Source organism: Brevundimonas sp. TWP2-3-4b2 (assembly GCF_049897345.1).
GTDB lineage: Bacteria > Pseudomonadota > Alphaproteobacteria > Caulobacterales > Caulobacteraceae > Brevundimonas.
This window is the reverse complement of the sequence record NZ_JAFCWB010000003.1, coordinates 222,553-443,893: the sequence shown is the minus strand read 5'-3', so window position 1 is coordinate 443,893 and position 221,341 is coordinate 222,553. Positions and strand designations below refer to the sequence as shown.

Below are 221,341 nucleotides of genomic sequence, written 5' to 3'. Positions count from 1 at the left end.
TGATCTACGAGCGGATGCGCGACGAGGCCCGCGCGGGCCGAAGCGTGATCGCGTCCATGGACGCGGGCTTCAACAAGGCCATGGGTACCATCATCGACGCCAATGTCACGACCCTGGTGGCCGCGGCCATCATGTTCATATTCGGCGCCGGGCCGGTACGCGGCTTTGCGTGGACGCTGTCGATCGGTGTGTTCACCTCGGTGCTGTCTTCGGTGCTGGTGGCCCAGGTGCTGCTGGCCTACTGGCTGAAGATGGCCAAACCCAAAAAACTGCCGATCGCGGAGTGATGGCGATGCGTGGATGGCCTTTCATCAGACTGCTGCCGCAGAAGACGAATTTCCGTTTCGTCAGCTACGCCCGCTATGCCGCGGCGCTGTCGGTCGTCTTGTGCGTCGCGGCGATCGTCGCCTGCTTCTATCCCGGCCTGCACATGGGCATCGACTTCCGGGGCGGGGCCTCGATGGAGGTCTCCAAGCCCGCCGGCCAGGTCATTGAACTGGATCTCGTCCGCAGCGCGGCGAACCGGCTGGAGCTGGGTGACGTCCAGGTCCAGGGCATCGCACGGCGCGACACCAATATTGAGGACGGCTCGACCGCCATCCTGCGGTTCCAGGTGCCGCAGGGCCGGGACCAGACCGAGGTCGTCAACCAGGTCGAGAGCGCCATCAGCGGTGCCGTGGGCGAGGTGACCTATTCGGGCGTCAGCGTCGTCGGCTCCAAGGTCTCGGGCGAGTTGTTCCGCTCGGGGATCATGGCTCTGGGTGTCGCGATCCTGTTGATGTTCGCCTATATCTGGTTCCGGTTCGAGCCACAATTCGGCTTTGGAGCCATCGCCGGCCTGCTGCACGACGTGATCCTGACCTTCGGCCTGATCGTCCTGTTCAAGCTGGAGTTCAGCCTGACCATGGTCGCCGCCATCCTGACCGTCATCGGCTATTCGATGAACGACACCGTGGTGGTGTTCGACCGCCTTCGCGAGAATCTCCGCAAATACAAGACCATGCCGCTGCGTGAGGTGATCGACCTGTCGCTGAACGAGACCCTGTCCCGTACGATCATCACCGGCATTACCGCCGTGATGGTGCTGGCGGCGCTGGCCTACTACGGCGGCGAGGCCCTGTTCGGCTTCTCCATCGCCCTGATGTTCGGCATCATCGTCGGCACCTATTCCTCGATCTATGTCGGTGCGCCGATCATCCTGCTTTGGGGTGTCAGACGCGGCACGCGCGACAAGGAAGATCTGAAGCCGATCAAGCTGGGGATGGCCAGCCGGCCCTAGGAAACGCGTTCTCCCTCCCCTTCATGGGGAGGGATGTCGGCGCGCAAGCGACGACAGGGTGAGGTGCATCCGGATAATCCCCACCCGGTCGCTTCGCGACCACCCTCCCCATGAAGGGGAGGGAGAGCTATCGTGTCGCCACAACGAATCGAACCGCTCCGGGAGGGGGCTGACCATGGGCAAGCTGCTGTCGAATTTCCGCACCACGATCCTGCTCAGCCTGGTGCTGGCCGGGGTCATGATCCTGTCGTTCGGGCGTATCGCGCCGGGCGGCTTCGACCAGAGCTTCTGGCAGGCGGTCTTCCGCTGGACCCACGTCGTGGCCGGCATCCTGTGGATCGGCCTGCTGTACTATTTCAACTTCGTCCAGATCCGGGTCATGCCCAATATTCCGGCCGAGCTGAAACCGGCTGTCAGCAAGCATATCGCGCCCGAAGCCCTGTTCTGGTTCCGCTGGTCGGCGCTGGCGACCGTGGTTGCGGGCCTGGCGGTCATGCTGATGCGCGGACACGCTTACGCCGCAGAGGTGATGACCTTCGGCCTGGCGCAGGGGCTGACCGAGGACCAGAAGGGCTTCACCCTGATGGGGATCGGTACCTGGCTGGCCATCATCATGTTCCTGAACGTCTGGGGCATCATCTGGCCGAACCAGAAGCGTGCCCTGGGCATTGTGGTCGTCGACGACGCCGCCAAGGCCAAGGCGGCCCGTGTCGCCATGCTGGGCAGCCGCACCAACCTGCTGCTGAGCCTGCCGATGCTGACCTCGATGGCGATGTACCAGACCCTGTTTGGCTGATCCGGCCCACAGTCCCGACGCGCAGGTCCGCGCCGCCGATCCTGACCGCTGGCTGTCCAGTCGCTTCGTGGCCGAGGCCGGCCTGCGCGCGGACCTGATCACGCTCTACGCCTTCGAGGCCGAGCTGATGGCGATCCCGACGCGGGTGACCCAGCCGCTGCTGGCCGAGATGCGATACGTCTGGTGGCGCGAGCAGATGGACGGGGTCTTCGCCGGGACGGCGCGCAAGGGCCATCCGGTCCTTGAAGCGTTGACCGATCTGGTCAGCCGGCATGGTCTGCCGCGCCCGCCGTTCGACGCCCTGATCGAGGCCCATATCGGCCGGGTTCATGGTCAGCCGCACGATCTCGACGCCTTCTATGTCGGCCCGATGCAAACGGCCGTGCAGGTGCTGGCGGGACCCGGGCAGGACGCCAGGGTGGCAGAGGCCGCGCAGGTTCGAGGCCTGTCACAGACCGGGCGGGCGGACGAGGCGAAAGCCCTGCGGGCGGCGGCCAATCGTGACCTGGCCGGTCTGCCCGTGCACGCCTTTCCTGCCGTGGCGGCCGCCGCGCTGACCCGGCCGGAGGCCCCCGAATTCCTGAAGCGACTGACGCTGGTCGTCGCCTCGGTTCGCGGCCGGATCTGACCCCTCAGGCGACCGGGACGGGTCCGCAAGATTGTCGACCCCGCTCAGAAAACGGTGCAGGTTCCAGAGATCGCTGATTGGCGAAGGGGGACTCTGAGGACGATGCGAACTTTCCTGACCGCCGCGGCACTGGCCGCAGCCGCCCTGGCGAGCCCGATCACTGCCGCGGCAGAAGCGCCTGCGCGGGCGATTGTCGCCAATGCAGCGAGTGACGCGGCCAACCAGGTCGTGGTCGAGAGCCTGTACCGCGCCTTTGCAGCGTCCGACGGGGCCGCCCTGGGCACCCTGCTGGCTGTCGACGTGGTCTGGGTCGAGGCCGAGAGCGGTCCCTATGCCGACCGCAACCCCTATCTCGGCCAGGGTGCGGTGTTCGAGGGTATCTTCGGCCGGATCGGCGCGGCCTTCGAGGGTTTTGTGGTGACGCCGCAGACCTATGTCGCCAGTGGTGACAAGGTCGTGGCCATGGGGCGCTACACCGGGACCAACCGCGCCACCGGCGAGGCGCTGGATGCCCAGTTCGTGCACGTCTTCACCGTTGCGGGCGGGAAGGTCACGCATTTCCAGCAATACACCGACACCGCCCGGTGGGTGGATGTGATGACGCCGGACTGACGGGCCGCCTCAGTTCAGGGTGCGCTCAAGGCTTTCGATACGGCGGTCGAGGTCGGCGACGACGGTGTCGAGCCGGTCCCTCTCCGAGGCCATGTCGATCAGCGTGCCGTCCTCATAGGTCAGTTGTGCGCCGCGCGCGATCAGGTCGAGCCGATACAGGGCCGTGACGCGCCTGGCCTTCAGGCGGTCGAGTTCACTGTCTGCCATCAGGCCGCGTCCCGCCAGAGTTTCAGCGCCTCGAGCGCCCGGAGGCTCATCAGGCGCTTCTTGGCCCGGCCGCGTTCCTTGAGCGGGATCTTGACCCCCGCCTCATCGATCTTGGGGGCCTCAAGCGGGGGCAGCAGGCCGTAGTTGATGTTCATCGGCTGGAATTTCGAGATCCCGCCCGGACCCTCGAGATGGCCGCCGGTGATGTGTTCGACGAGGGCCCCCATGGCGGTGTGGACCGGCGGAGCCTCCAGGGGCTTGCCCAGCCGCTCGGCGGCGGCGAGGCGGCCGGTCAGCAGGCCCATGGCGGCGCTCTCGACATAGCCTTCGACGCCCGTGACCTGACCGGCGAAGCGCAGGCGCGGCATGGCTTTCAGGCGAAGCTGGCGGTCCAGGAGTTTGGGACTGTTCAGGAAGGTATTGCGGTGCAGGCCGCCGAGGCGAGCGAACTGGGCGTCCTGAAGGCCCGGGATCATGCGGAAGACATCGGCCTGGGCCCCGTGCTTCAGCTTGGTCTGGAAGCCGACGATGTTGAACAGGGTGCCGAGGGCATTGTCCTGACGCAGCTGGACGATGGCGTAGGCCTTGACCTGGGGGTCGCGCGGATTGGTCAGGCCGACGGGCTTCATCGGGCCGTGGCGCAGGGTTTCGCGGCCGCGCTCGGCCATGACCTCGATGGGCAGGCAGCCGTCGAAATAGGGGACGTTCTCCCACTCCTTGAACTCGGCCTTGGGGCCGTTCAGCAGGGCGTCGATGAAGGCCTCGTACTGGGCCTTGTCCATCGGGCAGTTGACATAGGCGGCGGCGTCTCCGCCCGGGCCCTCCTTGTCATAGCGCGACTGTCGCCAGGCGATGTCGAAGTCGATGGTCTCGGCGTGGACGATGGGGGCGATGGCGTCGAAGAAGCTGAGGCTTTCCTCACCGGTGGCTTTCAGGATGGCGTCGGCCAGAGCCGGGGAGGTCAGGGGGCCGGTGGCGACGATGACATTGTCCCAGCCGTTCGTCTCATCGGCCTCGGGCGGCAGGCCGGCGATCTCCTCGCGGAAGATGGTGATCAGGGGGTGGGCCTCGAGTTTCGCGGTGACCGCCTGCGAGAAGCCGTCCCGGTCGACGGCCAGGGCCCCGCCGGCGGGGACCTGATGGGCGTCGCCGCAACTCATGATGATGGAATCGAGCGCCCGCATCTCGGCGTGCAGCAGGCCGACGGCATTGTGTTCCCAGTCGTCCGAGCGGAACGAGTTGGAACAGACCAGCTCGGCCAGGCCATCGGTATGGTGGGCGTCGGTCTTGACCCCCGGCACGCCGCGCATCTCGTGCAGGAGCACGGGCACGCCGGCGCGGGCGATCTGCCAGGCGGCTTCCGAGCCGGCGAGGCCACCGCCGATGACGTGGATGGGCTTGAGGGGGTTCGTCATGGGCGGTTTCTAGCGGGGGCGGCCGTCTTGGGCTAGGTTGCGCGTGGGTGGGGTGATGAAATGGCGCGATTTTCAATCGGGGCTGCGATCGGCGACGCGTTCGGCCTGATCCGGCGACGGCCTGTGTCCGTGTTTGTCTGGGGTTTTCTGCTCATCGCGCCGGCGCTCGGTTCCGCCGCCCTGGTGTTCCCGGCGATGGGCGAGATTTTCGCCGACATGCCGATGCACGGGCAGCAGGGCCCCGACGACGTCATGGCCGCACCCATGGTCGGCCAGATGATGCAGTTCCAGCTGGCGTCGATGCTGCTCAACATCGGGCAGTTGCTGGTGTCTGTCCTGGTCTATACGGCGATCTTCCGCGCGGTTGTGAGACCACGGGAAAGCGGCTTCTTCTCGTTGCGCATCGGCATGGACGAGCTGCGCGTGGCGGTCGTGGGGCTGGCCATCGGCATCGGCCTTTATGCCGCGCTGTTGCTGCTGATCATCCTGGGCTTTGTGATCGGATTTGCCGTCTCGACCGCCGGTGACACGGCCGTTCTGGTCGGCGTGGTCTGCGTCATGGTGCTGGTCATGGTGCTCGCGATGTTCCTCGCGCTGGCGCGTGTGTCGTTGATGGCGCCGGCCAGTGTGCTGTACCGCGATTTTGCCTTCGTCCAGGGCTGGCGGCTGGCCTCCGGAAAGATGTGGCCGCTGTTCGGGCTGATGATCGTGGCGTTCCTCACGATCCTGGTGATCGAGGCCGTTGTGTTCGCGGGTGCCGCGCTGATCTTCCTGGCAAGCGGAGCGGCGGCTGGCTTCAACTGGATGCATATGGACGAAGCTGTGAACCCGTTCGCGGGCATGGACACCTGGCTCGTCGCCAACTGGTACTGGGCCGTGCTAGGCGGGGTCCTGGCCTCGCTCGTCTATGGAGTTGTGCTGACGTTGGCTGTCGCACCGTTCGCGTCGGCCTGCCGACAGCTCGCCGGAAATGAAGCGCAGCGCGGTGCAGACGATCCTTCGCCAGCACCCGCAGCGTGAGCCGGGATCGCGACCGGATACAAGGAGAGATCATGGCGTTTTCGGCAACTGATGCGGCCTTTGAGGGCTTCCGTCTTGTACGACGCAATCCGCTGGCGCTTGTCGCCTGGACGCTGCTTTACGCGATCCTGACGCTGACCGCCCTGTTCTCGATGTCCAATGTGGTGGGGCAACTCGAAAGCTGGAGCGCGCAGGCGGAGGCGATGGATGCCGTCGAGTCGCCCGGCCTCGACCAGGTCTGGGCGCTGATGTCGGGCTTTGGCGCGATCATGGCCCAGGTGGCCTGGCTGCTGCCGATCAGCCTGCTGGTCGGAGCCATGCTGGCCGCGGCGGTGTCGCGCGGGGTGCTGAAGCCGTCGGGCGGGCGTTTCGGCTATCTGCGCCTCGGCATGGATGAACTGCGCGTGCTGGTGGTCACCTTCGTTCTCGGACTGGTCATGAGCCTTGTGGCCCTGGTCGCCTTTGTGGCCGTCGGGGTCGTGATCGCCGCCGCCAAGACCGCCGGCGGCAGCGGCCCGGCGGCGATCGCGGGCCTTGTCGGCTTCCTCGGCGTGATCTGCCTGATGATCTGGCTGTCGGTCCGTCTCTGCCTGGCGGTGCCGATCACGGTGGCGGAGCGCCGGTTTGCCTTCTTCGATTCCTTCAGCCTGACCAAGGGCCGGTTCTGGCCATTGTTCGGCATGGCGATCATCGCCGTGGTCATGGTCCTGCTGGTCCAACTGCTGTCGTCCATCGTCAGCATGCCGCTGAGCGTCATGTCCGGTCTGCAGAGTTTCTCGTTCAATGGCACTCAGGATACCGAGTCCGTGCGGGCCGCGCTGGACGTCGGCAATCCCTGGGTGATCGCCAATGCGGTCGTGGAGGCGATCGTCTCGGCCATGACCGTCGGCATCATGTACGCGCCGTTTTCGGCCGCCTATCTCAACATCAAGGGCGGTCAGCCGGCGTAGCGGCGCCCGGTAATCGGGGTCGGGTGGAAGAAACCTGAACGTCCCTGCATCCATGGGTCGCTCCGACCGCCTCTTCGATCGCGGCTTCGTGTCCGCGCGATCGTCACAAGGAGCTCTGGATGGCCGGTATTGAACTCTACGCCCCGCGAAAGGGCCGTCATCGGCGGACCTGGACGATCGCCGCGATTGTGCTGGGTGCCGTCTTTCTCATCGGTGGACAGGTGGGGGCCTTGCTGCCGGCGATCGCGACGGGCTTTGTCACTCCGGGGGGCGGGGCCGACGGCTGGCCGCAGATGGCCTATGAGCTGGGGGCCGCCTTTGGCCTGGGCTCGGTTCTGTTGCTGCTCTGGGCCTGGCTGTTCGAGCGCCGGGGACCCGCGGCGCTGGGGCTGAACGCCCGGGGACCGTTGCGGTTCGTGCGCGGCTATCTGATCGGGCTGGCCTTCCTGATGACCGTGGTCGGGGTGATCTGGATCGCCGGTGGCTATGTGGTCGAGGGCGCGGGCGCGTTCGGCTCGGCCGCCGTCGGTGCCGCCCTGCTGCCGATCGGCGTGCTGATGCTGGGTTTCATCATCCAGGGCTCGTCGGAAGAGCTGCTGTTCCGGGGCTGGCTGATGCAGCTCATCGCCTCGCGCCACGGGCTGTGGATCGCGGTGATCGCCAACTCGCTGCTGTTCGCCGTGGCCCACGCCGGCAATATCGAGCCGTCGAACGAACTGTATGTGGGCCTGGCCAACATCGTCCTGTTCGGCCTGTTCATCAGTCTCTATGCCGTCCGCGAAGGATCGCTGTGGGGCGTGTGCGGCTGGCATGCGGCCTGGAACTGGCTGCTGGGCCTCGGCTTTGGGCTCGAGGTGTCGGGCCAGGTGATCGAGACAACGCCTCTGATCACCGACCTGACCGGGGCACCCGGCGCGGCCTGGTGGCTGACCGGCTCCAGCTTCGGGCCCGAGGCCAGTGTCGTCACGACGGCGGTGCTGCTGGCGGGTGTGATCGTGCTGCTGGTGCGCGGCCGGACCTGGGACCACGGTGTGGAACCCGCAGCAGCAGCGCCGCAAGAGGCTTGACGAACCGTCAGCCGGACCGGACCCTCGCCGGGGTGCTGAGGGGCCGTCCATGATATCCGCGGGCAAGGAATCGGGGGCCCGGGGCCGGAGAATGGTCCGGATCGCCGGGCGGATCGTCGCCATGGTGGTCACCGGCCTGTTGCTGCGCGGCGCGGCCGGGCCGGAACCCCTGTGGTGGCTGGCGTGGACGGCTCCGGCGCTGCTGCTGTGGCTTGCGCTGAAGTCCAGCGCTACCGACGCGCGGTGGATGACCTTGGGCGCGGCCCTGATCGGTGCCGGGGCGAACCTGCACTATTTCACCATCGTCACCCGGTCGCCGCTGCTGGCGATCGTGCTGGTGACCGGGATCGCCCTGTTTTGGACGCTCGCGGCCGGGGTGACCCGTCGCGCCGTCCTGTCGCGCCGCAGCGCATGGGCGCTCTTTACCTATCCCGCCGCCTGGGCGGCCATCCATACGGTCATGGCGACGCTGGCACCGGACGGGGACTGGGGCCTGATCGGCTATTCGCAGGGGGACCATCCCGTGATCCTGCAGATCGCGGCCCTGGGGGGCGTCGCGGCCGTCGCCTTCCTCGTCTCCTTGCCCGCTGCGGTCGTGGTGACAGCCTTCACGCTCGCGGCCTCGGGAGAGGGATGGCGGCGCGGGTGGACAGCCTATCTCGCGGCCGCGGTTCTGGGGCTGGCGGCGATGGGCTATGGCGCTGTCCGGCTGGTTCAGCCCGTGACGGGACAAGCCGTCGTCTTCGGGCTGATGGCGCTGGACGCCGACATCAGACCCCGAGCGGCAGCGTCCTGGATCTCACCCATCCGGGACCGGTATCTTACCGGGGTCGAAACGCTGGCGAAGGCCGGGGCCGAGGTCATCGTCCTGCCCGAGAAGATCGCGGTCGGGGATCCGGGACAGATCGACGTCTGGCGCGCCGCCTTGGCCGGGGCCGCCCGGGATCAGGGCGTCTGGCTGGAGGCCGGACTGGCGATCACCCATCCCGACGGTATCCGCAACATGGCCTATCTCTACGCCCCTGACGGACGGGAGGCGGCGGCCTATCGCAAGCAGTTCATGGCTCCGCCGGAACGGACTGAGGGATACAGCGCCGGCAGCGACTATTCGGTCACGCCCGTCGGCGGTGCCCCCTATGGCCTGGCCATCTGCAAGGACATGCATTTCGCCCGTCTGGCGCGGGCCTACGGCCAACTGGATGCGGCCGTCATGCTGGTTCCGGCCTGGGACTTTGGCCACATCGACCAGTGGATGGGCACTCGGATGACGGCGATGCGAGGCGTCGAACAGGGCTTTGCTGTGGTGCGGACCAGCAAGGAGGGCCTGTTGTCGATCAGCGATTCACACGGCCGTATCCTGGTTGAGGCCGAGAGTGCGGCCGGGGCAGGGCGGACCCTGCTGGCGACGCTGACCGTCGAGCCGCGTCGTCCTACCCTCTACGGCCGGATCGGTGACCTGTTCGGATGGCTGTGCCTGGCCTTTGTGGTGGGGATGATATTCCCCTGGCCGCGCCGCCAATCCCGGACCGTCTAGGCCCGCTTTTTCGCACGCGCCGGCTTAGCGGCCGAAGCCGTGGCCCCGCCGGACAGGGCCGCGACGCGCGCCTTGCGGCGGATCTCGTGACGGTCGAGGACCTCCTTGAGGTATTTTCCGGTCCAGCTGTTCGGATGGGCGGCGACCTGTTCGGGGGTGCCGACCGCGACGATCTCGCCGCCCCCGTCGCCGCCCTCGGGGCCGAAGTCGAGCAGCCAGTCGGCGACCTTGATGACGTCGAGATTGTGCTCGATCACGACGATGGTGTTGCCGTTCTCGACCAGTTCCTGAAGCACCTCCAGCAGTTTGCGGGTGTCCTCGAAATGCAGGCCCGTGGTCGGCTCGTCGAGGATGTAGAGGGTCTTGCCGGTGGCGCGTTTCGCCAGCTCCTTGGACAGTTTGACCCGCTGGGCCTCACCGCCCGACAGGGTGGTCGCGGACTGACCGACCTTGACGTAGCCGAGGCCGACGCGGTTCAGGGTCAGCATCTTGTCCCGGATCGAGGGCACGGCCTTGAAGAAGCTGCCGGCCTCTTCAACCGTCATATCCAGAACGTCGGATATGCTCTTGCCCTTGAAGACGATTTCCAGCGTCTCGCGGTTGTAGCGTTTGCCCTTGCAGACGTCGCAGGTGACGTAGACGTCGGGCAGGAAATGCATCTCGATCTTGATCAGGCCGTCGCCCTGGCAGGCCTCGCAGCGGCCGCCCTTGACGTTGAAGCTGAAGCGGCCGGGGCCGTAGCCGCGGGCCTTGGATTCGGGCAGGCCGGCGTACCAGTCGCGGATGGGTCCGAAGGCCCCGGTGTAGGTGGCCGGGTTGGAACGCGGGGTGCGGCCGATGGGCGACTGGTCGATGTCGATGACCTTGTCGAACATCTCCAGCCCCTCGATCCGGTCGAAGGGCGCGGGGGCGTCCGAGGCGTTGTGCAGCCGGCGGGCCGCCGCCTTGTAGAGGGTCTCGATGGTGAAGGTCGACTTTCCGCCGCCCGACACGCCGGTGACGCAGGTGAACAGGCCGGCCGGGATCTCGCCGGTGACGTTCTTCAGATTGTTGCCGCTCGCGCCGCTGATCCTGAGCATCTTCTTGCGGTCGACGGGCCGGCGGCCGTCGGTCGGCAGTTCGATCTCGCGCTCGCCGGTCAGATATTTGGCGGTCAGGGATTTGGGATTGGCCATGACCTCGGCGGGCGTGCCCTGGGCGCAGACCTCGCCACCGTGGATGCCCGCGGCCGGGCCCATGTCGATGACATAGTCGGCCGTCAGGATGGCCTCCTCGTCATGCTCGACGACGAGGACCGAGTTGCCGAGGTCGCGCAGGCCGCGCAGGCTTTCCAGCAGGCGGAAGTTGTCGCGCTGGTGCAGGCCGATGGACGGCTCGTCGAGGACGTAGAGCACCCCCGTCAGGCCCGAACCGATCTGCGAGGCCAGGCGGATGCGCTGGCTCTCGCCGCCGGACAGGGTGCCCGAGGCGCGCGAGAGGCTCAGATAGTCGAGGCCCACATTGTTGAGGAACCGCAGCCGGTCGGTGATTTCCTTCAGGACCCGACGGCCGATCTCCATCTGTTTGTCGGTCAGCTTCCCGTCCAGGTCGGTGAACCAGGCGTGGGCGTGTTTGATCGACAGCCACGACACCTCGGCGATGTCGGTGCCGGCGATCTTGACCGCCAGGGCCTCGGGCTTGAGGCGTTTGCCGTGACAGACCTCGCACGGGGTCTCGGACTGGAACCGGCCCAGTTCCTCGCGCACCCAGGCGGAATCCGTCTCGCGCCAGCGGCGTTCGAGGTTCGGCAGAACGCCCTCGAAGGCCTTGGAAACCTCGTATTTGCGGGCGTTGTCGTCGTAGGTGAATTTGATCTTATCGCCGCCCGAGCCACGCAGGATCACGTCATGCGCCGTGGCCGGCAGCTCGCGCCACGGCTTGTCCATCGAGAAGCCGTAGTGCCGGCTGAGCGACTGCAGGGTCTGGGTATAGAGGGGCGAGGGGCCGCGCGACCACGGCGCGACCGCACCCTTGTGCAGGGTCTTTTCGCGATCCGGGATGACCAGATCGGCATCGAAGGCCAGTTTGACGCCCAGGCCATCACAGGCCGGACAGGCGCCGAACGGATTGTTGAACGAGAACAGCCGCGGCTCGATCTCGGAGATGGTGAAGCCCGAAACGGGGCAGGCGAATTTCTCGGAGAAGGTGAGCCGGCGGGGTTCGGTCTCGCCGTCTGCGGGACTGGCCCATTCGGCCACGGCGATGCCCTCGGCGAGGCCCAGCGCGGTCTGCAGGCTGTCGGCGTAGCGGCTTTCGAGGCCCTGTTTGGTGACGATGCGGTCCACGACGATGTCGATGTCGTGCTTGAATTTCTTGTCGAGGACGGGGGCGTCCTCGATGGCGTGGAACTGGCCGTCGATCTTGACGCGCTGGAAGCCCAGCCGTTGCCACTCGGCCATTTCCTTGCGGTATTCGCCCTTGCGGCCGCGCACGACGGGGGCCAGCAGCAACAGGCGTTCGCCGTCGGGCAGGGCCGTCAGCTTGTCGACCATCATGGAAATGGTCTGGCTTTCGATCGGCAGGCCGGTGGCCGGCGAATAGGGCACGCCGACGCGCGCCCACAGCAGGCGCATATAGTCGTGGATCTCGGTCACCGTGCCGACGGTCGAGCGCGGGTTCTTCGAGGTGGTTTTCTGTTCGATCGAGATGGCGGGCGAGAGACCCTCGATCAGGTCGACGTCCGGCTTGCCCATCAGTTCCAGGAACTGGCGGGCGTAGGCACTCAGGCTCTCGACGTAGCGACGCTGCCCCTCGGCATAGATGGTGTCGAAAGCGAGCGAGCTTTTGCCCGAGCCCGAGAGGCCGGTCATGACGACCAGCTGCTCGCGCGGGATGTCGAGATCGACGCCCTTGAGATTGTGCTCGCGCGCGCCGCGCACGCGGATGAAGTTGTGCTTTTCGATCATGGAGTCCGGGAACGCGGTGGAGCCGGTGAGGGTCCGGCGCGACCACGCTATATGGGGATCAATTCGGCTGATTCAGCAAGAACAATATGGGAACATGGCGGCCCCGCTGACGCAGGTCGTCACTGGTCGAGGAAATCGCCGGCGTTGAAGGTGAGCACGCAGCGATGATCCGCTCCGTCGACCGCGGAACAGGAATCGACGCCGAACAGGTTGGCCTGGACCTTCGCCGTGGAGCGGTAGGTGCGACCGTCATGGTCGAAGGCCGAGTCGATCCGGGCGCTCCACGGGCCGAGCGCATCGAAGAAGGCCCGGGCGGGCGCGCCGGTGCAGGTGAACAGGATCAGCTCCTCGCCGCCCCCGTCCGCGGCCCGCCGGAACGCGCCTGACGTGGCGGCCTGGGCGAGACAGTCGGCATAGAGGCGGGCGTTGGCCGGGGCGGGCTGGCCGGCCAGAGGGGCATAGTCCGGAGCAATAATGACGGGCTCAACGCCGTGAGCGCAGGCCGTGAGGCTGCCACCGAGGGCAAGGGCCGCGAGCAAACGGGTGTGGCGCATGATCTGGTCTCCCCGGGCATCGTGTCACGGTCCCAGCAGCGGTGCTATTGCCGAAATGGCTTGCACCTCAGCGACTTCGACCCCATTCTTCCGTCTCGACAGAGTTCATTGGAGGCCAGACGATCATGATCAGCGCCCTGGAAATCGGTTTCGCCCTTTCCGCATCGCTGCTCGGGCTCGTCTATGTGCTCAGGAACCAGCCCCGTCCCAAACCCGTCCGCATCCGTGCGCGTGACGCCGCTTCGCGTCGCGGACCGCACGCCTGACGGTTTCCCGGTCTTCGTCAATCTGAGGTCAGAGGCGCGTTGGCGATCGCCGGCGTGTGCCCGGTTGATCGGGTGTGCCTAGCCCCAGCCCGCGACCGCGCCGAGCCGACGGGCAGCGACGGGCTGCGCAACCGGTACCGCGGGCTCTGCCGTCGGGCGGCCGAACAGCCAGCCTTGGCCGAAATTGACACCAAGGCCCCGGACGACGGCCGCCTGCTCTTCGGTCTCGACCATCTCGACGACGGTCTTCATCTTCAGGTCACGGCAAAGCTTGATCACATGGGAGATGAGCGCGCGGGACCGCTCGTCGGTCGTGACGTCGCGCACGAAACGCCCGTCGATCTTGACGATGTCCGCCGGCAGACGGTGCAGATAGTCCAGCGAGGCGGCCCCCACGCCGAAATCGTCCAGACAGACGTGAATGCCCTTGTCGCGCAGGGCTGTCAGGCGGCGGGTCGCGGCGTCGAGGTCGCCAATGGCGGCGGTCTCGGTCAGTTCGACCAGGAGGCGCGAGCGGATCGTGGGTGAGGCCGCTGTCATCCGCAGAAGGCCCTCGACATAGCCGTCAGCGCCGATCGACGCGCCTGAGACATTGACTGCCACCCGCGTCGTACCGAACCGCGGCTGTTGCAGCATCTGGAGCGCCTTTTCGGCCACGGCCAGGTCGAAGCTCTCGATCAGACCGAGGGACTCGGCGAGGTGGATCGACTCTGGCGTACCGTGACCGCTGAAACGGGCGAGGGCTTCAAAATGATGGGCGGTGCCGCTCGTGAGATCCGCGATCGGCTGATATTCGAGGGTGAAGCTCCGCTCACGGACAATAGCGCGGAACTTGTCGGCGTCCTTGAAGGTGCGCTTCAGGCTCTCGGAAAAGGTCGCGCCCGCCTGGCTCACGCCGTCCTTGAGACAGGCCTCCAGAGCGAAGCGTAGCGCCCGGACTGTCGGTTCCGCCGGCCCGTCGGTGGCCAGCGCGATTCGGCTGACCATGGCGACCAGATCCAGGCCTTCGGCCATTGCTGCATTGTGGACTTCCTCGGTCAGGTCAGACGCCGTGTCAGCGTCGCAGACGACGGCGAACCGCTCCGGTGACAGGCGCGCCGCTGACGCGCCGTCCACGGACGCGGTCTGAAGGGCGGCCTCGATCCGGGCTGCGGCGCGCTGGCTTGCTTCGCCGGGCTGGGCGAGGCCGGGAACCTCAAGGAAGGACACCGAGAGAGCACCGGCTGCAGGATGAAGGCCGGCCTGGACCCGGCCGAGCAACCCTTCGGCACTCAACAGGGCCGGCGCGGCAGGGATTGCGAGTGTGAACGCGGCTCCGACGTAGGCGAGCGCGCATGAGACAGCCGGCGCGCGTTCGGGCAGTTGGAACAGCCGAATTCGCGCGCGGCGCACGCGGTCGGCACCACATGAAATCAAACCCTCGAGCGGCTCGACCCGAAGGCTTGGCCGGATATCCTGAAGAGCCTTTGTAATGGGCTTGCGGCTGGCCTTGCCGAAGAGGTCCGCCAGCATCCGGCCATGCCAGGCTGTTGCCGGCTCGTCGTCAGGGCCGGGACCTGACCCCAGAACCAGAACAACCCGCCCTTTGCCATCGACCTCCAGCAGCGCATCTGCTGCGGGGATGGCCAGTCCGAGAAGGCTCGTTTTGGTGGTCATCGCTTCCGGTAACATGCGGAGTGTAAAGCCTTGTTCGAGGAACAACCTTAACGGCCGCGTCAGGCCTGACGATTGAGGGCCACGGCGCGGCCGTCACCGGCGGTGGCCTTGCCCGACGCACCGTAGGCGGAGGGCGACCCGCGCTGGCTGGCGACCTCGGCGGCGATTGTCCGGACCAGCCCTTCGGAAATGATACGGGCGGCCTCCACCGCACGGGCGTGACCGGACAGCACAGCCTCGAAGGCCTGGGTCGCCTTGATCAGGGCGGTGCGGTCGGCCGCCGGGGCCGCGGCGAGCACGCCCGGATCGGATTTCAGCTGGGCCGACTCGCGGCGATAGATATTGGCCAGTTGCTGGGTCTCGGTCAGGGTGGCCGCGGCGTCCTGGGGACGGCGCGATTCAAAGACCCGGGACTCTTCCACGAGACGGGCGGTCAGACGGGTCGTCAGGTCAGTCAGCTGGCGGATGCGGGCGCGGGCATTGACGGTGGCGGACTCGGTCATGCGGCGGTCTCCCCGGCTTCCTGCATCTTCAGCATCTGGGCCACGACCTGATCGGCCAAGCCGATGCCGCCGGCCTTGACGGTCTGTTTGGCCATGGCCTCGACCAGAAAGCCGCGCCAGGTGCCTTCGGCCTCACCGCCGCCGAAGGGGGCTTCGGTCGACAGTCCCTCGAACATCGGCTTCATCATCTGCGACAGGAAGGACGCCTCGAACGCCTCGGCCGTCTCACGCATGCGGGCGGTGCCGCGGGCGGATGCGGATGGCGGTGCCGCGGCGGGTTGCAGCAGGGCGGCGGGGACGGACAGTTCGCTCATGTTCACATCACCTCGATGTCGGCTTGCAGGGCACCCGCGGCCTTGATGGCCTGCAGGATGCTGATCATGTCGCGCGGGCTGACGCCGAGGGCGTTCAGGCCGTTGACGAGAGTCGAAAGAGAGGTCCCGCCGCCGACGATCCGCATCTCGCGGCCCAGCTCCTCCTCGACGGCCACCGTCGACTGCGGAACGACCACGGTCTGGCCGCCGCGGCTGAAAGGCTCCGGCTGGCTGACCTCGGAGCTTTCCTGCACCGAGATGGTCAGATTGCCCTGGGCGATGGCGACAGTGGACACGCGGACGGCCTCGCCCATGACGATGACGCCGTTGACCTCGTCGATGATGACCTTGGCGGGCGCGTCGACCTGGACCGGCAGGTTCTCGACCATGCTGATGAACCCCGCCATGCCCATCTGGCCCGGCGCGCGCAGGGCGATGACGGTGCCGTTCTCGGCCAGGGCGGTATTGGGGTAGCTCTGGTTGATGGCGGCGGCGACGCGCTGGGCCGTGGTGAAGTCCGGGTTGCGCAGCGTCAGCCGCACTTCGTTCATATTGGCCAGCTGGAAGCCGGTCTCGCGCTCGACCGTGGCCCCGGAGGCGATCCGACCGGCGGTCGGCACGCCGCGCGTGACCGACGAGCCCGAGGCCCCGCCGCCCGAGACGGCCCCGGTCTGGATCGAACCCTGCGCCACCGCATAGACCTGGCCGTCCGCGCCCTGGAGGCTGGTGACCAGGAGCGTGCCGCCCAGCAGGCTCTTGGCGTCGCACATGCTGGCGACGTTGACGTCAACCCGGGCACCGGGTGTGGCGAAGGGGGGAAGTTCAGCCGTCACCATGATGGCGGCCATGTTCTTGGAGTTGGCATTGGCCCCGCGGATATTCACGCCGAGCCGCTCGGTCATGCCTTCGAGCGATTGCCGGGTGAAGGGGCAGTTGCGCAGACTGTCGCCCGTTCCGTTCAGCCCGACCACCAGGCCGTAGCCGACCAGCTGGTTGGTACGGACACCCTCGATGGCCGCTATGTCCTTGATCCGCGACTGGGCGGACGCCGGCGCGGCGAAACCGGCCACCGCCGCGGCGGTCAGGAGAGAAGCGAGCAGTTTCTGCATAGGCAGGGCGTCCACATACTGTTGCCCCTCCCGTTATGCGAGGGGCGTGCCAGTGAAATAAGTCTGTAAAAACAGTGCCTGCTTCTGTGGATGCCCGTGGCCTCACGGCAGAATCTGCCGGGGCGTTAACCAAACAGTGACGGGCCGGCGGCGATGGTCGCCTATGTGCTGGAGTCGGATCGTATGAAGGTCACAGGCCCGTCCGGACCGTCGTCGCCGCAGGGGTCGCGCCCCGCGCGCGCCGGCGGTGGCTTTTCCGTGCCCGCGACGGCGGCGAGCCCGACGGCCGCTGCGACGGCCTCGACGTCCGGTCTGTCGGGAGTCAGCGACGTCTCGGCGCTGATGGCGCTGCAGGGCGTCGAGGACGTGACCGAGCGTCGGCGCCGGGCGATCCGGCGCGGCGGCGGGCTTCTCGATCGGCTGGAAGATTTGAAACTGGCCCTGTTGCAGGGCGAGGCGGGGGAGGGTGCGCTGGACCGGCTGTCGCGGACCTTGCGTGAGGAGCGTCCCCTCGACGCCGATGCCGGGTTGAACAGCCTGCTGGACCAGATCGACCTGCGCGTAGCGGTTGAGCTGGCCAAGGCGGATTTACGCCGCACTGCAGCATAAGTCGCCGAATTGTCTTGAAAAAGCACGGTCAGAGAGCACCGGGTGATGAAGAAATGTCACGCTCGCGTCTGGACTTCAAGCTTGGCCGGTCACGCTCTTGCGAGCGTTGTTGCTTCGACTCCTCACCGCCCCTACAGGCATGGCTGCGCCACAGGGGGGCGCTGTTGAGAGCGTGAGTGCGATATGACCGCATTGGCGTCTGTGATTGTCGATCCGGCCGCTTACCGGCCGAGCGACGACGAGCCGTTCATGAGTGAGCGGCAGCTTGCCTATTTTAAGGGCAAGCTGATGGACTGGAAGGATGACATCCTTCGCGAGTCCAAGGGGACTGTCGTCAATCTGAAGGCCGAGACGGAAAATCATCCGGATCTGGTCGACCGGGCGTCGTCGGAATCCGACCGGGCGCTGGAACTGCGCACCCGGGATCGCCAGCGCAAGCTGATCTCCAAGATCGACGAGGCGCTGCGCCGCATCGAGGACGGTTCCTACGGCTATTGCGAGGAGACCGGTGAGCCGATCAGCCTCGGTCGGCTGGAAGCGCGCCCCACGGCGACGCTGTCGGTCGAGGCCCAGGAACGTCACGAACGCCGCGAACGGGTTCACCGCGACGACTGACAAAGGCGGCGACGCCTTGACTTGGCCGGTTTCGAGGGCGACCTAGCGCGCCTTGCGTTTCAAGGTCTGCTCATGCCCGTCAAGGTCCGTTTCGCCCCGTCGCCGACGGGTAAATTGCACGTCGGCAACGTCCGCACCGCCCTGGTGAACTGGATGTTCGCGAAAGGGCAGGGTGGCTCGTTCGTCCTGCGCATCGACGATACCGATCTGGCGCGTTCCACGCCCGAGTTCGAGCAGGGGATCGAGGACGACCTGAGCTGGCTGGGTCTGGTCTGGGACGAGCGTCACAACCAGTCCAAACGTTTCGACCGCTATGAAGAGGCCGCCGCGCGGCTGAAGGCCTCCGGGCGGCTGTACGCCTGTTATGACACCTCCGAGGAGCTGGACCGGCGTCGGAAGGTGCAGCTGTCACGCGGCCTGCCGCCGATCTACGACCGGGCGGGTCTGGCGCTGACGGATGCCGAAAAGGCGGCCTATGAGGCCGAAGGGCGCAAACCGCACTGGCGGTTCAGGTTGAACGGTAGCCGCGTGGCCTGGGAAGACCTGTCGCGCGGCCATGCCGAGGTCGACACCGCCTCAATGTCGGACCCTGTGCTGATCCGCGAGGACGGGCTCTTTCTCTACACCCTGCCGTCGGTCGTCGATGACATCGACATGGCTATCTCTCATGTGATCCGGGGCGAGGATCACGTCACCAACACGGGCGCGCAGATCGAGATCTTCGAGGCGCTGGGCGGGCCGACGCCGGCTTTCGCCCATATGCCGCTGCTGGTGGGTGAGGACGGGCAGGCCCTGTCCAAGCGGCTGGGCTCGCTTTCGATCGCCGAGATGCGCGACCAGGGCTATGAGCCGATCGCCATCACCAGCCATCTGGGCCGTATCGGCACCAGCGATCCCCTGGAGGTCGGCGACTCGATCGAGGCTCTGGGTGCCAGCTTCGCCTTCACCAAGATGGGCCGGTCGCCGGCGCGTTATGACACCGCCGATCTGGACCGTCTGAATGCCCAGGCCCTGCATGCGATGTCTTACGACGTGGCAAGGCCGCGGCTGGCCGCGCTGGACGCGGATCTGGGCGAAGTCTTCTGGAACGGCGTGCGCGGCAACCTTCAGAAGTTCGCTGATGTCACTGAAATGGTGACCATTGTGCGCGGGCCGGTGACGCCGACGATCGAGGACCCGGCGTTCGCCCAGGCGGCGCTGGCGGCCCTGCCGGAGACCATCGACGAGACACTCTGGCCGGTGTGGACGGCTGCGGTGAAAGAGGCGACGGGGGCCAAGGGCAAGGCGTTGTTCATGCCCTTGCGCCTCATGATCACGGGTCAGGCCCACGGGCCCGACATGGCGACGCTGGCACCGATGATCGGCCGCGAGCGGATCGTGAAACGGCTGATGGGCGAAACCGCCTGAACCTTTTCGTCAGCCCGACAGCAAAAAGGCCGCCCCTCGCAGGGCGGCCTTTTCGTTTCAGTCATCAAACGCGTCAGGCGTTGCAGACGGCCAGCTGTTCGGCCGACAGGGCGACGCCCTTGTAGCTGAACGACGACACCACGCCGAAACGGGCTACGACCCGGCGGCAGGCGCGCGGGGCGGGCTGGTTCGCGCCGCCGCTGGCGGTGCAGGAGCCGCCGGTGCAGCGCCAGGAGGCACCGTCGATGATGGTGGCGGACGCCGGAGCCTTGGACGCGTCCGCGAGGACGGCGCTGGACGCAGGCGACTGGGCGAAGGCGGGGGCGGCGACGAAAAGAGCCGCGGCGACAAGCAGAGCACGCATGGGGAGGTCTCCGGACAGGCGGAAACGACCATCGTTCCCGCAACGCCAATGTCCGTTGTTTTTAGAAACTGTCAAGGCAAGTTTCTAAAAGAGACGCACAAACACCGGCTAACTGACCCGTGATTACTTAACGCTGATCATGTTGCAAGTGCGGCGTGGTGCCCGCGCCCTTCATGGCCTCGATCGCTGCCTCGACCGTGTCGCAAACGACCCAGGCCTGCCGGAACGACGCCGGGGTCATGCCTGACTCGATACTGTGTTCCATGACGGCCAGCAACGGCTCCCAGAAGTCGTTCAAATTCAGGAAGATGACCGGCTTTGAGTGAAGGTCCAGCCGCTTCCAGGACAGCACTTCGATGACCTCTTCGAGGGTACCGACACCGCCCGGCGCGACGACGAAGGCGTCCGACTGGTCATACATGATGGTCTTGCGCTCATGCATCGAGGGCACGACCAGGGTTTCGACCTCGTCAAACAGCCGCTCGCGGCTGCGCAGGAAGCCCGGCATGACGCCCAGAACCCGTCCGCCGGCCTCGTGGGCCCCCCGCGCGGACGCCCCCATCAGACCGACGCCGCCACCGCCGTAAACCAGTCGCCAGCCGGCACGGGCCGTCTGCTCGCCGAACGCACGCGCCGCCACGGTATAGGCGGGATCGGAGGCGTCCGAGGACCCGCAGAACAGACAGACGGATTTTCCGTCGAAGGGCTGGATGACGACAGGCGAAGACATGGGGCCTCGAGACACGATGGGAGACAGCGGCCCGCCGGGCGCGCTATCTGGACGCCTACTCCTAGCGGGCGGATGCAGGCGATGAAACGGGCCATGTTGGGCAAGGCGGGAACGGCGGCTATTCTTGTGGCCCTGACAACGGCCTGCAATGCCCCCGCGCCGCCGAAACGGACCGAAGCCCCGGATGCCACGTCGTCGGGCTGGACCCGCCCGCCGGCCATTCTTTCGGTCCGAAGGGTTTCGGCCAGTCTGGTCTTCACCGGCGAGGCTGAACCCGGCACCCGCGTTGTCCTGCGCAACGATTCGGGCGCGGCCTATGCGGCGGCGGCGGACGGGCGCGGACGGTTCGAGATCCGCATGGCGGCACCGGCGGGTGATCTGTGGCTGCAGCCCGAGACCCAGATCGGCCAGGACGCCGCGCCCTCGCCCGATCGGCTGCTGATCGTCGCGGGCGGGCGCGGGCCGATCGCGATCCTGCGGTCGGGCGGACCGACCCGGCGTCTGGACAGGGCACCGGTGCTCGGCGCGGTCGACAGTGACGGTCGGATGCGACTGGCGTCCGGCCAGGCGACTGGAACGGTGCCGATCGAGGTGCAGGCGGGCGGCGAATCCGTCCGCGTTACGCCCGCGGCGGGCAGATGGAGCCTGATGCTGCGCCCCGCGAACGGGCCGGACGGGATCGCGGTCGGCGGGTCGCGCTTCGCCTGGCCCGGGGAGTCCGGATCCGGAGCAGTGCCGCGCGTCGAACGGGCAGGACAGGGGTGGAGGGCGGTGTGGACGGGCGCAGGCGGTGCGCGGCAGACGACCTGGCTGCCGGATCCGGCCTGACGCGATTTACGTTCGGTTAACCAATTCACGCCACCGAAAGACTGTCTTCCTTCTTCGAGGACACCCACCATCACCGAACTTCTTCAGCCCGGCGCTCGCGTCGGGCTTTTTTTTCGGTCTGACGCTGTGGGGAAGGGAGAGAGTGGCTCCGCGGGTAGGATTCGAACCTACGACCAGCCGATTAACAGTCGGCTGCTCTACCACTGAGCTACCGCGGAACACTTCCTCTCGGGAAGGCGGGCGCTATAGCAGCGCGAGTCAGACTGACGCAACGGGAAATATCCGATCTTGGCCGTGATCCGCATCGACCACCCCGACGATCCGCGCATCGCGGGCTTTCGCGACATCAGGGAACGGGACCTGACGGGCAGGCAGGGCCTGTTCGTGGCCGAGGGCGAGGTGGTGCTGAACGTGCTGACGTCGCCGCAAGCCTTGTGTCGACCGGTCGTGCTGCTGCTGGATCAAAAACGGGCCGAAGGACTGGCCGGACTGATCGGCCGGGTCGATCCGGACACGCCCGTCTATGTCGCCGACCAGGCGATTCTGGACGCCATCGCCGGGTTTCACCTGCACCGCGGCATCCTGGCGCTCGGCCAAAAGCCTGAACCCGTGACCATGGATCAGGTCCTCGAGCCGCTGGGGCCGGAGGCGGTCGTGGTCGCGGCCTGCGGGATCGGCAATCACGACAATATGGGCGGCCTGTTCAGAAACGCCGCGGCGTTTGGAGCCGGGGCCGTACTGCTGGACCAGACCTGCTGCGATCCCTTCTACCGCAAGGCCATCCGGGTGTCGGTCGGGGCCGTGCTGAGGACGCCGATGGTCACGGGGCTGGACCTGAATGACATCATTGACGGGCTGGAGCGGGCCGGGTTCGCCGTGCTGGCCCTGACTCCCGGCGCTGAGGCCTCACTGGACCGGATGCCCCGCGGCGGGCGTGTCGCGCTGATGCTGGGTCCGGAAGGCCCCGGACTTGCGGCTGGTGTGATCGCGCGATGCCGGCCGGTGGGGATCCCGATGTCGGGTGGCTTTGATTCGCTCAACGTTTCGGTCGCCAGTGGAATCGCCCTGCATCATTTCACCCGGCAGGCGTGAAACGATCACGGAATTGCGATTAACCCTTCGTATACCTTGATGAACGGTCGGACTTGTGTCGCTGTGACGGCGTCCGGGAGAGTTCAATCATGTTTGGTGGCGTGTTCGTCTTCATTCACCGCAATGCGCGGATCGCGCTGGTGGTGAGTATCGTCGCAGCCGGGGTCGGGGCCGCCAGTGTGATCGGCTGGATCACCGCGCCGATCTAGCGGGCCTGCAGAGCCCGAGACGGCTTCTGTCGAAAATCGCGATGGAGGCCTGACCGAGAATCGAACTCGGGTGCAAGGATTTGCAGTCCTCTGCGTAACCACTCCGCCATCAGGCCCTGGGCCGCTCCGGAAATGATCCGGGGACGACCTCGCCATCGCGAGGGGCGTTCGCTATCAGATCGGATTGTCGCCCGCAACGCACAGACCTATAAGCGCGGCAGATTTCCCGGCCGTCGCCGGGAGCCGTCAGTTGCAGGAACGTCGCTCCATGGATTTCGCCGCCGCCCGCAAGGTCATGGTCGACAGCCAGGTCCGCGTGAACGACGTCACCGATCGCGCCTTGCAGGCCGCGCTCCTGTCCGTCCCGCGCGAGCGTTTCCTGACCGCGGATCGCGCCTGGTCGGCCTATGCCGAGATCGAGCCCGAGATCGCCGCCGGCCGCCGGCTGATGATGGCGCGCGACCTGTCGAAGCTTTTGATGGCGCTGGATGCCCAGCCGGGCGAGACGGCCCTGGCGATCGCCGCCCCCTATGCCGCCGCGGTGCTGGCACGGCTGGGGCTGGCCGTGACAGCCCAGGAAGCCGACGACACCGTTTTCGGCGTCACGGGCGCGGTCCTGGCGGAGGAGGGCGTGCAGACCGTGGTCGCGCCGCTCTCCCGGCCGGTGGGCGAGGGCTACGACATCATCATTTCGGAAGCGGCGGTTCCGGCCCGGGCCGAGGCCTGGCTGGCCGCGTTGAAGATCGGCGGCCGCATGGCCGTGGTCGAGCGCAGCGGCCCGGTCGGCAAGGCGGTCCTGTATGTCCGGGGCGAGCAGGGGCTGTCGCGGCGAGAGCTTTTTGACTCGACCCCGCCGGTCCTTGCAGACCTCGCGCCGGAACCCATGTTCGCTCTGTAAGCGGGCAAGACGGAAACGCCCCGGCTCCGCGTGAAAAAAACTTAACTGGCGCGGGACCAAACGGTCACGCATCAGACAGATGTAGACGAAGGGCGTGCTTCCCCGCGCCAGGCAGGAAAAGACATGCTGAAACGTTCGCGCGCGCTCGCCTCGGTCGCCGTCATCGCCGTGCTCTCGAGCATGGGGGCCCCCGCGTGGGCCGAGACGCTGCGGGACGCCCTGGCGCTCGCCTATCAGACCAATCCCTCGCTCCTGGCCCAGCGCGCCAGCCAGCGGTCGCTGGACGAAACCATCGTTCAGGCCCGTGCCGGCCTGCGGCCCCAGCTCGATGTCACCGCCAGCGCGACCTACAGCCGTTCGGACACGGACACGTTCGGTGTGGTCGAAAATGACGGTGCCGGCGTTTCGATCGGTCTGTCGCAGACGCTGTGGTCCGGCGGCCGAATCGGCCACGGCATCAGCGCGGCCGAGGCCAACATCATGGCCGGGCGCGAAAATCTGCGCGACATCGAACAGACGGTCCTGGCGTCGGTCATCCAGGCCTATGCCGATGTGATTCGGGACAGCGAAATCGTGCAGATCCGCCAGTCCAACCTCGGCGTGCTCGGGCGTCAGCGGGATGAGTCCTCGGCCCGGTTCGAGGTCGGCGAGATCACCCGCACCGATGTGGCCCAGTCTGAAGCCCGGCTGGCCCAGTCCGAAGCGGACCTGGCCAATGCGCAGGCCCAGCTGTCTGTCTCGCGCGCGGTCTATGCGGCTGTAGTCGGCCAGGCCCCCGGTGACCTGGCGCCCATGCCGGTCCTGCCGAACCTGCCCACCGATTTCGACAGCGCGCTGGATGTTGCCCTGCAGGACAATCCCGGCGTCCGTGCCGCCGGCTACAGCCTTCAGGCCGCGGAAGCCAACGTCGCGGCCGCCCGTGCGGAATACATGCCCTCGGCCCGCCTGACGGCATCCTACGGCGGCACAAGCAACGACATCGGACGCCCGGGCGACATCGTCGACAACACCAGCCTCCAGGCGGGTGCCTCGATCTCGGTACCGTTGTTTACCGGCGGGCTGAACAGCTCGCGCGTCGCCCAGGCCCGCGAGCGCGCCAATGCCGCCCAGATCAACGTCGAGGGTGAACGCCGCCGCACCCTGCAGTCGGTCAGCACGGCCTATGCCCAGTCGCTTTCCGCCCGCTCGACCCTGACGGCCGGACAGGAGGCGGTTCGCGCCGCCACCGTCGCCGCCGAGGGCGTGCGTCAGGAAGCCCAGGTCGGCCTGCGCACGACCCTGGACGTGCTGAACCAGGAGCTGGAGCTGCGCAGCGCCGAGGTCACCCTGGCCAGTGCACGCCGCAACGAATACGTTGCCCAGGCCAATCTGCTGGCCGCCATGGGCCGACTGGAGGGGCAGGATCTGGACGCCTCGCTGGCGGTCTACGACCCGGCGGCCAACTACAATCGCGTGCGCAATCGCGGGGCCCTGCCGTGGGACGGTATTGTCGAGGCCATCGACCGGATCGCCGCGCCGCCCGTCATGCCCGCGAACGACGCCGTTGACGCGCCGATCGATACCCAGCTGAAGTCCGACATCATCCAGACCGCGCCGCGCGACTGATCGCGCGTGGGGCGACTGGAGCCCGTTAGAGTTAACCGATCAGGCGAAAAACGCCCGTTGATTCCAGCGGGCTGAGATGCGACGACAGGCGTGTGGGGCGGCTCGTCGGCCCCGCGCCGCCATTCGACAGATTGTGCGCCTCGACCGCGCGCCCGGGGTTTCGACATGACCGACCAGACCGCCGCCCAGGAACCGACGATGGAGGAAATCCTGGCGTCGATCCGCCGGATCATCTCCGAGGACGACGCACCCGCCGAGACGGCGACGGCGGCCGTCGCCCCCGAGCCTGAAGTCGAGGCCGCCCCGGTCGTCGATGTCTCGCCCGCCCTGATGGACGAGACGCCGTCGATGCAGGAGCCCGAGCCGGCCGATGAGGACGTGCTGGAACTGACCGAGGCCTGGCAGGCACCGGCCGCCGAAAGCATCGGTGACCTCGACGTGTCCGCGCCCGAGCCGTTCCCCACCGAACCGGTCAGCGAGTCGATCTTCGCCGCCGCACCGGTCGAGGTGCATACGCCCGAACATCCGTCGGTCCCGACGACCTCCTATGACAGACTGGTCGGCGACAGCGCCTCGGCCAGCGCCGCCTCGGCCTTCGCCGGGTTCGCCTCGTCGCTCCGGCAGCCCGAGCCCGCCGATGTGTCGTTCCCGTCGGGCCCGACGATCGACGAAATGGTCCGCGGCCTGCTGCGCCCGATGCTGAAGGAATGGCTCGACACCAACCTGCCGACGATCGTCGAGGCCCAGGTATGCAAGGAAGTCGAACGCATCGCCCGTACGGCCGGCTGACTTCACCTGCGACCTGATCAAGGCTAGATCATTCCGGGGCGGCTCCAGTCGGGGCCGCCCTTCTCTTTTGTCTACCGCCCTCAAGCAGCGACGCGCCGCGCGCGGAGCGATAGGGAACCAAGAAAAGTCCCCCCCATGCTCGACAAGACCTTTGACCCGACCGCCGCCGAACCACGCATCTATGCGCAATGGGAACAGAGTGGCCTGTTCGCGCCGAAAACCGACGGGGCCGCCGAGGCCTATTCGATCGTCATTCCGCCGCCCAATGTGACCGGCTCGCTGCACATCGGCCATGCGCTGAACAACACCCTGCAGGACATCTTGGCCCGCTATCACCGGATGAAGGGCAAGGCCGTGCTGTGGCTGCCCGGCACCGACCATGCCGGCATCGCCACCCAGATGGTGGTCGAGCGCCAGCTGGCGGCCGCGGGCAATGTCAGCCGCCGCGACATGGGCCGCGAGGCCTTCCTGGCCAAGGTCTGGGAGTGGAAGGCCGAGAGCGGCGGGACCATTGTCCAGCAGCTGCGCCGACTGGGGGCATCCTGCGACTGGAGCCGCGAACGGTTCACGCTCGATCCGGCCATGAATGCCGCCGTGCGTAAGGTCTTCGTCCAGCTGCACAGGGACGGGCTGATCTATCGCGACAAGCGGCTGGTCAATTGGGACCCGCATTTCCAGACAGCCATCTCCGACCTCGAGGTCGAGCAGAAGGAGATGGACGGCCACTACTGGCATTTCGCCTATCCGCTGGCCGACGGCGTCACCTATGAGCATCCGGTCGCCTTCGATGAGGCGGGCGAGGCGACGGAATTCGAGACACGCGACTACATCGTGGTGGCGACGACCCGGCCCGAGACGATGCTGGGCGACACCGGCGTGGCGGTGCATCCGGACGATGCGCGCTATGCCGGGCTGGTCGGGAAATTCGTGATCCTGCCGATCGTCGGGCGGCGCATCCCGATCGTTGCTGACGACTACGCCGATCCGGCCAAGGGATCGGGTGCCGTCAAGATCACCCCGGCGCACGACTTCAACGACTTCCAGGTCGGCAAGCGGGCCGGGCTGGCGGCGCTGAACATCATGGACGCCTTCGGCCGGATCACCGCCGCCGATACGCCCGATGTGCCTGCCGAATACGAGGGCATGGACCGCTTCGCCGCGCGCAAGGCCATCGTCGCCCGCGCCGAGGCCGAGGGCTGGCTGAGGGAGATCGAGAAGACCCGCCATGTCATCCCGCACGGTGACCGCTCGGGCGTGGTCATCGAGCCGTGGCTGACGGACCAGTGGTACGTCGACGCCCACACCCTCGCCCAGCCGGCCATCAAGGCGGTGGAGCAGGGCGATACGGTCTTCGAGCCCAAGTCGTACGAGAAGATCTATTTCGAATGGCTCCGCAACATCGAGCCCTGGTGCATCTCGCGTCAGCTGTGGTGGGGTCACCGGATTCCGGCCTGGTATGACGCCGACGGCAACATCTATGTCGCCGAGACCGAGGAAGATGCCCTGGCCCAGGCGGGCGGCAAGGCTCTGATCCAGGACGAGGACGTGCTCGACACCTGGTTCAGCTCGGCCCTGTGGCCGTTCTCGACCATGGGCTGGCCGGACGAGACCGAGGATCTGCGCCGCTTCTATCCGACCAGCGATCTGGTGACGGCGGCGGACATCATCTTCTTCTGGGTCGCCCGGATGATGATGATGGGCCTGCATTTCATGGACGAGGTTCCGTTCAAACGGGTCATCATCAACGGCCTCGTTCGCGACGAGAAGGGCCAGAAGATGAGCAAGTCCAAGGGGAATGTCATCGACCCCCTGGGCATCATCGACGAACTGGGGGCCGATCCCCTGCGCTTCACCATGGCCATTCTGTCGGGCACGCGCGATATCAAATTGTCACGTCAACGCATTGAAGGGTATCGCAACTTCGGCACCAAGTTGTGGAATGCCGCCCGCTTCGCCCAGATGAATGAGGCCGCGCGCGTCGAGGGCTTTGATCCGGCGACCGTGGACCAGACGATCAACCGCTGGATCCTTGGAGAGCTCACGAAAGCCGAGCGGCAGGTGTCGTCGGCGATCGAGGGCGGGCGTTTCGATGACGCCGCCTCGGCCCTGTATCGATTCGTCTGGAACGTCTTCTGCGACTGGTACCTTGAGCTGGCCAAGCCGGTGTTCATGGGTTCGGACGCGGCGGCCAAGGCCGAGACCCGGGCCATGACGGCTTGGACGCTCGACCAGACGCTGAAGCTGATGCACCCCGTCATGCCCTTCATCACCGAGGAGCTGTGGGACAAGCTGGCCGGGGAGGGGGCCCCGCGCGCCGAGGCCACCCTGATCGGTGCCGCCTGGCCCGATCTGCCGGACGCCTTCATCGACGCCGGTGCTGAGGCCGAGATCGGCTGGCTGGTCGATCTGGTCACTGAAATCAGGCAGTTGCGGGCCGAGATGAATGTGCCGCCTTCGGCCAAGCCGCCGCTGGCCTTCGTCGCGCCGGATGCGACGACGGCGGAGCGGATCGCGCGGCATCGGGACCTGATCCTGACACTGGGCCGGGCGGGCGACCTGACGACCCTCCAGGCGGCTCCGGCCGGGGCCGTGACCTTCGTGTCCGGCGGCGCGACGGCGGCCCTGTCGCTGGCGGGCATCATCGATGTGGCGGCGGAGAGAACCCGCCTGACCAGGGAGATCGCCGCCTTCGACAGCGACATCGGCCATGTGAACAAGAAGCTGGGCAATCCCAATTTCGTCGAACGCGCCGCCCCGGCCGTGATCGAGGAACAGAGGGCCAAGCTGGCCGAGGCCGAGGCCGGCAAGCTCAAGCTGCAGGCGGCGCTGGTCCGGCTGGACGGACTCTAGCCCAGCATCGCCGGCATGGTCGGGCTGATCGACTGCGCGTTGATCAGCGTGCCGTGGCCGGACAGGGACACCAGCAGAATGACGCTCCCAAGGATGCCGAGGGCGAAAAGGATGTTCAGGAAACGCATGGCTCGGTCTCCTGTAGCGGTGTCGAACGGGGCTTCGCCCAACACCGCCCGGGGGTTAGGGGTGATGGATCAGGCGGCCTTGCGGGGCTCGAAGGCATTGGCCTGGAAGGCCGCGTCCACCGGGGTCTCGGCGATGTGGTTGATGTAGTTCGAGATGGTCTTGAGCCCGACGCCCAGGACGACCTCGAGCACATTGGCGGCGGTGTAGCCCGAGGCGATCAGGCGGTTGACGTCGGCGTCCGAGACCCAGCCGCGCTCGCGCACCACCCGGGTAGCGAAGTCGCGCAGGCCTTCCAGTTTCACATCGGCGATGGGGCCGCCGTTGCGGACGGCCTGAACCACTGTCTGGTCCAGCTTCTGGCCCTGGGTGACCGTGGTGTGGGCTGCGACGCAGTAGTGGCAGGCGTTCTCCACGGCGGCGGCGATCAGCACAACCTCGCGCTCCAGCGGGGTCAGGCCGGACTTCTGATAGGCGGCGGCGAGGGACAGATAGCCCTCGATCACAGCCGGGCTTTCGGCGAACTCCCCGACCAGATTAGGCACCAGGCCAAAGGCGGCCTTGGCGGCGGCGATATAGGGACGCGAACCCTCGGGGGCGGTTTCGAGGGTGTGGATCGGGAACTGGGTCATGGCGGTCTCCGGTGCGTGGCGGACGCGGGGTGCGTCGTCGGAGAGGAAGATGCGTCGAACCCCGGCCCGCCAGTAGCCGGAAAGATCGACTTTGACTTATGCGCAAAACGCATGAAAACAATCGGCATGGATCGCCTGTCGGCCCTTCGCCTGTTCGTTCGCGCCGTCGAGACCGGCAGCTTCTCGCGGGCGGCGCGCGATGCGGGCCTGTCGCAGCCGGCCACCAGTCGGGCGATCGCGGCGCTGGAGGCGGATCTGGGGGCCCGGCTGCTGCTGCGGACCACGCGGCGGCTGTCGGTGACCGAGGCCGGCCAGCGCGTCTATGAACAGGCCCAGCGCTTGCTGGATGAAGACTCCGCCCTTGTCGAGGCGGCAGCGGGCGCCGACCGCGAGCCGGTCGGACGCCTGCGTGTATCGACCTCGATCGCCTTCGCCACCGACGAGGTCGCGCCGCATATCGAGGGCTTTCTGGCGTCCTTTCCCCGCGTCCGGCTGGATCTGGCCGCGACGGACGCTCGCGTCGATGCGGTGGCGGAAGGGATCGATCTGATCCTTCGCCTCGGTCCGCTGAGCGACAGCGGCATGACCGGGCGGCGGCTGGGGGTTTATCGCCGCTGGCTGGTCGCGTCGCCCGAAATGCTTGCACGGCTGGACGAGGATGCGCCGCTCGAGGATCGGTTGCGGGGCCACTGTGTGGTCTGCTCGGGGTCGACCCTGGGAGGGCGCTGGCGGCTGGACGGGCCGCAAGCCACGGTCAGCTTTGAAGCCTCCGGAGCCGTTACGGCGGGGGCAGGGTCCGTGGTCCGCAGTCTGGCGATGGCCGGTGCCGGCGTCGCCCTGCTCCCGTCTTTCGCGGTTCGGGAGGAACTGGCCAGCGGACGGCTGGTGCGGGTCGCGCCGGACTGGTCCGGCCCGCCGATCGATCTGACCGCCCTGTGGACTCACCGGGAGTTGCCGCGCAAGGGACGGGTCTTTCTCGACTATCTGTCGCCGCTTCTGGGCCTGGACGAACGATGACGCGCCTGGATGTGCTGCTGGTGTCGAAGGGGCTGGTCGACAGCCGGGCCCGGGCGAAGGCGGCGATCCTCGCCGGGGGCGTCAGCGTGGACGGTGTCGTGGCAAAGGCCGCGTCGCAGACGGTGGCCGAAGACGCCGTGCTGACCGTGGTCGAGCCGCATGGCTGGGTCGGGCGCGGTGCGCTGAAGCTGGATCACGCCCTGAACCTTTGGCCCGTCCCGGTCGAGGGGCGGGTGGTGCTGGATATCGGGGCCTCGACCGGGGGCTTTACCGAGGTCTGTCTGACGCGGGGGGCCGCGCAGGTGTTCGCCGTTGATGTCGGTTCGGCCCAGATGCATGCGCGGGTCGCCGCCGATCCTCGTGTGGTCAATCTGGAGCAGACCGACGCGCGCACCCTGACCACGGCTCTGATCCCGCAGGCCCCGCAACTGATCGTTTGTGACGCCAGTTTCATCGGCCTGGCCAAGGTCTTGCCGGCGGCGCTGGCGCTGGCTGCGCCGGATGCGGACCTGGTCACCCTGGTCAAGCCTCAGTTCGAGGCGACCGGACCAGGCGGGTCGAAGAAGGGGGTGGTCAAGGATCCCGGGGCCCGTCAGGCGGCTCTGGCGTCGGTCTCGGACTGGCTCGAGACCCAGGGCTGGACGGTGCTGGAAACGACGGAAAGTCCCATCACCGGGGCTGACGGCAATGTGGAATATCTCCTGTGGGCGCGCTCAGGCCGCCAGCCGCCGCGCGGCGAGGGTTAGCGCCTCAAATCCCGCGCTCAAGCAGCGAGAAGCCGCGCGGCGCGCGATAGCGCATCAAACATGGAAAAACCCCCGGTGGATTGCTCCACCGGGGGTCTCCGTCACGTCGCCGGTCGACAGGGGGGCTGAAAAATAACCGGCGACGCAATTCTGTGGTCAGTAGCGGCTCGGGCAGGACTGCTCGATGCGGGTGACATAGCGGCCGTACTGATCACGGCGGCGAACCTCTACCGTGCGGCAGCCGGTCTCATAGCCCGACGGGTTGCCGTAGCCGGACTGGTAGCGATCCTGGTACGAACGGTCGGACCCGTAGGAGCGGTCATAGCCATAATCCCGGTCGTAACCGCGATCGTTCGACTGGTAGCCGTCGCCGTAGCGGGCCTGGTCGCCATAGCGGGACTGATTGCCGTATTGCGACTGGTCGTAGCTGTAGCCGTAGCCGCCGGCGCGGTCGCCGCAGTCACGCGCCGAACTGCTGCCCACACCCGCACCGACGACGGCACCGAGGACGCCGCCGAGGATGCTGCCTTCGGTCCGTCGACCGCGTGCTGCCAGCTGCGACCCGACGACCGCGCCGAGCGTGGCACCGACGGCGACGCCGGTTCCCTGACGGTTGCTGCGGTCGGAGCGGCACGCATAGGCGCTGTTGCGGTTATCGCCGTAGCGGTCATCCTGGTAGCCATATCGCGACGACTGGTCGTAGTTGTAGCCTTGGCTATAGGCACCCGAGCCGTAGTTCTGGGCCCCCTGGTAGGTGTAGGCTTGGGCCGAGGCCGCGGTCGGGGTCAGCAGGGCACCCACGGCCGCGAGGGCGGTGGCGGCGGCTGCGGTCTTCATGGTCAGGCGGGCGAACATCGCGTTGATCCTCGTTTGTGGAGACGAGGGCCGAACGGTCGGCTCCCTGTCTGTTGCACTGAGGAATAGGCGGGTGAAGCTGAACGGCTTTTGAGTGGGCCGTTCATCTTCGTTCAGGTTTCACAAGCCGCCCGGAGTCTCTAGGAACGGCCGATGACGGAAACACTGACGATCGCGCGCGTGGGCGGGCAGGGCGACGGCATCGCCGATACGCCCGACGGCCCGGTCTTCGCGCCGCTGACCCTGCCCGGCGAGGTGGTGCGGGGAGAGGTGCGTGACGGGCGGCTGGAAGCGGTCGAGATCGTCACCGCCAGCCCCGACCGGATCGCGCCGGTCTCGCTTCACTATGGCGACTGCGGCGGGTGTTCGCTGCAGCACTGGGCGAACGGCCCGTATCTCGACTGGAAACGCGACCAGGTCCGGTTGGCACTGGCCCGCGAGGGGATCGAGACCGAGATCGAGGCGGCGGTGGCCGTGCCGTCGGCCAGCCGACGCCGGCTGGCGCTGCATGCGCGACGCGGGGAGGACGGGCGGGTCGCGCTGGGCTTCAAGGCCCGCAAGAGCTGGCGGCTGGTCGAGGTGACGGCCTGTCCGGTTGCCCATCCGCGGCTGGTCGAGGCCTTGCCGGCGCTGGCGCGGATCGCGGAGGCCTTTCTGGAGCATCCGAAATCGGCACCGACCCTGCATGTCACCCTGACCCTGACGGGACTGGACATCGATGTGACCGGCGTCGAGCGTCGCTCGGGCGGGCTGTCGGGTGACGCGCAGATGCGGGCGATCCGGGCCGCCGCCGGGGCCGATGTGGCGCGGCTGAGCCTGGCCGGCGACACCTTGATGATGGAGCGACAGCCGACGATCGCGTTTGGCACGGCGACCGTGCCGCTGCCACCCGGAGGCTTCCTGCAGGCCGTACCCGAGGCCGAGGCCGCGATGGTTCAGCGGGCCGTCGAGGCCGTGCAGGGCGCGAAGAAGATCGCCGACCTGTTCTGCGGCGCGGGTGCCTTCACCTTTCCGTTGGCCGCCGTCGCGCCGGTGCTGGCGGCGGACGCTTCGGCGGCGGGCATTGCGGCGCTGAAGGCCGGCATGGGCTCGGCCCGAGGCCTGAAGCCGATCACGGCCGAGGCCCGCGACCTGTTCCGGCGACCACTGGCTCCGTATGACCTGCGTGGATGCGACGCCGTGGTCATGGACCCCCCGCGCGCCGGGGCGGTTGAACAGACGCGACAGCTGCCGGGGACGAAGGCGGCGGTCGTGGTCGGGGTGTCGTGTAACCCGGTCACCTTCGCCCGGGACGCGCGCATCCTGATTGAAGGCGGCTTCCGGCTTGAGCGGGTCACGCCGGTCGATCAGTTCCTGTGGTCGGCCCATGTCGAGCTGGTGGGGATTTTCAGGCGATGACGATGAATGACAATCTGCCGGACGAGGATGGCGGTGGCTTCGACGCCGACGACTGGACCCGGCTGAAGCCGTTCACCGGCACGGTAGCGACGCTGGACGATGTGCAGGCCCGTCGCGCGGTCTTTGCCCTGGGCGAGACGGATGACCCCAGACCGATCGCCATGGAGCTGCCGCAGCCGGTGATCTGGTGGGATGACGACGGCGAACAGGCGGCCGTCGCGGTGCAGGCGGAAACGCACCTCGGACCCGACGGCGAGGAGATGGAAGTCCTCGGCCTGATCCTGCCCGACGGCGGCGGGGCTGTGGCCCTGATGGAGGACGTCGATCTGGTCGATGCCACCGATCCGACGTGGCGGGCGCTGGTGACGAATGCGATCGATCCGGGTGCGGCGGAGGAGGACTAACACTCCCGGATTCCTTCCCCCATTTCGGGGGAAGGTGGCAGGCGAAGCCTGACGGATGGGGGCTTGCCGACGACCTCACGGATCGCTGCCAGCACGTGGTTTGGTCGTGCAAGGATATCGGAGTTCGATAATCGCAGGACCCGAAAGCCCTGCAAGGTCAGCCAGCCGTCGCGTTTGGCGTCGTCGAAAGTGCGCAGCGCCTGGACGCCGCCGTCCGCTTCAACGATCAGGCGGGCGGACAGACAGGCGAAGTCGACGACATACTGCCCGATCGGGACCTGTCGCCGGAAGCGAAGACCGTCGAGCGTCCTGTCGCGAACCAGCGACCAGAAGAAATCCTCCGCGCGGGTGGGTGTCTTGCGCAAACGGCGAGCCATCTTGATCGTCTGTTCAGGCTGCATCCGGCAGGCCCCCATCCGTCTCGCTCCGCGAGCCACCTTCCCCCGAAATGGGGGAAGGAAGATCGAACAGGTCCATCTGCTTCTTCATGTCCGCCGGCACGCGGAATTTCGTCTCGTCCAACGGAAGCCGGGGCCGGTCGAGGCCATAGCGCTTCACCGCCGCCTTGAACCGGGCCGAGATCAGATCGGCGACCGGCCCCGTTCCCGTCATCCGCTGGGACCAGTCAGGGTCGTAGTCGCGGCCGCCACGGGTCTGGCGGATCAGGGACATGACGCGCGCCGCGCGTTCCGGCCGGGCGTCGGCCAGCCACTCGGCGAAAAGGGTTTTGATCTCGAGCGGCAGGCGCAGGGTGACGTACATGGCCGAGACCGCGCCCGCTTTTGCGGCCGCCTCCAGAACCGCCTCAAGCTCATGATCGTTGAGGCCGGGGATGACCGGCGCGAAACCGACCGTCACCGGCACGCCCGCATCGGCCAGCCGGCCGATGGCCTCCAGCCGCTTCGCCGGGGTCGAGGCGCGTGGCTCCATGGCGCGGGCCAGACCTCGGTCCAGGGTGGTGATCGAGACGCAGGCCGAGGCCAGCCCTTCGGCAGCCATCGCCCCGAGAATGTCGACGTCGCGCGTGATCAGGACCGACTTGGTAATGATGCTGAAGGGGTGCCGGAACCGCTGCAGGACCTCGAGCATCGAGCGGGTCGAGTTCAGCTCGCGCTCGACCGGCTGATAGGGGTCGGTATTGCCGCCCATGTGGATGCGTTTGCAGACGTAGCGGGGCTTTGAGAGTTCCTGCTCCAGCAGACGCGCGGCCTCGGGCTTGAAGAAGAGGCGGCTCTCGAAATCCAGGCCCGGGGATAGGCCCATGAAGGCATGGGACGGACGGGCGTAGCAGTAGATACAGCCATGTTCGCAGCCCTTGTAGGGGTTGATGGACCGGTCGAAACCGATGTCCGGACTGGTGTTCCTCGCGATGATGGTCCGGGCGTGTTCCGGCGTCAGGGTGGTGCGCAGGGGCGCGGCCTCGGCGTCGTCGATCGTCCAGCCGTCATCGAAGGCCTGCACGGTTTCGGGCTCGAACCGACCCGTCGCATTCGATCGGGCCCCTCGTCCTTTTGCCGCTTCAGCCATGGGGGCAGGATAGCAGCGAAAAGGAACAAAGCAAGAACCTGTGACTCAACGAAAAAGCCCGGCCATCAGGGCGGGCTTTCAGGATGGTGCGGATGAGAGGACTCGAACCTCCACGCCTCGCGGCGCCAGAACCTAAATCTGGTGCGTCTACCAGTTCCGCCACATCCGCTCAGGTAGGCGAAAGCGTCTAGGCGAGCGGGAGCGGGGCGGCAACGAAAAAGGCCCGGGATCGCTCCCGGGCCTTTCGTCGTTGGGGACCTGATCGCAGGGATCAGTCCTTCTGGTTGTCCACACCGGAGCCCATGGCCTCGGCGGGGGACGACATCGTGGTCTCTTCGGTGATGTCGATGCCCTTGGCGAGCTTGGAGTGCCAGAAGCCGTAGATGATGTAGATCACGGCCCCGACCGCGGCATAGGCACCGAGGATGGTGAGCGGCAGCGGATTGCCGTCCATGGCGTGCTGGATCATCGGCCAGAAGTTGAAGCCGGCCAGGGCCAGGCAGGAGATGATGCCCGCAACGGCCGTGGCGATGCCGCCCGGTACCTTGAACGGGCGCTCCATTTCCGGGTGCTTGATGCGCAGGAAGATCACGCTCAGGCAGACGATGGAGAAGGCGACGGCCGTCCCCAGCGAAACCAGGTCACCGAGGATGGAGATCGGCAGGAAGGACGCGCAAACCGCGATCAGGATGCCCAGAAGAATGGTGCCGATCCATGGGGTGCGGAACTTCGGGTGGATGACGGCGAAGGCGCGCGGCAGCAGACCGTCGCGGGCCATGGTGTAGAAGATGCGCGTCTGGCCGTAGCACAGCACCAGCATCACGGAGGACAGGCCGGTGATGGCGCCGATCTTGATCAGGAAGCTGATCAGGTTCAGCTGACCGCCCTCGGCCGAGGCCACGGCGATATTGGCCCATTCCAGACCCATGCGATCGATGGCGACGGCCACCGGTGCCGGGCTGGCAAGTTCCAGGTAGGGGACGACGCCGGTCATGACGGCAGCGACGGCCATATAGATCATGGTGCAGACGATCAGCGCGCCGAGGATACCGACCGGAACATCTTTCGAGGGGTTCTTGGCCTCGGCTGCGGCCGTCGAGACCGCTTCGAAACCGACATAGGCAAAGAAGATGATCGAGGCGCCGCGCAGGATGCCGGTGGCCCCGTATTCCCCGAATTTGCCCGTCGTGTTCTCGGGAATGAAGGGCTGCCAGTTGGCCGGGTTGATGTATTGAACCCCCACAGCGATGAAGGTCAGCAGAACCACGATCTTGATCATGACGATGACGTTGTTGATCGAGGCGGATTCGCTGACGCCCAGAACCAGCAGGCTGCAAACCGCAGCGATGCCGATGGCGGCGACGAGGTTGAAGGTGCCGGTCAGGGGAAAGCTGTTGACGCCGTCGACAGTGACGGCCTGGATCAGCGGCGTGGCCCAGGACGGGCCTTCGCCGCCGGCGTACTGGATCATCGGGAACAGACCGTCAGCAACGCCGAAATCCTTCAGGATCGAAACGACATAGCCGGACCAGCCGACCGCCACGGTCGAGGCCGCGACACCGTATTCCAGAACCAGAAGCCAGCCCATGATCCAGGCGAAGACCTCGCCGAGAGTGCCGTAGGCATAGGTATAGGCCGAGCCGGACACCGGCATGGTCGAGGCCAGTTCGGCGTAGCAAAGACCGGCGAGCCCGCAGGCGATGCCTGCGACCACGAACGACAGCATGATGGCCGGGCCCGCATGGGCGGCGGCGACCTGGCCGGTCAGAACGAAGATGCCGGCACCGATGATGGCACCGATGCCCAGGCTCATCAGATTGATGGGGCCCAGCGAGCGCTTCAATTCGCTCCTGGCCGCTTCCTTCTGGATCTGGGCTACGGATTTCTTGAGGAACAGACGGTTCCCCTTGGGCCTAAGGCCTTCTGCGGACATCGAGTCTCGCCCCCTGATACACGGCGAGTCCTCCCCGGACCGCCTTCAATGGCGCGGACGCTAGCGGCGCAGGACCCCGCTGGCAACGCGGTTTCCGATTGATGAAGGGACAACGACGCTTTCGTGACCGGCCTCGTTGCAGGTAGACCGCAGGTGATGTTGCCAATCCACGCCGTCCTTCAACCGCTCAAGACCGCCCTGTCTGCGGGCAACGTCGCCGTGCTGGCTGCGCCGCCGGGGGCCGGCAAGACGACCGTCGTGCCACTGGCCTTGCTGGGTGAGGCCTGGCTGGGCGAAGGCAAGCTGCTGGTGCTTGAGCCCCGTCGTCTGGCGGCGCGGGCGGCGGCGGAGCGGATGGCGTCGTCACTGGGCGAACGCACCGGTGACAACGTCGGCTATCGCACCCGTCTGCAGAGCCGGATCGGCCCCCGGACGCGGATCGAGGTGATTACGGAGGGCGTGTTCACCCGGATGATTCTGGACGATCCGGGGCTTGAGGGCGTCGGCGCGGTCCTGTTCGACGAGTTCCACGAGCGGTCGCTGGACGCGGATCTCGGGCTGGCGCTGGCCCGCGAGTCGCAGGGACTGCTGCGCGAGGACCTGCGGCTGCTGGTCATGTCGGCAACACTGGACATTGCCGGTGTGTCGGCCCTGCTCGGTGGAGCGCCGGTGATCGAGGCCGAGGGCCGGATGTTCCCCGTCGAGACATTCTATATCGGCCGGGGTGCGGCCGAGCGGATCGAGGACGCCGCGGCGCGCGCGGTGAGGCTCGCGCTGGGTGAGCAGACGGGATCTGTGCTGGTCTTCCTGCCGGGTCAGGGCGAGATCCACCGCACGGCGCAGCGGCTCCGGGAGACGGTGCGTGATCCGTCGGTCGATATCGCGCCGCTTTATGGTGCCCTGGATGCGGCCGAGCAGGACCGGGCCATCCAGCCGTCCGCCGCGGGGCGGCGAAAGGTGGTGCTGGCAACTTCGGTGGCAGAGACCAGCCTGACGATCGAGGGTGTGCGCGTGGTCATCGACGGCGGCCTGTCGCGCGTGCCCCGGTTCGAGGCCTCCAGCGGACTGACCCGGCTGGCGACGGTGCGCGTCAGCCGTTCTTCAGCGGAGCAGCGTCGAGGCCGGGCTGGGCGCATCGAACCGGGCGTCTGCTATCGCCTTTGGGACGAGGAAGCGACGCGCGGCCTCATCCCGCATCAGCGGCCCGAGATCCTGGAGGCCGATCTGACCGCCTTCGCGCTGGACCTGGCGCGCTGGGGGACCCGGACGACCGAGGGCCTGGCCCTGCTCGACCAGCCGCCGGCGGGTGCCTTCGCCGAGGCGCGCAAGGTGCTGGAGCGGCTGGATGCGCTGGACGGCGAGGGGGCTCTCACGGCCCACGGACGAAGGCTGACGCCCATTCCGCTGCCGCCGCGCCTGGCGCATATGGTCGCCGCCGCCAGTGATGCCGGCGACGCCGCGCTCGGTGCCCGGATCGCCGCGGTGCTGAGCGAGCCGGGGCTGGGCGGAAACGACGTCGACCTGCGCGAGCGGCTTCGGGCGCTGGATCGCGACCGGTCACCGCGGGCGCGCGATGCGATGAACCTGGCCGACCGCTGGGCGCGGGCGGCCGGGGGCGGGCAGGGCGGCGATGCGGACCCCGGCACCCTTCTGGCCGAGGCCTTCCCCGAACGGGTGGCCAGGGCGCGGGGCAAGCCGGGTGAGGTGCTGCTGGCCTCGGGCCGCGGGGCCTTCGTCGAACCGACGGAGTTGCTGGCCCAGGAACCGTGGCTGGCGGTGGCGGAACTGAGCGGGGGTGATGCGCGTGACCGCATCCGTCTGGCCGTACCGGTCGATATCGCGTCGCTCGAGCGAAGGATCGAGATCGAGGACCGGCTCGGCCGCGAACCGTCTGGCCGAATGACGCTGCGGCGTGTCCGCCGCATCGGGGCGATCGTGGTCGATGAGAAGATCGTCGGCGCACCCGATCGGGCAGCGATGACGGCTGTGCTCAAGGCCGAGGTCGAGCGCGACGGGCTCTCCCGTCTGAAGTGGGGCGGGCGGGCGACGGGCCTGCGAGCGCGGCTGGTCTTTCTCGGGTCGCTGGAGGTGGGCTGGCCTGATGTGTCGGAGGCGGGATTGCGGGCCGAAGCCGAGCGCTGGCTCTGGCCATTGCTGGAGGATGTGCAGGCGGTGGACGCCATCAGCGACACGGCGCTGGAGGCCGGGCTGAAGACCTTGGTGCCGTGGGATCGGGCGCGTGCGCTGGATGAGCGGGCACCCGCGCGGCTGCAGACGCCGCTCGGCTCGGCCGTCATCGACTATGCGGCCCCCGGCGGGCCGCGCGTGGATATCCGCGTGCAGGAACTGTTCGGTGTGACCACCCATCCGACCGTCGGCGGCGGGCGTGTGCCCCTGACGCTCGCCCTGCTGTCCCCGGCGCGGCGGCCGGTGCAGGTGACGAAGGACCTGCCCGGCTTCTGGGCCGGCAGCTGGACCGCGGTGCGCAGCGAGATGCGCGGACGTTACCCCCGACACCCCTGGCCGGAGGATCCGACGAAGGCCGAGGCGACCAGCCGGGTCAAGCCGCGTGGAACCTGACCTGTCAGGCCGGTCCGCGCCACGACGCTTGCCTTTTGCGGCCATCCCGCCTACATGCCCGCCCACTTCACACGCAGGCGTGGCGCGGCCAGGGAGAAATCCTGTTCGCTCCGTTCCGAGGACTTCGGTCTTTACAGCGCCTGCGGCGGATCAATCGGATAAAGGACTAACCTCATGGCTCTGCCAGAATTCTCCATGCGTTCGCTGCTCGAAGCAGGCGCGCACTTCGGCCACCAGACGCACCGGTGGAACCCGAAGATGGAGCGCTACATCTTCGGTTCGCGCTCGAACATCCACATTATCGACCTGTCGCAGTCGATCCCGCTGCTGCACCAGGCGCTGGTCGCCGTGCGCGACGTCGCCGCCAAGGGTGGCCGCGTCCTGTTCGTCGGCACCAAGCGTCAGGCCGCCGATCCGGTCGCCGAAGCCGCCAAGCGCTGCGCCCAGTATTACATGAACAACCGCTGGCTCGGCGGCACCCTGACCAACTGGCGCACCGTGTCGGGCTCGATCGCCCGCCTGCGCGAGCTGGAAGGCCTGCTCGAGTCGGGTGGCGACGGCCGCGTCAAGAAGGAGCTGCTGAACCTGCAGCGCGAAAAGGACAAGCTCGAGCTGTCGCTGGGCGGCATCAAGGACATGGGCTCCATCCCGGACATCATGTTCGTGATCGACACCAACAAGGAGGCCATCGCCATCCTTGAGGCCCGCAAGCTGAACATCCCGATCATCGCCATCCTGGACACCAACTCGGACCCGGACGGCATCACCTATCCGATCCCGGGCAACGACGACGCCGCCCGCGCCATCCAGACCTACTGCGACCTGATCGCCGACGCCGTCCTCGATGGTCTGGCTGCCGGCCAGGCCTCCTCGGGCGTCGACCTGGGCGCTGCGGTGAACCCGGACGAGCCGATGCTGCGCGAAGCCAGGGCCCCCAAGGCCAAGGCTGAAGACGTCGCCCCGGCCGGCACGGAAGCCGTCGCCGAGGAAATGATCGCCGCCGCCGAACCGGCAGCCGAACCGGCCGTGGCCGACGAAGCCGCCCAGGCCGCGACCTCGGAAGCCAACGACGCCGTCGAAACCGAGAAGGCCGCGGTCTAAGCGACCCCGACTTTCCACCGACGGCGAAACTGACATACGGCCGGGCTAAACGCCCGGCCGTTCCCGCATACGAACAGACTTCAGGAGATATCCCCCATGGCCGAGATCACAGCCGCCCTCGTGATGGACCTGCGCGCCAAGTCCGGCGTCGGCATGATGGACTGCAAGAAGGCGCTTCAGGAAACCGACGGCGACATCAATGCCGCGATCGACTGGCTGCGCGCCAAGGGCCTGTCCAAGGCCGCCAAGAAGGCCGACCGCGTCGCCGCCGAAGGCCTCGTGGCCGTGGCTTCGAAGGAAGTCGGAGCCGGTGAAGTCGGTGCCGCCATCGAGTTCAACGCCGAGACCGATTTCGTCGCCCGCAACGACCTGTTCCAGAACGCCGCCAAGTCGTTCGCCCAGCTGGGCCTCGAGCATGCCACGCTCGAAGGTCTGCACGGCGCCGAGCTGGAAGCCGGCAAGACGGTCCAGGACGAGGTCACCCAGCTGATCGCCACCGTCGGCGAGAACATGCAGCTGCGTCGCGCCGCCCGCCTGTCGGTCGATGAAGGCGTCGTCGCCTCCTACGTCCACAATGCGGTGTCGCCGGGCCTCGGCCGTATCGGCGTGCTGGTGGCCCTGCACGGCGGCGGCGACAAGGTTGCCCTGCGCGAACTGGGCCGCAAGATCGCCATGCACGTGGCCGCCACGGCCCCGCTGTCGTTGAACACCGACGATCTGGACCCCGCCGCCATCGAGAAGGAACGTCAGGTCCTGACCGAAAAGGCCAAGGAAGAAGGCAAGCCGGAAGCCATGATCGCCAAGATCGTGGAAGGTCAGATCAACAAGTTCCAGAAGGAAGTCGTGCTGATCAAACAGCCCTTCGTGATGAACCCCGACGTGACCATCGAACAGCTGGTCGCCGACACGGGCAAGGAACTGGGCTTCCCCGGCCTGCACCTCGCCGGCTTCGTCCGCCTTGCCCTCGGCGAAGGCGTCGAAAAGGTCGAAGGCCCCGACTTCGCCAGCGAAGTCGCCGCGATGTCGGGCGGAGCCGTCTAAACTACGGATCTGCTCTGCGACGGATCATCCTCCCCCGTATGCGCGGGGGAGGATTTTCTTTATGTGCTCCCCATGATCGGAAGACTGAACCACGTCGGCGTCGCCACCCCCTCCATCGAGGCCAGCGTCGCGATGTATCGCGACATGCTCGGTGCCACGAATGCACACGCGCCGTTCGACCTGCCGGCCCAGGGCGTGCGCGTTTGCTTCATCGACCTGCCCAACGCCCAGATTGAACTGATCGAGCCGCTGGGCGACGACAGCCCGATCCACGGCTTCCTGGCCAGGAACCCCAAGGGCGGACAACACCACGTCTGTTTCGAGGTCGAGGACATCATCGCCGCCCGCGACGCCCTCCGGGCCAGGGGCGCGACCATCCTCGGCACGGGCGAGCCGCGGATCGGCGCCCACGGCACGCCGATCATCTTCGTCCATCCGAAGGACATGGGCGGGGTCCTGGTCGAACTGATGGAAACGCCGAAACCCCATTCCGAAAGCGGAGGCCACTGATGCCTATCGGCCCGATCACGATGTTCGCCATCTATGTCGTCTGCTGGTGGACCGTGCTGTTCGCCGTCCTGCCGCTGGGGACGACCCGGGAAAGCCATGAGCCGCCCACCGACGGGGGACAGTGGGGCGCGCCCGACAAGCCGGACCTGAAGCGCAAATTCACCACCACGACGTGGGTGTCGTTCCTCGTCTGGCTGGTGGTGATGGTCCTGGTCTTCATCGGCTGGATGCCTCTGCCGAACCTGGCGCCGCCGGTCTAGGGTCGCGGCATGACCGACCGCCTGTTTCTGCTGAACCCGGGCTGGACCGACGATCAGGGCGGGCCGTGGTACTGCCCCGCCGGCGCGATCGTCGAAGGGGTGATGGCCTTTTATCCGGCGCTCAAGACGCAGCTCGACATCACGCGCCTCGATCACGCGCGGCCGCGCCCGCCGGTGATCGAGATGGTCGGCGAAGCGCACCAGAGCTGCCCGATCCTGGTGCTGGACGGGACCTTCGACTGGCCCGCGGCACAGACCAGCGAAACGACCGGAAAGCGCTTCCTGCAGGATGAGGCCATCATCCCCTATCTGGCCGCCAGATACGGCATCAGCCTGCCGCATCCCTGAAGCGCGCAAGCTGGAAACCCCGTCTTAATGCAGGCGCGTCAGGTTGACGGGATGACCGCCGCGTCCGACCTGCACTCGCTGCATTCGGCCGACGGCCGCTTCATGGCGCTGGACGGTCTGCGCGGCGTGGCGGCGCTGGTGGTGCTGATCCTGCACATTTCGTCGCTGCGCCATCTGGTTTTCCACGGTTATATCGCGGTCGATCTGTTCTTCATCATGTCCGGCTTCGTGATGGCCCACGCCTACGAGGGACGGCTCAGGGCCGGCTGGAGTCCGGGTGCCTTCATCAGGGCGCGGATCGTCCGTCTGTGGCCGTTGTAAATACTGGGCACCCGCATCGGCGCCGCCGTTTACGCCGGAGCAATCAACGACGCCGGGGGTGTCATCGGCCTCGGGGTGCTTTTCGCCGCAGCCGCGATGATGATTCCGACGCCGCTGGACGCGAACTCGCAGGTCTTCCCGCTCAACCCGCCCGGGTGGTCACTGTTCTTCGAGATGGCGGCCAACATCGTCTACGCCTTCGCTGCGAGCCGGCTCAGCGACCGGGCGCTCAAGGTCGTTGTCGGCTTGGGCGCGGCGGCGGTGCTGGTTGCCTTCCTGATGGCTGAAGAGGGCTCGATCGGCCAGCGCGGCTGGTCTCTTGCGGGCGGTCTGGCCAGAGTCGCGTTCGGTTTCCCACTCGGCCTATTGCTGCACCGGATGTGGATCGCCGGACGACTGACCTTGCGCTGGCCTGTCGCCCTGACCGTCGCGGCCTTCATCGCTATGGTCGTGGCGCCGGACCTCGGCCGCTGGAACGGCCTCGTTGACGCCGTGGCGGTCCTGTTCGTCCTGCCGTTCATCGTGGTCGCCGCCGTGACCGCGCGCCTGTCGCCCCGACTGCAAACCGCAGCAGCCTTCCTCGCCGCCCTGTCGTATCCGCTTTACATCCTGCACGGGCCGCTCCTCATGGTCGCCAAGATGCAGTTCGGCGACGTGCCTCTAAGGGAAATCATTGCCGGAGCCGCCTGCCTCGTCGCGGCGTTCGTCGCGGGGCGCTGGTTCGATCCGCCAGCGCGCGCCTTGCTCGGGCGAATGTTGCAACAAAGACGCCGCGCGCCGCTGACCGCCTAGCTTTCGCCCCTTCGTCCCGGCTAAAGCACTGTTCCACGCCCTGCTTGCCGGATACCGACTCATGCGCCTGTCGCGCTATTTCCTCCCCACGCTGAAAGAAGCGCCCTCGGACGCCCAGATCGTCTCGCACCAGCTGATGCTGCGCGCCGGGATGATCAAACAGGAGGCGGCCGGCATCTATGCCTGGCTGCCGCTGGGCCTGCGGGTGCTGAACCGGATCGAGCAGATCGTGCGCGAGGAGCAGGAGCGGGCCGGGGCCGTCGAGCTGCTGATGCCGACCCTGCAACTGGCCGACCTGTGGCGCGAGAGCGGCCGTTACGACGCCTACGGTCCGGAGATGCTGCGCATCACCGACCGGCATGAGCGCGAACTTCTGTACGGGCCGACCAATGAGGAGATGATCACCGACATCTTCCGCGGCTTTGTGAAGAGCTACAAATCCCTGCCGCTGAACCTCTTCCACATCCAGTGGAAATTCCGCGACGAGCGCCGCCCCCGCTTTGGCGTAATGCGCGGCCGCGAATTCCTGATGAAGGACGCCTATTCGTTCGACATCGACGAGGCCTCGGCCCGCAAGGCCTACAACCGCATGTTCGTGGCCTATCTGAACACCTTCGCCCGCATGGGGCTGAAGGCGGTGCCGATGCGTGCCGATACCGGCCCCATCGGCGGCGATCTGAGCCATGAGTTCATCGTCCTGGCCGACACCGGTGAAAGCCAGGTCTTCTGTGACCGCAAACTGGTTGAAATGCCGGCCCCCGGGACGGGCGTCGACTGGGACGACCTTCAGGCCATCGTCGACGAGCGTATCGGCCTGTACGCCGCGACCGAGGAAATGCACGACGCCGGCCAGTTCGAGACCCAGACCGCCGAGGCCGACCGCCTGACGGCGCGCGGCATCGAGGTCGGCCACATCTTCTATTTCGGCACCAAATATTCCGCGCCGATGAAGGCGCGCGTCGCCGGGCCGGACGGCAAGGATACCGACGTCCATATGGGCAGCTACGGCGTCGGCGTGTCGCGCCTGCTGGGGGCCATCATCGAGGCCAGCCACGACGACAGCGGCATCATCTGGCCGGACTCCGTCGCCCCGTTCGACGTCGTGGTGATCAACCTGCGCGCCAACGACGACGCCGTCTCAGCCGCCTGCGAGGAAGCCGTCGCCAAGCTGGAGGCCCTGGGCAAGGACGTCCTCTATGACGATACCGACGAGCGGCCCGGCGGCAAATTCGCCACCGCCGACCTGATCGGCATTCCCTGGCAGCTGACCATCGGGCCCAAGGGGCTGGCCGACGGCGTGGTCGAGCTGAAGCGTCGGGCGACCGGCGAAAAGGTCTCGATCCCGCTCGACGAGGCTCTGGCCAAGGTGCGCGGATGACGGTCGTCGCGGCGGACAAACCGACCAAACCCGCCGGGCCGTTCTCGGCCTGGGAAATCGAGCTGGCGCTGCGCTATCTGCGTGCCAAGCGGAAAGAGGGCGGCATCGCCCTGATTGCCATCATCTCCTACGTCGCCATCTCGCTGGCGGTCATGGCCCTGATCGTGGTCATGAGCATCATGGCTGGCTTCCGGTCCGAGCTGCTCAGCCGGATGCTGTCCTTCAACGGCCATATGTACGTCCAGGGCCAGATCCTGAGCGATCCGGAGCGCGAGGCGGCAGTGACCCGGATCAGCCGCGTGCCCGGTGTCATCAGCGTCTCGCCGGTGACCGAGAACCAGGCGCTTGTGCGCGGCGGGGGGCAGACGACCGGGGCCGTCGTCCGCGGTCTTCGGCCTCAGGACCTGGACTCCATGTCCTTCGTCTATGACAGCCTCGGCGACGAGGCGAAGCGGACCTTCGGCCAGGGGCCCTATGGCGGCGACAATGTCCTGATCGGCAAGGCCTTGGCCGAGGGCATGGGGTTGCGGGTCGGCGATCCGATTACGCTCTATTCCCCGACAGGGGCCGACAGCGCCTTCGGCAATCTTGGCGGGCTGGAGAAGGTCTATCGTGTCGGTGGCCTGTTCACCTCGGGCACGGCTGACTTTGATCGCGCCTTCATCTTCATGCCGCTGGAACAGGCCCAGCTCTTCTTCGGCAAGGAGGGCGTCTGGGACGTCATCGAGATGAAGGTCGACCAGCCCGACCGCGTGGCCGAACTCTATGATCCCGTGCGCACCGCCGCCGGACCCGGGGGTCTGGTTAGCGACTGGCGCGACCGGCTGGCCGCCTTCTGGGGCGCGCTCAAGGTCGAGCGGGTGGCGATGAGCATCATCCTCGGCCTCGTCGTCGCCATCGCGGCCCTGAACATCATTTCCGGGATCGTCATGCTGGTGAAGAACAAGACCCGCGACGTGGCCATCCTGCGCACCGTCGGGGCCAGCCAGATGTCGATGCTGCGCATCTTCTTCGTCGCCGGGGCCGCGATCGGCGTGGCGGGCACGGCGACGGGCCTGTTCCTCGGCCTCGTCTTCTGCCTCAACATCGCCCCGATCCAGCATTTCCTCGAGGCGCTGCTGGGCATCCAGCTGTTCAACGCCGACGTCTATATGCTGGACGCCATCCCGGCCCTGGTCGATCCCGGCGACGTCTTCTGGGTCACCGTCTGGTCCCTGTTCATGAGCTGTATCGCCAGCCTGCTGCCCTCGTGGCGGGCCGCGAAAATGGATCCGGTCGAGGCGCTTCGGTATGAGTAACCCCGTCCTCTCCGTCCGCGGCCTGACCCGCACCTATGAAACCGCGTCCGGCGGCCTGACCGTGCTGCGCGGCGTCGATCTGGACGTGCGGCCGGGAGAGGTCGTGGGCCTGATCGGGCCGTCCGGCTCGGGCAAGTCGTCGCTGTTGCATGCCGCCGGCCTGCTGGAGCGGCCGACCGCCGGGCAGATCCGGATCGACGGCGTTGACGTCGGCCACCTGGACGAGCGCGCCCGCACCCATATCCGCCTCGCCAAGATCGGCTTCGTCTACCAGTTCCACCATCTGCTGCCCGAGTTCGACGCGCGCGACAACGTCGCCCTGCCGCTGCGGATTGCCGGCGTGGCCCAGCCGCAGGCCCGCGCCCGGGCCGCCGAGGTGCTGACCGCGCTCGGTCTGGGCGAACGCCTGACCCACCAGCCGGCCCAGCTGTCGGGCGGGGAGCAGCAGCGCGTCGCCGTCGCCCGCGCCCTCGCCAACCGCCCGCGCCTGTTGCTGGCCGACGAGCCGACCGGCAACCTTGACCCCGCCACCAGCCAGACCGTGTTCGAAGCCCTGCACCGGCTGGTCAAGGACACCGGCGTCGCCGCCCTGATCGCCACCCACAACATGGAGCTGGCCGGGCATATGGACCGGGTGTTCGCGCTGAAGGACGGCCATCTGGAAGAGCGGCCGGCGGAAAGCCACGCCTACTGACATCAGCGGTGCTAAGGCTCCGGCATCTGCGGAGCCACCCATGACCGACGCCATTGAGGCCCATCTGACGACGGCGCGCGAGGCGATGGCGGAGGGCCGGTCGCCCGACGCCCGCAATGCCTACGCCCGCGCCGCCGCCCTCAGTCGCGAGAGCGGCGCGCCGTTGCTGCAGGCCCATGCCCTGCGCCATCTGTCCGACCTTGATCGCAAGGCCGACCATCTGGAACAGGCGCTGGCTCACGCCGAACAGGCGGCCGCCCTGTACCGGTCGAACGGGCAGGGGACATCGCCGGACATGGCCAACGCCCTGCGGCTGACCGCCCTGGCCCTGGACGGATTGCGCAAGATGGCACCGGCCCGCGCGGCCTGGTCGGCGGCGCGGGACCTGTACGCCGGGGCAGGGATCGCGGACGGCGTGGCGGAATGCGAGCGGCGGCTGGATGCGGACGCCGGGGAGTAGTGACATTCGTTCATCCCGGCGAAAGCCGGGACCCAGTCCTTTGGGCGTTCAGTCTGGCCGGGTCCCGCGACTGCCGATCCCGTCCACCGTGCCTCACGAAAGCTCTGGGTCCCGGCTTTCGCCGGGATGAGCGGACAGAATTATTTTTTCCCCGGAGGCGTGGTGAAGGGCGAGCTGCTGCTGACCGACACGGACGGCTTGGGCTTCTCGGCCTTGGGTTTGCGGACTTCCTTGTTGCTCTTGACTTGACCCTTGGCCATGGCCGTTCTCCGGCGACGCCTGCCGCCGGGAGGGCGGGTGTGTGTGGCGCGCAACCCATCCTACAGGGCGGGACGAGTCGTGTTCACCTCAAAAGCGCTTGACGGGATAAGGCCAGGCTGCGGAACAGCCGCAGAACAGACACCGGGCGAGCCGAGCTACCCCTCGACCGTGGCGGAAGCGCCGGGCAGAGCGGCCAATCTCTGGGCGAACGATTCCATAGACGATCTGGCATCCGGTCCGCCGTTTAGGGCAGTGAACCAGCGGATGCGGGGTGAAGTGGTTCCATTGGCATTGGGTACGCGGACGCAGGTTCGGACGGTGATCGGCAAGAATTCCGCAAAGGCATCGTGATAGCTGGAAAGCTGGTCAGCATGACTGCTCAACCGGTGGGGAAAACGGATCAAAAGAACCAATCGATCAGCGCCACACAGCGATGAAATCTCCTGAACTGTAGCGCTCTTTCGGCTGACGACGCCCGGTCGTGAAACCCCGTTGTCCGGGTCTGCAAAAACAGCGGAGCATTCGGCGAGCTCAGCCTCCATGCGCCTAGCCCATGCATCCCTCCCCACTTTTCCGGCCACGGGATCGCGAAAAAAGCGGGTTGAAGACGGCAGTACGCCAAGCGCCTCCAGCTCTGACACGGCTCGTTCGGATCTCTGCGCCAGCCGATCAAAAACTCCAGGCGACAAAAGCCGCCAGTTTGGGTCCGACAGATACTCGTCATGGCGACCGTCTGCCCGACCGTCGTGCCCCGGAAGATAGTACCACGCCACACCGAGCGTTGAAGCTGCGGGGAGCATGGCGTTGATGAATGCAAACTTCAGATAGTCCGAAATATCACCGGCGTATTGATCACGCACCCGTCGCACCTCGCTGACTTAGTTCGCTCTTATGGACCCACGGTCAGTAGGCGACCGCATGTCCAAGGGACCGGAGCGCTTTGCTGGTCCGACTGTTTCGAGGCGGGTACCTGTCAGGGAGCGCCCAGCCCACTATTTCGCCGAGCGCGCTCTGTCCGATGTGATCAATCTTCCATTTCGGGTTCTTCAACCCCTCCCAGAGACGCGAGGGGACCTCGCTCGGATCTCCGTCATGAAGAACAAAGCGCAAGAGGTCGAAGACCGTCGCGCCGCCGTCGGAACGCGCATCGAATATGCGTTGAGCCAGAGCGCTGGTCTTCTCATCCATCGAGTACTGTCGAGTGCTGGGCAGGTTTACGAGCTGGTTGGGAATGCGGCGAGCATGATCCGCAATCGCGTGGACGCGCTGAAATATCCCAAAAAGGTGCTCTGGGGTTTCGTTCCTGAGCCCATCTATCGAGAGAGCATCTCGAAGGTATGGGGCCCAATCATTGAGCATCCGGTCCTCGTTGGAAGGCGGCGCTTTCAAGTTGCGCCACCATTCCATCGCTTTGCGCTCTGCGGAATCCGGATCTTGGACATTTTCGAGATGATGCTCCTCAAACAGCGAGCGCCCCTTCTCCATCACTCGGTTGTAGTAGTGAGCGTGAAGGAATTGATCGACGTGGGCACCGGCTGGCGCGTCCCGCCGTACCCAAGCTGGCCTGTTATCATCCAGCTTGACCGAAAGATTGCGCAACAGGGTGAGCGTGCTGTTCCATTCTTTGAGAAACTCATCTCGCTGCCGGTCTGACGCAGCTTTGCGAGGTGTTTGAACCAGGCCGTCCCATGGCTGAATGTGCGGATTATCGAGCGCAGCTTTCGCGTCGGCCGCATCGGCGTCCCTAATCTTCGCTAGCTGTTTGGCCCGAAGTTCGATCGCGCTGCATATCTCGTCTGTCAGCGGTGACCCGTGGAGCTCAAGGGTGCTGAAGAAGTGCTTCAGCTCGGTGTCGAGCCCTAGCGCTGCGAGCTCAGTTTCATCGTAAAATGTGCCAGCCTCGACGTTGCTATACCACGCGCTGTCCGAGAGATTGGCGGACCCGATGTAAGCGCCCACGCCATGCCACCAGATAACTTTTGCGTGGAATTTTCGAACAAGCTTGCAGGTGTATCGAGCTGATCTTCGATCCAGAAACCGGCGCAGAATGGGCGGGCTGATTGGCACCGTCTCATCGTAGCGGCCGAAGAATCTTAATGGGATTTCGTACTTCCAACACCAGTTGAACAGCAGCTCTTCACGAGAAACATAAGCGACCGCAGCATCGACCCGCTCCGTACTCTGCCCGGCTCGTTCAATGACGTCCCGTAGGTACTCGCCGTTTATGGCACTTAAGACGAGATGCATGGCGTCCGGTCCAATATTCGATCCGTGGGAGTTTGTTGTTCAGCCGGTCAGTTTTGGACGCCGGATTGGCCGCCGCTAGGCCGAGCTGCGGTTAGGACCAATTGATGTAGCCGCTGGACAGCTTTTTGAAATCAGCGCTGGTTCCGCAGCCGGGATCTTTCTCGATTCGATCAATCAGAAAATCCAGACATTCGAGAAGTCTCTGATTGATCACGTTTGCCTTTACGATTTGAAGCGCCGTCTTTGCGTGCTGGCGACAGATCGAATTGTTTAGGCGGTTTCGAATTTCGAATTCTCCTAGAGACGCCATGACATGCGGGGCGAATTTGTCTCCAGCAAAGGATAGCATCGCCTCATAGTACGGCTTACCGCCAGGAGAGACCCCCGAATTGTAGCTTACGCCATTCCCGATACGGCACATGAGCACGGTCTTGAAAAGACGTTGAGCAAGGTTGCCTAGAACCGATGCCTGATCAGGATTGTACGAGTATAACTGCGCTGCCACGGGAGCTTCATGATGAAAGTTGTCCCAGCTATTATGTTTATCGTGGAGCTCAGTGATCAGATCATCAACTATGATGACTCTTTCGGACGTCGATTTATAAGCGTTTCCACCAACGATGCCAAAGAACTGGCTCCCGAGTGCGTGTTTGTCCTGATATAAGTTGACGTTGTAGCCCTCTAGGACAACGCCAAGCTTGTATTTGGTCTCATCGCTGCATGTCCCCCAGAGCGACGGGGCAATCAACGAAATGTTTTTCCTCACGGCAGGATCGGTATCCACGGTTACATAGATGCCGAAAATCGTCCTTAGGAGGCTGCCGCATAGGTGGCTCGGTAGTTGGCCGAAGCGATTGCTCAAGCCCTGGACGGCTGCGTTATCCAAAGGAGCTAGTTGGGTTTTCAAGTTCGAGACGAAACTCTGGACCTGAAGTGCGGCTTCGGTCGGATTGTCGTTCAGGACCTCCGAGACGCACGTCTGAAGCCAACCCAACAGCTCGTATGCATTTATTGAGTAAGTTGTCGGGTGAGAGATGCCGACATTATTCCGCATATCCAATATGTGCTTTAGTTTCTTGTACGTCGTCTCCGATATAAGCTCCAACTTATAGGACGTATCTAGCAATACCGAATCCTTTAACGACGCCAGATCGTCTTCTGTCTTGTAAAATTCCCTCGCCTTGCTGCCGCCGACGGCCGAGTCGAAGAATATGTCTAACCCGTATACCGTCGCTTTTCGCCGCAGATGTATTACAACCTCATTCCATATTGCATTCAGGGAGTAGTCAAAAAGTCCAAATCCTGCCCCAATTACGAAACGGGACAAATATCGGGCATCAGTCTTAGCGTCGGCGGGAAGTGCATTGATTACAGTGTGGAGATTGTCTCCGATGGCTCGCCGCTGATCCTGATCAGCGATGATATTATCTGCTGGAAGTCCAAGTTCCTTAAGAAACTCAACGAGAAGTTGGGCCTGAGGATCAATTAGCTCGTTGGATTTCTTCACTACGACGTCTGACATTGTCCCCCCTCGGGCGTTCCTTTGTGCGACAGGGCGACCATACACGTCGAACTCTGCCGTGAAACCCAAGGTGGTTCGCGCTAAATCGAGCCAGCTTCAGACAGGCGCGGTTCTTGGATGTGACTCGCACGCCGATGACCGGCTGGCGGACTGGCCAGCGGGTATCGCCATCAACTGTTCGACTCGCACGGCGAACTCCGCCGACGCGGGGCGCTCGCCCCTCAGAATCCGGCCGACATATTGGCGTGTCATACCCAATTCGCGGGCCAGGCTCGCGACCGACCCGAAGTGATCCACAAGACGGTAGGCCTTCTGCCCAAGCAGCTTTGATGCCTGCTTCTCAGCCAGCCGGGCTTGGCGCGTGGTCTCGACCGCCTGGACAATCTTCAGGATGTTCGACGTTCGACCGCCCAATCGGCGCAGCTTGGTCAACGTGTGGTGAGAGAGCCCGGCTGCGGCGCTCAGTTCCCGGTCGCTCAGCTCCAAAGCGGCCTGTTGTTTCCAGGCGTGCGCCAGAAGCTTTTCGAGGTCTGGAGCCCCCAAAGGCAGCGTACGATCCGGTTGGAGATCCTCTCCCAACGCCAGTCGGCCCTCAAGATCGTGGGCCTCCTTTCCGATGGCGCGAAATGCCAAGACCCGAACATGACGACGGCTCAGAACACCGACAGCGTCCGCGTCACCGTTCTGAAACTTGGCTTCGGGGTGCAGGTGATAGCGCACGAGATTCCGCGCGAGCGTCTTCAGCATGGCGGGTTGAACGGGCTTCCCCGTTCCACGGTCAAAGGCAGTCCGAGCCGCGTCAGCCGGATGAAGGGAGAAGGGGGCGGCCGGTCGTGGCGCGCGGGCTCTTCCGCGATCCGTCAGGTCGTCGGGGTGAGAGGGGGCAATTTCCATATCCGAGCGCAGTTGAAGCGACAGCATGAAATTGAACGGTTTGATCTGCTCCGAATATGGCTTCCCCTCATTGAACTCGGAAAACCAAGACAGCAGTTCCGGCGTCGTCGCCGCGTAACGGCTGCGCGACGGTTCGTTGAAGCCGGGCAGATGTCCTAGGCGCACGACGTCAGGCCGCCCGGCATCAACTGCGCCTATGATCTCCATCCACACCTCAGCCTGCCAGCGCGGCACACCGATGCGCTTGATCCAACTCGATCTCACTTCTGCCGGGTCGTCGAAAGGGTCCATCAAATGGCCCAAGCCATGTCCCGACGCCTTGCGGATAATGGGCCTGCCGTCGGAATCCCGATTGAATAAGACGTAGCGCTTCGACGAGATCGCCAGGCAGAACAGCGGCTCTAAATTTAGCGTGCCGTCTTCGCGGGCAGCACCATAGTTCACGTCCTCGATCTTCAAGATCGAACCGGGCTTCGCATACGGGTTGAGGTCTGAAAACCAAGCCTGGACCGCCTCGGCACGCGGCAAGAATTCTTCGCGGGCCATGCCGGATGGATTCGCAATGGCGATGCTGTCGGTATCGCAGAACGCCCAGTCTAGGCCCTCGTCCAGAACCTTGCGCTCTGCCAGCGCCAGCATCAGACGCGCCGCGCCTGTCGTGAGTGCGCCCAAGAGCGGGTGAAACATGAGGCCCGGCTTTTCGACAGAGCGCGAGGTGAACGCGAAAGGGTGCGCCCCCGCGCCATAACCCATCATCTGCACAGGCTTCGAGCTGTCCTCAGGGTTGAGCTCCATGAAGATGCCGTAGGCAGTCGAGTTGGTGAGAATTTTCGCCGCGAGCTGCTCAGCGTCGAAGCGAGCCGCATCAGGGCCGCCCTCACTCACCTTGCTTTGCAGGACACCGCGATGATCGATTAGCTCGCGGTAGAAATCGGCATGCTCTGGATCCACTGATTTACCAGCAACCATGATCGGACGGAGACCGGACTGCACATCGCGCGGCACGAACCGGGTAGCCTTCAAGATCTTTGGAGCCGAGCCGTTGAGGACCTTTGCTGCGATCACGTCCGCTAACGTGAACCAAAGCGGTTCGTCGGACGAAAGGTGATTGAGCCCGATGTTTGCCGAAGGGCCCTCACCGTAACAGGCGCGAACGGGCAAAATGTCGGCCTCTGGCGAGATTTGCACCAGCACTGCCAAGTCACGCCATCCGGCTTTGGATTGGAGATCCGCCGCCGTGATCGACGAAAGCCGATCACGGGTTTCCGCCGTCACATCGACAAAGTCGATGCCCTTGGAAATCACGAACCGCCATAGGCCCATCAGTGTGGAGACGGTCGGGTACATCGACCGAAAATCACAGTGCACGACTTCGACGATTTGCCGTCGGATATGCACCTCAGCCCGCCCGCCGAAGTAGGCGCTCATAATCCAGCCTTGGACCTCACGCGAAAAATCCGGCTGAAGCTCACGCCAGGGCTTCACGCCCATCGCCTTTAGGTACGCTTTTCCAAGGCTGGCTTCGCTGAAGAGGTCGTATAGGCCAACGCCCGGAAGACCGAAGCTCGCGACCCGCCGCGCGAGAATGTCGAAGCACTCCCAAGTGGCCTGCACATCATCCAGCGCATAGGCCAGATATTCCGGGGTCAGCGGCGCACCATGCTCGTCAGCCGCTTGCTTCTGCGTTGGGGCTTTCAAGAGCTTGCATAGCCCGGCCAACGAATGCGAGCCGCCCGTAAGCGTGGCCGCGAGCGTTTTGACGTCGACGAAATAGCCCCGATCGGTGATCACCCGTTCGGCGGACTTCCGCGATCGGCCAGTACTGGCCCCAGTGAACCGGATCAGCGCCGCGCGAGCGGACAGATGTTTGACCGCCACATTCGGGATTCGGCGATCGTCTGAAAGCACAAAACTGAAGCCGCCTTTCATGCTGTCGCGTGCGTTGACGTGCCGGATGGCCAGCCGCGAGAGATCGAAAGGGAGGTTGAACCCGACGATTTGAGCACCGACGGCGAACCCACGCTTGAGGAAAACTTCGGACACGAAGGCCTCCCGCGACCGCAGGAAAATTCGTTCGCCATCGGAGCTCGGGCGCTCCAGAAGCATAAGATCCGAGAGTGTTTCGAACTCGTCTTCGCGAAGTCCTGCGGTGTCGTAGAAGACGCCACGCTCCCAAAGGCGGCCTCTGAACCTCAGCTGGTAAGCTCCAAACCGCAGGCTTAGATCGGGTGTGATGCGGGTTTCGCAGTCGAAGATCAGCACCCAGTCGGACGGCGACGGCCTTTCGTTGCGCGTCCAAGATTTCCCAGGCTTCCCCCTCGGCTCGGTGTAGGCCCGCAAAGCCAAAACTAGCCAATCGGTGACTTCAGGCTTGTGAGTGGTGTCCCCGATTGGCGGCATGGCTTTTCCTCAAGGGCCGCGAATTCCTTTCCCGGCCAGGGCAATCAGCAGGTGGGCGGCGGCGCGCATTTCGTCGACGATCGATTCCAGCAGATCGGCCGCTGAAAGCAGGAACCGGCCCATACGCTCGACCGGGTTGTCGGGGTCGGGGCCGTCCGGCGGATGTTCCTCCATCTGCCGCCTGGTCATTTCGCGATGGCTGGTAATCGACAGCGGAATTGAGGCTTCGCCGTACTTCTCGCGGGCGATGTGATGCACTTCGGTCCGGATCATCACCTCGCCGGACAGTGGATCGATCATTGTCTTGATCGCGCCGGATTGGAGCTTAGCCCGCCATTCCGCCGCAGCGCGGATCTGCATTCGCTCATACTGGTCCATGCCGATCACCGCGCCACGTCGGCGTAAATCGCGATGAAGTTCAGCTCGCCGATGCTGTCGAGTTTGCGAAGGACGTTCGGCCTCACTTCGAACCGATGGAAGGTCCCGAATACGTCGCGCACTCCCTGGCCCCACAATGGCTCCAGGTGTTTGATGTCGTTCGTTTCAAGAAACTTGGAAACGGCGGCCCAGTACCGGCCAACGTCGGACGTATCGTCGAACGCAACGGTCACAGACCTCAGCTTGCCACCGATCGGCAGCCAAACCGGCTGAGGGCGAAGATCGAAGATCACCCATTTGCCGCCCTGATATTTTGCGGTGGTGCGCTGTTTTATGTGCCTGCGAAGGCGTTCGGACTTCAGGCCAAAGTCGGTTGAAGCAGATTTCAGTGAAGCGCCACGCTTCACGGCTCTGAGCGCTTTTTCATAGACGCTGTTTCGCTCGACCGGCGCTGGCGGTAGCGGGCCGAGATCCTCCGCTCGCGCGTGGCCGCGGGCGGCAGAGCGGCTTTTCCCAGATTTTAGTCCGCGTTCAATGCGGCGTTGGTACTCTGCCCGATAGTCTCGCCGTTGGCGGCGGGTTGGGGTGGTAGGCATGGCTGCTCTCGCTTTGCTGAGTTGAGAGCGCGTTTAGTAAGGGGCGCGAATCGCCAGGATTCAGCGTTTGGCGGGGAGCTCGGATATGCAGACGACGCCTCTTGCCTGGATATCGACAGCGGACGTTGAGGCTCAGCTTCAGCTTGAGGGGAGTTCAGTCACATCACGGCAGCTGGAGCGATGGCGCTCAGAAGGCCTGCTTCCCCCCGTCCTCCAAATCGGGGCCGGCGCGGGAAGCGTGATTTGGCATCCGCCGGTCACAGCGCGTCAGGCCGTCGCGATCGAGCGTGCGCTCGCCGCAAAGAACCGAGTCGCCTTTGCGGGTGAATTGCTATGGGCGGCTGGTTTCGAGGTCGACGATCGCCATTGGCGACCCCAGCTGGAGCAATCTCGCGCCACGATGGCCCGCGTTGGAAAGTTCGCGCGCCGCCTTGCAGCCGATGATGATCGGCCGGACACCTTTGGCGACCGGCTCGCAGCCGAGAGGCTAACCGGTCAAATCTCGAAAATCGCGCGTCGATTGGGGAAAGAGCAGATGGCTCGCTTCGCCAACGTTACCCTCGAAATTCTGCAGGGCGATTTCCAGGCTGAAGAGGATTCTCGATACGGCGGCGAGGAAGTCACTACCCTCGGTGTCGCGCTTCGCGGCTTGGATCTAGAGGCTGGCGACAATGACAGGGTGATGGGGCAGGGGTTCAGCTTTAGTCGCGCCGTGGGCGACCTCTTGCACCTAGCGTCCGGTGCCGCGCTTGACGACCAGAGCTGGCATTTCAGCGAAGCCGAAGTTCGCCAAGCCTGCGACGATGTTCGAAACGGCTTCAAGATTGCGGTCTGCATGCATGAGGCGTTGGCGTGGATTTATGGGCCGAAGGCCCTTGGTCTTGGGCTCGCGTCATCAATGGGTAAAGCGGCGACGCCAGCCTTGTTGCGCACTTATTCCCTGGCGTTTGCTCGGCTGCGGCATGAGCCCAATGACTTCCTGACATCGTCGGAAATCGCCCGGCTCGCGAACCAAGCTGAGGGAATCTGGCTGATGTCGAATTGGCTCCGCGACTTGCAAGATCGCCGTCCGGATCTCCGGAAATTCATTGGACCAAAAGTCCTCAAAATCGCGCTGACGGATTCCCCTCGGTGCCGAAATTTGTTAGAAGAATTAGGAGGGTGCGAGTTCCCAGCGCCGGATTTCAGACCGTGGAATCAATGGGCCCGATTGTCGAAGAAGACGACGACACAGACTGGGCTGCTCGCAATGAGCATTGGCGCACCCACAAGGTTAAAGGCGGCCGACGTTCTGCTAAGAGAGAGCGCCGCCGTGAACCTCTGATCCTTTGTGGACGCGGCGTGTCTCTGCAAGTCGACAAGGGCACGCTGCTTATCAGGGATGGCTTCACCCATTGGCCGCAGGAGAGGACAGAGCATCGCTTTTTCAAAGGCTCGCAGGAGCTCCCGCCGCGTATCGTAATGCTCGATGGCAGCGGAAGCCTCTCGTTTGACGTCATCACCTGGTTGTCGGACCAGGGAATCCCGCTCGTTCGCCTCAACTATCGAGGGGAGGCGGTGAGCGTGATCGGAGGTAGCGGCTACGCGGGCGATCCTGAGAAAATTCAGTGGCAGATCAACACCCGAAACGATCCAGAGCGCCGCTTGAATTTCAGCTGCGATCTTATCGTGAGAAAACTGGAGAGCTGTCTGGTCACATTGCGAGACGTCATTCCCAACCGCCCGTCCCGCGAAGTCGCGATCAGCCGCACCGAGACCGCGATCCGCCAAATCGAGACGGGTACGGTACGTTCAATCGAAGATCTGCGGATGCTCGAAGCGGGTGCAGCCGCAAGCTATTTCAACGCCTGGAACGGCCTCCCGCTCGTCTGGCGTTCGCGGTGGAAGCACCCCGTTCCCGACGCTTGGCTGACGATTGGCGCGCGAGGGTCGTCAGGGGGAGCGCGCCACATCTCCAATCGTCACGCGAAGCACCCAGTAAATGCGATGCTGAACTACGCGTACGGCGTGTTGAATAGCCGCGTTCACATCGAAACGATCGCAGAAGGTTTCGATCCGCGACGTGGGATCATGCATCATGAGCGCGACGACGGCGATGCGTTCGCCTGGGTCTTCGACATGATTGAGCCACGCCGTTCGGATGTTGATGCCGCTGTTTTGAAGTTTGTTCTTCAGACCCCGCTATCCGGTGCGGATTTCATACTTCGGTCTGACGGGGTTTGCAGGTTGGCCCCTCAGCTAGCGCGCGTTGCAGCGGCGTTATGAAAAGCGAACATCACGTAGGGGCGGAAAGTGCAGCCAGTGCAAACAGAGCGCGCCCGGTGGGAGCCCAAAAGGTTTGTGCCCTCGTCAATCGCTGCCCAAGGTCGATCGCCAATCGACTAGTCCACCGGCGAGCGCTCACACCGAGGGCACCTCGGTAGTCTAAACTAGCGTTTCGATTCGGTTCGGAGGGGATTCTCGATTTGTCGCGGCTTACTGATCTCATTGGACAAACCAAGGCCAAGGACGCCGCGCTGGGGCAGGAGCTGGAACGCGAGTTTAAGTCGCTGTCATCTCGCCGATCGTTTGGCCTGAACTTTGAACGTCATCGGCCTGAAAGTGTGGAGCTGCCCGGACGCCCCATCCGCAAGGGCGACAAGGTGCGCATCCTCCCTAAACGCGGACAGACAGCCAAAGGCGATCAGCGACTTTGGAAAATACTGGCGATCAAGCGCGACAGTGGCGCGCCTTTGGCTACGTTGGAGGCGATTAACGACGCGGAATCGGCAGTGCAGATGGTGCCGCTCGAAGAGTTGATCGTGGTCGCAGAGTTTAAGGACTTCATCTATCCAGGCCTAGTAAGTACCGGTAAAGTCGAGCGTGGAGGACGAAAGCCCTATCATACGGTTATAAACGGCGAAAATTTCCACGTCCTTGAAGCTCTAACTTTTACGCATCGAGGAAAGATTGACGCGATCTATATCGATCCCCCCTACAATTCAGGCGCCAGGGATTGGAAATACAATAACGACTACGTTGAAAAAGAAGATCTTTACAGACACTCCAAATGGCTCGCAATGGTCGAGCGTCGTCTAATTGTCGCTCGGACGCTGCTCAACCCTGCAGCGTCCGTATTAATAGTGACGATCGACGAGAAAGAATATCTTCGCTTGGGGATCTTGTTAGAGCAAACCTTCCCTGAAGCAAGCATGCAGATGATCTCTACTTTGATAAACTCCAAGGGAACGGGGCGGGCAAACGAGTTTCGTCGTGTAGACGAGTATATTTTCTTCCTCTGGTTTGGTGAAGCTAAGCTTGGCCGCCTTGCATCCGTTACCGCCGACCAAGGTGAGCCAGAGCTGGACGACGACGAGGGAGCCGACGAAGAGGCGGGCAGTGAACAGGTTACCAAACGGGCTCCTGGGGAAAATGGGGAGCCGCAGGGAGCTATAGGCCTTGACTGGCAGACGTTCCGGCGGCGCGATCTCGCATCGCGAAGGGGAACGAAAAAAGGAGGTCCCCGGCAGTTTTACCCGGTCTACGTAAACGCAAAGACGGGCTTCATCGAAGAAATTGGCGAGCCGTTGCCACATAGTATGGCCCGCGAAGATGCCCCCGCGCGTCCAGGCTGTGTCTCCGTATTTCCTATCCGCAAAGACGGCACGGAAATGAACTGGTCGGCGATTGCATCCACGTTCAGAAAACGCTGGAAGGAGGGCTATGCGAGGGCCGGTAAGGAGACGCCTGGAGAGCCTCAAAAGTACATCATTCAGTATCTGAAGACGGGGTCGATAAAAGATATTGAGGAGGGTCGGGCAGTGGTTTCAGGCAAAAACCCCGACGGCTCGGTGGCGGCCTCCTATCCTGAGGCGCAGAGCAAGGCTCCGACAACTCAATGGTTCTTTAAATCTCATAACGCTGAACACTACGGCACCACAGTTATAAACTCTCTTTTGCCGGGAAGAGCGTTCCCATTTCCAAAGTCATTATACGCAGTTGAAGATTCATTAAGAATATTTGTTGGCGATAACAGAGACGCCATTGTTCTAGATTTCTTTGCTGGTTCTGGCACAACAGCACATGCTGTTATGAAATTAAACAGAATAGATGGTGGAAGACGTCAGTGCATTTCTGTCACAAACAATGAAGTCGGCGCGACCGAGCAAGATAATCTTCGCAAACGATCTCTGCGTCCCGGAGATATCGAATGGGAACAGCTTGGGATATGCGATTACATCACCAAGCCCCGCTTAGCCGCAGCGATCAATGGCACAACACCCGACGGCAAACCGATTGAGGGGGAATATAAGTTTGGCGATGATTTCCCAATGGCTGATGGTTTCACAGAGAACGCCGAGTTTTTCACGCTAACCTATGAGACTCCGGTTTCTGTAAGCCACAACCGCTCTTTTGAGCGCATCTCGCCATTGTTGTGGATGCGTGCCGGGAGCGAGGGAAGGCGAATTGAAGTGCTGCCTGCAAAGGGCTGGGAAGTGGCCGACACTTACGGGTTGCTGGTCGACCTTGATACTTCCGCGCCCTTTGCCAAGGAGGTCAAAGCCAACAAAGAAATCCGCGTGGCCTACATCGTCACCGACGATGATCGTCGATTTCAGTCGGTAGTACGTCAGCTTCCCGGAGCGGTGGAGCCGGTGCGGCTATATGAATCTTATCTAACCAATTTCCGCTTTGCGATGGGCCGCTGATCGATGAAATTCACGCTCAAGGATTACCAAGACGAAGCGGTTTCCGATGTCCTCAAGCGGTTGAAAAAGGCGCGGAAGGACTGGCATGACGATCACTATAAGAACGCCTTTTCGCTCACTGCCACGACTGGTGCGGGTAAGACCGTGATGGCGGCTGCCGTATTTGAGGCTCTCTTCTACGGCAGCGACGACTATAACTTTGAGGCTGACCCTGGCGCTGTAGTCATCTGGTTTAGCGACGATCCATCGCTGAACGAGCAATCTCGCTGGCGACTGCAAGAAGCGTCCGACAAGCTGACCGTCTCCGATCTGTTGACGATCGAAAGTACCTTCGGCCGGGAGAAGTTTGAGCCCGGGAAGATCTATTTCCTCAACACGCAGAAGCTAGGAAAAAAGAGCTTGCTCGTGCGGGGCCATGATCCGGACGACGCGGAGATCGAGAAGGATGGAAGAGGAGGGCTATTGATGCCCGATCTTCGCTCCTACACGATCTGGGACACGATCCGGAACACCATCGAGGACCCGGACTTAACCGTCTACCTTGTCTTGGATGAAGCCCATCGCGGCATGAAAGAAGGCGGATCCACCAGCACGGGTGGCAAGCCAACAATCGTAAAGCAGCTGATCAATGGAACAGGTGGCGTGCCCGGCATCCCAGTGGTGTGGGGAATCTCAGCAACCGTTCAGCGGTTCGACGAAGCCATTAAGGGAATGCAAGGCCACGGCACGCTGCCCAATGTTGTGGTTGATTCCAAAAAGGTTCTGGATTCCGGCCTGATCAAGGACACGATTGATCTGGATATTCCCGACGAGCCGGGAGACTTCACTACCGTTTTGTTGCGTCGTGGCACAAAGAAGCTGCGTGAGATTTCGGATGCCTGGGCGGAATATTCCAGCCAGCAGGGGGCTGCCGGTACGGTCCTCCCGTTGATGGTCCTTCAGGTTCCGAACTCTCCGAACCACAACGAAATCGGCGAATGGCTGGACACAATTTTTGCTGAATGGCCGGGCCTTGCACACGACTGCGTTGCCAACGTGTTTGGCGAGCACAAGACCGAGACGTTTGGCAGCCGATCAGTTCCGTATATCGAGCCTGAGCGTGTTCAGGAATCGACATGGGTCCGAGTTCTGATTGCCAAGGATGCCATTAGCACCGGTTGGGATTGCCCGCGCGCGGAGGTGATGGTTTCGTTTCGGGCTGCTAGTGACAGAACGCATATAACGCAGTTGCTAGGCCGCATGGTTCGTTCCCCATTGGCCCGTCGCATCCCCGGCAATGACCGACTGAATGCGGTGGATTGTCTCCTGCCGAGATTTGACAAATCGTCGGTGGAAGCAGTGGTGACGTCATTGATGACAGGCGGCGAAGCAGGTGAAGACCTTCCTCTGCGCCGAGTTCTCATTCGCCCGATAGAGGTGCTGCCTAACCCGATCATCCCCGAGCTGGTTTGGGCCAAGCTTCTTTCGCTGCCATCGCAGACACTGCCAAAGCGACAGGTGCGCCCCATTAAGCGGCTAACCGCGCTTGCCCATGAACTAGCCGCTGATGCGCTCCTTCCGGATGCCGGAAAGATCGCGCACACAGAGATGCACCAGGTGTTAGACAAGGCTCGAAGTAACTTTGCGACCCAGATTGCAACCGCACGCGAGGCCGTCCTGTCGGTTGAAGGCCAGACCCTGAGCGCCGATGTCGCAACTCAAGTCATGACGTTCAACCAGTTTGTAGAGATTGCAGACTACGCCGTGATCGAAGATGCCTACAGACGCTCTGCCCGGATCATCAGCCCAGACCTTGCTACTACTTACAGCGAGCATCTCTCACGCCAAGACGACCAAGCTGAAGACGATGACGAAGGGTTGATCGACGCCCATACCACGGTTGCGGCCATCGGCTTGATCTCTGAAATTGAGGAGGTGCTGGAGGTCGCGGCAGAGGCACAGTGCAATGCGTGGCTGAGCGGCTACCGTGATCAAATTGCGGCGCTCTCGGACGAGCGCCAAGAGGCCTATCGCCAAATTCGCGAACTAAGCGCCCACCCCCAGGACGTATCCTTGGCGCGCCCAAAGGCCTGGTTGCAGCCGACAGTGTCGAGGGAAGCTAATGGAGCGGAAGCGCCGCTGCCCCGTTACGAGAAACATATGCTGTGTGACAGCGAAGGACTGTTTCCCATTGGATTTGACGCCAGCTGGGAAAAGGTTGTCCTTGAAATAGAGATGGCGAAAGAGGGCCGGCTGGGGTGGTTCCGCAATCCCCCACGTTCGAGTCAGGACTCCCTTGGGGTCGTCTACGACGACGGGGGCGAGAAGAAGATCGTACGTCCGGACTTCATATTTTTCAGCAGCCAACCCGACGGTAGCGTCGTCGCCGACATCGTGGACCCACATGGGCATCACTTTGCAGATTCTCTGCCTAAGCTACGCGGACTTGCACGCTACGCAGAGGAGAACGGCCACTGCTATGGGCGGATAGAGGCGGTCGCCAAGGTGGATGGCAAATACCAACGTCTTGACCTGATGAGGCCGGAGGTTCGGGCAGCGGTAGCCGGGGCGGCGAGTGCCGAAGCCGCCTATCTGGGGCCAAGTTCAGAGCTTTACGTTAGTTGAGCGAAGCCTGAGCCCCCAAGGGCCGCGCATCGATATAGCCCCACCTTGGTGCCCAAAGCGCGTCTGTGCCGGGCCGTGGCCTTATCCCCAAAAGCGCTTGACCGGAACACAAAGGGAACATAGAACGTAACCGGAACACGCAATCTGGGGACAAGATCATGGCGCGTTGGACGAGAGAGCTTCTGTCGCTTGCATCCTGCGGCGGCTTCGTCTGGATGGTGTGGCAGGCCGCGCTGGTCGTCACCAGCGCCTGACGGCGGGCGTTTCCGGCCAGGTGTCCGGACGTGTCCCGTGATTTTCCGGCGGACATGGACACTTTGAGCCGGGGCCGAGTCGGGGTCTGATCGAACCATGAGCGGAGGCGTCGGACGTTGAGCGAGGCAGGGACCCAGGGCTTCATCCACCTGCGCGTCCGTTCGGCCTATTCGCTGCTGGAAGGCGCGATCAAGGCGGGCAAGGTGGCGACGCTGGCGGCCGATGCAGGCATGCCGGCGGCGGGCGTGGCCGACCGGGCCAATCTGTTCGGCGCGCTGGAGTTCAGCGAGGCGGCCAAGGGGACAGGCGTCCAGCCGATCGTGGCCTGCGCCATCCCAGTCACCGGCATCGGCGGCAAGATCAACGAGCGCTGGGCCAAGGTCCCGACCGTGGTTCTGCTGGTTCAGAACGAGGCCGGCTGGCTGAATCTGTGCGCCCTGTCGTCCTCGGCCTTTCTCGACGCCGGCGCCATGGACGAGCCCAGCGTGCCCTGGTCCATGGTGGCCGAACGCTCCGAGGGCCTGATCCTGCTGACGGGCGGCCCTGACGGCCCGATCGATCCCCTGTTCGTCCAGTCCCGACCGGACGAGGCCGCCGCGGCCTTGGCCGAGATGGCGCGGGTGTTCGGCGATCGCTTCTATGTCGAACTGCAACGCCACGGTCTGGCCAGCGAGGCCCAGGCCGAACGTGGTCTGGTCGACTGGGCCTGGAGCCACGACACGCCCGTCGTCGCCACCAACGACGTCCATTACGCCAAGGCCGCGCAGGCGAGGTCGCACGACGCCCTGTTGTGCATCGCCGACGGGGCCTTCATCGGCCAGGAAGACCGGCGTCGCATCACCGGCCAGCACTGGTTCAAGCCGGCCGCCGCCATGCGTGCGCTGTTCGCCGACCTGCCCGAGGCCTGCGACAGCACCATCGAGATCGCGCGCCGCTGCGCCTTCCTGGCCCCCACGCGCGCGCCCATTTTGCCGCGCTTCGACGCCGGTGCCGGTCGCTCCGAGCCCGACGAACTGATGCATCAGGCCCGCGAGGGGCTGAAGGCGCGGCTGCACGCCGTCACGCCCGTGGCACCGGAGGCCGACTACTGGGCCCGCCTCGAATGGGAGGTCGGCATCATTCAGCAGATGGGCTTCCCCGGCTATTTCCTGATCGTGTCGGATTTCATCAAATGGGCCAAGAACCACGGCATCCCCGTGGGACCGGGCCGGGGGTCGGGCGCGGGCTCGCTGGTCGCCTGGGCCCTGACCATCACCGATCTGGATCCCCTGCGGTTCGGCCTGCTGTTCGAGCGGTTCCTGAACCCCGAACGCGTCTCCATGCCCGACTTCGACATCGACTTCTGCCAGGAGCGACGCGAAGAGGTGATCGACTATGTCCAGGCCCGCTACGGCAAGGACCGGGTGGCCCAGATCATCACCTTCGGCACGCTGCAGGCACGGGCCGTGCTGCGCGACGTCGGCCGGGTGCTGCAGATGCCGCTGGGGCAGGTCGACCGGCTGGCCAAGATGGTGCCGGCCAACCCCGCCAATCCGGTGACCCTGGCCCAGGCCATCGAGATCGAGCCGCGCCTGCGCGAAGCCCGCGACAGCGACAAGGCCGTGGCGGCCCTGCTGGAGACGGCCCTCGAGCTTGAAGGGCTGTACCGCAACGCCTCGACCCACGCCGCCGGCATCGTCATCGGCGACCGGCCGCTGATCGAACTGGCCCCGTTGTACCAGGACCCCCGTTCGACCATCCCGGCCAGCCAGTTCAACATGAAATGGGTCGAGGCCGCCGGTCTGGTGAAGTTCGACTTCCTCGGCCTCAAGACCCTGACCGTGCTGGACCGGGCGCGCATCTATCTGGAACGGCGCGGCGCGGCCCCCGACTGGAATGCCCTGCCACTGGACGATCCCAAGACCTATGAGCTGATGGCCTCGGGCCAGACGGTAGGGGTGTTCCAGCTGGAATCCCAGGGCATGCGCGACACCCTGCGCAAGATGCGCTGCGGCTCGATCGAGGAGATCACCGCCCTGATCTCCCTCTACCGGCCCGGGCCGATGGAGATGATCGACACCTATATCGACCGGAAATTCGGCCGTCAGCAGGTGGACTATCTGCATCCCTCCCTGACCGAGGTCCTGACCGAGACCTATGGCGTCATCATCTACCAGGAACAGGTGATGAAGATCGCCCAGGTCCTGGCGGGCTACAGCCTCGGCGAGGCCGATCTGCTGCGCCGGGCGATGGGCAAGAAGAAGAAGGAGGAGATGGATTTCCAGCGGGCGCGCTTCATCGCGGGCGCGTCGGAGAAGGGCGTTTCCGAGGAACAGTCCGGCGGCATCTTCGATCTGGTGGCCAAGTTCGCGGGCTATGGCTTCAACAAGTCGCACGCAGCCGCCTATGCCCTGATCAGCTTCCAGACCGGCTGGCTGAAGGCGACCCATCCGGTTGAATTCATGGCCGCGTCCATGTCTCTTGATCTGAGCAATACCGACAAACTTGCGGTTTTCTATCAGGATTGTCGTCGTTTCGAGGTGCCGATCAAGTCGCCGGACGTGAACCGCTCATCGGCCGATTTCGATGTGGGTTACGAGGATGGCGTCGGTTCGGTTCTCTACGCCCTGGGGGCCATCCGCAACGTCGGGCTGGAGGCGATGAAGCATCTGGTCGAGGTCCGCGAGACCGGCGGACGGTTCACCGACATCTTCGACTTCCTCGAGCGGGTCGATCCGCGCAGCGTCAACAAACGGGCCCTCGAGAACCTCGCCCGCGCCGGAGCCTTCGACAGTTTCCATTCGAACCGCCGCCAGTTGTTTGAACAGGCCGACACCCTGATGGCCTATTGCCAGAGCGTGGCGGCCGAGCGCGCCTCGTCGCAGGTGTCGCTGTTCGGCGGCGATCAGGCGGGGGCGGCGCGCCCGCGTCTGAAGCCGGTCGAGCCCTGGGTCGGGCCCGAAAAGCTGGACCAGGAGCTGGCCGCCGTCGGCTTCTACCTGTCCGGTCACCCGCTGGAGGACATGGCACCGGCCCTGAAGCGCAAGCGGGTCACCTTCGTCGCCGAGGCCACGGCCCTGGCCGAAAGCGGCCATGAGGCCTTCCTGATGGCCGGCGTGGTGCGCCGCCGCCAGGAGCGGGCCAGCGCCAAATCGGGCGAGAAATTCGCCTTCGTCACCTTCTCGGACCCGACCGGAGAGTTCGAATGTCTGTTCCCGCCCGAGCAGCTGCGCAAATGCCGCGAAATGCTCGAGGTCGGGGCCTCGCTCATGGTGCGGGTGCGCGCCAAGTCGGCCGACGGCGAGGTGCGCTTCTTCGGGGATGACGCTTCGCGCCTCGATACGCTGATCGATGACGGGGCCATGGGCCTGCGGATTCACGTGTCGGCCAGGTCCGCCGACGCGGAGGCCCTGCGTGCCCGGCTCGAGCGGGCGAAGTCGTCGGGCAAGGGCGGCGAGGTCTCGCTGATCGCCTCGCTGGACGGCCGTCGCGAGGTCGAACTGAAACTTCCGGGCCGCTACCGGCTTGATGGTGCCCTGCGTGGCGCGTTGAAATCGGCACCAGGGGTCGTGCTGCTGGAGGATGCGTGATGTTGGGCGGGATCCTCGCCGCCGCGATCGCCCTGACGCCTGTCACACAGGATACGCCCATGCCCCATCATGCCCGTGGAACCTTCGAGGTGACCATCACGCCGGTGCCGCCCGCCGCGGACGCGGCGCCGGACGCCCACGGCCGGATGACCCTGTCCAAGATCTTTCACGGCGACATCGCGGCAGTCGCCGAGGGCGAGATGCTCGGGATTATGGGGCCGGACAGGTCGGGTGCCTATGTCGCCGCCGAGCGGGTGCGCGGCTCGGTCAACGGTCGGACCGGGACCTTTTCCCTGATCCACCGCGGCATCATGGATCAAGGGACCCAGGACCTGTCGATAACGGTCGTGCCCCGCTCTGGCACAGGCGAATTGGTCGGCCTCTCCGGCGTCTTCCACCTGACCATCGAGGGTGGCGAGCACCGCTACGACCTCGAATTTACCCTGCCTTCTGGGGGACCGCCATCCCCGGGGCCCGAACCCGTACCGGAGAGCTCCCCGGATCAGGCCTTGTCGGTCACCGCATAGACCATGATCCCTGTGGCGACGGCCAGGTTCAGGCTGTCGGCCCGGCCACGCATGGGGATTTTGACATTGACGTCGCAGGCCTCGGCCAGGGTGTCGGTCAGGCCGGCCTGTTCATTGCCCATCAGGATCAGGGCGGGATGCTGGATCGCGGCATCGCGATAGCCCTCGGTCGCGTCCAGCCGCGTGCCGATGACGCTGCCGGGCCACATCTGGCGCCAAGCGAGGAACTCCGCGGCCGTGGTCCGGACGATGGCCACGGCGAAGACCGAGCCCATGGTCGCCCGAACCGCCTCGACCGAATAGGGATCCACGCAGTCGCCGATCAGGATCACGCCGCCGCAACCGGCGGAATCCGCTGTGCGGATGATGGTGCCCAGATTGCCCGGATCGCGCACCTGCTCCAGCGCCACCCAGGCTGGGGCCGAGCCCGGCAGAATGGCCGACAGCGGCGTATAGACCTGATCGAACACGCCCAGCACGGTCTGTGGATTGTCGCGGCGGCTGATCTTTTCGAGAATGGCATGGGTCACGACCACTACTTCACCGCCGCCGGCCCGCGTCGCTTCGCGGGCACGATCGAGGATCGGATGCGGTCGGGCGTCCTCGCCGACCAGCAACAGGCGCGGGCTGCGGCTCTGATCCAGCGCCTCGCCGATGAATTTCAGCCCCTCGGCGAGGAACCGGCCGGTGGCCTCGCGCTCCTTGCGCATGTGCAGGGCGCGGACGGCCTTGACCGTGTCATTGGTCAGGGAGGTGATCAGCCGGTCCGTCACGCCGTTCATTGGGCTGACCAGCGCGCGAAGAAGCTCAGACCGATGGCGCGGCCGGCAGGCCCGTCCTCGGCCAGGGCCAGTTCGCCCCAGTCGATGGTCCCGCCCCGGTCGGCGGTCGCTTCGGCCATCAGGTGCGACAGCGACAGGCCGGAGATGCGCGCGGCATAGGCGTTCAGCAGCAGGAAGGAGGCATCGTCCGACAACAGGGCGGCGCAGTCCTTGAGCAGGCCGGGCAGGTCCTCGAACAGCCGCCAGACCTCGCCCGTCGGGCCGCGTCCGTATTTGGGCGGATCGAGGATGATGCCGTCGTATTTCGAGCCGCGCCGCACCTCGCGCGCGGCGTATTTACGGGCATCCTCGACGATCCAGCGGATCGGCCGGTCGGTCATGCCGGACAGTTCGGCGTTCTCGCGCGCCCAGGCCACGGACTTCTTCGAGGCGTCGACGTGGGTTACCTCGGCTCCGGCCGCGGCGCAGGCGAGGCTGGCGACGCCCGTGTAGCCAAACAGGTTCAGGATGCGCGGTTGGCGCAGGGTCCGGATCCGCCCGTCGAGCCACTCCCAGTTGGCGGCCTGCTCGGGGAAGAAGGCGAGGTGGCGGAAGGGCGTGAACCGGCTGGTGAAGCGCACGTCGCGCCAGGCCAGGGGGAAGGTATCGATCGGATTGCCGGCAAAACGCCAGCGGCCGCTCTCGTCCTCGTCGGTCGGATCGAACACGGCGTCGGCGGCGTCAAAGGCGGCCGGATCGCGCGGGGCCCAGAAGCACTGGGGTTCCGGCCGGACCACGGTAAAGCGGCCATAGCGTTCCAGCTTGCGGCCGTCGCCGCTGTCCAGAAGGGCGTAATCGGCCCAGGCGCGGGTGATCAGGGTTTCAGGCGACGGGTTCAGACGCGGCGGCATAGGTGGCTGATAGGCGGAGAGGCGCGGTCGCGTCCAGCACCTCGTGTGTTTCCGCGGCGGCTTCGCCTTCCGCGAGCGGGGCGTCGCGTCGGTGCCGGGTCTTGTCCCAGGCGAAGGGGTTACGGATCAGCCGCCAGAGCGCATGGGCGAAGGCCAGGCTGAGCAGGGCCCAGTAGGCGGGTGCCGTGATCATGTCGGCAGGGCCGTAGGGCACGCCCGCTCGCCGCGCCCCGATCGCGCACGACAGCCAGGCCGAGGCCGCGCCGAGCACCAGAACGCTGACAGCCAGGGCCGGCGTTTCCGGCGGGAGGCCGGCGATCAGGGACACCAGGACGGCGGCCGCGACCCAGGCCAGCGAAAGGCCGTGCAGCGCCGCTGCCGCAAGGCCGGCCCCGACGGTCAGGGTGAGGGCGGTTATACCGCGCCAGCCCAGCTGCCACGGCCGACGCGTATGCACGCCCCAGGTCTGCAGATAGCCCTTCAGCCAGCGCGTTCGCTGGGGCAGCCAGTCATCGAGCCTGCTCGGCGGGGCTTCCCAGGTCGGGCGGGAGATGACGCCCAGCCGCCAGCCCCGGCTCCAGAGCCGGAACCCGAGGTCGGCGTCCTCGGTCACATTCCAGGAATCCCACCCCTCGACGGCGCTGAGGACGTCGGTCCGGAAATGATTGCTGGTGCCACCCAGCGGAAACGGCAGGCCCAGCCGCGCCATCCCTGGCAAGGTCGTCTCGAACAGGCTGGCGTATTCGGCGGCGAACTGGCGATCTAGGAAGGGTGATCCGTCCGACGGTCGATCCGGCCGGATACGCAGGGGGGCCTGCAGGCAGGCCAGTCGACCGGTCGGGTCGGCGGCAAACCGGCTCGCGGCCTCGCGAAGCTGCCGCGGATCGGGATCGTCCTCGGCGTCATAGACGGTCAGCAAGTCCCCCGTGGCGTGGGCGAGTCCACAGTTCAGCGCCCGGGGCTTGGTCTGCGGCGTGCCGGGCGGAACCACAAATACGTCCAGCCACCCAGGCCGGGGCGTCGCCAGGGCCGTGGCGATGGTGTCGTGGTCGTGCGCTTCCAGCAGGAGCAGACCTTGCAGCCGATCCGGGGGATAGTCGATCCGCGACAGGCGCTCGATCAACTGACCGACCACCTCGGCCTCGTCATGCAGGGCCGCCAGGACGGTATAGCGCGGCCAGACCGGCGGTTCCGGCGGAGGAGGGCGCGACACCGCGCTCACAATGATCAGACCGACACGCCAGACAGCGACGACCAGAAAGCCCCAGGCACCCGCCAGGATGATCCCCCGCCCAAGGCTTTCAGGCGCGAACCATGCCAGGAGACCTGTCGACGCCGCCAGCAGGAGCAGGACGCCCGCCTGAAAGGGCGCAATCCCTCGACTGGCCGCGCTGCGGGACAGCGGCGGACCGTACCGATCGGCATCTCGCCGCCGATCCTCAAGATTGCTTACCCCCAGAGGTTCCACAACGCATGGTTATCTTGCTGATTCACGCAGGGCAAGCGGTTGGCGGATGTCGAGGAATGCCGCTATTCAGGAGGAGGACGTTCGGAGTGCGTATCTTGACCGCCGTGACCCTCAATCCCCGCTCGCAGAGAAAGCCGAAAGGCGAGGGTCATGCGCGCCGTGCGGAAATCCTGGCGGCGGCCGAGCGGATCTTCGTCGAACACGGCTATGAAGGTGCCACGATCCGCAAGATCGCGGACGAGGTCGGACTGTCGTCCACGGCGCTTTACATGCATTTTCCCGAGAAGAGCGCGATCCTGCACGAGATCTGCAGCCGTGCGTTTTCATCCCTGCTGGAGGCCAATGAGGCCGCGATCACCCATCCCGGCGGGCCGGAAGTCCGGCTGCGGTTGATGTTGCGGGCCTATGTCAATTTCGGGTTTGAAAATCCGAATGCCTATCGGCTGGCCTATATGACCCGTCCCGTTGAACTGCGCGAAGGGGCCCAGTCCGCCGCGACAGAGCTGGGGCACGAGCTCTTCCGCTCGTTCGAACGGACGGTCGAGGACATCGGGGCGGCGGGACATCTTCGCGGAGATGCGAGGAGTACGGCACAGGCTTTGTGGGCCGGCGGTCACGGCGTGGTGTCGTTGATGATCACCAAACCCTATTTCGACTGGGTGGAACGCGAGACCCTGGTCAACACCCTGATGGACGGCCTGATGGCGGGGCTGCTCAAACCATGAAGCGCGTCGCACTGGCGGTTGCCGGCGTGATCCTGATCGGGCCCGACGCAGCCGAGGCACGACCGTTGCGGGTCATGTCGCTGGATCAGTGTGCCGACCAGTATGTGCTGGCGCTGGCACCCGACGCCGAACTGGCCCTGTCGCCGCGCGCCGACGATCCTGATGCCTGGATGCGTCAGGCCGCAGCCGGACGTCGTCTGGTGCGGCCGACGCTGGAGGCGGCGATCACATTTCAGCCTGATGTCGTGGTGAGGTACTGGGGGGGAGAACCCCGCCTGCTGGCGCGACTGGAAGCCGACGGCGTCCGCGTGTTGACCATCGCGGATGCGACGGGCTTTGACGGGATACGCCGGAATATTCGCTCTGTCGCGCAAGGCGTGGGCGCCGAGCGGCAGGGTGAGGCCCTGGTCTCCCGAATGGACGCGACGCTGGCGAAGCCGGCTCGGATGGGCCGGACACAGAAACCGCGGGCCCTGTATCTGACCGCCGGAGGATTTACGGCGGGGCAGGGGACGTTGATTGACGCCATCCTGACGGCCGCGGGGTTCGCCAATGCCGTGGTCGCGCCATCTTTCATGCCCGTCAGCATCGAGCGGATGGTCCTGTCCCCGCCGGCACGGTTCGTTCTGGGCTTCTTCGATGAACCGCGGGGTGACTGGCGCGGTGCAGGGCGTCATCCCGTCCTGCGGCGACTGACGCAGGGGCGGGTCGCGGCCCGACTGCCCGCGGCGACCCTGACCTGTCCGGCATGGTTCGCCGCCGATGCCGCCGCGATACTCAAGGCCGGTGCGTGAAGGTTTCGCGCCTGACCCTGATTCTGGCCGCGCTGATCGTTGCGGCCGTTGTCGCGGGGATCATGCTGGGTGAAAGCCTGTTCGATGCGAGCCAGTGGGCGCAGGCGTTCAGCGATCCCGCGTCCGGCCCGGGCGTGGTTCTGTGGCAGGTCCGAGCGCCGCGCGTGGTCACCGCCCTGATGGTGGGCGCGGCACTGGGACTGGCGGGTGCGGTCATGCAGGGATTGCTGAGAAATCCGTTGGCCGATCCCGGTGTGCTGGGCGTGTCGGCGGTCGCATCGCTTGGCGCCGCGACCGCCATCGTCCTGGGAGCGGCCGCGATGCCGGGCGTGGTCGAGGTCTCGGCCCTGGCCGGAGCCGGTCTGGCGGGCGGCTTGCTGATCCTGTTCTCGGCCCGTGTCCGGTCGCCCGAGGCCCTGATCCTGTTCGGCGTGGCCGTGTCGAGCTTCGCCGGCGCGGCCACCGCCCTGATCTTCAACCTGTCGCCGTCTCCGATCGCCACTGCCGAGGTCATGAGCTGGCTGCTCGGCTCGGTGCAGAACCGCAGCTGGATCGATGTGGCCTGGGTCACCCCGGCGGTACTGGTGTCGGGTATCCTTGCGGCCCTTGCCGCGCCGGGCCTGCGGATGCTCAGCCTTGGCGAAGAGACGGCGCGGACCTCTGGTCTGCCCATGGTTCGCCTGCGCCTGCTGGCGCTGCTGGCCGCCGCTCTTGCGGCCGGTGCGGCGGTGGCGGTGGCGGGCGTCATCGGTTTCGTCGGTCTGGCGGCACCCCATCTGGTGCGCAGCGCCGTGCGCGGCGATCCGGCGCGGTTGCTGGCTCCCTCGGCGCTGGCGGGTGGCCTGATGCTGGTCACGGCGGATCTGCTCGCCCGGCTCATCCCCACCGATCAGGAACTGAAGCTGGGCGTGCTGACGGCGCTGGTCGGGGCCCCGCTGTTCGCCCTGATCGCCTGGCGGGCGGCGCGGGAGTGGCGGCTGTGAGCGCCCTGGCCCTGATCGCCGCGACGGCGTCACTGGGCGGACGCGACGTGCTGGACGCGGTCGACCTGTCCGTTGATGCCGGAGAGCTGGTGGCCGTGGTCGGACCGAACGGGGCCGGCAAGTCCAGTGTCATTCGGGCCTTGGCCGGCCTTCTGCCCCTGACCCGGGGGGAGGCGCGGCTGGGTGGCGAGGCCTTGTTGTCGCTTGCACCGGGCCGTCGGGCCGGGAGGGTCGCCTACCTGCCGCAGGAACGCCGGATTGCCTGGAACCTGCCGGCCATAGAAGTCGCCGCCCTCGGTGTGCCCTTCCTGCAGGCCGGCGAGGCGCAGGCGCGTGCCCTCGACGCGTTGAAGGAGGTCGAGGCCGCACATCTGGCCGATCGCGGCGTGGCCGAAATGTCCGGCGGCGAGCGCGCCCGGGTGCTTCTCGCCCGGGCCCTGACGACGGGTGCGACGGGACTGCTGGTCGACGAGCCGATCGCCGGGCTGGACCCCGAGGCGCAGCTCATGGTGCTGGAACGCCTTCAGGCGAGGGCCCGGAACGGGCAGGCAGTGCTGGTCAGCCTGCATGATCTCTCCCTCGCGGCGCGTTTCGCCGATCGGGTCGTGGTGCTGGATCACGGCAGGGTCGTTGCCGATGCGCCACCCATGCGGGCCCTTGTGCCCGAGGTGATGGCACAGGTGTTCGGCCTGAGTGGCCGCTGGATCGACGGACCGGACGGACCGCTTCTGGCGGCCGGCCGGCGTCAGTTGGCCGGGTAGGGCGTCGCCGTCGAATCCGTCTCGGACGCAGAGACCGTATAGGGGCCCGGGCCCACCGGCACGCCGCGTCTGAGGTCCTCCGACAGTCTCAATGGGGCCGTACCCCCATTCAATCTGGCGCGATAAATCTGCATGTTTTCCATGACTCGCATCATATAGTTGCGGGTCTCTGTGAAGGGCGCACACTCGATGAAGTCGGTCGGGTCCACGGTACCGGCGCGCGGATCACCGCACCGCGCGGTCCACTGGGGCGGCCGCGCCGGGCCGGCGTTGTAACCAATGGTCGCCAGCAGCATCGAGCCCCCGAAATCACCGGTAAGATCGCCGAGATGGAAGCTGCCCAGCGTCATGTTGAAGTCCGGGTCCCACAACCGTTCCGTCGAGAAGGGCATGCCGAGCTGGCGGGCGACGGCCGCGCCGGTCGCCGGCAGGAACTGCATCATGCCGCGAGCATCGGCCCCGGAGCGGGCACGCGGATCGAAACTGGATTCCTGCCGGGTAATCGCCAGGGTGAACTCTAGGGGGGCGGCCCCCGAGACCTGCGGCGGGATGCGAATGGGGTACTGGCGCTCGGGCATCAGGAAGCCGCGCTGGCTGGCCGCGCGTCCGACCATCATGGACGTGAAGCCTTCACCATAGTTGCGTGACAGATCCATCAGCAGCGCCAGCTGGGAGCCGTCGGGCAGGGTGTCGTCGAGCTGATAGGCAAAGACACGGAACAGGCTGGTTTCGCCGGTCTCGCCGAGGATTTGAAGCGCCCGCACGACCTCATTGCCCTCGAAGGCGGCGATCTCCGTGGCGGACGGCGCTGGATCGCCCGGCAGGGTCAGGGTCGTCATGCCCGCCTTCTCGGCGGCCAGCTGGCCGTAGAAAGTCTGGATGTGGCGCGAACCCGCCTGGTAATAGTTCACGGCGGCAGGGGTCGACCCCTGAGCCTCGGCGGCGCGGCCCAGCCAGTAGAGGGCGCGGCCCTGGGTGATCGGGGTCGACGACATCTGGCGCAGCGCCTCGAAATGCGTCGTCGCCCGTGCGGGATCGTTCAGCTTCACCAGGGCGACCCAGCCGGCGAAGAACTCGGCATCGACCTTGCGGTCTCCGGCGGGGAAGCCGTGGCCGGCCATGGCGTCATAGGCGGCCTGCCAGTTGCGCTGTTGCAGGGCGTCGAGGAAATAGTTGCGGCGCTCGCTCCACAGGGTGTTCTGGCCATCGGTGTGCGACGGTGCCGCGGGCAGGGCGCGCAGCAGACCGAAGGCTTCTGACTGGCGATTTTGCGAGCGCAGCAGACGCACCCGGTCCAGCACGACGGCGGGATCCATGGCCTGCGACGGACTGAGGCCCGCCACGATGGCGTCCGGGCTGTAGGCCGTGCGCAGGGCCATCACGGCATTGGCCACGGCCTGTCGATCAGCCGGCACGCGCGCAACCATCGCCCGGGTCGCCGGACCGTGCGAGCCCAGAAGCAGCATGTTCAGCCGCGCCTCGTGATCGGCTTGGGTCAGCCAGCCGCCCCAACGGTTCAGAATGCGGGTCTGGGCGGCGTCATCGAACGACCGGGTGCGCCACCAGTCGGTGATCAGGGCACGGGCCTCGTTGCGGCGGCCCCGCTGCTCAAGGGCGTCGGTCAGGGCGATGGCCCCCTGGACGGTCAGGGGCGGCGCGGACGCGAAAAGGGCCGTGGCCGCGTCCGGACCGGCGGACGCGAGATCGAGCGCGCGTTCGGCGGCCATGCGGCGGCTCTCGGCCCGCGGCCAGCCGGCGAACGCCGTCTGCGCCACGACGAGGTCACTGTAGGGGAGTTGCTCGGCCGAGGTGTCAAACAAGGCCCATTCGACCAGTTTTCGAGCCGCCGGGTCGCCGAGCCGGGCGGTGGCAGAGCGGGCACCGGTCACATCACGCGCCCGGGCGGCGGCGAGTCCCTGGCGGAAAAGGACCGTGTCCTGATCGTTCAGGAGACGCGCCTGATTGCTGACCGGCCCCGATGCGACGGCGCTGTAGGGGACTTCCTGCGACAGCAGGCTTTCAGGCGCGGGCGCGAGGAGGGCCAGGGCGGCCGCGAGGCTGGCAGCGATCATTGCGTGTCCGAACTCCATGCGTCGTGGTTGCGGTCAGGCGACCGGCAACCTACCCTCCAGCGCTTGTCGCGGCGACTGTCGCCATTTCCACGCAGGACCAACTCTCTCAATGACCGCCCCCTTGTTCAAGGGCGTGATCACCGCCCTGATCACACCACTTCGTGACGGAAAGGTGGACGAAGTCGCCTTCACCCGACTTCTGGAACGCCAGATCGCCGCCGGCATCCACGGCGTCGTGCCGATGGGCACGACGGGCGAGAGCGCGTCCCTGTGTCTGGACGAGCACAAGCGGGTCGTTGAACTGTGCGTTCAGGTCGCCGCCGGCCGCATCCGGGTAATCGCCGGTGCCGGATCCTCGGCGACCGACAAGGCGATCGAACTGGTTCGGTTCGCCAAGACCGTGGGCGCGGATGGTGCCCTGGTCGTCACCCCCTATTACAACCGGCCATCGCAGCAGGGTCTGGCCCTGCATTTCGAGGCCATCGCCGAGGCGGTCCAGCTGCCGGTGCTGCTGTACAATGTGCCCGGCCGGACCGGGGTGGACCTGTCGAACGAGACCGTCGCGCGGCTGGCGGCCCATCCGAACATCGTGGGCATCAAGGACGCGACCGGCGACCTGTCGCGCATCAGCTGGATGCGCGCCAACATCAACGGCCAGTTCGACCTGATCTCGGGCGACGACCCCAGCTATCTCGGGTACCACGCCCACGGCGGGGTCGGGGTGATCTCGGTGACCTCGAATGTGGCTCCCGAAGGCATGGTCGCGCTGCATGAGGCGGCGGCGGCCGGCGATTACGCCACCGCGCGGGACTGGCAGGACCGCCTGATCGGCCTGCACAAGGCACTGTTCCTCGACAACTCGCCCTCGCCGGCCAAATACGCCCTGTCCCGCCTGCAGCTTTGCAGCGAGGAGGTGCGCCTGCCGCTGGCTCCGACGGCCGAGGCCGTCAAACCCGCCATCGACCGCGCCATGGCGGAGGCGGGTATCGGCTGATGGCGTCCACAGCCCCCAAGATGAAGGTCATCGCCGAAAACCGGCGGGCGCGCTTCGACTATTTCCTGGAAGACTTCATCGAGGCCGGCATCATGCTGCTGGGCACCGAGATCAAGGCTTTGCGCGACGGCCGGGCCAATATCGCCGAGAGCTATGCGGCGGTGGAGGGGCGAGAGATCGTGCTCGTGAACGCCGACATCCCGCCGTACAAACAGGCCAACCGCTTCAACCATGAACCGCGCCGCCACCGGAAGCTGCTGCTGCACCGCAAGCAGATCGACAAGCTGATCGGCGCGGTCCAGCGCGACGGCCAGACCATCATCCCGGTCAAGCTGTACCTGAACGAGGCGGGCAAGGCCAAGATCGAGATCGCCCTCGCCAAGGGCAAGAAGCTGCACGACAAACGCGAGGCCACGGCCCAGCGCGACTGGCAGCGCGACAAGGCCCGGCTGATGAAGGACCGGGGCTGACGGCTCACCCCAGGGGGTTGGAGAGGTCCAGTACAGGCTGGGCGTCCAGGACCCCCGGAGTCGAGGCCGTCGCATAGGCATCGATTCCCCCGGGTCCGACCGAGGGCTGGCTGTATTGCTGGGCGAAGAGCCCCAGCGCCGCGATCAGGCCCGCCATCAGCAGGGCCCAGATGGCTGTCTTCCGTTCCTGGGGCGTAAACACCCCGTTCGACCTACGCATCACAGCCTCCAAAGCTGATCGATCAACGCAAGCTGGTGAGCCCTGTTCCTGACTGATGAGGCTACACCCGAGGCGCGCTGATTCGCGTGGCGCGGGAGCCACACTCGCCGCTCAGGAGAACGGCGTTCGGTCAGGCTTCAATGATTTCGCGGGAGCGCCGGAAGATGGCCTCGAACATGGCGGGGGTCAGTCGGCCGGTGTTCGTGTTGAGGCGGGAGCAGTGATAGCTGTTTAGGATCACATAGCCGCCCAGCGTCGCCTCTACGCCGTGGCCGGGCGGGGCCGCGGAGCCGGACAGGCCGAGCGCCTTCAGCACATTGCGCCGTGACACGTCGCCCAGGGTGACGATGACCTTGAGCCGGGGCAGGGCGGCCAGACGCGCCGTCAGGAACGGTCGGCAGGTCGTCTCCTCGATGGGCAGGGGCTTGTTGCCGGGCGGGGCGCAGCGCACGGCATTGGTGATCATGCAGTCGACCAGCGTCAGCGTGTCGTCGGGCCGGGCCTCGTACCGGCCTGTCGCGAAACCGGTCTTGATCAGGGTCTCGTACAGAATCACGCCCGCACCGTCGCCGGTGAACGGCCGACCCGTGCGGTTGGCCCCGGTGCGCCCGGGGGCCAGTCCCGCGACCAGCAGACGGGCCTCCGGATCGCCGAACGACGGGGCGGGGCCGTTGAACCAGTCGGGGTTCTGACGCTGGTTCTCGCGTCGGTAGTCGACCAGCCGAGGGCACAGGGGACAATCTCGGGGCGGTTCGGCCACAGCGGTCTTGAGGGCGATCGGCAAGATGGGCGAATCCTTCGACAACGGGCGGGCGCTCATGTCCTCCTTGATGTAAGACGCCCGGATGGAAAAGCCCGGCTCGCAGCAAAAAGCGCCGCCGTCTGTGCCGTTCGAGGGCGCGGCCGGGCTGGACGCCGCTGTCGTCGTGGCGCTGGGCTGTAACGATTGCGGGCCCTGGACCGACTGCAGCGAGGCGCTGGAAGCCGCCCTGGCGCGGTTCCGCTCCGAGGGGATCGACGTGGTCGCGCGATCATCATGGTGGCGGTCGGCGGCCTGGCCCGACCCGAACGATCCGCCCTTCCTGAACGGGGTGGTGATCGTGCGCACCGACCATGACCCCCACGCCCTGATGGCGGCGCTGGGCCGGATCGAGGAGGCTTTCGGGCGGCTGAGAGATGTGCCGAACGCCCCGAGGACGCTGGATCTGGACCTGATCGCCTACGGGCGGATCACGGGCGACCTGTCCGGGCTGATCCTGCCTCACCCGCGGGCGGCCGACCGGCGCTTCGTGATGGGCCCGCTGGCAGAGATCGCGCCGGACTGGTTGCATCCGGCGGGAGGCACGGCGTCGACGCTCGCAGCCGCCGCGTCCGTGGGAAAAGACGCCACGCCCCACCGCTGACGCCTCATTCCCGCCCATGCGGCGTTGCACAATTCAGTCCAACCCTATAGTTTGTGCGGTTCTCCCCCCGCGCCCGAGGATATTCATGGCTCGCGTCACTGTCGAAGACTGCATCGAGAAGGTGCCGAACCGGTTCGGCCTGGTTCTGCTGGCGGGCAACCGCGCCCGCGCCATCGCCAACGGCGCGCCGCTGACCATCGATCGCGACAACGACAAGAACCCGGTCGTGGCCCTGCGCGAACTGGCCGACTCGACCGTCGTGCCGGACGAACTGCGCGAGACGGTCATCGTCGCCCTGCAACGCGTCGACGAGCGCACCGAAGCCGAGGATGAGGCTGAAATCGTGGGCCTGCTGGCTGAACCCCAGCACATGAACATGGCCGAGGCCGAGCTGATCCGGGCGCTGCAAAGCGACCGCGACGGCGGCCAGGAGGAACGCTACTGACGGCGGAACCCGCCAACGGTATCACCATCCTGCCGGCGCGGCAGCCCGCGCCGACGCCCGAACCCGCCAATCTGAACGATCCCGGAGGTCCGCGTCCCCACGTGGACCCGTCCGATCATCCGCGCTCGAAGGTCCTGCGCCAGTTCGAACTGGTCGAGGCCGTCCGCGCCTATGACCCGACTGCGGACGAGGCGCTCCTGAACCGCGCCTATGTCTATGCGATGAAGATGCACGGCTCGCAGATGCGGGCCTCGGGCGATCCGTATTTCGCCCACCCGATCCAGGTCGCCGGCATCCTGACCGACTACCGGCTCGACACCGCCACCATCGTCACCGCCCTGTTGCATGATGTGGTCGAGGACACCTCGGCCACGCGCGACGACATCGCCGAGCGGTTCGGCGAGGAGGTCGCGTCGCTCGTCGAGGGCGTGACCAAGCTGTCGCGGCTGGAGCTACAGGCCGAGCACACGCGCCAGGCCGAGAACCTGCGCAAATTCATTCTCGCCATCTCCAAGGACGTTCGCGTCCTGCTGGTGAAGCTGGCCGACCGTCTGCACAACATGCGGACGCTGAAACACGTCAAGCCCGAGAAGCGCGAGCGGATCAGCCGCGAGACCCTGGAAGTCTATGCGCCGCTGGGTCGTTCGATCGGCATCCACTCGATCGCCTCCGAGCTGGAAGAGCTGGCGTTCGAACACCTGAACCCGACCGCCCGTACCGCCATCGAGCGGCGACTTGAGGCGCTGAAGCTGGAGCACGGCCGGGCCATCGACGGCGTGTCGAGCGAGGTTGAGCGGGTGCTGTCCGAGGCCGGGGTCATTGCCGAGGTCTTCGGCCGGCAAAAGACGCCCTATTCGATCTGGCGCAAGCTGCAGCGCAAGTCGGTCGGATTTTCGTCCCTGTCGGACATCTACGGCTTCCGGGTCCTCGTCGAGGCCGAGGATGACTGCTACCGCGCCCTCGGCGTCATCCACCGCGCCTGGCCGATGGTGCCCGAGCGATTCAAGGACTTCATCTCGACCCCGAAATCCAACAACTACAGGTCTTTGCACACGACCGTTGTCGGCCCGTCTGGCCTGCGTATCGAGATGCAGATCCGCACCGAGGCCATGGATCGCGTGGCCGAGGACGGGGTCGCGGCGCACTGGGCCTACAAGAACAAGTCCTACGGGTTCGACAAGGAGGCCATGGAGGCGGACGGCGGTCGCGACCCGCTGCAGAATCTTCGCCACCTCGTTCAGGTCATCGAGCATGGCGAGGGCGGTGAGGACTGGGTCGAACACGCCAAGCTTGAGATGTATCTCGAGCAGGTCTTCGTCTTCACGCCCAAGGGGTCGCTGATCACCCTGCCGCGCGGCGGCATGCCGCTGGATTTCGCCTATGCCGTTCACACCGAGGTCGGCGACACGGCTGTGGGTGCCAAGATCAACGGCGAACTGAAGCCGATGCGGACCCAGCTTCAGAACGGCGACGTCATCGAGATCGTCCGCGGCGCGAAGCGGGAGATCCCGGTCGACTGGCGGTCCCTCACCATTACCGGCCGTGCGCGTTCGGCCATCCGACGCCATATCCGCACGTCCGAGCGCGGCGAGTTCCAGAAGCTGGGGCGCGGGACGCTGGAGCAGACCCTGTCGCGTGCCGGCAAGACCCTGGCCGAGGTCTCGCTCAAGGCGATGCTGGAGACCCTGTCGTTCGCGTCGGAAGACGACCTCTACGAGGCCATCGGTCGCGGCCGGGTTTCGGCGGCCAAGGTCGGCGAGACCCTGTTCCCCGCATTGAAGGGCCGCCTCAAGGCCGGTCCGGACCGCAAGCGTATCGGCGACGAACAGGCCCGCCTGTTCGTGCGCGGCGGCGGCCTGACGCCGGGGGTCAGCATCCATTTCGGCCACTGTTGCTCGCCCGTGCCGGGTGATCGCATCGTCGGCATTCTCGAACCCGAGGCCGGCCTGACGGTCCACACCATCGACTGCCAGCGCCTGGCCGACGTCGCCGACGACGATTCCGTCTGGCAGGACCTGCAATGGACACCGCAGGCCGAGCAGGGGGCCGTGGCGGCCGCCCGCATCCGGGCCACGATCAAGAATGCGCCCGGGGTACTCGGTCAGGTCGCCACCATCATCGGCGAGGCGGGCGGCAATATCCTGAACCTCGTCATGAGCCACCGGCAGCAGGACTTCTTCGACGTCGACATCGACATGGAGGTCGAGGACGCCAAACACGCGACCTCCATCATGGCCGCCCTGCGCACCAACCCCTCGGTCGATACGGTCGAAAGGGCGCGGGGCTAGGGGCTTGCGGCAGCGGTTGCGCCCGTTATGACAACCGCCATGACCTCAGACGACGTACTCAACGAATTCCGCGGCGCCGGTGCCCTGCGTGAAGGCCATTTCGTGCTGTCCTCGGGCCTGCACAGTCCGGTGTTCCTGCAGAAGAACCTGGTCTTCATGGACACCGAACGCTGTGCCCGCCTGTGCAAGGCTCTGGCCGGGAAGATCACCGCGGCGGTCGGTCCGGTGGACCTGGCGATCTCGCCCGCCGTCGGCGGCATAATTCCGGGTTATGAAACCGCGCGCTGGCTGGGTGTGCCGTCCATGTATGTCGAGCGCGAGGGCGGCGTGTTCAAACTGCGTCGCGGCTTCCACGTCGAGCCCGGCCAGAAGGTCGTGATGGTCGAGGACATCGTCACCACGGGCCTGAGTTCGCGCGAATGTATCGCGGCCATCCAGGCGGCCGGCGGCACGGTCGTCGCGGCGGCCTGTATCGTGGATCGCTCGGGCGGCCGGGCGGATGTGGGTGTGCCGCTGGTGGCGCTGGCGACGCTCGACGTGCCCGCATACGCGGCCGATGCCCTTCCGCCCGAACTGGCGGCCCTGCCGGTCGAGGATCCCGGCAGCCGCCGCCTGGCGAGCAAGGGTTAGGCCGATGGCGACTCCAGTGCGTCTCGGCGTCAATATCGACCACGTGGCCACGGTGCGGAATGCCCGCGGCGGGGTGCATCCCGACCCGGTGCGGGCGGCACGTGAAGCTTTGGCCGCAGGGGCCGACGGCATCACCGCCCATCTGCGCGAGGATCGTCGCCACATCACCGACAGCGATATCGAAGCCCTGAGCCGGCTCTGCGCCGAGGCCGGGCGGCCGCTGAACCTCGAGATGGCCGTGACCGATGAAATGCTGGCCATCGCCCTGCGTCATCGCCCGCACGCCGCCTGTCTGGTGCCGGAACGGCGCGAGGAGGTGACGACCGAGGGCGGGCTGGCCGTCGCGGGGCAGGAAGCCCGCATCGAGCCGGTCGTAAAGGCCCTGGCCGACGCCGGGATGCGGGTGTCCCTGTTCGTCGAACCGAGCCGGGCGCAGATCGAGGCCTGCCATGCGGTGGGGGCCCAGGTGGTGGAACTTCACACCGGGCGATACTGCCATCTCGAAGGCGACGACCGGGCCGTCGAGTTCGAGCGTCTACAGGCGGCGGCGACACTGGCCTTCGACCTCGGCCTGGAAGTCCATGCAGGCCATGGGCTGGACTACGTCACCGCACCGCACATGCTGGCCATTCCAGAGGTGCGCGAGCTGAATATCGGCCATTTCCTGATCGGCGAGGCGGTGTTCACCGGCCTGACCAGCGCCATACACCGCATGCGGGCGGCCATGGACGCTGTGCCGTGATCATCGGTGTCGGTGCCGATCTTTGCGACATTCGTCGTATCCAACGTTCGCTCGAACGGTTCGGCGACCGCTTCAAACAACGCTGCTTCACCGAGCTGGAGCAGGCCAGGTCCGAGCGTAAGCCTGATCCGGCGTGGAGCTACGCCAAGCGGTTCGCGGCCAAAGAGGCCTGCGCCAAGGCCTTGGGGACCGGCATGCGCACGGACGTCTACTGGCGGGACATGGGGGTGGTGAACCAGCGCTCGGGACAGCCGACCCTGGCCCTGACCGGCCATGCCGCGGAACACCTGCAAAGGTTGACACCACCCGGTCACGAACCTTGGATACATCTGACGCTCAGCGACGAGCATCCCTACGCCCTGGCGTTCGTGGTGATCGAAGCCTTGCCGATAGCTTAATCACGTTATACCGATTTCGCCGCAATGACCGCGAACAGCGGCTGGGGGATAGAGTCACAATGAGCGACGAGCACAAGCCGCGCGACGATCACGGTCATGACGCGGGTCACGGTCACGATGATCACGGGCATGCTGCGCCTGCCGCGCACGGCCACGACGAACATGGCCACGCAGCGCCTGACGCGCACGGCCACGACGATCACGGTCACGCTGCGCCCGCCCATGGTCACGATGATCACGGACACGCCGCTCCGGCCCACGGCCACGACGATCACGGTCACGCAGCGGCTGACGCGCACGGCCACGATGATCACGGACACGCGGCGCCGGCCCATGGGCATGACGACCACGGGCACGCAGCGCCTGCCGCGCACGGCCACGACGATCACGCGGCACCGGTCGCCGCCGCAGTCGCTGGTGCGGCTGTGGTCGTCGCATCAAAACCGCCGGTCTGGAGCGACTCCGGTGACGCCCCGTTCGAGGAGGTCAACACGACCCCGGTCTACGCCCGCGGCAAAGGCAGCAGGAAGAAGTCCGGTGGCGGCTCCAGCAGCGAGGGCTTCGAGTTCATCAAGACGATCTTCTTCGCCCTGCTGATTGCCTTCGTGCTGCGCGTCGTGCTGTTCCAGCCCTTCACCATCCCGTCGGCGTCGATGGAGCCCAACCTCTATGAGGGCGACTACATCGTCGTGTCCAAGTGGAGCTACGGTTATTCGAAACACTCGATCCCGTTCAGCCCTCCGATCTTCGATGGCCGTATCCTGGGGCAGACCCCGAAACGCGGCGACATCGTCGTGTTCAAGCTGCCGCGCGATAACAAGACGGACTACATCAAGCGCCTGATCGGCCTGCCGGGCGACCGGATCCAGATGATCAACAATGTGCTGAACATTAACGGCCAGCCCGTGCGCGACGTCGTGGTCAGCGGCGACGACGTGACCAATATGTACGGCATGCCGATCGTCCGGATGCGCGAGACCCTGCCAGAGGGCAAGACGATCAGCATCCAGGACTTCGGTCCCGGCAATGACCTGGATGACACCCCTGTGTTCGAGGTTCCGGCCGGCCATTACTTCATGATGGGCGACAACCGCGACAACTCGATCGACAGCCGCGTCGAGCAGTCCCAGGGCGTGGGCCTCGTGCCTGCGGAGAACCTGATCGGCAAGGCGGATATCATCCTGTTCTCATGGACGCCCGGCGCGTCGCTGTGGAATCCGGTCAGCTGGTTTAAGAACATCCGTCCGAGCCGGTTCTTCACCGTCCTGCACTGATGGCAGATCGACGGGCCGAGGCAGTCCGGGCCCTTTCGCGCCGCCTCGGTCACGCGTTCAGGGATCCGGCCCTGCTGGATCTCGCCCTGACCCACGCCAGCGTGGGGGAGGGGGCCGAGCGCGACGCGCGTGGACGCCTGTTCTCTGACAACCAGCGGCTGGAGTTCCTCGGCGACCGGGTGCTTGGCCTGCTCGTCGCCGACCGGCTGATGCGCGACTACCCCGAAGCCGACGAAGGCGAGATGTCGTCGCGCCTGCATGCCCTTGTCGACAAGGCCGCCTGCGCCCGCGTGGCCGAAGCCATCGGGGTCGGCGACGCCATGCGCCTGTCTCCCGGCGAGGCCAAACAGGGCGGTCGCCGTCGCGAAGGCGTTTTGGGCGACGCGATGGAGGCGATCCTGGCCGCGGCCTGGTTCGACGGCGGCATCGAGGCCGCGCAGGCCGTGTTCGACCGGACGTGGGCGGACGAACTGGCTGCGCCACCGCGCAAATCCCTGACCAATCCGAAATCGGCCCTGCAGGAGTGGGCGCTGGCCCACGCAAAGCCTTTGCCTGTCTACCGTATCGTCGAACGCAAGGGCTCGGATCACGCCCCGACGTTCACCGTCGAAGTCAGCGTGGCCGGACATCCGCCCTTGACCGCACAAGGGCGTTCGCGTCAGGACGCTGAGAAAGCGGCCGCGATCGGCCTGCTGCAGCGTGAAGGCGTGATTTGACCGATACAGAAAACCAGAGTGCAGGCTTTGCCGCGATCATCGGCGCGCCCAACGCTGGCAAGTCCACCCTGGTCAACCGCCTGACCGGAACCAAGGTCTCGATCGTCACCCAGAAGGTCCAGACCACGCGCTTCCCCGTGCGCGGCATAGCCATCGAGGGGAACGCCCAGATCGTGCTGGTCGATACGCCCGGCATCTTCACACCCCGCCGTCGTCTGGATCGCGCCATGGTCGCCTCGGCCTGGGGCGGTGCGTCGGACGCGGATGTGGTGGTGCACCTGATCGACGCGGCGTCGCACATCGCCGCAGAGGGCAAGGAAGGCCAGGCCGCCGACCGCCGCTCGGCCGAGGATACCGAGACCATCATCGCCAATCTGAAGGCGACCGGTACCCAGGTCATCCTGGCCCTGAACAAGATCGACGGCATGCGCCGCGACACCCTGCTGGCCCTGTCGCAAGCCATGTTCGAAACCGGTGTCTATTCCGAGGTCTATATGATTTCGGCGCTCAGCGGCGACGGCGTTGACGATCTGAAACAGCGCCTGGCCAGGGCTATGCCGGCGGGTCACTGGCTCTACCCGGAAGACCAGTCAGCCGACGTGCCGATGCGCGTTCTGGCGGCCGAGATCACGCGCGAGAAGGTCTATCTGCGCGTCCACGAGGAACTGCCCTATTCGGCAGCGGTGGAAACCACGGCGTTCGAGGACAAGGCCGACGGCTCGGCCCGGATCGAACAGACCATCTATGTCGAGCGCGAGAGCCAGCGGCCCATCGTGCTGGGCAAGGGCGGCCAGACGCTGAAATGGATCGGCCAGAAGTCGCGCGAGGAGCTGACCGAGCTGCTCGATCGCCCCGTGCACCTGTTCATCACGGTCAAGGTCGACCCGAAATGGCAGGACTCACGGGCCCTTTACGCCCAGTTCGGGCTGGATTTCGACGTCTAGTACGGGTGTTCAACGTCCCGAAAAGCGCCGGGGGGCATCCCCGGCTTGTGATCGCCGCCCTGGCCTGCCTCATAATCGTGGCGGGCGGGCTGTTCGCGTGGGTCAGCGTCCGACCCGCCTCGGTCGAGGCTGAGGCCAGGCCCCTGCCGCCACGACCGCCACTCGAGGTGGTCGAAACCCTGCCCGCGCTGAAGGCTCAGCTGGATCGCTGGGGTGGCTCGGGCCAGTTCACTGGCGGCGTTCTGGTCGCGCGCGGCGATCAGGTCCTGTTCCGGCAGGTTCACGGATTCGCGGACCGCAGGACGGGTGCCCCCCTGCGGCTGAACTCGCGTTTCCGCCTCGCCTCGGTCAGCAAGCAGTTCACCGCCGCCGCCATCCTGAGGCTGCAGGACGAGGGCGTGCTCTCGACCCACGATCCGCTGTGCAAATGGATCCAGCCGTGTCCCGCCGCCTGGGAGCCGATCCGGCTCTATCATCTGCTCTCGCATACCTCGGGCGTCCCGGACCTGATGGCCCGGCCCGGCTGGGGCGTCCGCCGGGTCACACCCGCAACATCTGAAGAACTTACTGAAGATTCAAAACTCTATCGGCTTCAGTTCGTGCCCGGAACCAAGGTCCGCTACGACAATGCCGGCTATAACCTGCTGGGGGCCGTGGTTGAAAAGGCCTCGGGCATGCCGTTGCACGACTATCTCCGGAAGGCCTTCTTCAAACCGCTGGGCATGGCTGACACCGGCTATGACGACGACCAGTCAGGCGTTGTCATGGGTTACGCCAATCTGGGCGGCGGCGGGCCATCGCCCCAGCCGGACGCCAACGTCAGCATCATTTTCGCCGCCGGGGCCCTGTATTCGACGCTGGACGATCTTCTGGTCTGGGAGCGGGCGCTGCATCGCGGCCAGCTACTGAGCCCGCGCAGCCATGCCATGATGATCGCCGACCACGCGCCGGCGGACACCCCGCCCGAACGCGGCCGCCAGCGCCGGGACTGGGGCTTCGGCGTCTTCGTGAACAGCATCGGCCAGCGCGTCTCGCCGCCCTTCCTGGACCGTCAGATCTTCCACACCGGCAGCTGGTCCGGGTTCCGCAATCTGATGACCTATCAGCCGGATCAGGACGTCACCGTCATTGTCCTGTCGAACAACTATCACCAGCGCGACGCGGTCTTCCTGCTGTCGCAGCAGGGGATGGCGGAGGCCCTGGGCCACGACGTTCCGACGGCGATGGGGCGCTGAGGCACGAGCCGGGCGAGCTCAGCAGGCGTTCCATCAGACGGAGAGGCCCTTACGATGCGGGCCGCCAGTCGGCAGACGGCCGGACATTGATCATCCACGGCACGCCGAACCTGTCGGTGAAGCCCCCGAAGCCCGGCGACCAGAAGCTCTCGGCGAAGGGCATCCTGACCTCGCCACCTTCCGATAGGCCCTCGAACAGGCGGCGGCCTTCCTCCACGCTGTCGGTGTGGAGCGTGACGTCAAAGCCGTCCCTAGGCTTGTGCATGTCCGAAGTGTAGTCGGGGTGCATGTCCGAGCCCATGAGCGTCTGGTCGCCGACCTGCAGCCAGCAGTGCATCAGCCAGTCCCTGACCCCGGCAGGCACCGGCATCTCCGGCGGTCCATCCCCGTACGGCATGGCAGCGGTGATCTCGCCGCCCAGCACACGGGCGTAAAACTCGAACGCTTCACGGCAATTGCCCGGGAAGCTGAGGCTGGTCACGATCTTCATGCGGGTCTCCTCTCTCAGTGATCCTGTTTCAGCCAGTCGTTCAGACGGCCGAAGGTCGAGGTCCAGCCGTGGGTGTGGCCCTCGAGGCTCCGCTCTGACTTCAATCCTTCGTGGGTGAAGACCATCCGGGTGCGGCCGTCCGGCAGTTCGTGCAGGACCACGGTCACCAGGGTGTCGGCGGGCGGCCCGTCCTCGTGGCTCTCGTCCCAGCGGAAGGTGAACACGAGACGCTCGGGCTCGATCACCTCGCGGTACATCCCACCCTGCCACAGGACCTCGTCCGTCGTCGCCGAGCCGAGGCAGGCGCGCCACAGGCCCCCGACGCGCAGATCGTTGGTCCCCGACAGCATCGGCCATTCGACCGGCCCCATCCAGTGGATGCGCATCTCCGGGCGGGTCCAGGCCGCCCAGACCAGGGCGCGGGGCGCGTCGAAGATCCGCTCCATGTCCAGCCGGTGCGGCAGGAGCGGCGGGAGCTCGGGCTGGCCGGGGTCCGTCATCATCATGGTCTGGCTCACAGGGTCCTGAGCAGTTCGGCCAGCTGATCCGCGGCGGCGTTCCAGCCGACCTCGAAGCCCATCTGCTCGTGCTGTTTCATCGTGTCCGCATTCCAGTGACGCGCGACGGCGACATAGTCCGTGCCGCCATCCGCCGTCGGCGTCAGGGTGATCTCCCCGACCATGAAGGGCAGGCCGGTCGGTTTCCAGTCCGGGGTCAAGGCGTCGGTCGTGACCAGCCGGCGATTGGGCTCGATCGCCAGGATCACACCCGAATTCGGCATGACCTCGCCGTCCGGGCCCTTCATCACCGTATTGAAGACGCCACCCGGACGCGGATCGATCACCGCCTCCGAGACGTACCAGGGCTTCGGGCAGTACCACTGTTTCAGCAGGTCCGGCGTCGTCCAGGCCTGCCACACCGTCTCCGGCGGTGCCTCGAAATGGCGACTGAGGGTCAGATCAAACCCGTTCGGCGTTCCCGGCGCATAGCAGGGGTTGTCAGTTTCGTGGGCCATCGGGGTCTCCCTTCTGGATTTTCTTCAGATAAGAGTCGAGGCGGTCGAAGCTGGCGTCCCAGTACCGGCGATAGTGTTCGAGCCAGTCAGCAACGCCCTTCATGCCCATCGGCTCGAGGCGGGCGGGGCGCCACTGCGCCTCGCGGCCGCGGCTGATCAGACCGGCCTTTTCCAGCACCTTCAGATGTTTCGACACAGCGGGCAGGCTGATGTCGAAGGGCTGGGCCAGATCGTTGACGCTGGCCTCACCCTCGCACAGCCGGGCCAGGATGGCCCGACGGGTCGGGTCTGCCAGGGCGGCGAATTTGGCGCTGAGGGGGTCGGTCTGCATCGGATCGCTTCGTATGTAACTGCTCAGTTAAATGGCTGGGCTTCGATCTGTTGTCAACCATCCGGTTAAATGACCCGGCCCCCGGTCGTTCGTCGGGTGGAACGCGATCACCCTCCCGGGGGTTGGTCCGTCTCATGCTGGAGCGACCGCCCATGAAGGCCCTGATCCTGAACTGCACCCTCAAGCCGTCGCCGGCGACCTCGAGCACCGAGGCCCTGGCCAGGGTCGTGATCGCCGAACTCGAAAAGGGCGGGGCCGAGGTCGAGATGATCCGGCTGGTGGATCTGAACCTGAAGCCCGGGATCAGGACCGACGAAGGCAAGGGTGACGACTGGCCCGCGGTCCACGCGAAGATCATGGCCGCCAACATCGTGGTCTTCGCCACCCCGACCTGGCTGGGCCAGATGTCCAGCGTCTGCCTGCGCGCCTTGGAACGGATGGACGCCCTGTTCGCCGAGTTCGACAAGGCCGGCCGCCCGGTCGCCTTCGGCAAGGTCGCCGGTGTCGTCGTCACCGGGAACGAGGACGGGGCCCACAATATCGTCGCCACCGTCTGTCAGGGCCTGATCGACATGGGCTTCACCATCCCGGGCCAGAGCTGGACCTACTGGCACCTCGGGCCGGGACCGGGCCCGGACTATGTCGAGACCGATCAGGGCCACGACTGGTCGGACCGCGTCGGGCGCAATGCCGCGCGCAATCTGCTGGCGCTGGCCAGGGTACTCAAACCCTCAACCTATCCGGTTCCCGAAAGCGCGCCAGAGGACTAGCGTCGGGCTTTGCCGTTCCCGGAGGTTCCATGTCCCTGCTGCTCGCCACCGTCGCCGCCCTTGGTCTGCAGACGGCTCCGGATCCCGCCGAGGCCGAAATCGCGGCCGTGCTGGACCGTCTGAACGCCGCATCCACCGCGGCTGACACAACGGCTTATTTCGGCCTGTTCACCCCGGACGCCCGGTTCATAGGCACGGACGCGACCGAGCGCTGGTCGCTACCGGAATTCCGCGCCTATGTGGAGCCGTATTTCGCGCGGGGCCGGGGTTGGACCTACATGCCAAGCGCCCGCGTCATCACCATCGCCCCGATCGACTGCCGCTGCGTCGCCTGGTTCGACGAGGAACTGGCGAATGCCACCTATGGCCAGACACGCGGCTCGGGCGTCCTGCGTCTGACAGACGGCGGCTGGAAGATCGAGCAGTACGTCCTCAGCTTCGCCGTCCCTAACGACAGGGCCGCCGCCGTCGTCGCCGCGATCAAGGCGGAGTAGGGCAGTCGGGCCGGAACGTATGGCCAACACCGATCACGACCGCTAACACCGACACATGGATTTCACTGACGACGCCTTTGTCCTGTCCGCCCGCGCCCATGGCGACACCGGCGTCGTGGTCGAACTGCTGACCGAGGAACACGGTCGCCGCTCCGCCTATGTCGCCGGCGGGGCCTCCCGCAAGATGAAGCCCTTCCTCCAGGCCGGGGCGCGGGTCACGGCGGACTACCGGGCCCGGACCTCCGACCATCTCGGCTCGGCCCGGCTGGAGCCGGTGGGGGAGGGACCCAGTGCCCTGTTCGATGACCCGATGGCTTTGACCGGGCTGGCTGCCGCCGCTTCAGTGGCGCAGGGAGCGCTGCCCGAGCGCGAGCCGCATCCGGGGGCCTTTCTGGCCTTCGAGGCCCTGATGTCGGCCTTCGCCCTGCCGGAGGTCTGGCCCGCCATCTTCGTACGCTTCGAGGCGGGCTTGCTGGAAGACCTTGGCTTCGGCCTGGACCTGTCGCGCTGCGCGGTGACCGGGTCCATGGACGACCTGATCTGGGTCAGTCCGCGCACCGGTCGCGCCGTCAGCCGCGACGCCGGCCGGCCCTATGCCGACAAGCTGCTGAAGCTGCCGCCGTTCATGCTGGGCGGGCAGGCGGGGCTGGGCGAAGGCGACGTCGGCTCCGGCCTCGACCTGACCGGTCATTTCCTCGAACAGTTCGTCTTCCACCCCCAGAACAGGCCCATTCCGCCCGCGCGGGTGTGGATGGTGGACAAGCTGCGCGAGCAGGGGCGTCTTTAGGCGCTAGACTCGACACCCCAGACCGCCGATTCGGACCCCATGACCCTTCACACCCCGCCGCCGGAAGGCGGACGCATCGTAGACGAGCCGATGAGCGAGGCGCTTTCGCGCCGCTATCTGGCCTATGCGCTGTCGACCATCACCAACCGCGCCCTGCCGGACGTGCGTGACGGCTTCAAGCCCGTGCACCGGCGCATCATGTACGCCATGCACCAGATGCGGCTGAACCCGCAGGCGGCGGCGCGAAAATGCGCCAAGGTCGTCGGCGAGGTCATGGGCGGCTATCATCCGCACGGCGACGCCTCGATCTATGACGCCCTGGTGCGGCTGGCGCAGGACTTCTCGCAGCGCTATCCGCTGGTCGACGGCCAGGGCAATTTCGGCAATATCGACGGCGATAACGCCGCGGCCATGCGCTACACCGAGTGCAAGCTGACGGCGGCCGCCGTGCTGCTGATGGAGGGCATCGACCAGGACTCGGTGGACTTCAAGGCCACCTATGACGATCAGGACGAGGAACCGATCGTCCTGCCCGCCGGCTTCCCCAACCTGCTGGCCAATGGCTCGTCGGGCATCGCCGTGGGCATGGCCACCTCGATCCCGCCGCACAATGTCGGCGAACTGATCGACGCCTGCCACCTGCTGCTCGAGCGGCCGGATGCCACGACCGCCGAGCTGGCGCAGATCGTGCCGGGCCCTGACTTCCCCACCGGCGGCGTGGCCGTCGAAGGGCATGCCGCCATCCTCGAGGCCTATGAGACCGGACGCGGTGGTGTCCGTCTGCGCGCCCGCTGGGAGACCGAGGACCTCGGCCGCGGTGTCTGGCGCATCATCGTCACCGAGATGCCCTACCAGGTCGGAAAATCCAAGCTTATTGCCGACCTCGCCGACCTGATCGAGCACAAGAAGGCCCCGCTGCTGGGCGACGTCCGCGACGAGTCGGCCGAGGACATCCGGCTGGTACTGGAGCCGAAGTCACGGACGGTAGAGCCTGAAGTCCTTATGGAAAGCCTGTTCAAGCTTTCCGATCTCGAGATCCGGTTCCCGGTCAATATGAACGTCCTGGACGCCAGCGGCACCCCGCGGGTCATGGGACTGAAAGCCTGCCTGCAGGCCTTCCTCGATCACCGACGCGAGGTGCTCGTTCGTCGGGCAGGGTGGCGCATCGACCGGGTCGAGAAACGGCTGCACCTGCTGGAAGGGCTGCGGATCGTCTTCCTCAACCTCGACGAGGTCATCCGCATCGTTCGCGAGGAGGAACAGCCCAAGGCCGTGCTGATCGCCCGGTTCGGTCTCTCCGAACTCCAGGCCGACTTCATCCTCGACACCCGACTGCGTCAGCTGGCGCGGATCGAGGAAATGACGATCGAGAAGGAATACAAGGCACTGGCCGATGAACTTGCTGCGCTGCAGTCGCTCTCATCCTCGCCGGTCAAACAGTGGAAACAGGTCGGCAAGGACCTCGAGGCCGTGCGCAAAGCCCTGGTCTCGCCGCGCCGGACGACCATTGCCGAAGCCGTCGACACCGCCGCCTTCGCCTCGGTCGAGGCCTTCATTCCGCGCGAGGCCATCACCGTCATCCTGTCCGAACGCGGCTGGATCCGGGCGGCCAAGGGCAAGGTCGAGGATCCGTCCGAGCTGAAGTTCAAGGAGGGCGACAGTCTCGCCTTCCTGGTCCCCGGCTATACGACCGACAAGCTGCTGGTGGCCGCGTCCGACGGCCGCATCTTCACCGTCGGGGCCGACAAGCTGGCCTCGGGCCGGGGTCACGGCGAGCCACTGCGCCTGATGATCGAACTCGACGAAAAGGCCGGGATCGTGAACCTGCTGATGCACCAGCCCGGCGGAAAGCTGCTGATCGCCTCGAAAGCCGGCTACGGCTTCGTCGCCCCGGAAGACGAGTTGCTGGCCCAGAAGCGCGGCGGCAAACAGGTGCTGAACGGCGAGATGCTGGCCGCCCTGCGCGTCACCGGCGATCACGTCGCGGCCATCGGCGACAACATCAAGGCGCTGATCTTCCCCATCGCCGAGCTGCCCAAAATGGGCCGCGGCAAGGGGGTAAAGCTGCAGGGCTACAAACAGGGCGGCCTCGCCGACGTCGCCGTCTTCGACAGCGCCCACGGTCCCGAATGGGTCGACGGCGGGGCGCGCCGACGCAACTGGCCCGACTGGAAGGACTGGCTCGGCAAACGCGCCGGAGCCGGGCGGCAGGGCCCCCGCGGCCTCAGGAAGTTCCGCTAGCCGCCAGCTGCGCGGCGAGCTCGGCGCCGAACGCCTCGCACCCCGCAATCGCCGGTTCCATGCGGGTCAATGTCGCCCGGACAGCGTCCAGGTCCTCGACGCCTCTGAGCGGCCGAACGGCGGTCTGGGCGGCGGATTCGAGCGCGGCGAAATATTCACTCGGCGGGACGGCAAGCTGTCTGGATCGGCCATAGGCGAAACTGACAAGACCGTTGGCCTTATCGCGAGCGTCCGCGGCGGCGGCGTCGCCCGTGGCCTCCCGAAGCAGGGCTGTGGCCGAGAGGATCCCGGCGCATTCGACCGCACGATCATAGCGCGCCCTCTCGTCCGAGGCGGGGGCGGCCTGGAGAATGTGCAGAGTTGCAAGACCGACGCTGATCCAGGCCATTTCCAGATTCCGTGCTTCGCCAAGGTGTCCACGAATTCATTACATGAGCAGCCGCAAGTCGCGATAGCCTGTCCTGCGCAATCGCGCGCACGTTGGAGAGCGCCATGCTGACCACTCTGATCGTCATCGCCGTCATCGTCGCCGTGGTGCTGTTCGTCATCGTCGGCGCCTACAACAGGCTGGTCGCCCTGGATCAGCGCGCCGACCAGTCGTTCGCCGACATCGACGTGCAGCTGAAGCAGCGCCAGGACCTGATCCCCAATCTGGTCGAGACCGTGAAGGGCTATGCCTCGCACGAGCGTGGCACGCTCGACGCCGTCACCCAGGCTCGCGCCGCCGCCGCCGGGGCCACCTCGGTCAACGACAAGGTCGAGGCCGAGAACATGCTCACGGCGTCGCTGGGTCGCCTGTTCGCCGTCGCCGAGGCCTATCCGGACCTCAAGGCCAACACCAACTATCTCGAGCTGCAGCGCGAGCTGTCGGACATCGAGAACAAGCTGGCTGCCGCCCGCCGCTTCTTCAACAACGCGGTCTCCGAGTTCAACGCCGTCCGCCGCCAGTTTCCGACCGTTCTGTTCGCCGGCATGGTCGGCTTCAGCGCAGACAAGCCCTTCTTCGATGTGGGCGAGGGCGAGCGCGCCACCCTGACCGCCGCCCCGCCCAAGGTCAGCTTCACGGCGTAAGGGGCTGAATTGATGGGTGCCGTCGGGCTCCAGACCCATATATGGGCGAATAATACCCGCTCGCTGCTGCTGCTGGCCGGCTTCCCCGTGCTGATGATCGGCATCATCTACGGCGTCCAGCTGATCCTGATGGGGATCGGCTTCCTGCCGGGAACGGGCAGGGGGCTCGGCGACGACATGGCGCTGGCGGCGTCATGGCTGGGCGGCACCGTGCCCTTGGCGCTCGGCGTGGCCGGCATCTGGTTCGCCATCTCCTACTTCGGCAGCCAGACCATGATCGACCTCATGACCGGCGCGCGGAAGGTTGAGAGGAAGTCTGAGCCGGACCTCTACAACCTGCTGGAAAACCTCGCGATCTCGCGCGGACTTCGCACGCCAACCCTGCGCGTGATCGACAACGACAGCCTGAACGCCTTCGCCACCGGCCTGCACGAGGGCCAGTACAGCGTGACCGTTACCCGCGGGCTGGTTCAGACCCTGACCCGGGACGAGCTGGAGGCGGTTCTGGCCCACGAGCTGACGCACATCATCAACAAGGATGTGCGGACCATGGTGATCGCCTCGATCTTCGCGGGGATCATCAGCGTCATCGCCGAACTGGTCTTCCGGGGCCTGCTGTACTCGCGTGGCGGCGGCCGCCGCGACAACAAGAACGCCCTGCCGCTGATCCTGATCGGCCTGGCCTTTGCCGCGGTCGGCTTCGCTCTCGCCATCGTCATCCGCATGATGCTGTCGCGGACCCGGGAATATGTCGCCGATGCCGGCGCGGTCGAGCTGACCAAGAACCCCGACGCCATGATCTCGGCCCTGCGCAAGGTCGAGGGCCGGTCTTCGCTCAAGGGGCCGGACGAACTGCAGCAGCTGTTCCTCGACAACCAGCCGAATGGTGTCGGCCTCGAAGGCCTGTTCGCTACCCACCCGCCGATCCAGAAGCGCATCGATGCCCTGGTGAAGTTCGGGGGCGGAATTGATCCGGGGGCGTGATCCGGAGACCGGATAGGCTCCGGACCTTCGGGCTACGACACGTCCGTGCCCGCGGCCGGCTGATCCAGCAGCCGTTCCCAACCCAGCCGGGTCAGCTGTTCCATCGGCCGGAAGTCGGCCTTGTAGTCCATCTTGCGCGAACCCCTGACCCAGTAGCCGAGGTAGACGAACGGCAGGTTCACGATCAGCGCCTGGCGCACATGGTCCAGGATGGCGAACCGTCCGAGACTGCGCGCCTCCATTGCCGGATCGAAGAAGCTGTAGACCATCGACAGCCCGTCCCCGAGCAGGTCGGTCAGGCAAACGCCCACCAGATCGCCCGGTCCGCCGTCGGAAGAGGGCAGGCGGTATTCGATCAGGTGGGTACGGACGGCTGTGTCCTCGACCATGGCGACGTAGTCGAGCCAGCTCATGCCGCTCATGCCGCCGCCCGGATGGCGGCCGTGCAGATACCGGCGCAGCAGGTCGAACTGCTCGGTCGTCGCCTCGGCCTCCACCAGATCGCGTGACAGGTCGGCGTTGCGTTTCAGCACCTTGCGCTGGGAGCGCGAGAAGGCGAACTCCGGCACCGGCAGCCGCACGGAAACGCAGGCGTCGCACGCTTCGCATGCCGGTCGATAGGCGATGTTCTGGCTGCGGCGGAAGCCGGCCTGGGTCAGCTCATCATTGACATGGGCGCCTTCACTGAAGGGCAGGTTGGCGAACACCTTCCGCTCGGTCTGCCCCGGCAGGTACGGGCAGGGGGCCACCGAGGTCATGTAGAAGCGAAGCTGGCGCTGCGGAACAAAGGTCACGGCGTCAGGTCCGCATCCAATTTCGCCGACAGGGGGGCAGCCGCATGCTCATGACATGATTTGCGCCCGCGTCGGCCCCGGGGGCAAGCCCGTTCGCCCCACACGGAGGTGCGGGGCGAACCCTCACAGGCTGGTGTCCGTCGGCAGGACCGGTGCTTCCCGCAGCAGCACGATGGCGATCCGCCGGTTGCCGGCCAGGGTCGGATCGTCGGGATAGAGCGGATCGGACCCGGCCTTGCCCGAGACCTGATAGACCCGATCCCCGTCGACCCCGGCCGCCTGAAGGATCAACCGCGACGCATTGGCGCGGGCCGACGACAGGGTCCAGTCATTGGGGCCGGTGGCCCGGCTGGAACCGGGCGCAGCCGAGGTGTGGCCCGTCACGGAAATCCGGTTGGGCAACTGGGTGATGACTTTCGAGATGGTCCGCAGCAGCAGCTGGGCCCGCGGATTCGGGCGCGCCGAGTTCTGTTCGAACATCGAGCGGCCTTCCTGGTCGACCAGCTGGATGCGCAGGCCCTCGGGCGTCTGGTCGATGATCAACTGTTTCGACAGCTCGGCCAGTTCGGGCATCGCCTGCATGGCCTGGCGAAGTGATTCGGCGGCCGACGAGAATTCGGCGGCTTCGCGCCGGGCGACTTCCTCCTCCAGGGCGGCGTCGCTGGCAGCGGCGAGGTTCTGGCTCTGGCCGGCGTCCTGGGGCGCATCCGGCGGAGCCTCGGGCGAGAGCTGGCTCATCACGGACTGCGATCCGGCCCCCTTTGCCCCGTCGTCGCCCAGCGACGTACCGCCCAGGATGCCGCCCGAACCCGACGTCGTCTGCGACACACTGGCCGGCGCGAAATACTCCGCAATGCCGCGCTTCTGTTCCGGATCGGTCGTGTTGATCAGCCACATGAGCAGGAAGAAGGCCATCATCGCGGTGACGAAGTCGGCGTAGGCTACCTTCCAGGCACCGCCATGGTGGCCGCCGCCCATGACCTTCTTGACCTTCTTGATGACGATCGGACGATCGCTCATGGACATCGGACGCGGCCTCGGCGGTAAAACACGAAGCAACGATGGACGCCGCAGGGTTAATGCCACGTTTCCCATGCGGCCGGGCCTTGCTCCGACGCGAGGCGTCGCCTAGTCGTCGCTCCGTGAGCACCCCATCAGATCCTGTCTTTGATATCCCGGCCTATCGCCGTGCGCTGGGCGGTTTCGCGACCGGCGTCTGCGTCGTCACGGCGCATACGGAGGAGGGGCCCTACGGCATCACGGTCAACTCCTTCACCTCGGTGTCGCTCGACCCGCCGCTGGTTCTCTGGTGCCTGGACCGGGGGTCGGATCGTCATGACGCCTTCGCCGCCGCGGAACGATTCGCCATCCACATGCTGCCGGTCGAGGACCGGGAGATGTCGGACCGTTTCGCCTGGGGGGTATGCCGGCTTTCGTCCGACGAGTTCGACAGCCAGAGTCCTGAACCGCCGCGTTTGATGAATGCCCTAACCCGACTTGAGTGTGTCGCGGCCGACCGGATCGTTCTGGGCGACCATCTGGTCGTCGTCGGTGCCGTGGAGCGGTTCGAGACGCGGCCCGGCGCGGCCCTGACCTATTATCGCGGCCGCTACGGCGTCGCCCTGGAGCCCGAGGCATGAAGATCGGCTTTGCAGGTCTCGGCGTCATGGGCGGCCCGATGGCACGGCATCTGGTTCATGCAGGGCATGACGTCACGGGCTTCAATCGCAGCCCTGACAAGGCCAGGACGTGGGCCGCCGCCCACGGTGGCCGGTTCGCGGCGAGGATCGCGGAGGCCGCGGACGGGGCGGAGCTGTTCATCCTTTGCGTCGGGAACGACGAGGACGTCCGGCAGGTCGTCAGCGAGGCGTTGTCGCATCTGGGTGCAGGCGCGGTCATCGTCGACCACACGACCACTTCGGCCCGGGTTGCGCGGGAGATGGCCGCGCTGGCGGCGGAAGATGGCCGCCAGTTCATCGACGCTCCGGTGTCCGGCGGACAGGCCGGGGCGGAGAATGGCCAACTCAGCGTCATGGCGGGTGGCGACGCGGCTGCGCTGGCGCGAGTCGAACCGGCGCTGATGGCCTATTCGAAGGCGGTCAAACACATGGGGCCGTCCGGATCCGGCCAGCTGACCAAGATGGTCAACCAGATCGCCATCGCCGGGGTCGTCCAGGGCCTCGCCGAGGCGGTTCATTTCGCCGAGGTCGCCGGCCTCGATACCACCGCGACCTATGATGCCATTTCCAAGGGTGCAGCCCAGTCCTGGCAGATGGACAACCGCTGGAAAACCATGGCCGAGGGACAGTTCGAGTTCGGCTTTGCGGTCGACTGGATGCGCAAGGATCTGGGTCTGGTGCTGGATGAAGCCCGTTCCAACGGTGCGCATCTGGCGCTGACGGCCTTGGTGGATCAGTTCTATTCCGAGGTTCAGGCCATGGGCGGCGCGCGCTGGGACACGTCCAGTCTGGCGGCGCGTCTGCAGGACCGGAAGCCTCTCGCCTGAACATGACATTCGACACAAGAGGTTCACCGCCCGGTCGTCCCCGTGTGGCTGCCCTGTAACAGCTTGACCGTAGACCTGCGCCGCATCGGGCAGGGGGTTGGGCATGCTTCAGATTCGGTCCGTGACGGAGCGCGTCCGGTCAGGGCACCGGATGCTTCGAGGTCGCCCCCGCGCATTCGCGGTCCTGATCACGGCTCTTCTTCTCGCCGCTGTTCCCCTGATCGGAAGCGCCCGCACGGCGTCGCTGGCCAGCCGCTCTGTCGGATATGTCGGATCGACGACCGACGGCGGGCACTATGACTACGCGGGACTGGTTCACGTCCACACGACCTATTCGGACGATGCCACCGGAACCTATGAAGACCTGGCCCGGGTCGCGGGCGACCAGGGAATCCGGTTCCTGGTCGTTACCGATCACGAGACCCTGAAAGCCGTCGGGGACGGCAAACAGGGCTGGCGCGACGGCGTCCTGATGCTGACCGGCGTCGAAAACGCCCGACCTGAAGGGCACCTGCTCGGGATGAGCATAACGACCGCACCCGACAAGGGGGAAGTCCCCACATCGGCCTATCTGCATGCGATCAAGGCACAGGACGGTCATCGACGGTATCGAAATCCTAGATCTGGCAGTCCAGTTCTACGCCGCACCGCTGGAAGCCAAGCTGGCAGCTGTTGCCATGCTGCCCGTCAACCGGATGGCGGGCTATCTCGAACTGGGCACCAAGGCCGAGCCCGCGCTCCGCATGTGGGACCGGATCACCCAGCAGCGCCGGTTCGTCGGCCTCTACGCCGCTGATCTTCACCAGGCCGTCGAGCTTTGGGGCGAAGAGAAGATGGTCTTTCCGCCGGCGGAGGACGTCATGCGGATCGCTCGCAACCACATCGTTTCGGCCAGGCCGTTTTCGGGTGAGTTCACCGCCGATTCGGCCCTTGTGTACGGCGCGATCCGGGCCGGGCATCTGTATGTGGCGGTGGATGTTCTCGGCGATTCCACCGGGTTCATGTTCAAGGCGAGCAATCGCGATTCCGTCGCCTGGATGGGTGACGAGATCCGCGTCGCGCCCGGAACGCGTTACACGGTGGAGCTGCCGGCGAACGGCCGGAAGCTGGGAGCGGTCGTGCGTGTCCTGCGTAACGGGATCGAAGTCGCGCAGTCTGCGGCGGGACAGCGCGTCTACCACTATGTGGACGACCGGCCGGGGGTTTACAGGGTTGAGGTCACGACGATGGTTCCGACCGCGTTCGGGGCCGATCGCGAGATGACCTGGATCTACGCCAACCCGATCTATGCCCGGGGCGTGCCGGGTTGATCGAGGCCTGAAGATCGAGATATCATTTCACATAATATATCTTATGCGCATTCCGTGTCCATGTTGAGAGGCACGGCTATCGTCCTGCCGCAGAACGCTCCTCCGCATCCATCAGGGCAATCGCTTCCCTCACATAAACAGCGTGCGCGACCAGTCCGATCCCCAGGGGCTCGTCCGACGGTCGCACCTCGGACGTCAGGACGCCGGCGATGAACGGATGATCAGGCTGAATCGTCCCCGGCAACTTGCGCGCCGATGGCGTCCAGAAAACGGGGCCGCCTGAGTTTCCGGGAAAGACTGGAAAATCAAGTAGAAAGACCGGAAATTTGTCTACAGGCGTCAGCGGCCAGGACGCGACCCTACCGACGCGCAGGATGGGAAACCCCGCCGTATTCGAAGCATAGCCCCGCGGAAAACCCAGTGTGAACAGCTCAATCGCGGATGCGCAGTGGCTCGGGCGAGAAGCGCCAGCCCCCTTCCGGACTCTCGACCCTCCAGCCGACCCGGGCCTCGGCGGCCGGCATGCCGCCCAGAACGTGGTTGGCGGTCACCAGAACCGTGCGCGGTTCGCCGTTCGGTCGCGGGGCATCAATCAGGAAGGCCGTGCCCACCCGACGGGTGCCGTCGCCATTCATCTGGTCGATCTGCACCGTGGCGTTGATCAGGCCAACCGTCAGGTCCCACGACGGCAATACGAGCCCCGCCAGGGGCGTCGGGTCCTGAACCGGTTCTGGCGGGGTCTGAAGTTCGAACATCGTCCTATCGGGACAGCGGCATTTGTTCATTTGACGGCGGGTCGCCCGCGCGCACAAGGTCCGGGCTCATTTCAGGGGCCTTTCGATGAACCGCCGCGATCTGCTCGCCACGTCCGCCGCAGTCCTGGCCGCGACGGCCCTTCCCGCCCAAGCCCGAACAACCGGAGCCTCGATGCCCCAAGGTACGCCCGTCCCGCCCGTCGCCAGAAAGATACCGGTGACCATCGAACAGCTGGGGCGCGTGCGCACCGACGACTATCAGTGGATGAAGGACGACAACTGGCAGACCGTCCTGCGCGACCCGACGGTCATCAAGGCCGACGTGAAGGCGCATCTCGATGCCGAGAATGCCTATCGCGAGGCGATGATGGCCTCGACCCTGCCGCTGCAGGCGGCGATGTTCGAGGAGATGAAGGGGCGGATCAAGGAGGCGGACAGCTCGGTCCCCTCGCCTGACGGCCCTTGGGAGTATTACGTCGAGTACCGGACCGGCGACCAGCATCCGCGTTACATGCGAAAGCCCCGGGCGGGTGGCGCAGGCCAGTTGCTGCTTGACGCGAACGCCCTGGCGGAGGGCAAGGCCTATTCCGAAGTCTCGGCGGCGGACCACAGTCCCGACCACGCCCTGTTCGCCTACGCAGAGGACGCCCAGGGGTCCGAGGTGCACAACATCGATATCAAGGACCTGGCGACCGGCGCGGTCCTGCCCGATCCGATCGGCTCGGCCGTGGGCGACTTCACCTTCTCCCCCGACAACCAGTGGATCTTCTGGACCAACCGCGACGACAACGGACGGCCGGACAAGATCTTCCGTCGGCCCGCGCGCGGCGGCGAGACCAGCCTGGTCTATGAGGAAGCCGACGACGGCATGTTCATCAGCGTCGGCCGCACCGCCGATGACGCCTTCATCCGGATCTCGATCGCCAATCAGGAGACCTCGGAAGCGCGCGTCATCCCGGCGGCCACGCCGACCGCGACGCCGGTCGTTCTGGAACCGCGTCAGGTCGGCCGACTGTATGACGCCGATCACTGGGGTGACCGCTGGGTCATCCGCACCAACGCCGATGACGCGGTCGACTTCAAGATCGTCGAGGCCCCGACAGCAACCCCCGGCAAGACCTATTGGACCGACCTCGTTCAGCATACACCGGGCCGCTACATCGAGGGCGTGGCGCTGGTGAAGGACTATGTGGGCCGTCAGGAACGCGCCGACGCCAATACGAAGATCGTCATCCGCGACCGCTCAGGCACCGAACACGAGATCGCGGTGGATGAACCCGCCTACTCCCTGTCGCTGGGCGGGGCCTCGGAGTTCGACACCACGGTCATGCGCTATGGCTACAACTCGCCGTCCACACCAACCTCGACCTATGACTACGACCTGGCGACCCGCCAGCGCACCCTGCGCAAGGTGCAGGAGGTGCCGTCCGGACATGATCCGTCCGACTATGTGGTCGAACGGCTGAACGCCCCGACCGCCGATGGCGAGCTGGTGCCGGTGACCGTGTTGCGCCGCAAGTCCACGCCGGTCGACGGCTCGGCCCCGCTGCTGCTCTACGGCTACGGCTCGTACGGGATCCCGATGGCCGCGAGCTTCTCGACCAACCGTCTGTCGCTGGTCGACCGCGGCTGGATCTACGCCATCGCCCACATCCGGGGCGGGTCGGACAAGGGCTGGGGCTGGTTCCTGAACGCCCGTCGGGCCACCAAGAAGAACACCTTCACCGACTTCATCGCCGCCGCCGAGCATCTGATCGCGAGCGGCCACGGCAAGGCCGGGCATATCGTGGCCCAGGGCGGTTCCGCCGGCGGCCTGCTGATGGGGGCGGTCAACAATATGCGGCCCGATCTGTGGGCCGGCGTCATCGGCCAAGTGCCTTTCGTGGATGTGATCAACACCATGAGCGACACCAGCCTGCCGCTGACGCCGCCCGAATGGCCCGAGTGGGGCAATCCGATCGAGGATCCCGAGGCCTACGACTATATGATGAGCTACAGCCCGTATGATCAGGTCGGGCCGATGGCCTATCCGGCGGTGCTGGCGACGGGCGGTCTGTCCGATCCCCGGGTGACGTACTGGGAACCGGAGAAATGGGTGGCGAAGCTGCGGCCGGCCACGACCTCGGGCAAGCCGATCCTGCTGAAGATCAACATGGAAGCCGGCCACGGGGGGGCATCGGGCCGGTTCGACTATCTGAAGGAGGTCGCCCACGACTATGCCTTCGCGGTCTGGGCCATCGACAAGGGCTGGGAGCGCGCCTGATCCACGCGACCGTTCCATGATCCCTGTGCTCCGAAACGCCGAAGCCAATGACCTTAGGGCCATCACGGCCCTGTACGGACGAGAGGTCGAAGGCGGGACAGCGACGTTCGAGACCTCGCCACCAACCCTGGACGAGATGTCCCGCCGTTTCGCAGCCGTGAAGGGTCACGGCCTGCCGTGGCTGGTCGCCGAGGTCGATGGCCGCTTTGCCGGCTATGCCTATGCCTCGCCGTTCCGACCGCGTCCGGCCTATCGCTACGGAGTCGAGGGCTCGATCTATGTCGAGGAGACGGCGCGCGGTCATGGTGTGGGTCGTGCCCTGTTGATCGCCCTGATCGAACGGAGCCGCGAGATGGGCCTGCGGCACATCATCGGTGCCGTCAGCGACAGCGACACCAGCGCCGCCTCGATCGCACTTCACCGCTCGCTGGGTTTCCGCGAGGCGGGCGTCTATCGCCAGGTCGGATGGAAGTTCGAGCGCTGGCTGGACGTCACCCTGATGCAACTCGACCTCGCGCCCGAGGGCGATCCGCCGCGAACACCGGGGCTGGATCTGACCGGCGGGCTGGCTTGAGGCACCACGCGCCGCGTCGGCCGTAACGTTACTGCGACACCACGGTGGCCGCCGGCGGCGTCAGCCATGGGGCCAGACGAAACCGGCGTGGCGGCTCGCCGAGGGTCCGATGCTGGATCAATTGGCGTGCGAAAGCGATCACGGCGCAGATGGTCGCCTCATCGAACGGCTTTGAGACCGCCCCCAGAGCGCCGGCGAAGCCTTCGGGAATCTGTTCAGGATTGGCGGTCAGGAAGACGACGGCGCAGCCGAACTCATCGACCATCCGCCGGCCGATCTCCGGGCCGGTCAGGCCGTCCAGCAGGTTGAGGTCGATCAGGGCCAGCTCAGGCCGTTCCCGCTCGGCGATCGCGAAGGCTCCGGACCTGTCCATGGCGCAGCCCACGATATCGCAGCCGCACTCTCCCAGCACCAGTTCCAGCTCCATGGCGAGCAGGGCCTGGTCTTCGACGATCATGACCCGAAGGTCAGGTAGATTCGACACGCAACACCCCCCGCGAACCGGCCCCTTACAAGAGCTGTGTCCGTTAGCGGACAGTCGAACGCGTGCCGGCCGAATTGGTTCGCCCTGTCAGGACAATCCCGTGCTTTTCAACGCGCGAGCGTACGACGACGGAGAAAATGCACCGGTGGATTGAAACCGTGGCCGACTCCACTCGGCACCCGGGACCTTCGGATCTCACCAGGCGGCCCGATCCGGACAGCCGTCAGAAACGTCCGACGAGGTGCCTGAGCTTGGATCCGGCGATCGCAGACGCCAGCACGGCCTCCGTCAATCCCGGACGCAGGTCTCGCGTGATGTCAGGGGAGGCGGATGGCTGGGGAACAAGGACTCGAACCTTGAATGACGGTACCAAAAACCGGAGTGTTACCATTACACCATTCCCCAGCAGGTCCGGCGCATCCGGGGCCGAAGCGCCGGAAGGCGGTCGAGATACGCGAAGGCCGCGGGCGATGCAAGAACCGGTTTCGAGACTATTTTCCCGGACCGTGAAACGGCGCTTGCGGGCGCGAAAGGCCGTGGCTATAAGCCCCCTCCTCAAGTCGGAGTGTGGCTCAGCCTGGTAGAGCACTGCGTTCGGGACGCAGGGGTCGGAGGTTCGAATCCTCTCACTCCGACCATCTTTCCGCGGAAAGAAGAGACCGCCCTGCGGGGCCCGAGGCACCCCGGCCTCAATCCACCGCCCTTGCCGCCACGGCATTCAGATGCGCCCCGACCGCTTCGATGGTGCGGTCGCCGAGCGCCTTGCGGCGAGCCAGCAGGTCGGGCGAGCCGGCGTCGTAGTCGGCCATCAACCGCTTCACGAAAGAGCCGTCGCGGACCTCGGTCAGGACATCGTCCATCGCCGCGCGCGAGGGCTCGCCGATGATCCGGGGACCGGTCAGATAGGCCCCGTATTCGGCCGTGTTGGAGATCTTGGCGAAGGCCCCGGCGATGCCGCGCTCGAACATCAGGTCGGTGACCAGCTTGACCTCGTAGAAGCATTCGAACCAGGCGACCTCGGGCGGATAGCCGGCCTTGACCAGTTTCATGAAGGCCGTGTCGATGAGTTCGCCGACCCCGCCGCACAGCACCACCTGTTCGCCGAACAGATCGCTTTCGCATTCGGCGGCGAAGGTGGTCTCGAGAATACCCTTGCGGCCACAGCCCAGGGCGGCGGCATAGGACAGGCCCAGGGCATGGGCCCCGCCGGTCGCGTCCTGATGCACCCCGAACAGGGCGAAGACCCCCTGCCCTTCGACATAGAGATCGCGGATGCGCGGGCCGATTCCCTTGGGCGAGGCGAGAATGACGTCGAGATCCGCGCGCGGTTGAACCAGACCGAACCGGACCGAAAGGCCATGGGCAAAGATAAGGGCCGCGCCGGGCTTCATCGCCGGGGCCAGTTCGTCGCGCCACAGGTCACGGTGGGCCTCATCCGAAACCATGACGGCGACGACGTCGGCACCGGCCGCGGCCTCGCCGGCGGTCAGGATGGGGAAACCGTCAGCCTCGGCCTTCGCCCGGGTCGCCGAGCCGGCCTTCAGGCCGACGACGATGTCGCCGACGCCGGAGTCGCGGAGGTTCAACGCATGGGTCCGGCCCTGGCTGCCGTAGCCGATGACGGCGACGCGCTTGACGCGGATGATCGATAGGTCGCAGTCGCGGTCATGGAATACGGGCAGCGTTGTGGCTATCTGATCGGTCATGAGCACCCTGATAACGCCATCCGACGTCGTCGGCTTCTGGAAAGAGGCCGGATCGAAAAAGTGGTTCGCGCGCGACGAGGCCTTTGACGCCCTGTTCCGGCAATGGCTCGAGACCGCCCACTTCATGGCCGCCCGGCGCGAACTGGATCATTGGGCCGAAACGCCGGAGGGTTCACTGGCCCTGCTGATCCTGCTGGACCAGTTTCCGCGCAACGTCTTCCGGGGCACGGGTCACGCCTTCGCCACCGACCCGCTGGCGCGGCATTTCGCCATCATGGCGCTGGACGACCGGCAGGACCACGCGGTCGAGAACGACCTGCGCCGGTTCTTCTATCTGCCGCTGCAGCATGCCGAGGACAGGGCGTTGCAGGATCGACAGCTGGCCTTGTTCCAGACCATGGAGCGCGCCGCCGACGATCGCTGGGCCGAGCACCATCACAAGGTCATCGACCGGTTCGGCCGCTTCCCGCACCGCAACCGCGCCCTGGGCCGGGAGACGACCCCGGAAGAGCAGGCGTTTCTGGATGCCGACGGCTTTCGGGGCTGACCGACGGTGCACCGCTGCCGTGAGTGCGAAACCGTGCTGCAGGAAGGCCGGAACTGGCACGCCTCGTACGCGGCGCGCACCTATCGCCACTGCATGGACTGCGCCCGCGCCTATTCGCGGCGGCGGTACGGCCTGATCCAGCCCGGGGTGAAGCGACGCAAGCCTGTCGGCGTCAGTTCCGGCAAGCCCATCACCGTCAAGCGTGACTGGGCCGTGAAGAACCGCGCGCAGCTGGCGCAGGCCCGGCGGGATCGAACGCGGGACTGATCGACCCACAGGCCGGCACGTTTCTGTGAGCAAGCCCATCTCGCGCCTGCCAAGGCGACCGAATCAGCGCCACTGTTGCGGGATGAACGCCCAGGTCCTCCTTGCAGACGTCCACGCCCGCGCCGGCGCCGTCGCGGCCGATCATCCGGAGTGGCAGTATCTCAATCTGCTGCGCGACATCCTCGACAACGGCAGCCAGCGCGACGACCGGACGGGCACGGGGACGCTGGGGGTATTCGGGCGGCAGATGCGGTTTGATCTGGCGAAGGGCTTTCCGGTCCTGACGACCAAGAAGCTGCACCTGCGCTCGATCATCGTCGAACTGCTGTGGTTCCTGCGCGGCGAGACCAATATCGGCTGGTTGAAGGACAACGGCGTTTCGATCTGGAACGAATGGGCCGACGCCGAGGGCGAGCTGGGCCCGGTCTATGGCAAGCAGTGGCGGTCGTGGGCCGCGCCGGACGGCCGGATGATCGACCAGATCACCAAACTGGTCGAGGGGCTGAAGACCAACCCCAACAGCCGACGGCACATCGTCTCGGCCTGGAACCCCGCCGATGTCGACGACATGGCCCTGCCGCCCTGCCACTGCCTGTTCCAGTTCTTCGTCGCCGACGGCAAGCTGAGCTGCCAGCTGTACCAGCGCAGCGCAGACGTCTTCCTCGGCGTGCCGTTCAACATCGCCTCCTACGCCCTGCTGACCATGATGGTGGCGCAGGTGTGCGGGCTGAAGCCGGGCGAGTTCGTCCACACCTTCGGCGACGCTCACCTGTATCTGAACCACGTCGAACAGGCCGAGCTGCAGCTGGGCCGCGAGCCCCTGCCCGCCCCGACCATGACGATCACGCCGCGCGACGACCTGTTCGCCTATCGCCTCGAGGATTTCGTGCTGGAAGGCTATGAGCCCTGGCCGCATATCAAGGCACCGGTCGCCATCTGATGTCCCTCGATCTGAAGGGGCTGCAGGCCGACGTCCTGCGCATCTCCGATCTCTATGCCGAGCAGCACGGGATCGACCGCTCGGGCGACTGGGCGCTGTTGAAGCTGCAGGAAGAGCTGGGCGAATTGACTGCCGAGCATCTGCGTATGAGCGGGCGGGCGCGTGGCACGGCTGACGCCGGCAAGCTGGGCGACGAGGCGGCGGATGTGCTGGGCATGCTACTGATCTATTGCGACCGGGCGGGGATCGATCTTGAACAGGCCATGCAGCGCAAATGGCTGCATTGGCTGGAGCCCCGTTGATGGCGATTGCAAAACTGGTTCTGGTCGTCGCCCGGGCCCGCAACGGCGTGATCGGTCGCGACGGCGACCTGCCCTGGCGGCTGCGCAGTGATCTGCAGCAGTTCAAGGCCATCACCGTCGGCAAGCCCTGCATCATGGGCCGCAAGACGTGGGAGAGCCTGCCGCTCAAGCCCCTGCCCGGCCGGTTGAACCTGGTGCTGTCGCGCGATGAATCGTTCACGGCGCGCGGGGCGCTGGCCTGCACCACCCTGGACGAGGCGATCGAGATTGCGCGCGAGACGGCCGAGGAGGACGGGGTCGATGAGATCTGCGTCATCGGCGGCACGGCCCTGTTCGAAAAGGCCCTGCCCCGGGCGAAGCGGCTGTATCTGACCGAGGTCGAGGCCGAGCCCGAGGGCGATGCGGTCTTCCCGGCGTTCGACGAGGGGGCCTTTGTCGAGCTGTCGTCGGAGGCGCATCCGGCGGGCGAGAAAGACGATCACGCCTTCGTCTTCCGTGTTCTCGAAAGGAAATGACCATGCTGATCGTGACCACCAATGATGCGCCCGGATACCGGATCGTGAAGACCCTGGGGCTGGCGCGGGGCATCACAGTGCGATCGCGGAACATCGTCTCTGACGCCATCGGCGGGCTGCAATCGATGCTGGGCGGCCGGGTGGGTGCCTACGTCAAACTGGCCGAGACCTCGCGGTCGGAGGCTTATGAGGAACTGGTCGCCCACGCCCAGGGCATGGGGGCCAACGCCGTGATCGCCATGCGCTACGAGGCGAACGAGATCATGGAAGGCGTCACCGAAGTGCTGGCCTATGGGACCGCTGTGGTGGTTGAGCCGGCGTAAGTGGCTGCCGGCTGGCCATCAGCCACCCACCATCCATCACTTCGCGTCCGGCATCGCATCCGTTCGACACAGCCGGTCCCACAGCCTGAAATACAGGCCGTAATTGGTCTTCATATGGGTGTGGTGACGGCTGTGGTGGGTGGCCGTGATCAGGTGCGCGCCGGGGCCTGAACGCACCCAGCGGTCGGGCCACATCTCCCAGCCGCAGTGGTTCATGACGGCGGTGACGGTCATCAGCGTCAGCAGGGCGACGACGACCCAGAGATTGATCGGGATCAGGAAGACCAGCAGCGGCAGGACCCAGGCCGTCAGCATGGCCTCGATGGGGTCGAAGGCGAAGCTGGCGAAGGGGCTGGGTTCGCGGCTGCGATGGTGGCCGGCGTGGGTCAGGGCGAACAGGCGCGGATGATGCAGCAGGCGGTGCGTCCAGTAATAGTGGGTGTCCTGGATCAGCAGCAGCAGCAGGAAACTGACCGGCAGCCACCATAATCCGTATACGGATGGTTCGAGATACAGGCGTGTGCCGCCGGCCTTGAAGGCCTCGAGCGCGATCGCGGCCGGAAAGGCGTAGATGGGGGTCGAGATCAGCGAATAGCGGATTTCCTGCAGCATCAGCCGGCGTGACGGCCGCTCGCGATTGAGCTGGCGACCGACGCCGCCCGCGCGGCCCCACAGCATCCACCAGACCCCGCCCGCGAGCAGCAGGTAGCGCGCCCCGATGATCAGGCTGAGCCAGAGTGTGGTGATGAGCACGGCCGCGATCATGGACGGATCCTAGAGGCCCGAACCCAGAGGGGCGAGGGTCGAAAAGGTCGCTCCCTGCGCCTCGACCTCGCCCCTCCCCGCTCTCGTCAGCTCAGCGTCATCAGGGCAGCGCCCTGGAAGTCCTCGAGTTCGTCGAGGCGGCCGTCGCGGACCTTGGCCACCCAGTTCGGATCGGCCAGCAGGGCGCGGCCGACGGCAACCAGGTCGAACTCGTCCTTTTCCAGACGCGCAATCAGCCCGTCCAGCGAAGCCGGCTTCGAGCCCGCGCCGCCGAACGAGGCGATGAACTCGCCGTCCAGCCCGACCGAGCCGACGGTGATGGTCGGCAGGCCGGTGATCTTCTTGGTCCAGCCGGCGAAATTCAGCTCCGAGCCCTCGAACTCCGGCTCCCAGAAGCGGCGCTGCGAGCAGTGGAAGACGTCGACACCGGCCTCGACCAGCGGGGCCAGCCATTCGCCGAGCTCTTCCGGCGTCAGGGCGTTCTGCACCGCATAGTCCTGCAGCTTCCACTGCGACAGACGCATGATCAGGGCCATGTCGGGACCGACGCCCTCGCGCACGGCCTTGACCACCTCGGCACCGAAGCGGGCGCGCTCGCGGATCGTGGACCCGCCCCAGCGGTCGTCGCGGTCATTCAGGCCCGACCAGAAGAACTGATCGATCAGATAGCCGTGGGCGGCGTGGATCTCGACCGCGTCAAAGCCGAGTTCGCGCGTGGCACGGGCGGATCGGCCGAAGGCGGCGATGGTGTCGGCGATGTCTTCATCTGACATCGGCTCAAGACCGCGCTTGCCGGGCGACGTCATGCCCGACGGGCTGTCGACCTTGCCCAGAGGGGCCCAGTTCTCACCCCGGCCGCGCGCCGAGCCGACATGCCAGATCTGCGGAGCGATCAGGCCGCCGGCTGCGTGGACTTCCTCGACCACCTTCTTCCATTCCGGCAGGGCCTCGCCGTGGAAAACGGGAACATTGGCGTCATTGCGGGCGGCGGGCCGTTCGACGACCGTGCCCTCGGTGACGATCAGGCCGACTCCGCCCTCGGCCCGTCGACGGTAGTAGGCGGCGACGTCGCTGGTCGGGACCCCGCCGGGCGAGAAGGACCGCGTCATCGGGGCCATGACGATGCGGTTGGGCATCTTCAGGGACTTGACCTGGAAGGGGCGGAACAGGGCGTCGACGCTCATCGGGAATCTCGGGGCGAAGGGAGAGGAACCGACAAGGTGGCGACTACAGTTTCGTTTGGAAACCCTCAGAGGCCGAGTTTTTTCGCGACCGCCTCCGCGATCCCCGCGAAGCGCGCGGCGAGGTCCCCGTCGGGGGCGTTCAGAACCGTCGGGAGCCCTGCGTCACCGGCTTCGCGGAAGGCCGCGTCCAGCGGCAGGGTCCCGAGGAAGGCGATGGACAGCCGCTCCGCTTCGGCCTTCGCCCCGCCCTCGCCGAACACCGGGCCGCTCATGTTCTCGATCAGGCCGAGCGTCGGGACGCCGACCTTATCGAACAGGCGAAAGGCTCGGCGGGCGTCGGCCAGGGCGACTTCCTGAGGCGTGGAAACGATGACAGCCCCGTCCAGCGGTGTCTTCTGCACCAGGGTCAGCTGGACGTCACCGGTGCCCGGCGGCAGGTCGACCACGAGGATATCGAGCGGGGCCTCTTCGGTGCCCCAGGCCGTCTGCGTCAGCATCTGGGTCAGGGCCTGGGAGGCCATGGGCCCGCGCCAGATCATGGCGTCGTCAGCCTTGGTGAGCAGGCCGACGGACATGGCCTTCAGACCGTGGGCGATGTGGGGGTGCATCTTGCCGTCACTGTATTCCGGCTTGCCCGACATACCCAGCATGGTGGGCAGCGACGGGCCGTAGACATCGGCGTCGAGGACCCCGACCGACAGGCCCCGGGCCGCGAGGGCGGCGGCCAGATTGACCGAGACGGTGGACTTGCCGACCCCGCCCTTGCCGCTGGCGATGGCGAGGACACGGCGGACATGGGCGGGGCGGTCCGTCGCGACCGGTGCCCTGGGCCGGGTCTGGTCGACAGCCTCGGGCGACAGGGACGCGGTTCGGGCAGGTTTCTTGCCCGGAGCCGACTCGGCGGTCAGCACAACCGCGACCCGCGTCATGCCGGCCAGAGCCTTCAGGGCCGCCTCGGCGGCGTCGCGGACCGGGGCGTAGAGGGCCGTCTCGCCGGCGGCGACCTCCATGACGAACCCGGCGCGATCCTCGGCGACCGTCAGACCCTGAACCAGACCGGCGGCGACCAGTCCCTGCCCGCTCTTCGGATCGATGACGGCATCGAGAGCGGCGAGAACGGCGGGGCGATCGATCACGGTGGATGTCCTGCGGGTTGCGGCTGAGGGGCCTGCGTTCTATCGCCGAACACCCCTGCCTCGCGAGCCCTGAATTGTCCCCGCCTGCTTTCCCTCCGTCGATCACCCTGCTGGCCGGACCGACCGCCTCGGGCAAGTCGCGGCGCGCGCTGGAGATGGCCGCGCGGACCGGGGCCGTGATCATCAACGCCGACAGCCAACAGTTGTATGCCGACCTGCGCGTTCTGAGCGCCCGTCCGTCGGCCGGGGACGAGGCGCGGACCGGGCACCGGCTGTACGGCGTGGCTGATGCGGCGGACGGCTGGTCGGTCGGGCGCTGGAGCCGGGCGGTCCTGCCGGTGCTGGCCGAACTGGCGGCCGAGGGCCGACCGGCCCTGCTGGTGGGCGGGACAGGCCTGTATTTCACCGCCCTGACCACGGGGCTGGCGGACATTCCGGAGGTGCCGGTCGAGGTGCGTGACGCGGCCGGGACGGCCTTCGACGCCGACGGCGAGGCGGCGTTCCGGCGCAGGCTGGCGCAGCTTGACCCGGCGGCCGAGGCGCGAATCGAGGCCGGAGACCGTCAGCGGCTGACCCGGGCCTGGGCGGTGGCCCGGCACACCGGACGGGCGCTGAGCGACTGGACCGCGGGTACGACGCCCCTGCTGACGCCGGGCTCCTGGACCGGCCTGGTGATCGAGCCGGAGCGCGAGGCGCTGTACGCCCGTTGCGACGCCCGGGTCGGGGCAATGGTCGAACAGGGCGCGCTCGAGGAGGTGCGGGCCCTGGTCGCCCGAGGGCTCGACCCGGCCCTGCCGGCGATGAAGGCCGTCGGGGTGCGCGAGTTCACGGCCCATCTGGCGGGCGAGACGACGCTGGAGCAGGCGGTAGAGACCACGCGGCAGGCGACCCGCAACTATGCCAAGCGGCAGCTGACCTGGTTCAGGAACCAGACGTCGGGATGGCATCGGCACCGTGAATCCGGTGATATCCCCCTGCTCGCGCCCTGAGACGCCTGTCGCCGCGGATGCTATGCAGACGCGGGGTGCGGCGGTTGCATCGGCCAGAGCGACGTCGCCAAGGCTGGTCCGTTACGCGCGCGGGATGTCGAGAGCCAGCATGACGAACCGGGTAGACTCCCTCATCGAGAAAATCCGGGCGCTGGAGCACGACCTCGCGGCCGAGTTCGCGCGCCAGCGGTCGGGCTTCCGTTTCGGGCTGGAGCACGGTCGGGCCCGGTTCGAGGCGGAGGCGGTGCGCCGGCTGGAAGAGCGCCGGATCCACCTGATGAAGTACATCCTGGGCGCGCCCATCCTCTATGTGCTGACCGCCGCGGTGATCTGTTCGCTGATCCTGCCGTTCGCCGTGGTGGATCTCTGGGTCTCGATCTACCAGGCGGTCTGTTTCCGCGTTTACGGCATCCCGCAGGTCCCGCGGGGGCGCTACATGATCTTCGACCGGACCGGCCTGCCGTATCTCAACGCCCTCGAGAAGTTGAACTGCGCCTATTGCTCCTACGTGAACGGCGTCATCGCCTATGTCCGGGAGGTGTCGGCGCGCACCGAGCAATACTGGTGCCCGATCAAACACACCCGGCGACTGATGGGGGCCCATGGCCGCTATGCCGGGTTTCACGAATTCGGCGACGGTGACGGCTATCACAAGGCCTTGGAGGCCGCGCGCAGGGCCTTGCGCGAGGAGCGTGACGCCTGACGCCGTTCACGGTCCCACTTCGGACCTTGGAAGCCGCCGCCGGAAGGCCTATATTGGTGTTGCCGGGGCTTGCTCCGGATATGGCGATAAACGCGCTTGTAATAAGCGGACCGGACCCGGGTGCGATTCCCGGCGGCTCCACCATTTCTTCCCCGCGTTATCGGCGGAGCGAGCATGGGGCCGACTAGCATCGACGGACGTGTAAAGAAGACTGCTTTCGCCCGTCCTGGCCCACCGTATCGGGCCATTTTCTAACTGCGAACGATAACTTCGCTGGAGAAGTCGCTCTCGCCGCATAAGCGGTTCGGGTGATTTCGAACACTTAAGTCCTCAGGGATCAGTTCCTGGGGCGGGGCCGCCGGGAGCCTGCCAACAGAATCCCGGCACTTTCACCCTGTCGGCATCTTTCGCCCGCCGTCGTGCACCGCTATCAGTCGCGCGAACCATCGAGGCGACCCATGGCCGACGAAACTCCTCCAGTCGACGAGATGCACTATGAGCAGTTGGCGCAGGACGCCCTGCGCGGCGTCATCCGCTCGGCGCTCGAGCGCGCCGCCCTGCCCGAAGGCATCCCCGGCGCGCACCATTTCTACGTCACGTTCAAGACCCGGGCCCCCGGCGTCAGCATCCCGCCCGACGTGATGGCGAAATATCCCGACGAAATGACCGTCGTGCTTCAGCATCAGTACTGGGACCTGAAGGTCGAACCGACGAAATTCTCGGTTATGCTGAAATTCGGCGGCATGCCGAAGGTGCTGGCCATGCCGTACACGGCGGTCACCCGTTTCTACGATCCGTCCGTGCAGTTCCTGCTGCAGTTCGAAGCGCCGGCCACGGTCGAGGAAATCGCCGCCGAGATCGCCGCCAGCGAACCCGTCCGTACCGACCCGGTCGATACCGGCGACGATGGCCCCAAGGTCGTGTCGCTGGACCAGTTCCGCAAAAAGTAGCCCCTTCCCCTTCCCGCCTCGTCGGCTAACCTCGGTTCGCAGGAGCCGGGGAAAGCGGTCATGGGACGCGTGCTGATCATCGTACTGGCGCTCTGGGCTACGCTGACCGCGCAGGCCGCCGCGCAGGCCGCACCGCCGGCAACCGGACGCCTGGCAGGCTGGACATCGGCGATCGTCGCGGCGGACTGGCGTGACGGACGCGGTCAGCCGATCCAGGCGTTCGACAATGCACGCCGCGATCTGGTGAAGGGGTTCCTCGACGCGGGCCTGCCGCGCGCGACCATGGTTGACTTCAGCCTGAGGCCTGACGGACCGCACCCGGCAACGGCGCAAACCATCCTCGACTTCCTTTACAGGGCGGCAAGCCAGGGCACGGCGGGGTGTCTGCTGTATTTTACCTCGCATGGGACGCCGACCTCGATGGTGTTCGGCAACGCCGCGGCCATGACGCCGGACATGATGGTCAATATCGTCCGCCGGGCCTGTGGTGCGAGGCCCACGGTGGTCATTGTCTCGGCCTGCTATTCCGGCATTTTCGTCAACGCACTCGCGGCACCCAACCGGATGGTCCTGACGGCCGCCAGTCGCGAAAGGACCTCGTTCGGCTGCGCCGCGGATGAAACCTATCCCTGGTTCGACGGCTGCATCCTTGAGACGCTTCCGGGCGCGACCGACTTCCTCGCGCTGGCGGCGGGAGCGCGGGCCTGTGTGACGCGCAAGGAGCGGGACGCCGGCATCGAGCTGCCATCCGAACCGCAGCTGTTCGTCGGTGCCGACATGCAATTGCGACTGCCGACCCTGCGGTTCAGGACGGGCGGCGGGGGAAGGACCGGATCGTGATCCGCTCGCGCTCGCCCTCGCGGCGCTCGACCACCAGACGGGCGACCTGGGCGTCGTCGTGGAACAGATAGCCCTTGATGGCGTCCAGCAGGGCCTTGGCCAGGTTGTCGAGGTCCATCCACGGCGGATCGCCGACGTGCTCCATCAGGATCTCGACCGTGTAGTCACCGTATGACGGGCGCGAGTTCCATTCCTTGCGCATGAACTCATAGACCAACGGCTTGTAGTATTTGGCCTGGGTGGTCAGGCCGTCGATGGTGATTTCGATGACATCGCCGACTTCGCGCGCGCGAACCTTGCCGATACCGATCCAGCCCTGCGTCACGGCCAGCATTTCGCCGGAGCAGGGCTGATCACCCGGACGCCGCGGATGACGACGGGCGGGGTCAACAGCTCCTGACCGTTGGCGGGCAAATGCTGGATGCGTCGGGCGACGTCCAGGCCCTCCGTCAGACAGCCAAAGGCAGCGAAGCCCTGGCCATCCGGGTGGCGCGCACCACCGAAGTCGAGGCTGGGGGTGTCCTCGGTGACGATGAAGAAGCTTGAGGTCGCCGTATCCGGCCCATCGCGCGCCATGGAGATGGTGCCGGCAAGGTGCCGCAGTCCGGTATCGCGAGTCCGCTCCAGCGGGATAGAAGGCCTGAAGTCGTCGTCCGAGCCACGCGACGTCGCCGCCTGGATCACGTCGATCGGATTCGGATTGCCGGTGTTGGTCTGCCCGATGACGGTCCGGAAGAAGCTTCCGCCCAGATAGTCGCCGTCCGCCACATAGCCGAGGAAATTGCCTGTCGTGAGCGGCGCGCGAGCAGGATCCAGCGTCACGATCATCCGCCCCTGATCGGTCACCAGTTCGACGCGAGGGGCCGTTCCCTGCCCCGGGAACGAGGCGCTGCCTGCCAGATCCAGCATCCCGATCCTTTCTCCAGCGCCGCGCATCGCCGTCTCCGCCTTGTCCCCACGCCCCCCCGTGCTACACCGCAGCGCACCCAACCGCCACGTCCGAAGAGCCCTTTCCGACTATGACGCACCGCATCGAAACCGACACCTTCGGCCCCATCGAGGTCGCCTCGGATCGCTACTGGGGGGCCCAGGCACAGCGCTCGCTGGGCAACTTCAGGATCGGCTGGGAAAAGCAGCCCCTGCCGATCGTCCGGGCCCTGGGGATCGTCAAGCGTGCGGCCGCCGAAACGAACATGGCACTGGGCAAGCTGGACCAGACGTTGGGCGAGACCATCGTCACGGCGGCCAATGAGGTCATCGACGGCAAGCTGAACGAACACTTCCCCTTGGTGGTCTGGCAGACCGGCTCGGGCACCCAGTCGAACATGAACGCCAATGAGGTGATCTCGAACCGGGCCATCGAGATGCTGGGCGGGGAGATGGGCTCGAAGAAGCCGGTCCATCCCAACGACCACGTCAATATGAGCCAGTCGTCGAACGACACCTTCCCGACGGCCATGCACGTCGCCTGTGCCGAGCAGACGGTCAATGACCTGATCCCCGCGCTGAAGCATCTGCATGCGGCGCTGGACGCCAAGGCGAAGGCCTGGGACCACATCATCAAGATCGGCCGGACCCATACCCAGGACGCCACGCCCCTGACGCTCGGCCAGGAGTTCGGCGGCTATGCCCAGCAGGTGGCCAACGGGATCGAGCGCATCGAGCTGACCCTGCCCAAGCTGATGGAACTGGCCCAGGGCGGCACCGCCGTCGGCACGGGCCTGAACGCCCCCGTCGGCTTCGCGGAACAGGTTGCCGAACGGATCGCCGCCATCACCGGCCTGGCCTTCACCACGGCGCCGAACAAGTTCGAGGCCCTGGCCGCGCATGACGCCATGGTGTTCAGCCACGGGGCGATCAACACGGTGGCCGCCTCGCTGTTCAAGATCGCCAACGACATCCGCTTCCTCGGCTCGGGCCCGCGTTCCGGCCTCGGCGAACTGGCCTTGCCGGAGAACGAGCCGGGCTCCTCGATCATGCCGGGCAAGGTCAATCCGACCCAGTGCGAGGCCCTGACCCAGGTCTGCGTCCAGGTGTTCGGCAACCACGCGGCGGTGACCTTCGCCGGCTCGCAGGGGCATTTCGAGCTGAACGTCTTCAACCCGGTGATGGCCTACAATTTCCTGCAGTCGGTCCGCCTGATGGCCGATGCGGCAGTGTCGTTCACCGACAACTGCGTGGTCGGGATCGAGCCGCGCGAGGACAATATCAAGCGCGGGCTCGACAATTCCCTGATGCTGGTCACGGCCCTGAACGGCAAGCTGGGCTATGATGCCTGCGCGAAAATCGCCAAGACGGCCCACAAGAACGGCACCACCCTGCGCGAGGAAGCCGTCGGCGGCGGCTATCTGACCGACGCCGAGTTCGACGAGGCAGTTCGGCCCGAGAAGATGATCTCGCCGGGGTGATGGACACTGCGGCCTTCGAACGCGACGGCGCACTGCGGATGAAAAGCCGGCTGACCGTATCCGAGGTGGAAGGTCTCCGGGCGCTCGCCGATTATCGCATCGGCTCGCGTCCCGGCGCGCGGTTGACGGATGAACCGCGACTGACCGCCCTGCTTGCGCCAGATGGTCCTGTGGGCGAGGTGGCCGCCGCTCTGACATCACTCGCGGCTCGACCGGTGCGCGCAGTCATGTTCGACAAGACCGCCGATGCCAACTGGATCGTCGCCTGGCATCAGGACCGGACCATCGCCGTGCGCGAACGGATAGAGGTCGCGGGCTTTGGGCCGTGGTCCAGCAAGGACGAAATCCTGCATGTCGCGCCGCCGTTTGAGGTGCTGGCACGAATGCTCACAGTGCGCGTGCATCTGGATTCCGTCGACGAGACGAACGCGCCCCTCAAGGTCGCTCTCGGCTCCCATGCGCATGGCCGGGTGTCGGCAGCCGAGGCCGAAGCGGTTGCCTCGGCTGCTGCCCAAATTGTCTGTCTCGCAGCGGTGGGCGACATCTGGGCTTACCGCACCCCGATCCTGCATGCGTCCGAACGCGCCCTACGCCCCCGGCACCGACGCGTCCTTCAGGTGGACTACGCTGACTTCGATCTGCCGGGCGGCCTGGTCTGGAAGGGCCTGGCCGTCCACTGATCAGGGCTTGTCGCGGATCGTGCGGCCCACCGGGGCCAGCGCCAGCTTGGCCAGTTCCAGATCCTTCAGCGCGAAGGGGATGCCGATGATGGTGATGGCCTCGGCGAAGGCGATGACCAGGTGCGACAGGGCGATGTACCAGCCGGCGAAGATGAACCAGATGACGTTCAGGACGAGGCCCAGCGGACCGGTGCCGACGTCGAACTGGCCCATCTCGTCGCGCCAGACCACTTCGCGGCCGAAGGGCCAGAAGGAGTAGCTGGCGATCCGCCAGGCGGCGAAGGTCCACGGCAGGCCGACCACGGTCAGGGCCAGGATCGCCCCGCCCAGTAGCCACAGCAGGCCGGAAATCCAGCCACCGAAGATGAGCCACAGCACGTTGAGGATCAGGCGGATCAAGGCGGTCGTCTCCAGACGCCCGGGACGGACGCCGTAGCCAAGATAGGCAAGGCCCGCGCTGAAATCAGCGGCTCCATCGTGAATTCGCCGTAAGCTGCGGCAGCATCAGCAACCGCGCCGACTTCGCGGTGTTCGCCGAACCGGGACGGGTCTACGATGAGCCCTGCCCTACCGCCGGTCGGGTTGCACAGCGGAGGCCCGGCATGGGCGAGGTCGTCAATCTGAACAAGGCGCGCAAGGCGCGGGCGAAAACCGAAGCGAAGGCGACCGCCGCCGAAAATCGGGCCGCGCACGGGCGGTCCAGTGCAGACCGCAACCTGGCCGAGACGGAACGGGCGCGGGCAGATCGCCTGCTCGACGGCTCGAAGCTGGAGGACTGAGCCGTGAGCGACCCCCGTCAGGATCCGCGCATCAAACACGGGCTGATCCCCGTCCTCGTGGCGATGCGGGTCAAGGCGGAGCGTGATCTGCGCGAAGCGGAAGCGGCTGAAAAGGGTGAGTCGTCCGGCAAGCCGAAGAAGCCGAAGAAGAAGCGCGGCTGGTTCGGCTAGACCGCTGCGACCCGGGGCGCGCGGATCAGCAGCGCCTGTCCCGACAGCACCAGCAACAGGCCGGCCAGGGCGGGCCAGCCGAAATGCGCGCCCTCGAACAACACCGAGACCAGCATGGCGATCGGCGGTGTCAGGGCCGAGATATAGCTGGCCAGCGCATAGCCGCGGGCCCGGGCGACCGTAAAATAGACCACGAAGGCGATGACCGAGCCGAACACGGCCAGGTACAGCAGCGAGCCGAGATACTGCGGGGTCGGTTCGATGGTCCAGCTGACGCCGGTCGCCAGCCCGTAGAGCGCCAGGATCCCGGTGCCGTAGGCCATGGCCCAGGCCGTCGACGGAATGACGGCCGAGCCGGCGTTCTGGCCGCGCCAGGCGAAATAGTTGCCGAAGGCCGAGGCCGTCACCGCCAGCAGGGCAAAGCCGACACCCTCGACCGCATGCAGGCCGAGGCCCGAGCCGAGGATTTCGGACCCGGACAGCACCGCCACGCCCGCCAGCCCCAGCAGGGCCCCGGCCCAGGCGGCACGGGCCGCCTTCTGCCTGGCCACGACCCGGAAGAGCACCAGGTTCAGGAAGGCCAGGGCGGCGAAGATGACGGCCACGATGGCCGAGGCAATCCGGCCCTCGGCGGCGTAGGTGAAGCTGTAGCTGATCGAGAAGGCGAACACGCCCTGGGCCAGGGCCGCCAGATGCTGGGTCCGCGTCAGGCGTAGCGAGCGGTGGGTGACGAGGCAGCCGACAAACAGGATGATCGCGGCCAGGCCGAAGCGCCAGACGATCGAGGCCAGCGGCGCGACGCTGCCCAGCTGCAGGGTGATGGCAAACCAGGTCGTCCCCCAGATCAAGGCGCAGACGGCCACGCCGCCGATCGCCAGCAGGGTGGCGGTCGACAGGCCGAAGGCCTTCGGAACGTCGCGGGGATCGGAGCGCAGGGTCACGGGCGTCCAGTGGACGTGGGCGGTCGGCGGGGCAAGTCGGGATATGGGCGTCGAGCCACAAGCCCTGCCTGTGCGATCAGAAAGACGCGCCTCAGCCGCGCAGTTTCAGGCCTGCCCGCACCTCGACCGGCACGGACTGATAGACCGTCGCGGGCGCGATGTTCAGACGCCGGCGCACATCCTCGAGCGGCTGTTCGAACAGGGCTTCATAGTCGAGGCCCGGCAGCCAGCGGGCGGACTTGCCGTTGCGCCAGGCCTGCCAGACGGCACGGCGGGCGGGTACCGATCGCGCCTCGCGCTGGATTTCCCGGGCCGCGCCCCAGCCGATGAAGGCAAAGCCCAGATTGCGGGTCTGGCCATAGGAGAAGGAGACGACGCAGGCCTCGCCCAGGGCGTCCGTGCCGTATCCTGTCAGCACGTGCCAGATGTCATGAATGTCGCGCAGGCGGCGCGAATACCAGACGATCGGATGCGGGGCGTCGATGAAGGGCACCACCTCGCGCTCGACCTCGGCCAGACCGTCGGCGCTGAAGCCTCTCGCCTCGCGAAGGGCGCGATAGGTCGCGCCGACCGTGCCGGGCTGGAACTTCGCAAGCCAGACGGGATCGTCCAGCTTGTGCGCCAGCTCCTCGTGCAGGAAGGCCTGACGCCCGCCCTCCATCGTGGACAGCATGCGCTGATAGCCGCGTGAGACGGAGCGACCGCTGAGGGCCTGCATGATGCGGAAGACCTGGACGGTGTCTTCCTTGTTCCGGATCAGGCGCTGAAAAGCCCTCAGCGCCGTCAGTGGACGCAGTCGCTGCGGACGTATCTTGTGAAAATCGTCGGCGTCGGCGGTCAGGGTCATGGCAGGGTCCGGCTGGGTGACGCAGTGTAGCGAAGTCGGCGTCCGGTTGGAACGTCCTCGCGTAGCTTGGGTTAACGCAGATAACATTGTTTGAAAGCCGCGCCTTGATGTCTTCTTCTGCTTCGATGGCGCCGGTTGCCCGGCTTCAGTCCCTTGCCGTCGCCTGGCCCCCCTATGAGCTGCGACAGGAAGACGTCGCCGCCAACGGGGCCGAGATGTTCGCCACCACGCATGGTGGCTTCGAGCGCCTGGCACCGATCTATCGCAACGCCTTGATCGAGACCCGGCATTCCTGTGTGCCGATCGAATGGTATCTGAAGCCGCACAGCTTCTCGGAGCGCAACGACCTGTTCCTTGAAAACGCGGTCAAGGTGCTGGCCGAGGCGGCCGGCAAGGCGCTGGATCAGGCCGCGCTGAGGCCCGCCGACATCGACGCCATCGTCGTGGTCTGCACGACCGGAATCGCGACCCCCGGTCTGGACGCCCGGCTGATGCAGGTGATGCCGTTCCGCCCGGATGTAAGAAGGCTGCCGATCTTCGGCCTGGGCTGCGCCGGCGGGGTCCTGGGACTGGCGCGGGCGGCGGATCTGGCGCAGGCGCGACCGGACGAGCGCGTCCTTCTGCTGGTCGTGGAGCTGTGCGCCCTCACCTTCCGGGCGCAGGACCGGTCCAAGAGCAATCTGGTCGCCACCGCCCTGTTCGGCGACGGCGCGGCAGCGGCGGTGATCAGCTGCCGCGATGACGCGACCGGCCCGACGCTGGGTGCCAGCTGCGAACATACCTGGCCGGACAGCCTCGATGTCATGGGCTGGGACGTCGCCGACGACGGGCTGAAGGTCGTCTTCAGCCGCGACATTCCGACTCTGGTCCAGAATGACTTCAGACCGATCGCGATGGATTTCCTGTCCAGTCAGGACATGACCCCGGCCGATGTCGGCGGCTTCGTCTGTCACCCGGGCGGAGCCAAGGTGATCGACGCGCTGGAGACGTGTTTCGCCCTGTCCGAGGGTGCCCTGACCCACACCCGTGACGTGCTGCGCGACCACGGCAACATGAGCGCCGCGACGGTGCTGTTCGTGCTGAAGGCCATGCTGGACGACGGGGCGAAGGGACCGCTGCTGCTGACGACGCTGGGGCCCGGCTTCACCGCCGGACTGATGCTGGTACACGCATGATGTGGCTGTGGCTGGTGCTCGGCCTGGTCGCCGCCCAGCGCCTGTGGGAGCTCCGGCTGGCCGACCGCAACACCAGGCAGCTGCTGGCCGAGGGCGCGGTCGAGATCGGTGCCGGCCACTATCCGCTGTTCATCATCCTGCACGCCAGCTGGCTCGCGGGGATCGCCATCGTGACGCCCTGGACCATGGTCCCGAACCTCCGGTGGCTGGTGCTGTATGTGCTGCTGCAGTTCGGACGGCTGTGGGTGATCTCGACCCTGGGGCGGTTCTGGACTACCCGGATCATCACCCTGCCCGGCGCGCCCCTGGCGACACGCGGTCCATACCGGTTCGTGCGGCACCCGAACTATGTCGTCGCCTCCCTCGAAATCCTCGTCCTCCCGCTGGTGTTCGGTCAGGTCTGGATCGCTCTGGCCTGGAGCGTGGCCAATGCGCTACTCGTGACCTGGCGTATCCGGATCGAGGATCGCGCGCTGCTGGAACGCCGTGGCTGATGCTGAAGAAACGGTCTGTCTCGCTGTCCGGCCACGCCACCTCGGTGGCGCTGGAGCCCGCCTTCTGGGATGTGCTGGACGAGGTGGCGGCGGTCGCCTGTCTATCCCAGGCCGGGCTGATGAAGCGGATCGATGAACGGCGGGGGCGGACCCCCCTGGCCTCGGCCTGCCGCCTGCTGGCACTGGCGTGGGAAGGCGGTGACCGGTCATTCGCCGACCAGGAGTCCGCCGATTGACAGCCGGCGAGGTTGGCGCATCCTGCTGTCAGGAGGCGTCCCATGGCCCATGAAAAACTGATCCCCGCTGCGGTCGTCGGCGGCCTTCTGGCCATCGGCATGCTGGGCGGCGGAGCCCTGATCGGACAGGGGATCGTCAACGCCCGTGTCGGCGACCGCTCGGTCAGCGTGCGCGGACTGGCCGAGCGGAACGTCAAGGCGGATCTCGCCATCCTGCCGTTGCGGTTCACCGCCTCCGGCGAGGTCCTGTCCGAAGTTCAGGCCCGGGTCGACGGCGATCTGGCCATCGTCCGCAGCTTCCTGACGGCGCAGGGCTATCCGGCGGATGCTGTGTCGCTGGGACGGCTGGAGGTCGCGGACACCCGCTCGCGGGAATACGCCAACCAGAACGGCGGCCCGCGCTTCATCCTGGCCCAGACCGTGATCGTCCGGACGACGGACGTGGACCGGGTTCAGGCCACCACGCGGGCACTCAACGACCTCGTGCGTCAGGGTGTGGTGCTGCAGGACTTCAGCGGCCCCACCTATGTCTTCACAAAGCTCAACGCGGTCCGGCCGGCGATGATCGCCGAGGCCACCGCCGCCGCCCGGACCGGTGCCGAACGCTTCGCCCAGGACTCCGGAGCCCCGCTGGGGCCGATCCGGCAGGCGACGCAGGGCTCGTTCGAAATCCTCGCCCGCGACGAGATCGGCGATGAAAGCCAGTCCCCGGACAAGAAGGTCCGGGTCGTCACGACGATCAGCTACCGCCTGCGCTGACGATCAGTTTTCCGCCACGGGCTCGGGGCCCGGCACGCTGGGCGCCTCTACCGATGGCACGTCAGGAAGGTCCGGCATCTTCGGCACATCCGGCATCGTCGGACGCGGCAGGTCGACATCAATATCGACGTTGGTGTCCCTGCCTCCGGTCATCCCGCCGTTGGTGAAGACGACGAAGGCGATGATCAGCAGCACCACGACCAGACCGCCGACCAGCAGGCCAATCCAGCTGCTGCCGCCGCCCCGCGCGGGCGGGTTGTTGATGGTGGTATGGTGGACCACCTCGGGCCGCGGTGTCGGCTCGACGGGAGGCGTCACGTTGGGATCTGTCATGGGTCAGTTCGTCCCGGGGACGGCCGGGGCCGAGACTTCAGGCAAATTGACATCGACGTTGATGTCCTTGCTCTCGGTCGCGCCGCCTCGGGCGAAGACGAAATAGGCCACGACCACCAGGACGACGACGATGCCGCCCACGATGAAGGCAAGGCCGGCATTGCCGCCGCCACTGCCTGTATTGTTGATGTTGTCGGCCATGTTGAGGTCCCTTCCCACAGTGTCACGCCATCCAAACGACGGCATCGCTTGACGGTTCCGCGACCCGGACCCACGACACCGCTGACATTGCGCTCCGTGCACCTTATGTTCCGCCGATGAGTCTGCCTGACGCCCCTACCCCCCGTATCTCTGACCTGGCCCGCTCGCGTGGTCCGCACGGTGTCGAGCCCGCGACCGCCGACTATCTGGCGGGCCTGAATCCCGAACAGCGCGAAGCGGTCGAGACCGTCGACGGGCCCGTTCTGGTGCTGGCCGGTGCCGGGACCGGCAAGACGCGGGTGCTGACGACCCGGCTGGCGCACATTCTGGCCACGGGCCGGGCCCGGCCGTGGGAGCTGCTGGTCGTCACCTTCACCAACAAGGCCGCACGCGAGATGCGCGAGCGGATCACCCATCTGATCGGGCCCTCGGCCGAGGGCCTGCGCTGGCTGGGCACCTTCCACAGCGTCGCCGCCCAGATCCTGCGTCGGCACGCCGAGCTCGTCGGGCTGAAATCGACCTTCACCATCCTCGACACCGACGATCAGGAACGGGTCTGCAAACAGCTGCTCGAGGCCGCCAATCTCGACACCAAACGGTGGACGCCCAAATCACTGAACGGCCTGATCGACCACTGGAAGAACCGTGGCTGGACGCCGGACCAGCTGCCGCCGTCCGAGGATTTCGCCAACGGCAAGGGTCACGCCCTCTACGCCGCCTATCAGGCGCGGCTGGTCAGTCTGAACGCCTGCGACTTCGGCGACCTGCTGCTGCACAACCTGACCATCCTGTCCAAACATGCCGATATTGCAGAAGAATATCGTCGTCGGTTCCGCTACATTCTGGTCGACGAATACCAGGACACCAACGTCGCCCAGTATCTGTGGCTGCGCCTGCTGACATCTTCGACCGGCAACGTCTGCTGCGTCGGCGACGACGATCAGTCGATCTATGGCTGGCGCGGGGCCGAGGTCGACAACATCCTGCGCTTCGAACGCGACTTTCCCGGTGCCAAGGTCGTAAGACTGGAGCGCAACTATCGGTCAACGCAACATATTCTGGGTGCTGCGTCCGGCCTGATCGCGGCCAACCGCGACCGGCTGGGCAAGACGCTGTGGACCGAGGATCTGAGCGGCGACAAGGTCCGGGTCCGGGGCGTCTGGGACGGCGAGGCCGAGGCGCGACTGATCGCCGATGAGGTCGAGACCGCCCGTCGCGCAGGCGTCGCCTACAACGACATGGCGGTGCTGGTGCGCGCCTCGTTCCAGATGCGTGCGTTCGAGGAACGGTTCGTGCTGCTGGCCGTGCCCTACAAGGTCATCGGCGGGCCGCGCTTCTTCGAACGCGCCGAGATCCGCGACGCCCACGCCTATCTCAGGCTGATCCTGAGCGAGGACGACGACCTGGCCTTTGAGCGGATCGTCAATGTGCCTAAACGCGGCATCGGCGACACCAGCGTGCAGAAGGTGCTGCAGATCGCCCGGCTGTCGGGCGTCTCGGCCATGAGCGCGGTGCGCGACCTGATCACTTCGGACGAACTGCAGGCGCGGACGCGGACGGCCCTGTCCAACTTCGTGCGCGACATCGACCGATGGCGGACCCTGGCCCAGACCACGACCCATTGGGAGCTGACCGAGGCGATGCTGGAAGAGAGCGGCTACACCGACATGCAGAAGGCCGACCGGGCGACCGGCCAGACGCGGCTGGATAACCTCAAGGAACTGACGCAATCCATGCAGTCGTTCGAGACCCTGCCCGCCTATCTGGAGCACGTCTCGCTGGTCATGGACCTCGATCGCGGCGGCTCGGACGACGCGGTGCAGATCATGACGCTGCACGGGGCCAAGGGGCTGGAGTTTCCGCTGGTCTTCCTGCCGGGCTGGGAGGAAGGCGTCTTCCCCAGCCAGCGCAGCATCGACGAGAAGGGCGAAAAGGGTCTCGAGGAGGAACGCCGCCTGGCCTATGTCGGCGTCACCCGGGCCAAGTCCGATGCGCGCATCTCGTTTGCCGCCAACCGGCTGGTCTACGGCCGCTGGACCTCGCAACTGCCCAGCCGCTTCGTCGACGAACTGCCGATGGCGCACGTGGAGGCCGAAAGCGACACCGGCTACTACGGCGTCACACCCGGCATGAAGGACGCCAAGAGCCGCTGGGACGACATGCCGACCTTCGGCAGCGGCTATTCCTCGCCGGGCTGGAAGCGGGCCCAGTCGTTCACCGCGGCCAAGGCCCCGGCGGCGCGGTCCGCGCGGCACACCCTGATCGAGGGCGACGGCCGTCTGGTGGCCACCGCCGACCCGAAGGCGGGCGGGGACTGGTCGAAAGGCGAGCGGGTGTTTCACCAGAAGTTCGGCTACGGCCTGGTCACCGGCATCGAGGGCAACAAGCTGCTGGTCGAATTCGAAAAGGCGGGCGAGAAAAAGGTGATCGACAGCTTCGTGGAGAAGACCTGACGGCCGTCAGTCACCGGCTACGGCGTCTTCCGACCGCGCATTGTGCCGTGCGGCGGTTTCCCACGCGCCGACCCCGACCAGCACCGCCGTCGCGGCGGCCGCCAGCCCCAGCGGCGTCAGGGACGGGACGACGAAGCCCAGCGCGCCCAAGGCGAGGATGCCGCCAAGCCGCGGCACCGACCAGGTTCCGAAGGCGGCCAGCTTGAACACCTGCGCGCCGATCAGGAACAGCATCGGCCCGCCGATGAGGGCGGCGGCGACGGGGAACTTCACGACCCCGCCCGGATTGCTGAGCGACATCTCATCGCCGACCGCCGTGACCACAATGCCGGCGACGACGAGGATCGGCGCGTAGGTATAGGCGCTGCGGGCCAGGCGGCCGGCGTCGTCGGATCCCGCGATGGCCTCGGACGCCGCGTCATGCGCCCGGCTGAACCAGATCCACCACATGGCAAGGCTGCCGATAAAGGCCGTGGCGAACGCCCCCACGACCGGCCGCGTCCACTCCAGGCCGGCGAAGGTCGCGCCGGTGACGAGGATGGATTCGCCCAGACAGATGATGATGAACAGACCGACGCGCTCTGCCATGTGGCCGCCCTCCACTTCCCAGTCGCTGCTGCTGGAGCGGCCCAGACCGGGGGTCCAGAAGGTGACGGCGGGGCCGATGAATTCCGTGATCACGGCAACCAGCCAGACCAGCAGGCGTGTCTGCCCCTCGACCAGTCCGCCGCCGATCCAGAGCACCGCGCCCAGCGCGGCCCAGACGGCAATCCGCTGGACATTCTTCAGCAGAACCTCGTCCCGACGCACGGCCCACAGGGTGAACAGTCCGCGCCCCAACTGCAGCGTCGCGAAGGCGCAGGCGAAGACCAGTCCCTTGTCTCCGAACGCGTCCGGCAGGGATGTCGACATCACCAGACCGGCCCCCATCAGGGCGAAGATCATGATCCGGACCAGCACCCGCTCGGGGTCGAGCCAGTTGGTGATCCAGCTGGTGTCGATCCACGACCACCAGACTGCGCCCAAGAGGATCGCGGCCTGCAGCACCCCGACCCAGGTCAGATGCGCCAGCAGGGTGTGGGAAATCTGGGTGATGGCGAAGACGAAAATCAGGTCGAAGAACAGTTCGACGAAGCCGACACGGGCTTCCCGCCCGTCCCGGGCCCTCAGCAGATCGCCCGACATCGGATTCCAACTCTTCGTTAAGCCTGAGGCCCGACCCTGCAGGGGTGCGCGAGTCCTTTCCAGAAGCGGTCCTGACCGAACCGGTTCCCAGCCTGTGGGAGCGGGCGGCCTGTATCGTCATCCTCGCCATGCTGACCGGTGCCCTGATCGGGCCGGTTTTCGCGCCGCTGCAGGAAGAGACGCCGGTGCTGAGGCTGGTCTGGCTGCCTGCCTATGCCGCCATCTTCGGCATGGCGGCCTGGCGCATCGACCGGATGTGGCGGGCATGGCCAGCGGTGCTGGCCATTCTGTCGGTCGTCGGCCTGGCCTTCGCCTCGAAATACTGGTCGATCGACTATGAGGTGACCAGCCGGCGGATCATCGCCCTGGCCATCAGCGGCGTGTTCGCCCTGTACCTGGGAGCCGTGTTCCGGGGACCGCATCTGCCGCGACTGTTGATGCACACCGCCCTGCTGATGGCGGTCGGCAGTCTGGTGATGGTGTTCGCCTTCCCGGCCATCGGCGTGCACCAGTACGACAACGCCGGCCTGTGGCGTGGCCTCTGGTATGAGAAGAACCAGATGGGGGCCGTGATGGTGATCGGGGCCACCGCCTCGGCCGCCTGCCTCGCCTCCCCTGACCCGCGTCGGCTTCTGCCGGCCATCGCCCTTGGCCTGTCGTGCCTGCTGGTGCTGGCGACCCAGTCCAAGACCTCGCTGCTGTGCCTGATCGTCGGCCTCGGTCTGGTCGGTGGCTTCTGGTCGCTGAAGCGCGGCGGCGCGGCTTTCAGCGTCGCGGCGATCTGGGTTGCCGTCGTTCTGACCGGACTGGCCATCTGGACCTGGGACACCCATTCGGTCGCCGTGCTGGAGGCGCTTGGCAAGGACCCGTCACTGACCGGCCGGACCGAGATCTGGGACAGTCTGATGCGCAAGGTCGCCGACCGGCCGTGGACCGGCTACGGCTACGGAGCCTTCTGGGGCCGGATTGGCGAGTCCGGGCCCGCCGACTGGGTCCGCAAGGAGACGGGCTGGATTGTGCCGAGCGCGCACAATGGCTGGATCGACCTGCTGGTCCAGCTGGGCTGGCCGGGCGCGGTTCTGGTCGGCGTGCTGCTGACGACGACGACCCTGATCACCGTCCTCCGGTCCATGGGGTCAGGCGTCCGCGAGGGCTGGTGGGCGCCGGGCTTTCTGGGGGCCTTCTTCGTCCTGAGCCTGTCGGAAAGCATCCTGGTGCAGCACCAGAGCCTGCCGTGGGTCTTGTTCCTGGCCGTCCTGACCCGCGCGATCCTGCCGTCACCGGTCCAGGCCGCCGTGCCGCTTGTGGAGAAGCGCGGCGCGGCCTACCAGACCGGCTCCCGAATCGCCGCACAGTATCCACATGGGCCAGTCCGCCGACCTCCTTTCGCTGTTCGATGACGAGCCGACGCAGCCGCGTCCCGCCGATCCCGTCTCCACGCCTGACGCGGTCCCCGAGCCGGCCCTGACGCCGCAGGCCGCGGCACCGAAGCCGGAACCGGTCCGCGCCGCCTCGCCCGCGGTCCCGTCCGCACCGCCCCTGCCCGGAAGCTATTCCGCCTCCTCGATCGAGGTGCTGGAAGGGCTCGAGCCCGTCCGCAAACGTCCCGGCATGTATATCGGCGGCACCGACGAGCGGGCGCTGCACCATCTGTTCGCCGAGGTGCTCGACAACGCCATGGACGAGGCCGTGGCCCGTCATGCGAAGCTGATCACGGTCGATCTCGACGCCGACGGCTGGCTGGCGGTCAAGGACGACGGTCGCGGCATTCCGGTCGATCCGCACCCGAAACATCCGGGCAAGTCGGCGCTGGAAGTGGTCATGACCGTCCTCCACTCGGGCGGCAAGTTCTCTGGAAAAGCCTATGAAACCTCAGGCGGTTTGCACGGCGTCGGCGTCAGCGTCGTCAATGCGCTGAGCGAGCGGCTGGACGTCACCGTCTGGCGCGACGGCCACGAATGGACCCAGTCGTTCAGCCGCGGCCTGCCGCTCGGTTCGATCGTCCAGGGCTCGCCGTCGAAGAAGAAAGGCACCCTGATCCGGTTCAAGCCGGACGAGGAGATCTTCGGCGTCGGCGCGGCCTTCAAACCGGCCCGCCTGTTCCGCATGGCGCGATCCAAGGCCTATCTCTTCCGCGGCGTCGAAATCCGCTGGACCTGCGCCGCCGAACGCATCACCGACCACACCCCGACTGAAGCGGTGTTCCACTTCCCCAACGGCCTGGCCGACGCCCTCGCCGAGCGGATCGGCGACCTTGAGACGGTCACCCCGGCCTTCTCCGGCCGGGTCGAGCGCAAGGGCGAGGCGGGTGCGGTCGAATGGGCCGTGACCTGGTCGCCGATCGGCTTCGGCGAGGCCGACGGTTTCGTCTCGTCCTATTGCAACACCGTCTCGACGCCCGACGGCGGCACGCACGAGGCCGGGTTCCGCGCCTCTCTGGTCAAGGGCCTCAAGGCCTATGGCGAACTGGTCAAGGAGAAGCGCGCCGAGCTGATCACGGCCGAGGACGTCATCGCCAACGCCGGGGCCATGATCTCGGTCTTCATCCGCAATCCCGAGTTCCAGGGCCAGACCAAGGACCGGCTGTCGTCCCCCGACGCCCAGCGGCTGGTCGAGCAGCTGATGCGCGATCCGCTGGATCACTGGCTGACGGAGAGCCCCAAACAGGCCAACACCCTGCTCGGCTTTGTCATCGAGCGGGCCGAGGACCGGCTGAAGCGGCGCAAGGACAAGGAGGTCCAGCGGGCCCAGGCCACGCGCAAACTGCGCCTGCCCGGCAAGCTGTCGGACTGTTCGCGCCAGTCGGCCAACGGCACCGAACTGTTCATCGTCGAGGGCGACTCGGCCGGCGGGTCGGCCAAACAGGCACGCGACCGCACCACCCAGGCCATCCTGCCCCTGCGCGGCAAAATTCTGAATGTTGCGTCGGCCACCGCCGACAAGCTGCGCGCCAATATCGAACTGTCCGATCTGGCGCTGGCGCTGGGGGTTCAGCCCGGCAGCCGGTTCAATATCGAGGACCTGCGCTACGAGCGGATCGTCATCATGACCGACGCCGACGTGGACGGCGCGCACATCGCCGCCCTGCTGATCACCTTCTTCTATCGCTCCATGCCCGAGACGATCCGGCAGGGCCGGCTGTTCATGGCCCTGCCCCCGCTCTACCGGATCAGCGCCGGGCCGCTGTCCGAATACGCCCGCGACGACGCCCACCGCGACGAGCTTCTGGCCACCGTCTTCAAGGGCAAGAAGACCGAGATTGGCCGGTTCAAGGGCCTGGGCGAGATGATGGCCTCCCAGCTCAAGGAGACCACCATGGACCCGAAAAAGCGCACCCTCGCGCGGGTCACGGTCCCGGCCTCGGAAGACGAGATCGAGGACCTCGTCGAACGGTTGATGGGCAAAAAGGCCGAGGCGCGGTTCCAGTTCATCCAGGACAACGCCCAGTTCGCGGTGGCCGATCTGGACGTGTGATCAGGCCGCCGCCGGACGGGGCACCAGCCCCGCCAGCTTCCACTTCAACTGGTCGCGCAGGAACAGCAGGGCCACGACGGCGTGAAGCAGAGCGGAAGCCGCCGAGGCCCACCACAGATGCTCCAGCCGGGCCCAGGGCTGGGCGGAGATCCAGAAGGCCGCCGCGCTGAAGACGATCAGGCGCAGTAAGCCTCCGACCAGGGCCGGCCGGGTGTCACCGAGCGCCTGAAACGTGCCCGAGGCCGTAAAGATCAGGCCCGTTGCCACAAAGTTCAGCGATACGATCCCGAGATAGGTCGCGGCGGCCTTTGCCACCGCGGGATCAGGCGCGAACGGGGCCACCAGCAACCGCGCCTCCCAGAGGCACAGGACGGTCAGGCAGGCCATCAGGGCGGAACTCATCAGGGCGGCGTCCCGCACGGTCCGGCGCACACGGTCGGGCAAGCCGGCCCCGAAATTCTGGCCGGCTACCGGCGCGACGGCGAACGAGATCGCCATGGCCGGCAGGAAGATGGCCTGCATGACCCGTGACCCCACCCCGAAACCGGCCTGGGCCTCGCTGCCGTAGTTGCGGATGACGGAATAGACCACGCCCATGGTCACGAACATGAGCAGAAACTCTACGGCCGACGGCAGACCGATGCCGACGATTCTGGCCAGGATGACAGGGCTGGGCCGGTCGAGGCGCAGAGGGTCCACGATCAGGGTCTGCACGCGCCCGAACAGCCAGACAGACCCGAGGAAACCGACCATCGCCGCCACCGAACTTGCGAGGCCTGCGCCGAACACGCCGAGCGGAAATCCCGAACCCCAACCGGCGATCAGTATGGGGGCCAGGACGGCATTGAGCAGGACGGTGCCCGTCTGGACCAGCATGGTCGGCCGCACCACCCCGGCTGCCCTGAGCGCGGCCGCCATGGCCCCGGTCGGGAACATCAGGGCGAGCGCCGGCAGGAACCCGTCCAGATAGGCCTTGCCCTTGGCGGCGGTGGCGGGGTCCGCGGCCAGCGCGTCGATGGCGGCCCCACCCAGGCCGTAACCGAGGGCCAGGGTCAGAACAAACAGGCCCCCGGACAGAAGCAGCGACTGGCGATAGACGCCGTCAATCTGACCGACGTCCCTAGCCCCGATGGCGCGGGCGATGAGCGACAGGGCACCCACGGAGACCAGTTGGGCCGCCGCCATCGCCAGGAAAAAGAACACTCCGGCCAGGCCGACACCGGCCAGGGCATCGGCACCGATCGAGCCGACGAAGTAGAGGTCAATCAGGAAATAGAGCGTCTGGAACAGCAGGCCGAGGCCAATGAAGGCCGCCATTCCGATCAACTGCTTGCTGATCGAGCCCTGTGTCAGGTCCTGCTGCATCCGGCTTCTCCATCGCACCGCGCATGGAGGCTCCATGGCGAACGACGCTTTTTACCCGTACAGAAATCCGTTCGTAAATATTACCCGGACTTAATTACACATCAGCAGTTCGCCGGCTCCCCGTAGCGGGCGATAACGGCAGGCGAGTCGCCGTCCTCCTGCACGGAAACGACGATCAGCCGGTCATACTCACAATCGCGCATCTCCGACGCCCCGGTTTCGCCCAAGGCCCTGGCGATCACCGGCACGGTATTGCTGTGGCCGACCACCAGCACGACGGCGTCGGCGGGCAGCGCGAGAATCCGGTCGGCGATCCTCTGGATGTGGGCGTCCGTGCCGCCCTCGAAGGCGAAAACTTCCGGCGTGACCGCATGGGCCGCAGCCGTCAGCTCAGCGGTCAGACGGGTGCGTTGGAGCGGGGAGACGAAGACGTGGGTCAGGTCAGCATCGCTGAGCACAACGGCCAGGGCGAAGGCGCGAGCCTGGCCGGCGGCAGAAAGCACGGGATCCGCGCTGGCGTCGGCCTTCTCGGCATGACGCACCAGGATCACCGTCTGGGCGAGGGCAGAGGTGGCGGTCAGCAACGACAGCGCTGCCGCAAGCAGAAAGCGTTTCATGAGCTGTAGCTCCCCGTTCCGGCCCAGACTGGGCGCGTAACAAAGCGCTGTCGAGGGGGTGCCGAAGGGCCGGCTGAACGACGTCAGTGCGCCTTCCACTCGCCGGGCCGGGCGAAGGCCGGTTCGCCGCTGACCTCTGCATAGACCGAGCTGAGGTCTTCAAAGACGCGGTTCCACGAGAAGCGCTCCACCGTCCGCAGGCGGGCGGCGACGCCGAGGGCTTCGATGTCGCGGGCGAACAGGGCCTCGATGGCGGCCGCGTACTGGACCGGGTCCGCGCTCTTCGCCAGCTGGCCGACGGTGTAGTCGACGGTTTCCTTGACCCCGCCCGCATTCACACCGACGACCGGGCGACCGCAGGCCATGGCTTCCAGAACGATAAGGCCGAACGGCTCCTTGTCATTGGCGTGCACGAAGGCGTCGCAGGACGCGATGATCTTCGCCACGGCCTTGGGATTGGCTTCGTAAGGCAGGGAGATGACCCGCTCCTCGGCCGGCATGCCTGCGCCGGCCCCGACCAGAACCAGATAATAGGGGTCGCCCAGCTTCTGGACGGCCTCGATCAGGACATCAATGTTCTTTTCCCGGGCCGGACGGCCGGCGAAACACAGCAGGCGCGCCGAGGCCGGCAGGCCCAGCTTCTTCATCAGCCAGTCGCGGTCACGGCGGTCGGGCCGGAAGGTGTCGATCTCGACCCCCAGCGGACGGATCACGATATTGCCGACCCCGGCCTCTTCGAGGCGGCGGGCGATGAAGCGGCTGGGCGAGATCACCTTGTCGAACTGGCCGAACAGCCGGGCCCAGCGCTTTTCGACCGGCTTCTTGGCCCATTCGCCGAAATGCAGGGCCGCCAGCCCGGCGGGATCGGAATGGCAGAAGCCGACGACCGGGCAACCGGCGCGCTGACCGGCCTCAAGCGCCCCCTGCCCCGGCGTATAGGGATCGCCGGCCTCGATGATCGACGGGTTCAATGAGGCAACCCAGGCCCCCCAGCGGCGCACCGAGGTCGGCCAGCGATAGCCATCGCCGAACGGCAGCTTGGTCGCGTGCAGTTGCACGATCCCGTCGTCACCGGCCCTGTGGTGCGCGCCGGGCACGACCAGCGAATGGGCCACACCGGGGCGGTTCGCCTCCAGCCAGGCCTTCTTGGACAGGAGATAGCGTTTCACCCCGCCGGACCGCGGCGCATAGAGCATGGTGGTGTCGACCAGACGCGGTCGGCCATCATCCCCCGCGGCCTTGGTCGCCGCGAGGGTCTCCGAGACCTCCTCATCCCAGCCGGGAATCAGTCGCAGTTCGCCTTCCTGAACCTCGAGACCGGCCAGGCTCATGAGTTCGCGTTCCGCGGCACTGATGCTCGATGCGCCAACGCGCGCAACCCGCTTCTGGATGCGTCGGGCCTTGCGGACCTTTGACATATGCGACTTGACCATCAGGGGCCCGTAGCGCCGCTGGAAGCCAAGCTCAAGCGTCGTCCGCTTGCGGAACGACTTCCGACGGCGTGACGCCGCGACGGTGAAGCGCCTCGCGCAGCAGCGTCTCGATCTGTGCGTTGACCGAGCGCAGTTCGGCGGCGGCCAATCGCTCGACCGCCGCCATCACCCCCGGAGAGGCGCGCATCAGAAAGGGCTTCGTCGGGCGCGCCATGAACTCAGCCGTAGAGGGTGCCGGTGTTGATCACGGGCTGGGCCTCGCGATCGGCACACAGAACGACCAGCAGGTTGGACACCATGGCGGCCTTCCGCTCTTCGTCCAGATCGACTACCCCACGCTCGCTGAGGTCTGCGAGCGCGTTCTCGACCATGGCCACCGCACCGCGCACGATCAGGCGGCGCGCCGACAGAATGGCCTCGGCCTGCTGACGCCGCAGCATGACGCCGGCGATCTCGGGAGCGTAGGCCAGGTGGGCCAGACGGGCCTCATCGATCGCCAGGCCCGCGGCATGAAGCCGGGTGCCCAACTCGTCCCGCAGACGTCCTGCGACATCCTCGGCGTCGGAACGAAGGGTCATCTCGGACCCCTGCCCCTCCTCGCCGTGGTCGTAGGCATAGTGAGAGGCGATGTCTCGAAGGGCGGTATCGACCTGGATCGCCACAAAGGCCTGGTAATCGTCGACGTCGAAGAGCGCCTGGGCCGAATCCTCGACGCGCCAGACGACGTTGGCGGCGATTTCGATCGGATTGCCGCGCTTGTCATTCACTTTCAGCTTGTCGCTGGTGAGGTTGCGGACGCGGAGACTGACCTTCTTGCGACTATACCAGGGCAAGACCCAGCGAAGTCCGGTCTTGCGGTCGGTGCCGCGATAATCGCCGAACAGAAGGATCGCCATGCCCTCGTTCGGCTGAAGCGAATACAGGCCGCAGATCAGCAGCAGACCCGTGATCGCAGCTACAAGCCCGACCACGACCTGCAGGCCGCTGTCAGGATCCTGTGCAATGCTGACCGGGCCGAGGATCAGCAGGACGAGACCCACCAGCAGCATCACGACGCCATTGGCCGTCGAGGCGGGTCTTTCGGTGGATCTGGAGTGGGTCGTGGACATCGTTCGCTCCCTCAAGGCAATATGAAAGTGATATCACTTTGATACCAGATTAGGCAATAGCGACGCTTGCCCTGTTGCCCCGCCGCACGGCTTCGGCCTTGCATTCGCCTCAAATTCGAGAAACTTGAGGCAGGCTGCAACGGTCCCTGTTAGAGGATCGGCCGCGTCTCTGGCGTATCGTCCACAGGGGTTTCTACCGAATGCGTATTCTACTCGCGACCGCGGTTGCGATCGCTCCCCTGATGATGGCCTCCGGCGCGATGGCCGAGGTCGTGATCGCGAGTGCGCGAACCACGCCGATCACAACGTCCAATGCGACGGGATCAGGCCCCGACGACATCCGCCTCGCCAGCGGCGGCTCGATCAACCTTGCTTCAGGCACAGTGGTGACCGTCGATACTGGCAGGAACGTAACCATCGACACGGGTGCCGGGATCAACACCGGCCCGTCAGCCGATGGCGCGGTCGGGGTGCTCATCAATCCCGGCGTGACGTCCAATATCCTGATCAACGGCTCGATCGTGGTCAGTGACACGATCACCACCTATCCCGATGACGACCTCGACGGGGATATTGACGGGCCGTGGGCAACGGGAACCGACCGATACGGCATCCGCTACGCGCCCGGTGGCGCAGTGACGGGCAACCTGGTCATCGGATCCGGGGGCGTCATCAGCGTTGAAGGAAACAACTCCTACGGCATTTCCATCGAATCGGGACTGATCGGAAAGCTGCAGACCCAAGGCACCATCCGCACATTTGGCGACAATTCGATTGGCATCCGCACCACGGGAGCGATCACCGGGCCCGTCAATCTCCTGGGCACGATCCAGGCTCGCGGTGCCAACGCCTCGGCGGTAGCAATCGGCGGGGATGTGACCGGACGACTGACGATTCAGGGTGAACTCAACGCCAGTGGATATCGATACACCGCGCGAGGAACCTCCGCGTTCGAGGCCAAGCTGGATAACGAGGACAAGCTCCAGGGCGGTCCTGCCGTCATCATTGCCGGAAATGTCACCGGCGGCGTGGTGTTTGATGCGCCGCCCGCGGATTCCGACCCGACAAACCTTGACGAAGACGGCGACGGCATCCCGGACAGCACGGAAACGACCGCCACAGTAAACAGCTTCGGCGCAGCGCCCGCCGTTTCCGTTGGGTCCTCGACCACTTCCATAACGCTTGGCGCCGTTGGAACAGGGGCCAACGCCTTCGGCTTCATCAACCGCGGAACGATCAACGGCCAGGGCGTCTATGACGGAATAAACGCCAACGCCATCGTGTTCGGCGGCAACCCCGGACAGACGGTGACCATCGCCGGTGGCGTGCGCAATGAGGGCACGGTGGCGGCGCTGGCATTTGGGGGCGATGCTACGGCGATCCGGTTCGGTGCCGGCTCAACCGCGGCCCAGCTCTTCAACTCCGGGGCCATCACAGGCGCTGTATCCAGCCAACTTGCGTCCACTTCGGCAACGGCTATCCGGATCGACGCCGGTGCCGTGGTGAACAGCTTGACCAACAGCGGATCGATTCTGGCCTCGGCCGGCGGCGGTGTGGCAAGCGTGACCGCGATTCAGGACCTCAGCGGCACGCTCACCTCGATCACCAACAACCGGTCAATCCAGGCGGCGATCAGCGCCAACGACAATGGTGACCCGATAACCGGCAGCACGACGGCCGTGGACGTTCGTGCCAATACGACGGGCGTGACCCTGCTCCAGTCCGGCATCGCCGCTGCGGCGACAGCCACCAGTCCGGACACCGACGGCGACGGGGTTCCGGACGAAAATGAACCCATAATCGTGGGCGCGATAAAACTGGGATCGGGTGCCGACACCGTCGACATTCGCAACGGCCTCGTCCTCGGCGACATCGCCTTCGGTGCGGGCGCGGACCAGCTGTTGATCTCCGGCGGCGGTGTCGTGCGGGGTGCGATCTCCGACTCGGACGGTGGGCTGTCGATCAATGTAACGAACGGCACGCTGGACGCGCGTCAGACCACGCGGACCAACATCACGACCCTGAACGTCGGGGCTGACGGTGATCTGATCATTACACTGGATCCGACCAACACCGGCGCGGGCGGGTTCAATGTATCGGGAACCGCGACGCTAGCGACGGGAGCCGGACTTGGCGTCCGGTTCGTTTCGCTGCTGACCGCGCCCGGCCGGTTTACCCTGATTGACGCGTCCACGCTGAATTTCGGCAACATCGACCTGAGGTCGATCGAGGCCAACTCGCCCTATCTTTACGTCGTCGAGGCGGGGGCCAATGTTCCCGCGGGCGACGTCTTCGTCGACGTGCGCCAGCGGACGGCGTCCGAAGCCGGACTGATTGCGTCCGAGGCCGCCTTCTATGATGCCTTCTATTCGTCGATCAGCGGTCCCGGCGCCGTCAGCGTACGGGACGCCTTCCTGGCCCAGGCCGGACGCGATGACTTTATCAACCTCTACGAACAGCTGCTCCCGGATCACTCGGGTGGTCCGCTGCTGTCGCTGTCGTCGGGCGTCGACGCGGTGACGCGGGCCCTCACCGGGCGCAACGCCTCGGCCGCGCCGGGTGAAACCAGTGCCTGGGTGCAGGAAATCAATTTCTACGCCGACAAGGACAAGACCGACACCTATGGCTTCCGCTCGGAAGGCTTTGGCGTCGCCGGCGGTGTCGAGCGTGGCTCCGGCCTGGGCAATATCGGCCTCTCGGTGGCCTTCACCTCGTCCGACCTCCAGGACCCTGAGGCCGAGGCCGAGGAAGTCCTGTCGGCGAACCTGTTCGAGCTTGGCCTGTACTGGCGGGCGCAGGGCCAATACTGGACCACGTGGGCGCGCGCCGCCGCGGGCTATGCGAGCTTCAACTCGGAGCGCCGGTTCGTCGGAGCGGGCCTGAACCTGTCCAACGAATCGAGCTGGAACGGCTTCACCGTCGCCGCGGCCGGTGGCGCGTCCTACGAGCGGTCGTTCGGCCGTTTCAGCATCCGGCCCGAGCTGTATGCCGAATACTTCTCGCTCAGCGAGGACGCCCATACAGAAACGGGCGGCGGTGACGGCTTTGACCTGTCGATCGACGACCGCAACGGCCACCTGTTCTCGGCCACTGCGGCGATCAACGTCGGCATGGGGATGGGCGAAAACAGCTGGCTGCGCCCCGAGCTTCGCGTCGGCTGGCGTCAGAACATCTCGGTCGATCCGGGCGAGACCATCGCCCGCTTCCGCTCGGGTGGCCCGGACTTCACCCTGGATGGCGGCTCCATCGAGGGCGGCGGACCGATCGTCGGTTTCCGTCTGAACATCGGCAACGAACTGGGCATGCTGTCGATCAATGCGGACGCAGAGATGATCGAGGATTATGTCCGCTACATGCTGTTCCTTCGGGCCAGCTTCCGGTTCTAGGTCACGGCGGAGGCATCGGGCGGCTAGCTCAGCTGGTCAGAGCACCTCGTTTACACCGAGGGGGTCGGGGGTTCGAACCCCTCGCCGCCCACCAATCCGCAACCGCCGGGAGGTCGATGTGACCCAGACGATCAAACGCACCGCCACCCTCGTCGCCTTGGCAGGCGCAGCGCTCATGTTGCAGGGGTGCCTGGTCGGCGCGGTCGTGGGAACGGCCGGCGCGGTCGTCGGCGGCGCGGCCCAGGTCACCGGGGCCGTCGTCGGCGCCGGGTTCGACGCCGTCACCACGTCGGATGACGAGACAAGGGCGAAACGGGAGCGCGAGCAGCGCGACCGCGAACGCGAACAGCGCCGCTGCGAACAGCGCCAGCGCCAGGGCCGCGACTGCTAGATCAGAGCGTCAGAACGCACCGCTCATGAATGGTGGGTCGTGAAACCGTGATCCGGCTCAGCCCCGGCCATTCCGGCCTCAGTCGATCGGCAAACCACAGGCACAGGTGTTCCAGGGTCGGCAGCTCCAGCCCCGGCTTGTCGTTGAGCAGGCCGTGATCCAGTTCCTCGGCCGCGGCCTTCAGGGCACGATCCAGCGCGCCGAGATCAGCCACCCAGCCATGACCGTCCAGCGCCTCGCCGCGCACGGTCGCCTCGACCGAGAAGGAATGACCGTGCATCCGGCGATAGGGACTTCCGTCCGGCTCGTTGGGGAAATGGTGGGCCGCGTCGAAGGTGGCCGCCTTGGTGATTTCGAAAACGCTCATCTGACGCCGATGTATTTGTGGGTCTGGACACTGAGCCGCCATTTCGGGTGGGTCAGGCAATAATCGATGGCCGCCGCGGTGTTGGCCGTCTGGTCGGGGCCGTCCATCGGTTGCAGCCAGAAGCGTTCAAAGGACAGGTGCTCGAACCGGTCCGGCATGGCCTTCGGCTGGGGGAAGACCAGTTTCAGTTCCTGGCCGAAGGACTGGAGAACGGGCGCATCGGCCTTGGGACTGACGCACACCCAGTCGATCCCGGCCGGTGCCGTCAGGGTGCCGTTGGTTTCGATGGCGATCTCGAACCCGCGCGCGTGCAACGCGTCGATCAGCCGCTTGTCCAGTTGCAGAAGTGGCTCGCCGCCGGTGCAGACGACCAGCATGGGATCCCCTGCCCTGCCCCGCCACATCGACTGCACATGATCCGCCAGGGCGTCGGCACTGGTGAATTTGCCGCCGCCGTCGCCGTCCGTCCCGACGAAGTCGGTGTCGCAGAAGGTGCAGACGGCCACCGAGCGGTCGCGCTCGAGTCCGCTCCACAGATTGCAGCCGGCGAAACGCAGGAAGACCGCAGGCCGGCCCGCCTGCCCACCCTCGCCCTGGACGGTCAGAAAGACTTCCTTGGCCGAATAGGTCATGGCGCGGCCCATTCCGTATGGCCCGCCGCGCGCAGCTGGCAGGCCGGGCAGTCCCCGCAGCCATAGCCCCAGGCATGACGATGATCGCGATCGCCGCGATAGCAGGTGTGCGACGCCTCGATGATCAGCTCGATCAGCGGCTCCCCGCCGATGCGGTTTGCCAGCGCCCAGGTCCCGGCCTTGGTCAGGGCCATCAACGGCGTCTCGATCACGACCGGCTTGTCCAGCCCCAGGCTCAACGCCGTCGCCATGGCGTCGATCGTGTCACGGCGGCAGTCGGGATAGCCCGAGAAGTCGGTCTCGCACATGCCGCCGACCAGAACATCGAGCCCCCGCCGATCCGCAAGAGCCGCCGCGCAGGTCAGGAATACGAGATTTCGCCCCGGCACGAAGGTGGTCGGCAGGCCGCGCGCGTCCATCTCTATCGCCCGGTCGCTGGTCAGGGCGCTTTCGGCGATCCGGCCATAGCCCGTCAGGTCGACGACATGATCAGGGCCCAGCCGGCTCGCCCATTGCGGCAGGACGCCATGCATTCCGTCGCGCACCGTCAGGCGCGCCTCCATTTCGACCGCATGACGCTGGCCATAGTCGAAACCCACGGTTTCCACCCGCGCGAAACGCTCCAGCGCCCAGGCCAGACAGGTCGCGCTGTCCTGCCCGCCCGAAAACAGGACGAGAGCGGATTTTTCAGTGTTGAGGCCGGATTCGCTCATGACAAACCTGCGGTCGGCCGGTCGGCCGCGCGCATAAACAAGGTGATGGGGCGCCTGAACGGCGGGCGGGCCTTCTACACCAGCGTCGGAGGCAGGGCAAAGAGGGCCAAAAAACGGCAGTTACCGCTCTTAACCCTTCTGCAAATGCTTTGTGGTCAGTGTCGGTCTGTCGCAGTGGAGTAATGGCCGGATATGCCGACCATCGAGGTTCTGACCGAGCGCGCCGAAGCGGTGTCGCCCGAGACGCCGGGAAGCGTCGTGTTCGCCCGTTTCGAGAGCGAACCCGATACTCTGGTGATCCCCGTCGTTGAGGCCGATCGTCCGATCGGCCTGATTGAACGCAACGCCTTCCTGCTCAAGATCGCCACGCCCTTCGGCCATGCGCTTTACGCCAGGCGGCCGATTTCACATCTGATGGAAGTCGAGCCCGCGGTGGTCGACGCCGGCGTGAACATCGACGCCTTTTGCGACATCCTGCTGAAGAGCGGTCCAGGCGCCCTGATGCGGGGCTTTATTGTTACGCGCGAAGGCCGGTACCACGGTGTTGGCACAGCGGTCTCGCTGTTGCAGGCGGTCAATGATCACCAGCGTCGCCAGAATGAAGAACTGGCCGAACAGGCCCGCGTTCTCAGCGACACCCGAACCCAGGCCCTCGCCTCCGCGCGCGCCAAGAGCCAGTTCCTGGCCATCATGAGCCACGAACTCCGCACGCCGATGAACGGTGTGCTGGCGGTGGCGGAACTGTTGCGCCGCCAGCCCCTGAACCCGCAGGCGCAGGCGCATGTCAGCACGATCATGGAGTCGTCCGAGTCCCTGCTGCGGATTCTGCAGGATGCCCTTGACCTGTCGCGGGCCGAGGCCGGCGAACTGGACCTGCACCAGGAGCCGACACCCCTGCGCGCCCTGATGGATGATATTCAGGCACTGTGGGCCCCGCGCGCTTCCCAGGACGACGTCACCCTGATGGTCAGCTACGAGGGTGATACCGAACTCGCCGCCGTCACCGACGGCGTGCGGATGAAGCAGTTGTTCAACAACCTGATCGGCAACGCGCTGAAATTCGCGCGCAACGGCGTCGTCGAGGCCCGTCTCAAGGCGGTGGCGACCGGCGACCGGATCCACCTGGAAGCGCGGGTCCGTGATGATGGTCCCGGCCTCGATCCCGATCGGGTGGACGAGATCTTCAACCCGTTCGTGCATGGCTCAGGTCCCGACGGGGCCGGTCTGGGCCTGGCGATCTGCCGCCAGATTGTCGAGCGCATGGACGGCCGCATCTGGGCCGAAAACAATCCCGGTCGCGGCGCGACCTTCGCCTTTGACATTGACGTCGACCGCACCGAGGCACCGGTGGCCGTTCAATCCAATGTCGAGAGCATCGGCGACGGGGAGTTGCTGACCAATCCTCACATCCTGATCGTCGACGACAACGCTACCAACCGGGTCGTGGCCCAGGCGCTTTGCGAGATGTTCGGCTGCACCTCGGAAACCGCCGAGGACGGCGTCGAGGCCCTCGAGGCCGTGCAGGAGCGCCGCTTCGACCTCGTCCTGATGGACATCAAGATGCCTCGCATGGACGGCGTACAGGCGACGCAGGCCATCCGGGCCCTCGACGGACCGGTGAGCATGATCCCGATCGTGGCCCTGACCGCGAACGCCGACCCTGACGATGCCAGGAAATATGTGGAGATCGGCATGGCCGCGGTGGTCGAGAAGCCGATCAAGCCCGAACGCCTGCGGATGGCCATGAACCTGGCCCTTGAACAGGCGACCGCGACCGCCAGGACCGCGGCAGTGCCCCCCATGGCCGCGCGCTCCGTCGCCTAGACGCCTTCAGCCGAAGCGGCCCCGTCTTCCTCGTCCTCTTCCTCATAGCCGACCAGACGGAGTGCCCTCGCCGGCTGGCCATTCAGCTCGCACCAGCGCAACAGGCCTTCTTCCCGACCATGGGTGATCCACACCTCTTCCGGCTTCAGCTCGGTGAAGGTGGCGACCAATTCAGTCCAGTCGGCGTGGTCCGACAGCACCAGCGGAAGTTCCACACCCCGCTGCCGCGCCCGCGCCCTGACGCCCATCCAGCCGGACGCAAAGGCGAGGACGGGGTCTGCAAAGCGGCGAGCCCAGCGGTCCTGGGTCGCGGACGGCGGCGCGATCACCACTTCGCCACCCAGAGCATTGGCCTTCAGCCCGGTCGCCGGCAGAATCGGGCCCAGATCGACGCCCTCCCGCTCATACAGGCCGTTCAGACGCTCCAGCGCACCATGGACGTAGATCGGGCGATCCCAGCCGGCCTCCCGCAGCAGCCGGATGACCCGCTGGGCCTTGCCCAGGGCATAGGCCCCGACCAGATGGGCCCGTTCAGGGAACTGGCCCAGCGACTGGACCAGCCGTCCGATCTCTTCGACGTCCGGCGGATGGGTGAAGACGGGCAGGCCAAAGGTGGCCTCCGAGATGAAGACGTTGCACGGCACCGGCTCGAAGGCCGCGCAGGTCGGATCGCGCCGCCGCTTGTAGTCGCCCGACACGACCATCGTGATCCCCTTCCAGCGGACGACCGCCTGGGCCGAACCCAGCACATGGCCGGCGGGGGCCATGGAGACCTCGACGCCGTTATGGGACGCCCTTTCACCGTAGCCGACGGCCTGACGCGCTTCGGTGAAAGCCTCACCGTACCGCTCGGCCATGATCGCCAGCGTCTGCGGCGTGGCCAGGACCGCGCCGTGTCCCGCGCGGGCGTGATCGGCATGGCCGTGGGTGATCACGGCCCGGGCCACGGGCCTGACCGGATCGATATAGAAGTCGCCCGGCGGGCAATAGAGGCCGGCCGGCGTCGGGCGCAGCAGGTCTTCGAAGCGGATCATGGACGGGATATGGCAGTCATGGCGCAGCAGACAACGCATCCGGTGGCCTTGCGCTCATTTCGTCCTCGACGGAGAAGCAGCAGATGACGTCCCCGATCCTCGCCCTTCTGCCCCAGCTGGCCAGCGGCGCCGCCCACACCCATGCCCTCGGTTTCACCTATGACGGTGTGGACGGGGACCGCGTCCGCATCCGTGTGCCCTGGCGCGAGGACCTGGTCGGCGACCCGGAGACGGGCGTGCTGTCCGGCGGCCTGGTCACGACCCTGCTGGATCATGTCGGGGGGCTGGCGACCTGGGTGGCCCTGGGACGGTTCGAGAGCATCGCCACGCTGGACCTGCGCGTGGACTATATGCGCGCGGCCGAAGCCCGCCGTGATCTGATCGCCGAGGCCCGCTGCTATCGCCTCACCCGCTCTGTGGCCTTTGTGCGCGCCTGGGCCTTCGAGGATACCGCCGAAGACCCGGTGGCGGCGGTGCAGAGCGCCTATATGCTAGGATCCGGCGAAGGCCGGGGTCCCGGGGCCAACCGGCGCGTCACCGGCGAGGCACCGGAATGACCGCTCTGCTGGACAGCCTGCCCTATGCCCGGTTCCTTGGGCTGACGACCGCCGGCGACGGCGACTCGCTGATCGTCACCATGCCGTTTGCGGATCGGCTGATCGGCAATCCGATCCTGCCCGCGCTGCACGGCGGGGCTACCGCGGCCCTGCTGGAGCTGACCGCGGTGGCCCAGGTCGCAGCCCTCTATCCCCGCCTGCGCCTGCCGCGCCCGATCAACGTCAGCGTGGCCTATCTCCGATCGGGCCGTCCGAAGGACGTCCACGCCAGCGCGCGGATCAGCCGGGCGGGTCGCCGGGTCGCCCACGTCCTCGCCGAGGCCTGGCAGGATGACCCGGGCCAGCCTATCGCCGCTCTCACCGCGCATTTCCTACTTGCGGTAGACGACCTATAGTTGTGTTCTAGCAATACTCATGATCGGCTCTTCGTGTGACGCAAGGTCACCGGAGGACGATGATGACCAGACAAACCATCGGCGAAGCCCTCGCCGCGCGGCTGTATGCGGCCGAAACCGCGATTGACCACGCCCTGATCGAAACCGCGACCCTGGCGGCGATGCTGCCGGCTGCGAGGGCAGAGGCCTGCCTGTTCGCCGTGGCTGGACAGCGGGCGTTCGACGAGGCTGCGGCCACCCTCAGCGCCCTCGCCTCGGCCCGCTCCCACATGGTCGGCACACACGCCTCACTGGCGGCCCTCGCACGCAAACTGGGACTGGACGCCCTGGCGATCGGCCCCCTCGACAAGCCGGGCGACCGCCCCCCGATCGGTGGCGGTGGCGGAGACGGACCCGGCGCGTCCCCGGATATCGCTAACAAGACGCTACCGGACATGGTGAACAAAACCCTACCGCGCATCGCAGAACCGTGTTAAGGGCCCAATAGGACGTTTCTCTGGAGGGCTTACCGTGAACAAGAACGAAGTGATTGCCTGTCTCGCTGGCGACCTCGCCGCAACCGAACAGTCGGTTGATGCCGCCATCACGCATGCCACCACCCTGGTGCAATCGATGATTGGTGCTCGCGCTGCGGTTGGCGTTTCGACCATGGTTGGTGCCGATGCCCAGTCGAAAGCGCTCGAAGCAATCGCCGCCCTCGGTGTTGCCCGTCAGGCCATGGTCGGCTGCCACGTAGAGCTGGCCAAGGATCACCGTCGTATGGGTTATGGCGTCTATGCCGGGCCCGGCGAGGACAAATACCCGGATGGCGACAAGGTCCCGACCTCGGGTGAGCACCGTCTCCGCGCGGTTTAATTCGAGGTAATGTTGGCGGCGGGTCATTTCCGCCAATCCTGATTTAAGGCATTGTCGCCCCCATGCATGTCGCATGGGGGCGATTCTGTGTTTGAGACCATCTACTCCCAGCTCGTCCTTGCAGCGGCCGTCCTTGTCGTCACCTTTGCCTTTGTAAAGGGCGACGAGCCCGAACGGATCGGGGCCGCGGCCTATGCCCTTATCTTTGTGGCCGGATCGATGATCCGGGACGGCACGAGCCTGAGCGTCCCGCGATGGGGGTTTATGGGACTCGAGACCGTCCTGCTGGTCGTCTTTGTCGGACTGGCCCTTCACAGCCGCAGAACCTGGCTCGTCTGGGCCACCAGCTTTGAGGCCCTGATCGTGACCGGTCACATCCTGGTGGCAGCGGACCTGCGACCGCCTCCCAACGCCGTCGCTGCCGTGATCAACATGTCGAACTATGGACTTCTCGTCTCCATGGCCGTCGGGACCTTCTGGGCATGGCAGGAGCGTCGGGCGGCAGGCGTGGAATAGGCTGATCCCCTCTTCAGGACGGGTGAGAGATGATGCCGTTGCTTGACACCCTTCTCTCCCAGATCGGAACCGCGATTGCCGTCGTGGTCATCACCTTTGCCTTCCTGAAAGGCGAAGAGCCCGAGCGCGTGGGCGCCGGGGCCTATGCGCTGGGTCTGCTGGCGTCGCTGCTCCTGCAGGACGACAGCCGCCTGTCCGGCCCCCAGTGGGGCGTGATGGCCGTGGATACGATCCTGCTTGCCGTCTACGCCGGCCTCGCCTGGAAGAGCCGCCGGTCGTGGCCGGTCTGGGCCACTGCCTTTCTGGCCCTGATCGTCATGTGTCATGTCCTCATGGCCATTGACCTCCGGCCGCCGGTCGCGGCGTTTTATGCGGTCATGAATCTGGCCAGCTTCGCGATACTCCTGGCTATAGCCCTGGGCACCGTCCGGGCCTGGCAGGACCGGCGTGCCGCCGGGCTGGCGTAACCCGTCGCCCCCCGCCCGATCTCCAGAACAGGTAGATATTCCTATCTACCCCCGATATGATGCAGGCGTTTCGCCGGTCCTCCTGACGTGGACAATCGATGCCCCTCTCTCATGCGCAGATCTGGAAGGCCATCGACGCCCTTGCCAGGCGCAAGGGCATCAGCGTCTCGGCCCTGGCCCTTCGCGCCGGCCTCGACGCGACCAGTTTCAACCGCTCCAAGCGATTTGGGCCCGGCAAGCCGCCCCGGCCGCGCTGGCCCTCCACGGAGAGCCTGACCCGCATCCTGCACGCCACGGACCTGTCGCTTGGTGATTTCGCCGCCCTGGCCCAGGACGCGCCCGAGACACCCGCCACCGCACCGATGCTTGGACTCGCCCGTGCGGGAGAGGATGGCTTCTTCGATGATGCGGGTCTGCCGACCGGCGACGGCTGGGAACAGACCGAACTGCCCCGCCCGAAGGAGACGCTGTTCAGCCTGCGCATCGACGGGGATTCGATGGTGCCGCTCTATCGCGAAGGGGACCGGGTCCTGGTCGACCGCGACGCGATCCAGGTCCGCAGGGGCGACCGGGTGGTGGTGCGCACGGTATCCGGCGAGACCCTGGCCAAGGAGGTGGCGGCGATCACGGCCGGTTCGGTGACCCTGGCCTCGGTCAATCCCGCCTTTGAAGACAGGGTCCTGTCCCGGCTGGACATCGTCTGGATGGGCCGCATCCTGTGGGTGAGCCAGTGAGGCCCGCCTGGGGTGCCCGGTAATGCCGGCACACCGCTCAACCAGCCGCGAGGCGGTAGCGCCAACAGGAAAGGCCGCCCCTTTCGGGACGGCCTTCGATGTCTTCAGCGAGATCGTGGTCTAGTTGGCGGTGACGTAGTTGGCATTCACCCAGCCGCCGCCGGCGATCTGGACCCATTCGCCCTGCGAGCCGATAACGGCGAAGGGCTGGCCGGCGCGCAGCGAGCCCGCCTGGCGATAGCCCGTGCCGGGGCCCGAACGGATGCGCAGGTTGGACGTGGCGCGATATTGAGCGCCGCTGCTGGCTTCCGAGCCGACCCGGGCGCGCTGCTGGTTACAGCCGATGTAGGAACCGGCGGCGGCACCCGCACCCGCACCGGCGACAGCGCCGAGGGTCCGTTCGTTCCGCGAAATCTGGCTGCCGGCGAGGCCGCCGATGACGGCACCGATCAGGGCACCGGTCCGTTGGCGGCCACCGGGGGCGTCGCAGTTGGTGATGCCGTTGGCCTGCTGGGCCATCGAGGCGGTCGGGACGGCGGTGACCAGGGCCGCCAGGGCGGCGGCGGTGGCCAGGGTCGTCTTCATGATCTTCGACATGGGTCTCTCCGTTCATCGAGGGGGGTCGATGACAGGCAGAATGCGCCAGCGCCGATGAAGGCTCCCGGAGCGTCGCCGTTATATTCGGTTCATGTACGGTTTCGGACCGGCAGAGGTCGAACAGTCACGCCTTCGCGAGTTCGCCGCTCGCCCCGGTTTCAATGAGCGCGATGGTCTGCGGCAGACCGTAGATCGCCGCGAACGAGCCGAACCGCGGCCCCTGTGATGCTCCCAGCAGCACTTCGTACAGCGCTCCAAACCAGCCACGCAGGGGCTCGAACGCGTGATCCTTGCCCACAGCATAGACCTCGCCCTGGATCAGCTCGCCATCGGTCGTGTCCGCCGGCAGGGCCTTGAGCCGCCCGGCCAGATCCATCAGCGCCGCGGCCTCCCTGTCGTCCGGCAGGCGGTACGACTTCGTCGGCTTCACGAAGTCCTCATAATAGTTCAGCGCCCGTTCCATCAGCTGGTCCAGCAACGGCTCGGTCCGGGGCGTGGCCTCGGGCAGGTATTTGGCGAAATAGGCCCACAGCTGCGCCTTGTCCGACGCATTGGCCACGCCGACCAGGTTCAGGAGCAGGGCGAACGACACCGGCGAGGTATGGGTCGGCGGCGTGCCCGCATGGATGGCCCAGACGGCGTTGTCGATCCGCTTGGCCGGCTCCTGTGTCTTGTAGGCCTCGATGGCCGCCAGATAGTCGTCGATCGCCCGCGGAATGACGTTGAAATGCAGGCTCTTGGCCGATTTCGGCGACTGGAACATGTACCAGCTCAGCGACTCCGGCGTGCCGTAACGCAGCCACTGGTCCATGGTCAGGCCATTGCCCTTGGACTTGGAGATTTTCTTGCCCTCGACGTCGAGGAAGAGCTCGTAGTTGAAGCCCTCGGGCGGAACCCCGCCCAGCGCCCGGCAGACCTTGGAGCTCTCGCGCACGCTTTCGATCAGGTCCTTGCCCGACATCTCGTAATCGACGTCGAGCGCCGTCCAGCGCATGGCCCAGTCGGGCTTCCACTGCAGCTTCACATGGCCGCCGGTGACGGGCACCTCGGTGTGCGCCGCAGCCGGATCGTCGAAGGTGATCGTCCCCTTCTCGACATCCCGCTCCAGTGTCGGCACCTGCAGGACATGGCCGGTCGCCGGGCTCACCGGCAGGAAGGGCGAATAGGTCGCGCGCCGCTCCTCACCCAGCGTCGGCAGCATGATCGCCTGCACCGCGTCGAACCGCGCCAGCAGGGTCAGCAGCGTCGCATCGAACCGCCCCGACCGGTACTGTTCGGTCGAGGACAGGAATTCGTATTCAAAGCCGAAGCCGTCGAGGAAGGCTCTCAGCCGCGCATTATTGTGCGCCCCGAAGCTGTCATGTGTCCCGAACGGATCGCGCACCACGGTCAGCGGCTTGTGCAGGTCCTCGGTCAGCATCTCCGGGTTGGGAACACCCTCCGGCACCTTCCGCAGCCCGTCCATATCATCCGAAAAGGCGATCAGCCGCGTCGGCCAGTGGTCGCCGGTCAGGGCCCGGAAGGCGTTGCGTACCATCGTGGTCCGCGCCACCTCGCCGAACGTGCCCATATGCGGCAGGCCGGACGGCCCGTAGCCGGTTTCGAGAATCACCTCGCGCTGCAGGGCCGGAAACGTCGCCAGTGCCTCGTCCGCCTTGCCGGCGTCGATCAGCAGCTTCGCCGTCGTCCGCTCGGCGTCCGTCAGTCGCTTCTTCAGCACATGGGCCAGAAGATTGCGGGCCTGTTCGAACGGCCAGGACTTGGCTTCGCGCGCGAGGGTTTCGAGGTTTTGCAGCATGCACCGGGGTTTGGCCTGTCGTGGCCGACGGGTCAACGCAGGCTCGCCGGGTTCCGGAGTCTCGACGCCGCGCGTTTCCTCAGCAAGATGTCAGGTTCAGCCGACAGGATTCCCATCGCATGCCGACCGCCGCCACCCCGACCGTGATCGTCACCGGTGCCTCTTCCGGCGTCGGACTCTATGCGACCCGGGCCCTGGTGGCGCGCGGCTGGCATGTGGTCATGGCCTGCCGGGACCTGCCCAGGACACGGGCCGCGATCGCCGCGCTGGACATCCCCGAGGCGCCGGTCAGCCCGATGCTGATCGACCTCGGTTCGCAGGCCAGCGTGCGCGCCTTCGTCGCCGCCTTTCTGGCCAGCGGCCACCGGCTGGACGCCCTCGTCTGCAACGCCGCCGTCTATCTGCCCCTGCTGAACGAGCCCGCCCGCTCCCCCGAGGGCTATGAGATCAGCGTCGCCACCAACCATTTCGGTCATTTCCTGCTCAGCCATCTGCTGCTGCCGAAACTGCGCGAGAGCGGCCCGAACCCGCGCCTGATCAGGCTGGGCACCGTCACGGCCAACACCGAGGAGTTCGGCGGCAAGGTGCCGATCCCGGCTCCCGCCGACCTCGGCGACCTGGAGGGGCTGGAGGCCGGGTTTCTGGCCCCCGTCGCCATGATCGACGGCAAACCGTTCAAGCCGGGCAAGGCCTACAAGGACTCCAAGCTCTGCAACATGATCATGAGCCGGGAGTTTCACCGGCGGTTTCATGACCAGACGGGCGTCATCTTCAACACCGTCTACCCGGGCTGCGTCGCCGATACGGCCCTGTTCCGCTACGCCCCAAAGCTGTTCCAGACCATCTTCCCCTGGTTCCAGAAGACCATCACCAAAGGCTATGTCTCCCAGACCCTGGCGGGAGAGCGGATCGCCGAGGTTGTCGCCGATCCCGCCTTCGCCCGCTCCGGCGTCCACTGGAGCTGGGGCAACCGCCAGCAGGCGGGCCGCGAGGCCTTTGCCCAGCCCCTGTCGGCCAAGGCCAGCAACGAGGCCCGTGCCGCCCGCCTGTGGGACCTCAGCGCGGGCTTCGTCGGTCTGTAGGCCGGGCCGGTCGCCCTTGACCGGCGGCCATGCCCGTGGCCTTAGCCGCACCCTATGAAGACCGCCGATTTCGACTTCCACCTGCCGGACGACCACATCGCGCTCCGCCCTGCGGAGCCGCGGGATTCCGCGCGCCTGCTGGTGGTGAGGGACGGCGCACTCGAAGACCGCATTGTGCGCGACCTGCCGGACTTCCTGCGCGCCAGCGACGCTTTGGTGTTCAACGATACACGCGTCATTCCCGCGCGCCTGTCCGGTGTGCGCGAGCGGATCGGACCGGAGGGCGAAACCCTGACCGTCGCGGTTGAGGCCACCCTGCATCACCGCGACGCCCCCGACGTCTGGTCGGCCTTCATGAAGCCGGGCAAGCGGATCAAGGCGCGAGACCGGGTCCGTTTCGGCACTGAGGCGAACGGCACCTGCCAGCTCGGCCGCCTCGACGCCACGGTGGTCGACAAGGGCGACGACGGCCTCGTCACCCTGCGCTTTGATCTCGCCGGACCGGCCCTGGACGAGGCGATCCGCGAGGTCGGCGTCATGCCCCTGCCCCCCTACATCGCGGCCAAACGGCCCGAAGACGACCGCGACCGATCGGACTACCAGACCATGTTCGCCCAGCTGGACGGCTCGGTCGCCGCGCCCACCGCCGGCCTGCATTTCACCCCCGCCCTGATAGTCGCCCTCAAGGCGCGCGGGGTCTCGACCCACGCCTTGACCCTGCACGTCGGGGCCGGAACCTTCCTGCCGGTCAAGGCCGACGACACCGCCGACCACAAGATGCACAGCGAATGGGGCGTGGTCTCCGCCGACACCGCCGACGCCCTGAACGCCGTCCGCGCCGCCGGCGGCCGCATCGTCTGCGTCGGCACCACCTCGCTGCGGCTGCTGGAAAGCGCCACGACGCCCGATGGCGTCATCCAGCCCTTCCAGGGCGACACCGCCATCTTCATCACCCCCGGCTACGACTTCCGCGCCGTCGATGTGCTGATGACGAATTTTCACCTGCCGAAATCGACCCTGTTCATGCTGGTTTCGGCCTTTGCCGGGCTGGAGACGATGAAGGCGGCCTATGCCCATGCGGTGAAGGACGGATACCGCTTCTATTCCTACGGGGACGGCAGCCTGCTGTTTCGGAACGATCCGTAATTCTGTATTCCGCTCATCCCGGCGAAAGCCGGGACCCAGTTCTTAGGGCGATCGGTCTGACCGGTTTCGCCTCCCGTCAATCCCGACCATCGTGCTCAGCAACAGCACTGGGTCCCGGCTTTCGCCGGGATGAGCGGAGTCAGAAGTGCCCTTCCCGTTCGACATCTCCGCCACCGAAGGCCGCGCCCGCACAGGGGTGCTAAGGACTCCGCGTGGCGACATCCGCACGCCCGCCTTCATGCCGGTCGGCACCGCCGCGACGGTCAAGGCCATGACGGTCGACCAGGTCGCTCAGACCGGTGCCGACATCATCCTGGGCAACACCTACCACCTGATGCTGCGCCCCGGCCCGGAGCGGATGGAGCGGCTGGGCGGCCTGCACAAATTCATGGGCTGGACCAAGCCCATCCTCACCGACTCAGGTGGCTTCCAGGTCATGTCGCTGGCGGGTATTTCGAAGGTGAAGGAGGACGCCGTCACCTTCGCCAGCCACATCGACGGCTCGAAACACGTCCTCAGCCCCGAGCGCTCGATCGAGATTCAGGCCGACCGGATCGGCGCGGACATCTCGATGCAGCTGGACCAGTGCGTATCATGGCCGGCCGAGGAGCCCGCCGCCCGCGCCGCCATGGAGCTGTCGGCCCGCTGGGGCGCGCGATCAAAGGCGGCCTTCGGCGAGCGCGAAACCCAGGCCCTGTTCGGCATCCAGCAGGGCTCGACCTTCGAAAGCCTGCGCCGCGAATCGTCAGACCGGCTGATCGAGACCGGCTTCGACGGCTACGCCATCGGCGGTCTGGCCGTCGGCGAGGGGCATCAGGCCATGTGCGAGGTGCTCGACTATGCCCCCGATATGCTGCCGGCTGACCGGCCGCGCTATCTGATGGGCGTCGGCAAGCCGGTCGATCTGGTCGAGGCGGTCTGGCGCGGCGTCGACATGTTCGACTGTGTCCTGCCGACACGCGCGGGCCGCCACGGCCAGGCCTGGACCTGGGCGGGGCCGATGAACCTCAAGAACGCGCGTTTCGCCGAGGACCAGGACCCGCTGGACCCCGGCATCGCCGGCCCCGCTTCATCCCAGTATTCAAAAGCTTATCTGCATCACCTGATCCGCGCCGACGAGATCCTCGGCAAGGTGCTGCTGAGCTGGCACAACATCGCCTTCTTCCAGGCCCTGACGGCGGCCATGCGCGCCGCCATCGCCGAGAACCGATTCGAAGCCTTCCGCCGCGACTTCCACTCCCGGCATACGTCGAACTAGCCATGCGCATCGAGAAGTCAGGCTTCCACGCCTACAAAACCTATCTGGAGGAGCCGCCCCGACCGGACGGCAACGAGACCGCGCTGCATCGCCACGTCATCATCATAGGCGGCGACAAGTATTCGTTCTTTGCCCACTGGTCCGGGAAGTTCGCCCACAAGGGCGAACGGATCTCTTTTGACTGGGACTGGGACAAGACCGGGACATTCCGGAATATCGACAAGCCGTCGTTCGAAGCTTTCACCAAGGGCGGCGACCGCGAAATCAGAGGCGACCGCAGCGACAAGGTCCCCCGTATCGCCAGGGCGAGACCGTAAGGCCGTCGAAGCGAATGGCGTGACCGGCCTCGGAATGACTTGGCTGACCGGTCACCCAGTCTACCTCTGACTGCGCCCCCGCGGCCGGAACCAGGCCGGGGCGGCGGGCGGGGCGCAGTTGCGCTGCATCCCCGTCCCTTTCAGGAAGGATCGCCGCATCCGCCCGGACTGGATGGCGGACTGGACGTGCCGGCTATGCTGCTCGGCCCCGGAAAGCTGGCGGATCCAGCCGCGGCCCGGAATAAAGTCCGTCGTGGCATCCCGGATCGCATCCAGGGCCGCCTTCGCCGCCGCATCCGCCGCACGCTCGCTGAGGAAGGCCCCGTTCTGCGCCGGCGGTTCGTCGGTATCCGGCCCGAGAGCCTCATTCAGTCGCGCGATCTCGGCCCCGATGGTGGAACATTGATTGAGGTTACGCAGGTCATAGGGGCTGGCCTCGGCCTGCAGCAGGACCGTCGGGATATACTCACGCCGCAGGTTCAGGTCATCCAGCGGCGCCGTCGCCGCGGCCCCCACCCCGGTTCCGAACTGACGGGCCCCGTCCATCACCGCCCCGCCCCCCTGACACCCGGCCAGGACGGTGGCGATGGCGAGACTGCAGACAGCGATACGCATGATCTGTTGAACCACGCCCGGCGCTGTGACGAAAGCCGTCATCGCCGGGGTGCCACAGGCACTTCACCACGGCGCAAATCCGGCTAGGCTCGCCATCATGATTGAATGGCTCAAGACATGGCTCGCCCGGCAACGGTGCGACCATGAATTCAAATACAGCCGCACGAAGCCCGGCTCGCTCGTGTGCAAGAAATGCCGCGCCCGCAAGCCGAAGCCACGCTGAGCCCGGCGGTCTGCCGCTGGAGCTGAAAAAGGGGTGGTACGTCCTCTCGGGCTCGAACCGAGGACCCTCTGATTAAAAGTCAGATGCTCTAACCAACTGAGCTAAGGACGCACACCGGCGGGATCACGTTTGCGACCCGGCGACGCGCCTTCTCTTGCAATCCGGCTCCCGGGTCAAGCGCCGGGTCGACGGATAGATGGCGTCACGCTAGGCATCGACCATGAAACCACTGGCTGGCGTGCGCATCATCGAGTTCGACGGCCTGGGTCCCGTGACCTTCGCCGGCATGGTTCTGGCCGATCTGGGCGCAGACGTCCTCCGGCTGACGCGGCGCGCCGACGGGGGTGCGCCGGTCTTCGCCGATGTCGGCGGCGCGGTGCTCCATCGCGCCAGATCATCGGTCGCGGTCAACCTGAAGGATGCCGACGATCAGAGGCAGGTGATGGACCTCATCAGCGTCGCCGACGGGCTGATCGAGGGTTTCAGGCCCGGCGTGATGGAACGGCTGGGTCTCGGCCCTGATGTCTGCGCCGCGCGAAATCCGCGCCTGGTCTACGGGCGCGTCACCGGCTGGGGGCAGACGGGGCCCAAGGCGTCCGAGGTCGGGCACGACATCAACTACATTGCCCTGAGCGGGGCGCTTCATGCCATGGGCGAGCCCGATCGCCCGCCACGACCGCCGCTGAACCTGATCGGTGACTACGGCGGCGGAGCCATGATGCTGGTGACGGGCGTTCTGGCCGCTATCATCGAGGCCAGGCGAACGGGTTCAGGCCGGGTCGTCGACGCCGCCATGACCGACGGGTCGGCGCTTCTGATGAGCCTCTTCCACGCCCTGGCGGCGCGCGGTCTCTGGAGCGACGCCCGTGGGGCGAACCTGCTGGATGGAGGAGCCCCCTTCTATCGCTGCTTTGCCTGCCGCGACGGCCGCTTCGTCGCCGTGGGTGCGCTGGAACCGCAGTTCTATGCCGCCCTGCTGGCCGGCCTCGGCCTGTCTGCGGAGGAGGCCCCCCAGTACGACATCCCCCACTGGCCGGCCTTGCACGCCCGACTCGAAGCCATCTTCGCAACCCGTGACCGTGACGACTGGGCCAGCCGCTTTGAAGGCTCGGACGCCTGCGTCACCCCGGTCCTGACGCTGGAGGAGGCACCGGCGCACCCACACAACGCCGCGCGACAAACCTGGGTCGGCGACAGCCCGCCTCAACCGGCACCGGCGCCGCGCTTCGCGGGTTCACCGGCTGTCGCAGTACCGGAAGGGGCACCCCTCTCCCTCGACGACGCCACGACCCGCTGGGCGTGAGCCACAAAGCGGCAAAAACTTCGCCGATCGACCGTCGACGTGGTGACCCTCGTGCGGTTCAGGGATATGGAACGTTTGCACGGCCCGTGCATTGCAACGTCGACCCGGGGAGACGCCCTCTATGAGACGACTGATCGCCTGCCTGGTTCTGACCAGCGCGCTCGCTGTTGCGGCCTGCGACGCTCCCCAGGTCTCGAATGAGCCTAAGACGGCCGATACGACGATGGACATCCCTGTCGCTCCGGCCGCCGAGGATGCCGGCGTTGCGGTCGCGGCTCCGAACGCGGTCGACACGCCCCCGACGGATTCCACCGTGCTCGCACCCGAGAAGCGGTCGTCCGAAGAATCGGTCAAACCAGAGAGTGAAACCCTCTTCTATTGATCTGTCCGCTGATCGGCGGCGGTTCGCCCTGACGAAGGTTCCAGTTTGACGCCACGGCACGCCCTGTTTCTCGTCAGCACGGCGGGTCTCGCCCTTCTCGCAACCGTCGCTCACGCTGAACCGCGCGCCCAGGTCAGGGGCGAGCTTGACGCTGAACTTCGGGCGCAGCTGGTGTTGGCCATCGGCGAGGTGGACGAACCGCCCTCCAACCGGTTCGAGGCCCGCCGGCGTGCCCGTGGCGCGATGGGGGCGGCCGAAGCCCTGTTGCGCTCCGAAGGCTATTACCAGCCGGTGCTCGAGGATGATGTTGAGGGCGAGGAACGCCCTGTGGCGATCGTCAACGTGACTCCCGGGCGACGCTTCCTGCTCAGCAATCCGCAGGTGCAATGGATCGCGCCGGAGCCGGACACCGCGTCGATGTCGGCAGCGCTCGGCGAGATTGCCGTAAAACCCGATCAGGCAGGACGCGCGGGCGATGTCATTGCGACCGAGGGCCGCGTGGTGGCCACGCTGTCCCGCCGGGGCTACGCGGATGCCGCCGCAGAACCTCGCCGGGTCGTGGTCGATCATGCGACCTTCACCGTTCAGCCGAACTACCGGATCTCGTCCGGTGCCCTGGTGCGCCTGAACGGCGTGCGTCTTGAGACTCGAGGGCCGACAAACCCCGCCTGGGTGGCCGGGCTGGCCCCTTGGTCCGAAGGCGAGGTCTATGACCCTGACGATGTCGCCGAACTGGAGCGCCGGCTGCTTGAGACCGGGGTCTATGATGGCGTCGGCGTCGCCCTGGCCCCCCGGGACCAGTCGCTTGCCAACGGCAACCGCCCGATCATTGTCAGCCTGACCGACCGGCCCCGCCGCATCCTTGAGGCGGGTGCCACCTTCTCGACTGCAGAGGGCTCCGGCGTCGATCTGATCTGGACCTGGCACAACCGGTTCGGCCGCGCCGACACCGTGGTCTGGCAGGCCCGGGCCGCCAATGTCGACAGCCGTCTGGGCGTCAATATCAGCCTGCCGCATTGGCGACGGCCCGGCGAGACGCTGAAACTGTCCGCCGCCGTGCTGAATGAGGACACGGATGCCTACCGACGAACCGCCGTGGCCCTGGCCGCGGACCTGCAGCAGCGGCTCGGAAAGACGTCCTACCTCAGCTACGGCGTCGGTCTCGACGCCGGCAAATACGACGAAAACCGCTTTGATCCGCTCACCCGGATGCCGATTAATTTCGACCGGGACCTGATCATCCTGACCGGCCGCGCCAGCGCCTATATCGACCGTTCAAACAACCCGCTCGATCCGACGACCGGCTGGCGGCTGTCGGGCTGGGCGCAACCGACCGCCGTGTCCGGCGAGGACACCATCGTCTTCCTGCGCACCGAGGCCCAGGTCACGGCCTATCTGCCGCTTCAGGACAATGCGAAAACAGTGCTGGCCGGCCGTGCGCGCCTGGGTTCGATTGTCGGCGGTGACGAACTGACCATCCCGTCCGACCGCCTGTTCTATTCAGGCGGTGGCGGCTCGGTGCGCGGCTTTGCATACCAGGGCGTCGGCCCCCGCCTGCCTGACAATACCCCCCGCGGCGGGCTGAGCCTCGTCGAAGCCTCGGTCGAGGTTCGTCACGACGTCTGGCGCGGCTTCCAGGCCGTGGCCTTCGTCGATGCGGGCTCTGTCGGATTCCAGGCGACGCCGGACTTCAGAAACCTCCGCTACGGTGCCGGTCTCGGACTGCGGTACAAGCTGCCGTTCGGACCGATCCGGGCCGACATTGCCTTCCCGCTGGACCGTCAGGCGGGTGACGCCGACTTCCAGGTCTATGTCAGTATCGGGCAGGCGTTTTGACCGACGCCCCGCCGCCTGTCGACACGCCCGACACGCCCGCCGAGACGGCGAAGAAGAAGCGCACCCGCCTGCAGGCCCTCGCCTTCTTCGGCGGCATGGGCGCGGCGATCCTCGCCGTCATCCTGATCGTCGCCCTTGTCGGCGGGCGGATGTATCTGCTGTCAGGACCAGGCCGCGATCTGGTCACGAGTTTCGTGGCCGGCAAGAAGCTGGGACGCTACGGCCGGATCAATGTCGAGGGCGTGCGCGGCGACCTGTTCGACGACTTCACCATTGATCGCGTCACCGTCACCGACGCCAAGGGCGTCTGGCTGGAGGCACGCAAGGTCCGCGTGGACTGGGACTGGTGGCCCCTGATGGCGCGCAGCTTCCACGCCACCGAGGTCGAAGCCGAGGTGATCCGATTGATCCGCCGGCCGGAGGTCGAGCCCTCCACCACCCCGCCGGGACCACAGCCGCTGTCGGTCGACATCGACCGCTTCTCCGCCGATGTCGAACTGCTGGAAGGCTTCAGTCGCGAGTACGGCCGCTGGAAGCTGTCCGGCGAGGCGGACGTCCCCCGCAGCGGGCCGAAGAAGGCGATCCTGAATGCCGCGAGCAACAGCCGTCCGGGCGACTTCTTGCGTGTCAACGCCACGATCGGCGCCACACTGGCCGACCTGCGATTGAACCTCCGGGCCAATGAGGCGCAGGGCGGCCCGCTCGCCGGAGCCCTCGGCTACTCCCCTGATCGGCCGTTCTTCGCCACGGCCGTTGTCAACGGCGCGGTGATCGACGCCATGGTTCGCACCGGCGATTTCGTCCCGCTGGTGATCAAGGGCCGATATGGCGAAAGCCGCACCCGAATCGCAGGGTTCGCCGACTTTTCGGGCTCCGACCTGCTGCGCCCCTTCGTCGACAGGGTCGGACGCACGGCCCGGTTCGGCTTCGCCACCTCGGCGGACACTGACAAGGACGGGCTGCAAGGCGTCGGCTGGCGGCTGATCGCCGATAACCTGAACGCCCGCGCCAGCGGCGACATCCGCCTCAGCGACCAGAGCAGTCCCGACGGGATCAGCCTGGACATTTCGACACCCTCCCTGACCCGGCTGGTCGGCCGGCCTGTAGCCGGCGCTGCGGCCTACAGGGGTCTGTTCAAGGGCACGGCCGCGGCCTGGACCCTGAACGGGTCGGCCGACCTGCTCGGGGCGGACGTCTCAAGCTACCGGGCCCAGCGGGTCCGGGGACCCCTGAATGTCCGTATGCGGCTCGGGCGGCTGGATCTGGACGGCGACATCAGCGTGGCGGGCGGCTCCACTGCCGGAATCGTCGGTGGCCTGCTGGGAGACAAGCCGCGCGTGTCATTCGAGGCGGCCCGGCTGGGGAACGGGGCGATCCTGCTTGAGCGGATCACGGCGACGGGCCAGGCCCTGACCCTCTCCGGCACCGGCGGGCGCAACCTGACCGGAGGGCTCGGCTTCCGCGGCCAGGCCGACATCACCGACGTCGCCCGCCTGCGCAAGGGGGCCAGCGGTGCGTTCGGTGGGCCGATCACGGCCTCTATGGCGCGCGCCGGACAACCCTGGCGGCTGACGTTCGACGCCCGGGGCCGAAGACTCGCGACAGGCATGGCTGAACTGGACCGCCTGCTCGGCGCGACGCCGCGGCTTCAGCTGACCGGTGCCCTGAACGGCGGTCGAGTGGAGGTGGAGCGGGCCCTGCTGACCGGAGCCCAGGGAACCGCCGGCGCGCGGGGCGTGATCGAGGGCGACGGGCGACTGCGGCTGGCATTGGACTGGAATGCGCGCGGGCCGTTCGGAGTCGGGCCCGTCGCCATTGACGGAGCCATGACCGGCAACGGGGCCCTGACCGGCACCCTGGCCCAGCCGCGCGCCGATCTGACGGCGAAATTCGCCAAACTGAGCGCCGGAGCCCTGACGCTCACCGATACCGACATGGTGCTGAGCTTCCGACGCGGCGCGGACGCGTCCGACGGACGGATCGCCCTGACGGCCGCGTCAAACTACGGCCCCGCGATCGCCAGCGGGAATTTCTTCCTCGGCGGAAATCGCATCCGGCTGACGGACGTCGACCTCAATGCCGGCGGCGTGACGGCCCAGGGCGCGATTGCCCTGTCCAACAACTTCCCGTCCAGCGCCGACCTGACCTTCACGGCCCGCCCGGGGGCCTTCCTGGCCTCGGGGACCGCCGACGGCCGGATCCGGCTGACCGACGGCGAGGGTGCCGAGACCGCGATTCTGGACGTCAACGGCCGCAATGTGCGGCTGTCTGGATCGACCTGGGTGATCCGGACCCTGGACCTGAACGGGCGCGGAACCTTGAACCGCCTGCCCTTCACCCTGAAGACCGATATCGGGGGCGCGACCCCGGTGTCGTTCGACGGTACCGGCGTCTATTCGCGGGAAGGTCCGGCCCAGTCGGTCGTGCTGGAAGGTGCGGGACGTGTCCGCGAGATCCCGTTCACAACCCGCAATCCTGCTGTCATCGCCCTTTCGGGAGACGGCCGCGTCGCGCGCGTCGATCTCGCCATCGGCGGCGGCGTCCTGCTGGGCGAGCTGCGGCAGGATTCCCGAGCTGCGATCATCGAGGCGAACCTGACCCGCGTCGATCTGGGCACCCTGGTCCGGGACATGCGCGGCGCGGTCACCGGACGGCTGTCGCTGCGGGGCGCGGGCGACGATCTGTCCGGCTCGGCCAATGTCGCGCTGCAGGGCATCCGAAGTATCGACGCGCCGCGGGGACTGGCCGTCGATGGAACGCTCAACGCTGTTCTGGTCAACAACAGCCTGCGCATCCAGGCCCAGGCCAGCGATGGCGATGCGGTCCGCGCCACCGCAGACATGACCCTGCCGGTCGAGGCCTCTGCGGCCCCCCTGCGACTGGCCATCGTGCGCACGCGCGACCTGTCGGGCGATATCTCCATCCAGGGCCAGATCCAGCCGATCTGGGACCTGCTCGCCGGTGGCGAACGGTCCCTGACCGGCCAGATCAATGCCCACGCCAGCCTCGCCGGTTCGCTGGCGGCTCCTCGCCTCACCGGCAGGCTGGACCTCCGGCAAGGGACGTTCCGGGACAGCGCGACCGGAGTCCGGCTCGAGGCCGTCACCCTGGCCAGCCGGTTCGACGACACGACGGGGCTGGTCGAGACCTTCAGCGCGACCGACGGCGCGGGCGGCTCGGTGTCCGGCAACGGCCGCATCGGGCTGCGTCAGGGCTCGGGATCCAGCTTCCAGCTGTTGCTGAACCGGTTCCGGATCATCGACAACGACATCGCCGAGGCCAAGGCCTCGGGTCTTCTGACCGTTACCCGCGGCGAGGAGGGCAACATCACGCTATCCGGCGAGATGGATATCGACGAGGCCCGCATCGAAGCGAATCCGCCGGGCTCGAACGGTATCGTCCGCATGGATGTCGTCGAGATCAACACACCCGGCGGCGACGTGCCCGAAGAGGATCAGAATCGCCAGCGCGGCCTGCAGTTCGGCCTCAATATCGGGCTCCGCTCACCTGGCGGCGACGTCCGGGTCATCGGGCGTGGCCTGAACGTGGAAATGAATGTCGACGCCCGGGTGACGGGTACGATCAGCCGCCCTGTCCTGAGTGGAACGGCGCGGGTCGTGCGCGGCGACTACGATTTTGCCGGCAAGCGGTTCGTCTTCGATGATCGCGGCACGGTCAGCCTGTCGACCAATCCCGAACTGATCCGGCTCGACCTGACCGCCACCCGCGAGGATCCGGCCCTGACCGCCACCATCCGCGTCACCGGCACGGCGGCTCGCCCCGAGATCGTGCTGACGTCGACGCCGGCCCTGCCGCAGGACGAGATCCTGTCCCAGGTCCTGTTCGGACGATCCGCGTCCCAACTCTCGCCGTTCGAGGCGGCCCAGCTCGCGGCGGGTGTTGCGGCCCTGGCCGGCGGAGGCGGCTTCGATGTCATCGGCAACCTGCGCGAGCTCGCCGGCCTGGACCGGCTGTCCTTCGGGGGCGAGGCGTCAGGCCTGACCGTCGCCGGCGGCCGCTACATCAACGACAATGTCTATCTGGAGATCATCGGCGGCGGCGAGAACGGCGCGGCGGTGAACGTCGAATGGCGCGTACGCCGCAACCTGACCGTCAGCTCGAAATTCGGTGGACAGGGCGAGGCCAGCCTGTCGATCCGCTGGCGCCGCCAGTCACGGGAGTCGGGCGCCGGTCGCGAGGACCGGCGCCCGAGCCGGTAGAGTCTTACTGCGCAGCCGCCATGCGGATGCGGTCGAGCGCACGCGCGCCGCGGATGCCGGCGATGTGCAGGACCAGCTGGATGACCAGGATCACGAAACCGACATAGAGCTGCCAGGTCGGGGTCGCCGCCGTTTCGGGCATGCCTTCCTGTCCGGCCATCATCAGCCCGAACACGCCGGACACCAGGCCGAAGGCCACCAGGATGGCGAAGATGATCGGGATCACGATGTTGGGCTTGGCCCACTGCACCAGACCCAGAACCAGTTGAATGACGCAGACGCCGATCGCACTCCACATCGCGATCTGCATCGCCATAGCCCCCATGCCGGCCATTTCCGGCGCGTCAGCGGACGCCTGGGCCATGGCGGCCTCGATCTCGGCCGTGCCGCCGGTCATCAGCAGAAAAACCCCGACACCGCCCCAGATCACGCCCAGGAAAATCGCCAGGGCGCTGGCCCGGGCGGCCCCGATGGCTTCAGCCTCGGTGGTGATCGCCGCCGTCGGATTCGACGCCTTGATCCAGTCAGTCATTGAACAGTTCCTCCCTTGAAGATGAGGGAAGCCTAGCCCGCTCACGCTCCGGGCGAAACCCATGGCTCGCCTTCACCTTTCCGGTCCCGACCGCTAGGGTTCGCCCGCATGCGGATTCTGCCCCCTGACCAGATCGTGCTCGACCATGTCGCGGCGCGCGAGACCGCCATCGTCGGCCGCGCCGTCGACTGGGCCAATGTCAATTCAGGCAGCCGGAACAGCAGCGGACTGGCCCATGTACTGGCCCTGCTCGAGGCCGAGGCACACAGCCTGTCGGCCGAGGTCGTGCGCATTCCGACCCGCGGCTCCACATCGGTCGGAGATGACGGGACCGTCCGGGCCGACGCGCATGCCGACGCCCTGATGATTCGCGCCCGACCCGACGCGCCGGTCCAGATCATCCTGACCGGCCATTATGACACCGTCTTCCCGGTCGGGAGCGGCTTCCACACCGTCTCGACCCGGCCGGACGGAGCCCTGAACGGGCCGGGCATCGCTGATATGAAGGGCGGGATCAGTGTAATGCTGGCCGCGCTCGAAGCCTTCGAAACCCACCCTGACCGCGACGGCGTCGGCTGGACCGTGCTGCTGTCGCCGGACGAGGAGATCGGCTCGCCCGCCTCGGCACCCCTGCTGGCCGAACTGGGCGCGCGCGGGCACATCGGTATGACCTATGAGCCGGCCCTCGCGGACGGCACTCTTGCCGGGGCGCGCAAGGGCAGCGGCAACTATCACCTGATCGTCAGCGGCAAGGCCGCCCACGCCGGCCGTGCCTTCCACGAGGGGGCCAATGCCGTGGCGGGGGCCGCCATCCTCGCGGCCCGCCTGCACGCACTCAACGACCAGCGTGAGGGCGTCACGGTCAATGTCGCTGCGATATCCGGCGGCGGGCCCCTGAACGTGGTGGCAGACAATGCCGTGGTCCGGTTCAATGTCCGCGTCCCGGACGCCCAGGCCTCGACCTGGGTCGCCGACGCCGTGGCCGAAATCGCGGCGGAACCGCCCTTCCCCGGCCTGACGCTGGACCTTCACGGCGGCATGACCCGCGCGCCCAAGCCGATGGACGCGTCCCAGACCGCCCTGTTCGAGGCGGTGCGCGACACCGGCGCCCTGCTGGGACAGACCCTGGCCTGGAAGCCGTCCGGTGGGGTGTGCGAAGGTAACAATCTGCACGCCGCCGGCCTGCCCAATATTGACACCCTCGGCGTCCTCGGCGGCGACATCCACTCGGATCAGGAGTTCGCCTGGCCCGACAGCTTCGTCGAGCGCGCGCAGCTCAGTGCCCTGATCCTGTGCAAGGTCGCGTCCGGCGAAATCGACGCCCTGAAACTGAAGTCCCTGCGTCTGGAGACGATGTAACCCCATGCTCGTCGTCCGACCCGCCGCGCCCGCCGACCTGGATCACCTGCTGGAGCTGGCCATCCTTTCGGGACCCGGCTTCACCAGCCTGCCGGAAGACCCCGACCAGCTGGCGGAACGGCTGGACCTCAGCCGCGACAGCTTCAACGCCGTCCTCGAGCCCCAGGCCCGATGGTACACGCTGATGCTCGAGGAGAGCGACACGGGCGACGTCGACGGCATCGGTTCGGTGAAGGCCGCCGTCGGTCTGAACCGGCCCTTCTTCTCGTTCCGCATCGTCAACAACACCCAGACGTCGCCGTCGCTGGGCGTCACCCTCGACCAGAAGACGCTGGTGATGGTCAACGAATGCACCGGCTGGACCGAGGTCGGTTCGCTGTTCCTGAAAGCGGACCGGCGCAAGGGCGGCGCGGGCCGTCTGCTCAGCCAGTCCCGCTATATGCTGATCGGGACCGAGCCCGATCTGTTCGCCGATATGGTGCTGGCCGAGTTGCGTGGCGTGTTCACGCCCGACGGGGCCTGCCCGTTCTGGGACCACGTGGCCCACAAATTCTTCCCGATGGAATTCGATGACGCCGACCGCTTGAGCGGCTCAAGCGACAAGCAGTTCATCCTCGACCTGTCGCCGCGTCATCCGATCTATATCGACCTGCTGCCCGAGGCGGCCCGCGCGGTGATCGGCAAGGTCCATCCGCAGGGCGTGCCCGCCATGGCGCTGCTGGAGTCAGAAGGGTTCCGGCCCAACGGCCTGATCGACATCTTCGACGCCGGACCAACCGTCTCCTGCGGCCGCGACAACATCCGCACCGTCCGCGACGCCCGGCGCATGACCGTCGCCATCGCCGATGAGGTCGAGGCTGAGCTTCCCTCGCTGATCTCGACGAACAGCGTGTCCGCCTTCCGCGCCGTTCGTCAGCGCGCCGCCTTCAACGATGATGTGGCCACGCTCAACCGCGAGACCGCCGACGCACTGAAGGTCAGAGCCGGTGACGCGGTGCGGGTGAAAACGTGACTCTCTCATTCCGTTCATCCCGGCGAAAGCCGGGACCCAGTGCTTTGGGCGATCCGGTTTCCCCCGTGCGCAATGGCCTTCAATCCCATTCACCCTGCCTCACGAAAGAACTGGGTCCCGGCTTTCGCCGGGATGAGCGGTAAAAAATGACTTTCAAATCCATCGATCCCGCCACCGGCGACACCGTCTGGGAAGGCGACGACGCCTCTGCCACCGCGGTCCAGGCCGCCACAGACCGCGCCCGCGCCGCCTTCCCCGACTGGGCCGACCGCCCCCGTCAGGACCGCATAGACGCCGTCAAACGCTATCAGGCCGTGCTCAAGGCCCGCGCCCCGCAGATGGCCGAGGCGATCAGCCGCGAGACCGGCAAGGCCCTGTGGGAGACCACGGCCGAACTGGCCGCCATGGCGGGCAAGGTCGATCTCTCGATCCGTGCCTATGATGAGCGCACCGGCGAGCGCACGGCCGACACCGCCTTCGGCCAGGCTGTCCTGCGCCACCGCCCGCACGGCGTGGCGGCGGTGCTCGGCCCGTTCAACTTCCCCGGCCACCTGCCCAACGGCCATATCGTCCCCGCCCTGCTGGCCGGCGACACCGTGGTCTTCAAACCCTCGGAAGAGACGCCCCTGACCGGCCAGCTGATGGCCGAGGCCTTCGCCGAGGCCGACCTGCCAGAGGGCGTGGTCAATGTCATCCAGGGCGGCCGCGACACCGGCGCGGCCCTGCTGGACAGCGGCATCGACGCCCTGATGTTCACCGGCTCGGGCGCGGCGGGCGCGCATTTCCGGCGCAAATTCGCTGACGATCCGCACGTCATTCTGGCGCTGGAGCTGGGCGGCAACAATCCGCTGGTGGTCTGGGATGCGGCAGACGCCGAGGCCGTCGCCGGGATGGTGGTCCAGTCCGCCTTCGTCACCACGGGCCAGCGCTGCTCCTGCGCGCGGCGGCTGATCGTGCCGGAGGGGCCGCAGGGCGACGCCATCGTCGAGGCGGTCAACGCCATGGTCGAGCGACTGATCCTCGCCCCGTGGAATTCCACGCCCGAGCCCTATGCCGGGCCGCTGATCTCGGTGAAGGCCGCCGAGGCCGCGCTCAAGGCCCTGCAGGACCGCACCGCCATGGGGGCGAAGGTGATCCGTCCCTCCGGCCCGGTCGGCAACCTGCCCGGGGCCTTCGTGAAGCCCGCCATCATCGACGTCACGGGCGTCGCCGTTCCCGACGAGGAGATGTTCGCCCCCTTCCTCTCCGTGACCCGCGTGGCCAGCTTCGACGCCGCCATCGCCGAGGCCAACGCCACCCGCTACGGCCTGTCCGCCGGTCTGGTTTCTGACGATCCCGCGAACTGGGACCGCTTCATCCGCAGCATCCGCGCCGGCGTGGTCAACTTCAATCGGCCGACCACCGGCGCCGCCGGCGACATGCCCTTCGGCGGCCTCGGGGCCAGCGGCAATCACCGGCCCAGTGCGTATTACGCGGCGGACTACTGTGCCTATCCGGTGGCCAGTTTCGAGGCCAGTGCGGTGAAGAACATTGAAAGCGAGATCAAGGGCTTGAGGTCGTGACCTCAGCGGTGGAGGCCAATGCCGACGGCCTGATCGGCCCGACCCACTCCTACGCCGGTCTGTCACCCGGCAACCTCGCCTCCAGCCTCAACGCCGGCGAGGCCTCCAACCCCCGCGCCGCCGTCCTGCAGGGGCTCGACAAGATGAAGCGGCTGGCCGACCTCGGCCTGCCCCAGTTCGTGTTGCCGCCGCACGAGCGCCCGAACATCCCCTTCCTGCGCAGCCTCGGCTTCACGGGTTCCGACGCCCGCGTGCTCGAACAGGCCTGGAAGGAAGCACCGTCCTTCGCCGCCGCCGCCTGCTCGGCCTCGCCCATGTGGGCCGCCAACGCCGCGACCGTGACGCCGAGCGCCGACAGCGCCGACGGCCGGGTGCATTTCACCCCCGCCAATCTGGTCACCAACCTGCATCGCTCGCTGGAGCACGAACAGACGAAGCGGTCGCTGGACGCCCTCTTCCCCGACCCGAAGCATTTCGCCGTCCACGACGCCCTGCCCTCCGTCGCCCATCTCGCCGATGAGGGCGCGGCCAATCACGTCCGCCTGTGCGCCGATCACGGCCAGCCCGGCGTCAACATCCTCGTCTGGGGTCGGGAGGCGTTCGAGCCCTGGTCCGGAGCCTTCCCGGCCCGCCAGACGCGTGAGGCCTCCGAGGGCGTTGCCCGCCGTCACGCCGCGACCCGCGCCGTCTTCCCGCGCCAGTCCCGGGCTGCGATCGCCGGCGGGACCTTCCACAATGACGTCGTCTGCGTCGGGGCGCTGGAGACCCTGTTCTTCCATGAGCTCGCCTTCGAGGACACAGCGACGACGAAGGCCGGCATCCGCGCCGCTGCCGAGGGCCTGTTCGAGCCGCTCTTTGTCGAGGTCTCCGCCACCGACCTGCCGCTCGCCGACGCCATCTCCAGCTACCTGTTCAACTCCATGCTGGTACGGATTCCGGGCGAGGATCGCCTGACCCTGATCTGTCCGACCGAGACCCGGGACAACCCGCGCAGCCATGCCGTCGCCGAACGGCTGGCCTCATCCAACGGTCCCATCGGCAAGGTCGAATACGTCGATGTGCGCCAGTCCATGCGCAACGGCGGCGGCCCGGCGTGCCTGCGCCTGCGCGTCGTGCTGACCGAGGCCGAGCGGGCGGCGACCAACCCCGCCATGCGGATGACCGACGCGCTGCACGACCGCCTGTCGATCTGGGGCGCGGCCCACTACCGCGACAGCCTGACGCCCGCCGACCTCGCCGATCCGTCGCTGCTCGACGAAAGCCGGGTCGCCCTGGACGAACTGACCGGCATCCTGAACCTCGGCGGCGGCTTCTATCCGTTCCAGCGAGGCTAGGCCGTGACGGGCTTCACCGTCCGTATCGCGACCGAGGCCGACATTCCGGCGCTTGTCGTCCTGATGGACCGGTCGATCGCCGGCCCGCTCGCCGCCTTCCTGACGCCGGCGCAGATCGCCGCCAGCCGGAGGTTGATGGGGCTGGACAGCCAGATCATTGCCGACCGCACCTATCTCATCGTCGAGGCCGACGACGTACTGGCCGGCTGCGGCGGCTGGAGCGGGCGGATTACCGCATACGGCGGCGACCACACGCCCGGCCGGGTCCCGGCCCCGCTGACGCCCGGCGTCGACGCCGCCCGCATCCGCGCCATGTATACCACGCCGGAGTTCGTCCGCCGGGGAGTCGGCCGGCTGATCCTCGCCCTGTGCGAAGCCGCCGCCCGCGCAGCCGGCTACGACCGCGTCGAACTGGTCGCCACCATGGGTGGGGAGCCCCTCTATGTCGCCAACGGCTATCGCGAGATCGAGCGTTTCGAGGACGACCGCGGCGGCGTGGCCGTGCCTCTGGTCAGAATGGGCAAAACCCTCAAGGATGCCGGTTCCTCGGGGGGAAACGACGATGCGTAAACTCGCCTTCGCCTGCGCTGTTCTCAGTCTCCTGATCCTGGCCGTGGCGACCGTGGCCGGCGGGCTGGCCTATCCCGGCTACAACCACCTGACCCAGTACATCAGCGAACTGGGCGCGACCGGCGCGACGACCGGGCGAGCGGTCAGCCTGGCCTTTATCACGTCCGGGGTCCTGCTGGCCGCCTTCTGGCTGCTCTGCGCGCAGCTGTTCCCGAAAGGCCCTCTGTCCATCATCGGTTTCGGACTGAGCGCGCTCAACGGGCTGGGCCTGACGCTCGGCGGGGTCTTTCCGTGTGACTTCGAATGCTCGCTTGAGAACGCCAGCAGTACGGCGATCCTGCACGATGTCTTCGGCGGCGTTGGCTATCTGTGCGGGGTGGTTGGCCTGATGCTGGTCGGCCTGGCCGCGCGGCACTGGCCGGGCGGCAGAAACCTGTTCCATCTCGCCATCGTCTGCGGTGCGCCCGCGGCCGGCGCGATCTGGCTCGTTCATCCCGCCTTCGAGTTCTACGGCGCCGCCCAGCGGGTTCTCGAGATCGCCCTCACCGTCTGGACCCTCGGCGTCGCCCTCGCCGTCCGCCGGCCGATGGCGCAGGCATGAGCCGGGAGCCAATGACCCCCGCCCGGCGCCTGCGCAATATCATCGGCGGTTCGGCCGGCAATCTGGTCGAGTGGTTCGACTGGTACGCCTATGCGGCCTTCACCCTGTATTTCGCCCCGGTCTTCTTTCCCAAGGGCGACGCCACCGCCCAATTGCTGAGCACGGCGGCCATCTTCGCCGTCGGCTTCTTCATGCGGCCGGTCGGGGCCTGGGTCATGGGCGTCTATTCGGATCGCAAGGGGCGCAAGGCGGGCCTGACCCTGTCGGTCACCCTGATGTGCACCGGCAGCCTGATCATCGGCCTGACGCCGGGCTATGCGTCTATCGGCGTCGCGGCCCCGGCCCTGCTGCTCTTCGCGCGACTGTTGCAGGGGCTCAGCGTCGGCGGCGAATACGGGTCGTCAGCAACCTATCTGTCCGAAATGGCCACGGCGAAGCACCGCGGCTTCTGGTCCAGCTTCCAGTACGTCACCCTGATCTCGGGCCAGCTTCTGGCCCTGCTGCTGCTGATCCTCCTGCAGCAAACCCTGAGCGAGCCTGACCTGAAGGCCTGGGGCTGGCGCATTCCATTCCTCTTTGGCGCGGCCCTGGCGGTCGTGGTCTTCTGGCTGCGTCGCCGGCTCGACGAGACCCGTGCGTTCGAGGGGGACATTTCAGGCCCGCCGAAATCCAGCGCCCTGCTGCTGATCACCAAACACCCGCGCGAGGCCCTTCTGGTGCTGGGCCTGACCGCCGGCGGCACGCTCGCCTTCTATGCCTACACGACCTATCTGCAGAAATTCCTCGTCAACACCACGGGCTTCTCAAAGGACGTCGCCACCCAGATCAGCGCCGCGGCCCTGTTCATCTTCATGCTGCTCCAGCCCGCCGTCGGGGCCCTGTCCGACCGCATCGGCCGCAAGCCGGTGATGATCGCGTTCGGCGTGTCAGGGGTGCTGTTCACCGTGCCGATCATGTCGTCTCTGGCCACGGCCGACAGCCCCTTCATCGCCTTCCTGCTGGCCATGGGTTCGCTGGTGATCGTCAGCGGCTACACCGCCATCAACGCCGTGGTGAAGGCCGAGCTGTTCCCGGCCCACATCCGCGCCCTCGGCGTCGCCCTGCCCTACGCCATCGCCAATGCCGTGTTCGGCGGCACGGCGGAATACGTCGCCCTGTGGTTCAAGTCCGAAGGGGTCGAGAGCGCCTTCTTCTGGTACGTGACCGGGATGATCGGCGTATCGCTGATGGTCTATCTGTTCATGCGCGACACCCGGCATCGCAGCCTGATCGTGCACGAGGACTGATCAGGCCTTGGGCGGAACCGGCACGGCGGGCGCGACGACGGGTGCCGCGTCGTCCTTGTCGGCCAGATAGACGATGCGGCAATCGCCCTCGATCGTCGTATAGCGCCCGTTCGCGGCATCCACGAAGGACAGCCGGCCCCCGTCATCATACTCGACCTTCCCGGTCGATCGTCCGGCATAGTTCTGCGTTCCGTAGGTCCAGCAGGTGATCTCGGCCGGTTGGTCGCCCCACGTGGTCGCATTGCGAGCGCGCTTGCTCTCGGTACAGGCGGACGCACCGAGGGCGACGACCGCCATGGTTCCGATCACGATCCATCTGGTCATGCTGCGAATCTCCCGCCTTTGTGGGCGTAGTCCTGGGTACCGCGCGTGATCACCCGGTCATAGGGCTGGATCTGTTCGATGCCGATATCGGACTGGCCCTTCAGCCGGTCATAGATCGGGCCGAAATCCTTCAAGGTCTCGCCTTTCAGGGCCTCGATCGAGTCGATGACGAAATAGACCTGCTGGAAGTCGTCGATCCGGTACAGCGTCCGCATCACCCGTTCGAGCTCGAAGCCCAGCCGGTTCGGCGACGGGTCCTCCAGCGAGAAGACACTCTCGGTCGCCGACGAGACGATCCCCGCGCCGTAGATGCGCAAACCGTCGGCCTCCTGCATCAAGCCGAACTCGACCGTGTACCAGTACAGCCGCGCCAGATTCTGCAGCATGCCCAGCGAGGCCGCCCGCTGTCCGCCCTTGCCGTAGGCTTCCATATAGTCCGCGAAATCCGGATCGCTGAGCATCGGCACATGGCCGAAGACATCGTGAAAGATGTCCGGCTCCTGCAGATAATCCAGCTGGTCGGGCTTGCGGATGAACTGGCCCGAGGGGAAGCGGCGGTTGGCCAGATGGTCGAAAAAGACGTCGTCCGGCACCAGCCCCGGCACGCAGACGACCGTCCAGCCGGTCAGGGCCTGAAGCTTGGGATTCATCACCGCGAAATCGGGAATGCCGCCGGTGTTCAGATCGAGCGCGCTCAGCCCCTTCATGAACACCTCGGCCGCGCGGCCGGGCAGGATCTTCATCTGCCGGGCATACAGTGTGTCCCAGGTCTGGTGCTCGACCGCCGAATACGCAGTCCAGTCCTGGGGGATGGTCCAGTCAGCCGCGGCACCCTCGGGCGGCTTTTCGAACACATGCTCGAAGTCTGACATGACATCTCCTGTTACCCGCGGGCTCTGACAGGCCCTTGCCGGCAATCTAGGCGCGCGACGTCTGCCGCGCCAGCGGGCCCGTCAGTGAATGGCGTGGGCCAGGGGCGCATGGCGGCCGTGGGCGTCGCTCGTGAACCAGCGCTGCTCGGCCTCCCGGGTCAGGGCCGAGAGTTCGGGATCGAACTCCAGCGCCGTCTCGGCGGCATAGGCGACGAAGCCGCCGTCTGGCCCGATGGCGAGAACCTGATAGAAGGGCTGGTCAGGCGTCACGGCTCCCGTCTCGGCAGGATCACCGGCGTAACGGGCGTCGATGTCCAGCACCACGCCACGGAAGGCGTCGTCCCGATGACGGACGATCTGGCCAAGGCCGAATTTCGCGACAGTTTGATCTTTCATCCCGGCAAGATGCGCCAACCAATCTGAGCCGGACCCTTGTCGTCCCGTTCATTTTCGCGTCACCCGCTTGGCGACGGTCGTTCGATGGTCCTAGGATGCTCTGGACGGGCGCCGCACTGGACCGCCCACCTTGAAAGTTCGGCCCATGCCGAAGACCGACGGCGCGCCACGGCGCGACGACCGGTCCCAGCCCCGACGACCCGATGGTCAGCGCGCCCGTGGCGGCGCTGCCAGCGGTTCCGGGACATCAGGTCGCGAAGCGCTGCTTTACGGCGCGCTCGATCTGGGGACCAACAATTGCCGGCTGCTGATCGCCCGGCCGGCGCGCGACGGGTTTCGGGTCGTCGATTCGTTCAGCCGCATCGTGCGTCTGGGCGAAGGCCTGACGCGCACGGGCCGTCTCGATGACGCCGCCATGGATCGGGCCTACGACGCCCTGGCCCTGTGCGGCGAACGTATCGCCAAAAAGGACGTCTCTTCATCGCGGCTGATGGCGGTGGCGACCCAGGCCTGCCGTCAGGCCGACAATGGTGCGGCCTTTGTTGAACGCGTTCGCCTCGGCACAGGGCTCAAGCTGCGGATCATCGACCCGGTCGAGGAAGCCCGGCTGGCGGTCGAGGGCTGTCTGAACCTGTTCGATCATTCTTCCGAGGCCGTGCTGGTGGTCGACGTCGGTGGTGGATCGACCGAACTCAGCTGGCTCAGGCTGACGGGCAGCGGCGGCTTCACGCTCGAGGGGTGGATGTCCGCGCCCGTCGGTGTCGTCACCCTCGCCGAACGGCATCCCGAACCGCAGAACGGACTGGACCTCTGGTATGAAGCCATGGTCGCGGACATGGGCCAGGCCATCGCCGCCGCGCCGGTGGATCCGGGTCTGCGGGACGTCTTCACCGGTGGCCGCGGCCATATGATCGGCACGTCCGGCGCGATCACCAGCCTAGCCGGCATCCATCTGGGTTTGCACCGTTACCAGAGAAACCTGGTCGACGGCCTCTGGATGAGCCGGGGCGACTGTGAGGACGCCGCCGCGAAACTGATGGCCATGGGGCCCGGGGGTCGCGCCGCCGAATCCTGTATCGGTCCCGATCGCGCCGATCTCGTTCTGGCGGGGGCCGCCATCATGGAGGCGGTCCAGCGGGCCTGGCCGTCTGAACGTGTCCGCGTCGCGGATCGCGGCCTGCGCGAGGGCCTGCTGCTGCAGCAGATGCGTGCCGAACAGACCGCCGGCCGCCGCCGGCGCCGGGGACGTGGCGGCCCGCGTCCCGATCCGGCTAGTTGACCACCTGAACCGGGAGGGTCACGTCGCAGACCGAGAAATCGGCTCCGCGCGCGGCCCGCGTCGTCTCGACCAAGGCCCGGAACCGGGGCGAATCCGTCGCCAGCACCTGCACTGAGGGCCGTTCAGCCTCCGGGATGCCGGCGGCGATCCTGACCCGTGTCATGCGGTCCGATTCAGCCCCGACCATGCCGTTGTCGCCGTCCCCGACCTTGAGGTTGCGCACCACATCCAGCCCTGACACCGTCATGCCCCAGATCGAATAGCGCTTGTCCAGCGCCGGATAGGCCTGACGCATCAGGAAGAACTGGCTGTTGGCCGTGTCATTGCCCTCGTCACGGGCCATGCCGGCGACACCGGGGCAATACAGCCCCCAGGCGTGCACCTTGCCGTCGGCCGTCATGGCGAAGGCGGAATCGGGCTGGGTCTGGATCGGCAGCGAATGCAAGAAGCCGACCCGGGCACCGGCCGGTTCGGCCACGGCGGCGAACGGCAGGGTGGCTTCACGGCGGAAGGTGAATTCGCCTTTCAGATCCGGATAGGGGCTCTGGCCCTCGCCATTGCCCAGAGGATCGCCGGTCTGGGCCATGAACCAGTCGATGACCCGATGCCACGGCACCCCGTCGTAAAAGCCCCGCCGTGCCAGAAGCTTGATCCGCTCCACATGCAGAGGCGCGACTTCGGGAGTCAGTTCGACCAGGATCCGGCCCTTGGTCGTATCGATGACCAGCAGGTTCTCGGACGACACCGTCCGCCACTCCGGAGCCACCATGGCGGCCTGCGGCGCGGGGACGGGCGGCGGGGGTGGTGTCCCGCCCGCATCCTGGGCCGCCGCACCGCCGGCTGCCATCCATGCCAGCACCGCAAGACCGAGAAACTGTCGCATCGTCGTCCCCCTCAATTCAGCCGCCCGTCACCTGGACCGGCGGCTGCACGTCGCAAACCGTAAAGCGCGCGCCCAGCTCTGTGCGTTTCTGCTCGACCAGAGCCGCGAACGCCGCGCTCCGCGGGACCATTACCCTAACCGTCGGACGTTGCCCCTCCGGCATGGCCGAGGCCGTACGGGCCCGGGTCATGATATCCGGGTCCACGACCTGTCCATTTCCGGCCTCGGATCCCGGCTTCAGCGCCTTGACCACATCCAGCCCCGACACGACCCGACCGAACGGCGCGTAGAGGCCGTTCAGATTTTCGTTCGCACCGGTCATCAGGAAGAACTGGCTGTTGGCGCTGTCCGGGTCCTCGTTGCGGGCCATGCCTGCGACCCCGGGACAGAAGAGGGCCTGGGCGGAGGTCTTGAAATCGGCCGTCACCATCATCTGGGCGTCGGGCTGGGTGAACACCGGCATGGAGCCCGCGACGCCCAGCAGACCCGTGGGCGCAGCCACCAGATTGACGAACCCCAGATCGCGACCGCGCCGGAACTGGAACTCGCCCGGGACGTCCGAAAGCTCGCTGCCCCCCGTCCCTGTACCGAGCGGATCGCCCGTTTGGGCCATGAAACCGGGCAGGACGCGATGGAATTTCAGGCCGTCGTAAAAGCCCTGATCCGCCAAGGTCCGGACCCGCTCCACCGACAGCGGCGCGACGGCCGGGTCCAGCTCGACCAGGACTCGCCCCTTGGCCGTGTCGATCACCAGAAGATTCTCGGGCGCGACCGTGCGCCAGTCACCGGAAGCCGTCTGGGCCGCCGCCGGGCCGACGGTGCCGAAAAGCGCCAGCGAAAGCGCGCCGATGGTTACGATCCTGAAGCTCATTCTATCCCTTGACCCTGTCCCGGACCGCCTTGGCGACGGCGGGGCTCACAAAACTGTCGATCGCGCCGTCCAGCCGGGCGATCTCCTTGACCAGCCGCGAGGCGATGGCCTGATGCCGCGGATCCGCCATCAGGAAGACGGTTTCGATGTCGGGATTGAGGCGCTGGTTCATCGCCGTCATCTGGAACTCGTATTCGAAGTCGGCGACCGCCCGAAGGCCGCGCACAATGATATTGGCGTCCAGTTCCTCGGCGAAATGCATCAGCAGGCTGGAAAACGGCCGCACCTCGACGCGGTCACCCAGATGCGCGACCTCGGCCTTCACCATCTCGACCCGCTCGTCGGTGGTGAACAACGGGCCCTTGTCGTCGTTGCGCGCCACGCCGATGACCAGCCGGTCGACCAGCTTTACCGCGCGTCCGATGATGTCCAGATGCCCGTTGGTGACAGGATCGAACGTGCCCGGATACAGGCCGATGCGCATACAGTCCTCCCCGCTTTCCAGAGGTTTAGCAGTCGTCGTCGTTACAGCCTAGATCGGTTGCAAGGGGTTCGATGCCCAGGCGGCCTGCAGCCTGTCGATCAGCACCGGCGGTGTCGCAAAGACTTGATCGCCGATCGCCGCCACGGCGCAGGCCGGGGTGGCGCTGTTGCAGATGAAGGCACCGTCAAATCTCGACAGGTCAGAAACGTGGACCGGGGCAGACACGCCCGTCAGTCCGACGGACCCGAGACCGCGTTCAACCAGCGCCTGGGCGATCCCTGCCAGCATCAGGGCCTGGGGCCAGATCACCTCAGAGCCCCGGATAAAGCCGATATTCCAGAGACTTCCCTCTGAAACATGGCCCTCAGCATCGACAAAAAGGGCATCATCGAAACCGGCGGCACGGGCCACACGCCGGGCCCGGATCAGCCCGAACGTGGCCACATGTTTGAGGTGCGGTGCCTCCCGCGCATAGGTCTGGACCTGCAGACGCACGCGGTCGGCCAGGGGCGGTGGCGGCGGCGACACGGCGATCATCACCCTGGGCCGCCCCGTCCAGTCAGGCGTACGCGGGCTGATCCCGGGCGAGAACAGGCTGACCCGCAACCAACAGTCTCCGCGCCCTGCCACAGCCGCCCGCACCAGTTCCCGCAGACGCGAATCACCGACCGGCTCACCGAACAGTTCAACCGCCTGGGCGTCCAGCCGCGCGACATGCAGGTCGAGTCCGCGTACACTGCCCTGCTCCACCCGGAACGAGGTGTAGGCGCCGTAGTTGACCAGTGCGACGTGGCTCAGATCGTCTGTGGTCGCCGGTTGACCATCCACCGATAGCTCAGGAGGCGCGGCCATCAAAAACTCCGCTCATCCCGGCGAAAGCCGGGACCCAGTGCTTTGGGCGTTTCGGCACCGCCGGGTTTCGCCGCCATCAATCCCATGCAGCTTGCCTCACCAAAGGACTGGGTCCCGGCTTTCGCCGGGATGAACGGCTTTAAGCCTCAGCCTTCGGTTTCTGCGCCGTTCGCCTCGTCCTCGACGGTGTCCTCACCCCCGCCACTGTCCGGCAGGCGTTCGACCGAGACCACCCGCTCGCCGTCGGCGGTGCGGAAGATGGTGACGCCCTGGCTGGAGCGGCCGACGATGCGGACCTGGCCCACCGGTGTGCGGATCATCTGTCCGCCTGAGGTAACCAGCAGCAGGTCGTCGCCGTCCTCGACCGGGAAGGAGGCCGCCAGACGCGTGCCCGCGCGGCCGCCGAGGCCATGGGCCGTCAGCCCCTGCCCGCCCCGGCCCGTGCGCCGGTACTCATAGGCCGAGGACCGCTTGCCGAAGCCCGTGTCGGTGACCGTCAGGATGAACTGCTCGGCCGCCCCGAGTTCGGCGATCCGTTCGATGCTCAGCGCGGCGTCGCCCGTGACGTCGTCGTCGGCATCGATCGCCGGCGTCTCGTCCTCACCCTCGCCCGTCGCCCGGCGCATGGCCGAGGCGTGTTTGACATAGGCCGCGCGTTCGTCCGGCGTCGCATCGACCCGGCCCAGCACGGCCATGGAGATGACCTCGTCGTCCTTCTGCAGACGCACGCCTCGCACGCCGGTGGAATCCCGGCCCTTGAACACACGCACGTCGTCGGCCTTGAAGCGGATGGCGCGGCCGAGCGCGGTCGTCAGCATGACGTCGTCCTCGGCGGTGCACAGGGCCACGCCGACCATGTGGTCGCCGTCTTCCAGCTTCATCGCGATCTTGCCGGCCCGGTTGACCGTCGCGAAGTCGCTCAGCTTGTTGCGCCTGACATCGCCCGACCGGGTGGCGAACATGATGTCGAGGTTGGCCCACTCGGCCTCGTCCTCGGGCAGCGGCAGGACGTTCATGATCGAATCGCCCGGCTCGATCGGCAGCAGGTTGACGAAGGCCTTGCCGCGCGACTGCGGACTGCCCAGCGGCAGACGCCAGGTCTTCAGCTTGTAGGCCTTGCCGTTGGTGGCGAAGAACAGCACCGGCGTATGGGTCGAGGCCGAGAACAGGCCGACGACGGCGTCGTCCTCCTTCATCGCCACACCCGACTTGCCCTTGCCGCCGCGATGCTGGGTCCGATAGGCGTTCAGCGCCACGCGCTTGACGTAGCCGCCGTGGGTGACCGTCACGACCATGTCCTCGCGCGGGATCAGGTCCTCGTCTTCCAGCTCGAAATCGCCCTCGCCGATGACGGTGCGGCGTGGCACGGCGAACTCGGACCGCACCAGAAGCAGGTCCTCGCGGATCACGGCCACGATGTTGGCCCGATCGCTCAGCAGCGTCAGATGACCCTGGATAGTGTCAGCAAGACCGCGGGCCTCGGCGAAGATGTCGTCACGGCCCAGGCCGGTCAGGCGGCTGAGTGTCAGGCCCAGGATGGCGCGGGCCTGTTCGTCGGTCAGGTTCAGCTTGTCGCCGTCGACCAGCATCGAGCGCGGGTCGGCAATCAGCTCGATCAGGGCAATCATGTCGCCCACCGGCCAGCTCTTGGCCTGCAGACGCTCGCGCGCCTCGGCCGGATCGGCCGAGCTGCGGATGATGTGAATGACCTCGTCGATATTGGCCACGGCCACGGCCAGACCGACCAGCACATGGCCGCGGTCGCGGGCCTTGGCCAGTTCAAACTTGATGCGGCGGACCACCACCTCTTCCCGGAACTCCAGGAAGGCTTCCAGCAACTGGCGCAGCCCCATCTGGATCGGGCGGCCATGGTTGAGCGCCAGCATGTTGACGCCGAACGAGCTCTGCATGGCGGTAAAGCGCCACAGCTGGTTCAGCACCACATCGCCAGACGCATCGCGCTTCAGCTCGATGACCATCCGCATGCCGTCGCGATCGGATTCGTCGCGGACGTCGGAAATGCCCTCGATCCGCTTCTCGCGGACCATTTCGACGATCCGCTCGATCAGGGTCTGTTTGTTGACCTGGTAGGGCAGCTGGGTGACGACGATGGCTTCGCGATCCTTGCGGATCGTCTCGATCGTCGCGACGCCGCGCACCATGACCGAGCCGCGGCCGTCGCGCAGGGCGTTGCGGGGCGCGGTGCGGCCCATGATCTCGCCACCGGTCGGGAAGTCGGGTCCGGGCACGATGTCCAGCAGGGCGTCGTCCGAAATATTGGCGTCATCCAGCAAGGCCACGCAGGCGTCGATGATCTCGCCCAGATTATGCGGCGGGATGTTGGTGGCCATGCCGACGGCGATGCCGCCGGCACCGTTGACCAGCAGGTTCGGGATCCGCGCCGGCAGAACGACGGGCTCGAGCTCTTTCTCGTCGTAGTTCGGCTGGAAATCGACGGTGTCCTTGTCGATGTCGGTCAGCAGGGCCGAGGCCGCCGGAGCCATCCGGGCCTCGGTGTATCGCATCGAGGCCGGCATATCGCCGTCGACCGAACCGAAATTGCCCTGGCCGTCGACCAGCATCAGCCCCATCGAGAACGGCTGGGCCATGCGCACCAGCGCCATATAGACCGAGGCGTCGCCGTGCGGGTGGAACCGGCCCAGCACGTCACCGACGACCCGCGCGCATTTCGAATAGGGCCGGTCGGGCGTCATCTTCAGGTCGTGCATCGAGTACAGGATGCGGCGGTGCACGGGCTTCAGCCCGTCGCGCGCGTCCGGCAGGGCGCGGGACACGATCACGCTCATGGCGTAGTCGAGATACGAGCGCCTCAGCTCGTCTTCGATGGTGATGATGGAGATGTCGCCGCCGCCGCCGCCCGAGACCGGGGGAAGCGCGTCGTTATAGCTGTCGTCAGTCAAGGAAATCAGGCTTTAAATGGCCGGAATCGGAACGTGATCCGCGAACAGGTTTTCTAGCATCCGGGGGCCCGCGTGGCAAAGACAAGCCGCCCGAGGCCTCTCGTCCAGACAGGGATTCCAGACCATGCGCCCGACCCGCCTCTCCGCCCTCGCCCTCCTGCCCCTGATGGCGCTCCCTGGAGGCTGTGTTTCGGTGACGTCCATGGGGTCTTCCGGCACGCCGGATCGGGCCGCGGTCGGTGACTTCGGCGAGGCCACGTTGATGAATACCGCCGGCGCGACCGTCGGTCGGGCCATCCTGACCCAGGGGGCGACGGGCCTGCTGATCCGCATCGAGGCTGACGGCCTGACCCCCGGCTGGCACGGGGCCCACATCCACGCCACCGGCCAGTGCGCTGCGCCCTTCACCTCGGCCGGAGCCCACATCAACCACGGCGACCCCAAGGCACCGCATGGCCTGCTCAACGCCGGTGGCCCCGACGACGGCGACCTGCCCAACGTCTTCGCCGATGCCCAGGGGCGCGTCCGGGCCGAGGTCTTCACCACCCGCGCCCGTATCGCGCCCGATGGCCCCGGCCAGTGGCTGTGGGACGCCGACGGTTCGGCCCTCGTCATCCATGCGAACATGGACGACCAGACCAGCCAGCCCATCGGCGGGGCCGGAGACCGCGTCATCTGCGGCGTGATGGCGGCGGGCTAGGGTCTATTCGGCGACGGGCCGCGTCAGGTCGAACTCGACCCGCAGATACCGGTTCTCGCGGCGCAGTTCATAGGCGTAGATCCGTCCCGGATGCACCTCGACCGCCCAGACATTGGTGGTCGAGACCGCGGCGTTGCCGGCGTTGAACAGTTCGATCGAGAACGCGTCGACCGGAAACTGCTGACGATTCGCCGTCCCCGCCGAAGTCGTGTCGCCGCCGTACCAGTGCAGGCCATCGGGATTGCCCTGCGGGTCGCGGTGATCGTGCTTCAGCGTCAGGCCGCCCTCCGGATTTCGGCTGATCACCCAGGTACGGGATTTGTCCGCGCCGACCCAGAACGGGATGCGGACCTCGTCGGCCGAACAGTCGCGCACATGCATCAGCAGGCGCGAGCGGGCGAAATCGGCGTCTGCGACGTCGGTGGTCACCACCCGGCCCTCGAACCGCTGCCCGCACAGGGCGTTGAGACTGGCCATAAAGGCGTCCTGTTGAGGCACAGGCGCGGGAACCGTGGCGCAGGCGGACAGGATGAGAGCGGCGGCGAGGGCGGCGATCTGTTTCATCCAGACAGCCTAGCCCGAAGAGCCGGCCTAGCCTAACCTGATGGCCATGGCAGACACCGTGACACTTCGACTGATCATCGATGATCCGGTCCCCGGGGTGCGCTACAGCCTGCAGAAGGACGACCTGCCGTTCGAACCGCTGACCGCCGGCGAGGACCCGGTCTCGTTCGAGGTCCCGATCACCCTCCACCCGGACGGCCGCATCACGGGTCCGTTCGTGCGACGCGAGGGGCCAAAGCGCCGCTTCGTCTACATCCGTATCGGCACATCGGCGGGCGACCACGCCAGTGTCTGGAGCCGACGGGCCAAGATCGACATCCACGACATCCCCCCGGCCCTCCTCGTCCCCGGCGCCGTTCTGGAGGTCCATCTGCCCGGCCGCGGCAAGGACGGTTCGCCCGCCTGCGCCACCGTCCGACGCCGGGGCGAATGGCAGGCCGCAAGTCGCCGTTGACTTCCGGCCGCGCCTGAGTATGTTCCGCGCCTCTTATTTCCAGCGGCTTTTGCCGTCGCAAAGGTAATTCCCGATGGCCAAGCCCGCCTCTATCAAGATCCGCCTGAACTCCTCGGCCGACACCGGCTTCTTCTACGTCACCAAGAAGAATGCCCGGACCATGACCGAGAAAATGGTCGTCAAGAAGTACGACCCCGTCGTGCGCAAGCACGTCGAGTTCAAGGAAGGCAAGATCAAGTAAGGCCAACGCCTTGCTGGATACGAAAACGCCCGGCGGCAACGCCGGGCGTTTTTCTTTGCCGTGCTAGACTGACAAAATGACTGATCCCACCGACGAGCCGCAGGTCCCTACGCCCGAAACGACCGAGAGCCCCGTCCAGCGGGCGCTCCGCCTCAAGAAAGCGGCGATCGAGGCGCGTGAGAAGCCGCCGCGCGGCGGCCGCTTCCAGCGCGAACAGGCCGCGCGCATAGCCACCGGAAAGTCCAAGCCCTGGATGAGCCGCTGAAGGCCCCTAGGCCGCCCGGGCGATGACCTGGTTGCGTCCGTGGGCCTTGGCCTCATAGACGCCTTCGTCCGCCCGCTTGAGCAGGGCCTCAGGTGTGTCGTCCAGGCCCGTGCTTGCGGCCACGCCGACCGAAATCGTGATCGTCAGCCCCTCGGTGCCCCCCATGATCGGGAAGGGCTGGGCCGCCACGTCACGCCGGATCCGGTCGGCGACGCGGGTGGCGTCTTCCAGGCTGGCCCCGGGCATGACGACCACGAACTCCTCGCCGCCGAGGCGGCACGGCAGGTCGATGGCGCGGACATTGGTCGCCAGACGCACGCCGAACTCGCGCAGCACCTCGTCACCGGCGTCATGGCCGAAACTGTCGTTGACCACCTTGAAGTGGTCGATGTCCATCACCAGCACGGCCACGGGATCGCCCCCCTGCCCGGCCCGGCTCATCAGCCCCTGCAACTGGCCCGCCATATAGCGACGGTTGTGCAGGCCCGTCAGAGCGTCGGTGACGGCCATCTCGAGGCTGTAATCCAGCTTCTGCTTGAGGAAATCGGCATAGCGTTTGCGCTTGATCTGGGTCCGGGTCCGCGCCTCCAGCTCCTCGGGGTCAACGGGCCGGGGCAGGATGTCGTTGACCCCCAGCTCCAGCGCCTTCAGCAGGCGCGGCCGGTCGGACTGATCGACCACCGCCAGGATCGGCAGACGGCGGGATGCCTCCGTTGACCGGATCTGGGCCACGAATCGCAGGCCATCGAACTCCGAGCTCGACACATTGACGATCATCAGATCGACCGGCCCACGCGCCGCGATCAGCGCCGCCGCCGGGTCGGCTTCCACCGTCGGCCGATGCTCGCCGGCCAGATGTTCGACCATCTTCTCGGCCTGACGCGCATTGTCGTCGACGATCAGCACCCGCCCGCCCGAGCCGCGCAGACGCCCCGCGCCGTCGGTGTCGACGCCCATCTTGCGGCCGCTCTCCTCGCGCTCGCGCAGTTCGTCCATCACGGACTTCAGGCGCACAAGGGACTTTACCCGGGCGAACAGGATGACGTCATCGATCGGCTTGGTGACGAAGTCGTCCGCCCCGGCGTCCAGACCCTTGATCTTGTCCTCGCGGCCGTCGAGCGCGGTCACCAGCACGACGGGGATGTGACGGGTCACCGGGTCGGCCTTCAGCCGCCGGCAGGTCTCGAACCCGTCCATGCCGGGCATCATCACGTCCAGCAGGATGATGTCGGGCCGTTCGTCCGACGCGATCTGCAGCGCCGTCGCGCCGTCGCAGGCGGTCAGCACCTCATAGTACTCGAGCGTCAGCTTGGCCTCGAGCAGGCGGACGTTCGGCTCGACGTCGTCAACGACAAGAATGCGCGCCGTCATCGATCCCTATCCCAGATGTTTCCGGACCACGTCGAGGAAATGCATCACCGAAATGGGTTTGGAGATATAGGCCTCGCACCCGCCCTGGCGGATCCGTTCCTCGTCGCCCTTCATGGCGAAGGCGGTGACGGCGATGACGGGGATGTGGCTCAGTTCCTCATCGTCCTTCAGCCACTTCGTGACCTCCAGCCCCGAGATCTCGGGCAGCTGGATGTCCATCAGGATCAGATCGGGATGGTGCAGGCGCGCCAGAGCCAGAGCCTGCAACCCCTCGCGGGTCTGCAGGGTCTCGTAGCCCTGGGAATCAAGCAGATCATGAAAGAGCTTCATGTTCAGCTCGTTATCCTCGACGATGAGGACTTTCTTGGACATCATCACCTGGCCTGTCGCCTCGCGGAGTGCGGCTGCACGGAGGCTTGTCGCCTTCTTCGTGCACTGTGACCCAACGGGTCTTAAGTTGGGGTGAAGCGTCACACAGGGCTCGACCTTGCCGATCCTCGCCATCTGCCGCGACTGCCTCTGGACCGGCGACCACAGGGTCGCCCGCTGCCAGGCCTGCGATTCGCGCCGCGTGGTCTGCCATGACGAGCTGGATCAGCTGACCATCGCCCATCTCGACTGCGACGCCTTCTACGCCTCGGTCGAGAAACGCGACCGCCCCGAGCTACGCGACCGGCCGGTTATCGTCGGCGGCGGCCGGCGCGGTGTGGTCTCGACCTGCTGCTATGTGGCGCGCCAGTACGGCGTCCATTCCGCCATGCCGATGTTCAAGGCGCTCAAGGCCTGCCCCGAGGCCGTCGTCATCAAGCCCGACTTCCGCAAATACATCGCGGCCAGCGAGGCCATCTTCGGCGCTGTCGCCAGGTTGACCCCGCTGGTCCAGACCCTGTCTCTGGACGAAGCCTGGATCGGTCTGGCCGGGACCGAACGCCTCAACGGCGGCCCGCCCGCCCTGCAGCTGATTCGGCTCCAGAAGCAGATCGAGGACGACACGGGCCTGACCGTCTCGATCGGCCTTGCTATTAACAGGTTCCTCGCCAAGGTCGCGTCAGAACTGGATAAGCCGCGCGGCTTCTCGGTCCTCGGCTCCGAAGCGAAGGCGGTCCTGGCACCGAAGCCGATCCGCATCCTGCCCGGGGTCGGTCCGGTGTTCGCGAAAACTCTCAACAGCGACGGCTTCGCCACCGTCGGCGACCTGGCCGCCGCCGAGGTACGCGACCTGGTCAAACGCTATGGCGAGACCGGCCTGCGGCTGCACGACCTGGCCCATGGCCGCGACGCGCGGACGGTCAATCCCGTCCATGACCGCAAGGGCATGAGCGCCGAGACCACCTTCAACGAGGACCTGACATCCGCCCAGGACCTCGAGGCTGAACTCTGGCCGCTGTGCGAGAAACTGGCGACCAAGGCCCGCCGCGACGGCGTGGCCAGCCGGGTGCTGGTGCTGAAGTTGCGCCGCACCGACTTCAGGATCGTCACCCGCCGCATCTCCCTGCCCGAGCCCGTCCAGACGGCCCGGGCCCTGTTTGCCGCCGCCCGGGGCCTGATGGCCCCCGAACTGGGACGGCCCTACCGCCTGATCGGCATCGGCATGGGCGAGGTCATTGACGCGGTCGATGCGCCGGCGCTGTTCGAGACGCCCGAAGCCCGGGCTCTGAAGACCGAGACCGCCATCGATGCGCTGCGGGCGAAATTCGGCGCGAACGCGGTCGTGGCGGGTCGCGCCCTGAAGGATTGAGACACGGACGGGTTTGTTCGTTCCGCCCCAGCGCCCCCTCCGTTGTCCGCCCCGGGGCAGCGAGGACCCGGCACCGCCGTCCACGGAGACGGCAAAGAGTCGCGCCCGCCGTCACAGAACCATGATGACCGCGCGCACCGCGCCCGTCATAAGCGCAGCCGTAAATCCGGAGACCTCCATGCGCCTGCATCGCCGCGAATTGATGGCCGGTTCCGCCGCCGCCCTGGCCTTTTCGGGCCTCGCCCGCAGCGTCGAGGCCCAGGCCCAGGCCGCGACCGGGGAGACCTATGTCAACCAGGTCACCGGCTATGGTCCGCTCGTGCGCGACCCCAACGGCCTGTTCGACCTGCCGCAGGGCTTCAGCTACCGCGTCATCTCCCAGGGCGGCGAGACCATGTCGGACGGCCTGCTGGTCCCCGGCCAGTTCGACGGCATGGGATGTTTCCCGCTCGGCGGCAGCCGCGTCGCCCTGGTCCGGAACCACGAGCTCAAGGGCAGGTCACCCAGCCACCGTAACTGGGGACCCGGCGGCTACCATCAGGAGCGGCTCGATCGTCTCGACAAGGCCCGCGCCTATGACACCTATAAGGACGGCCGCGTCCTGCCCGGCGGGACGACGACTCTCGTCTATGATCTGGCCACCGGCGAGACCGTCAGCCAGCACCTGAGCCTGGCCGGGACCTCGACCAACTGCGGTGGTGGCATCACCCCGTGGGGCAGCTGGCTGACCTGCGAAGAGACCGAGGAAAAGCCGGAAACCGCCGATGTGAGCAAGCCGCACGGCTATGTCTTCGAGGTACCGGCGGCAGCGACCGGGCTCGTCGATCCCGTCCCGCTAAAGGCCATGGGCCGGTTCGATCACGAGGCCGTGGCGATCGATCCCCGCACGGGAATCGTCTATCTGACCGAGGACAAGGGCGACGGCCTGTTCTACCGCTTCATTCCGACGACGCCCGGCAAGCTCGCCGAGGGCGGCAAACTGCAGGCGCTGGCCTTCCGCGACGCGCACGGCTCGGACAGCTCCAATCACAGAGACCGGGTCTGGAACGTCGGCGACTGGAAGCAGGTCGACTGGATCGATCTGGAAGACGTCGACAGCCCGAACGACGATCTGCGTGCCCGCGGCCACGCCGCCGGGGCGACGCTGGTGTCACGTGGTGAAGGCATCTTCTGGGGCGACGGCGAACTGTATCTGACCGCCACCTCGGGCGGCCCGATCGAGCGCGGCCAGATCCTGCGCTATGTGCCCTCGCCCGACGAGGGCAAGCGCGGCGAGCGCCGTCGACCCGGGCGGCTTCAGCTGTTCGTCGAGACGACCGACGAAAAATCCCTGAACATGGGCGACAACCTGACCGTCGCGCCCTGGGGCCATCTGATCGTCTGTGAGGACAACTATTCGGACACCCTGCGCAATCATCTCAAGGGCGTGACGCCGGATGGCCGCCTCTACACGATCGGCCGCAACGTGTTTCAGGGCAATTCCGAGCTGGCGGGCGTCTGTTTCGCGCCTGACAACCAGACCATGTTCGTGAACATCCAGTACCCCGGCATCACCCTGGCGATCACAGGCCCCTGGAGCGCGGTCCGGACGTAAACAGCCGCGCCTGGGAGCGCCGGACCAGCCACAGGTTCAGCGTCGCCGCCGTCAACACCAGCGCCGCCCCCGCCTGATGCAGGGCACCGAGCCACAGGGGCACGGCGTGAACCAGGGTCACGATCCCCATCAGGGCCTGCAGCCACAGGGCGGCGGCGACGACAAAGGCCGAAACGCCCAGTCCCTCGGCCAGCCGCCAGCGCCAGGCCTGCACCGCATAGACGGTCCCGCCGATCAACAGGCCATAGGCCCAGATCCGGTGGTTGAACTGCACCAGGGCCTGATCATGCAGGAAGGCGAGCGCCCCCTTGCCCCAGTCCACCGGGCCCAGGATCGCGCCGTTCATCATCGGCCAGTCGGTGTAGATAAATCCGGCCTTGGCCCCTGCCACCAGCCCGCCCAGCAGGCACTGGATGAAGACCGCGCCCAGAAGCACGCCCGCGGCCCGGCTCCAGCCCTGCGGCGACCGCGCATGCGATTCGCCGTTCCAGGCCTCGAGCCCGGTCCAGATCAGACCCATGAAAATCAGCAGCGCCAGTCCGAGATGGGTCGCCAGCCGTTCAGGCGCGACATCGACCCGTTCCGACAGTCCGCTGGACACCATCCACCAGCCGATGAACCCCTGCAGCCCGCCCAGCCCCAGCAGCACCGCGCAGCGCACAATTAGCCGCCGCGGCACGCGCCGCAGGATCAGGAACACCACGAAGGGCAGGAAGAAGGCCACCCCGATCAGTCGCCCGAACAGCCGGTGGGCCCATTCCCACCAGAAGATTCCCTGGAAATCGCCCATGCTCATGCCGGCGTTGACCTGGGCGTACTGCGGAATGGCGCGATATTTCTCGAAGGCCACCTGCCAGTCGGCCGCGTTCATCGGCGGCAGCGCGCCCATGATCGGCTTCCACTCGGTAATCGACAGGCCGGACCCGGTCAGCCGGGTCACGCCGCCGACCACGACCATGCAAAAGACCAGGACCGCGCAGGCAAAGAGCCAGATGGCGACCGCCCGGCTCTGATCGCCACTGATGAAACGCTTCATTCGACGCCCGCCGTCCCGACCGTTACAGTACCGGCGCGTCAGGTGGCCGACGCCGGAGATGAGCGGTATGCCCGCCCATGACGGCGAGATCGAGTCGCTTGTCGGCGTCGCATCGACGCAACCAGGGAGAGGCCGTTGCAGTACGCCGACATCGCCATTGCCGTTCTGGGGGCCTTTGCCCTGGCGTGGCTGGCTGACCTGTTCACCGGTCGCCGCGGCCTGTTCGCCACCTCGCTGGTGTCCGCCGTCGCGGCCGTGGCCGGCTGGTTCCTGGCCATTCGCGTCTTCGGCATCGGCACGATGGACGAATGGGGCTGGGTCATCTGGTCGCTCGCCGCCTCGGCCCTCGCGCTCGGCGGCTTCTTCCTGTTCCGGAGCAAGCGCTGATCATGGGGGCGCGGACTCGTCGTTTCGTGGCCATGGTAGGCGTCCTGGTCTTCCTCAGCGGCTGGATCTGGGGGGCGATCGCGATTCGCGGTTTGCTGCCGCCGTCCCAGGTGATCGACCTGCTGGTCTTCGCCGTCGCCGGCATCGGCTGGGGCGTGCCGCTCTATCCGCTGTTCCGCTGGGCCGAGGGCGGAGCCGACAGGGACTGACGCCGGAATTGCAAAGGGGCCGTCCTGAGACGACCCCTTCAACCAACCGATTTTTCAGAAGAAAAATGGTCGGAGCGACAGGATTCGAACCTGCGACCCCTTGACCCCCAGTCAAGTGCGCTACCAGGCTGCGCCACGCTCCGAGAGGCGCTCCCTATAGACGGGGTTCGCGGCACCGCAAACCGAAAAAGCGGCTGTCAGTCGCTTCTTGACAGGACGGCTTCCAATCGGGCCCGCGCGCCCTCCAGTTCGGCCAGCACCTGACGCAGGCGGATGGTCGACGCCCCGCCTCCTGTCGATACGGAAACCTCGGCGGGGGCCGCGCCCTCGGGCTCGAACGTCACCGTTCCATCCGGATCGCCATAGTGGGCGAGGCGTTTCAGCCCCTGTTCCTTGTGCAGCCGCTGGACGCCCTTGATGGTCAGGCCTTCCTCGTGCAGCAGCCGCTTGACGGCCTTCAGCACCACGATGTCCTGCGGGCGATAGAAGCGCCGCCCCCCGGCCCGCTTCAGCGGCGCGAGGAACAGGAATTTCGTCTCCCAGAAGCGCAGCACATGCCGTGGCGCGCCAACCTCGTCAGAGGCTTCTGAAATCGTCCGGAAGGCGTTGGGGCTTTTGGCCAAGGGATCAGGTGCTCACGACGGCGTCGTGAACCCGGCCCTTCATGATCTGGGACGCCCGGAAGCTGATGACCCGACGGGGGTGGATCGCCGCCGGCTGGCCGGTCTTCGGATTGCGACCCATGCGGGCGCTCTTCTCGCGCACCTGGAAAACGCCGAAGCCCGACAGCTTCACCGTTTCACCGCGCTCGAGCGATTCGATGATCAGTTCCAGCGTGCGCTCGACCAGCGACGAGCATTCCTGCCGGGACAGGCCGACTTCTTCGTGAACGGCTTCACAAAGGTCCGCGCGTGTCAGGGTCTGGTGTTCGGGCAAGGTCCGCTCCCCTCCAAAGGTCGGTCACCGACATAAAAGGGCAAGCGTGGTCAAATGGAAAGCCGGAAATACGCCCTAGAGACGAAAGGCGCACGCACCCCAGGTCAGACCGCCGCCCATGGCCTCCAGCAGCACCAGATCGCCCCGTTTGATCCGGCCGTCCTGGATGGCGGCGTCCAGGGCCAGGGGAATCGACGCGGCCGAGGTGTTGGCGTGGGTGGCCACGGTCGAGATGACCTTGTGTTCGTCCAGCCCCAGACGGTCGCCGACGCCCTTGATGATGCGCTGGTTGGCCTGGTGCGGCACGAACCAGTCGACATCCGCGACGGTGATGTTCGACGCCGCGCAGGCGGCGGTGATCGCCTCGGCGATGTTCACCACGGCGTGCCGGAAGACCTGGTTTCCCGCCATGCGGAGATGACCCACCGTGCCCGTCGTCGCCGGTCCACCGTCGACATAGAGCAGGTCGGTCTTGGTCCCGTCGCAGCGCAGGGCAAAGCCCAGCAGGCCTTGATCTTCCTTGGTCCCCTGCCCCTCCCGCGGCTCGACGACGACAGCCCCGGCCCCGTCCCCGAACAGGACGCAGGTCGAACGGTCGGTCCAGTCCATCAGCCGGGTCATCTCCTCGGCGCCGATGACCAAGGCGCATCTGGCCAGCCCCCGGGCGACGAACCCGTCGGCCACGCTCAGCGCATAGACAAAGCCCGAGCAGACGGCCTGGACATCGAAGGCGATGCAGACGGGGGCCCCGAGCTTGCGCTGCACGATCGAGGCGACCGAGGGAAAGGTCATGTCGGGCGTGGTCGTGGCGACGATGATCATGTCGACCTCGGCCGCCGTCCGGCCGGCATCGGTCAGCGCCCGTCTGGCCGCCTCTGTCGCCAGGTCGCTGGTCGGCTGGTCATCGCGCGCCCTGTGGCGCTGCCGGATGCCGGTGCGCTCGACGATCCATTCGTCAGAGGTGTCGACGATCTTCGCCAGGTCGGCGTTGGTAACGACCTGTTCCGGCAGGAACGAGCCGACACCGGTCACAGCACTGCGGACGACGCTCACCGGACAGTCTCCATGGCCGGTTCCGCCGGAGCAGCGGGCGGCTGTTCGAGCACGGCGGTCAGGCGACTGAAACTCTCGCTGACCTTGACCAGATAGTCACTGCGGGCCAGTTCGACAGCCACCCGAATGGCGGCACCGTAGCCACCGGGCGTCGCCCCGCCATGGCTTTTCACGACAATGCCGTTCAGACCCAGCAGTGGCCCGCCGTTGATGGCGTTGGGGTCGATCTTCTGACTCATGCGTCTCAGCGCCGGCATGGCCAACAGCGCACCCAGCTTTGCCAGCGGGCTGGACGTCAGCGCGTCCTTCATCAGCGAGGCGATGAATTTGGCCACGCCTTCGGCCGTCTTCAGGGCGATATTGCCGGTGAAGCCGTCGGTCACGATCACGTCCACCGTGCCCTTGGCGATGTCAGTGCCCTCGACGAAACCGAAATAGTCGAGCCCGAAGCCGCCTTCGCGCAACAGGCGCGCCGCCTCGCGCACCTCCTCATGGCCCTTCATGTCTTCCGAGCCGACGTTCAAAATGCCGATGGTCGGTTTCGCCACCCCGTGGACGGCGGTCATGAAGGCCTCGCCCATGATGGCGAACTCCACGAGCTGGGCCGCGTCGCTTTCGACATTGGCCCCGACGTCGAGCACGGCCGTGATCCCTTTGGGCGTCGGCCAGCCGGCCACGATCGCAGGCCGCTCCAGGCCGGGCGCGGACATCCGCAACAGCAGCTTGGAGATCGCCATCAGGGCCCCGGTATTGCCGGCCGACACGATCGCCCCGGCCTCACCCGTCTTGACCGCCTCGATGGCGTTCCACAGGCTCGACCCCTTGCCGCGGCGCATCGCCTGCGCCGGCTTCTCATCCATGGCCACGACCTTGTCGGTATGTCGGACCAGGCAGACATCGTCGGTCAGTCCGCATCGCGCCATCTCGGCCCGGATCGTGGTCTCGTCGCCGTGCAGCAGGAAGCGCACGCCGGCACCGCCGTGGCGCTTGCGGTAATCACGGACGCCGGGAACCACGACCGAGGGACCGTGGTCCCCGCCCATGGCGTCGAGCGAAATCAGGATGGGGGATGACAAGCCGTTTCGACTCCGTCGCGCCGGTCGTCCGGCGCTTGTCAGTAAGGCGACGATAGCGCCACACCGGGGGGATGCAACCGCTCGGCCCCTGCGTCAACCTTCGTCAGAAGGCCTTGGTTGCTTCAGGATTGCGAACGGCGATATTTCGGCGGGTTCCGGCGGCTGAACGAACTCGGCCCCGGGTTTGCGCGGGAACGGATCCAGCCGGAGCGCCAGTTGTTCGACCGCATACTGGCCGAGGTCGATCTGGCCGTCCTCGATCAGGTCGGGTGATTCGTCGTCGAGCGTGATGACGATCTCGTCGGAGTCCTCGTCCACGGCCTCGGCCAGGGTCAGGGCAAACGGCGCGTCCACCTCGACGGGCAGCGGTTCGAGGGTAATCCCGCAGGTCTGGGCCAGACTCGCCCGGACCCGGCCGGACAATCGCCACCCGGCCGCGGTGGGAGCGAGGTTCATTTCGGCGGTGAAGGCCTCAAGCGAGGCAAGGTCCAGGGCCCGGGCGATCCGGGCGCGGGCCGCGGCATCGGGCTCCAGCGTCCGTTTCACGCCGCCCGGCACTTGATGCAGGCGAACCGGCTCGCTGTAGGGAAGGTTCGGAACCGTCATGCCCCGACCTCCGCCCAGTCGGGACCCGCCACCACGGCGTCGAACGTTTGCGCGGCCAGACGCGCCCGGCTGCCCAGCGCATAGCTGGCCAGGGCGGCGCCGGCCGCGGACTCCTCGCTCTCATAGACGTTGCGCGCCAGACCCTCGGACAGGGCGACGGGATCGTTGTCGCGCAGCGGGGTCTCCCAGGCCTTCATGCGACCGTACATGGCCTCGCCGAGCTTGCGCATCTTCTTGCCGACCGAGATGTCGCCGACGCCGAGTTCGCGCAGGGCATTGTCCAGCGCCGAGACATAGGTGTCGAACAGGTCCTGCCCGATCTCGGCACCGCGCTCGCCCTCGTCCCGCAGGCGCATGACCAGCAGCAGCACATGCAGGGTGTAGAGCTCGAACCGCGCATCGATTCGGTCGGCCACGCCCAGCCGCGTATAAAAGCCGGGATCGCGGGCCTGGCGCACCGCCAGTTCATACAGTGTCTGGCCCGGACGCGCCCGGGACCCGGTACGGAAGAGATTCTGAAGCATGATCATGCGGCCCCTTTTCTGCCGCGCCGTTGAACTAAGGCTCCGGTCCGGTTAGGTCAAAGACCTTGTTGAAGTCGCAGGCGCCGCAAATGCTCCGTTCCAAGCTCCTTATCGCCGTCCTGTCGGCCACGGCCCTGACCGCCGCCTGCGCCCCGGTGGTGGGCCAGAACGGGTTCCAGGTCATCGACGCCAAGCCCGCCGACATCGTCGCGGGCACGGACACCAAACAAACGGTTCTGACCAAGCTCGGCACGCCGTCGACGACCTCGGCCTTCGAGCGCGACAATGTCTGGTACTACATCAGCCAAGTGACCGAGAAATACACCTACAACCGCGCCCATGTGACCCAGCGGTCGGTGACTGAAATCACCTTCAACGACGCCGGCCAGGTGTCGGGCGTGAATTCGCTCGGTCTCGAGGACGGTCGCGTCGTCGCCATGAACGGCCGCGAGACGCCGACCCGCGGACGCCAGCTGACCATCCTCGAGCAACTGCTGGGCAACGTGGGCCGCGGCCAGTTGCCGCGCACCGACGAAGACACGCCGGGCCAGCAGCGCCGCGAATAGGCGCGCGATCCAGCCGGAACGAAGAAGGCCCCGGAGAGCGATCTCCGGGGCCTCTTTCTTTTCCCGAATGACCGGCCTCTCCGGATGCCCGGAGAGGCCGGTCAGGATCAGAACACCTTGCCGCTGGCCAGCACCGCCAGAAGCAGCAGGGCCACGATGTTGGTGATCTTGATCATCGGATTCACCGCCGGACCGGAGGTGTCCTTGTAGGGGTCGCCGACCGTATCGCCGGTCACCGCGGCCTTGTGAGCCTCGGAGCCCTTGCCGTGAACGACGCCGTTGGTGTCGGTGAAGCCCTCCTCGATCACCTTCTTGGCATTGTCCCACGCGCCGCCGCCCGAGGTCATCGAGATGGCCACGAACAGACCGGTGACGATCACACCCATCAGCATGGCGCCGAGGGCTGCAAAGGCCGTGGCCTTGTCCGAGATCGACAGCACCGCCACGAACAGGACGATCGGAGACAGCACCGGCAACAGCGACGGCACGATCATTTCCTTGATCGCCGCCTTGGTCAGGATGTCGACGGCCCGACCGTACTCGGGCTTGACCTCATAGGTCATGATGCCCGGGTTCTCGCGGAACTGGCGACGCACCTCGGCCACGACGGCCTCGGCAGCGCGACCCACCGCCATCATCGACATGCCGCCGAACAGGAAGGGCAGCAGCCCTCCGAACAGCAGGCCGACGACGACATACGGATTGGTCAGGCCGAAATCGATCTCGCCCATTCCGGCGAAGAACGGATAGACGGCGGCGTTCACCGGGTCGGAGAAGTAGGCCAGATCGGACGTATAGGCCGCGAACAGCACCAGCGCGCCGAGGCCCGCCGAACCGATCGCATAGCCCTTGGTCACCGCTTTGGTGGTGTTGCCGACCGCGTCCAGAGCGTCCGTCACGTGACGCACGTCCGAAGGCAGGCCCGCCATCTCGGCGATGCCGCCGGCGTTGTCGGTGACGGGACCGAAGGCGTCCAGCGCCACAATCATCCCCGCCACGCCCAACATGGTCGTGGTGGCGATGGCGATGCCGAACAGGCCTGCCAGTTGATAGGAGGCGACGATGCCGACGATGATCGTCAGCGCCGGCAGGGCGGTCGACTCCAGCGAGACGGCCAGACCCTGAATGACGTTGGTGCCGTGGCCGGAGACCGAGGCATTGGCGACCGACCGCACCGGACGGAAATTGGAGCCGGTGTAGTATTCGGTGATCACCACGATGGCGGCGGTCACGGCCAGACCGACCAGACCCGCCCAGAACAGGCTCATCGGTTCGATGACCAGGCCGCTGGTCGTCGTCACCGGTCCGGTAACGAGGTTGGTAATGACCCAGTAGACCGCACCGGCCGACAGCACGCCGGTGACGATCAGGCCCTGATACAGGGCACCCATGATGTTCTGGCTCTTGCCCAGACGAACGAAGAAGCTGCCGATGATCGAGGTCACCACGCAGATGCCGCAGATGGCCAGCGGCAGCAGCATCATGGTTTCGACATAGGGCTGGTCGCGGAAGAAGATCGCCGCCAGCACCATGGTGGCGACCGTGGTCACCGCATAGGTCTCGAACAGGTCGGCGGCCATGCCGGCACAGTCGCCGACATTGTCGCCCACGTTGTCGGCGATGGTCGCGGCGTTGCGGGGGTCATCCTCGGGGATGCCCGCCTCGACCTTGCCCACCATGTCGCCGCCCACGTCGGCACCCTTGGTGAAGATGCCGCCGCCGAGGCGCGCGAAGATGGAGATCAGCGAGGCACCGAAGCCCAGCGCCACCAGGCCGTCGATGACCTCGCGGCTGGTGCTCTCGAAGCCCGCGCCCATGGTCAGGAAGGCATAGTAGCCGGCCACGCCCAGAAGCGCGCCGCCCGCCACGAACATGCCGGTGATGGCACCCGACCGGAAGGCCAGGTCCAGACCCTTGCCGAGGCTCTCCGATGCCGCCTGCGCGGTGCGGACGTTGGCCCGCACCGAGATCAGCATGCCGGCGAACCCGGCGAGGCCCGAAAGCACCGCGCCGATGACGAAGCCGATCGCGGCCCAGGGGCCGATCAGCAGATAGGCCGCGATCAGGATGACGACCCCGACCATGGCGATGGTGGTATATTGCCGGCGCAGATAGGCCGAGGCCCCTTCCTGGATCGCGGCGGCGATCTCGCGCATCTTGTCGTTGCCGGTACTGGCCTTCATCAGCGAGGCGGTCTGGACCAGTCCATAGAGGACCCCCAGCGCGCCTGCGGCGATGACCAGCCACAGATAGTTGCTCATGACGTTTCCAAATCCTGTGAACTTCAAACGCCCGGTCCCTTGGCGCGGTGGGCGTTATTCGCCTCTGTCCGCCTTCCGGTCCCCCCGTGCGCACCGGACGCATGTTGCGTCCTTGGGGAATTGCGGCGGAAACGTGCCAAATGCCGGGGGCCGACGCAACAGCGTTGGTGAACGAAGTTCAGCCGGCCTGTACGCCCGTGCGACGACGCGGCGTCTGGCTGACGACCTCGACCCGAACAACGGAGCCGCGTCCCGCTATCGCCGTCGCCGATCGCATCAGGCTGGCGGACATCGCCCTGGCGTCGATCACGGTCCAGTCATCCGCCACCGTGAACGGTGTCCGATGGCCCGCGCGGACCAGGGCGTCGCGCAGGAAGGCCTCCTTCGGCCGCATCGATTCGGGGGTCGCGGACCCACCGAGGTGCAGTCGCAGCGTGACAAACACATAGTTGCGCAGCCGTCCGCCGGCGATCACCGGCAGGCCCACACCCGCAATACTGATGCCGCCTCCGCCGGAAGCCGGCGCATCTTCAGCCATGGCTTCGGCCCCGACGGCGAGAACCGGCAGGGCGGCGGTGGCGGCAATGAGGTCACGACGGCGCATGGCGTCAGGATGAGGGCCACGCCTTGAGAATTCGTTGTCAGCCGTGCGTAAAGCCGGTCCTGTCGAACGAGACCGTCTGCCCGGCGAACCGTGCGACGACCCCCTGCCCCGCCGTGACGCGTCCGATCTTCGTCAGCCGCAGATGACGGCGCTCGGCCTCGCGCCGCAGAGTGGCCTCGTCACGGGGTGCGGCGGTGAAGGCGATTTCATAGTCATCGCCGCCCGTGACCAGCTTCTCCAGCGCCGCCTGTTCGTCGACCCGCCCGTCCAGCCAGGCCTGACCGGCCGCGGACCGGGGCACGCTCTCCAGATCGATCTCGAGAGCCACCCGCCCCGCCTCGGCTATGTGCGCAAGATCCGCAATCAGGCCGTCCGACACGTCGATCGCCGCGGACGCCATGTCACGGATCGGAATGGCGAACTCCGTGCGAGGCAGGGGCAGGCGGTAGTGGTCGGCCAACGCCGCAACCCGCTCCGCATCCAGCGACAGCCTGCCCTGGACCGCCTCCAGCCCCAGCCAGCCGTCGCCGATCGCGCCGGTCACGAACACCAGATCGCCCGCCCTCGCGCCGGCGCGAGCGACCGTGAGTCCCTTGGGAATCCACCCCAGCAGCGTCATGGAAAAGCTCGCAGGACCCGGCGTCGCGACCGTGTCGCCACCCAGCAAGGCCACGCCAAAGGTCTTCTGGTCGACGCGCAGCCCGTCGCAGAACATCATCCGCTCGGGCCAGCCGCAGCGCTCCGACCAGTGACAGGCCAGCAGATAGCCGAACGGCTCGGCCCCCTTGGCCGCAAGGTCCGAAAGGTTCACCCGCATCAGCTTGCGGGCCACCATGTCCAGCGGATCGGTCGGCAGGAAGTGAACGCCCTCGACGATGGCGTCCTTGGTCAGAACCAGGTCATGACCCGGTCGCGAGGGCACGACCGCGACGTCATCCTGCAGGCCGCGGCCCCATTCTGGATGGGCCAGGGGCGCAAACAGCCTCCGGATGGTCTCGAACTCGCCGGCGACGTCGACCGAGGGCATGCGCTCCTCTAGGGTTTGGGCCGCGCGTCCCGGGCGACCCCGTCCAGCGCGGCGTTGACGAATTTGGCCTCGGCGTCGTCGAAGAAGGCCTTGGCCAGTTCGACATATTCGTCGATGACGATCTCGCGCGGCACGTCCTGACGCTCGCGCAGTTCCCACGCCCCGGCCCGCAGCAGCGCCCGCAGCGTCGAATCCAGCCGTTCCAGCCGCCAGTTCGAGGCCAGCCGCGCCTTCACGGCCTCGTCGATCTCGCGCTGTCCCGCGACCACGCCACGCACGATGGCCGCGAACCAGTCCTCATCGGCCTCGGCCAGAGGTTCGCCCTCGATATCGGCGTCAAACCGGTGGTTCGAGAACTCGGCGATCACGGTCTCGACGCCCTCGCCGGCCAGTTCCATCTGATAGAGCGCCTGCACGGCGGCCAGACGCGCCACGGTACGCGCGCGCCGCTGGCGGCTGGTCAGCTGCGGCTCGGCGCGCTGTTTTTGCGCCTCGGCGAGTTGCTCGAGAACGGATTTGAGGCTGGCGGGTTCGGTCACCCGCCCAGTCCTACGCGCAGCCGCTTGCGCAAGGCAATAAGGTCCAGACAGGCGCGCGCCGCACCGCCGCCCTTGTCGCCCTCGCTGCGCCGGGCCCGGGCCCAGGCCTGGTCCTCATCCTCGGTCGTCAGGATGCCGTTGCCGATGACCACGCCGTTGAGGCCGAGATTGCGCAGGCCGGCCGCCGACTGATCCGAGACGATCTCGAAATGATAGGTCTCGCCGCGGATGACACAGCCGAGCGCGACAAAGCCGTCGTAGCGCGGAGCGGTGGGATAACGCCCGGCCTCCACCGCCAGGGCGATCGCCGTCGGCACCTCGAGCGCACCGGGCACCGAGACCACATCGACCTGCGCGCCCTGTGCCTGAAGGGCGTCCTTCGCCCCGTCCAGCAGGGCGTCGGCCAGATCGTCATAGAAGCGCGCCTCGACGATGAGGACGCGTACAGGTTCGCTCAGGATTGGTCTTCTCCGTCCATGTCGCGCCAGCCGACGATGCGCAGGCCATAGCCTTCCAGCGCCGTGGGATTGGGGCGGGTCGAGCTCATCACGATCATGTCGCGCACGCCGAGATCCAGCAGTATCTGCGCGCCGACGCCATAGTTGCGGATCGAGCGGTCGACGGCCGCCGGCTTTTCGGTGCCCGCCAGCCGCTCGGCCAGTCCCTGCAGATTCGGATCACGCAGGAACACCGTCACGCCCGCGCCCGGATGATCACTGATCGCCTTCAGCGCCCGGGGCACATAGTTCTGCCGCGCCTCGACATGACCCAGCAGGTCGGCGGCGAAATCGACCTGGTGCATGCGCACCAGGGTCGGCTTGCCCGCTTCGATCTTGCCGTGCACCAGGGCCACGTGTTCGGCCCCCTCGATGGTATTCCGGTACAGCATCAGCCGGAACGGGCCGCCATGCACGCTCTCGAACGGCGTATCCATAACCCGCTCGACATAGCGTTCGGTACGGCGGCGATAGGCGATCAGGTCGGCGATGGTGCCGATCTTCAGCCCGTGCAGCTGGGCGAAGGCGACAAGGTCGGGCATCCGCGCCATTGAGCCGTCGTCGTTCATGATCTCGCAGATCACGCCGGCCGGCGTCAGGCCCGCCATGCGGCTGATGTCGACGGCCGCCTCGGTGTGACCGGTGCGAACCAGCACCCCGCCTTCGCGGGCCACCAGCGGGAAGACGTGGCCCGGCGACACGATGTCGTCGGCGCCCTTGGTCGGATCCGACGCGACCTGCACTGTCCGGGCGCGGTCGGCGGCCGAAATGCCTGTGGTGACCCCCTCACGCGCCTCGATGGAGACGGTGAAGGCCGTCCCCATGCTGGTGCGGTTGTCGGCGGCCATCGGCGGCAGGCGCAGCTGGCGCGCGCGCTCCGTGGTAATGGCCAGACAGATCAGGCCGCGCGCGTGCCGGGCCATGAAATTGATCTGGTCCGGCGTGGCGAACTGCGCCGGAATGATGATGTCGCCCTCGTTCTCCCGGTCCTCGGCATCGACGAGGATATAGGGCTTGCCGTTGCGGGCATCCTCGAGAATGTCCTCAATGGGACTGATCGGACTGTCGTTCATGTTCGCGGCCAATTGCATCACGCCGTCTCCTGCCACCGGACGAGGTATCGCGCCAGCATGTCGATCTCCAGATTGACCGCGTCGCCGGCCTTCAGCCCGCCCAGCGTCGTGGCCTCCCAGGTATGGGGAATGATGTTCAGGCCGAAGATCCGGTCCTCGACCGCGTTGACCGTCAGCGACACCCCGTCGACCGTGATCGAGCCCTTGGCGGCGATATAGCAGTGCAGCGGCACCGGTGCCTCGATATCGATCCGGTGCGAACCGCCCTCGGGCGTCACCGACACGACCCGGCCGAGGCCGTCGACATGGCCCGAGACAATGTGTCCGCCCATCTCGTCGCCCAGCTTCGCCGCGCGCTCCAGATTGACCCGGTGGCCCTCGCTCCAGTCGCCGAGACTGGTCTTCGACAGGGTCTCGCCCGACACCTCGACCGCGAACCAGCCGGGGCCTTTCCCGGTGACCGTCAGACAGCAGCCCGCATGGCTGATCGAAGCGCCCAGGTCGATGCCCGACGTGTCCCACGCGGTTTCGATCTCGTAGCGGCGATCGCGCTCGGTCTGCCGGACCGAACGGACGCGGCCGATGTCTGTGACGATGCCGGTAAACATCAGATCCTCTCGTAGCGTTCCCACAGGTCGTCACCGCAAGGCTCGACCGCAAGGCGCCGGAAACGCGGGGCGTCGGAAAGTCGCGCAAGGGCCAGCGCGGCCACGCAGGGACGGCCTTCGCCCCCCAGCAGGATCGGGGCGCGAAACCACTCCAGCCGATCCACCAGCCCGGCCCGCAGGAAGCTGGCCGCAACCTGTCCGCCCCCCTCGATCAGCACCGACGATACGCCCCGACGCCTGAGCGCCGACAGACAGGCCGCCGCCGACGGCCGGTCGCCGTCCGCCTCGATCCGCTCGACGATCGCGGTCCCGACGGGGGCCGGCTCAGCCACGGTCAGGATCAGGCTGTCGCCACCACTCGCGATTTTGGCGGTCGGCGGCGTCCGCAGGCGGCTGTCCAGCACCACGCGTAGCGGCTGGTCGACGGGCCGGCCCGGCAGACGCGCGGTCAGTTCCGGATCGTCGGCCAGCACGGTCTCGACCCCCACCAGAATGGCGTCATGGGCGGCGCGCAGGCGGTGCCCCTCCAGCCGCGCGGCCTCACCGGTGATCCAGCGGCTCTCACCCGTGGCCGTGGCGATCCGCCCGTCGAGCGACGTGGCCACCTTCAATGTTACGCCCATCCCTTGAATTCCGGGGCGCATCAGCTTTCGTCCAGACCCTCGTCGCCGAGGAAACGGGCGAAGTCTCCGGTATGGCGGAAGTCCTTGTAGACCGAGGCGTAGCGAACGTAGGCGACCTCATCGACCGATTTCAGCGCCTTCATGATGAAGTCGCCGACCGTCGAGGACGGGATCTCCGTCTCGCCGAGGCTTTCCAGCTGGCGGGTGATGCGGCTGACCAGCTGTTCGATCTGTTCGCCCTGCACCGGGCGTTTGCGCAGGGCGACGTTCAGCGACCGCTCCAGCTTGTCCCGGTCGAACGGGGCACGGCGGCCGTTGCGCTTGAGGATCATCAGCTCGCGCAGCTGGACCCGCTCGAAGGTGGTGAAACGCCCCTGGCAGTTCGGACACGACCGCCGACGGCGAATGGCCGCGCCGTCATCCGACGGGCGGCTGTCCTTCACCTGGGTGTCCTGATGTCCGCAGAAGGGGCATTTCATCGGCGGGCTATCCGTAGATCGGGAAGCGACGCGTCAGCGCGCGCACCTCGTCCGCCACGCGCTTTGACACGCTGGCGTCAGCCTCGTCCGTGCCCTTCATCGAGTCGATGACATCGGCGATCCAGTGACCGACCTGCTGGAACTCCTCGACCCCGAAGCCGCGCGTGGTGCCTGCGGGCGTACCGAGGCGAACGCCGGATGTGATCGTGAACGGCGCCGTGTCGAACGGCACGCCGTTCTTGTTGCAGGTCATCAGGGCGTGTTCGAGGGCCGCCTCGGTGGCCTTGCCGGTCACGCCCTTGGGCCGCAGATCGACCAGGGCGATATGGCTGTCGGTCCCGCCCGAAACGATCGCCGCGCCGCGCTCGATCAGGACGGCGGCCAGGGCCTGGGCATTGGTCACCACCTGTCGGGCATAGAGCTTGAATTCCGGCTTCAACGCCTCCCCGAACGCCACCGCCTTGGCCGCGATGACATGTTCCAGCGGCCCGCCCTGCAGGCCGGGGAAGACGGCCGAGTTGATCTTCTTGCCCAGTTCGATGTCGTTCGACAGCACCATGCCGCCGCGCGGGCCGCGCAGGGTCTTGTGCGTCGTGGTGGTCACGACATGGGCGTGGGGCAGCGGGTCGGGATAGGCTCCGCCGGCGACCAGACCCGCATAGTGGGCCATGTCGACCATCAGATACGCCCCGACGCTGTCGGCGATCTCGCGGAAGCGCCTGAAGTCGATGTGGCGGCTGTAGGCCGAGGCCCCGGCGATGATCAGCTTCGGCTTCTCGCGCTCGGCCATCTCGGCGACGTTGTCATAGTCGATCAGATGATCGTCCTGCCGCACCGTGTAGGTCACCGGCCGGAACCATTTGCCCGACTGGTTGGCGGGCGATCCATGGGTCAGGTGGCCACCGGCCGCCAGGTCCATGCCCAGGAAGGTGTCGCCCGGCGTCAGCAGCGCCTGGAACACCGCCTGGTTGGCCTGGGCGCCCGAGTGCGGCTGGACGTTGGCGAAGGCACAGCCGAACAGTTGTTTGGCGCGCTCGCGGGCCAGGTTCTCGGTGACGTCGACATATTCGCAGCCACCGTAGTAGCGACGGCCCGGATAGCCCTCGGCGTATTTGTTGGTCAGGACCGAGCCCTGCGCCTCCAGCACCGCCTTGGAGACGATGTTCTCGGAGGCGATCAGCTCGATCTGCTCCTTCTGCCGCGCCAGCTCACCCTGGATGCCGCCGAACACGTCGGGATCGGCCTCGGCGAGAGTCTTCGAGAAATAGGCGTCATGCACGAAAGATGCGGTCACGGGTGGCGTCCTGGCAGGCGGTGAAAGGCGGCGCGCCTATCTATGCCCCAGGACGGGCGACCACAACATCTTGTGGTGCCCGTGCCCCGGGGCGCGTCCATCTGAAGCGACCGGATCGCCGGCATGGCCGGACAGCTGCCTGCCACACCCGGTCTACGGTGCCCGCGCGGCCAGCGCCCGTTTCAGCTTGCCGATGGCGATCCGTTCAAGCCCCACCCGCTCGGTCGCCGGCCCGATGGCGGACACCACGACCCCGGTGGCCACGTGGATGGCCGAGCATTTCAGATAGGGCCCGTTGCGGGTCAATTCGACGATGACCTCGCCGAGTTCTGGCCCACCATCCGATATGCTCACCCAACACCCCGTTCATCCCGGCGAAAGCCGGGACCCAGTTCTTTGGGCGATATGTGGATGACTGTGTGCACGGCTGGCAAGTCCCGGGACGCCGGCGTCAAGCTGGACAGGACTGGGTCCCGGCTTTCGCCGGGATGATCGGTTGGGAGAGTTCAGGCGACGGCAGGGAGTCGCGCCACGTTGCAGTGGGTCCACAGCCGGTCCATCGCCATGACCAGATCATCCATCATGGCGTCGGTGTGGTTCGGCGACGGCGTGAAGCGCAGCCGCTCGGTGCCCTTGGGCACGGTCGGATAGTTGATCGGCTGAACATAGACGCCGTGCTCTTCCAGCAGCATGTCCGAGATCATCTTGGCGTGCACGGGATCGCCCACGAACACCGGCACGATGTGGCTGACCGAATCCATCACCGGGATACCGGCGGCGGTGAACCGGGCCTTGAGCGTCGCCGCCCGCTCCTGATGGGCTTCGCGCACCTCGGGATGGGCCTTGAGCCAGCGCACCGAGGCGAGCGCCCCGGCGGTCAGGGCCGGCGGCAGGCTGGTGGTGAAGATGAAGCCGGCGGCCCAGCTGCGCACCGCGTCGATGATCACCGCATCCGCGGCGATATAGCCGCCCATGACGCCGATGGCCTTGCCGAGCGTGCATTCGACGATGTCGATCCCGTCCAGCACCCCGTCCCGCTCGGCCACACCCGCGCCGGTGGTGCCGTACAGGCCGACCGCATGGACCTCGTCCAGATAGGTCAGGGCCCCGTATTTTCGGGCCAGGGCGATGGTCCCGGCCAGGTCGGCGATGTCGCCGTCCATCGAATAGACGCTCTCGAAGGCGATCAGCTTGGGCGCGCCCGCCGGGGCGTCGCGCAGCAGCGCCTCCAGATGCACCAGATCATTGTGCGCAAAGATGTGCCGCTCGCATCCGCCGTTGCGAATGCCGGCGATCATCGAGGCGTGGTTCAGACTGTCCGAAAAGACGATCAGTCCGGGCAGGATGCGTTGCAGCGTCGTCAGCGTCGCCTCGTTGGCGACATAGCCCGACGTGAACAGCAGGGCCGCTTCCTTCTGGTGCCAGCTGGCCAGCTCGGCCTCCAGATCGACCGCCGACCGCGTCGTGCCCGAGATGTTGCGCGTGCCCCCGGCCCCGGCTCCGACGGAGTCGATCTCGTCCTGCATGGCCTCGAGCACCTCCGGGTGCTGGCCCATGCCGAGATAGTCGTTCGAGCACCAGATCACGCAGTCCTGTTCGGACCCGTCCTCGCGCCGCCGGACGGCCTTGGGAAACTGGCCCCGCACGCGCTTCAGGTCGGCGAAGACGCGGTAGCGCCCCTCGCCCTTCACCTGGTCGACGGCGGACTGGAATGCGGCGGTGTAGTCAAACACGGGCTGACGGCTTTCGCTGGCGTCGTAATCGGCGCGGTGATGCGCTGATGACACCCCAAAGTCCACACGCCGGGCAAGGCAAAAACGTCGCAACCCCTTAAATGATAACGACTCTCATTTAAGGTTTCGGCAGGTCGTCCAGCTTGCCGCGCAGCATCTGCAGGATGCCTGAGAAGTCGCGCCCACCGTATCCCAGCCGGTCGAACAGCTGGAACAGCGCCTCGGACTGCGCGCCCAGCGGCGTCGACGCGCCCGCCTTGGCCGCCGCGTCCTGGGCCAGCTTCAGATCCTTTAGCATCATGGCCGTGGCGAAGCCGCCGTCATAGTTGCGGTTGGACGGCGCGGTCGGCACCGGGCCCGGCCACGGATAATAGGTCGTCACGCTCCAGCTCTGGCCCGACGACTTGGCGGCGATGTCGAAGAATTTCACTGGATCGAGACCCAGTTTCTCGGCCAGGGCGATGGCCTCGCAGGTGCCCAGCATGGTGATGCCCAGGATCATGTTGTTGCAGATCTTGGCCGCCTGCCCCGCGCCATGATCCCCGGCGCGGAAGGTCGCCCGGCTCATGGGCTCGAGCGCCGTCTCGATCCGGGCGAAGTCGGCCTCGTCGCAGCCGACCATGAAGGCCAGGGTCCCGGCGTCCGCCGCCATCGTCCCGCCCGACACCGGCGCGTCGGCGAAGGCATAGCCCGCGTCGCGGGCCAGACCCGCGACCTTGCGGGCTGTGTCCACGTCGATCGTCGAACAGTCCAGCAGCAGGGCCGAGGTCGGGGCCGCGCCGATGATCTGTTCCGAATAGACCTTCAGCACATGCGGCCCGGCGGGCAGCATGGTGATGATCACGTCCGCGTCCCTGACCGCCTCGGCCACCGACCCGACCGGCGTGCAGCCGGCCGCCGCCGCCCGGTCCAGCGCGGCCTGCGACAGGTCGAAGGCGGCGACCGTATGCCCCGCCTTCGCCTGGTTGGCCGCCATGCCGCCGCCCATATTGCCGAGGCCGATGAAAGCGATCCTGAGGGTCATGGCAGCGTCTCCCGATTGGTATCGGGGAGGGTTAGCCGGTCCCCCGCCCGGTCGCCAGCGGCACCGGGCGGTTTTTCGGTCAGGCCGGCTTCCTGAAGCGCAGGATGAACTGGCTGGTGCGACCCTGGATCGCCGGATCGAACACGCTGGTGGTCAGCGGGTCGGCGGCATTGGCCAGGACCTCGCTCTCGCCGTCCAGCACGAAGCCGGCGGCCAGGACCTCGCGCTTGACCGTCTCGATGTCGATACGGTGCAGGGTGTCCGAGGTCGTCAGGGGCGCGCCCGCCGCCGCATTGTGGTCGATGACGACATAGAGACCGCCCGGCTTAAGGGCGCTGAACACCGCCGCATTGACCCTGGTGGCCGTGTCGGCCGCATTGGCCTTCAAATGCAGGTCGTGATAATTCTGGGCCGTGAACACGAGGTCGACGTTCGCCGGAAACACTGGCGCGGCCCTCGGTGAGCGCAGGGCGTCGACATTGGCAAGGGAGTCCACGGCGGTCAGGCTTTCGCCATAGCTGGCCTGGTAGGCGATCAGCTCGGCCGGTTGCCAGGCGATGACCCGGCCCTCGGGCCCGACGGCCGCCGAGAACACGCGCGTGAAATATCCGCCGCCGATGATCATGTCGACGATCGTCTGGCCCGGCTGAACCTGGGCGAAGGCCAGGGTTTCCTCGGTGTGCCGGGCGGCGTCGCGCGCGCGATCCTCGGCCGGACGGGACGGCTCGGCCAGGGCGGCGGCATAGCCCGCCGGTGCCGCTGCGACCTCCTTGGGCGCCTCCTGCGAGCAGCCGGCGGCCGACAGGGCCAGAACCGCCGCGGCGGCGAGGATGACGGAACGACGCATGACAAGACCTCCTGAGGCGCTCTGACGGCGCGAGACGATCAGGCTAGACGCAACCCGGGTCGCCGTCAGCGCGGCTTCTTGAAGCGCAGCATGAACTGGCTGGTCTGCCCCCGGATCGAGGCGTCAAAGACGTTGGCCATGCGGGGATCGGCGGGATTGGCCAGAAGCGCGCTCTCGCCGTCCAGCACGAAACCGGCCGCCGTCACCTCGCGCTTGACGGCCTCGATGTCGATCCGGTGCAGGGTGTTGGGGGCCGCCAGGCCGGAACCGGCCGCCGCATCGTGGTCGACGATGACGTACAGCCCGCCCGGCTTCAGCGCCGCGAACACCGCCGCATTGACCCGGGCCGCCGCCCCGGCCCCGAACGGCGTCAGGTGCAGGTCGTGATAGTTCTGGGCCGTGAAGAACAGGTCCTGGTTGGCCGGAAACGCCGGCGTGGCGATGGGGGCCCGGATGGCGTCGACATTGGCCATGGCGTCGGCGGCGTCGGCGGCCGCGCGATAGCTGGCCTGGAAGCCGAGGAACTCGGCCGGCTGCCACGCGGTGACGTGCCCCTGCGGCCCGACCGCCGCGGCGAACACGCGCGTGAAATAGCCGCCGCCGATGATCATGTCGGTGATCTGCTGGCCCGGTCGGACCCGGGCGAAGGCCAGGGTCTCGGCCGCGTGGCGGGCCGTGTCGCGCTCGCGGTCGGCGGCGGGACGCGACGGGTCTGCGAGCGCGGCGGCATAGCTGGCCGCATCCGGCATGGACGGGACGCCCATTCCGGCCATGCAGCCGGCGGACGACAGGGCCAAGGCCGCGACGGCGGCCAGCATCAGGGAACGACGCATCACGGAACCTCCCGAAGCGCTCTTCCGGCGCAGCGCGGGCAGACTATACCGAACGCCGGTCGCCGTCAGCCCGGCTTGCGGAAGCGGTAGACGAACTGGTCGCTACGCCCGCGGATGGCCGGATCGAACACCGACAGGCTGTGGTCGTCAGCCGGATTGGCCACGGCCGTGGTCTCGCCGTCGAAGATGAAGCCCGCTGCCTCGACCTGCGCCCGCAGGGCCGACGCTTCAATCCGGTGCAGGGTGCCGACCACCGACGTCCCCGCACCCGGCGCGGCCTGGTGATCGAGAATGACGTACAGACCGCCAGGCTTCAGGGCCGCGAACACGGCGGCGTTCATCCGCGCCACATCGACGCCGAACCGGGGAATGACGAAGTCATGGTATTCCTGCCCCATGAAGACGACGTCCAGCGGCTCGGGAAAGCCCGGGGTCTCCAGCGCGCCGGTGATACGGCTGACATTGGGGAAGGCCGCGGCCAGGGCGTCCGAGAACCCGTTCTCACGCGCTGCGGTCTGGTTCGGCACGAAGGCATAGACGTGGCCGGTCGGCCCGACGGCCGTGGCGAACACCCGTGTGAAATAGCCCTCCTCGGGGCGCACGTCGGCGACGCGGTCCCCGGCGTCGAGACGCGCGAAGGCCATCATCTCGGCCGGCTTGCGCAACCCGTCGCGCTCGACGTCACCGGCCGGCCGGCGCGAATCCGCAAGGGCGGCGGCATAGGCGGTTTCGCGGGCGGCTGTCTGGGCACCGGAACCCATATCCGCACCGGACGCCATGGCACAGCCGGACAGCAGAACGGCGCCCAGGGCGGTCGCACAAAGGGTTCGATACATGGGCAGTCCTCCGGTTTGCGGCGAAGCTACGCCCCAATCCTGCACCGGATGCAAGCCGGGTTCAGGAAAGCGGGGTCCATTCCTCGCCGGACGGCAGGGGCGTGAACAGGCCATCGATCGCGGCGTCGGTCACGCCATCCAGTCCGGCCGGCGACCAGTCCGGCGTATTGTCCTTGTCGACGATGACGGCACGAACGCCCTCCTGGAAGTCATGACTGCGCACCACCCGTCCGCCGAGCCGGTACTCCATGGCCATGGTCTCGGCGAAGGACGTCAGCGTCGCGCCGATGCGAAGCTGGCGCAGGGTCACCTTCATCGACTGCGGCGACTTCGTCTTCAGCACCGCCAGCTGGGCCAGCGCCCAGTCCGACCCGTCAGCCTCCAGCGCCGCGAAGATGGCCTCAACGGTCTCGAAGGCAAACAGCCGGTCGATGGCCTCACGACGCGCCGCCGTGGGCGCGGGCCCCGGCTCGGCCGCCAGGGTGTCGGCGATGATCCCGGGCTCGGCCGGATGGGACAGGAGGGCGGCCTTCAGGGCCTCGATCCGGTCCGACGGCACGAAATGCGTATGGATGCCCAGGGCCACCGTGTCCGCCGCCTTCAGCCGCGCCCCGGTCAGGGCCAGCCACACGCCCGTCTGGCCGGGCAGTCGGGGCAGGAACCAGCCGCCGCCCACATCCGGGAACAGGCCGATCCCCGTCTCGGGCATGGCATAGGTGGTCCGCTCGGTCGCGACCCGCACATCCGCCGGCTCGCTGATCCCCACCCCGCCGCCCATGACGATGCCGTCGACGATCGCGGTGACCGGTTTCGGGTATTCGAACATCAGATGGTTCAGCCGGTATTCGACCGCGAAGAAGGCCCGCGCCTCCGACGCATCCCCCGCCCCGCTCTCGGCGATCATGCGGATGTCGCCCCCGGCGCAGAAGCCGCGCTCGCCGGCGTGGTCGATCAGCACCGACTGCACCGCCTCATCGGACCGCCAGGCCAACAGGGCGTCGGTCATCGCCTCACACATGCCCCGGTTCAGGGCGTGCAGCGCCTTCGGCCGGTTCAGGGTGATGCGACCGACGCCGGATTCGACGCACGTCAGGACTTCGGACTCACTCATGGCGCTGACCTAGGGGCGCGAGGCGGAGCCGTCCAGACCTAGTCCGCCGGCGTCACCGTCATGTCGTAGGGGATGAACAGGGCCAGATCGAGCGGACCCGACTGACGCCATGTCACCCGGTTCGACATGCCCTCGACCTGGACCGCATAGCCCTCGCCGAAGGTTGCGGCGGTCGAGCGAGCGTCCGCAGCGATGGCGGCGAGGATCGGCGCGCGATACTGGGCCGGATTGACCACCGACAATTGCCAGTCACCGCTCACATCGGCCAGCGACCGGCCGACCGGACCGACACCCTCGACGAACGCTTCGATCCGTTCCGAAGCGGCGTCCAGGGTGTCACCTGCGCGGATCGGCGTCTTGACCACCAGGCTGGCGACGCTCGTGTCGCTGCGGCCCGGATCGATGCCCAGTGTCAGGGTCGAGACCATGTCCTCGGTCAGCGGGACCAGCGTCCCGTCGTCCTCGATGCTCAGGTCGATGTCGGCGCGCCCGGCCGCCGCCCGCGCCATGGCCCGCAGCGTCCGGGTGATTTCGTCACGCCGACCCGGCGCATCGCGGGTATCGTTCACGACCCGCACGGCCACGATCAGATTGTCGGCCCGCCGCTCCAGCTGGATCACCGGAATGTCGTCCGGGTCCCATTCGATGGCGCGGGATCCGGTGACGATGATCTCGTCGACGCCCATGGCGTTCGCGCCGTCCTGCGCGGCGACGGGTCCGGCGATCAAGGCCGTTGCGAGTGCGATCCAGATCCGTTTCGACATGTCATCCTCCCGTTCAGACCAGATCAGCACGGAACCGGCGCGGTGTCAGCCGCCGTCGCCCCTAGGGTCCAGACTCAACAGCGATTGAGTGTGATGAACGCCTGACTTCCTATCCGCTCATCCCCGCGAAAGCGGGGACCCAGTGCTTTGGGCGATCCGGTGACTCCAGGGACGCGCTTTCATTGACCCAGCGCACCCTGCGTCGCGAAAGACCTGGGTCTGCGCTTTCGCGGGGATGAGCGGTGTTGAGTACGGACCCTGGACCGGTTCGGCCAGCCAGTTCAGCCGGATGAACATCGGACCCAGACCGATATCGACCGGCTGGGGCTCGCCCTCCGCCGCGCCGGGGGCCAGCAACAGGTCGGCCGCCAACCGCGTCTCGCGGTCGAACACCGTGCCGTCGGCCAGTTCGATCCCGGCCTTGAAGTCATAATTCAAACGCAAGGCCAGCCGGCCGTCGGCGTCGGTGCGATAGTCGCCGGACACCCGACAGCCGCCCGGATCGACGCCGATGAACCGGCCGTCTCTGAAATGGGCGAGGATGGCGAGACCGTAGGCCTCGTCATCCTGCGGGTCCGATTCTCCGCCCGCCTGGGCGATGGCGTAGAATCCGGGTTTCATGAGCTTGGTCGTCCGGATGGGGTGGCGTGGACGGTAGGCCTAAGTCACTGCTTTCATCCAGCCAGACCACGTCATGGTCCGAACTCTCCATCCTGGCGCTGACCATGGCCATCGCGAGAAGCAGTGCCTGCGTTGAATCCACCCCGAAGGTGTAGCGCTTTTCCGCATCGAGGCCCGGCCAGTGGATCACCCAATCGCAACGCCAGTCGCCACGATCCCGGACCGGCACCATCCATTCGACAACGACGCGAAGCTCGGTCCCGAGAATGAAGAACTCACGGTCGCAGGCCAGATTGCTCACTGTCGCAGCATCTCCCGCGCCGTGATGACCCGCATGATCTCGTTGGTCCCCTCAAGAATCCGGTGCACCCGCAGATCGCGCACGATCCGCTCCAGCGGATAGTCCTTCAGATAGCCGTAGCCGCCGTGCAGTTGCAGGGCCTCGTCGGCGATCTGGAAACAGGCGTCCGTGGTCATCCGCTTGGCCATGGCGCACCATTTGGTCTTCTCGGGATGGTTGGTGTCGATGGCCCAGGCGCCGCGCAGCACCATCAGGCGGCAGGCCTCCAGCTGGGTCGCCATGTCGGCCAGCTTGAATTGGGTATTCTGAAAGTCAGACAAAGGCTTGCCGAACTGTTTTCGCGTGGTGACGTAGGCTTGCGTCGTCTCCAGCGCGAGGCGCGCCCCGCCTAGCGAACAGGCGGCGATGTTCAACCGGCCGCCGTCCAGACCCATCATGGCGTAGCGGAAGCCGTCGCCCTCCATGCCCAGCAGATTGGCTGCCGGCACCCGGCAGTCGTCGAAGGCGACGATGGCCGTCGGCTGGCTGTTCCAGCCCATCTTCTTTTCCTGGGCCCCGAAGCTCAGGCCCGGCGCATCCTTCTCGACCACAAAGGTCGAGATGCCCTTGGGCCCCTCCCCGCCGGTGCGGGCCATGACGACATAGACGTCCGATGTGCCGGCGCCGGAGATGAAGGCCTTGGAGCCGTTCAGCACCCAGTGGTCACCGTCGCGCTTCGCCGTGGTGCGCAGGCCCGCCGCATCCGAACCGGAGCCCGGCTCGGTCAGGCAGTAGCTGGCGATCAGCTCCATCGTCGTCAGCCGCGGCACATAGCGGGCGCGCAGGTCGTCCGAGCCGAATTTGTCGATCATCCACGCGGCCATGTTGTGGATCGAGATGAAGGCCGCCGTCGACACGTCCCCCCGCGACAGCTCCTCGAAGATCAGCGCCGCCTCGACCCGGCCCAGCGCCATGCCGCCATGCTCTTCGCCGGTATAGATGCCGCAGAAGCCCATCTCGGCCGCCTGTTTCATCACATCGACCGGGAAATGCTTGGACTCGTCCCATTCGGCGCTGTGCGGGGCCAGTTCGGCCTCGGCGAACTGGCGGGCGGCGTCCTGGATGGCGCGTTGATCGTCGTTGAGGGCGAAATCCATGGGGTGTTCCTTGAGTCCGAACGCGCTTCTAGCCAAGCCGCGCCCATCCGTCATCCCAGCCCTTCATCATCCTGTGGCACGAAGCGACGCAGGTCCTGCGACCGTTCTTGACGTGGTGGCATGCCATCCTGCCCGGTTCGACCCGTCACGCCTCACCCGAACCCGGAGCCACGATTTCAGACGATTCAGACGATTCAGACCCGGTTTTCTGTCCGCCGGAGTCTGAATCTGCCGACGACGTCAGACCGTTCAGACCCTTCAGACCCTGCTCCACCCCGTCACGCGGCGACAGGCCGTCACCTTCACCCCGGCCCGGAAGCCCGCTAGGACAGTTCCATGACCCAATCGTTCGCGCCCGCCGCCTATCCCTACGCCCGCCCCCGCCGCCTGCGGTCCAGCCCCTGGGTGCGCCGGCTGGTCGCCGAGACGGCCCTGACACCCGCCGACCTGGTCTGGCCGCTGATCGTCCACGATGGGGCCGAGGACCGCGTGCCGGTCGCCTCCATGCCGGGCGTCTTCCGCCTGTCGCCGAAGGCCGCCGCCGAGGCTGCGAAGGAGGCGCTTGCTCTGGGCATCCCCGCCGTCGCCCTGTTCCCCAATGTCGACGGGGCCATCAAGGACGCGATCGGCAGCGGCGCGACCGATCCGGACGGCCTGATCCCCGCCTGCATCCGGGCCATCAAGGACGCGGCACCGGGCATCGGCGTCATGACCGACGTCGCACTGGACTGCTACACCGACCATGGCCACGACGGCGTGGTCGAGAATGGCCGCATCCTCAACGACGCCAGCCTCGAACGTCTCGCCGAACAGGCCTTCATCCAGGCCCACGCCGGGGCCGACATCGTCGCGCCGTCCGACATGATGGACGGCCGCGTCCAGGCCATCCGCGAGGCGCTGGAAGCCAACGGCTTCCACGACACCCTGATCCTCGCCTATGCCGCCAAATACGCCTCGGCCTTCTACGGCCCGTACCGCGACGCGGTCGGCTCGGCCAAACAGCTGACCGGCGACAAGAAAACCTACCAGATGGACTATGCCAATTCCGACGAGGCCCTGCGCGAGGTCGCCCTCGACATCGCCGAGGGAGCCGACGCCGTCATGGTCAAGCCGGGAATGCTCTATCTGGATATAATCCAGCGGGTTAGCGAGACCTTCAAAGTCCCCACCTTCGCCTATCAGGTGTCCGGCGAATACGCGATGATGCGGGCCTCCATCGCCAACGGCTGGCTCGAGGAGGACCGCGCCATCCTCGAGACCCTGCACGCCTTCAAGCGCGCGGGCTGTGCCGGGGTGCTGAGCTATTTCGCCCCGCAGGCGGCGCGGTTGCTCGCCGGATGACCCTCGAGGACTTCCGGCGCGTCGCCCTTGGCCTGCCCGAGGCGCTCGAGGGCGCGCACATGGGGCGGGCGGACTTCCGCGTCGGAAACCGCATCTTCGCCAGCCTCCACCCCGACAGGGACGCGGGCATGGTGATCCTCAAGCCCGAGGAACAGGCCGTTCTGGTCGAGGCGGAGCCGGCGATGTTCTCCCCTTTTCCCGGCGGTTGGGGCAGGAGCGGCTCGACCCTGGTGCATTTGGCCGCCGTCGATGAAGCCACCCTGCGCGACGCCCTGGTCCGGGCGTGGCGTCACCGCGCGCCGCCGTCGGCAATCTCCGCCCTCTAGGGTTCCGACCGGGCCAGCAGCTCGATCAGGTCCTGTTTCCAGAACACGGCCCAGGTATGGGTCCCATGCCCCTTGCCGCCGACGCTGTTCGGGATAAGGCGATAGCGGCCCCGGGCAATGCGCGGCGCGAACTGTTCCGACAGGCCCAGCTCCGGCGGATTGATGAAGTCGTCCGCCGAATTGATCCACATGACCGGCGCCGTGATCCGCTCCAGCCTCGCCGAAGGGTCGTAATCCGAAGACGCGTTGACCTGGTACCAGAGGTCATTGGCATCCAGCGCCGGGATGCGCCGGTCCTGCTGCGTCCTGAGCCAGCCGTCCACCGCGTCCCGCGTGGCGAGATCCTGCTGCATCGGCATCGCCGCGCCGCCGGCCAGCAGCAGCATGTCCACCGCCGTGCGCAGTCCCTGTTGCGGCTGTTCGGCATAGTCGCCGCCGTTCCACGCCGGGTCGCTGCGGATCCCGTCCATCAGCATGGCGCGCCACAGCCGGTTGCGGCCCACGATCGCCGTCGGCTGGCAGGCCAGCTGCATCAGGGCATCGGCGAAGTCGGGATGGGTCTCGCCCCAGACGAAGCCGTGCATACAGCCCATCGACGTGCCCAGGATCAGCCGCAGGTGATCCACCCCCAGCCCCTCGGTCAGCAAGCGCCGCTGCGCCTCCACCATGTCGGCATAACCATAGGCGGGAAACCGCGCCCGCAGTCCGTCCGAGGGCTTGGACGAGCCGCCGTGGCCGAGGTTGTCGGGCATGATGATGTAGTAGCGGCGCGTGTCCAGCGGCTGGCCCGGCCCGAACAGCTCTCCCGCGAACTGGGGCGACAGGAACTGCGCGCCGGTGCCGCCCGTGCCGTGCAGCAGCAGGACGGCGTTCCCGACCCGCCCGTCCGCGCCCCGCCGCGGGGTCCCCAGCGTCCGGTAGTGGATGCGCAGCCCGTCCAGCCGCTGGCCCGTCGTCAGGGTCAGCCCGGCAGCCCTGAAGTCGCCTTCCGCCGGGGCGGGCTGGGCTACAGCGATCGAGGACAGGGCCAGGCCGAGGATACCGCACGCCGCGGCGATCAAACGGTTCATCACGAGCCTCCGGTTTCAAGGGCCATGCTTTCAAGCGACAGACGCGCCGACCAGCCGTCAAAGGCCACATCGACATTGGCGGGAACCGCCGCCTTCAGGACATTGTAGTCGAGGTCCAGATGCAGATTGGTCAGCACCGCCCTCTTGACGCCCGATCGCGCGATCCACTCCAGGGTCCGGTCGACGTGGGCGTGGGTGGGATGCGGAGTCCAGCGCAGGGCGTCCACGATCCACAGCTCGCAGCCGCGCACCGCCTCGATCGCCGCGTCATCCAGCTCGGACACATCGCTGGAATAGGCCACGGGTCCAAGGCGATAGCCGACCGAGCGGATCGGCCCATGTGCCTGGTCAAAGGTGACGACCGGGACCGGGCCGCCGGCACCGCTGACGGCCCACGGCACGCCGTGGGGCGGAATGGTCATCTCGTCCAGAATGGCCGGATACCCCTCTTCACTGCTGAAGATATAGGGAAACCGTCCGACCAGGGTCGTCCGTGTCGCCTGATCCATCCACGCCGGAATGCGTCGGCGCGTCCGCATCGCGAAGACCCGCAGATCATCGATCCCGTGCACCTGATCGGCGTGGTCATGGGTGTAGAGAACCGCATCGACATGGCGGACGTCCGCTGCCAGCATCTGCGCGCGCAGATCGGGCGAGGTGTCGATCAGCACGCTGCTGACGCCGTCCGGTCCATAACGGCGGATCAGGGCCGAGCAGCGGGTGCGGGCGTTTCTCGGTTCGGCGGGATCGCAGTCGCCCCAGTCGCCGTCGCCGCGCGGCACGCCGCCGGACGAGCCGCATCCCAGGATAACCACCTCAAGCTCGCCACCGTCGCTCATTTCGACGGCCCCGGAATCCGGTCGAACAGGGCGAAGAATGCGTCCGTGGTCCGCGCCTCGGCCTCGTCGCGCGACCAGCCCCGGATCTCGGCCAGCTTGTCCAGCACATGACCCACATAGGCCGGTTCGTTGCGCCGGCCCCGGTACGGTACGGGGGCCAGATACGGACAGTCGGTTTCGACGATGATCCGGTCCCCGGGCAGGCCGGCAATGATATCGCGCACCTCGGTCGCGGCCTTGAAGGTCGCGATCCCGGAAACCGAGAACCATGCCCCTAATTTTGTTGCTTTTTCAGCCAGTTCTGGTCCACTTGTATAGCAGTGCATCAGAAACCGGAAAGGGGCCCTCGCCTGCTCCTCCTCCAGAATGGCCGCCATCACATCGTCCGCCTCGCGTGTATGTACGACCAGCGGCAATCCCGTCAGCCGGGCCGCCTGGATATGCTGCCGGAACACCGCCGCCTGAACCTCACGCGGGCTCAGATCGTAGTGGAAATCCAGCCCGCATTCGCCGATCCCGACGACCCGGTCGCGCCCGGCCAGAGCCGCCAGCCGCCCGACAGTCAGGTCGGCATAGTCCTTGGCCTCATGCGGATGGACCCCGACCGTGCACCAGATGTCGTCATGGGCCATGGCCAGGCCGTGGGTGGCCTCGAACGTCGACAGCTTGTCGGAAATCTCGACCATCAGGCCCACGCCGGCCTCGCGGGCCCGGGCGATGACGGCGTCGCGGTCCTCATCGAACTGTGGCGCGTGCAGATTGACGTGGCTGTCGATCAGCATCAGCCGGCCGCCTTGGTGCGCTGCAGATCGGCCAAGGCTCCCGCCAGCACGTCGCCGCGATCCAGATTGATGGCGGCGGTCCGGTCGGGCAGTTCGGACAGCCGGCTCCACAGCTCGGCCCAGCGCGCGCCGGACCGGCCTTCCTCCAGCGCGCGCACCTTCACGGCGGCGATCAGCCGGTCCATCAGGGTCTCGAACCGCTCCTGGCCCTCGGCCCCGCGAAAGCGGTCCGCGACCGCCATGGCCTCGGCCCGGTCCACGGTCGGCGCTGCGACCCAGGCCTGGGCCAGCTGATCGGCTTCGAGGGTGGCCCCGGACGCCAGCGCCAGCGCCTGACCCGGGGACCCGCCCGCCATGCCGGCGATCCGCGCCGCCTCTCCGGACGACACGCCGGTCTGGTTTCGCACCAGCTCCTCAAGCGCATGCAGCGGCCAGACGGGAAAGGCCAGACGGCGGCAGCGAGAGCGAAGGGTCGACAGCAGCCGCCCCGGCGCATGGGTGACCAGGAACAGCACCCCGCGCTCCGGCGGTTCCTCAAGGACTTTCAGCAAGGCATTGGCTGCGTTGAGATTCAGGTCATCCGCCGCATCGATGATCGCGACCCGATACCGGGCCTGCGACGGGCTCTTGGAAAAGAATTCGGGCAGGTCCCGGGCCTGATCGACCGAGATCGACTTCTTCGTCTTGCCGCCCTCGACGGCGCGTTCCAGCACCAGCAGGTCCGGATGCGACTGGGCGGTCACCAGCCGGGCCACCGGGTCATCGGGTCGGGTTCCCAGCAGTCCACGCGACGGATCCGCCGCGGCTCCCAGCAGCCGACGCGCGGCGCGATAGGCGAAGGTTGCCTTGCCGGCCCCCTCGACCCCGCACAGCAGCCAGGCGTGGTGCAGCCGCCCCTTGTCGAGGGCGTCGACGAACGACGCCTCGGCCGCGGCGTCCGGGATCAGGTCGAAACGGTCGCGCGGGTGATCCGTCACAACAGGCGGGCCTCGATCGCGGCCCAGACGCGCGCCTCGACAGCCTCCTGATCGCCATCGGCATCGATGACGACGCAGCGCTCCGGATGGCGCGCAGCAATGTCCAGAAACCCGCGCCGCAGCCGTTCATGAAACGCCAGCCCCTTGGACTCAAAGCGGGTCTCGAACAGACCGCGGCCGAAGGCGCGCTCCAGCCCGATGCTGACGGGCAGGTCGAATATGAGGGTCAGGTCCGGCTGGGTCGCGCCGACGATGGCGGCATCCAGCGCCTCGATGAACGCTGCCGGGGTTCCGCCCCCGACCCCCTGATAGGCCCGGCTCGAATCAGCGAAGCGGTCACATACCACCCAGCGCCCGGCCTCGAGGGCGGGTCGTATGGTCCGCTCCAGATGGTCGCTGCGGGCGGCGAACATCAGCAGGGTCTCGGTCATCGGCGACCATCGGTTGGCGTCGCCGTTCAGGGCGATGTTGCGGATATCCTCCGCCCCCGGCGATCCGCCGGGCTCCCGCGTCTGCACGACCTCCAGTGCGCGGGCGCGCAGGCGCTCGACCAGCCGGGCGACCTGGGTCGACTTGCCGGTTCCCTCGCCGCCTTCGAATGTGATGAATCTGCCCTGGGTCACCGGCGCACAATGGCGGCGCCGGCCCGGTTCGCAAGCCTCAGCGCGCCGATATCAACAGGGCGTCGGCGTATCCGCGTGCGATCACGGCCTGGCGGGCCTGTTCTGCGGCATTGGGATCAGGCCATGGACCGACCAGAACCCGGAACAGGGCGCCGTCTCCGGCGGAGGTGACATCCACCCTGGCCCGGTCCCCCAGCCGGTCTGCGACGCGTCGCGCCGCGCGCCGGTCCGAAAAGGCCCCGGCCTCGATCCACCAGGCCTCGCCGCCAGAGGCCGCGTCTGGAGGCTGCGCCGCCGACCGGGTCGGCGTCGGAGCCGGAGCGGGATCTGGCCTGGCCTCGGCATACTGGAGCGTCGTCCCGCCGCCCGTCCGGGGTGCCCGGCCCAGATAGCGCACCCTCACCTGCCCGACGCCGGCCGACAGCAGACCCAGCGCCTCGGCTGACCCCCGCGACAGGTCGATGATGCGGCCGTCGACAAAGGGGCCACGGTCATTGACCCGCACCACAATCCGTCGCCCGTTGCCCAGGTTGGTGACCTCGACCAGTCCGGGCAGCGGCAGCGTCTTGTGGGCCGCGGTCAGGGCATGCATGTCGAACCGCTCGCCCGTCGCTGTCGGCCGACCGTTGAACTGCTCACCATACCAGGACGCCGTGCCCGTCTCGTCATAGTGCGGCTGCTCCTCCGGCCGATACCAGCGCCCGCGCACCTGATAGGGCCGCATCGTGCCGGAAACGATCGGTGCCGGGTCGGTCACCACCGGCAGACGTCCGACCCCCGGCCGGGCACCGCCGGCGCAGGCGGCCAGAAGCGAAAGCAGGGCAATCGCCAGCCCGCCCCGGATCCATTTCGTGGTGAGTGTTCCAGCCATGACCCGCCCCTGAAGGCATGAACTATGGTCGGGAGATATTTCTGCTTTGGTTAACGGCCCATTTGGCGCTATGCGGCCAGTCCCCCCGGCAGGCACCCACAGGTGCCCCACGGGATTCGATCCGCCTGTCGCAAGCGACATCGCGCGTCGGTAAGGAAGTGTGGCCGAGTGGTTTAAGGCACTGGTCTTGAAAACCAGCGACGGTGAGAGCCGTCCGTGGGTTCGAATCCCACCGCTTCCGCCAACCAATCGGGAGAGTCGATATTATACAGCCACTTAGATGACGACAACGGTATGGTACCTACTCTGGTCCCAACTCAAATGACCCCTGCTCCGCCTTCTTCTTCAGCTCTTCGATGGTGAGCTGCATGGACTGGATCTTGGTGTCGCGTTCTTGCACCTTCAGTGCGAGCGTCACCGCCGGTGTCGGGTTGAGCAGGGGTTCGTTCAGCCCGTCTCGTTGCCGCTCAAATCTGGGTCCCCGCCTTCGCGGGGAGGCACGGGGTTTTGAGTGCGAGCAATAAACGCTCAGCCATGCAGATTCGTTCGTCTAACCGATTGATCTATAATAATATAAAGCCTGAACCAGCGTCATCTCCCCGCCGCATCTGCGCCCCGTGCGACACTGCTCCCCGTCCCGTCGCACCGGGAGGCTCGCTCGGCCGGCGATCCGAAGCGGCGGCGGGAGCGGAAGGAAGCGGGCCGCGACTGGTCTCTTTGGAGAGCGGGACGCGGGCTGACGGGGCTGCAACGTCCAGTCGGCGAGGGGCGGTGACCGAATACCCGTCCGGACCAGCAGGCAGTCGTCGCTGCCGCTGCCCGCCGCGTGCAGAAGGGGAACTCGTCAACAGCGAGGCGTAGCCCCGCGCACGTGGAAGCGCCCTCCGCGCGGAGCGTCCTGTCTTCGTCGAAACGGTATTTCTCTACGCTTTTCCGGGCGAGGGCCCGGGCGCTCCGCCATGCCTCCCACGCCCCTCGCGCCCCCCGGACGCGAGGTCGCATCGCCACGCCCGACCGCCGGCGAAGACAGGTCGGTGCAGGACTGACGGCCTGTGCTCACGGAAGAAAGCGGCAGGCTCCCCGCGTCGGGTGCGCCCTGACGCAATCCGCCTGGAAACGTGTGGGGTCCGGCGCGACACCACTGTCGATCCAGGCTTCGAGGGCGGTCAGCGATGTCAGGTATCCGGCATCGGTCAGTTTGCTGTGCTGGTCCTCGTCGGTCGCGACTTGGACCAGAAGGCCAGAGCGGCCCACGGCGGCGACCGTCGCTGCATAGATCGCCTCGGCCTCATACGAAACCGTCGGATCGTGAAGCGCATGCATCGTCAGGGTCGGGGCCGGGATCTGCCCCGTCAGATCGGCATCGTGGGCCAGCATGGCCACGGCTTGCGGATCGGCCGAGAACCGTTCGACACCGGCATTCAGCGCGGCGTCATCGGACGAACCGGCATAGACAGTCCGGCTGTTGTCGAACGGGTTGCGTCCGCCAAGCCGGAGCTGAACCAGATCCTGGAACAGGAAGGTGGCCCAGGTCATGTGGGCGATCAGTTCGTCTTCCTGGAGGCCTGTGACCGCCAGGATTTCGCGCTTGCGCCGCCCCTGTGCCGCCGTGCGGTCGCGGGCGGACAGGCCGATGCCGGTGCAGTCCACGACCCGGCGGCGCAGTTCGGCCCGGGTCATCGTCGCCCCCGCAGGCAGGCCCTGCCACACCGGATAGGTCGGGTCCGTCGCGGCCGGATGATTGCCGCAGACATACTGATAGACGGCCCTCAAATCGGCCCGGAACTGATAGGCCCGTGTGCCTCCGCTCAGGACACCATTGGTCAGCAAGACACCATCATAGTTCAGCGTCCCGTCATCGGCCCGGCCGTAGAGTTCCGCAGCCTTGGCCGCGACATTGCCGCCCCAGGACTGGCCGTGAAGAAGGGTGCGCTCCGGTCGTCCATGGATCGACCAGAAGATCCGGCGGCTGTTGTCCGTGTCCTCGGCGGCCATGCGAACGCCATAGCCGCCGCGGCGGTAGGTTGAGCCGATCCAGGCATACCCCTGCCG

Annotated in this window: 234 protein-coding genes, 9 tRNA genes, 1 other RNA gene and 1 pseudogene (2 of these 245 running past the window's edge); 129 read left to right on the top strand and 116 right to left on the bottom strand. The window is 66.6% G+C overall.

Going from position 1 to position 221,341, the window contains the following annotated elements:
- The 5 genes from secD to ACP7AS_RS09245 all read left to right on the top strand — a co-directional run.
- Window positions 1-287, top strand: the 3' portion of a protein-coding gene (gene secD / locus ACP7AS_RS09265) for a protein translocase subunit SecD (protein WP_426028579.1). 1,312 nt of this gene lie to the left of the window's left edge; 287 of the gene's 1,599 nt are visible here — the last part of the coding sequence; its start codon lies beyond the left edge, outside the window; it ends in the stop codon at window positions 285-287.
- A complete protein-coding gene (gene secF / locus ACP7AS_RS09260) occupies window positions 287-1,279 on the top strand; it encodes a protein translocase subunit SecF (protein ID WP_426028578.1) in 993 nt (330 codons plus the stop codon). Before secD ends, secF begins: the two co-directional genes overlap by 1 nt.
- A 175-nt stretch (window positions 1,280-1,454) precedes the next feature.
- The gene (locus ACP7AS_RS09255; RefSeq protein ID WP_426028577.1) at window positions 1,455-2,075 is read left to right on the top strand and encodes a hypothetical protein; all 621 of its coding nucleotides are present in this window, start codon (window positions 1,455-1,457) and stop codon (window positions 2,073-2,075) included.
- Window positions 2,068-2,703 (top strand): squalene/phytoene synthase family protein, encoded by a 636-nt coding sequence (locus tag ACP7AS_RS09250; protein WP_426028576.1) that lies wholly within the window; start codon window positions 2,068-2,070, stop codon window positions 2,701-2,703. The genes ACP7AS_RS09255 and ACP7AS_RS09250 overlap by 8 nt, the downstream gene beginning before the upstream one ends.
- 102 nt (window positions 2,704-2,805) lie before the next feature.
- Window positions 2,806-3,315 (top strand): nuclear transport factor 2 family protein, encoded by a 510-nt coding sequence (locus ACP7AS_RS09245; protein ID WP_426028575.1) that lies wholly within the window; start codon window positions 2,806-2,808, stop codon window positions 3,313-3,315.
- Between the two features lie 9 nt (window positions 3,316-3,324).
- Here the strand turns inward: ACP7AS_RS09245 and ACP7AS_RS09240 are convergent, their stop codons facing one another.
- Together ACP7AS_RS09240 and trmFO are read right to left on the bottom strand one after the other, a co-directional pair.
- Window positions 3,325-3,522 (bottom strand): hypothetical protein, encoded by a 198-nt coding sequence (locus tag ACP7AS_RS09240; protein ID WP_426028574.1) that lies wholly within the window; start codon window positions 3,520-3,522, stop codon window positions 3,325-3,327.
- Complete coding sequence (gene trmFO, locus ACP7AS_RS09235; RefSeq protein ID WP_426028573.1) at window positions 3,522-4,937, bottom strand: methylenetetrahydrofolate--tRNA-(uracil(54)-C(5))-methyltransferase (FADH(2)-oxidizing) TrmFO; 1,416 nt, start codon at window positions 4,935-4,937, stop codon at window positions 3,522-3,524. Before trmFO ends, ACP7AS_RS09240 begins: the two co-directional genes overlap by 1 nt.
- A 123-nt stretch (window positions 4,938-5,060) precedes the next feature.
- Between trmFO and ACP7AS_RS09230 the strand changes: the two genes are divergently transcribed.
- From ACP7AS_RS09230 to ACP7AS_RS09215, 4 genes are all read left to right on the top strand, one after another.
- Window positions 5,061-5,957 (top strand): hypothetical protein, encoded by an 897-nt coding sequence (locus ACP7AS_RS09230; RefSeq protein ID WP_426028572.1) that lies wholly within the window; start codon window positions 5,061-5,063, stop codon window positions 5,955-5,957.
- 32 nt (window positions 5,958-5,989) lie between these two features.
- Window positions 5,990-6,907 (top strand): hypothetical protein, encoded by a 918-nt coding sequence (locus ACP7AS_RS09225; protein WP_426028571.1) that lies wholly within the window; start codon window positions 5,990-5,992, stop codon window positions 6,905-6,907.
- A 119-nt stretch (window positions 6,908-7,026) separates the two neighbouring features.
- Entirely contained in the window at window positions 7,027-7,974 is a 948-nt protein-coding gene (locus ACP7AS_RS09220; RefSeq protein ID WP_426028570.1) for a CPBP family intramembrane glutamic endopeptidase, read from the top strand.
- 91 nt (window positions 7,975-8,065) lie between these two features.
- Window positions 8,066-9,508, top strand: coding sequence for a nitrilase-related carbon-nitrogen hydrolase (locus tag ACP7AS_RS09215; RefSeq protein WP_426028569.1), 1,443 nt, complete (start codon window positions 8,066-8,068; stop codon window positions 9,506-9,508).
- On the opposite strand, the gene uvrA is transcribed toward ACP7AS_RS09215, so the two are convergent.
- Both uvrA and ACP7AS_RS09205 read right to left on the bottom strand, forming a co-directional pair.
- Window positions 9,505-12,453: an excinuclease ABC subunit UvrA gene (gene uvrA / locus ACP7AS_RS09210; RefSeq protein WP_426028568.1), complete on the bottom strand. Its 2,949-nt coding sequence runs from the start codon at window positions 12,451-12,453 to the stop codon at window positions 9,505-9,507. The two genes, ACP7AS_RS09215 and uvrA, sit on opposite strands and share 4 nt — an antisense overlap.
- 119 nt (window positions 12,454-12,572) lie before the next feature.
- Window positions 12,573-13,007, bottom strand: coding sequence for a hypothetical protein (locus ACP7AS_RS09205; RefSeq protein WP_426028567.1), 435 nt, complete (start codon window positions 13,005-13,007; stop codon window positions 12,573-12,575).
- Between the two features lie 125 nt (window positions 13,008-13,132).
- Between ACP7AS_RS09205 and ACP7AS_RS09200 the strand changes: the two genes are divergently transcribed.
- Entirely contained in the window at window positions 13,133-13,273 is a 141-nt protein-coding gene (locus tag ACP7AS_RS09200) for a hypothetical protein (protein WP_426028566.1), read from the top strand.
- Between the two features lie 78 nt (window positions 13,274-13,351).
- Here ACP7AS_RS09200 and ACP7AS_RS09195 read toward each other — a convergent pair whose 3' ends face one another.
- Genes ACP7AS_RS09195 through ACP7AS_RS09180 form a run of 4 tightly spaced genes read right to left on the bottom strand, consistent with a single transcriptional unit; the run spans window position 13,352 to window position 16,855 of the window.
- Window positions 13,352-14,929 carry an EAL domain-containing protein gene (locus tag ACP7AS_RS09195; protein ID WP_426028565.1) on the bottom strand — a complete coding sequence of 526 codons (1,578 nt, stop codon included), beginning with the start codon at window positions 14,927-14,929 and terminating at the stop codon, window positions 13,352-13,354.
- A 59-nt stretch (window positions 14,930-14,988) separates the two neighbouring features.
- Window positions 14,989-15,432, bottom strand: coding sequence for a flagellar basal-body protein FlbY (locus tag ACP7AS_RS09190; RefSeq protein ID WP_426028564.1), 444 nt, complete (start codon window positions 15,430-15,432; stop codon window positions 14,989-14,991).
- Window positions 15,429-15,746, bottom strand: coding sequence for a rod-binding protein (locus tag ACP7AS_RS09185; protein ID WP_426028563.1), 318 nt, complete (start codon window positions 15,744-15,746; stop codon window positions 15,429-15,431). Before ACP7AS_RS09185 ends, ACP7AS_RS09190 begins: the two co-directional genes overlap by 4 nt.
- A 2-nt stretch (window positions 15,747-15,748) precedes the next feature.
- Window positions 15,749-16,855, bottom strand: a complete 1,107-nt coding sequence (locus ACP7AS_RS09180; RefSeq protein ID WP_426028789.1) for a flagellar basal body P-ring protein FlgI — start codon at window positions 16,853-16,855, stop codon at window positions 15,749-15,751.
- Window positions 16,856-17,038: 183 nt separating this feature from the next.
- Here ACP7AS_RS09180 and ACP7AS_RS09175 point away from each other — a divergent pair, with 183 nt between their 5' ends.
- The 3 genes from ACP7AS_RS09175 (at window position 17,039) to gltX (ending at window position 19,486) form a co-directional block, all read left to right on the top strand.
- Window positions 17,039-17,464 (top strand): flagellar assembly protein FliX, encoded by a 426-nt coding sequence (locus ACP7AS_RS09175; RefSeq protein ID WP_426028562.1) that lies wholly within the window; start codon window positions 17,039-17,041, stop codon window positions 17,462-17,464.
- Between the two features lie 183 nt (window positions 17,465-17,647).
- Window positions 17,648-18,079 (top strand): RNA polymerase-binding protein DksA, encoded by a 432-nt coding sequence (dksA, locus tag ACP7AS_RS09170; protein ID WP_426028561.1) that lies wholly within the window; start codon window positions 17,648-17,650, stop codon window positions 18,077-18,079.
- Window positions 18,080-18,151: 72 nt separating this feature from the next.
- Window positions 18,152-19,486 (top strand): glutamate--tRNA ligase, encoded by a 1,335-nt coding sequence (gltX, locus tag ACP7AS_RS09165; RefSeq protein ID WP_426028560.1) that lies wholly within the window; start codon window positions 18,152-18,154, stop codon window positions 19,484-19,486.
- 73 nt (window positions 19,487-19,559) lie between these two features.
- On the opposite strand, the gene ACP7AS_RS09160 is transcribed toward gltX, so the two are convergent.
- Together ACP7AS_RS09160 and ACP7AS_RS09155 are read right to left on the bottom strand one after the other, a co-directional pair.
- Entirely contained in the window at window positions 19,560-19,850 is a 291-nt protein-coding gene (locus ACP7AS_RS09160; protein ID WP_426028559.1) for a CC_3452 family protein, read from the bottom strand.
- Between the two features lie 127 nt (window positions 19,851-19,977).
- Window positions 19,978-20,580, bottom strand: coding sequence for a TIGR00730 family Rossman fold protein (locus tag ACP7AS_RS09155; RefSeq protein WP_426028558.1), 603 nt, complete (start codon window positions 20,578-20,580; stop codon window positions 19,978-19,980).
- A gap of 81 nt (window positions 20,581-20,661) precedes the next feature.
- Between ACP7AS_RS09155 and ACP7AS_RS09150 the strand changes: the two genes are divergently transcribed.
- Window positions 20,662-21,408, top strand: a complete 747-nt coding sequence (locus ACP7AS_RS09150) for a hypothetical protein (RefSeq protein WP_426028556.1) — start codon at window positions 20,662-20,664, stop codon at window positions 21,406-21,408.
- 143 nt (window positions 21,409-21,551) lie between these two features.
- Here ACP7AS_RS09150 and ACP7AS_RS09145 read toward each other — a convergent pair.
- Window positions 21,552-21,626, bottom strand: a tRNA-Asn gene (locus ACP7AS_RS09145).
- 70 nt (window positions 21,627-21,696) lie between these two features.
- Here ACP7AS_RS09145 and ACP7AS_RS09140 point away from each other — a divergent pair.
- The gene (locus tag ACP7AS_RS09140) at window positions 21,697-22,500 is read left to right on the top strand and encodes a TrmH family RNA methyltransferase (protein WP_426028555.1); all 804 of its coding nucleotides are present in this window, start codon (window positions 21,697-21,699) and stop codon (window positions 22,498-22,500) included.
- Between the two features lie 251 nt (window positions 22,501-22,751).
- Here ACP7AS_RS09140 and ACP7AS_RS09135 read toward each other — a convergent pair.
- Window positions 22,752-22,825: transfer RNA gene (locus ACP7AS_RS09135), tRNA-Cys, on the bottom strand.
- A 152-nt stretch (window positions 22,826-22,977) separates the two neighbouring features.
- Between ACP7AS_RS09135 and ACP7AS_RS09130 the strand changes: the two genes are divergently transcribed.
- From ACP7AS_RS09130 to ACP7AS_RS09115, 4 genes are all read left to right on the top strand, one after another.
- Window positions 22,978-23,607 carry a protein-L-isoaspartate O-methyltransferase family protein gene (locus ACP7AS_RS09130; RefSeq protein ID WP_426028554.1) on the top strand — a complete coding sequence of 210 codons (630 nt, stop codon included), beginning with the start codon at window positions 22,978-22,980 and terminating at the stop codon, window positions 23,605-23,607.
- Between the two features lie 123 nt (window positions 23,608-23,730).
- Entirely contained in the window at window positions 23,731-25,212 is a 1,482-nt protein-coding gene (locus tag ACP7AS_RS09125; RefSeq protein WP_426028553.1) for a TolC family outer membrane protein, read from the top strand.
- Window positions 25,213-25,377: 165 nt separating this feature from the next.
- The gene (locus ACP7AS_RS09120; protein ID WP_426028552.1) at window positions 25,378-26,001 is read left to right on the top strand and encodes a DUF2497 domain-containing protein; all 624 of its coding nucleotides are present in this window, start codon (window positions 25,378-25,380) and stop codon (window positions 25,999-26,001) included.
- A gap of 135 nt (window positions 26,002-26,136) precedes the next feature.
- Entirely contained in the window at window positions 26,137-28,851 is a 2,715-nt protein-coding gene (locus tag ACP7AS_RS09115) for a valine--tRNA ligase (protein WP_426028551.1), read from the top strand.
- On the opposite strand, the gene ACP7AS_RS09110 is transcribed toward ACP7AS_RS09115, so the two are convergent.
- Window positions 28,848-28,979, bottom strand: a complete 132-nt coding sequence (locus ACP7AS_RS09110) for a hypothetical protein (RefSeq protein WP_426028549.1) — start codon at window positions 28,977-28,979, stop codon at window positions 28,848-28,850. The two genes, ACP7AS_RS09115 and ACP7AS_RS09110, sit on opposite strands and share 4 nt — an antisense overlap.
- Before the next feature lie 69 nt (window positions 28,980-29,048).
- Window positions 29,049-29,609, bottom strand: coding sequence for a carboxymuconolactone decarboxylase family protein (locus tag ACP7AS_RS09105; protein WP_426028547.1), 561 nt, complete (start codon window positions 29,607-29,609; stop codon window positions 29,049-29,051).
- Window positions 29,610-29,735: 126 nt separating this feature from the next.
- Here ACP7AS_RS09105 and ACP7AS_RS09100 point away from each other — a divergent pair, with 126 nt between their 5' ends.
- Complete coding sequence (locus ACP7AS_RS09100; RefSeq protein ID WP_426028546.1) at window positions 29,736-30,626, top strand: LysR substrate-binding domain-containing protein; 891 nt, start codon at window positions 29,736-29,738, stop codon at window positions 30,624-30,626.
- A complete protein-coding gene (locus ACP7AS_RS09095) occupies window positions 30,623-31,372 on the top strand; it encodes a TlyA family RNA methyltransferase (protein ID WP_426028545.1) in 750 nt (249 codons plus the stop codon). Before ACP7AS_RS09100 ends, ACP7AS_RS09095 begins: the two co-directional genes overlap by 4 nt.
- A gap of 156 nt (window positions 31,373-31,528) precedes the next feature.
- On the opposite strand, the gene ACP7AS_RS09090 is transcribed toward ACP7AS_RS09095, so the two are convergent.
- On the bottom strand, window positions 31,529-32,227 hold the full coding sequence (locus ACP7AS_RS09090; protein WP_426028543.1) for a glycine zipper 2TM domain-containing protein: 699 nt from the start codon (window positions 32,225-32,227) through the stop codon (window positions 31,529-31,531).
- Window positions 32,228-32,380: 153 nt separating this feature from the next.
- On the opposite strand from ACP7AS_RS09090, the gene ACP7AS_RS09085 reads away from it, so the two are divergent.
- The gene (locus ACP7AS_RS09085) at window positions 32,381-33,625 is read left to right on the top strand and encodes a class I SAM-dependent RNA methyltransferase (RefSeq protein WP_426028541.1); all 1,245 of its coding nucleotides are present in this window, start codon (window positions 32,381-32,383) and stop codon (window positions 33,623-33,625) included.
- 2 nt (window positions 33,626-33,627) lie between these two features.
- Window positions 33,628-34,029, top strand: coding sequence for a hypothetical protein (locus ACP7AS_RS09080; RefSeq protein WP_426028540.1), 402 nt, complete (start codon window positions 33,628-33,630; stop codon window positions 34,027-34,029).
- Here the strand turns inward: ACP7AS_RS09080 and ACP7AS_RS09075 are convergent.
- The 4 genes from ACP7AS_RS09075 to ACP7AS_RS09060 form a co-directional block, all read right to left on the bottom strand.
- Window positions 34,026-34,430 (bottom strand): endonuclease domain-containing protein, encoded by a 405-nt coding sequence (locus ACP7AS_RS09075; protein ID WP_426028539.1) that lies wholly within the window; start codon window positions 34,428-34,430, stop codon window positions 34,026-34,028. The two genes, ACP7AS_RS09080 and ACP7AS_RS09075, sit on opposite strands and share 4 nt — an antisense overlap.
- A complete protein-coding gene (locus tag ACP7AS_RS09070) occupies window positions 34,420-35,556 on the bottom strand; it encodes a PA0069 family radical SAM protein (RefSeq protein WP_426028538.1) in 1,137 nt (378 codons plus the stop codon). The genes ACP7AS_RS09075 and ACP7AS_RS09070 overlap by 11 nt, the downstream gene beginning before the upstream one ends.
- Before the next feature lie 84 nt (window positions 35,557-35,640).
- Window positions 35,641-35,725 (bottom strand) — tRNA-Leu (locus tag ACP7AS_RS09065).
- Between the two features lie 102 nt (window positions 35,726-35,827).
- Entirely contained in the window at window positions 35,828-37,489 is a 1,662-nt protein-coding gene (locus ACP7AS_RS09060) for an amino acid permease (RefSeq protein WP_426028537.1), read from the bottom strand.
- 156 nt (window positions 37,490-37,645) lie between these two features.
- Here ACP7AS_RS09060 and hrpB point away from each other — a divergent pair, with 156 nt between their 5' ends.
- The 11 genes and pseudogenes from hrpB (at window position 37,646) to ACP7AS_RS09005 (ending at window position 48,272) form a co-directional block, all read left to right on the top strand.
- Entirely contained in the window at window positions 37,646-40,069 is a 2,424-nt protein-coding gene (hrpB, locus tag ACP7AS_RS09055) for an ATP-dependent helicase HrpB (protein WP_426028536.1), read from the top strand.
- A 174-nt stretch (window positions 40,070-40,243) separates the two neighbouring features.
- Entirely contained in the window at window positions 40,244-41,170 is a 927-nt protein-coding gene (gene rpsB, locus ACP7AS_RS09050) for a 30S ribosomal protein S2 (protein ID WP_426028535.1), read from the top strand.
- Between the two features lie 96 nt (window positions 41,171-41,266).
- Window positions 41,267-42,211: a translation elongation factor Ts gene (gene tsf / locus ACP7AS_RS09045; protein WP_426028534.1), complete on the top strand. Its 945-nt coding sequence runs from the start codon at window positions 41,267-41,269 to the stop codon at window positions 42,209-42,211.
- A gap of 72 nt (window positions 42,212-42,283) precedes the next feature.
- Window positions 42,284-42,721: a methylmalonyl-CoA epimerase gene (gene mce, locus ACP7AS_RS09040; RefSeq protein WP_426028533.1), complete on the top strand. Its 438-nt coding sequence runs from the start codon at window positions 42,284-42,286 to the stop codon at window positions 42,719-42,721.
- Entirely contained in the window at window positions 42,721-42,981 is a 261-nt protein-coding gene (locus ACP7AS_RS09035; RefSeq protein WP_426028532.1) for a DUF1467 family protein, read from the top strand. The genes mce and ACP7AS_RS09035 overlap by 1 nt, the downstream gene beginning before the upstream one ends.
- Before the next feature lie 9 nt (window positions 42,982-42,990).
- Entirely contained in the window at window positions 42,991-43,329 is a 339-nt protein-coding gene (locus ACP7AS_RS09030) for a DUF3088 family protein (RefSeq protein ID WP_426028530.1), read from the top strand.
- 27 nt (window positions 43,330-43,356) lie between these two features.
- Window positions 43,357-44,442, top strand: a pseudogene (locus tag ACP7AS_RS09025) (acyltransferase family protein).
- 61 nt (window positions 44,443-44,503) lie between these two features.
- Entirely contained in the window at window positions 44,504-45,820 is a 1,317-nt protein-coding gene (gene proS, locus ACP7AS_RS09020; protein WP_426028529.1) for a proline--tRNA ligase, read from the top strand.
- Window positions 45,817-47,118, top strand: a complete 1,302-nt coding sequence (locus tag ACP7AS_RS09015; RefSeq protein WP_426028527.1) for a lipoprotein-releasing ABC transporter permease subunit — start codon at window positions 45,817-45,819, stop codon at window positions 47,116-47,118. Before proS ends, ACP7AS_RS09015 begins: the two co-directional genes overlap by 4 nt.
- Entirely contained in the window at window positions 47,111-47,812 is a 702-nt protein-coding gene (locus ACP7AS_RS09010; RefSeq protein ID WP_426028526.1) for an ABC transporter ATP-binding protein, read from the top strand. Before ACP7AS_RS09015 ends, ACP7AS_RS09010 begins: the two co-directional genes overlap by 8 nt.
- Window positions 47,813-47,852: 40 nt before the next feature.
- Window positions 47,853-48,272 (top strand): hypothetical protein, encoded by a 420-nt coding sequence (locus ACP7AS_RS09005; RefSeq protein WP_426028525.1) that lies wholly within the window; start codon window positions 47,853-47,855, stop codon window positions 48,270-48,272.
- 140 nt (window positions 48,273-48,412) lie between these two features.
- Here ACP7AS_RS09005 and ACP7AS_RS09000 read toward each other — a convergent pair whose 3' ends face one another.
- The 7 genes from ACP7AS_RS09000 to ACP7AS_RS08970 form a co-directional block, all read right to left on the bottom strand.
- The gene (locus ACP7AS_RS09000) at window positions 48,413-48,532 is read right to left on the bottom strand and encodes a hypothetical protein (protein ID WP_426028524.1); all 120 of its coding nucleotides are present in this window, start codon (window positions 48,530-48,532) and stop codon (window positions 48,413-48,415) included.
- Between the two features lie 156 nt (window positions 48,533-48,688).
- A complete protein-coding gene (locus ACP7AS_RS08995; RefSeq protein ID WP_426028523.1) occupies window positions 48,689-49,393 on the bottom strand; it encodes a hypothetical protein in 705 nt (234 codons plus the stop codon).
- A 43-nt stretch (window positions 49,394-49,436) separates the two neighbouring features.
- Window positions 49,437-50,780 (bottom strand): phospholipase D family protein, encoded by a 1,344-nt coding sequence (locus tag ACP7AS_RS08990; RefSeq protein WP_426028522.1) that lies wholly within the window; start codon window positions 50,778-50,780, stop codon window positions 49,437-49,439.
- Between the two features lie 91 nt (window positions 50,781-50,871).
- Window positions 50,872-52,302 (bottom strand): hypothetical protein, encoded by a 1,431-nt coding sequence (locus ACP7AS_RS08985; protein ID WP_426028521.1) that lies wholly within the window; start codon window positions 52,300-52,302, stop codon window positions 50,872-50,874.
- Between the two features lie 96 nt (window positions 52,303-52,398).
- Window positions 52,399-55,596, bottom strand: coding sequence for a hypothetical protein (locus ACP7AS_RS08980; RefSeq protein ID WP_426028520.1), 3,198 nt, complete (start codon window positions 55,594-55,596; stop codon window positions 52,399-52,401).
- A 9-nt stretch (window positions 55,597-55,605) separates the two neighbouring features.
- Entirely contained in the window at window positions 55,606-55,974 is a 369-nt protein-coding gene (locus tag ACP7AS_RS08975; protein ID WP_426028519.1) for a hypothetical protein, read from the bottom strand.
- Window positions 55,975-55,979: 5 nt separating this feature from the next.
- Entirely contained in the window at window positions 55,980-56,570 is a 591-nt protein-coding gene (locus tag ACP7AS_RS08970) for a hypothetical protein (RefSeq protein ID WP_426028518.1), read from the bottom strand.
- Between the two features lie 85 nt (window positions 56,571-56,655).
- Between ACP7AS_RS08970 and ACP7AS_RS08965 the strand changes: the two genes are divergently transcribed.
- The 6 genes from ACP7AS_RS08965 (at window position 56,656) to ACP7AS_RS08940 (ending at window position 68,213) form a co-directional block, all read left to right on the top strand.
- Entirely contained in the window at window positions 56,656-57,894 is a 1,239-nt protein-coding gene (locus ACP7AS_RS08965) for a hypothetical protein (protein ID WP_426028517.1), read from the top strand.
- Between the two features lie 17 nt (window positions 57,895-57,911).
- Window positions 57,912-58,835, top strand: coding sequence for a CRISPR-associated endonuclease Cas1 (gene cas1 / locus ACP7AS_RS08960; RefSeq protein ID WP_426028516.1), 924 nt, complete (start codon window positions 57,912-57,914; stop codon window positions 58,833-58,835).
- A 200-nt stretch (window positions 58,836-59,035) separates the two neighbouring features.
- Window positions 59,036-61,258 (top strand): site-specific DNA-methyltransferase, encoded by a 2,223-nt coding sequence (locus ACP7AS_RS08955; protein WP_426028515.1) that lies wholly within the window; start codon window positions 59,036-59,038, stop codon window positions 61,256-61,258.
- A gap of 3 nt (window positions 61,259-61,261) precedes the next feature.
- Window positions 61,262-63,862 (top strand): DEAD/DEAH box helicase, encoded by a 2,601-nt coding sequence (locus ACP7AS_RS08950; protein ID WP_426028514.1) that lies wholly within the window; start codon window positions 61,262-61,264, stop codon window positions 63,860-63,862.
- A gap of 371 nt (window positions 63,863-64,233) precedes the next feature.
- Window positions 64,234-67,686 (top strand): DNA polymerase III subunit alpha, encoded by a 3,453-nt coding sequence (gene dnaE, locus ACP7AS_RS08945; protein ID WP_426028513.1) that lies wholly within the window; start codon window positions 64,234-64,236, stop codon window positions 67,684-67,686.
- Window positions 67,686-68,213 carry a DUF3224 domain-containing protein gene (locus tag ACP7AS_RS08940; RefSeq protein WP_426028512.1) on the top strand — a complete coding sequence of 176 codons (528 nt, stop codon included), beginning with the start codon at window positions 67,686-67,688 and terminating at the stop codon, window positions 68,211-68,213. The genes dnaE and ACP7AS_RS08940 overlap by 1 nt, the downstream gene beginning before the upstream one ends.
- On the opposite strand, the gene ACP7AS_RS08935 is transcribed toward ACP7AS_RS08940, so the two are convergent.
- The 3 genes from ACP7AS_RS08935 to ACP7AS_RS08925 are packed head-to-tail and all read right to left on the bottom strand — an operon-like array spanning window position 68,189 to window position 71,353.
- Window positions 68,189-68,986: a TrmH family RNA methyltransferase gene (locus ACP7AS_RS08935; RefSeq protein ID WP_426028788.1), complete on the bottom strand. Its 798-nt coding sequence runs from the start codon at window positions 68,984-68,986 to the stop codon at window positions 68,189-68,191. The two genes, ACP7AS_RS08940 and ACP7AS_RS08935, sit on opposite strands and share 25 nt — an antisense overlap.
- 5 nt (window positions 68,987-68,991) lie before the next feature.
- On the bottom strand, window positions 68,992-69,885 hold the full coding sequence (locus ACP7AS_RS08930; protein WP_426028511.1) for a class I SAM-dependent methyltransferase: 894 nt from the start codon (window positions 69,883-69,885) through the stop codon (window positions 68,992-68,994).
- Window positions 69,857-71,353, bottom strand: coding sequence for a glycosyltransferase family 2 protein (locus ACP7AS_RS08925; RefSeq protein WP_426028510.1), 1,497 nt, complete (start codon window positions 71,351-71,353; stop codon window positions 69,857-69,859). Before ACP7AS_RS08925 ends, ACP7AS_RS08930 begins: the two co-directional genes overlap by 29 nt.
- Before the next feature lie 86 nt (window positions 71,354-71,439).
- Between ACP7AS_RS08925 and ACP7AS_RS08920 the strand changes: the two genes are divergently transcribed.
- From ACP7AS_RS08920 to ACP7AS_RS08905, 4 genes are read left to right on the top strand one after another with little or no spacing between them, the layout of a single operon-like run.
- A complete protein-coding gene (locus ACP7AS_RS08920) occupies window positions 71,440-72,078 on the top strand; it encodes a TetR/AcrR family transcriptional regulator (RefSeq protein WP_426028508.1) in 639 nt (212 codons plus the stop codon).
- The gene (locus tag ACP7AS_RS08915) at window positions 72,075-72,872 is read left to right on the top strand and encodes an ABC transporter substrate-binding protein (protein ID WP_426028507.1); all 798 of its coding nucleotides are present in this window, start codon (window positions 72,075-72,077) and stop codon (window positions 72,870-72,872) included. Before ACP7AS_RS08920 ends, ACP7AS_RS08915 begins: the two co-directional genes overlap by 4 nt.
- Window positions 72,869-73,855: a FecCD family ABC transporter permease gene (locus ACP7AS_RS08910; protein WP_426028506.1), complete on the top strand. Its 987-nt coding sequence runs from the start codon at window positions 72,869-72,871 to the stop codon at window positions 73,853-73,855. Before ACP7AS_RS08915 ends, ACP7AS_RS08910 begins: the two co-directional genes overlap by 4 nt.
- A complete protein-coding gene (locus ACP7AS_RS08905; protein WP_426028505.1) occupies window positions 73,852-74,616 on the top strand; it encodes an ABC transporter ATP-binding protein in 765 nt (254 codons plus the stop codon). Before ACP7AS_RS08910 ends, ACP7AS_RS08905 begins: the two co-directional genes overlap by 4 nt.
- On the opposite strand, the gene ACP7AS_RS08900 is transcribed toward ACP7AS_RS08905, so the two are convergent.
- Entirely contained in the window at window positions 74,601-76,688 is a 2,088-nt protein-coding gene (locus ACP7AS_RS08900; RefSeq protein ID WP_426028504.1) for a transglycosylase SLT domain-containing protein, read from the bottom strand. The genes ACP7AS_RS08905 and ACP7AS_RS08900 overlap by 16 nt on opposite strands.
- A 109-nt stretch (window positions 76,689-76,797) precedes the next feature.
- Between ACP7AS_RS08900 and dapA the strand changes: the two genes are divergently transcribed.
- Both dapA and smpB read left to right on the top strand, forming a co-directional pair.
- Window positions 76,798-77,682 (top strand): 4-hydroxy-tetrahydrodipicolinate synthase, encoded by an 885-nt coding sequence (gene dapA / locus ACP7AS_RS08895; protein WP_426028503.1) that lies wholly within the window; start codon window positions 76,798-76,800, stop codon window positions 77,680-77,682.
- Window positions 77,683-77,702: 20 nt separating this feature from the next.
- Window positions 77,703-78,152, top strand: coding sequence for an SsrA-binding protein SmpB (gene smpB, locus ACP7AS_RS08890; protein ID WP_332640553.1), 450 nt, complete (start codon window positions 77,703-77,705; stop codon window positions 78,150-78,152).
- A 4-nt stretch (window positions 78,153-78,156) separates the two neighbouring features.
- On the opposite strand, the gene ACP7AS_RS08885 is transcribed toward smpB, so the two are convergent.
- Together ACP7AS_RS08885 and ACP7AS_RS08880 are read right to left on the bottom strand one after the other, a co-directional pair.
- A complete protein-coding gene (locus ACP7AS_RS08885) occupies window positions 78,157-78,372 on the bottom strand; it encodes a hypothetical protein (RefSeq protein WP_426028502.1) in 216 nt (71 codons plus the stop codon).
- Window positions 78,373-78,502: 130 nt separating this feature from the next.
- A complete protein-coding gene (locus ACP7AS_RS08880) occupies window positions 78,503-79,192 on the bottom strand; it encodes a uracil-DNA glycosylase (protein ID WP_426028501.1) in 690 nt (229 codons plus the stop codon).
- A 25-nt stretch (window positions 79,193-79,217) separates the two neighbouring features.
- On the opposite strand from ACP7AS_RS08880, the gene folK reads away from it, so the two are divergent.
- From folK to acpS, 6 genes are all read left to right on the top strand, one after another.
- Window positions 79,218-79,775 (top strand): 2-amino-4-hydroxy-6-hydroxymethyldihydropteridine diphosphokinase, encoded by a 558-nt coding sequence (gene folK / locus ACP7AS_RS08875; RefSeq protein ID WP_426028500.1) that lies wholly within the window; start codon window positions 79,218-79,220, stop codon window positions 79,773-79,775.
- 85 nt (window positions 79,776-79,860) lie between these two features.
- Window positions 79,861-80,220 carry a DNA-directed RNA polymerase subunit omega gene (rpoZ, locus tag ACP7AS_RS08870; RefSeq protein WP_292124797.1) on the top strand — a complete coding sequence of 120 codons (360 nt, stop codon included), beginning with the start codon at window positions 79,861-79,863 and terminating at the stop codon, window positions 80,218-80,220.
- Between the two features lie 101 nt (window positions 80,221-80,321).
- Window positions 80,322-82,508 carry a RelA/SpoT family protein gene (locus ACP7AS_RS08865; RefSeq protein ID WP_426028499.1) on the top strand — a complete coding sequence of 729 codons (2,187 nt, stop codon included), beginning with the start codon at window positions 80,322-80,324 and terminating at the stop codon, window positions 82,506-82,508.
- Window positions 82,509-82,547: 39 nt separating this feature from the next.
- The gene (gene pyrE, locus ACP7AS_RS08860) at window positions 82,548-83,138 is read left to right on the top strand and encodes an orotate phosphoribosyltransferase (RefSeq protein ID WP_426028498.1); all 591 of its coding nucleotides are present in this window, start codon (window positions 82,548-82,550) and stop codon (window positions 83,136-83,138) included.
- A 4-nt stretch (window positions 83,139-83,142) separates the two neighbouring features.
- The gene (locus ACP7AS_RS08855; RefSeq protein ID WP_426028497.1) at window positions 83,143-83,880 is read left to right on the top strand and encodes a pyridoxine 5'-phosphate synthase; all 738 of its coding nucleotides are present in this window, start codon (window positions 83,143-83,145) and stop codon (window positions 83,878-83,880) included.
- The gene (acpS, locus tag ACP7AS_RS08850) at window positions 83,877-84,278 is read left to right on the top strand and encodes a holo-ACP synthase (RefSeq protein WP_426028496.1); all 402 of its coding nucleotides are present in this window, start codon (window positions 83,877-83,879) and stop codon (window positions 84,276-84,278) included. The genes ACP7AS_RS08855 and acpS overlap by 4 nt, the downstream gene beginning before the upstream one ends.
- Before the next feature lie 5 nt (window positions 84,279-84,283).
- Here the strand turns inward: acpS and ACP7AS_RS08845 are convergent, their stop codons facing one another.
- Window positions 84,284-84,667: a hypothetical protein gene (locus ACP7AS_RS08845; protein ID WP_426028495.1), complete on the bottom strand. Its 384-nt coding sequence runs from the start codon at window positions 84,665-84,667 to the stop codon at window positions 84,284-84,286.
- 36 nt (window positions 84,668-84,703) lie between these two features.
- Here ACP7AS_RS08845 and lepB point away from each other — a divergent pair, with 36 nt between their 5' ends.
- The 4 genes from lepB to ACP7AS_RS08825 are packed head-to-tail and all read left to right on the top strand — an operon-like array spanning window position 84,704 to window position 88,447.
- A complete protein-coding gene (gene lepB, locus ACP7AS_RS08840; protein WP_426028494.1) occupies window positions 84,704-85,552 on the top strand; it encodes a signal peptidase I in 849 nt (282 codons plus the stop codon).
- Window positions 85,552-86,268, top strand: a complete 717-nt coding sequence (rnc, locus tag ACP7AS_RS08835) for a ribonuclease III (protein WP_426028493.1) — start codon at window positions 85,552-85,554, stop codon at window positions 86,266-86,268. The genes lepB and rnc overlap by 1 nt, the downstream gene beginning before the upstream one ends.
- Window positions 86,265-87,212 (top strand): GTPase Era, encoded by a 948-nt coding sequence (era, locus tag ACP7AS_RS08830; RefSeq protein WP_426028492.1) that lies wholly within the window; start codon window positions 86,265-86,267, stop codon window positions 87,210-87,212. Before rnc ends, era begins: the two co-directional genes overlap by 4 nt.
- Window positions 87,213-87,259: 47 nt before the next feature.
- Complete coding sequence (locus ACP7AS_RS08825) at window positions 87,260-88,447, top strand: serine hydrolase domain-containing protein (protein WP_426028491.1); 1,188 nt, start codon at window positions 87,260-87,262, stop codon at window positions 88,445-88,447.
- Between the two features lie 49 nt (window positions 88,448-88,496).
- On the opposite strand, the gene ACP7AS_RS08820 is transcribed toward ACP7AS_RS08825, so the two are convergent.
- The 4 genes from ACP7AS_RS08820 to ACP7AS_RS08805 are packed head-to-tail and all read right to left on the bottom strand — an operon-like array spanning window position 88,497 to window position 90,283.
- Window positions 88,497-88,937 (bottom strand): VOC family protein, encoded by a 441-nt coding sequence (locus tag ACP7AS_RS08820; protein WP_426028490.1) that lies wholly within the window; start codon window positions 88,935-88,937, stop codon window positions 88,497-88,499.
- A 14-nt stretch (window positions 88,938-88,951) separates the two neighbouring features.
- Window positions 88,952-89,443 (bottom strand): SRPBCC family protein, encoded by a 492-nt coding sequence (locus ACP7AS_RS08815; protein ID WP_426028489.1) that lies wholly within the window; start codon window positions 89,441-89,443, stop codon window positions 88,952-88,954.
- Between the two features lie 8 nt (window positions 89,444-89,451).
- On the bottom strand, window positions 89,452-89,952 hold the full coding sequence (locus ACP7AS_RS08810) for an SRPBCC family protein (RefSeq protein ID WP_426028488.1): 501 nt from the start codon (window positions 89,950-89,952) through the stop codon (window positions 89,452-89,454).
- Window positions 89,936-90,283, bottom strand: a complete 348-nt coding sequence (locus ACP7AS_RS08805; RefSeq protein ID WP_426028487.1) for an ArsR/SmtB family transcription factor — start codon at window positions 90,281-90,283, stop codon at window positions 89,936-89,938. Before ACP7AS_RS08805 ends, ACP7AS_RS08810 begins: the two co-directional genes overlap by 17 nt.
- 152 nt (window positions 90,284-90,435) lie before the next feature.
- Between ACP7AS_RS08805 and ACP7AS_RS08800 the strand changes: the two genes are divergently transcribed.
- Genes ACP7AS_RS08800 through parC form a run of 4 tightly spaced genes read left to right on the top strand, consistent with a single transcriptional unit; the run spans window position 90,436 to window position 94,575 of the window.
- Window positions 90,436-91,053 (top strand): flavodoxin family protein, encoded by a 618-nt coding sequence (locus tag ACP7AS_RS08800; protein ID WP_426028486.1) that lies wholly within the window; start codon window positions 90,436-90,438, stop codon window positions 91,051-91,053.
- A 29-nt stretch (window positions 91,054-91,082) separates the two neighbouring features.
- Window positions 91,083-91,547, top strand: coding sequence for a nuclear transport factor 2 family protein (locus ACP7AS_RS08795; RefSeq protein WP_426028485.1), 465 nt, complete (start codon window positions 91,083-91,085; stop codon window positions 91,545-91,547).
- 55 nt (window positions 91,548-91,602) lie between these two features.
- On the top strand, window positions 91,603-92,334 hold the full coding sequence (gene recO, locus ACP7AS_RS08790) for a DNA repair protein RecO (protein ID WP_426028484.1): 732 nt from the start codon (window positions 91,603-91,605) through the stop codon (window positions 92,332-92,334).
- A 39-nt stretch (window positions 92,335-92,373) separates the two neighbouring features.
- Window positions 92,374-94,575: a DNA topoisomerase IV subunit A gene (gene parC / locus ACP7AS_RS08785; RefSeq protein ID WP_426028483.1), complete on the top strand. Its 2,202-nt coding sequence runs from the start codon at window positions 92,374-92,376 to the stop codon at window positions 94,573-94,575.
- Here the strand turns inward: parC and ACP7AS_RS08780 are convergent.
- Window positions 94,559-94,963: a hypothetical protein gene (locus ACP7AS_RS08780; RefSeq protein ID WP_426028482.1), complete on the bottom strand. Its 405-nt coding sequence runs from the start codon at window positions 94,961-94,963 to the stop codon at window positions 94,559-94,561. The genes parC and ACP7AS_RS08780 overlap by 17 nt on opposite strands.
- 104 nt (window positions 94,964-95,067) lie before the next feature.
- Here ACP7AS_RS08780 and ACP7AS_RS08775 point away from each other — a divergent pair, with 104 nt between their 5' ends.
- Window positions 95,068-95,646, top strand: coding sequence for a LemA family protein (locus tag ACP7AS_RS08775; protein ID WP_426028481.1), 579 nt, complete (start codon window positions 95,068-95,070; stop codon window positions 95,644-95,646).
- Between the two features lie 12 nt (window positions 95,647-95,658).
- Window positions 95,659-96,630, top strand: a complete 972-nt coding sequence (locus ACP7AS_RS08770; protein ID WP_426028480.1) for a M48 family metallopeptidase — start codon at window positions 95,659-95,661, stop codon at window positions 96,628-96,630.
- 32 nt (window positions 96,631-96,662) lie between these two features.
- Here ACP7AS_RS08770 and ACP7AS_RS08765 read toward each other — a convergent pair whose 3' ends face one another.
- Together ACP7AS_RS08765 and ACP7AS_RS08760 are read right to left on the bottom strand one after the other, a co-directional pair.
- Window positions 96,663-97,424 carry an arginyltransferase gene (locus tag ACP7AS_RS08765; protein WP_426028479.1) on the bottom strand — a complete coding sequence of 254 codons (762 nt, stop codon included), beginning with the start codon at window positions 97,422-97,424 and terminating at the stop codon, window positions 96,663-96,665.
- Window positions 97,425-97,547: 123 nt separating this feature from the next.
- Complete coding sequence (locus ACP7AS_RS08760) at window positions 97,548-98,450, bottom strand: flagellar motor protein MotB (protein ID WP_426028478.1); 903 nt, start codon at window positions 98,448-98,450, stop codon at window positions 97,548-97,550.
- Window positions 98,451-98,566: 116 nt separating this feature from the next.
- Here ACP7AS_RS08760 and ACP7AS_RS08755 point away from each other — a divergent pair, with 116 nt between their 5' ends.
- The 3 genes from ACP7AS_RS08755 to ACP7AS_RS08745 all read left to right on the top strand — a co-directional run bounded on the left by ACP7AS_RS08755 (window position 98,567) and on the right by ACP7AS_RS08745 (window position 101,240).
- Window positions 98,567-99,064, top strand: coding sequence for a flavin reductase family protein (locus tag ACP7AS_RS08755; protein WP_426028477.1), 498 nt, complete (start codon window positions 98,567-98,569; stop codon window positions 99,062-99,064).
- Window positions 99,061-99,930: an NAD(P)-dependent oxidoreductase gene (locus tag ACP7AS_RS08750; protein ID WP_426028476.1), complete on the top strand. Its 870-nt coding sequence runs from the start codon at window positions 99,061-99,063 to the stop codon at window positions 99,928-99,930. The genes ACP7AS_RS08755 and ACP7AS_RS08750 overlap by 4 nt, the downstream gene beginning before the upstream one ends.
- A 575-nt stretch (window positions 99,931-100,505) precedes the next feature.
- Window positions 100,506-101,240, top strand: coding sequence for a hypothetical protein (locus ACP7AS_RS08745; protein WP_426028475.1), 735 nt, complete (start codon window positions 100,506-100,508; stop codon window positions 101,238-101,240).
- A gap of 431 nt (window positions 101,241-101,671) precedes the next feature.
- Here ACP7AS_RS08745 and ACP7AS_RS08740 read toward each other — a convergent pair whose 3' ends face one another.
- On the bottom strand, window positions 101,672-101,995 hold the full coding sequence (locus tag ACP7AS_RS08740; RefSeq protein ID WP_426028474.1) for a hypothetical protein: 324 nt from the start codon (window positions 101,993-101,995) through the stop codon (window positions 101,672-101,674).
- A gap of 85 nt (window positions 101,996-102,080) precedes the next feature.
- Here ACP7AS_RS08740 and ACP7AS_RS08735 point away from each other — a divergent pair, with 85 nt between their 5' ends.
- Together ACP7AS_RS08735 and ACP7AS_RS08730 are read left to right on the top strand one after the other, a co-directional pair.
- On the top strand, window positions 102,081-104,258 hold the full coding sequence (locus ACP7AS_RS08735) for a prolyl oligopeptidase family serine peptidase (protein WP_426028473.1): 2,178 nt from the start codon (window positions 102,081-102,083) through the stop codon (window positions 104,256-104,258).
- A gap of 16 nt (window positions 104,259-104,274) precedes the next feature.
- The gene (locus tag ACP7AS_RS08730; protein ID WP_426028472.1) at window positions 104,275-104,832 is read left to right on the top strand and encodes a GNAT family N-acetyltransferase; all 558 of its coding nucleotides are present in this window, start codon (window positions 104,275-104,277) and stop codon (window positions 104,830-104,832) included.
- A gap of 28 nt (window positions 104,833-104,860) precedes the next feature.
- Here the strand turns inward: ACP7AS_RS08730 and ACP7AS_RS08725 are convergent, their stop codons facing one another.
- Together ACP7AS_RS08725 and ACP7AS_RS08720 are read right to left on the bottom strand one after the other, a co-directional pair.
- Entirely contained in the window at window positions 104,861-105,316 is a 456-nt protein-coding gene (locus ACP7AS_RS08725) for a response regulator (protein ID WP_426028471.1), read from the bottom strand.
- Between the two features lie 331 nt (window positions 105,317-105,647).
- Window positions 105,648-105,721, bottom strand: a tRNA-Gln gene (locus ACP7AS_RS08720).
- Between the two features lie 156 nt (window positions 105,722-105,877).
- Here ACP7AS_RS08720 and ACP7AS_RS08715 point away from each other — a divergent pair.
- Window positions 105,878-105,954: transfer RNA gene (locus ACP7AS_RS08715), tRNA-Pro, on the top strand.
- Window positions 105,955-106,005: 51 nt separating this feature from the next.
- On the opposite strand, the gene ilvC is transcribed toward ACP7AS_RS08715, so the two are convergent.
- Window positions 106,006-107,022: a ketol-acid reductoisomerase gene (gene ilvC, locus ACP7AS_RS08710; protein ID WP_426028470.1), complete on the bottom strand. Its 1,017-nt coding sequence runs from the start codon at window positions 107,020-107,022 to the stop codon at window positions 106,006-106,008.
- Here ilvC and ACP7AS_RS08705 point away from each other — a divergent pair.
- From ACP7AS_RS08705 to ACP7AS_RS08680, 6 genes are all read left to right on the top strand, one after another.
- Complete coding sequence (locus ACP7AS_RS08705) at window positions 107,021-107,569, top strand: DUF924 family protein (RefSeq protein ID WP_426028469.1); 549 nt, start codon at window positions 107,021-107,023, stop codon at window positions 107,567-107,569. The two genes, ilvC and ACP7AS_RS08705, sit on opposite strands and share 2 nt — an antisense overlap.
- Before the next feature lie 6 nt (window positions 107,570-107,575).
- Window positions 107,576-107,836: a hypothetical protein gene (locus tag ACP7AS_RS08700; protein WP_426028468.1), complete on the top strand. Its 261-nt coding sequence runs from the start codon at window positions 107,576-107,578 to the stop codon at window positions 107,834-107,836.
- A gap of 82 nt (window positions 107,837-107,918) precedes the next feature.
- A complete protein-coding gene (locus ACP7AS_RS08695; RefSeq protein WP_426028467.1) occupies window positions 107,919-108,776 on the top strand; it encodes a thymidylate synthase in 858 nt (285 codons plus the stop codon).
- The gene (locus ACP7AS_RS08690) at window positions 108,776-109,078 is read left to right on the top strand and encodes a phosphoribosyl-ATP pyrophosphohydrolase (protein WP_426028466.1); all 303 of its coding nucleotides are present in this window, start codon (window positions 108,776-108,778) and stop codon (window positions 109,076-109,078) included. Before ACP7AS_RS08695 ends, ACP7AS_RS08690 begins: the two co-directional genes overlap by 1 nt.
- Window positions 109,078-109,593 carry a dihydrofolate reductase gene (locus ACP7AS_RS08685; protein ID WP_426028465.1) on the top strand — a complete coding sequence of 172 codons (516 nt, stop codon included), beginning with the start codon at window positions 109,078-109,080 and terminating at the stop codon, window positions 109,591-109,593. Before ACP7AS_RS08690 ends, ACP7AS_RS08685 begins: the two co-directional genes overlap by 1 nt.
- Before the next feature lie 2 nt (window positions 109,594-109,595).
- Window positions 109,596-109,916 carry a YbjQ family protein gene (locus ACP7AS_RS08680; RefSeq protein WP_426028464.1) on the top strand — a complete coding sequence of 107 codons (321 nt, stop codon included), beginning with the start codon at window positions 109,596-109,598 and terminating at the stop codon, window positions 109,914-109,916.
- 36 nt (window positions 109,917-109,952) lie between these two features.
- On the opposite strand, the gene ACP7AS_RS08675 is transcribed toward ACP7AS_RS08680, so the two are convergent.
- The 3 genes from ACP7AS_RS08675 to ACP7AS_RS08665 form a co-directional block, all read right to left on the bottom strand.
- Window positions 109,953-110,681, bottom strand: coding sequence for a sterol desaturase family protein (locus ACP7AS_RS08675; protein ID WP_426028463.1), 729 nt, complete (start codon window positions 110,679-110,681; stop codon window positions 109,953-109,955).
- Window positions 110,682-110,767: 86 nt separating this feature from the next.
- Entirely contained in the window at window positions 110,768-111,865 is a 1,098-nt protein-coding gene (locus tag ACP7AS_RS08670) for an NADH:flavin oxidoreductase (protein WP_426028462.1), read from the bottom strand.
- A gap of 65 nt (window positions 111,866-111,930) precedes the next feature.
- Window positions 111,931-113,001, bottom strand: coding sequence for a P-loop NTPase (locus ACP7AS_RS08665; protein WP_426028461.1), 1,071 nt, complete (start codon window positions 112,999-113,001; stop codon window positions 111,931-111,933).
- A 74-nt stretch (window positions 113,002-113,075) separates the two neighbouring features.
- Here ACP7AS_RS08665 and miaA point away from each other — a divergent pair, with 74 nt between their 5' ends.
- From miaA to ACP7AS_RS08640, 5 genes are all read left to right on the top strand, one after another.
- The gene (gene miaA, locus ACP7AS_RS08660; RefSeq protein ID WP_426028460.1) at window positions 113,076-113,990 is read left to right on the top strand and encodes a tRNA (adenosine(37)-N6)-dimethylallyltransferase MiaA; all 915 of its coding nucleotides are present in this window, start codon (window positions 113,076-113,078) and stop codon (window positions 113,988-113,990) included.
- Between the two features lie 109 nt (window positions 113,991-114,099).
- The gene (locus ACP7AS_RS08655; RefSeq protein WP_426028459.1) at window positions 114,100-114,693 is read left to right on the top strand and encodes a hypothetical protein; all 594 of its coding nucleotides are present in this window, start codon (window positions 114,100-114,102) and stop codon (window positions 114,691-114,693) included.
- Between the two features lie 22 nt (window positions 114,694-114,715).
- Window positions 114,716-115,081: a transfer-messenger RNA gene (gene ssrA / locus ACP7AS_RS08650) on the top strand.
- A 70-nt stretch (window positions 115,082-115,151) separates the two neighbouring features.
- Window positions 115,152-115,643: an SspB family protein gene (locus tag ACP7AS_RS08645; RefSeq protein ID WP_426028458.1), complete on the top strand. Its 492-nt coding sequence runs from the start codon at window positions 115,152-115,154 to the stop codon at window positions 115,641-115,643.
- A 60-nt stretch (window positions 115,644-115,703) separates the two neighbouring features.
- On the top strand, window positions 115,704-116,483 hold the full coding sequence (locus ACP7AS_RS08640; protein ID WP_426028457.1) for a C13 family peptidase: 780 nt from the start codon (window positions 115,704-115,706) through the stop codon (window positions 116,481-116,483).
- Here ACP7AS_RS08640 and ACP7AS_RS08635 read toward each other — a convergent pair.
- The gene (locus ACP7AS_RS08635) at window positions 116,449-116,817 is read right to left on the bottom strand and encodes a RusA family crossover junction endodeoxyribonuclease (RefSeq protein ID WP_426028456.1); all 369 of its coding nucleotides are present in this window, start codon (window positions 116,815-116,817) and stop codon (window positions 116,449-116,451) included. The two genes, ACP7AS_RS08640 and ACP7AS_RS08635, sit on opposite strands and share 35 nt — an antisense overlap.
- The gene (locus ACP7AS_RS08630) at window positions 116,805-117,392 is read right to left on the bottom strand and encodes a peptidylprolyl isomerase (protein WP_426028455.1); all 588 of its coding nucleotides are present in this window, start codon (window positions 117,390-117,392) and stop codon (window positions 116,805-116,807) included. The genes ACP7AS_RS08635 and ACP7AS_RS08630 overlap by 13 nt, the downstream gene beginning before the upstream one ends.
- A gap of 110 nt (window positions 117,393-117,502) precedes the next feature.
- Here ACP7AS_RS08630 and fumC point away from each other — a divergent pair, with 110 nt between their 5' ends.
- A complete protein-coding gene (gene fumC / locus ACP7AS_RS08625) occupies window positions 117,503-118,891 on the top strand; it encodes a class II fumarate hydratase (protein ID WP_426028454.1) in 1,389 nt (462 codons plus the stop codon).
- On the top strand, window positions 118,891-119,571 hold the full coding sequence (locus ACP7AS_RS08620) for a phytanoyl-CoA dioxygenase family protein (protein WP_426028453.1): 681 nt from the start codon (window positions 118,891-118,893) through the stop codon (window positions 119,569-119,571). The genes fumC and ACP7AS_RS08620 overlap by 1 nt, the downstream gene beginning before the upstream one ends.
- Here the strand turns inward: ACP7AS_RS08620 and ACP7AS_RS08615 are convergent, their stop codons facing one another.
- The gene (locus ACP7AS_RS08615; protein ID WP_426028452.1) at window positions 119,572-119,970 is read right to left on the bottom strand and encodes a YccF domain-containing protein; all 399 of its coding nucleotides are present in this window, start codon (window positions 119,968-119,970) and stop codon (window positions 119,572-119,574) included.
- A gap of 203 nt (window positions 119,971-120,173) precedes the next feature.
- Here ACP7AS_RS08615 and ACP7AS_RS08610 point away from each other — a divergent pair, with 203 nt between their 5' ends.
- Both ACP7AS_RS08610 and ACP7AS_RS08605 read left to right on the top strand, forming a co-directional pair.
- A complete protein-coding gene (locus tag ACP7AS_RS08610) occupies window positions 120,174-120,350 on the top strand; it encodes a DUF4169 family protein (RefSeq protein ID WP_426028451.1) in 177 nt (58 codons plus the stop codon).
- 3 nt (window positions 120,351-120,353) lie between these two features.
- The gene (locus ACP7AS_RS08605) at window positions 120,354-120,521 is read left to right on the top strand and encodes a hypothetical protein (RefSeq protein ID WP_426028450.1); all 168 of its coding nucleotides are present in this window, start codon (window positions 120,354-120,356) and stop codon (window positions 120,519-120,521) included.
- On the opposite strand, the gene ACP7AS_RS08600 is transcribed toward ACP7AS_RS08605, so the two are convergent.
- A complete protein-coding gene (locus ACP7AS_RS08600) occupies window positions 120,518-121,462 on the bottom strand; it encodes a DMT family transporter (protein ID WP_426028449.1) in 945 nt (314 codons plus the stop codon). The two genes, ACP7AS_RS08605 and ACP7AS_RS08600, sit on opposite strands and share 4 nt — an antisense overlap.
- A 91-nt stretch (window positions 121,463-121,553) precedes the next feature.
- The gene (locus ACP7AS_RS08595; protein ID WP_426028448.1) at window positions 121,554-122,309 is read right to left on the bottom strand and encodes a Coq4 family protein; all 756 of its coding nucleotides are present in this window, start codon (window positions 122,307-122,309) and stop codon (window positions 121,554-121,556) included.
- Window positions 122,310-122,416: 107 nt separating this feature from the next.
- On the opposite strand from ACP7AS_RS08595, the gene ACP7AS_RS08590 reads away from it, so the two are divergent.
- Genes ACP7AS_RS08590 through ACP7AS_RS08575 form a run of 4 tightly spaced genes read left to right on the top strand, consistent with a single transcriptional unit; the run spans window position 122,417 to window position 124,973 of the window.
- A complete protein-coding gene (locus tag ACP7AS_RS08590; RefSeq protein ID WP_426028447.1) occupies window positions 122,417-123,484 on the top strand; it encodes a type III polyketide synthase in 1,068 nt (355 codons plus the stop codon).
- Window positions 123,481-123,978: an isoprenylcysteine carboxyl methyltransferase family protein gene (locus ACP7AS_RS08585; RefSeq protein WP_426028446.1), complete on the top strand. Its 498-nt coding sequence runs from the start codon at window positions 123,481-123,483 to the stop codon at window positions 123,976-123,978. Before ACP7AS_RS08590 ends, ACP7AS_RS08585 begins: the two co-directional genes overlap by 4 nt.
- The gene (locus ACP7AS_RS08580) at window positions 123,978-124,214 is read left to right on the top strand and encodes a ribbon-helix-helix domain-containing protein (protein WP_426028445.1); all 237 of its coding nucleotides are present in this window, start codon (window positions 123,978-123,980) and stop codon (window positions 124,212-124,214) included. The genes ACP7AS_RS08585 and ACP7AS_RS08580 overlap by 1 nt, the downstream gene beginning before the upstream one ends.
- 42 nt (window positions 124,215-124,256) lie before the next feature.
- Window positions 124,257-124,973 carry an SIMPL domain-containing protein gene (locus ACP7AS_RS08575; protein WP_426028444.1) on the top strand — a complete coding sequence of 239 codons (717 nt, stop codon included), beginning with the start codon at window positions 124,257-124,259 and terminating at the stop codon, window positions 124,971-124,973.
- Between the two features lie 3 nt (window positions 124,974-124,976).
- On the opposite strand, the gene ACP7AS_RS08570 is transcribed toward ACP7AS_RS08575, so the two are convergent.
- Window positions 124,977-125,306: a hypothetical protein gene (locus tag ACP7AS_RS08570; protein ID WP_426028443.1), complete on the bottom strand. Its 330-nt coding sequence runs from the start codon at window positions 125,304-125,306 to the stop codon at window positions 124,977-124,979.
- Window positions 125,307-125,309: 3 nt separating this feature from the next.
- Window positions 125,310-125,507 carry a hypothetical protein gene (locus ACP7AS_RS08565; RefSeq protein ID WP_426028442.1) on the bottom strand — a complete coding sequence of 66 codons (198 nt, stop codon included), beginning with the start codon at window positions 125,505-125,507 and terminating at the stop codon, window positions 125,310-125,312.
- 116 nt (window positions 125,508-125,623) lie between these two features.
- Between ACP7AS_RS08565 and ACP7AS_RS08560 the strand changes: the two genes are divergently transcribed.
- Complete coding sequence (locus ACP7AS_RS08560) at window positions 125,624-127,960, top strand: ATP-dependent helicase (protein WP_426028441.1); 2,337 nt, start codon at window positions 125,624-125,626, stop codon at window positions 127,958-127,960.
- A 6-nt stretch (window positions 127,961-127,966) separates the two neighbouring features.
- Here ACP7AS_RS08560 and ACP7AS_RS08555 read toward each other — a convergent pair whose 3' ends face one another.
- The gene (locus tag ACP7AS_RS08555) at window positions 127,967-129,145 is read right to left on the bottom strand and encodes a low temperature requirement protein A (protein ID WP_426028440.1); all 1,179 of its coding nucleotides are present in this window, start codon (window positions 129,143-129,145) and stop codon (window positions 127,967-127,969) included.
- Window positions 129,146-129,189: 44 nt separating this feature from the next.
- Between ACP7AS_RS08555 and ACP7AS_RS08550 the strand changes: the two genes are divergently transcribed.
- Window positions 129,190-130,545: an O-antigen ligase family protein gene (locus ACP7AS_RS08550; protein ID WP_426028439.1), complete on the top strand. Its 1,356-nt coding sequence runs from the start codon at window positions 129,190-129,192 to the stop codon at window positions 130,543-130,545.
- Window positions 130,508-132,619 (top strand): DNA topoisomerase IV subunit B, encoded by a 2,112-nt coding sequence (gene parE / locus ACP7AS_RS08545; protein WP_426028438.1) that lies wholly within the window; start codon window positions 130,508-130,510, stop codon window positions 132,617-132,619. Before ACP7AS_RS08550 ends, parE begins: the two co-directional genes overlap by 38 nt.
- Here the strand turns inward: parE and ACP7AS_RS08540 are convergent, their stop codons facing one another.
- The 5 genes from ACP7AS_RS08540 to ACP7AS_RS08520 form a co-directional block, all read right to left on the bottom strand.
- Entirely contained in the window at window positions 132,620-133,984 is a 1,365-nt protein-coding gene (locus ACP7AS_RS08540) for an MATE family efflux transporter (RefSeq protein ID WP_426028437.1), read from the bottom strand.
- Window positions 133,985-134,085: 101 nt separating this feature from the next.
- Entirely contained in the window at window positions 134,086-134,601 is a 516-nt protein-coding gene (locus ACP7AS_RS08535) for a SixA phosphatase family protein (protein ID WP_426028436.1), read from the bottom strand.
- 83 nt (window positions 134,602-134,684) lie between these two features.
- The gene (locus ACP7AS_RS08530) at window positions 134,685-135,932 is read right to left on the bottom strand and encodes a glycosyltransferase (protein ID WP_426028787.1); all 1,248 of its coding nucleotides are present in this window, start codon (window positions 135,930-135,932) and stop codon (window positions 134,685-134,687) included.
- A gap of 133 nt (window positions 135,933-136,065) precedes the next feature.
- Window positions 136,066-136,248: a hypothetical protein gene (locus tag ACP7AS_RS08525; protein ID WP_426028435.1), complete on the bottom strand. Its 183-nt coding sequence runs from the start codon at window positions 136,246-136,248 to the stop codon at window positions 136,066-136,068.
- Between the two features lie 4 nt (window positions 136,249-136,252).
- On the bottom strand, window positions 136,253-137,143 hold the full coding sequence (locus ACP7AS_RS08520) for an SPFH domain-containing protein (RefSeq protein ID WP_426028434.1): 891 nt from the start codon (window positions 137,141-137,143) through the stop codon (window positions 136,253-136,255).
- A 200-nt stretch (window positions 137,144-137,343) separates the two neighbouring features.
- Here ACP7AS_RS08520 and ACP7AS_RS08515 point away from each other — a divergent pair, with 200 nt between their 5' ends.
- The 3 genes from ACP7AS_RS08515 (at window position 137,344) to ACP7AS_RS08505 (ending at window position 140,920) form a co-directional block, all read left to right on the top strand.
- Window positions 137,344-140,529 carry an autotransporter outer membrane beta-barrel domain-containing protein gene (locus ACP7AS_RS08515; RefSeq protein WP_426028433.1) on the top strand — a complete coding sequence of 1,062 codons (3,186 nt, stop codon included), beginning with the start codon at window positions 137,344-137,346 and terminating at the stop codon, window positions 140,527-140,529.
- A 17-nt stretch (window positions 140,530-140,546) separates the two neighbouring features.
- Window positions 140,547-140,623: transfer RNA gene (locus ACP7AS_RS08510), tRNA-Val, on the top strand.
- A 24-nt stretch (window positions 140,624-140,647) separates the two neighbouring features.
- Window positions 140,648-140,920 (top strand): hypothetical protein, encoded by a 273-nt coding sequence (locus tag ACP7AS_RS08505; protein WP_426028432.1) that lies wholly within the window; start codon window positions 140,648-140,650, stop codon window positions 140,918-140,920.
- A gap of 1 nt (window position 140,921) precedes the next feature.
- On the opposite strand, the gene ACP7AS_RS08500 is transcribed toward ACP7AS_RS08505, so the two are convergent.
- From ACP7AS_RS08500 to queC, 3 genes are read right to left on the bottom strand one after another with little or no spacing between them, the layout of a single operon-like run.
- The gene (locus tag ACP7AS_RS08500) at window positions 140,922-141,287 is read right to left on the bottom strand and encodes a 6-pyruvoyl trahydropterin synthase family protein (RefSeq protein WP_426028431.1); all 366 of its coding nucleotides are present in this window, start codon (window positions 141,285-141,287) and stop codon (window positions 140,922-140,924) included.
- Window positions 141,284-141,919: a 7-carboxy-7-deazaguanine synthase gene (gene queE, locus ACP7AS_RS08495; protein ID WP_426028430.1), complete on the bottom strand. Its 636-nt coding sequence runs from the start codon at window positions 141,917-141,919 to the stop codon at window positions 141,284-141,286. Before queE ends, ACP7AS_RS08500 begins: the two co-directional genes overlap by 4 nt.
- Window positions 141,916-142,632 carry a 7-cyano-7-deazaguanine synthase QueC gene (queC, locus tag ACP7AS_RS08490; protein ID WP_426028429.1) on the bottom strand — a complete coding sequence of 239 codons (717 nt, stop codon included), beginning with the start codon at window positions 142,630-142,632 and terminating at the stop codon, window positions 141,916-141,918. Before queC ends, queE begins: the two co-directional genes overlap by 4 nt.
- A 192-nt stretch (window positions 142,633-142,824) precedes the next feature.
- On the opposite strand from queC, the gene ACP7AS_RS08485 reads away from it, so the two are divergent.
- Window positions 142,825-144,456 carry a response regulator gene (locus ACP7AS_RS08485; RefSeq protein ID WP_426028428.1) on the top strand — a complete coding sequence of 544 codons (1,632 nt, stop codon included), beginning with the start codon at window positions 142,825-142,827 and terminating at the stop codon, window positions 144,454-144,456.
- On the opposite strand, the gene ACP7AS_RS08480 is transcribed toward ACP7AS_RS08485, so the two are convergent.
- A complete protein-coding gene (locus tag ACP7AS_RS08480) occupies window positions 144,453-145,529 on the bottom strand; it encodes a ligase-associated DNA damage response exonuclease (RefSeq protein ID WP_426028427.1) in 1,077 nt (358 codons plus the stop codon). The two genes, ACP7AS_RS08485 and ACP7AS_RS08480, sit on opposite strands and share 4 nt — an antisense overlap.
- Before the next feature lie 44 nt (window positions 145,530-145,573).
- Here ACP7AS_RS08480 and ACP7AS_RS08475 point away from each other — a divergent pair, with 44 nt between their 5' ends.
- From ACP7AS_RS08475 to ACP7AS_RS08445, 7 genes are all read left to right on the top strand, one after another.
- Window positions 145,574-146,047 carry a PaaI family thioesterase gene (locus ACP7AS_RS08475; RefSeq protein ID WP_426028426.1) on the top strand — a complete coding sequence of 158 codons (474 nt, stop codon included), beginning with the start codon at window positions 145,574-145,576 and terminating at the stop codon, window positions 146,045-146,047.
- A complete protein-coding gene (locus tag ACP7AS_RS08470; RefSeq protein WP_426028425.1) occupies window positions 146,044-146,442 on the top strand; it encodes a PaaI family thioesterase in 399 nt (132 codons plus the stop codon). The genes ACP7AS_RS08475 and ACP7AS_RS08470 overlap by 4 nt, the downstream gene beginning before the upstream one ends.
- 62 nt (window positions 146,443-146,504) lie before the next feature.
- Window positions 146,505-146,918 carry a hypothetical protein gene (locus tag ACP7AS_RS08465; protein WP_426028424.1) on the top strand — a complete coding sequence of 138 codons (414 nt, stop codon included), beginning with the start codon at window positions 146,505-146,507 and terminating at the stop codon, window positions 146,916-146,918.
- Between the two features lie 34 nt (window positions 146,919-146,952).
- Window positions 146,953-147,297 carry a hypothetical protein gene (locus ACP7AS_RS08460; RefSeq protein WP_426028423.1) on the top strand — a complete coding sequence of 115 codons (345 nt, stop codon included), beginning with the start codon at window positions 146,953-146,955 and terminating at the stop codon, window positions 147,295-147,297.
- A gap of 87 nt (window positions 147,298-147,384) precedes the next feature.
- Window positions 147,385-147,813, top strand: coding sequence for a hypothetical protein (locus ACP7AS_RS08455; protein ID WP_426028422.1), 429 nt, complete (start codon window positions 147,385-147,387; stop codon window positions 147,811-147,813).
- A gap of 38 nt (window positions 147,814-147,851) precedes the next feature.
- On the top strand, window positions 147,852-148,280 hold the full coding sequence (locus tag ACP7AS_RS08450; protein WP_426028421.1) for a hypothetical protein: 429 nt from the start codon (window positions 147,852-147,854) through the stop codon (window positions 148,278-148,280).
- A 98-nt stretch (window positions 148,281-148,378) separates the two neighbouring features.
- A complete protein-coding gene (locus ACP7AS_RS08445; protein WP_426028420.1) occupies window positions 148,379-149,014 on the top strand; it encodes a S24 family peptidase in 636 nt (211 codons plus the stop codon).
- A gap of 120 nt (window positions 149,015-149,134) precedes the next feature.
- On the opposite strand, the gene ACP7AS_RS08440 is transcribed toward ACP7AS_RS08445, so the two are convergent.
- Together ACP7AS_RS08440 and ACP7AS_RS08435 are read right to left on the bottom strand one after the other, a co-directional pair.
- Window positions 149,135-149,611, bottom strand: coding sequence for an SH3 domain-containing protein (locus tag ACP7AS_RS08440; protein WP_426028419.1), 477 nt, complete (start codon window positions 149,609-149,611; stop codon window positions 149,135-149,137).
- Between the two features lie 124 nt (window positions 149,612-149,735).
- A complete protein-coding gene (locus ACP7AS_RS08435; RefSeq protein ID WP_426028418.1) occupies window positions 149,736-151,409 on the bottom strand; it encodes a lysine--tRNA ligase in 1,674 nt (557 codons plus the stop codon).
- Between the two features lie 119 nt (window positions 151,410-151,528).
- Here ACP7AS_RS08435 and ACP7AS_RS08430 point away from each other — a divergent pair, with 119 nt between their 5' ends.
- From ACP7AS_RS08430 to ACP7AS_RS08415, 4 genes are all read left to right on the top strand, one after another.
- Window positions 151,529-152,491 (top strand): protochlorophyllide reductase, encoded by a 963-nt coding sequence (locus tag ACP7AS_RS08430; protein WP_426028417.1) that lies wholly within the window; start codon window positions 151,529-151,531, stop codon window positions 152,489-152,491.
- Between the two features lie 54 nt (window positions 152,492-152,545).
- Window positions 152,546-153,637: a tRNA preQ1(34) S-adenosylmethionine ribosyltransferase-isomerase QueA gene (queA, locus tag ACP7AS_RS08425; RefSeq protein ID WP_426028416.1), complete on the top strand. Its 1,092-nt coding sequence runs from the start codon at window positions 152,546-152,548 to the stop codon at window positions 153,635-153,637.
- A gap of 145 nt (window positions 153,638-153,782) precedes the next feature.
- Window positions 153,783-154,895, top strand: coding sequence for a tRNA guanosine(34) transglycosylase Tgt (gene tgt, locus ACP7AS_RS08420; protein ID WP_426028415.1), 1,113 nt, complete (start codon window positions 153,783-153,785; stop codon window positions 154,893-154,895).
- A gap of 2 nt (window positions 154,896-154,897) precedes the next feature.
- Window positions 154,898-155,212 (top strand): hypothetical protein, encoded by a 315-nt coding sequence (locus tag ACP7AS_RS08415; protein WP_426028414.1) that lies wholly within the window; start codon window positions 154,898-154,900, stop codon window positions 155,210-155,212.
- Between the two features lie 60 nt (window positions 155,213-155,272).
- Here the strand turns inward: ACP7AS_RS08415 and ACP7AS_RS08410 are convergent, their stop codons facing one another.
- Window positions 155,273-155,827, bottom strand: coding sequence for a hypothetical protein (locus ACP7AS_RS08410; RefSeq protein WP_426028413.1), 555 nt, complete (start codon window positions 155,825-155,827; stop codon window positions 155,273-155,275).
- A gap of 257 nt (window positions 155,828-156,084) precedes the next feature.
- Window positions 156,085-156,161, bottom strand: a tRNA-Lys gene (locus ACP7AS_RS08405).
- Window positions 156,162-156,270: 109 nt separating this feature from the next.
- Between ACP7AS_RS08405 and ACP7AS_RS08400 the strand changes: the two genes are divergently transcribed.
- The 4 genes from ACP7AS_RS08400 (at window position 156,271) to ACP7AS_RS08385 (ending at window position 163,791) form a co-directional block, all read left to right on the top strand.
- Window positions 156,271-157,353 (top strand): CaiB/BaiF CoA transferase family protein, encoded by a 1,083-nt coding sequence (locus ACP7AS_RS08400; protein WP_426028412.1) that lies wholly within the window; start codon window positions 156,271-156,273, stop codon window positions 157,351-157,353.
- Window positions 157,354-157,474: 121 nt separating this feature from the next.
- On the top strand, window positions 157,475-157,735 hold the full coding sequence (locus tag ACP7AS_RS08395) for a hypothetical protein (protein WP_426028411.1): 261 nt from the start codon (window positions 157,475-157,477) through the stop codon (window positions 157,733-157,735).
- Window positions 157,736-157,780: 45 nt separating this feature from the next.
- Complete coding sequence (locus ACP7AS_RS08390) at window positions 157,781-159,571, top strand: autotransporter assembly complex protein TamA (RefSeq protein ID WP_426028410.1); 1,791 nt, start codon at window positions 157,781-157,783, stop codon at window positions 159,569-159,571.
- Window positions 159,568-163,791 carry a translocation/assembly module TamB domain-containing protein gene (locus tag ACP7AS_RS08385; protein WP_426028409.1) on the top strand — a complete coding sequence of 1,408 codons (4,224 nt, stop codon included), beginning with the start codon at window positions 159,568-159,570 and terminating at the stop codon, window positions 163,789-163,791. Before ACP7AS_RS08390 ends, ACP7AS_RS08385 begins: the two co-directional genes overlap by 4 nt.
- A 4-nt stretch (window positions 163,792-163,795) precedes the next feature.
- Here ACP7AS_RS08385 and ACP7AS_RS08380 read toward each other — a convergent pair whose 3' ends face one another.
- Complete coding sequence (locus ACP7AS_RS08380; RefSeq protein WP_426028408.1) at window positions 163,796-164,323, bottom strand: hypothetical protein; 528 nt, start codon at window positions 164,321-164,323, stop codon at window positions 163,796-163,798.
- Window positions 164,324-164,431: 108 nt separating this feature from the next.
- On the opposite strand from ACP7AS_RS08380, the gene ACP7AS_RS08375 reads away from it, so the two are divergent.
- The 7 genes from ACP7AS_RS08375 to ACP7AS_RS08345 all read left to right on the top strand — a co-directional run bounded on the left by ACP7AS_RS08375 (window position 164,432) and on the right by ACP7AS_RS08345 (window position 172,047).
- On the top strand, window positions 164,432-165,682 hold the full coding sequence (locus ACP7AS_RS08375; protein WP_426028407.1) for a hydrolase: 1,251 nt from the start codon (window positions 164,432-164,434) through the stop codon (window positions 165,680-165,682).
- Between the two features lie 4 nt (window positions 165,683-165,686).
- Window positions 165,687-166,694, top strand: a complete 1,008-nt coding sequence (locus tag ACP7AS_RS08370) for an arginine N-succinyltransferase (RefSeq protein ID WP_426028406.1) — start codon at window positions 165,687-165,689, stop codon at window positions 166,692-166,694.
- 146 nt (window positions 166,695-166,840) lie between these two features.
- Window positions 166,841-168,256: a succinylglutamate-semialdehyde dehydrogenase gene (gene astD, locus ACP7AS_RS08365; RefSeq protein ID WP_426028405.1), complete on the top strand. Its 1,416-nt coding sequence runs from the start codon at window positions 166,841-166,843 to the stop codon at window positions 168,254-168,256.
- Window positions 168,253-169,590: an N-succinylarginine dihydrolase gene (gene astB, locus ACP7AS_RS08360; RefSeq protein ID WP_426028404.1), complete on the top strand. Its 1,338-nt coding sequence runs from the start codon at window positions 168,253-168,255 to the stop codon at window positions 169,588-169,590. Before astD ends, astB begins: the two co-directional genes overlap by 4 nt.
- A gap of 3 nt (window positions 169,591-169,593) precedes the next feature.
- On the top strand, window positions 169,594-170,160 hold the full coding sequence (locus ACP7AS_RS08355; protein WP_426028403.1) for a GNAT family N-acetyltransferase: 567 nt from the start codon (window positions 169,594-169,596) through the stop codon (window positions 170,158-170,160).
- Entirely contained in the window at window positions 170,153-170,761 is a 609-nt protein-coding gene (locus ACP7AS_RS08350; RefSeq protein ID WP_426028402.1) for a DUF998 domain-containing protein, read from the top strand. Before ACP7AS_RS08355 ends, ACP7AS_RS08350 begins: the two co-directional genes overlap by 8 nt.
- Before the next feature lie 11 nt (window positions 170,762-170,772).
- Complete coding sequence (locus tag ACP7AS_RS08345) at window positions 170,773-172,047, top strand: MFS transporter (protein ID WP_426028401.1); 1,275 nt, start codon at window positions 170,773-170,775, stop codon at window positions 172,045-172,047.
- On the opposite strand, the gene ACP7AS_RS08340 is transcribed toward ACP7AS_RS08345, so the two are convergent.
- The 3 genes from ACP7AS_RS08340 to hspQ form a co-directional block, all read right to left on the bottom strand.
- Window positions 172,048-172,371: a hypothetical protein gene (locus tag ACP7AS_RS08340; protein ID WP_426028400.1), complete on the bottom strand. Its 324-nt coding sequence runs from the start codon at window positions 172,369-172,371 to the stop codon at window positions 172,048-172,050.
- Window positions 172,368-173,243 carry a phenylalanine 4-monooxygenase gene (phhA, locus tag ACP7AS_RS08335; protein ID WP_426028399.1) on the bottom strand — a complete coding sequence of 292 codons (876 nt, stop codon included), beginning with the start codon at window positions 173,241-173,243 and terminating at the stop codon, window positions 172,368-172,370. Before phhA ends, ACP7AS_RS08340 begins: the two co-directional genes overlap by 4 nt.
- Window positions 173,244-173,324: 81 nt before the next feature.
- Complete coding sequence (gene hspQ / locus ACP7AS_RS08330; protein WP_426028398.1) at window positions 173,325-173,639, bottom strand: heat shock protein HspQ; 315 nt, start codon at window positions 173,637-173,639, stop codon at window positions 173,325-173,327.
- Between the two features lie 145 nt (window positions 173,640-173,784).
- Between hspQ and ACP7AS_RS08325 the strand changes: the two genes are divergently transcribed.
- Window positions 173,785-174,918 carry a Ppx/GppA phosphatase family protein gene (locus ACP7AS_RS08325; protein ID WP_426028397.1) on the top strand — a complete coding sequence of 378 codons (1,134 nt, stop codon included), beginning with the start codon at window positions 173,785-173,787 and terminating at the stop codon, window positions 174,916-174,918.
- On the opposite strand, the gene ACP7AS_RS08320 is transcribed toward ACP7AS_RS08325, so the two are convergent.
- The 5 genes from ACP7AS_RS08320 to gyrA form a co-directional block, all read right to left on the bottom strand.
- Window positions 174,911-175,801, bottom strand: a complete 891-nt coding sequence (locus tag ACP7AS_RS08320; protein WP_426028396.1) for a peptidylprolyl isomerase — start codon at window positions 175,799-175,801, stop codon at window positions 174,911-174,913. The two genes, ACP7AS_RS08325 and ACP7AS_RS08320, sit on opposite strands and share 8 nt — an antisense overlap.
- 16 nt (window positions 175,802-175,817) lie before the next feature.
- On the bottom strand, window positions 175,818-176,672 hold the full coding sequence (locus ACP7AS_RS08315) for a peptidylprolyl isomerase (RefSeq protein ID WP_426028395.1): 855 nt from the start codon (window positions 176,670-176,672) through the stop codon (window positions 175,818-175,820).
- Window position 176,673: 1 nt separating this feature from the next.
- Entirely contained in the window at window positions 176,674-177,156 is a 483-nt protein-coding gene (coaD, locus tag ACP7AS_RS08310; protein ID WP_426028394.1) for a pantetheine-phosphate adenylyltransferase, read from the bottom strand.
- 48 nt (window positions 177,157-177,204) lie between these two features.
- Entirely contained in the window at window positions 177,205-178,008 is an 804-nt protein-coding gene (locus ACP7AS_RS08305; protein WP_426028393.1) for an aminotransferase class IV, read from the bottom strand.
- A 146-nt stretch (window positions 178,009-178,154) separates the two neighbouring features.
- Window positions 178,155-180,929, bottom strand: coding sequence for a DNA gyrase subunit A (gene gyrA / locus ACP7AS_RS08300; protein WP_426028392.1), 2,775 nt, complete (start codon window positions 180,927-180,929; stop codon window positions 178,155-178,157).
- 124 nt (window positions 180,930-181,053) lie between these two features.
- On the opposite strand from gyrA, the gene ACP7AS_RS08295 reads away from it, so the two are divergent.
- On the top strand, window positions 181,054-181,629 hold the full coding sequence (locus ACP7AS_RS08295; RefSeq protein WP_426028391.1) for a superoxide dismutase family protein: 576 nt from the start codon (window positions 181,054-181,056) through the stop codon (window positions 181,627-181,629).
- A 3-nt stretch (window positions 181,630-181,632) separates the two neighbouring features.
- Here ACP7AS_RS08295 and ACP7AS_RS08290 read toward each other — a convergent pair whose 3' ends face one another.
- A complete protein-coding gene (locus tag ACP7AS_RS08290) occupies window positions 181,633-182,193 on the bottom strand; it encodes a hypothetical protein (RefSeq protein WP_426028390.1) in 561 nt (186 codons plus the stop codon).
- Between the two features lie 58 nt (window positions 182,194-182,251).
- Between ACP7AS_RS08290 and ACP7AS_RS08285 the strand changes: the two genes are divergently transcribed.
- The 3 genes from ACP7AS_RS08285 (at window position 182,252) to ACP7AS_RS08275 (ending at window position 183,153) form a co-directional block, all read left to right on the top strand.
- Complete coding sequence (locus ACP7AS_RS08285) at window positions 182,252-182,647, top strand: DUF5990 family protein (RefSeq protein WP_426028389.1); 396 nt, start codon at window positions 182,252-182,254, stop codon at window positions 182,645-182,647.
- A 73-nt stretch (window positions 182,648-182,720) separates the two neighbouring features.
- Window positions 182,721-182,888 (top strand): 50S ribosomal protein L33, encoded by a 168-nt coding sequence (rpmG, locus tag ACP7AS_RS08280; protein ID WP_055830646.1) that lies wholly within the window; start codon window positions 182,721-182,723, stop codon window positions 182,886-182,888.
- 76 nt (window positions 182,889-182,964) lie between these two features.
- The gene (locus tag ACP7AS_RS08275; RefSeq protein WP_426028388.1) at window positions 182,965-183,153 is read left to right on the top strand and encodes a hypothetical protein; all 189 of its coding nucleotides are present in this window, start codon (window positions 182,965-182,967) and stop codon (window positions 183,151-183,153) included.
- Between the two features lie 6 nt (window positions 183,154-183,159).
- Here the strand turns inward: ACP7AS_RS08275 and ACP7AS_RS08270 are convergent, their stop codons facing one another.
- Window positions 183,160-184,524 (bottom strand): PleD family two-component system response regulator, encoded by a 1,365-nt coding sequence (locus tag ACP7AS_RS08270; protein WP_426028387.1) that lies wholly within the window; start codon window positions 184,522-184,524, stop codon window positions 183,160-183,162.
- Window positions 184,525-184,530: 6 nt separating this feature from the next.
- Window positions 184,531-184,896, bottom strand: a complete 366-nt coding sequence (locus ACP7AS_RS08265; protein WP_426028386.1) for a response regulator — start codon at window positions 184,894-184,896, stop codon at window positions 184,531-184,533.
- Between the two features lie 115 nt (window positions 184,897-185,011).
- Here ACP7AS_RS08265 and ACP7AS_RS08260 point away from each other — a divergent pair, with 115 nt between their 5' ends.
- Both ACP7AS_RS08260 and ACP7AS_RS08255 read left to right on the top strand, forming a co-directional pair.
- The gene (locus ACP7AS_RS08260; RefSeq protein ID WP_426028385.1) at window positions 185,012-186,262 is read left to right on the top strand and encodes a DNA polymerase IV; all 1,251 of its coding nucleotides are present in this window, start codon (window positions 185,012-185,014) and stop codon (window positions 186,260-186,262) included.
- A gap of 178 nt (window positions 186,263-186,440) precedes the next feature.
- Window positions 186,441-187,856 carry an alkaline phosphatase PhoX gene (locus ACP7AS_RS08255; protein WP_426028384.1) on the top strand — a complete coding sequence of 472 codons (1,416 nt, stop codon included), beginning with the start codon at window positions 186,441-186,443 and terminating at the stop codon, window positions 187,854-187,856.
- Here ACP7AS_RS08255 and ACP7AS_RS08250 read toward each other — a convergent pair.
- Window positions 187,825-188,892 (bottom strand): COX15/CtaA family protein, encoded by a 1,068-nt coding sequence (locus tag ACP7AS_RS08250; RefSeq protein WP_426028383.1) that lies wholly within the window; start codon window positions 188,890-188,892, stop codon window positions 187,825-187,827. The genes ACP7AS_RS08255 and ACP7AS_RS08250 overlap by 32 nt on opposite strands.
- 135 nt (window positions 188,893-189,027) lie before the next feature.
- On the opposite strand from ACP7AS_RS08250, the gene ACP7AS_RS08245 reads away from it, so the two are divergent.
- Together ACP7AS_RS08245 and ACP7AS_RS08240 are read left to right on the top strand one after the other, a co-directional pair.
- Entirely contained in the window at window positions 189,028-189,279 is a 252-nt protein-coding gene (locus ACP7AS_RS08245; RefSeq protein WP_426028382.1) for a transglycosylase, read from the top strand.
- A 2-nt stretch (window positions 189,280-189,281) separates the two neighbouring features.
- Entirely contained in the window at window positions 189,282-189,488 is a 207-nt protein-coding gene (locus tag ACP7AS_RS08240; RefSeq protein WP_426028381.1) for a DUF2842 domain-containing protein, read from the top strand.
- A 66-nt stretch (window positions 189,489-189,554) separates the two neighbouring features.
- Here the strand turns inward: ACP7AS_RS08240 and ACP7AS_RS08235 are convergent.
- The 7 genes from ACP7AS_RS08235 to ACP7AS_RS08205 form a co-directional block, all read right to left on the bottom strand.
- Window positions 189,555-189,631: transfer RNA gene (locus ACP7AS_RS08235), tRNA-Pro, on the bottom strand.
- A gap of 54 nt (window positions 189,632-189,685) precedes the next feature.
- Complete coding sequence (locus tag ACP7AS_RS08230; RefSeq protein ID WP_426028380.1) at window positions 189,686-190,111, bottom strand: MerR family transcriptional regulator; 426 nt, start codon at window positions 190,109-190,111, stop codon at window positions 189,686-189,688.
- Between the two features lie 4 nt (window positions 190,112-190,115).
- Complete coding sequence (locus ACP7AS_RS08225; RefSeq protein WP_426028379.1) at window positions 190,116-190,424, bottom strand: integration host factor subunit alpha; 309 nt, start codon at window positions 190,422-190,424, stop codon at window positions 190,116-190,118.
- A 75-nt stretch (window positions 190,425-190,499) separates the two neighbouring features.
- Window positions 190,500-191,477: a beta-ketoacyl-ACP synthase III gene (locus tag ACP7AS_RS08220; protein ID WP_426028378.1), complete on the bottom strand. Its 978-nt coding sequence runs from the start codon at window positions 191,475-191,477 to the stop codon at window positions 190,500-190,502.
- On the bottom strand, window positions 191,474-192,553 hold the full coding sequence (gene plsX, locus ACP7AS_RS08215) for a phosphate acyltransferase PlsX (protein ID WP_426028377.1): 1,080 nt from the start codon (window positions 192,551-192,553) through the stop codon (window positions 191,474-191,476). Before plsX ends, ACP7AS_RS08220 begins: the two co-directional genes overlap by 4 nt.
- A 93-nt stretch (window positions 192,554-192,646) precedes the next feature.
- Window positions 192,647-193,159: a YceD family protein gene (locus ACP7AS_RS08210; RefSeq protein WP_426028376.1), complete on the bottom strand. Its 513-nt coding sequence runs from the start codon at window positions 193,157-193,159 to the stop codon at window positions 192,647-192,649.
- Window positions 193,156-193,689: a ubiquinol-cytochrome C chaperone family protein gene (locus ACP7AS_RS08205; protein ID WP_426028375.1), complete on the bottom strand. Its 534-nt coding sequence runs from the start codon at window positions 193,687-193,689 to the stop codon at window positions 193,156-193,158. Before ACP7AS_RS08205 ends, ACP7AS_RS08210 begins: the two co-directional genes overlap by 4 nt.
- Before the next feature lie 83 nt (window positions 193,690-193,772).
- Between ACP7AS_RS08205 and ACP7AS_RS08200 the strand changes: the two genes are divergently transcribed.
- A complete protein-coding gene (locus tag ACP7AS_RS08200; protein ID WP_426028374.1) occupies window positions 193,773-194,249 on the top strand; it encodes an outer membrane protein assembly factor BamE in 477 nt (158 codons plus the stop codon).
- A gap of 107 nt (window positions 194,250-194,356) precedes the next feature.
- On the opposite strand, the gene ACP7AS_RS08195 is transcribed toward ACP7AS_RS08200, so the two are convergent.
- The 21 genes from ACP7AS_RS08195 to ACP7AS_RS08095 all read right to left on the bottom strand — a co-directional run bounded on the left by ACP7AS_RS08195 (window position 194,357) and on the right by ACP7AS_RS08095 (window position 212,460).
- Window positions 194,357-196,510, bottom strand: a complete 2,154-nt coding sequence (locus ACP7AS_RS08195; RefSeq protein WP_426028373.1) for a sodium-translocating pyrophosphatase — start codon at window positions 196,508-196,510, stop codon at window positions 194,357-194,359.
- 178 nt (window positions 196,511-196,688) lie between these two features.
- On the bottom strand, window positions 196,689-197,114 hold the full coding sequence (locus ACP7AS_RS08190) for a hypothetical protein (protein ID WP_426028372.1): 426 nt from the start codon (window positions 197,112-197,114) through the stop codon (window positions 196,689-196,691).
- A gap of 37 nt (window positions 197,115-197,151) precedes the next feature.
- Window positions 197,152-198,141 (bottom strand): thiamine-phosphate kinase, encoded by a 990-nt coding sequence (thiL, locus tag ACP7AS_RS08185; RefSeq protein WP_426028371.1) that lies wholly within the window; start codon window positions 198,139-198,141, stop codon window positions 197,152-197,154.
- 8 nt (window positions 198,142-198,149) lie between these two features.
- A complete protein-coding gene (gene nusB, locus ACP7AS_RS08180) occupies window positions 198,150-198,680 on the bottom strand; it encodes a transcription antitermination factor NusB (RefSeq protein WP_426028370.1) in 531 nt (176 codons plus the stop codon).
- Window positions 198,677-199,141 (bottom strand): 6,7-dimethyl-8-ribityllumazine synthase, encoded by a 465-nt coding sequence (locus ACP7AS_RS08175; RefSeq protein ID WP_426028786.1) that lies wholly within the window; start codon window positions 199,139-199,141, stop codon window positions 198,677-198,679. The genes nusB and ACP7AS_RS08175 overlap by 4 nt, the downstream gene beginning before the upstream one ends.
- Window positions 199,135-200,268 carry a 3,4-dihydroxy-2-butanone-4-phosphate synthase gene (gene ribB, locus ACP7AS_RS08170; RefSeq protein ID WP_426028369.1) on the bottom strand — a complete coding sequence of 378 codons (1,134 nt, stop codon included), beginning with the start codon at window positions 200,266-200,268 and terminating at the stop codon, window positions 199,135-199,137. The genes ACP7AS_RS08175 and ribB overlap by 7 nt, the downstream gene beginning before the upstream one ends.
- On the bottom strand, window positions 200,268-200,858 hold the full coding sequence (locus ACP7AS_RS08165; RefSeq protein ID WP_426028368.1) for a riboflavin synthase: 591 nt from the start codon (window positions 200,856-200,858) through the stop codon (window positions 200,268-200,270). Before ACP7AS_RS08165 ends, ribB begins: the two co-directional genes overlap by 1 nt.
- Complete coding sequence (locus ACP7AS_RS08160; RefSeq protein ID WP_426028367.1) at window positions 200,858-201,481, bottom strand: RibD family protein; 624 nt, start codon at window positions 201,479-201,481, stop codon at window positions 200,858-200,860. The genes ACP7AS_RS08165 and ACP7AS_RS08160 overlap by 1 nt, the downstream gene beginning before the upstream one ends.
- Before the next feature lie 20 nt (window positions 201,482-201,501).
- A complete protein-coding gene (nrdR, locus tag ACP7AS_RS08155) occupies window positions 201,502-201,960 on the bottom strand; it encodes a transcriptional regulator NrdR (protein WP_426028366.1) in 459 nt (152 codons plus the stop codon).
- Window positions 201,961-201,967: 7 nt separating this feature from the next.
- The gene (glyA, locus tag ACP7AS_RS08150) at window positions 201,968-203,239 is read right to left on the bottom strand and encodes a serine hydroxymethyltransferase (protein WP_426028785.1); all 1,272 of its coding nucleotides are present in this window, start codon (window positions 203,237-203,239) and stop codon (window positions 201,968-201,970) included.
- Between the two features lie 168 nt (window positions 203,240-203,407).
- The gene (locus ACP7AS_RS08145; protein ID WP_426028365.1) at window positions 203,408-203,608 is read right to left on the bottom strand and encodes a DUF6898 family protein; all 201 of its coding nucleotides are present in this window, start codon (window positions 203,606-203,608) and stop codon (window positions 203,408-203,410) included.
- 152 nt (window positions 203,609-203,760) lie between these two features.
- Window positions 203,761-204,987 (bottom strand): 5-aminolevulinate synthase, encoded by a 1,227-nt coding sequence (gene hemA / locus ACP7AS_RS08140; RefSeq protein ID WP_426028784.1) that lies wholly within the window; start codon window positions 204,985-204,987, stop codon window positions 203,761-203,763.
- Window positions 204,988-205,105: 118 nt separating this feature from the next.
- Entirely contained in the window at window positions 205,106-206,149 is a 1,044-nt protein-coding gene (gene mmsB / locus ACP7AS_RS08135) for a 3-hydroxyisobutyrate dehydrogenase (RefSeq protein ID WP_426028783.1), read from the bottom strand.
- Window positions 206,091-206,858, bottom strand: a complete 768-nt coding sequence (locus ACP7AS_RS08130) for a class I SAM-dependent methyltransferase (protein WP_426028364.1) — start codon at window positions 206,856-206,858, stop codon at window positions 206,091-206,093. The genes mmsB and ACP7AS_RS08130 overlap by 59 nt, the downstream gene beginning before the upstream one ends.
- A 65-nt stretch (window positions 206,859-206,923) precedes the next feature.
- Window positions 206,924-207,691 carry a class I SAM-dependent methyltransferase gene (locus ACP7AS_RS08125; RefSeq protein WP_426028363.1) on the bottom strand — a complete coding sequence of 256 codons (768 nt, stop codon included), beginning with the start codon at window positions 207,689-207,691 and terminating at the stop codon, window positions 206,924-206,926.
- Window positions 207,692-207,756: 65 nt separating this feature from the next.
- Window positions 207,757-208,527 (bottom strand): class I SAM-dependent methyltransferase, encoded by a 771-nt coding sequence (locus ACP7AS_RS08120; RefSeq protein WP_426028362.1) that lies wholly within the window; start codon window positions 208,525-208,527, stop codon window positions 207,757-207,759.
- Between the two features lie 61 nt (window positions 208,528-208,588).
- Complete coding sequence (locus ACP7AS_RS08115) at window positions 208,589-209,638, bottom strand: enoyl-CoA hydratase/isomerase family protein (RefSeq protein ID WP_426028361.1); 1,050 nt, start codon at window positions 209,636-209,638, stop codon at window positions 208,589-208,591.
- Between the two features lie 38 nt (window positions 209,639-209,676).
- Window positions 209,677-210,402: a hypothetical protein gene (locus ACP7AS_RS08110; protein ID WP_426028360.1), complete on the bottom strand. Its 726-nt coding sequence runs from the start codon at window positions 210,400-210,402 to the stop codon at window positions 209,677-209,679.
- A gap of 117 nt (window positions 210,403-210,519) precedes the next feature.
- Entirely contained in the window at window positions 210,520-211,023 is a 504-nt protein-coding gene (locus ACP7AS_RS08105; protein WP_426028359.1) for a hypothetical protein, read from the bottom strand.
- Window positions 210,965-211,324, bottom strand: a complete 360-nt coding sequence (locus ACP7AS_RS08100; protein WP_426028358.1) for a DUF6968 family protein — start codon at window positions 211,322-211,324, stop codon at window positions 210,965-210,967. Before ACP7AS_RS08100 ends, ACP7AS_RS08105 begins: the two co-directional genes overlap by 59 nt.
- Window positions 211,321-212,460: an isobutyryl-CoA dehydrogenase gene (locus ACP7AS_RS08095; RefSeq protein ID WP_426028357.1), complete on the bottom strand. Its 1,140-nt coding sequence runs from the start codon at window positions 212,458-212,460 to the stop codon at window positions 211,321-211,323. Before ACP7AS_RS08095 ends, ACP7AS_RS08100 begins: the two co-directional genes overlap by 4 nt.
- 336 nt (window positions 212,461-212,796) lie before the next feature.
- Here ACP7AS_RS08095 and hemB point away from each other — a divergent pair, with 336 nt between their 5' ends.
- Entirely contained in the window at window positions 212,797-213,801 is a 1,005-nt protein-coding gene (gene hemB / locus ACP7AS_RS08090; RefSeq protein WP_426028356.1) for a porphobilinogen synthase, read from the top strand.
- Window positions 213,798-214,127 (top strand): MmcQ/YjbR family DNA-binding protein, encoded by a 330-nt coding sequence (locus ACP7AS_RS08085; RefSeq protein WP_426028355.1) that lies wholly within the window; start codon window positions 213,798-213,800, stop codon window positions 214,125-214,127. Before hemB ends, ACP7AS_RS08085 begins: the two co-directional genes overlap by 4 nt.
- Here the strand turns inward: ACP7AS_RS08085 and ACP7AS_RS08080 are convergent.
- Genes ACP7AS_RS08080 through ACP7AS_RS08055 form a run of 6 tightly spaced genes read right to left on the bottom strand, consistent with a single transcriptional unit; the run spans window position 214,124 to window position 219,289 of the window.
- Complete coding sequence (locus ACP7AS_RS08080) at window positions 214,124-215,197, bottom strand: alpha/beta fold hydrolase (RefSeq protein ID WP_426028354.1); 1,074 nt, start codon at window positions 215,195-215,197, stop codon at window positions 214,124-214,126. The two genes, ACP7AS_RS08085 and ACP7AS_RS08080, sit on opposite strands and share 4 nt — an antisense overlap.
- The gene (locus ACP7AS_RS08075; RefSeq protein WP_426028353.1) at window positions 215,197-216,036 is read right to left on the bottom strand and encodes an MBL fold metallo-hydrolase; all 840 of its coding nucleotides are present in this window, start codon (window positions 216,034-216,036) and stop codon (window positions 215,197-215,199) included. The genes ACP7AS_RS08080 and ACP7AS_RS08075 overlap by 1 nt, the downstream gene beginning before the upstream one ends.
- Window positions 216,033-216,818 (bottom strand): TatD family hydrolase, encoded by a 786-nt coding sequence (locus ACP7AS_RS08070; RefSeq protein ID WP_426028352.1) that lies wholly within the window; start codon window positions 216,816-216,818, stop codon window positions 216,033-216,035. Before ACP7AS_RS08070 ends, ACP7AS_RS08075 begins: the two co-directional genes overlap by 4 nt.
- On the bottom strand, window positions 216,818-217,795 hold the full coding sequence (locus tag ACP7AS_RS08065; protein ID WP_426028351.1) for a DNA polymerase III subunit delta': 978 nt from the start codon (window positions 217,793-217,795) through the stop codon (window positions 216,818-216,820). Before ACP7AS_RS08065 ends, ACP7AS_RS08070 begins: the two co-directional genes overlap by 1 nt.
- The gene (gene tmk, locus ACP7AS_RS08060; protein WP_426028350.1) at window positions 217,792-218,418 is read right to left on the bottom strand and encodes a dTMP kinase; all 627 of its coding nucleotides are present in this window, start codon (window positions 218,416-218,418) and stop codon (window positions 217,792-217,794) included. Before tmk ends, ACP7AS_RS08065 begins: the two co-directional genes overlap by 4 nt.
- A 37-nt stretch (window positions 218,419-218,455) precedes the next feature.
- Entirely contained in the window at window positions 218,456-219,289 is an 834-nt protein-coding gene (locus ACP7AS_RS08055) for a septal ring lytic transglycosylase RlpA family protein (protein ID WP_426028349.1), read from the bottom strand.
- A gap of 154 nt (window positions 219,290-219,443) precedes the next feature.
- Between ACP7AS_RS08055 and ACP7AS_RS08050 the strand changes: the two genes are divergently transcribed.
- A tRNA-Ser gene (locus tag ACP7AS_RS08050) sits at window positions 219,444-219,533 on the top strand.
- A gap of 812 nt (window positions 219,534-220,345) precedes the next feature.
- On the opposite strand, the gene ACP7AS_RS08045 is transcribed toward ACP7AS_RS08050, so the two are convergent.
- Window positions 220,346-221,341, bottom strand: the 3' portion of a protein-coding gene (locus tag ACP7AS_RS08045; protein WP_426028348.1) for a hypothetical protein. Its footprint extends 282 nt past the window's final position; only the last 996 of its 1,278 coding nucleotides appear in the window; the start codon falls outside the window, past its right edge; the stop codon is at window positions 220,346-220,348.

Coding starts and splice junctions, on each gene's coding strand:
- ACP7AS_RS09060 (WP_426028537.1), bottom strand. CDS start 37,489: ATGTCCGCAGAAGGCCTTAGGCCCAAGGGGAACCGTCTGTTCCTCAAG.
- ACP7AS_RS08985 (WP_426028521.1), bottom strand. CDS start 52,302: ATGTCAGACGTCGTAGTGAAGAAATCCAACGAGCTAATTGATCCTCAG.
- pyrE (WP_426028498.1), top strand. CDS start 82,548: ATGACCTCAGACGACGTACTCAACGAATTCCGCGGCGCCGGTGCCCTG.
- ACP7AS_RS08640 (WP_426028457.1), top strand. CDS start 115,704: ATGGGACGCGTGCTGATCATCGTACTGGCGCTCTGGGCTACGCTGACC.
- ACP7AS_RS08565 (WP_426028442.1), bottom strand. CDS start 125,507: ATGGCCGACAACATCAACAATACAGGCAGTGGCGGCGGCAATGCCGGC.
- ACP7AS_RS09110 (WP_426028549.1), bottom strand. CDS start 28,979: ATGCGTTTCCTGAACATCCTTTTCGCCCTCGGCATCCTTGGGAGCGTC.
- ACP7AS_RS08930 (WP_426028511.1), bottom strand. CDS start 69,885: ATGCCGCCGCGTCTGAACCCGTCGCCTGAAACCCTGATCACCCGCGCC.
- ACP7AS_RS09180 (WP_426028789.1), bottom strand. CDS start 16,855: ATGCAGAAACTGCTCGCTTCTCTCCTGACCGCCGCGGCGGTGGCCGGT.
- ACP7AS_RS08120 (WP_426028362.1), bottom strand. CDS start 208,527: ATGTATCGAACCCTTTGTGCGACCGCCCTGGGCGCCGTTCTGCTGTCC.
- ACP7AS_RS09090 (WP_426028543.1), bottom strand. CDS start 32,227: ATGTTCGCCCGCCTGACCATGAAGACCGCAGCCGCCGCCACCGCCCTC.
- ACP7AS_RS08165 (WP_426028368.1), bottom strand. CDS start 200,858: ATGTTTACCGGCATCGTCACAGACATCGGCCGCGTCCGTTCGGTCCGG.
- ACP7AS_RS08290 (WP_426028390.1), bottom strand. CDS start 182,193: ATGAAACAGATCGCCGCCCTCGCCGCCGCTCTCATCCTGTCCGCCTGC.
- ACP7AS_RS08560 (WP_426028441.1), top strand. CDS start 125,624: ATGAGTCTGCCTGACGCCCCTACCCCCCGTATCTCTGACCTGGCCCGC.
- ACP7AS_RS08965 (WP_426028517.1), top strand. CDS start 56,656: ATGCAGACGACGCCTCTTGCCTGGATATCGACAGCGGACGTTGAGGCT.
- ACP7AS_RS09245 (WP_426028575.1), top strand. CDS start 2,806: ATGCGAACTTTCCTGACCGCCGCGGCACTGGCCGCAGCCGCCCTGGCG.
- ACP7AS_RS08580 (WP_426028445.1), top strand. CDS start 123,978: ATGCTGAAGAAACGGTCTGTCTCGCTGTCCGGCCACGCCACCTCGGTG.
- queC (WP_426028429.1), bottom strand. CDS start 142,632: ATGAGCGAATCCGGCCTCAACACTGAAAAATCCGCTCTCGTCCTGTTT.
- ACP7AS_RS08610 (WP_426028451.1), top strand. CDS start 120,174: ATGGGCGAGGTCGTCAATCTGAACAAGGCGCGCAAGGCGCGGGCGAAA.
- ACP7AS_RS08800 (WP_426028486.1), top strand. CDS start 90,436: ATGAAGGCCCTGATCCTGAACTGCACCCTCAAGCCGTCGCCGGCGACC.
- ACP7AS_RS08980 (WP_426028520.1), bottom strand. CDS start 55,596: ATGCCGCCAATCGGGGACACCACTCACAAGCCTGAAGTCACCGATTGG.
- ACP7AS_RS08485 (WP_426028428.1), top strand. CDS start 142,825: ATGCCGACCATCGAGGTTCTGACCGAGCGCGCCGAAGCGGTGTCGCCC.
- ACP7AS_RS08515 (WP_426028433.1), top strand. CDS start 137,344: ATGCGTATTCTACTCGCGACCGCGGTTGCGATCGCTCCCCTGATGATG.
- ACP7AS_RS09130 (WP_426028554.1), top strand. CDS start 22,978: ATGGATTTCGCCGCCGCCCGCAAGGTCATGGTCGACAGCCAGGTCCGC.
- ACP7AS_RS08940 (WP_426028512.1), top strand. CDS start 67,686: ATGTTGGGCGGGATCCTCGCCGCCGCGATCGCCCTGACGCCTGTCACA.
- trmFO (WP_426028573.1), bottom strand. CDS start 4,937: ATGACGAACCCCCTCAAGCCCATCCACGTCATCGGCGGTGGCCTCGCC.
- ACP7AS_RS08470 (WP_426028425.1), top strand. CDS start 146,044: ATGACCGCTCTGCTGGACAGCCTGCCCTATGCCCGGTTCCTTGGGCTG.
- ACP7AS_RS09030 (WP_426028530.1), top strand. CDS start 42,991: ATGACCGACCGCCTGTTTCTGCTGAACCCGGGCTGGACCGACGATCAG.
- ACP7AS_RS09240 (WP_426028574.1), bottom strand. CDS start 3,522: ATGGCAGACAGTGAACTCGACCGCCTGAAGGCCAGGCGCGTCACGGCC.
- ACP7AS_RS08780 (WP_426028482.1), bottom strand. CDS start 94,963: ATGGCCTGGATCAGCGTCGGTCTTGCAACTCTGCACATTCTCCAGGCC.
- tsf (WP_426028534.1), top strand. CDS start 41,267: ATGGCCGAGATCACAGCCGCCCTCGTGATGGACCTGCGCGCCAAGTCC.
- ACP7AS_RS08655 (WP_426028459.1), top strand. CDS start 114,100: ATGACGAACCGGGTAGACTCCCTCATCGAGAAAATCCGGGCGCTGGAG.
- ACP7AS_RS08530 (WP_426028787.1), bottom strand. CDS start 135,932: ATGAGCCTGGCCGGTCTCGAGGTTCAGGAAGGCGAACTGCGACTGATT.
- ACP7AS_RS08200 (WP_426028374.1), top strand. CDS start 193,773: ATGCTCCGTTCCAAGCTCCTTATCGCCGTCCTGTCGGCCACGGCCCTG.
- ACP7AS_RS08540 (WP_426028437.1), bottom strand. CDS start 133,984: ATGCAGCAGGACCTGACACAGGGCTCGATCAGCAAGCAGTTGATCGGA.
- ACP7AS_RS09035 (WP_426028532.1), top strand. CDS start 42,721: ATGCCTATCGGCCCGATCACGATGTTCGCCATCTATGTCGTCTGCTGG.
- ACP7AS_RS08095 (WP_426028357.1), bottom strand. CDS start 212,460: ATGGATTTCGCCCTCAACGACGATCAACGCGCCATCCAGGACGCCGCC.
- ACP7AS_RS08675 (WP_426028463.1), bottom strand. CDS start 110,681: ATGATCGCGGCCGTGCTCATCACCACACTCTGGCTCAGCCTGATCATC.
- ACP7AS_RS08055 (WP_426028349.1), bottom strand. CDS start 219,289: ATGGCTGGAACACTCACCACGAAATGGATCCGGGGCGGGCTGGCGATT.
- ACP7AS_RS08085 (WP_426028355.1), top strand. CDS start 213,798: ATGACCCTCGAGGACTTCCGGCGCGTCGCCCTTGGCCTGCCCGAGGCG.
- ACP7AS_RS08770 (WP_426028480.1), top strand. CDS start 95,659: ATGGGTGCCGTCGGGCTCCAGACCCATATATGGGCGAATAATACCCGC.
- ACP7AS_RS08325 (WP_426028397.1), top strand. CDS start 173,785: ATGCCGAAGACCGACGGCGCGCCACGGCGCGACGACCGGTCCCAGCCC.
- ACP7AS_RS08410 (WP_426028413.1), bottom strand. CDS start 155,827: ATGCGTATCGCTGTCTGCAGTCTCGCCATCGCCACCGTCCTGGCCGGG.
- ACP7AS_RS08620 (WP_426028453.1), top strand. CDS start 118,891: ATGGACACTGCGGCCTTCGAACGCGACGGCGCACTGCGGATGAAAAGC.
- parC (WP_426028483.1), top strand. CDS start 92,374: ATGACCCTTCACACCCCGCCGCCGGAAGGCGGACGCATCGTAGACGAG.
- ACP7AS_RS08820 (WP_426028490.1), bottom strand. CDS start 88,937: ATGAAGATCGTGACCAGCCTCAGCTTCCCGGGCAATTGCCGTGAAGCG.
- ACP7AS_RS08670 (WP_426028462.1), bottom strand. CDS start 111,865: ATGAGCGTCGACGCCCTGTTCCGCCCCTTCCAGGTCAAGTCCCTGAAG.
- ACP7AS_RS08440 (WP_426028419.1), bottom strand. CDS start 149,611: ATGTCGAAGATCATGAAGACGACCCTGGCCACCGCCGCCGCCCTGGCG.
- ACP7AS_RS08555 (WP_426028440.1), bottom strand. CDS start 129,145: ATGTCGGGCGATCTGCTGAGGGCCCGGGACGGGCGGGAAGCCCGTGTC.
- ACP7AS_RS08735 (WP_426028473.1), top strand. CDS start 102,081: ATGAACCGCCGCGATCTGCTCGCCACGTCCGCCGCAGTCCTGGCCGCG.
- ACP7AS_RS09070 (WP_426028538.1), bottom strand. CDS start 35,556: ATGGCTGAAGCGGCAAAAGGACGAGGGGCCCGATCGAATGCGACGGGT.
- ACP7AS_RS08190 (WP_426028372.1), bottom strand. CDS start 197,114: ATGCGCCGTCGTGACCTCATTGCCGCCACCGCCGCCCTGCCGGTTCTC.
- proS (WP_426028529.1), top strand. CDS start 44,504: ATGCGCCTGTCGCGCTATTTCCTCCCCACGCTGAAAGAAGCGCCCTCG.
- ACP7AS_RS09175 (WP_426028562.1), top strand. CDS start 17,039: ATGAAGGTCACAGGCCCGTCCGGACCGTCGTCGCCGCAGGGGTCGCGC.
- parE (WP_426028438.1), top strand. CDS start 130,508: ATGGGCCAGTCCGCCGACCTCCTTTCGCTGTTCGATGACGAGCCGACG.
- gltX (WP_426028560.1), top strand. CDS start 18,152: ATGCCCGTCAAGGTCCGTTTCGCCCCGTCGCCGACGGGTAAATTGCAC.
- ACP7AS_RS08130 (WP_426028364.1), bottom strand. CDS start 206,858: ATGCGTCGTTCCGTCATCCTCGCCGCCGCGGCGGTTCTGGCCCTGTCG.
- ACP7AS_RS08915 (WP_426028507.1), top strand. CDS start 72,075: ATGAAGCGCGTCGCACTGGCGGTTGCCGGCGTGATCCTGATCGGGCCC.
- ACP7AS_RS09095 (WP_426028545.1), top strand. CDS start 30,623: ATGACGCGCCTGGATGTGCTGCTGGTGTCGAAGGGGCTGGTCGACAGC.
- ACP7AS_RS08525 (WP_426028435.1), bottom strand. CDS start 136,248: ATGGCGCGCCCGACGAAGCCCTTTCTGATGCGCGCCTCTCCGGGGGTG.
- ACP7AS_RS09000 (WP_426028524.1), bottom strand. CDS start 48,532: ATGGCCAAGGGTCAAGTCAAGAGCAACAAGGAAGTCCGCAAACCCAAG.
- ACP7AS_RS08855 (WP_426028497.1), top strand. CDS start 83,143: ATGGCGACTCCAGTGCGTCTCGGCGTCAATATCGACCACGTGGCCACG.
- coaD (WP_426028394.1), bottom strand. CDS start 177,156: ATGCGCATCGGCCTGTATCCGGGCACGTTCGATCCTGTCACCAACGGG.
- ACP7AS_RS08110 (WP_426028360.1), bottom strand. CDS start 210,402: ATGTCGAAACGGATCTGGATCGCACTCGCAACGGCCTTGATCGCCGGA.
- dksA (WP_426028561.1), top strand. CDS start 17,648: ATGACCGCATTGGCGTCTGTGATTGTCGATCCGGCCGCTTACCGGCCG.
- ACP7AS_RS08950 (WP_426028514.1), top strand. CDS start 61,262: ATGAAATTCACGCTCAAGGATTACCAAGACGAAGCGGTTTCCGATGTC.
- ACP7AS_RS08690 (WP_426028466.1), top strand. CDS start 108,776: ATGTCCCTCGATCTGAAGGGGCTGCAGGCCGACGTCCTGCGCATCTCC.
- ACP7AS_RS08810 (WP_426028488.1), bottom strand. CDS start 89,952: ATGGCCCACGAAACTGACAACCCCTGCTATGCGCCGGGAACGCCGAAC.
- ACP7AS_RS09125 (WP_426028553.1), top strand. CDS start 23,731: ATGCTGAAACGTTCGCGCGCGCTCGCCTCGGTCGCCGTCATCGCCGTG.
- recO (WP_426028484.1), top strand. CDS start 91,603: ATGGATTTCACTGACGACGCCTTTGTCCTGTCCGCCCGCGCCCATGGC.
- ACP7AS_RS08685 (WP_426028465.1), top strand. CDS start 109,078: ATGGCGATTGCAAAACTGGTTCTGGTCGTCGCCCGGGCCCGCAACGGC.
- ACP7AS_RS08445 (WP_426028420.1), top strand. CDS start 148,379: ATGCCCCTCTCTCATGCGCAGATCTGGAAGGCCATCGACGCCCTTGCC.
- ACP7AS_RS09115 (WP_426028551.1), top strand. CDS start 26,137: ATGCTCGACAAGACCTTTGACCCGACCGCCGCCGAACCACGCATCTAT.
- ACP7AS_RS08075 (WP_426028353.1), bottom strand. CDS start 216,036: ATGAGCGACGGTGGCGAGCTTGAGGTGGTTATCCTGGGATGCGGCTCG.
- ACP7AS_RS09080 (WP_426028540.1), top strand. CDS start 33,628: ATGAATGACAATCTGCCGGACGAGGATGGCGGTGGCTTCGACGCCGAC.
- ACP7AS_RS08160 (WP_426028367.1), bottom strand. CDS start 201,481: ATGGGCGTAACATTGAAGGTGGCCACGTCGCTCGACGGGCGGATCGCC.
- rpoZ (WP_292124797.1), top strand. CDS start 79,861: ATGGCTCGCGTCACTGTCGAAGACTGCATCGAGAAGGTGCCGAACCGG.
- rnc (WP_426028493.1), top strand. CDS start 85,552: ATGGCAGATCGACGGGCCGAGGCAGTCCGGGCCCTTTCGCGCCGCCTC.
- ACP7AS_RS08880 (WP_426028501.1), bottom strand. CDS start 79,192: ATGAGCGCCCGCCCGTTGTCGAAGGATTCGCCCATCTTGCCGATCGCC.
- ACP7AS_RS08435 (WP_426028418.1), bottom strand. CDS start 151,409: ATGCTGCAAAACCTCGAAACCCTCGCGCGCGAAGCCAAGTCCTGGCCG.
- ACP7AS_RS08815 (WP_426028489.1), bottom strand. CDS start 89,443: ATGATGATGACGGACCCCGGCCAGCCCGAGCTCCCGCCGCTCCTGCCG.
- ACP7AS_RS09195 (WP_426028565.1), bottom strand. CDS start 14,929: ATGACCACCAAAACGAGCCTTCTCGGACTGGCCATCCCCGCAGCAGAT.
- ACP7AS_RS09225 (WP_426028571.1), top strand. CDS start 5,990: ATGGCGTTTTCGGCAACTGATGCGGCCTTTGAGGGCTTCCGTCTTGTA.
- ribB (WP_426028369.1), bottom strand. CDS start 200,268: ATGCAATTGGCCGCGAACATGAACGACAGTCCGATCAGTCCCATTGAG.
- ACP7AS_RS08125 (WP_426028363.1), bottom strand. CDS start 207,691: ATGCGTCGTTCCCTGATGCTGGCCGCCGTCGCGGCCTTGGCCCTGTCG.
- uvrA (WP_426028568.1), bottom strand. CDS start 12,453: ATGATCGAAAAGCACAACTTCATCCGCGTGCGCGGCGCGCGCGAGCAC.
- ACP7AS_RS08320 (WP_426028396.1), bottom strand. CDS start 175,801: ATGCGACAGTTTCTCGGTCTTGCGGTGCTGGCATGGATGGCAGCCGGC.
- ACP7AS_RS08705 (WP_426028469.1), top strand. CDS start 107,021: ATGAGCACCCTGATAACGCCATCCGACGTCGTCGGCTTCTGGAAAGAG.
- ACP7AS_RS08195 (WP_426028373.1), bottom strand. CDS start 196,510: ATGAGCAACTATCTGTGGCTGGTCATCGCCGCAGGCGCGCTGGGGGTC.
- hspQ (WP_426028398.1), bottom strand. CDS start 173,639: ATGAAAGATCAAACTGTCGCGAAATTCGGCCTTGGCCAGATCGTCCGT.
- ACP7AS_RS08730 (WP_426028472.1), top strand. CDS start 104,275: ATGATCCCTGTGCTCCGAAACGCCGAAGCCAATGACCTTAGGGCCATC.
- ACP7AS_RS08240 (WP_426028381.1), top strand. CDS start 189,282: ATGGGGGCGCGGACTCGTCGTTTCGTGGCCATGGTAGGCGTCCTGGTC.
- ACP7AS_RS08400 (WP_426028412.1), top strand. CDS start 156,271: ATGAAACCACTGGCTGGCGTGCGCATCATCGAGTTCGACGGCCTGGGT.
- dapA (WP_426028503.1), top strand. CDS start 76,798: ATGACCGCCCCCTTGTTCAAGGGCGTGATCACCGCCCTGATCACACCA.
- ACP7AS_RS09005 (WP_426028525.1), top strand. CDS start 47,853: ATGACCGACGCCATTGAGGCCCATCTGACGACGGCGCGCGAGGCGATG.
- ACP7AS_RS08250 (WP_426028383.1), bottom strand. CDS start 188,892: ATGAAGCGTTTCATCAGTGGCGATCAGAGCCGGGCGGTCGCCATCTGG.
- ACP7AS_RS08900 (WP_426028504.1), bottom strand. CDS start 76,688: ATGATCGCTGCCAGCCTCGCGGCCGCCCTGGCCCTCCTCGCGCCCGCG.
- ACP7AS_RS08375 (WP_426028407.1), top strand. CDS start 164,432: ATGCGGATTCTGCCCCCTGACCAGATCGTGCTCGACCATGTCGCGGCG.
- folK (WP_426028500.1), top strand. CDS start 79,218: ATGGAAAAGCCCGGCTCGCAGCAAAAAGCGCCGCCGTCTGTGCCGTTC.
- ACP7AS_RS09215 (WP_426028569.1), top strand. CDS start 8,066: ATGGTCCGGATCGCCGGGCGGATCGTCGCCATGGTGGTCACCGGCCTG.
- ACP7AS_RS08480 (WP_426028427.1), bottom strand. CDS start 145,529: ATGCGTTGTCTGCTGCGCCATGACTGCCATATCCCGTCCATGATCCGC.
- ACP7AS_RS09120 (WP_426028552.1), top strand. CDS start 25,378: ATGACCGACCAGACCGCCGCCCAGGAACCGACGATGGAGGAAATCCTG.
- ACP7AS_RS08570 (WP_426028443.1), bottom strand. CDS start 125,306: ATGACAGATCCCAACGTGACGCCTCCCGTCGAGCCGACACCGCGGCCC.
- ACP7AS_RS09100 (WP_426028546.1), top strand. CDS start 29,736: ATGGATCGCCTGTCGGCCCTTCGCCTGTTCGTTCGCGCCGTCGAGACC.
- ACP7AS_RS08080 (WP_426028354.1), bottom strand. CDS start 215,197: ATGAACCGTTTGATCGCCGCGGCGTGCGGTATCCTCGGCCTGGCCCTG.
- ACP7AS_RS08775 (WP_426028481.1), top strand. CDS start 95,068: ATGCTGACCACTCTGATCGTCATCGCCGTCATCGTCGCCGTGGTGCTG.
- ACP7AS_RS09085 (WP_426028541.1), top strand. CDS start 32,381: ATGACGGAAACACTGACGATCGCGCGCGTGGGCGGGCAGGGCGACGGC.
- ACP7AS_RS08380 (WP_426028408.1), bottom strand. CDS start 164,323: ATGACTGACTGGATCAAGGCGTCGAATCCGACGGCGGCGATCACCACC.
- ACP7AS_RS08275 (WP_426028388.1), top strand. CDS start 182,965: ATGACTGATCCCACCGACGAGCCGCAGGTCCCTACGCCCGAAACGACC.
- ACP7AS_RS08395 (WP_426028411.1), top strand. CDS start 157,475: ATGAGACGACTGATCGCCTGCCTGGTTCTGACCAGCGCGCTCGCTGTT.
- rpsB (WP_426028535.1), top strand. CDS start 40,244: ATGGCTCTGCCAGAATTCTCCATGCGTTCGCTGCTCGAAGCAGGCGCG.
- ACP7AS_RS09160 (WP_426028559.1), bottom strand. CDS start 19,850: ATGCGTGCTCTGCTTGTCGCCGCGGCTCTTTTCGTCGCCGCCCCCGCC.
- ACP7AS_RS08070 (WP_426028352.1), bottom strand. CDS start 216,818: ATGCTGATCGACAGCCACGTCAATCTGCACGCGCCACAGTTCGATGAG.
- ACP7AS_RS08760 (WP_426028478.1), bottom strand. CDS start 98,450: ATGTCCATGAGCGATCGTCCGATCGTCATCAAGAAGGTCAAGAAGGTC.
- ACP7AS_RS09075 (WP_426028539.1), bottom strand. CDS start 34,430: ATGCAGCCTGAACAGACGATCAAGATGGCTCGCCGTTTGCGCAAGACA.
- ACP7AS_RS08970 (WP_426028518.1), bottom strand. CDS start 56,570: ATGCCTACCACCCCAACCCGCCGCCAACGGCGAGACTATCGGGCAGAG.
- ACP7AS_RS08255 (WP_426028384.1), top strand. CDS start 186,441: ATGCGCCTGCATCGCCGCGAATTGATGGCCGGTTCCGCCGCCGCCCTG.
- ACP7AS_RS09190 (WP_426028564.1), bottom strand. CDS start 15,432: ATGACCGAGTCCGCCACCGTCAATGCCCGCGCCCGCATCCGCCAGCTG.
- ACP7AS_RS08370 (WP_426028406.1), top strand. CDS start 165,687: ATGCTCGTCGTCCGACCCGCCGCGCCCGCCGACCTGGATCACCTGCTG.
- mce (WP_426028533.1), top strand. CDS start 42,284: ATGATCGGAAGACTGAACCACGTCGGCGTCGCCACCCCCTCCATCGAG.
- ACP7AS_RS08305 (WP_426028393.1), bottom strand. CDS start 178,008: ATGGCCGCGCCTCCTGAGCTATCGGTGGATGGTCAACCGGCGACCACA.
- ACP7AS_RS08590 (WP_426028447.1), top strand. CDS start 122,417: ATGTCTTCTTCTGCTTCGATGGCGCCGGTTGCCCGGCTTCAGTCCCTT.
- ACP7AS_RS08465 (WP_426028424.1), top strand. CDS start 146,505: ATGACCAGACAAACCATCGGCGAAGCCCTCGCCGCGCGGCTGTATGCG.
- ACP7AS_RS08430 (WP_426028417.1), top strand. CDS start 151,529: ATGCCGACCGCCGCCACCCCGACCGTGATCGTCACCGGTGCCTCTTCC.
- secF (WP_426028578.1), top strand. CDS start 287: ATGGCGATGCGTGGATGGCCTTTCATCAGACTGCTGCCGCAGAAGACG.
- queE (WP_426028430.1), bottom strand. CDS start 141,919: ATGACCTATTCGGCCAAGGAAGTCTTTCTGACCGTCCAGGGCGAGGGT.
- ACP7AS_RS08975 (WP_426028519.1), bottom strand. CDS start 55,974: ATGGACCAGTATGAGCGAATGCAGATCCGCGCTGCGGCGGAATGGCGG.
- ACP7AS_RS08205 (WP_426028375.1), bottom strand. CDS start 193,689: ATGATCATGCTTCAGAATCTCTTCCGTACCGGGTCCCGGGCGCGTCCG.
- ACP7AS_RS08575 (WP_426028444.1), top strand. CDS start 124,257: ATGGCCCATGAAAAACTGATCCCCGCTGCGGTCGTCGGCGGCCTTCTG.
- ACP7AS_RS08585 (WP_426028446.1), top strand. CDS start 123,481: ATGATGTGGCTGTGGCTGGTGCTCGGCCTGGTCGCCGCCCAGCGCCTG.
- ACP7AS_RS08415 (WP_426028414.1), top strand. CDS start 154,898: ATGCGCATCGAGAAGTCAGGCTTCCACGCCTACAAAACCTATCTGGAG.
- ACP7AS_RS08475 (WP_426028426.1), top strand. CDS start 145,574: ATGACGTCCCCGATCCTCGCCCTTCTGCCCCAGCTGGCCAGCGGCGCC.
- ACP7AS_RS08990 (WP_426028522.1), bottom strand. CDS start 50,780: ATGCATCTCGTCTTAAGTGCCATAAACGGCGAGTACCTACGGGACGTC.
- ACP7AS_RS08695 (WP_426028467.1), top strand. CDS start 107,919: ATGAACGCCCAGGTCCTCCTTGCAGACGTCCACGCCCGCGCCGGCGCC.
- ACP7AS_RS08740 (WP_426028474.1), bottom strand. CDS start 101,995: ATGTTCGAACTTCAGACCCCGCCAGAACCGGTTCAGGACCCGACGCCC.
- ACP7AS_RS08340 (WP_426028400.1), bottom strand. CDS start 172,371: ATGACCAGATGGATCGTGATCGGAACCATGGCGGTCGTCGCCCTCGGT.
- fumC (WP_426028454.1), top strand. CDS start 117,503: ATGACGCACCGCATCGAAACCGACACCTTCGGCCCCATCGAGGTCGCC.
- phhA (WP_426028399.1), bottom strand. CDS start 173,243: ATGTCAGACTTCGAGCATGTGTTCGAAAAGCCGCCCGAGGGTGCCGCG.
- ACP7AS_RS08630 (WP_426028455.1), bottom strand. CDS start 117,392: ATGCTGGATCTGGCAGGCAGCGCCTCGTTCCCGGGGCAGGGAACGGCC.
- ACP7AS_RS09150 (WP_426028556.1), top strand. CDS start 20,662: ATGAAACGGGCCATGTTGGGCAAGGCGGGAACGGCGGCTATTCTTGTG.
- ACP7AS_RS08750 (WP_426028476.1), top strand. CDS start 99,061: ATGAAGATCGGCTTTGCAGGTCTCGGCGTCATGGGCGGCCCGATGGCA.
- ACP7AS_RS08520 (WP_426028434.1), bottom strand. CDS start 137,143: ATGTCCACGACCCACTCCAGATCCACCGAAAGACCCGCCTCGACGGCC.
- ACP7AS_RS08115 (WP_426028361.1), bottom strand. CDS start 209,638: ATGAGTGAGTCCGAAGTCCTGACGTGCGTCGAATCCGGCGTCGGTCGC.
- ACP7AS_RS08270 (WP_426028387.1), bottom strand. CDS start 184,524: ATGACGGCGCGCATTCTTGTCGTTGACGACGTCGAGCCGAACGTCCGC.
- thiL (WP_426028371.1), bottom strand. CDS start 198,141: ATGCCCTCGGTCGACGTCGCCGGCGAGTTCGAGACCATCCGGAGGCTG.
- ACP7AS_RS09105 (WP_426028547.1), bottom strand. CDS start 29,609: ATGACCCAGTTCCCGATCCACACCCTCGAAACCGCCCCCGAGGGTTCG.
- ilvC (WP_426028470.1), bottom strand. CDS start 107,022: ATGACCGATCAGATAGCCACAACGCTGCCCGTATTCCATGACCGCGAC.
- ACP7AS_RS09015 (WP_426028527.1), top strand. CDS start 45,817: ATGACGGTCGTCGCGGCGGACAAACCGACCAAACCCGCCGGGCCGTTC.
- ACP7AS_RS08795 (WP_426028485.1), top strand. CDS start 91,083: ATGTCCCTGCTGCTCGCCACCGTCGCCGCCCTTGGTCTGCAGACGGCT.
- hemB (WP_426028356.1), top strand. CDS start 212,797: ATGACCCAATCGTTCGCGCCCGCCGCCTATCCCTACGCCCGCCCCCGC.
- ACP7AS_RS09200 (WP_426028566.1), top strand. CDS start 13,133: ATGATCAGCGCCCTGGAAATCGGTTTCGCCCTTTCCGCATCGCTGCTC.
- ACP7AS_RS08805 (WP_426028487.1), bottom strand. CDS start 90,283: ATGCAGACCGACCCCCTCAGCGCCAAATTCGCCGCCCTGGCAGACCCG.
- ACP7AS_RS08535 (WP_426028436.1), bottom strand. CDS start 134,601: ATGAAACGCTTTCTGCTTGCGGCAGCGCTGTCGTTGCTGACCGCCACC.
- astD (WP_426028405.1), top strand. CDS start 166,841: ATGACTTTCAAATCCATCGATCCCGCCACCGGCGACACCGTCTGGGAA.
- ACP7AS_RS08645 (WP_426028458.1), top strand. CDS start 115,152: ATGGCCGACGAAACTCCTCCAGTCGACGAGATGCACTATGAGCAGTTG.
- ACP7AS_RS08315 (WP_426028395.1), bottom strand. CDS start 176,672: ATGAGCTTCAGGATCGTAACCATCGGCGCGCTTTCGCTGGCGCTTTTC.
- ACP7AS_RS08745 (WP_426028475.1), top strand. CDS start 100,506: ATGCGATCAAGGCACAGGACGGTCATCGACGGTATCGAAATCCTAGAT.
- rpmG (WP_055830646.1), top strand. CDS start 182,721: ATGGCCAAGCCCGCCTCTATCAAGATCCGCCTGAACTCCTCGGCCGAC.
- ACP7AS_RS09155 (WP_426028558.1), bottom strand. CDS start 20,580: ATGTCTTCGCCTGTCGTCATCCAGCCCTTCGACGGAAAATCCGTCTGT.
- ACP7AS_RS08595 (WP_426028448.1), bottom strand. CDS start 122,309: ATGACCCTGACCGCCGACGCCGACGATTTTCACAAGATACGTCCGCAG.
- ACP7AS_RS09255 (WP_426028577.1), top strand. CDS start 1,455: ATGGGCAAGCTGCTGTCGAATTTCCGCACCACGATCCTGCTCAGCCTG.
- nrdR (WP_426028366.1), bottom strand. CDS start 201,960: ATGAAATGCCCCTTCTGCGGACATCAGGACACCCAGGTGAAGGACAGC.
- ACP7AS_RS08345 (WP_426028401.1), top strand. CDS start 170,773: ATGACCCCCGCCCGGCGCCTGCGCAATATCATCGGCGGTTCGGCCGGC.
- ACP7AS_RS08265 (WP_426028386.1), bottom strand. CDS start 184,896: ATGTCCAAGAAAGTCCTCATCGTCGAGGATAACGAGCTGAACATGAAG.
- ACP7AS_RS08210 (WP_426028376.1), bottom strand. CDS start 193,159: ATGACGGTTCCGAACCTTCCCTACAGCGAGCCGGTTCGCCTGCATCAA.
- ACP7AS_RS09185 (WP_426028563.1), bottom strand. CDS start 15,746: ATGAGCGAACTGTCCGTCCCCGCCGCCCTGCTGCAACCCGCCGCGGCA.
- ACP7AS_RS09205 (WP_426028567.1), bottom strand. CDS start 13,007: ATGCGCCACACCCGTTTGCTCGCGGCCCTTGCCCTCGGTGGCAGCCTC.
- smpB (WP_332640553.1), top strand. CDS start 77,703: ATGAAGGTCATCGCCGAAAACCGGCGGGCGCGCTTCGACTATTTCCTG.
- ACP7AS_RS09220 (WP_426028570.1), top strand. CDS start 7,027: ATGGCCGGTATTGAACTCTACGCCCCGCGAAAGGGCCGTCATCGGCGG.
- ACP7AS_RS08635 (WP_426028456.1), bottom strand. CDS start 116,817: ATGCTGGCCGTGACGCAGGGCTGGATCGGTATCGGCAAGGTTCGCGCG.
- ACP7AS_RS08680 (WP_426028464.1), top strand. CDS start 109,596: ATGCTGATCGTGACCACCAATGATGCGCCCGGATACCGGATCGTGAAG.
- ACP7AS_RS08350 (WP_426028402.1), top strand. CDS start 170,153: ATGCGTAAACTCGCCTTCGCCTGCGCTGTTCTCAGTCTCCTGATCCTG.
- ACP7AS_RS08885 (WP_426028502.1), bottom strand. CDS start 78,372: ATGCGTAGGTCGAACGGGGTGTTTACGCCCCAGGAACGGAAGACAGCC.
- ACP7AS_RS08105 (WP_426028359.1), bottom strand. CDS start 211,023: ATGAAACCCGGATTCTACGCCATCGCCCAGGCGGGCGGAGAATCGGAC.
- ACP7AS_RS08500 (WP_426028431.1), bottom strand. CDS start 141,287: ATGAGCGTTTTCGAAATCACCAAGGCGGCCACCTTCGACGCGGCCCAC.
- queA (WP_426028416.1), top strand. CDS start 152,546: ATGAAGACCGCCGATTTCGACTTCCACCTGCCGGACGACCACATCGCG.
- hrpB (WP_426028536.1), top strand. CDS start 37,646: ATGTTGCCAATCCACGCCGTCCTTCAACCGCTCAAGACCGCCCTGTCT.
- ACP7AS_RS08295 (WP_426028391.1), top strand. CDS start 181,054: ATGCGCCCGACCCGCCTCTCCGCCCTCGCCCTCCTGCCCCTGATGGCG.
- ACP7AS_RS09010 (WP_426028526.1), top strand. CDS start 47,111: ATGAGTAACCCCGTCCTCTCCGTCCGCGGCCTGACCCGCACCTATGAA.